The sequence below is a fragment of the Streptomyces sp. NBC_00887 genome (genome assembly GCF_045207585.1).
Window position 1 is genome coordinate 5998726 of the sequence record NZ_CP108788.1, and the last position, 229451, is coordinate 6228176.

General features: G+C 69.9%; 203 protein-coding genes, 3 tRNA genes and 10 pseudogenes (2 of these 216 only partly in view). 120 read left to right on the forward strand and 96 right to left on the reverse strand.

Annotation, left to right across the window (positions count from 1 at the left end; translation table 11 throughout):
- Window positions 1–808, reverse strand: the 5' portion of a protein-coding gene (locus tag OG844_RS27455) for a cation:proton antiporter (RefSeq protein WP_406393854.1). It extends 446 nt beyond the left edge of the window; 808 of the gene's 1254 nt are visible here — the first part of the coding sequence; its start codon is at window positions 806–808; its stop codon lies beyond the left edge, outside the window.
- 2 nt (window positions 809–810) lie between these two features.
- Complete coding sequence (locus OG844_RS27460; RefSeq protein WP_406393855.1) at window positions 811–1281, reverse strand: cation:proton antiporter regulatory subunit; 471 nt, start codon at window positions 1279–1281, stop codon at window positions 811–813.
- Window positions 1282–1421: 140 nt separating this feature from the next.
- On the opposite strand from OG844_RS27460, the gene OG844_RS27465 reads away from it, so the two are divergent.
- Complete coding sequence (locus OG844_RS27465) at window positions 1422–1850, forward strand: DUF6892 domain-containing protein (RefSeq protein ID WP_406393857.1); 429 nt, start codon at window positions 1422–1424, stop codon at window positions 1848–1850.
- A 73-nt stretch (window positions 1851–1923) separates the two neighbouring features.
- Here the strand turns inward: OG844_RS27465 and OG844_RS27470 are convergent, their stop codons facing one another.
- The 3 genes from OG844_RS27470 to OG844_RS27480 form a co-directional block, all read right to left on the reverse strand.
- On the reverse strand, window positions 1924–3363 hold the full coding sequence (locus OG844_RS27470) for a flotillin family protein (protein ID WP_406393858.1): 1440 nt from the start codon (window positions 3361–3363) through the stop codon (window positions 1924–1926).
- Window positions 3364–3438: 75 nt separating this feature from the next.
- Entirely contained in the window at window positions 3439–3960 is a 522-nt protein-coding gene (locus tag OG844_RS27475; RefSeq protein WP_406393860.1) for a hypothetical protein, read from the reverse strand.
- 105 nt (window positions 3961–4065) lie between these two features.
- Complete coding sequence (locus OG844_RS27480) at window positions 4066–4551, reverse strand: peroxiredoxin (protein ID WP_406393861.1); 486 nt, start codon at window positions 4549–4551, stop codon at window positions 4066–4068.
- Between the two features lie 161 nt (window positions 4552–4712).
- Between OG844_RS27480 and OG844_RS27485 the strand changes: the two genes are divergently transcribed.
- The gene (locus tag OG844_RS27485) at window positions 4713–5447 is read left to right on the forward strand and encodes an alpha/beta fold hydrolase (protein WP_406393863.1); all 735 of its coding nucleotides are present in this window, start codon (window positions 4713–4715) and stop codon (window positions 5445–5447) included.
- 85 nt (window positions 5448–5532) lie between these two features.
- Window positions 5533–5943, forward strand: coding sequence for a hypothetical protein (locus OG844_RS27490; protein ID WP_406393864.1), 411 nt, complete (start codon window positions 5533–5535; stop codon window positions 5941–5943).
- Between the two features lie 4 nt (window positions 5944–5947).
- Here the strand turns inward: OG844_RS27490 and OG844_RS27495 are convergent, their stop codons facing one another.
- Window positions 5948–6796: a GNAT family N-acetyltransferase gene (locus OG844_RS27495; protein ID WP_406393866.1), complete on the reverse strand. Its 849-nt coding sequence runs from the start codon at window positions 6794–6796 to the stop codon at window positions 5948–5950.
- Window positions 6797–6799: 3 nt separating this feature from the next.
- Window positions 6800–7414: a hypothetical protein gene (locus tag OG844_RS27500; protein ID WP_406393868.1), complete on the reverse strand. Its 615-nt coding sequence runs from the start codon at window positions 7412–7414 to the stop codon at window positions 6800–6802.
- 342 nt (window positions 7415–7756) lie between these two features.
- On the opposite strand from OG844_RS27500, the gene OG844_RS27505 reads away from it, so the two are divergent.
- The 4 genes from OG844_RS27505 (at window position 7757) to OG844_RS27520 (ending at window position 10846) form a co-directional block, all read left to right on the forward strand.
- Window positions 7757–8101, forward strand: coding sequence for a MerR family transcriptional regulator (locus OG844_RS27505; protein ID WP_406393870.1), 345 nt, complete (start codon window positions 7757–7759; stop codon window positions 8099–8101).
- A gap of 301 nt (window positions 8102–8402) precedes the next feature.
- The gene (locus tag OG844_RS27510) at window positions 8403–8606 is read left to right on the forward strand and encodes a cold-shock protein (RefSeq protein WP_031090619.1); all 204 of its coding nucleotides are present in this window, start codon (window positions 8403–8405) and stop codon (window positions 8604–8606) included.
- A 317-nt stretch (window positions 8607–8923) separates the two neighbouring features.
- Entirely contained in the window at window positions 8924–10486 is a 1563-nt protein-coding gene (locus OG844_RS27515) for a DEAD/DEAH box helicase (protein WP_406393873.1), read from the forward strand.
- A 51-nt stretch (window positions 10487–10537) separates the two neighbouring features.
- A complete protein-coding gene (locus OG844_RS27520; protein ID WP_329209320.1) occupies window positions 10538–10846 on the forward strand; it encodes an SCO5918 family protein in 309 nt (102 codons plus the stop codon).
- 62 nt (window positions 10847–10908) lie between these two features.
- Here OG844_RS27520 and OG844_RS27525 read toward each other — a convergent pair whose 3' ends face one another.
- Window positions 10909–11988: an acyltransferase family protein gene (locus OG844_RS27525; RefSeq protein WP_406393874.1), complete on the reverse strand. Its 1080-nt coding sequence runs from the start codon at window positions 11986–11988 to the stop codon at window positions 10909–10911.
- Between the two features lie 52 nt (window positions 11989–12040).
- Window positions 12041–12949: a zinc-binding alcohol dehydrogenase family protein gene (locus OG844_RS27530; RefSeq protein WP_406393876.1), complete on the reverse strand. Its 909-nt coding sequence runs from the start codon at window positions 12947–12949 to the stop codon at window positions 12041–12043.
- A 189-nt stretch (window positions 12950–13138) separates the two neighbouring features.
- On the opposite strand from OG844_RS27530, the gene OG844_RS27535 reads away from it, so the two are divergent.
- A complete protein-coding gene (locus tag OG844_RS27535; RefSeq protein ID WP_406393878.1) occupies window positions 13139–13729 on the forward strand; it encodes a ScbR family autoregulator-binding transcription factor in 591 nt (196 codons plus the stop codon).
- A 21-nt stretch (window positions 13730–13750) separates the two neighbouring features.
- Entirely contained in the window at window positions 13751–14515 is a 765-nt protein-coding gene (locus OG844_RS27540; protein WP_406393879.1) for a glucose 1-dehydrogenase, read from the forward strand.
- Between the two features lie 20 nt (window positions 14516–14535).
- Here OG844_RS27540 and OG844_RS27545 read toward each other — a convergent pair whose 3' ends face one another.
- Entirely contained in the window at window positions 14536–15444 is a 909-nt protein-coding gene (locus OG844_RS27545; RefSeq protein ID WP_406393880.1) for a ScbA/BarX family gamma-butyrolactone biosynthesis protein, read from the reverse strand.
- 104 nt (window positions 15445–15548) lie between these two features.
- On the opposite strand from OG844_RS27545, the gene OG844_RS27550 reads away from it, so the two are divergent.
- Both OG844_RS27550 and OG844_RS27555 read left to right on the forward strand, forming a co-directional pair.
- Complete coding sequence (locus OG844_RS27550; RefSeq protein ID WP_406393882.1) at window positions 15549–16193, forward strand: ScbR family autoregulator-binding transcription factor; 645 nt, start codon at window positions 15549–15551, stop codon at window positions 16191–16193.
- A 73-nt stretch (window positions 16194–16266) separates the two neighbouring features.
- Window positions 16267–17004, forward strand: a complete 738-nt coding sequence (locus OG844_RS27555) for a peptidoglycan recognition protein (RefSeq protein ID WP_406393883.1) — start codon at window positions 16267–16269, stop codon at window positions 17002–17004.
- Window positions 17005–17046: 42 nt separating this feature from the next.
- Here the strand turns inward: OG844_RS27555 and OG844_RS27560 are convergent, their stop codons facing one another.
- Window positions 17047–17412 (reverse strand): PH domain-containing protein, encoded by a 366-nt coding sequence (locus OG844_RS27560; protein WP_406393885.1) that lies wholly within the window; start codon window positions 17410–17412, stop codon window positions 17047–17049.
- Window positions 17413–17536: 124 nt separating this feature from the next.
- Between OG844_RS27560 and OG844_RS27565 the strand changes: the two genes are divergently transcribed.
- Window positions 17537–18337: a transglycosylase family protein gene (locus OG844_RS27565; protein WP_406393887.1), complete on the forward strand. Its 801-nt coding sequence runs from the start codon at window positions 17537–17539 to the stop codon at window positions 18335–18337.
- A 28-nt stretch (window positions 18338–18365) separates the two neighbouring features.
- Here the strand turns inward: OG844_RS27565 and OG844_RS27570 are convergent, their stop codons facing one another.
- From OG844_RS27570 to OG844_RS27595, 6 genes and pseudogenes are all read right to left on the reverse strand, one after another.
- Entirely contained in the window at window positions 18366–18608 is a 243-nt protein-coding gene (locus tag OG844_RS27570) for a hypothetical protein (RefSeq protein ID WP_406393889.1), read from the reverse strand.
- Window positions 18609–18662: 54 nt separating this feature from the next.
- Window positions 18663–19130, reverse strand: a complete 468-nt coding sequence (locus OG844_RS27575) for a cyclic nucleotide-binding domain-containing protein (protein ID WP_406393890.1) — start codon at window positions 19128–19130, stop codon at window positions 18663–18665.
- 23 nt (window positions 19131–19153) lie between these two features.
- Window positions 19154–19849 (reverse strand): class E sortase, encoded by a 696-nt coding sequence (locus tag OG844_RS27580; RefSeq protein ID WP_406393891.1) that lies wholly within the window; start codon window positions 19847–19849, stop codon window positions 19154–19156.
- A 294-nt stretch (window positions 19850–20143) separates the two neighbouring features.
- Window positions 20144–20885: pseudogene (locus OG844_RS27585) on the reverse strand (ATP-binding cassette domain-containing protein); the annotation flags it as partial.
- Between the two features lie 135 nt (window positions 20886–21020).
- Window positions 21021–21620 (reverse strand): annotated as a pseudogene (locus OG844_RS27590) (ATP-binding cassette domain-containing protein); the annotation flags it as partial.
- 348 nt (window positions 21621–21968) lie between these two features.
- Window positions 21969–23291 carry a PHB depolymerase family esterase gene (locus tag OG844_RS27595; RefSeq protein WP_406393893.1) on the reverse strand — a complete coding sequence of 441 codons (1323 nt, stop codon included), beginning with the start codon at window positions 23289–23291 and terminating at the stop codon, window positions 21969–21971.
- 41 nt (window positions 23292–23332) lie between these two features.
- On the opposite strand from OG844_RS27595, the gene OG844_RS27600 reads away from it, so the two are divergent.
- Complete coding sequence (locus tag OG844_RS27600) at window positions 23333–24535, forward strand: PucR family transcriptional regulator (protein ID WP_406393894.1); 1203 nt, start codon at window positions 23333–23335, stop codon at window positions 24533–24535.
- A 12-nt stretch (window positions 24536–24547) separates the two neighbouring features.
- Here the strand turns inward: OG844_RS27600 and OG844_RS27605 are convergent, their stop codons facing one another.
- Window positions 24548–25504, reverse strand: a complete 957-nt coding sequence (locus tag OG844_RS27605) for an alpha/beta hydrolase (RefSeq protein WP_406393896.1) — start codon at window positions 25502–25504, stop codon at window positions 24548–24550.
- 323 nt (window positions 25505–25827) lie between these two features.
- On the opposite strand from OG844_RS27605, the gene OG844_RS27610 reads away from it, so the two are divergent.
- On the forward strand, window positions 25828–26553 hold the full coding sequence (locus OG844_RS27610; RefSeq protein ID WP_406393897.1) for a polysaccharide deacetylase family protein: 726 nt from the start codon (window positions 25828–25830) through the stop codon (window positions 26551–26553).
- Between the two features lie 52 nt (window positions 26554–26605).
- The gene (locus OG844_RS27615) at window positions 26606–27952 is read left to right on the forward strand and encodes an SGNH/GDSL hydrolase family protein (protein ID WP_406393898.1); all 1347 of its coding nucleotides are present in this window, start codon (window positions 26606–26608) and stop codon (window positions 27950–27952) included.
- 43 nt (window positions 27953–27995) lie between these two features.
- On the opposite strand, the gene OG844_RS27620 is transcribed toward OG844_RS27615, so the two are convergent.
- The 3 genes from OG844_RS27620 to OG844_RS27630 form a co-directional block, all read right to left on the reverse strand.
- The gene (locus OG844_RS27620) at window positions 27996–29810 is read right to left on the reverse strand and encodes an alkyl/aryl-sulfatase (protein ID WP_406393899.1); all 1815 of its coding nucleotides are present in this window, start codon (window positions 29808–29810) and stop codon (window positions 27996–27998) included.
- A 127-nt stretch (window positions 29811–29937) separates the two neighbouring features.
- On the reverse strand, window positions 29938–30681 hold the full coding sequence (locus OG844_RS27625) for an aminoglycoside 3'-phosphotransferase (protein WP_406393901.1): 744 nt from the start codon (window positions 30679–30681) through the stop codon (window positions 29938–29940).
- Window positions 30682–30751: 70 nt separating this feature from the next.
- Window positions 30752–31108, reverse strand: a complete 357-nt coding sequence (locus OG844_RS27630) for a winged helix-turn-helix transcriptional regulator (RefSeq protein WP_406393902.1) — start codon at window positions 31106–31108, stop codon at window positions 30752–30754.
- 76 nt (window positions 31109–31184) lie between these two features.
- On the opposite strand from OG844_RS27630, the gene OG844_RS27635 reads away from it, so the two are divergent.
- The 3 genes from OG844_RS27635 to OG844_RS27645 all read left to right on the forward strand — a co-directional run bounded on the left by OG844_RS27635 (window position 31185) and on the right by OG844_RS27645 (window position 33926).
- Window positions 31185–32075, forward strand: coding sequence for an NAD(P)-dependent oxidoreductase (locus tag OG844_RS27635; RefSeq protein ID WP_406393904.1), 891 nt, complete (start codon window positions 31185–31187; stop codon window positions 32073–32075).
- 577 nt (window positions 32076–32652) lie between these two features.
- Window positions 32653–33576, forward strand: a complete 924-nt coding sequence (locus OG844_RS27640) for a glycoside hydrolase family 11 protein (RefSeq protein WP_406396278.1) — start codon at window positions 32653–32655, stop codon at window positions 33574–33576.
- 98 nt (window positions 33577–33674) lie between these two features.
- Window positions 33675–33926 carry a hypothetical protein gene (locus OG844_RS27645; RefSeq protein ID WP_406393906.1) on the forward strand — a complete coding sequence of 84 codons (252 nt, stop codon included), beginning with the start codon at window positions 33675–33677 and terminating at the stop codon, window positions 33924–33926.
- 246 nt (window positions 33927–34172) lie between these two features.
- On the opposite strand, the gene OG844_RS27650 is transcribed toward OG844_RS27645, so the two are convergent.
- The 5 genes and pseudogenes from OG844_RS27650 to OG844_RS27670 form a co-directional block, all read right to left on the reverse strand.
- Window positions 34173–35405: an LLM class flavin-dependent oxidoreductase gene (locus OG844_RS27650; protein ID WP_406393907.1), complete on the reverse strand. Its 1233-nt coding sequence runs from the start codon at window positions 35403–35405 to the stop codon at window positions 34173–34175.
- A complete protein-coding gene (locus OG844_RS27655; protein WP_406393909.1) occupies window positions 35402–36841 on the reverse strand; it encodes an NtaA/DmoA family FMN-dependent monooxygenase in 1440 nt (479 codons plus the stop codon). The genes OG844_RS27650 and OG844_RS27655 overlap by 4 nt, the downstream gene beginning before the upstream one ends.
- A gap of 263 nt (window positions 36842–37104) precedes the next feature.
- Window positions 37105–38361, reverse strand: coding sequence for an MFS transporter (locus OG844_RS27660; protein WP_406396280.1), 1257 nt, complete (start codon window positions 38359–38361; stop codon window positions 37105–37107).
- Between the two features lie 168 nt (window positions 38362–38529).
- A pseudogene (locus OG844_RS27665) lies at window positions 38530–38589 on the reverse strand (short-chain dehydrogenase); the annotation flags it as partial.
- Between the two features lie 281 nt (window positions 38590–38870).
- A pseudogene (locus OG844_RS27670) lies at window positions 38871–38969 on the reverse strand (short-chain dehydrogenase); the annotation flags it as partial.
- 184 nt (window positions 38970–39153) lie between these two features.
- Here OG844_RS27670 and OG844_RS27675 point away from each other — a divergent pair.
- Both OG844_RS27675 and OG844_RS27680 read left to right on the forward strand, forming a co-directional pair.
- Window positions 39154–42465, forward strand: coding sequence for a BTAD domain-containing putative transcriptional regulator (locus OG844_RS27675; protein WP_406393911.1), 3312 nt, complete (start codon window positions 39154–39156; stop codon window positions 42463–42465).
- A 389-nt stretch (window positions 42466–42854) separates the two neighbouring features.
- Complete coding sequence (locus OG844_RS27680) at window positions 42855–43991, forward strand: endo-1,4-beta-xylanase (protein ID WP_406393912.1); 1137 nt, start codon at window positions 42855–42857, stop codon at window positions 43989–43991.
- Window positions 43992–44048: 57 nt separating this feature from the next.
- Here the strand turns inward: OG844_RS27680 and OG844_RS27685 are convergent, their stop codons facing one another.
- Window positions 44049–45005, reverse strand: a complete 957-nt coding sequence (locus OG844_RS27685) for a GlxA family transcriptional regulator (RefSeq protein ID WP_406393914.1) — start codon at window positions 45003–45005, stop codon at window positions 44049–44051.
- Between the two features lie 82 nt (window positions 45006–45087).
- Here OG844_RS27685 and OG844_RS27690 point away from each other — a divergent pair, with 82 nt between their 5' ends.
- Entirely contained in the window at window positions 45088–45681 is a 594-nt protein-coding gene (locus OG844_RS27690) for an MBL fold metallo-hydrolase (protein ID WP_406393916.1), read from the forward strand.
- A 213-nt stretch (window positions 45682–45894) separates the two neighbouring features.
- Here OG844_RS27690 and OG844_RS27695 read toward each other — a convergent pair whose 3' ends face one another.
- Entirely contained in the window at window positions 45895–46452 is a 558-nt protein-coding gene (locus OG844_RS27695) for a DUF1062 domain-containing protein (protein ID WP_406393917.1), read from the reverse strand.
- Between the two features lie 252 nt (window positions 46453–46704).
- A pseudogene (locus OG844_RS27700) lies at window positions 46705–46815 on the reverse strand (DUF1838 family protein); the annotation flags it as partial.
- Window positions 46816–46934: 119 nt separating this feature from the next.
- Between OG844_RS27700 and OG844_RS27705 the strand changes: the two are divergent.
- Window positions 46935–47774: a hypothetical protein gene (locus OG844_RS27705; RefSeq protein ID WP_406393918.1), complete on the forward strand. Its 840-nt coding sequence runs from the start codon at window positions 46935–46937 to the stop codon at window positions 47772–47774.
- Between the two features lie 15 nt (window positions 47775–47789).
- On the opposite strand, the gene OG844_RS27710 is transcribed toward OG844_RS27705, so the two are convergent.
- The 3 genes from OG844_RS27710 to OG844_RS27720 form a co-directional block, all read right to left on the reverse strand.
- Window positions 47790–49013 (reverse strand): cation:proton antiporter, encoded by a 1224-nt coding sequence (locus OG844_RS27710; RefSeq protein ID WP_406393920.1) that lies wholly within the window; start codon window positions 49011–49013, stop codon window positions 47790–47792.
- A gap of 266 nt (window positions 49014–49279) precedes the next feature.
- Window positions 49280–49846: a YcxB family protein gene (locus OG844_RS27715; protein WP_406393922.1), complete on the reverse strand. Its 567-nt coding sequence runs from the start codon at window positions 49844–49846 to the stop codon at window positions 49280–49282.
- A gap of 99 nt (window positions 49847–49945) precedes the next feature.
- Window positions 49946–50863 (reverse strand): hypothetical protein, encoded by a 918-nt coding sequence (locus OG844_RS27720; RefSeq protein ID WP_406393923.1) that lies wholly within the window; start codon window positions 50861–50863, stop codon window positions 49946–49948.
- Window positions 50864–51062: 199 nt separating this feature from the next.
- On the opposite strand from OG844_RS27720, the gene OG844_RS27725 reads away from it, so the two are divergent.
- The 4 genes from OG844_RS27725 (at window position 51063) to OG844_RS27740 (ending at window position 54255) form a co-directional block, all read left to right on the forward strand.
- Window positions 51063–51662 carry an RNA polymerase sigma factor gene (locus OG844_RS27725; RefSeq protein ID WP_406393925.1) on the forward strand — a complete coding sequence of 200 codons (600 nt, stop codon included), beginning with the start codon at window positions 51063–51065 and terminating at the stop codon, window positions 51660–51662.
- Window positions 51659–52387 carry a hypothetical protein gene (locus OG844_RS27730; protein ID WP_406393926.1) on the forward strand — a complete coding sequence of 243 codons (729 nt, stop codon included), beginning with the start codon at window positions 51659–51661 and terminating at the stop codon, window positions 52385–52387. The genes OG844_RS27725 and OG844_RS27730 overlap by 4 nt, the downstream gene beginning before the upstream one ends.
- A gap of 268 nt (window positions 52388–52655) precedes the next feature.
- The gene (locus tag OG844_RS27735; RefSeq protein WP_406393928.1) at window positions 52656–53417 is read left to right on the forward strand and encodes a polysaccharide deacetylase family protein; all 762 of its coding nucleotides are present in this window, start codon (window positions 52656–52658) and stop codon (window positions 53415–53417) included.
- Window positions 53418–53712: 295 nt separating this feature from the next.
- Window positions 53713–54255, forward strand: coding sequence for a DUF4262 domain-containing protein (locus OG844_RS27740; RefSeq protein WP_406393929.1), 543 nt, complete (start codon window positions 53713–53715; stop codon window positions 54253–54255).
- A 30-nt stretch (window positions 54256–54285) separates the two neighbouring features.
- Here OG844_RS27740 and OG844_RS27745 read toward each other — a convergent pair whose 3' ends face one another.
- Window positions 54286–54417: a hypothetical protein gene (locus OG844_RS27745; protein ID WP_406393931.1), complete on the reverse strand. Its 132-nt coding sequence runs from the start codon at window positions 54415–54417 to the stop codon at window positions 54286–54288.
- Here OG844_RS27745 and OG844_RS27750 point away from each other — a divergent pair.
- From OG844_RS27750 to OG844_RS27765, 4 genes and pseudogenes are all read left to right on the forward strand, one after another.
- On the forward strand, window positions 54410–54556 hold the full coding sequence (locus tag OG844_RS27750) for a hypothetical protein (protein WP_406393933.1): 147 nt from the start codon (window positions 54410–54412) through the stop codon (window positions 54554–54556). The two genes, OG844_RS27745 and OG844_RS27750, sit on opposite strands and share 8 nt — an antisense overlap.
- Window positions 54557–54728: 172 nt before the next feature.
- Entirely contained in the window at window positions 54729–55130 is a 402-nt protein-coding gene (locus OG844_RS27755; protein ID WP_406393935.1) for a thiol-disulfide oxidoreductase DCC family protein, read from the forward strand.
- A gap of 363 nt (window positions 55131–55493) precedes the next feature.
- Window positions 55494–57026 (forward strand): annotated as a pseudogene (locus OG844_RS27760) (GAF domain-containing protein); the annotation flags it as partial.
- A gap of 399 nt (window positions 57027–57425) precedes the next feature.
- A pseudogene (locus OG844_RS27765) lies at window positions 57426–57776 on the forward strand (ATP-binding protein); the annotation flags it as partial.
- Here the strand turns inward: OG844_RS27765 and OG844_RS27770 are convergent.
- Genes OG844_RS27770 through OG844_RS27780 form a run of 3 tightly spaced genes read right to left on the reverse strand, consistent with a single transcriptional unit; the run spans window position 57761 to window position 59992 of the window.
- Window positions 57761–58225: a response regulator gene (locus OG844_RS27770; protein WP_406393937.1), complete on the reverse strand. Its 465-nt coding sequence runs from the start codon at window positions 58223–58225 to the stop codon at window positions 57761–57763. The pseudogene OG844_RS27765 and the gene OG844_RS27770 sit on opposite strands and share 16 nt — an antisense overlap.
- Entirely contained in the window at window positions 58222–58791 is a 570-nt protein-coding gene (locus OG844_RS27775; RefSeq protein WP_406393938.1) for a PP2C family protein-serine/threonine phosphatase, read from the reverse strand. Before OG844_RS27775 ends, OG844_RS27770 begins: the two co-directional genes overlap by 4 nt.
- 34 nt (window positions 58792–58825) lie before the next feature.
- On the reverse strand, window positions 58826–59992 hold the full coding sequence (locus OG844_RS27780; protein ID WP_406393939.1) for a GAF domain-containing protein: 1167 nt from the start codon (window positions 59990–59992) through the stop codon (window positions 58826–58828).
- 999 nt (window positions 59993–60991) lie between these two features.
- On the opposite strand from OG844_RS27780, the gene OG844_RS27785 reads away from it, so the two are divergent.
- Complete coding sequence (locus OG844_RS27785) at window positions 60992–61330, forward strand: MerR family transcriptional regulator (protein WP_406393940.1); 339 nt, start codon at window positions 60992–60994, stop codon at window positions 61328–61330.
- Between the two features lie 635 nt (window positions 61331–61965).
- On the opposite strand, the gene OG844_RS27790 is transcribed toward OG844_RS27785, so the two are convergent.
- From OG844_RS27790 to OG844_RS27800, 3 genes are all read right to left on the reverse strand, one after another.
- Window positions 61966–62367, reverse strand: coding sequence for a DNA-binding protein (locus tag OG844_RS27790; RefSeq protein ID WP_406393942.1), 402 nt, complete (start codon window positions 62365–62367; stop codon window positions 61966–61968).
- Complete coding sequence (locus tag OG844_RS27795) at window positions 62364–62612, reverse strand: hypothetical protein (RefSeq protein WP_406393943.1); 249 nt, start codon at window positions 62610–62612, stop codon at window positions 62364–62366. Before OG844_RS27795 ends, OG844_RS27790 begins: the two co-directional genes overlap by 4 nt.
- Before the next feature lie 441 nt (window positions 62613–63053).
- Entirely contained in the window at window positions 63054–63827 is a 774-nt protein-coding gene (locus tag OG844_RS27800) for a hypothetical protein (protein ID WP_406393944.1), read from the reverse strand.
- A gap of 466 nt (window positions 63828–64293) precedes the next feature.
- Between OG844_RS27800 and OG844_RS27805 the strand changes: the two are divergent.
- A pseudogene (locus tag OG844_RS27805) lies at window positions 64294–65227 on the forward strand (IS5 family transposase).
- A gap of 9 nt (window positions 65228–65236) precedes the next feature.
- Here the strand turns inward: OG844_RS27805 and OG844_RS27810 are convergent.
- Both OG844_RS27810 and pglX read right to left on the reverse strand, forming a co-directional pair.
- On the reverse strand, window positions 65237–65632 hold the full coding sequence (locus tag OG844_RS27810; RefSeq protein ID WP_406393945.1) for a hypothetical protein: 396 nt from the start codon (window positions 65630–65632) through the stop codon (window positions 65237–65239).
- A 545-nt stretch (window positions 65633–66177) separates the two neighbouring features.
- Entirely contained in the window at window positions 66178–69762 is a 3585-nt protein-coding gene (pglX, locus tag OG844_RS27815) for a BREX-2 system adenine-specific DNA-methyltransferase PglX (protein WP_406393946.1), read from the reverse strand.
- A gap of 486 nt (window positions 69763–70248) precedes the next feature.
- On the opposite strand from pglX, the gene OG844_RS27820 reads away from it, so the two are divergent.
- Window positions 70249–71772 carry an ATP-binding protein gene (locus tag OG844_RS27820; RefSeq protein WP_406393948.1) on the forward strand — a complete coding sequence of 508 codons (1524 nt, stop codon included), beginning with the start codon at window positions 70249–70251 and terminating at the stop codon, window positions 71770–71772.
- Between the two features lie 567 nt (window positions 71773–72339).
- Complete coding sequence (locus OG844_RS27825; RefSeq protein ID WP_406393949.1) at window positions 72340–73140, forward strand: hypothetical protein; 801 nt, start codon at window positions 72340–72342, stop codon at window positions 73138–73140.
- 825 nt (window positions 73141–73965) lie between these two features.
- Here OG844_RS27825 and OG844_RS27830 read toward each other — a convergent pair.
- The 4 genes from OG844_RS27830 to OG844_RS27845 form a co-directional block, all read right to left on the reverse strand.
- Window positions 73966–74256 carry a hypothetical protein gene (locus OG844_RS27830; protein WP_406393951.1) on the reverse strand — a complete coding sequence of 97 codons (291 nt, stop codon included), beginning with the start codon at window positions 74254–74256 and terminating at the stop codon, window positions 73966–73968.
- Window positions 74257–74285: 29 nt separating this feature from the next.
- Window positions 74286–74651 (reverse strand): hypothetical protein, encoded by a 366-nt coding sequence (locus tag OG844_RS27835; RefSeq protein WP_030595201.1) that lies wholly within the window; start codon window positions 74649–74651, stop codon window positions 74286–74288.
- 29 nt (window positions 74652–74680) lie between these two features.
- Entirely contained in the window at window positions 74681–74875 is a 195-nt protein-coding gene (locus tag OG844_RS27840; protein WP_406393953.1) for a type II toxin-antitoxin system Phd/YefM family antitoxin, read from the reverse strand.
- 158 nt (window positions 74876–75033) lie between these two features.
- Window positions 75034–75107, reverse strand: a tRNA-Gly gene (locus tag OG844_RS27845).
- A gap of 476 nt (window positions 75108–75583) precedes the next feature.
- On the opposite strand from OG844_RS27845, the gene dcd reads away from it, so the two are divergent.
- Together dcd and OG844_RS27855 are read left to right on the forward strand one after the other, a co-directional pair.
- On the forward strand, window positions 75584–76159 hold the full coding sequence (dcd, locus tag OG844_RS27850; RefSeq protein WP_329209486.1) for a dCTP deaminase: 576 nt from the start codon (window positions 75584–75586) through the stop codon (window positions 76157–76159).
- A gap of 6 nt (window positions 76160–76165) precedes the next feature.
- A complete protein-coding gene (locus OG844_RS27855; RefSeq protein WP_406393954.1) occupies window positions 76166–76666 on the forward strand; it encodes a phosphoribosyltransferase in 501 nt (166 codons plus the stop codon).
- A 66-nt stretch (window positions 76667–76732) separates the two neighbouring features.
- On the opposite strand, the gene OG844_RS27860 is transcribed toward OG844_RS27855, so the two are convergent.
- From OG844_RS27860 to OG844_RS27875, 4 genes are all read right to left on the reverse strand, one after another.
- Window positions 76733–77659 (reverse strand): Yip1 family protein, encoded by a 927-nt coding sequence (locus tag OG844_RS27860; RefSeq protein ID WP_406393956.1) that lies wholly within the window; start codon window positions 77657–77659, stop codon window positions 76733–76735.
- Window positions 77660–77775: 116 nt separating this feature from the next.
- On the reverse strand, window positions 77776–78927 hold the full coding sequence (locus tag OG844_RS27865; RefSeq protein WP_406393958.1) for an FG-GAP repeat domain-containing protein: 1152 nt from the start codon (window positions 78925–78927) through the stop codon (window positions 77776–77778).
- A gap of 128 nt (window positions 78928–79055) precedes the next feature.
- Window positions 79056–81323: a (Fe-S)-binding protein gene (locus OG844_RS27870; RefSeq protein WP_406393959.1), complete on the reverse strand. Its 2268-nt coding sequence runs from the start codon at window positions 81321–81323 to the stop codon at window positions 79056–79058.
- 74 nt (window positions 81324–81397) lie between these two features.
- Entirely contained in the window at window positions 81398–82069 is a 672-nt protein-coding gene (locus OG844_RS27875; protein WP_406393961.1) for a sugar transferase, read from the reverse strand.
- Window positions 82070–82357: 288 nt separating this feature from the next.
- Here OG844_RS27875 and dnaK point away from each other — a divergent pair, with 288 nt between their 5' ends.
- The 4 genes from dnaK to OG844_RS27895 all read left to right on the forward strand — a co-directional run bounded on the left by dnaK (window position 82358) and on the right by OG844_RS27895 (window position 86593).
- Entirely contained in the window at window positions 82358–84211 is a 1854-nt protein-coding gene (gene dnaK, locus OG844_RS27880) for a molecular chaperone DnaK (RefSeq protein ID WP_329209494.1), read from the forward strand.
- A complete protein-coding gene (grpE, locus tag OG844_RS27885) occupies window positions 84208–84861 on the forward strand; it encodes a nucleotide exchange factor GrpE (RefSeq protein WP_406393963.1) in 654 nt (217 codons plus the stop codon). The genes dnaK and grpE overlap by 4 nt, the downstream gene beginning before the upstream one ends.
- Window positions 84862–84954: 93 nt before the next feature.
- Window positions 84955–86145 (forward strand): molecular chaperone DnaJ, encoded by a 1191-nt coding sequence (dnaJ, locus tag OG844_RS27890; protein ID WP_329209498.1) that lies wholly within the window; start codon window positions 84955–84957, stop codon window positions 86143–86145.
- Window position 86146: 1 nt separating this feature from the next.
- Window positions 86147–86593, forward strand: coding sequence for a heat shock protein transcriptional repressor HspR (locus OG844_RS27895; RefSeq protein WP_014155378.1), 447 nt, complete (start codon window positions 86147–86149; stop codon window positions 86591–86593).
- A 30-nt stretch (window positions 86594–86623) separates the two neighbouring features.
- Here the strand turns inward: OG844_RS27895 and OG844_RS27900 are convergent, their stop codons facing one another.
- Window positions 86624–87667 carry a LuxR C-terminal-related transcriptional regulator gene (locus OG844_RS27900; RefSeq protein ID WP_406393965.1) on the reverse strand — a complete coding sequence of 348 codons (1044 nt, stop codon included), beginning with the start codon at window positions 87665–87667 and terminating at the stop codon, window positions 86624–86626.
- A gap of 61 nt (window positions 87668–87728) precedes the next feature.
- Window positions 87729–88736 (reverse strand): helix-turn-helix transcriptional regulator, encoded by a 1008-nt coding sequence (locus OG844_RS27905; protein WP_406393967.1) that lies wholly within the window; start codon window positions 88734–88736, stop codon window positions 87729–87731.
- Between the two features lie 152 nt (window positions 88737–88888).
- Here OG844_RS27905 and OG844_RS27910 point away from each other — a divergent pair, with 152 nt between their 5' ends.
- Window positions 88889–89149, forward strand: coding sequence for a 5'-nucleotidase (locus tag OG844_RS27910; protein WP_406393968.1), 261 nt, complete (start codon window positions 88889–88891; stop codon window positions 89147–89149).
- Window positions 89146–89466 (forward strand): (2Fe-2S)-binding protein, encoded by a 321-nt coding sequence (locus OG844_RS27915; RefSeq protein ID WP_406393970.1) that lies wholly within the window; start codon window positions 89146–89148, stop codon window positions 89464–89466. Before OG844_RS27910 ends, OG844_RS27915 begins: the two co-directional genes overlap by 4 nt.
- A gap of 102 nt (window positions 89467–89568) precedes the next feature.
- Here the strand turns inward: OG844_RS27915 and OG844_RS27920 are convergent, their stop codons facing one another.
- Window positions 89569–89970, reverse strand: coding sequence for a pyridoxamine 5'-phosphate oxidase family protein (locus OG844_RS27920; RefSeq protein ID WP_406393972.1), 402 nt, complete (start codon window positions 89968–89970; stop codon window positions 89569–89571).
- Window positions 89971–90107: 137 nt separating this feature from the next.
- On the opposite strand from OG844_RS27920, the gene clpB reads away from it, so the two are divergent.
- The 3 genes from clpB (at window position 90108) to OG844_RS27935 (ending at window position 94978) form a co-directional block, all read left to right on the forward strand.
- Window positions 90108–92708, forward strand: coding sequence for an ATP-dependent chaperone ClpB (clpB, locus tag OG844_RS27925; protein ID WP_406393974.1), 2601 nt, complete (start codon window positions 90108–90110; stop codon window positions 92706–92708).
- 385 nt (window positions 92709–93093) lie between these two features.
- Complete coding sequence (locus OG844_RS27930; protein WP_406393976.1) at window positions 93094–94359, forward strand: MFS transporter; 1266 nt, start codon at window positions 93094–93096, stop codon at window positions 94357–94359.
- Window positions 94360–94432: 73 nt separating this feature from the next.
- Entirely contained in the window at window positions 94433–94978 is a 546-nt protein-coding gene (locus OG844_RS27935) for a YbjN domain-containing protein (RefSeq protein ID WP_406393978.1), read from the forward strand.
- Between the two features lie 127 nt (window positions 94979–95105).
- Here OG844_RS27935 and OG844_RS27940 read toward each other — a convergent pair.
- The 5 genes and pseudogenes from OG844_RS27940 to OG844_RS27960 form a co-directional block, all read right to left on the reverse strand.
- A pseudogene (locus tag OG844_RS27940) lies at window positions 95106–95549 on the reverse strand (aminotransferase class I/II-fold pyridoxal phosphate-dependent enzyme); the annotation flags it as partial.
- Window positions 95550–95928: 379 nt separating this feature from the next.
- Window positions 95929–96885, reverse strand: coding sequence for a hypothetical protein (locus OG844_RS27945; protein WP_406393980.1), 957 nt, complete (start codon window positions 96883–96885; stop codon window positions 95929–95931).
- Window positions 96886–96940: 55 nt separating this feature from the next.
- On the reverse strand, window positions 96941–101386 hold the full coding sequence (locus tag OG844_RS27950) for a hypothetical protein (RefSeq protein WP_406393982.1): 4446 nt from the start codon (window positions 101384–101386) through the stop codon (window positions 96941–96943).
- A complete protein-coding gene (locus OG844_RS27955; protein WP_406393984.1) occupies window positions 101379–102782 on the reverse strand; it encodes a lipase family alpha/beta hydrolase in 1404 nt (467 codons plus the stop codon). Before OG844_RS27955 ends, OG844_RS27950 begins: the two co-directional genes overlap by 8 nt.
- A gap of 300 nt (window positions 102783–103082) precedes the next feature.
- Window positions 103083–103508 (reverse strand): annotated as a pseudogene (locus tag OG844_RS27960) (aminotransferase class I/II-fold pyridoxal phosphate-dependent enzyme); the annotation flags it as partial.
- Window positions 103509–103709: 201 nt separating this feature from the next.
- Here OG844_RS27960 and OG844_RS27965 point away from each other — a divergent pair.
- On the forward strand, window positions 103710–104195 hold the full coding sequence (locus OG844_RS27965; RefSeq protein ID WP_406393986.1) for a prevent-host-death family protein: 486 nt from the start codon (window positions 103710–103712) through the stop codon (window positions 104193–104195).
- A complete protein-coding gene (locus tag OG844_RS27970) occupies window positions 104192–104542 on the forward strand; it encodes a hypothetical protein (RefSeq protein ID WP_406393987.1) in 351 nt (116 codons plus the stop codon). The genes OG844_RS27965 and OG844_RS27970 overlap by 4 nt, the downstream gene beginning before the upstream one ends.
- A 135-nt stretch (window positions 104543–104677) precedes the next feature.
- Here OG844_RS27970 and OG844_RS27975 read toward each other — a convergent pair whose 3' ends face one another.
- Window positions 104678–105856 carry a pyridoxal phosphate-dependent aminotransferase gene (locus tag OG844_RS27975; RefSeq protein ID WP_406393988.1) on the reverse strand — a complete coding sequence of 393 codons (1179 nt, stop codon included), beginning with the start codon at window positions 105854–105856 and terminating at the stop codon, window positions 104678–104680.
- A 126-nt stretch (window positions 105857–105982) separates the two neighbouring features.
- Here OG844_RS27975 and OG844_RS27980 point away from each other — a divergent pair, with 126 nt between their 5' ends.
- The 16 genes from OG844_RS27980 to OG844_RS28055 all read left to right on the forward strand — a co-directional run bounded on the left by OG844_RS27980 (window position 105983) and on the right by OG844_RS28055 (window position 122393).
- Complete coding sequence (locus tag OG844_RS27980; protein ID WP_406393990.1) at window positions 105983–106294, forward strand: hypothetical protein; 312 nt, start codon at window positions 105983–105985, stop codon at window positions 106292–106294.
- 310 nt (window positions 106295–106604) lie between these two features.
- Window positions 106605–107126, forward strand: a complete 522-nt coding sequence (locus OG844_RS27985) for a DUF2617 family protein (RefSeq protein WP_406393992.1) — start codon at window positions 106605–106607, stop codon at window positions 107124–107126.
- 150 nt (window positions 107127–107276) lie between these two features.
- Window positions 107277–108875 carry a polyamine aminopropyltransferase gene (locus tag OG844_RS27990; RefSeq protein WP_406393994.1) on the forward strand — a complete coding sequence of 533 codons (1599 nt, stop codon included), beginning with the start codon at window positions 107277–107279 and terminating at the stop codon, window positions 108873–108875.
- Between the two features lie 84 nt (window positions 108876–108959).
- On the forward strand, window positions 108960–109898 hold the full coding sequence (locus tag OG844_RS27995; RefSeq protein WP_406393995.1) for a carbon monoxide dehydrogenase: 939 nt from the start codon (window positions 108960–108962) through the stop codon (window positions 109896–109898).
- Window positions 109899–110003: 105 nt separating this feature from the next.
- Window positions 110004–110798: an aldose 1-epimerase gene (locus tag OG844_RS28000; RefSeq protein WP_406393997.1), complete on the forward strand. Its 795-nt coding sequence runs from the start codon at window positions 110004–110006 to the stop codon at window positions 110796–110798.
- A gap of 44 nt (window positions 110799–110842) precedes the next feature.
- Entirely contained in the window at window positions 110843–111382 is a 540-nt protein-coding gene (gene pyrE, locus OG844_RS28005) for an orotate phosphoribosyltransferase (RefSeq protein WP_329209525.1), read from the forward strand.
- A 189-nt stretch (window positions 111383–111571) separates the two neighbouring features.
- The gene (gene fbaA, locus OG844_RS28010; protein ID WP_351181550.1) at window positions 111572–112603 is read left to right on the forward strand and encodes a class II fructose-bisphosphate aldolase; all 1032 of its coding nucleotides are present in this window, start codon (window positions 111572–111574) and stop codon (window positions 112601–112603) included.
- An 87-nt stretch (window positions 112604–112690) separates the two neighbouring features.
- Complete coding sequence (locus OG844_RS28015; protein WP_406393999.1) at window positions 112691–113851, forward strand: MalY/PatB family protein; 1161 nt, start codon at window positions 112691–112693, stop codon at window positions 113849–113851.
- A gap of 82 nt (window positions 113852–113933) precedes the next feature.
- On the forward strand, window positions 113934–115445 hold the full coding sequence (locus tag OG844_RS28020) for an MFS transporter (RefSeq protein WP_406394001.1): 1512 nt from the start codon (window positions 113934–113936) through the stop codon (window positions 115443–115445).
- Between the two features lie 46 nt (window positions 115446–115491).
- Complete coding sequence (locus OG844_RS28025; RefSeq protein ID WP_329209531.1) at window positions 115492–115905, forward strand: DUF3151 domain-containing protein; 414 nt, start codon at window positions 115492–115494, stop codon at window positions 115903–115905.
- A 162-nt stretch (window positions 115906–116067) separates the two neighbouring features.
- Window positions 116068–116916, forward strand: coding sequence for a tryptophan 2,3-dioxygenase family protein (locus OG844_RS28030; protein WP_406394003.1), 849 nt, complete (start codon window positions 116068–116070; stop codon window positions 116914–116916).
- A complete protein-coding gene (kynU, locus tag OG844_RS28035; protein ID WP_406394005.1) occupies window positions 116909–118105 on the forward strand; it encodes a kynureninase in 1197 nt (398 codons plus the stop codon). The genes OG844_RS28030 and kynU overlap by 8 nt, the downstream gene beginning before the upstream one ends.
- 140 nt (window positions 118106–118245) lie before the next feature.
- A complete protein-coding gene (locus OG844_RS28040) occupies window positions 118246–119121 on the forward strand; it encodes an alpha/beta hydrolase family protein (RefSeq protein ID WP_406394007.1) in 876 nt (291 codons plus the stop codon).
- A gap of 74 nt (window positions 119122–119195) precedes the next feature.
- Window positions 119196–120512, forward strand: coding sequence for a sensor histidine kinase (locus OG844_RS28045; RefSeq protein ID WP_406394008.1), 1317 nt, complete (start codon window positions 119196–119198; stop codon window positions 120510–120512).
- A complete protein-coding gene (locus tag OG844_RS28050) occupies window positions 120509–121177 on the forward strand; it encodes a response regulator transcription factor (RefSeq protein ID WP_329209540.1) in 669 nt (222 codons plus the stop codon). Before OG844_RS28045 ends, OG844_RS28050 begins: the two co-directional genes overlap by 4 nt.
- Before the next feature lie 10 nt (window positions 121178–121187).
- Window positions 121188–122393 carry a cytochrome P450 gene (locus tag OG844_RS28055; RefSeq protein WP_406394009.1) on the forward strand — a complete coding sequence of 402 codons (1206 nt, stop codon included), beginning with the start codon at window positions 121188–121190 and terminating at the stop codon, window positions 122391–122393.
- Between the two features lie 276 nt (window positions 122394–122669).
- Here OG844_RS28055 and OG844_RS28060 read toward each other — a convergent pair whose 3' ends face one another.
- Window positions 122670–123527, reverse strand: coding sequence for a diacylglycerol kinase (locus tag OG844_RS28060; protein WP_406394011.1), 858 nt, complete (start codon window positions 123525–123527; stop codon window positions 122670–122672).
- A gap of 186 nt (window positions 123528–123713) precedes the next feature.
- On the opposite strand from OG844_RS28060, the gene OG844_RS28065 reads away from it, so the two are divergent.
- On the forward strand, window positions 123714–124997 hold the full coding sequence (locus OG844_RS28065; RefSeq protein WP_351173872.1) for an adenylosuccinate synthase: 1284 nt from the start codon (window positions 123714–123716) through the stop codon (window positions 124995–124997).
- 88 nt (window positions 124998–125085) lie between these two features.
- On the opposite strand, the gene OG844_RS28070 is transcribed toward OG844_RS28065, so the two are convergent.
- A complete protein-coding gene (locus tag OG844_RS28070; protein ID WP_406394012.1) occupies window positions 125086–126612 on the reverse strand; it encodes a PstS family phosphate ABC transporter substrate-binding protein in 1527 nt (508 codons plus the stop codon).
- 267 nt (window positions 126613–126879) lie between these two features.
- Between OG844_RS28070 and OG844_RS28075 the strand changes: the two genes are divergently transcribed.
- A complete protein-coding gene (locus tag OG844_RS28075; RefSeq protein ID WP_351173878.1) occupies window positions 126880–127767 on the forward strand; it encodes a glycoside hydrolase family 19 protein in 888 nt (295 codons plus the stop codon).
- 99 nt (window positions 127768–127866) lie between these two features.
- The gene (locus tag OG844_RS28080; RefSeq protein ID WP_406394014.1) at window positions 127867–128379 is read left to right on the forward strand and encodes a hypothetical protein; all 513 of its coding nucleotides are present in this window, start codon (window positions 127867–127869) and stop codon (window positions 128377–128379) included.
- A 13-nt stretch (window positions 128380–128392) separates the two neighbouring features.
- Here OG844_RS28080 and dnaN read toward each other — a convergent pair whose 3' ends face one another.
- The gene (gene dnaN, locus OG844_RS28085; RefSeq protein WP_406394015.1) at window positions 128393–129502 is read right to left on the reverse strand and encodes a DNA polymerase III subunit beta; all 1110 of its coding nucleotides are present in this window, start codon (window positions 129500–129502) and stop codon (window positions 128393–128395) included.
- 351 nt (window positions 129503–129853) lie between these two features.
- Between dnaN and OG844_RS28090 the strand changes: the two genes are divergently transcribed.
- Window positions 129854–131368, forward strand: a complete 1515-nt coding sequence (locus OG844_RS28090) for a helix-turn-helix domain-containing protein (RefSeq protein ID WP_406396282.1) — start codon at window positions 129854–129856, stop codon at window positions 131366–131368.
- Here OG844_RS28090 and OG844_RS28095 read toward each other — a convergent pair whose 3' ends face one another.
- The 3 genes from OG844_RS28095 to OG844_RS28105 form a co-directional block, all read right to left on the reverse strand.
- Window positions 131369–133279 (reverse strand): protein kinase domain-containing protein, encoded by a 1911-nt coding sequence (locus OG844_RS28095; protein WP_406394018.1) that lies wholly within the window; start codon window positions 133277–133279, stop codon window positions 131369–131371.
- A gap of 88 nt (window positions 133280–133367) precedes the next feature.
- On the reverse strand, window positions 133368–133838 hold the full coding sequence (locus tag OG844_RS28100) for a MarR family winged helix-turn-helix transcriptional regulator (protein ID WP_406394020.1): 471 nt from the start codon (window positions 133836–133838) through the stop codon (window positions 133368–133370).
- Window positions 133835–134446, reverse strand: coding sequence for a DJ-1/PfpI family protein (locus OG844_RS28105; RefSeq protein ID WP_406394022.1), 612 nt, complete (start codon window positions 134444–134446; stop codon window positions 133835–133837). The genes OG844_RS28100 and OG844_RS28105 overlap by 4 nt, the downstream gene beginning before the upstream one ends.
- Window positions 134447–134705: 259 nt before the next feature.
- On the opposite strand from OG844_RS28105, the gene OG844_RS28110 reads away from it, so the two are divergent.
- The 3 genes from OG844_RS28110 (at window position 134706) to OG844_RS28120 (ending at window position 137664) form a co-directional block, all read left to right on the forward strand.
- Window positions 134706–136079: an aspartate aminotransferase family protein gene (locus tag OG844_RS28110; protein ID WP_406394024.1), complete on the forward strand. Its 1374-nt coding sequence runs from the start codon at window positions 134706–134708 to the stop codon at window positions 136077–136079.
- Window positions 136080–136221: 142 nt separating this feature from the next.
- On the forward strand, window positions 136222–136935 hold the full coding sequence (locus tag OG844_RS28115; protein WP_406394025.1) for a GntR family transcriptional regulator: 714 nt from the start codon (window positions 136222–136224) through the stop codon (window positions 136933–136935).
- A gap of 78 nt (window positions 136936–137013) precedes the next feature.
- Window positions 137014–137664 (forward strand): hypothetical protein, encoded by a 651-nt coding sequence (locus tag OG844_RS28120; RefSeq protein ID WP_383186113.1) that lies wholly within the window; start codon window positions 137014–137016, stop codon window positions 137662–137664.
- A 113-nt stretch (window positions 137665–137777) separates the two neighbouring features.
- Here OG844_RS28120 and OG844_RS28125 read toward each other — a convergent pair whose 3' ends face one another.
- Window positions 137778–138563 carry an SLATT domain-containing protein gene (locus OG844_RS28125; RefSeq protein WP_406394027.1) on the reverse strand — a complete coding sequence of 262 codons (786 nt, stop codon included), beginning with the start codon at window positions 138561–138563 and terminating at the stop codon, window positions 137778–137780.
- Between the two features lie 369 nt (window positions 138564–138932).
- Between OG844_RS28125 and OG844_RS28130 the strand changes: the two genes are divergently transcribed.
- From OG844_RS28130 to OG844_RS28160, 7 genes are all read left to right on the forward strand, one after another.
- Window positions 138933–139268 carry a YbaB/EbfC family nucleoid-associated protein gene (locus OG844_RS28130; protein ID WP_277329769.1) on the forward strand — a complete coding sequence of 112 codons (336 nt, stop codon included), beginning with the start codon at window positions 138933–138935 and terminating at the stop codon, window positions 139266–139268.
- A 73-nt stretch (window positions 139269–139341) separates the two neighbouring features.
- Window positions 139342–139941: a recombination mediator RecR gene (gene recR, locus OG844_RS28135; protein ID WP_031090791.1), complete on the forward strand. Its 600-nt coding sequence runs from the start codon at window positions 139342–139344 to the stop codon at window positions 139939–139941.
- Window positions 139942–140012: 71 nt separating this feature from the next.
- Window positions 140013–140672, forward strand: a complete 660-nt coding sequence (locus OG844_RS28140; RefSeq protein WP_406394029.1) for a DUF5063 domain-containing protein — start codon at window positions 140013–140015, stop codon at window positions 140670–140672.
- Window positions 140673–140871: 199 nt separating this feature from the next.
- Window positions 140872–142143: an aspartate kinase gene (locus tag OG844_RS28145; RefSeq protein WP_351173913.1), complete on the forward strand. Its 1272-nt coding sequence runs from the start codon at window positions 140872–140874 to the stop codon at window positions 142141–142143.
- Window positions 142140–143204, forward strand: a complete 1065-nt coding sequence (locus tag OG844_RS28150; RefSeq protein WP_406394031.1) for an aspartate-semialdehyde dehydrogenase — start codon at window positions 142140–142142, stop codon at window positions 143202–143204. Before OG844_RS28145 ends, OG844_RS28150 begins: the two co-directional genes overlap by 4 nt.
- A 359-nt stretch (window positions 143205–143563) precedes the next feature.
- The gene (locus OG844_RS28155; protein WP_329215230.1) at window positions 143564–144139 is read left to right on the forward strand and encodes a SigE family RNA polymerase sigma factor; all 576 of its coding nucleotides are present in this window, start codon (window positions 143564–143566) and stop codon (window positions 144137–144139) included.
- Window positions 144136–145488, forward strand: coding sequence for a hypothetical protein (locus tag OG844_RS28160; protein ID WP_406394032.1), 1353 nt, complete (start codon window positions 144136–144138; stop codon window positions 145486–145488). The genes OG844_RS28155 and OG844_RS28160 overlap by 4 nt, the downstream gene beginning before the upstream one ends.
- Before the next feature lie 87 nt (window positions 145489–145575).
- On the opposite strand, the gene OG844_RS28165 is transcribed toward OG844_RS28160, so the two are convergent.
- On the reverse strand, window positions 145576–146355 hold the full coding sequence (locus tag OG844_RS28165) for an SURF1 family protein (RefSeq protein WP_406394033.1): 780 nt from the start codon (window positions 146353–146355) through the stop codon (window positions 145576–145578).
- A gap of 166 nt (window positions 146356–146521) precedes the next feature.
- On the reverse strand, window positions 146522–148336 hold the full coding sequence (locus OG844_RS28170; RefSeq protein WP_406394035.1) for a S9 family peptidase: 1815 nt from the start codon (window positions 148334–148336) through the stop codon (window positions 146522–146524).
- Between the two features lie 90 nt (window positions 148337–148426).
- Between OG844_RS28170 and OG844_RS28175 the strand changes: the two genes are divergently transcribed.
- Entirely contained in the window at window positions 148427–149263 is an 837-nt protein-coding gene (locus OG844_RS28175; protein ID WP_406394036.1) for a class I SAM-dependent methyltransferase, read from the forward strand.
- Between the two features lie 51 nt (window positions 149264–149314).
- Window positions 149315–149773: a nuclear transport factor 2 family protein gene (locus OG844_RS28180; RefSeq protein WP_406394038.1), complete on the forward strand. Its 459-nt coding sequence runs from the start codon at window positions 149315–149317 to the stop codon at window positions 149771–149773.
- Between the two features lie 38 nt (window positions 149774–149811).
- Here OG844_RS28180 and OG844_RS28185 read toward each other — a convergent pair whose 3' ends face one another.
- Window positions 149812–150375 (reverse strand): winged helix-turn-helix transcriptional regulator, encoded by a 564-nt coding sequence (locus OG844_RS28185; RefSeq protein ID WP_406394039.1) that lies wholly within the window; start codon window positions 150373–150375, stop codon window positions 149812–149814.
- A 46-nt stretch (window positions 150376–150421) separates the two neighbouring features.
- Between OG844_RS28185 and OG844_RS28190 the strand changes: the two genes are divergently transcribed.
- Window positions 150422–151885 (forward strand): MFS transporter, encoded by a 1464-nt coding sequence (locus OG844_RS28190; protein WP_406394041.1) that lies wholly within the window; start codon window positions 150422–150424, stop codon window positions 151883–151885.
- A gap of 89 nt (window positions 151886–151974) precedes the next feature.
- On the opposite strand, the gene OG844_RS28195 is transcribed toward OG844_RS28190, so the two are convergent.
- The 3 genes from OG844_RS28195 to OG844_RS28205 form a co-directional block, all read right to left on the reverse strand.
- The gene (locus OG844_RS28195; RefSeq protein ID WP_406394043.1) at window positions 151975–152769 is read right to left on the reverse strand and encodes an SGNH/GDSL hydrolase family protein; all 795 of its coding nucleotides are present in this window, start codon (window positions 152767–152769) and stop codon (window positions 151975–151977) included.
- Window positions 152770–153156: 387 nt separating this feature from the next.
- Complete coding sequence (gene htpG / locus OG844_RS28200) at window positions 153157–155073, reverse strand: molecular chaperone HtpG (protein ID WP_406394045.1); 1917 nt, start codon at window positions 155071–155073, stop codon at window positions 153157–153159.
- A gap of 136 nt (window positions 155074–155209) precedes the next feature.
- Entirely contained in the window at window positions 155210–155548 is a 339-nt protein-coding gene (locus OG844_RS28205; protein WP_406394047.1) for a hypothetical protein, read from the reverse strand.
- Window positions 155549–155773: 225 nt separating this feature from the next.
- Here OG844_RS28205 and OG844_RS28210 point away from each other — a divergent pair, with 225 nt between their 5' ends.
- The gene (locus OG844_RS28210; protein ID WP_406394048.1) at window positions 155774–156982 is read left to right on the forward strand and encodes a damage-control phosphatase ARMT1 family protein; all 1209 of its coding nucleotides are present in this window, start codon (window positions 155774–155776) and stop codon (window positions 156980–156982) included.
- Here OG844_RS28210 and OG844_RS28215 read toward each other — a convergent pair.
- Window positions 156979–157644 (reverse strand): TetR/AcrR family transcriptional regulator, encoded by a 666-nt coding sequence (locus OG844_RS28215; protein WP_406394049.1) that lies wholly within the window; start codon window positions 157642–157644, stop codon window positions 156979–156981. The two genes, OG844_RS28210 and OG844_RS28215, sit on opposite strands and share 4 nt — an antisense overlap.
- 113 nt (window positions 157645–157757) lie before the next feature.
- On the opposite strand from OG844_RS28215, the gene OG844_RS28220 reads away from it, so the two are divergent.
- On the forward strand, window positions 157758–158318 hold the full coding sequence (locus tag OG844_RS28220) for an NAD(P)H-dependent oxidoreductase (RefSeq protein WP_406394050.1): 561 nt from the start codon (window positions 157758–157760) through the stop codon (window positions 158316–158318).
- A 149-nt stretch (window positions 158319–158467) separates the two neighbouring features.
- Here OG844_RS28220 and OG844_RS28225 read toward each other — a convergent pair whose 3' ends face one another.
- The 5 genes from OG844_RS28225 to OG844_RS28245 form a co-directional block, all read right to left on the reverse strand.
- Window positions 158468–159316, reverse strand: coding sequence for an NAD(P)H-binding protein (locus tag OG844_RS28225; protein WP_406394052.1), 849 nt, complete (start codon window positions 159314–159316; stop codon window positions 158468–158470).
- 141 nt (window positions 159317–159457) lie between these two features.
- Window positions 159458–159829, reverse strand: coding sequence for a VOC family protein (locus tag OG844_RS28230; protein WP_406394054.1), 372 nt, complete (start codon window positions 159827–159829; stop codon window positions 159458–159460).
- A gap of 70 nt (window positions 159830–159899) precedes the next feature.
- The gene (gene pyrF, locus OG844_RS28235; RefSeq protein WP_406394056.1) at window positions 159900–160595 is read right to left on the reverse strand and encodes an orotidine-5'-phosphate decarboxylase; all 696 of its coding nucleotides are present in this window, start codon (window positions 160593–160595) and stop codon (window positions 159900–159902) included.
- Between the two features lie 182 nt (window positions 160596–160777).
- Window positions 160778–162040 (reverse strand): LAETG motif-containing sortase-dependent surface protein, encoded by a 1263-nt coding sequence (locus OG844_RS28240; protein ID WP_406394058.1) that lies wholly within the window; start codon window positions 162038–162040, stop codon window positions 160778–160780.
- Window positions 162041–162409: 369 nt separating this feature from the next.
- Window positions 162410–162793 (reverse strand): VOC family protein, encoded by a 384-nt coding sequence (locus OG844_RS28245; RefSeq protein ID WP_406394059.1) that lies wholly within the window; start codon window positions 162791–162793, stop codon window positions 162410–162412.
- A 455-nt stretch (window positions 162794–163248) separates the two neighbouring features.
- Here OG844_RS28245 and OG844_RS28250 point away from each other — a divergent pair, with 455 nt between their 5' ends.
- Window positions 163249–163407 carry an HAD hydrolase-like protein gene (locus OG844_RS28250; RefSeq protein ID WP_406396284.1) on the forward strand — a complete coding sequence of 53 codons (159 nt, stop codon included), beginning with the start codon at window positions 163249–163251 and terminating at the stop codon, window positions 163405–163407.
- Between the two features lie 85 nt (window positions 163408–163492).
- On the opposite strand, the gene OG844_RS28255 is transcribed toward OG844_RS28250, so the two are convergent.
- Window positions 163493–165541 carry a PA14 domain-containing protein gene (locus tag OG844_RS28255; protein WP_406394060.1) on the reverse strand — a complete coding sequence of 683 codons (2049 nt, stop codon included), beginning with the start codon at window positions 165539–165541 and terminating at the stop codon, window positions 163493–163495.
- 400 nt (window positions 165542–165941) lie between these two features.
- Here OG844_RS28255 and OG844_RS28260 point away from each other — a divergent pair, with 400 nt between their 5' ends.
- The 3 genes from OG844_RS28260 to xerC all read left to right on the forward strand — a co-directional run bounded on the left by OG844_RS28260 (window position 165942) and on the right by xerC (window position 167391).
- Window positions 165942–166148 (forward strand): helix-turn-helix domain-containing protein, encoded by a 207-nt coding sequence (locus tag OG844_RS28260; protein WP_406394061.1) that lies wholly within the window; start codon window positions 165942–165944, stop codon window positions 166146–166148.
- Window positions 166149–166213: 65 nt separating this feature from the next.
- On the forward strand, window positions 166214–166600 hold the full coding sequence (locus OG844_RS28265) for a hypothetical protein (RefSeq protein WP_406394062.1): 387 nt from the start codon (window positions 166214–166216) through the stop codon (window positions 166598–166600).
- The gene (xerC, locus tag OG844_RS28270) at window positions 166585–167391 is read left to right on the forward strand and encodes a tyrosine recombinase XerC (protein WP_406394063.1); all 807 of its coding nucleotides are present in this window, start codon (window positions 166585–166587) and stop codon (window positions 167389–167391) included. Before OG844_RS28265 ends, xerC begins: the two co-directional genes overlap by 16 nt.
- Window positions 167392–167483: 92 nt before the next feature.
- Here xerC and OG844_RS28275 read toward each other — a convergent pair.
- Together OG844_RS28275 and OG844_RS28280 are read right to left on the reverse strand one after the other, a co-directional pair.
- Window positions 167484–167557 (reverse strand) — tRNA-Pro (locus OG844_RS28275).
- A gap of 110 nt (window positions 167558–167667) precedes the next feature.
- The gene (locus OG844_RS28280) at window positions 167668–168606 is read right to left on the reverse strand and encodes a metallophosphoesterase (RefSeq protein WP_406394064.1); all 939 of its coding nucleotides are present in this window, start codon (window positions 168604–168606) and stop codon (window positions 167668–167670) included.
- Window positions 168607–168685: 79 nt separating this feature from the next.
- Between OG844_RS28280 and OG844_RS28285 the strand changes: the two genes are divergently transcribed.
- The gene (locus OG844_RS28285) at window positions 168686–169150 is read left to right on the forward strand and encodes a GatB/YqeY domain-containing protein (protein ID WP_351165615.1); all 465 of its coding nucleotides are present in this window, start codon (window positions 168686–168688) and stop codon (window positions 169148–169150) included.
- Window positions 169151–169237: 87 nt separating this feature from the next.
- On the opposite strand, the gene OG844_RS28290 is transcribed toward OG844_RS28285, so the two are convergent.
- Window positions 169238–171472, reverse strand: coding sequence for a transglycosylase domain-containing protein (locus OG844_RS28290; protein ID WP_406394065.1), 2235 nt, complete (start codon window positions 171470–171472; stop codon window positions 169238–169240).
- Between the two features lie 989 nt (window positions 171473–172461).
- Here OG844_RS28290 and OG844_RS28295 point away from each other — a divergent pair.
- On the forward strand, window positions 172462–172812 hold the full coding sequence (locus tag OG844_RS28295) for a WhiB family transcriptional regulator (protein ID WP_329209618.1): 351 nt from the start codon (window positions 172462–172464) through the stop codon (window positions 172810–172812).
- Between the two features lie 44 nt (window positions 172813–172856).
- Here OG844_RS28295 and OG844_RS28300 read toward each other — a convergent pair whose 3' ends face one another.
- Window positions 172857–174275 (reverse strand): ArsA family ATPase, encoded by a 1419-nt coding sequence (locus OG844_RS28300; protein WP_406394066.1) that lies wholly within the window; start codon window positions 174273–174275, stop codon window positions 172857–172859.
- A complete protein-coding gene (locus OG844_RS28305) occupies window positions 174272–175303 on the reverse strand; it encodes an ArsA family ATPase (RefSeq protein WP_406394068.1) in 1032 nt (343 codons plus the stop codon). The genes OG844_RS28300 and OG844_RS28305 overlap by 4 nt, the downstream gene beginning before the upstream one ends.
- Before the next feature lie 71 nt (window positions 175304–175374).
- Between OG844_RS28305 and OG844_RS28310 the strand changes: the two genes are divergently transcribed.
- The 6 genes from OG844_RS28310 to OG844_RS28335 all read left to right on the forward strand — a co-directional run bounded on the left by OG844_RS28310 (window position 175375) and on the right by OG844_RS28335 (window position 179703).
- Complete coding sequence (locus OG844_RS28310) at window positions 175375–175533, forward strand: DUF4177 domain-containing protein (RefSeq protein ID WP_019992579.1); 159 nt, start codon at window positions 175375–175377, stop codon at window positions 175531–175533.
- Complete coding sequence (locus tag OG844_RS28315; protein WP_329209624.1) at window positions 175533–176003, forward strand: RidA family protein; 471 nt, start codon at window positions 175533–175535, stop codon at window positions 176001–176003. Before OG844_RS28310 ends, OG844_RS28315 begins: the two co-directional genes overlap by 1 nt.
- A 126-nt stretch (window positions 176004–176129) precedes the next feature.
- Entirely contained in the window at window positions 176130–177026 is an 897-nt protein-coding gene (locus tag OG844_RS28320; protein WP_406394069.1) for an NUDIX hydrolase, read from the forward strand.
- Window positions 177023–177853 carry an MBL fold metallo-hydrolase gene (locus OG844_RS28325; RefSeq protein ID WP_406394071.1) on the forward strand — a complete coding sequence of 277 codons (831 nt, stop codon included), beginning with the start codon at window positions 177023–177025 and terminating at the stop codon, window positions 177851–177853. The genes OG844_RS28320 and OG844_RS28325 overlap by 4 nt, the downstream gene beginning before the upstream one ends.
- A 34-nt stretch (window positions 177854–177887) precedes the next feature.
- On the forward strand, window positions 177888–178541 hold the full coding sequence (locus OG844_RS28330) for an NUDIX hydrolase (protein ID WP_406394072.1): 654 nt from the start codon (window positions 177888–177890) through the stop codon (window positions 178539–178541).
- On the forward strand, window positions 178477–179703 hold the full coding sequence (locus OG844_RS28335; RefSeq protein ID WP_406394073.1) for a hypothetical protein: 1227 nt from the start codon (window positions 178477–178479) through the stop codon (window positions 179701–179703). The genes OG844_RS28330 and OG844_RS28335 overlap by 65 nt, the downstream gene beginning before the upstream one ends.
- Here the strand turns inward: OG844_RS28335 and OG844_RS28340 are convergent.
- Both OG844_RS28340 and OG844_RS28345 read right to left on the reverse strand, forming a co-directional pair.
- Entirely contained in the window at window positions 179685–181322 is a 1638-nt protein-coding gene (locus OG844_RS28340) for a hypothetical protein (protein WP_406394074.1), read from the reverse strand. The genes OG844_RS28335 and OG844_RS28340 overlap by 19 nt on opposite strands.
- A gap of 289 nt (window positions 181323–181611) precedes the next feature.
- On the reverse strand, window positions 181612–182286 hold the full coding sequence (locus OG844_RS28345) for a Crp/Fnr family transcriptional regulator (protein ID WP_014046869.1): 675 nt from the start codon (window positions 182284–182286) through the stop codon (window positions 181612–181614).
- A gap of 253 nt (window positions 182287–182539) precedes the next feature.
- Between OG844_RS28345 and nth the strand changes: the two genes are divergently transcribed.
- The 3 genes from nth (at window position 182540) to OG844_RS28360 (ending at window position 185535) form a co-directional block, all read left to right on the forward strand.
- Window positions 182540–183388, forward strand: a complete 849-nt coding sequence (gene nth, locus OG844_RS28350) for an endonuclease III (protein ID WP_406394075.1) — start codon at window positions 182540–182542, stop codon at window positions 183386–183388.
- Window positions 183389–183470: 82 nt separating this feature from the next.
- Window positions 183471–184238: an NUDIX hydrolase gene (locus OG844_RS28355; protein WP_383805911.1), complete on the forward strand. Its 768-nt coding sequence runs from the start codon at window positions 183471–183473 to the stop codon at window positions 184236–184238.
- 91 nt (window positions 184239–184329) lie between these two features.
- On the forward strand, window positions 184330–185535 hold the full coding sequence (locus OG844_RS28360) for a MarP family serine protease (protein ID WP_406394076.1): 1206 nt from the start codon (window positions 184330–184332) through the stop codon (window positions 185533–185535).
- A 109-nt stretch (window positions 185536–185644) separates the two neighbouring features.
- On the opposite strand, the gene OG844_RS28365 is transcribed toward OG844_RS28360, so the two are convergent.
- From OG844_RS28365 to OG844_RS28390, 6 genes are all read right to left on the reverse strand, one after another.
- Complete coding sequence (locus OG844_RS28365) at window positions 185645–185848, reverse strand: hypothetical protein (protein WP_406394077.1); 204 nt, start codon at window positions 185846–185848, stop codon at window positions 185645–185647.
- Window positions 185849–185953: 105 nt separating this feature from the next.
- Window positions 185954–186940 carry an alpha/beta fold hydrolase gene (locus OG844_RS28370; RefSeq protein ID WP_406394078.1) on the reverse strand — a complete coding sequence of 329 codons (987 nt, stop codon included), beginning with the start codon at window positions 186938–186940 and terminating at the stop codon, window positions 185954–185956.
- Window positions 186937–187467, reverse strand: a complete 531-nt coding sequence (locus OG844_RS28375) for a phage holin family protein (protein ID WP_406394080.1) — start codon at window positions 187465–187467, stop codon at window positions 186937–186939. The genes OG844_RS28370 and OG844_RS28375 overlap by 4 nt, the downstream gene beginning before the upstream one ends.
- A 39-nt stretch (window positions 187468–187506) precedes the next feature.
- Complete coding sequence (gene nhaA / locus OG844_RS28380; RefSeq protein WP_406394082.1) at window positions 187507–188946, reverse strand: Na+/H+ antiporter NhaA; 1440 nt, start codon at window positions 188944–188946, stop codon at window positions 187507–187509.
- Window positions 188947–189187: 241 nt separating this feature from the next.
- The gene (gene acs / locus OG844_RS28385) at window positions 189188–191155 is read right to left on the reverse strand and encodes an acetate--CoA ligase (RefSeq protein ID WP_406394084.1); all 1968 of its coding nucleotides are present in this window, start codon (window positions 191153–191155) and stop codon (window positions 189188–189190) included.
- 183 nt (window positions 191156–191338) lie between these two features.
- Entirely contained in the window at window positions 191339–193930 is a 2592-nt protein-coding gene (locus OG844_RS28390) for a SulP family inorganic anion transporter (RefSeq protein WP_406394086.1), read from the reverse strand.
- 284 nt (window positions 193931–194214) lie between these two features.
- Between OG844_RS28390 and OG844_RS28395 the strand changes: the two genes are divergently transcribed.
- Window positions 194215–195540 carry a hypothetical protein gene (locus tag OG844_RS28395; protein ID WP_406396285.1) on the forward strand — a complete coding sequence of 442 codons (1326 nt, stop codon included), beginning with the start codon at window positions 194215–194217 and terminating at the stop codon, window positions 195538–195540.
- Between the two features lie 131 nt (window positions 195541–195671).
- Here the strand turns inward: OG844_RS28395 and OG844_RS28400 are convergent, their stop codons facing one another.
- A complete protein-coding gene (locus OG844_RS28400; RefSeq protein WP_406394088.1) occupies window positions 195672–196667 on the reverse strand; it encodes an ATP-binding protein in 996 nt (331 codons plus the stop codon).
- 102 nt (window positions 196668–196769) lie between these two features.
- Here OG844_RS28400 and OG844_RS28405 point away from each other — a divergent pair, with 102 nt between their 5' ends.
- On the forward strand, window positions 196770–197594 hold the full coding sequence (locus tag OG844_RS28405; RefSeq protein WP_406394090.1) for an oxidoreductase: 825 nt from the start codon (window positions 196770–196772) through the stop codon (window positions 197592–197594).
- A 422-nt stretch (window positions 197595–198016) separates the two neighbouring features.
- Here OG844_RS28405 and OG844_RS28410 read toward each other — a convergent pair whose 3' ends face one another.
- Window positions 198017–198856 (reverse strand): HAD family hydrolase, encoded by an 840-nt coding sequence (locus OG844_RS28410; protein WP_406394092.1) that lies wholly within the window; start codon window positions 198854–198856, stop codon window positions 198017–198019.
- Window positions 198857–199357: 501 nt separating this feature from the next.
- Here OG844_RS28410 and ssd point away from each other — a divergent pair.
- From ssd to OG844_RS28445, 7 genes are all read left to right on the forward strand, one after another.
- Window positions 199358–200497 (forward strand): septum site-determining protein Ssd, encoded by a 1140-nt coding sequence (gene ssd, locus OG844_RS28415; RefSeq protein ID WP_406394094.1) that lies wholly within the window; start codon window positions 199358–199360, stop codon window positions 200495–200497.
- Complete coding sequence (locus OG844_RS28420) at window positions 200494–201642, forward strand: TadA family conjugal transfer-associated ATPase (RefSeq protein ID WP_406394095.1); 1149 nt, start codon at window positions 200494–200496, stop codon at window positions 201640–201642. Before ssd ends, OG844_RS28420 begins: the two co-directional genes overlap by 4 nt.
- A 23-nt stretch (window positions 201643–201665) precedes the next feature.
- Entirely contained in the window at window positions 201666–202511 is an 846-nt protein-coding gene (locus tag OG844_RS28425) for a type II secretion system F family protein (protein WP_406396286.1), read from the forward strand.
- Window positions 202508–203314 (forward strand): type II secretion system F family protein, encoded by an 807-nt coding sequence (locus OG844_RS28430; protein ID WP_406394096.1) that lies wholly within the window; start codon window positions 202508–202510, stop codon window positions 203312–203314. Before OG844_RS28425 ends, OG844_RS28430 begins: the two co-directional genes overlap by 4 nt.
- A gap of 80 nt (window positions 203315–203394) precedes the next feature.
- Window positions 203395–203607: a DUF4244 domain-containing protein gene (locus OG844_RS28435; RefSeq protein WP_406396287.1), complete on the forward strand. Its 213-nt coding sequence runs from the start codon at window positions 203395–203397 to the stop codon at window positions 203605–203607.
- A 64-nt stretch (window positions 203608–203671) separates the two neighbouring features.
- Window positions 203672–204016, forward strand: coding sequence for a TadE family type IV pilus minor pilin (locus OG844_RS28440; RefSeq protein ID WP_406394098.1), 345 nt, complete (start codon window positions 203672–203674; stop codon window positions 204014–204016).
- Window positions 204017–204030: 14 nt separating this feature from the next.
- Window positions 204031–204840, forward strand: a complete 810-nt coding sequence (locus OG844_RS28445; RefSeq protein WP_406394100.1) for an Rv3654c family TadE-like protein — start codon at window positions 204031–204033, stop codon at window positions 204838–204840.
- Here OG844_RS28445 and OG844_RS28450 read toward each other — a convergent pair.
- Window positions 204837–207329: a DEAD/DEAH box helicase gene (locus OG844_RS28450; protein ID WP_406394101.1), complete on the reverse strand. Its 2493-nt coding sequence runs from the start codon at window positions 207327–207329 to the stop codon at window positions 204837–204839. The genes OG844_RS28445 and OG844_RS28450 overlap by 4 nt on opposite strands.
- Window positions 207330–207408: 79 nt before the next feature.
- On the opposite strand from OG844_RS28450, the gene OG844_RS28455 reads away from it, so the two are divergent.
- The 11 genes from OG844_RS28455 (at window position 207409) to OG844_RS28505 (ending at window position 224526) form a co-directional block, all read left to right on the forward strand.
- Window positions 207409–207762, forward strand: coding sequence for an STAS domain-containing protein (locus OG844_RS28455; protein ID WP_003967428.1), 354 nt, complete (start codon window positions 207409–207411; stop codon window positions 207760–207762).
- Between the two features lie 206 nt (window positions 207763–207968).
- Window positions 207969–208418: an ATP-binding protein gene (locus tag OG844_RS28460; protein WP_406394102.1), complete on the forward strand. Its 450-nt coding sequence runs from the start codon at window positions 207969–207971 to the stop codon at window positions 208416–208418.
- 268 nt (window positions 208419–208686) lie between these two features.
- A complete protein-coding gene (locus OG844_RS28465; protein ID WP_406394103.1) occupies window positions 208687–211119 on the forward strand; it encodes a sodium-translocating pyrophosphatase in 2433 nt (810 codons plus the stop codon).
- Window positions 211120–211400: 281 nt separating this feature from the next.
- The gene (locus tag OG844_RS28470) at window positions 211401–212051 is read left to right on the forward strand and encodes a small secreted protein (RefSeq protein WP_406394104.1); all 651 of its coding nucleotides are present in this window, start codon (window positions 211401–211403) and stop codon (window positions 212049–212051) included.
- A 179-nt stretch (window positions 212052–212230) separates the two neighbouring features.
- Window positions 212231–213745: a methyltransferase gene (locus OG844_RS28475; RefSeq protein WP_406394105.1), complete on the forward strand. Its 1515-nt coding sequence runs from the start codon at window positions 212231–212233 to the stop codon at window positions 213743–213745.
- A 971-nt stretch (window positions 213746–214716) separates the two neighbouring features.
- Window positions 214717–214914, forward strand: coding sequence for a hypothetical protein (locus tag OG844_RS28480; RefSeq protein WP_406394107.1), 198 nt, complete (start codon window positions 214717–214719; stop codon window positions 214912–214914).
- Between the two features lie 271 nt (window positions 214915–215185).
- Window positions 215186–218035: a type I DNA topoisomerase gene (gene topA, locus OG844_RS28485; protein ID WP_406394109.1), complete on the forward strand. Its 2850-nt coding sequence runs from the start codon at window positions 215186–215188 to the stop codon at window positions 218033–218035.
- Between the two features lie 206 nt (window positions 218036–218241).
- Window positions 218242–221331 carry a dTMP kinase gene (gene tmk / locus OG844_RS28490; RefSeq protein ID WP_406394111.1) on the forward strand — a complete coding sequence of 1030 codons (3090 nt, stop codon included), beginning with the start codon at window positions 218242–218244 and terminating at the stop codon, window positions 221329–221331.
- 199 nt (window positions 221332–221530) lie between these two features.
- The gene (locus OG844_RS28495) at window positions 221531–222736 is read left to right on the forward strand and encodes a DNA polymerase III subunit delta' (protein ID WP_406394112.1); all 1206 of its coding nucleotides are present in this window, start codon (window positions 221531–221533) and stop codon (window positions 222734–222736) included.
- Window positions 222737–222823: 87 nt separating this feature from the next.
- Complete coding sequence (locus tag OG844_RS28500) at window positions 222824–224353, forward strand: alpha/beta hydrolase (protein WP_406394114.1); 1530 nt, start codon at window positions 222824–222826, stop codon at window positions 224351–224353.
- A 99-nt stretch (window positions 224354–224452) separates the two neighbouring features.
- Window positions 224453–224526 (forward strand) — tRNA-Thr (locus OG844_RS28505).
- A gap of 173 nt (window positions 224527–224699) precedes the next feature.
- Here the strand turns inward: OG844_RS28505 and OG844_RS28510 are convergent.
- Window positions 224700–225920, reverse strand: coding sequence for a beta-1,3-glucanase family protein (locus OG844_RS28510; protein ID WP_406394115.1), 1221 nt, complete (start codon window positions 225918–225920; stop codon window positions 224700–224702).
- A 119-nt stretch (window positions 225921–226039) separates the two neighbouring features.
- Window positions 226040–227314 (reverse strand): family 16 glycosylhydrolase, encoded by a 1275-nt coding sequence (locus OG844_RS28515; protein WP_406394116.1) that lies wholly within the window; start codon window positions 227312–227314, stop codon window positions 226040–226042.
- Between the two features lie 275 nt (window positions 227315–227589).
- Here OG844_RS28515 and OG844_RS28520 point away from each other — a divergent pair, with 275 nt between their 5' ends.
- The 3 genes from OG844_RS28520 to OG844_RS28530 form a co-directional block, all read left to right on the forward strand.
- The gene (locus OG844_RS28520; RefSeq protein WP_406394118.1) at window positions 227590–228198 is read left to right on the forward strand and encodes a hypothetical protein; all 609 of its coding nucleotides are present in this window, start codon (window positions 227590–227592) and stop codon (window positions 228196–228198) included.
- A gap of 27 nt (window positions 228199–228225) precedes the next feature.
- Window positions 228226–229110 (forward strand): sulfurtransferase, encoded by an 885-nt coding sequence (locus OG844_RS28525; RefSeq protein ID WP_406394120.1) that lies wholly within the window; start codon window positions 228226–228228, stop codon window positions 229108–229110.
- Window positions 229111–229247: 137 nt separating this feature from the next.
- Window positions 229248–229451, forward strand: the 5' portion of a protein-coding gene (locus OG844_RS28530; protein WP_406394121.1) for a hypothetical protein. 150 nt of this gene lie beyond the right edge of the window; the window shows 204 of its 354 coding nt (coding positions 1–204); the start codon lies at window positions 229248–229250; the stop codon falls past the right edge of the window.

The window sequence follows — 229451 nt, forward strand, 5'->3', positions numbered from 1 at the left end:
ACAGGTCGCGCAGCGGCGTCAGCAGCTTGCGCGCACCCTCGGCGACCTCGCCCGACAGGGCGATACCCACGAGGAAGGCGCCGACGGCCGCGGACACCTGCAACTGCTGCGCCACACCGGCCACCAGGACCGTGAGCCCGAGGACGACGAGCAGCAGCATCTCCGGATTGTCGGAGGACACCGCACGGCTGATGAGCCGCCCGTGCCGCAGCGCCAGGTACAGCACGAACCCGACGGTCCCGAGTGCGATCAGCAGGGCGATGCTGCCACCTGCCAGACCGACCCCGGCCAGCATCGCCGTGAGCAGCGGCAGATAGACGGCCATGGCGAGGTCCTCGATGACGAGGACACCGAGGATGACGGGCGTCTCGCGGTTACCGAGGCGCCCCATGTCGGTCATCACCTTGGCGATCACCCCTGACGACGAGATCCAGGTGACCCCGGCCAGCGCGACGGCCCCCACGGGTCCCCACCCGAGCATCAGACCGGCGATCGCCCCGGGCGTCGCGTTGAGCACGAAGTCGACGGCCCCGGACGGGTACTGAGTCTTGAGGCTGGTGACGAGTTCGGACGCGCTGTACTCGAGCCCGAGCAGGAGCAGCAGCAGGATGACGCCTATCTCCGCCCCGATGGCGGTGAACTCCTCACTGGCGCCGAGCGGCAGCAGGCCGCCTTCCCCGAAGGCCAGCCCGGCCAGCAGATAGAGCGGAATCGGCGAGAGGCCCATCCGCCCGGCGAAGCGGCCGATGATGCCGAGCCCGAGAATGACGGAGCCGAGCTCTATGAGCAGTGCGGTCGTGTCGTGCACGGTCAGCCCTCCGCAATGATCTCGGAGAGCGTGTCGACGCCCTCACGGGTGCCTACGACGACGAGCGTGTCCCCGATGGCCAGCCGGAAGTCCGGGCCGGGCGACGGATGCGCACTGTGGGTGCGCAGGACGGCCACGATCGACGCGCCCGTCCGGGTCCGCGCCCTGGTCTCTCCGAGCACCCGCCCGCCGTACGGGGAGCGGGTCCCGAGCGGAATGTGCTCGGTGACGAGATCTATTCCCTCGGTCCGTACGGCGTCGATCGGCGCGGCATCGATCAGATGCGCGAGCCCGGTGGCCTCAGCGGTGGTCAGGGGCACGGAGAGCAGGCACGCATCAGGATCGTCCTTGTCGTAGAACCCGAGGAAGCGCCGCCCGTCGAGGTGTACGACCACGGAGATGTGCTGTCCGGACTCGGTGGTGTAGTCGTACTGGACGCCGACTCCTGGCAGCGATGTTCGGTGGGTTCCCATGGCTTCCTCCCGAGGAGCGCGGCGGTTCGGCGATGCGTCTTGGTGATCCTTTTAGCTTTCCATTACCTTATCCGGCGACGAAAACCGGCCATGTGGCAGCAGGTGGGGCGCTGTCGGAGCGGCGTGATAGATCTCCGGGCATGGCTGACTTCAAGGACTTCAACTTCAAGCTGCTGGTCATCGAGAAGCTCATGTACGTGGACAGAACACTCGTACCGGCGTACAGCATCGACGAGCGGATGCGCGCCAGAGGCATCGAGGACGTGCAGATCCACGTGTTCGACAACGACCTGGCGTTCACGGTGCTCGACGAGTCCCGCGCCTTCTTCGAGGAGCTGGAGATCAGCGACGAGCTGCTCGCGAGCGTGGACACGCTGCTCATCGACGGCGGGCACCAGGTGTACGGCGAGTGCTCCCCGGTCTGGGACGGCGAGGACGACCTGTTCGACGTCCGGTCGCTCGACGACCTGGCCCTGCTGCCGAACCTCGAGCGCATCACCTGCATAGCCGAGCTGCGGGTCCCCGGCGCACCGGAGATCCTCGCGGCCCGTGGGATCGCCGTGGACTGACGCCGTGCTCCCCGCCGATTGAAAGGGCCCGGCGGTGAAGGATCGCCGCCGGGCCCGAGGGAGCGGGGGTGCGTCAGTCCGTGACCTCGATCTTGTTGTTCGTGTGCTGGGGGGCGGCCGGCGCCGGCACGGACCCCGAGCCGCCGACCTTGCCCTTCAGGTTCTGCAGCAGCGCGCCCAGGTCGACGCCCGTGGTCGAGCTCAGCAGTTCCATGCCCTGGGCCACGTTGTCCGTGACCGTGCGGGACAGCTGGCTGGCGCCGTCCGTCGAGATGACCGTCAGCTTGTCGATTGCGCTGAGCGGCTCGGCCGCCTTGGCGACGACCTGCGGGAGCACCTCGACCAGCATCTGGAGCACGGCCGCGTCGCCGTACCGGGCGAAGGCGTCGGCCTTCTTCTGCATGGCCTCGGCCTCGGCGGAGCCCTTGGCGGCGATGGCGGCGGCCTCGGCCTCGCCCTCGATGCGTACGGCGTCGGCGAGGGCCGAGCGGTGGAGCTTCTCACCCTGACCGGTCAGGCGGGAGCGCTCCGCGTCGGCTTCGGCCTCCTTGACCTGGGCGATGCGGCGAGCCTCGGCCTCCTGCTCCGCCCGGTAGCGGGCGGCGTCGGCGGGCTTGCGGACCTTGGTGTCGAGCTCGCGGTCGGTCAGGGCCGCCTGGCGCTGGGCGACCTTCTCCTGCTCGGCGAGGACCTCCTGCTGGCGGGCCGCCTCGGCGAGGGGGCCGGCGGCGTCGGCCTTGGCGGTGGCGGCTGCCGTCTCGGCCTTGATCTCGGCCTGCTTGAGGTAGAACGTCCGCTCGGCGATGGCGATCTCCTCGGCCGCCTTCAGCCGGGCCTGCTCCGAGGCGCGCCGGGCGATGGCCTCGGCGATGTCGGCCTCCTGCTTGGCGCGGGCGGCCTCGGGGCGTCCGAGGTCCTCCAGGTAGGAACCCTCGGTGGTGATGTCCTGGATCTGGAAGGCGTCCAGGATCAGGCCCTGGCCGGAGAGGCTGGCCTCGGCCTCCTCGGCGACCTGGCCGGCGAAGGCGGCGCGGTCGCGGATGATGTCCTCGACCGACATCCGGCCGACGATCGCACGCAGGGCACCGGAGAGCACTTCCTGGGTGAAGCCGACGATGCCGTTCTGCTGCTGGAGGAAGCGCTGGGCGGCGGCGCGGATCGCGTCCTCGCTGCCGCCGACCTTGACGATCGCGACGCCTTCGAGGTTGGACTTCACGCCGCGCAGGGTGACGGCTCCGCGTACGGCGACGGGGATGTGCCGGCTGGAGAGGTCCAGGGTGAACTTCTGCTGGACGAACGGCACGACGAAGACACCGCCGCCGACGACGACCTTCTGGCCGCTGTTGTCGATGCTGGTACGGCCGGTCACCGGGTCGGTCGACTTCTTGCCGCGGCGGCCCGTGATGATGAAGGCCTGGCTGGGTCCCGCGACCTTGTAGCGGGTGATGACCGCGAGGCCGAGGAGCACGACGAGAACGACTATGCCGAAGACGGCGATCACTACTGGACTCATGAGAAGGATCCCCCCTGCCCCCCGACGGGGTGGCAGCTCGTTCAGCTGGTGGACAGACGTGTGGCGAGGCGGCGGTCAGCGCTCGACGGGGCGGACCGTGACCGAGGTGGTCGAGAGGGTGGCCTCCACCCAGATCTCGGCGCCTCGTTCGACCGGTACCTCGCTCTTCGCGGAGAACTTCACGGTCTGGCCCGCGAGTCGCAGCAGGACCTCGCCGTAGCCGTCGGCCGGGATCGGGGTCACGACGGATCCGGAGGTGCCCACGAGGTCCTCGCCGCGCGGTGTGGCCGTGGTCTGATCCCGCATCAGGGCCCTGCTCAGCCTCCAGGTCAGCCAGGCTGCGACGAGCCCCGCCGCGGCACCGGCGGCGAGGGCCACCGGGGTGCCCGCGCCGGTGGTGCCGAGGACGATCGCGCCACCGAAGCCGAGCATGGAGACGAAGCCGGCGATGACGGGCAGGGAGAGCAGGCCGTCGAAGAAGCCGTTCAGCAGCCCGCCCAGCGCGTCGCCGAGGAGCCCTTCGAGGATCCCGTCGAAGATCAGGGAGAGCGTGAGAAGAGCGATTCCCGCAATGCCGAGACCGAGAAATATGGTCACGTGATCACTCCCCCGGCTTTCGATTTCCCCCGAAATGTTTCCGTCGAACTGGCTGAATGATCCCATACACCACCGGCCAGGGATACTGCCGGAGTCCGGCAGTCTTTACGCGGTTTTGATGCCGGAAAGGTGCCCGGCGAGCGTGTCCAGCGACTGGAACGTGGCGCCGAGCAGGGCGACATGCTTCCAGCGCAGTACACCGTCGGGCCCGATCAGGAACACGGAACGCCGTACTCCGATGCCCGGCGCCGCGACCCCGTACGCCCGGGCGATGTCCCGTCCCGTGTCGGCCAGGAGCGGCATGCGCAACTGGTGGGTGCGGGCGAAGGACTCGTGACTGTCCACACCCTGTGGACTGATTCCCCAGACCTCGGCGTCGAGGCCCTCGAAGGTCTCGAGGCCGGAGGAGTAGGAGCAGAGCTGCTTGGTGCAGACGGCCGTGTTGTCGCCGGGGTAGAAGGCGAGGACGACAGCCCGGCCGCGTGCGGCGGAGAGCGTGTAGTCGCGCCGCTCGAAGGTGTCCTCGGCCAGTATTCCGCCGGGAAGCGTGAAGTCCTGGACGTTCTGGCCGATTTGGGGTCCTGATGCCATGACGGCAACTCCTTCGGTCCGGTGCGTGAGTGGGTCCGTGCCTCGTGCAGTGAACGGTACTTTCCACGTATCGACACGTTCGACCCATCCTCGCGCCGCCCGGCACCGAATATGGGAGGAGTGGGCGGGCACGGGCTCCGCACCCCGACCCGGAGGTACGCGTGGCCGAACGACCGCCGTCCGCAGCCGTGCTCGTCCTGCACGGCGGGTACGAGACGGGTCTGGCGCCGCCCCCGCTCGGCGTCATGAACCTGCCCGGCCTGCGGATGCTCCCGATCGCCCGCGCCGTCGCCCGGGCCGTCCGCCCCGCCGCCGGTGTACGCGTCCGCCGGGTGCGCTACACCCACCGCGGCTGGAACGGCGCCCGCCAGGACCCGATGCGCGACGTCGTGCGGGAGCTGGACGCCCTGCGGCGCGAGGCGGGCGACATCCCCGTGGTCCTCCTGGGCCACTCCATGGGTGCGCGTGCCGCTCTGCACGCCGCCGGCCACCCGCTGGTCCGCTCGGTGGTGGGCCTCGCCCCGTGGTGCCCGCCGGGGGATCCGGTCACGCAGCTCGCGGGGCGTGACGTCGTCCTGCTCCACAGCACCCGGGACCGCGTGACGAGCCCTCAGGCCACCCAGTCCCTCACGGCCCGGGCCCGCCGTGCGGGTGCCCGCACCTGCCTGGTCACCATCCGGGACAGCGACCACGCGATGCTCCGGCGCGCACCGTCCTGGCACCGCCTGACGGCCGATCTGGTCAGGGGGGTGCTGGGAATCGGGCCGCTTCCCGACGCGGTCACCGCCGCGCTGGAACTGCCGGTGGACGCATCGGCGGCCGACGGGACCATGGCGCTGGACAGTCTCCCCGCCGGACCCGGCCGGCGGCCGGTACGGGGAATGCCGCGCACCTGAGAACAGCCATCAGGCGAAGCGTGCGGGACGGCGCAGGCCCTGGTTCCGGCGCCCGTTGTCGGTGGCGGGTGCGAGGATCGGCGCCATGGAACCTCTGCTCCTCGCCGACATCGAAGCCGCCATCCGCAGCAGTTGGGACGCGGACACGACCACGCCCGAGCACCGGCCCCGGTGGGACCCGGACAACCCGGCGCGGGACCAGTGCGGGGTCACCGCCCTCGTGGTCAACGACCTGCTCGGCGGCGAGCTGATCAGGGGCGAGGTGTCGGTCGACGGAGAGCAGGTCGACTTCCACTGGTGGAACAGGCTGGGCCTGGGCATCGAGATCGACCTCACCCGGGAGCAGTTCGGACCGCACGAGGTCGTCACCGGGGGCACGGTGATCGACCGGCCGGCGGAGATCGTACGGCTCCGCGAGGAGTACGAGACGCTGCGCGGCCGGGTGCTGGAGCGGCTGCGCGGGCGGATACGGGTGGGTTCCGGCCGGTCGGTGTGATCGGTCAGCCGAGTTCGAGGCTGGTGATGCCGTACAGGCCCGCCCGGTCTGTTTCCGGTACCGGCCCGGCGTACATGCGGGCCGTGCCGAACGACGGGGCCAGGCCGAGCTGTTCCGCGAGGCGTACGGCCGCCGGGTTGATGTCGGGGACGTCGATCGCGACGGCGGTGTCCTGAGCGGTTGCCGTGAGCGCGCTCACGAGGGCGCCGGCCACCTCGGGGGAGTCGGCGTGGAGCGGCCCGATGCGCGAGGCGGCCCGGCAGGCGCGCAGCACGGCGAAGCCCACGAGTGAACCGTCGCGGATCGCGGCGAGCGCCGTGCGCCGGGGCGCAGTGATCCAGGAGGCCAGGAAACTGTCGCGCGCTTCGGGGAAGAAGCGCCGGTCGTACGTGCTGAGCAGGCCGAAGGGGAGCGTCCGGGCGTCGACGAGTGTGACACCGGCAGGCGGTGCGACGTCCGGGGGCACCACTCCTTCGTAACGCGCGTTGCTCCAGGCTGTGTGGAATCCGGACCTGCGGTAGTTGTCCTGCTGAGCGGGTACGCCGTCGAGCCCGACGCTGCGCCCGGAGAGCCGGGCCAGGCCGGCGCGCCAGACCTGGGTCCCGTACCCCCGGCCACGCAGCGACGGCCGGGTCAGGTAGAAGCCGAGAAAGCCGAAGCAGGCGCCGTAGCGCACGACGGAGACTGACGTGACGGGCTCGCCGTCGAGCCGGCCGATCAGGAAGCCGCACGGATCGGCGGCGAAGAAGGCCCGGTCGTCGGTGAGGCCGGGGTTCCAGCCCTCGTCATGGGCCCAGTCCCCCAGCATTCCGACGTCATCGGCGCTCGCGGTGGTGATCTCGAATGTCGGCACGGATCACATGTACCCGGTACGGGACCCGTTGGCTCGGACGAGGAGGAAGAACGCCGCGGTCGCCGCACCGACGAACGCCCCCGCGGCCGTCTGCGCCACCGAGTGGTAGCGCAGCGCCACCCGCGACCAGCACACGGCGACCGCCGGTACGCAGGCGGTCAGCCACCACGGGGAGTGCACCACGCAGAGCAGGGCCACCACGGCCGAGGCGACCGCCGAGTCCACCGAGATCTTCCAGACCGTGTTGACGGCCAGCAGTACGGTCGTCATGGCCCACAGGGAGATCATCGCGATCAGGATGCCCGTGGGGGCACCGCCGAGGACCATGATCAGCGAACCGGCGCCGAGGGAGCCGAGGATCACGAGGAAGATGGGCGCACGCTGGGTCCGGTCCACGACATGGCGGTCGCCCCAGGTGCCGCGGCTGCGCTCCCACTCCACGTACCCGGCGGGGACGAGTCCGGCACAGAGCGCGCCGAGGAGGCCCCAGGGCAGCCCGGTCCAGTCACCGGCGGACGCGAGTCCGATGGCGAGCATGCCGGCGAGCAGGACGTTGCGGGGCTGGAGGACGTCCGTGACCGTGCGGGCCGCCGTCGTGGTCCTGCTGGTGGTGCTCATGCCGTGTTCTCCGGGGCTCCGCGGGCTCCGCCGGCAACCGTGATGCCGGTGGCCGGGCGTGACTGTAGCCCTTCACGACGGGGGATGCGTGAAGGGCTACTCCTTCAGTATGACCGCTGGCAGGTCGGCGGACAACTGACCGGCCGGTCAGTCGCGTTGGGGCATTCGAGGGAATCCTCGCAGCGCCCCGGGAGCGGTCCGGGCGGCGCCACGGTGCGGGTGAGGCGCCACGAAGCGGGGAAATCTATTCCAGTGGTGATAGACATGATCTACCCGTACACCTAGGGTTTCTTATGCAGCCGGGCCATATCAGTGGGTCGGCGCGCAGCAGATGAGGTACAGATGCCCCCGGAGACCCCCTCGCACGGCACGGATCGTTTCGCCGACGACGACTACCCCGCGTACACGATGGGGCGGGCCGCGGAGATGATCGGTGCGACACCGGGTTTCCTCAGGGCCATCGGCGAGGCCCGCCTGATCACGCCCCTGCGCTCGGAGGGCGGCCACCGCCGCTACTCCCGCTACCAGCTGCGTATCGCCGCCCGCGCTCGCGAGCTGGTGGACGGCGGCACCCCGATCGACGCCGCCTGCCGCATCGTCATCCTGGAGGACCAGCTCGAGGAGGCCCTGCGCCTCAACGAGGAACTGCGGAGGCCCGTGGTGGGCGGGAACGCCGCCGATTCCTGACCGGCGGGCAGGTGTATATCTGTTTTCGCCAGCACAGAAATACGCGCAATGAGCGGTGAAGGTTTATACCGTGCGCAGTGGAGTGGTGCCGGAGTGATATGGCGTACAGCCCGCACCTGCCCAAATCGTGCTACTGTTGATCTCAGTTGCAGTTGTGGTTCCCAAAACTTCAAGTGCTCTCGCCGGTTCACTCGGGTGGGTGCACTTTTGTATTTCCGGTTTCTTCCGGACGGGGCAATCATTTGCGGCGACGTGGCTCGCACAGTGCGGGACACGGGCAACGCCCCGAAGGAGATATGACATGGCTACTGGCACCGTGAAGTGGTTCAACGCGGAAAAGGGTTTCGGCTTCATCGAGCAGGAGGGTGGCGGCGCTGACGTCTTCGCCCACTACTCGAACATCGCCGCCCAGGGCTTCCGCGAGCTGCAGGAAGGCCAGAAGGTGAACTTCGACGTCACGCAGGGCCAGAAGGGCCCGCAGGCGGAGAACATCACCCCCGCCTGATCACCTCAGGCGTATGGCGCAGCTGGGGCCCGCACCTTGGGGTGCGGGCCCCAGCTCGTTGTTGTTTCCCGGCACTGTGACCCCGGCGTCGTCGCCGCGGTAGGCCCAGTACGTGAATTTCTGGTGCACACGGGTCGTGCCGGAGCAGTCCCCTTTGCAGTCATGCCGAAGCGCCGCGTACAGCTGATTAACGGCGGACGGGCTTCGTTCTTCATCATTTCATCGGCTCGTTCTTGCGATTCTTGGCGCCGTACTTGGCTGCAGCCGCCCGGAAAAAGAATCCCTCGATACGTGCCATTCGAGGGAAGGGTTCTCCATTGAACCGCGATCGCACAGCTCGCACGAACGACCGATTTTCTCGCACCCGCTCCGGCGGGTCCCAGAGCGGCCGCACGGCCAACGGATTCCGCTCGGCGGCATCCAGCCGGCAGGGTGGCTCCGGCTCCCAGGGCCGCTCCGGCGGCGGACGCTCCGGAGGCTACGGCCGCCGGTCCTCCTCCGTCTCGGGTGAGTTCGCCCTTCCGGTGACCATCACCCCGGCGCTTCCCGCCGCCGAGACGTTCGGCGACCTGGACATGCCCGCGCCCCTGCTGGCGGCGCTCGGCTCCGAGGGCATGACGGTGCCGTTCCCCATCCAGGCGGCGACCCTGCCGAACTCGCTCGCCGGGCGTGACGTCCTCGGCCGCGGCCGCACCGGGTCGGGCAAGACGCTCGCCTTCGGCCTCGCCCTGCTGGCCCGTACCGCGGGCAACCGCGCCGACGCGCGCCGCCCGCTGGCCCTGGTCCTCGTTCCCACCCGGGAGCTGGCCCAGCAGGTCACCGACGCGCTGACCCCGTACGCACGCTCCCTCAAGCTCCGGCTGGCCACGGTCGTCGGCGGTATGTCGATCGGCCGCCAGGCCAGCGCCCTGCGTGGCGGTGCCGAAGTCGTCGTGGCGACCCCGGGCCGGCTGAAGGACCTCATCGAGCGCGGCGACTGCAAGCTCGACCGCGTCGCCATCACCGTCCTCGACGAGGCCGACCAGATGGCCGACATGGGCTTCATGCCCCAGGTCACCGAGCTGCTCGACCAGGTGAACCCCGAGGGCCAGCGGATGCTGTTCTCGGCCACCCTCGACCGCAACGTGGACCTCCTGGTCCGCCGCTACCTGCACGACCCGGTCGTCCACTCGGTCGACCCCGCGGCCGGTGCGGTGACGACGATGGAGCACCACGTGCTCTACGTACAGGGCTCCGACAAGTACGCCACGACCACCGAGATCGCGGCCCGCGAGGGCCGGGTGATCATGTTCCTGGACACCAAGCACGCGGTGGACAAGCTCACCGACCACCTGCTGAACAGCGGTGTACGGGCTGCCGCCCTGCACGGCGGCAAGTCGCAGCCGCAGCGCACCCGCACCCTGGACCGGTTCAAGACCGGCCACGTCACGGTGCTGGTCGCCACGAACGTCGCGGCACGCGGCATCCACGTCGACAACCTCGACCTCGTCGTCAACGTGGACCCGCCGAGCGACCACAAGGACTACCTGCACCGCGGTGGCCGTACCGCCCGTGCCGGGGAGTCCGGCAGTGTCGTCACGCTGGTGCTGCCCAACCAGCGCCGCGAGATGACCCGTCTGATGGCCGATGCGGGAATCACCCCGCAGGTCGCCCAGGTCCGCTCCGGCGAGGCCGAGCTCAGCCGCATCACCGGGGCGCAGGCGCCCTCGGGCGTCCCCGTGACCATCTCCGCGCCGCTGACGGAGCGGGGCAAGGGCAACGGCTCCTCCTCGCGCCGGCGCGGCAGCAGGCCCCCGCAGGGCCGCCGCTCCAACACCAGCACCGCGAACCCCGAGGCGCGTGCGGCTGCCGCGCTGCGTCGGTCCGACCGGGCCGCCTAGACCGGACCGTCAGTCCCTTCCCGGCTTTCTCTTCGACCCTGTTGAGGCACTATGCGCTGTGTCATCGCCCGCTTCCCCTTCGATCTGTTCAAGAACGAGGTGGAGGATTCGATGAAGGGCATCAAGCCCGAACCCGTCACCGGTGACGCGGTGGTCATCAGCCGCCGCGTCTACCCCGTCAAGCAGGTGGGGGAAGTGATCACCCGGCAGGACCGCCGCGACTTCAGCGCCGCCGAGGTGACCAGGGCGCTGGCGCGCCTGGGCTTCACCTGCCGTCCGGCCGAGGTGCCCGCCCCCGCGGTGCCCCTCACCGCGCTGGAGAACGCGTCCGCCATGCTCGGAACGCCCGGCAACGTCTGAACCGGCCCGTCCGGTGAGAACCGCACCCCCTGGGCCCGTCCGGGCCCAGGGGGTGCGGTGCGTCAGGAGGCCGCCGGATCCGGGTTCCGCTTCTTCGCCCAGTCGAGCCGGGGCTCCACCACGTACCGGAAGACCCGCCGTACGGGCGGGCTGCACAGCAGCGTGACGACGGCCGCAGCGGCGAGTGACACCGCGATCCGGCCCGGCGGGGTGGAGACGACGTCGGCTTCGAAGAGGTCGAGGTGGATGGCCCCCTTGATGACGAAGCCGTGCAGCAGGTAGCCGTACAGCGTGCCCGCGCCGAGCGCCGTCATCCACAGCCGGCGGCTCGGCACCCAGGCCAGGAAGCAGGCGCTGAGCACGACGGCGCAGCCGAACAGGAGCAGGGTCACCGGAGCACCCGTCCAGGCGGGCGAGCCGAGCTGCTCGGCGCCGTACCGCCGGAAGAACCACGAGGTCGTCGTGCGCGGGACAGCCCAGTACGCCGCGGCCAGGGCGATCAGGCAGACCGGCACGGAGGCGATCCGCACGGCGCGGCTGCGCACCAGGTCGAAGTGCGCGGGCCGGAGCCGCAGGCCGAGTACGTAGAACGGCAGGAACTGCAGGACGCGCTGGAGCTGCAGATCACCGCCGATGTTGCTGGTCACCGCCCCCATGGCCGCGACGGCCAGGGACAACGCCAGGGGCCACCGGACCGTCTGCCAGATCGGCGTGGTGAGACGCCACAGGAACAGCGCGGGCAGGAACCACAGCAGCCAGTACGGCGTGAGGGGGCTCAGCGGGAAGTCCGGGGTCCCCGTGAGGCGCTCGAACAGTGTGTACGCGATCTCGAAGACCGCGTAGGGCACGACCAGGCTGGTGACGAGCTTCCACACCCGCTCGGGACGCAGGTCGAAGCTGCGGGAGAAGTAGCCGGCGATCATGATGAAGACCGGCATGTGGAAGGTGTAGACGAAGGTGTAGAGCGTCTCGACCAGGCGGCCGCTCCCGGGCATCGGCTCCCACGCGTGCCCCATCGCCACGAGGACGATCGCCAGGTACTTCGCGTTGTCGAAGTACGGATCGCGGCCGGCCCGGGGCGCGGCCGGGGGCGTGGCCCCCGGGGAGGCCGGGCCCGGAGTCAGTGAGGTCAAGGACGGCATCCGGCCACCCTAATCACCCGCGCAACCGCCCCGGGCCACGTGCCGATGCCCGTCAGGGGACCAGGATCACCTTGCCGGTCGTCCTGCGTGCCAGCAGGTCCTCGTGGGCGCGGCCGGCCTCGGCGAGCGGGTAGCTGCCGCCGGCCACGGGCCTGAGCCGTCCCGCGGCGGCGAGGGCGAAGAGTTCCTTGACCGGCCCGGAGACGGCGCCGTGCACCGCCAGGGTGGGACGCAGCCAGAATCCGACCACGGAGGCGTTGAGCCGGCCGAGCCTGGCGGGGTCCACCGGGGTGAAGCCGGTGCGGGACGCGTTGCCGTAGGTCACCAGGCGGCCGAAGGACGCCAGCGAGGCCAGTGCCTGGTCGAAGAGTTCGCCACCGGCGGCGTCCAGGACGACGTCCGCCTTCTCCTGGAGGGGGTAGCTGATCACCGCGTCCGCGCCGAGGTCCAGCACGAGCCGCTCCTTGGCCGGGGAGGAGACCTGGGCGAGCACCCGGCCCGCGCCGAACTCCTTGGCCAGCTGGACGGCGAGGCTGCCCACACCGCCCGCGGCGGAGTGGACGACGACGGTCTCGCCGGTACGCAGCCGGGCCGAGGTGCGCAGCAGATGCCAGGCCGTGAGTCCCTGCACGAGCAGGGCGAGTGCCTCGGCGGCGCCCAGCCCCTCGGGCATGTCCAGCACGGCGGACTCCTTGGCGACCACTTGCTCCGCGTACCCGCGCGAAACCCGGGCCAGGACCCGCCTGCCGTCCGGAGTACGGCCGACGACCTCGCTGCCCGGTACGTACGGAAGGGCGTCGGCCGTCAGGTAGGAGCCGTCCACCTGGTGGGTGTCCGCGAAATTCACCCCGGCGGCCTCGACGGTGATCAGCACCTCGCCGGGGCCCGGTACGGGGGTGGCCAGCTGGGTGGGCCGGAGGACTTCGGGACCGCCGAAGCGGTCGAACTGGATGGCGAGCATGTCGCACGGTATCGCGGTGGACCGGCGGGGCGGGGCGTCAGGGAAGCGGCTTTCAGCCACCTTCGGAGGACGGGACAGAAAACGGAACATCCGGTTTGTTAGAGTGGTCACTCTGAGTGGCTTCCTGATTGCGCCGCATGGGCAGCCGCTCCGCAACCATCGGAACCCCGTACTCACCGGAGCGCCAGGATGGCCAAGCAGGACCGCGCGGTACGCACGCGGCAGGAGCTGATCCGGTCGGCGGCCGAGGCCTTCGACCGGAGTGGGTTCGCTCCGTCGTCACTCACGGAGATCAGTGTCGGAGCCGGAGTCAGCAGCGGTGCGCTGCACTTCCACTTCGGCAGCAAGCGCGCGCTGGGCGCCGCCGTCGAGTCCGAGGCGGCCCGGATCCTCCAGGACATCCTCGCTCCGCACCCCTGCGAACGGCCCGCTTCGTTGCGGAATCTGGTCGACACCTCGCACGTCCTGGCCCGCCGGCTCGCCGAGGACGTCGTGCTGCGCGCCGGCTTCGGCCTCGCCGGGGACGCCGCCTGGCAGGAGGACGTCGCGCTGTGGAGGGTGTGGCACACCTGGGTCCGCTCCATGCTGACCCGCGCCCGCGCCGAAGGCGTCCTGGCGGCGGACGTCCTCATCGACGACCTGGCGTCCGCCGTGACCGCGGTGGTGGTGGGAGCGCAGGCCCTGGGCCGCGCGGACGCGGACTGGTCGCCGCGGCAGGCCGTCGACCGGTTCTGGAATCTGCTGCTGCCGCGGATCGGCACGGCCATGGTCCGGCCCTGACATGCCTGCGAGACTGCGGCCATGAGCGATCTCCTGAACGGCAAAGTCGTCCTCATCACCGGGGCGAGCAGTGGTATCGGCGCAGCCGCGGCACGCGTCTTCTCCCAGGAAGGCGCGACGGTGGTGCTCGCCGCGCGCAGAGAGGACCGGCTGGCCGCGTTGGCATCCGAATTGCGGGACAAAGGCGGCCAGGCGGCCCATGTCGTCTGTGATGTCACGGTGGCCGAGGACGCTGCCAGAGCAGTCGACTTCACGGTGAACACCTTCGGGCGCCTCGATTCCGCATTCAACAATGCGGGGCTCGGCGGCGACCGGACTCCGCTGCATCTGATGGGCGATGACGTCTACGACGCCGTCATGGACACGAATGTGCGGGGCGTCTGGAACTGTCTGCGCTACGAAATAGCTGCCATGCTGACGAACGGCGGGGCCTGCTCCATCGTGAACAACAGCAGTGTGGGCGGCCTGGTGGCCATTCCCGCCGCCGCACCGTACATAGCGGCCAAGCACGCGGTCGTCGGGCTCACCCGGGCCGCGGCCGACGAATACGCCAAGCAGGGAATCCGGGTCAACGCCGTGGCCCCCGGTACGACGCGCAGCGAGATCACCGCCGACTGGTTCGGGCGCAACCCGGGTCTGGAGGAGATGGTCAACGGCGCCACACCGCAGGGCCGTACGGCCGAGCCGGAGGAGATCGCGAACGCGGTCGCCTGGCTGCTCAGCGACCGCTGCCCGTTCCTCACGGGCACGGTCCTGCCGGTGGACGGCGGCTTCATCAACCAGTGAGCCGACGGCCTTCGGGCCTGTCAGCCGCACGGCCCGCTCAGCCGGCCCCGGAACACGGTCTGCCCGTCCTGCGTCCCCGTGACCAGAACGGCGGACTGCCCGGGGCCGGGGGCGGGTACGACCTCCGCCTCGATCCAGCAGGGCCGGTCGAACTCGACGTACCGCACGAAGGCACTGGCGACGGCGGTGGGTTCGAAGGGGAGGGGGTGCAGCACGGCCTGCGCGGCCTGGTGGGCAGCTTCCGTGAGGACGAGCCCGGGTACGTGGTCGACCGGGTGGTCGTACAGGAGGAAGTTCTCGGTGTCGTTGCGCAGTTGCCATTGGTCCGGCCGCTCGCCCGGTGCCAGGACCACATCCGTGCCGCTCGTCCGGCCGACGGTCCCGGGGTCTATCGGCGCGGGCAGGGGCCATTCGCTCCAGCCTGCCGTGGGGTTCTCGCCGCGAAGTCGGCGATAGGCGGCAGGAGATATCCAGCCGAACTCCGAATCGGCCCGCGCCACCACGGTGTTGTCCTGGAAGAGTTGTACATCCATCCCCAGGGAACTTACGGCCCGTCTGTTCTTCCTCGGTTCCGAGACGGAGATCTTGACACCGAGGGCGGACGGCCGGCCGGAGGGTACCCGGAATCCCGGGACGACCGTGAAGTCGAAGTAGTGCAGCAGGGTTTGATGCGACAGCGGAACGCCGTACGCTGCATGCGCTATGGCCAGGCCGCTCTGCCGGATGGTCTGCGTGAGTACCCGGGGGTCATAGCGCAGTCCGTCATCGGGAGAGGGCCACCGGGCGGTGAGCGAGAACTCGCCGTCTGCGAGGCGTCGCCATCCGGTGACGAAAACCGTGGCATCGCGGCCCAGGTGGACGTGTTCCTTGGGTACCCCGACCCGTACGTCGACGTGTGGCGGATGCGGGAAAGCAGGTACTTCTGGCACGGTCCCCCCGGACTCTTGCGCAAAGCGGGCCCCCGGCGCTGATATGATACCGGTTCACCGGTATTTTTCGACGGAGCGCAACGTCAAGTCAAGGGGAGCGCGAGTTGGCAAGACAGCAACGGGCGATCCGGACGCGCAGAGTCTTCCTCGAGGCCGCTGCCGAGGTCTTCGACGAGCACGGTTACGACGCCGCGACGATCGCCGCCATCCTCGAACGGGCAGGTCTCACGAGGGGCGCGCTGTACTTCCACTTCACCTCGAAGGAAGAGCTGGCCCGCGGCGTCCTCGAAGAGGCGGTGACCGCGGAGGGCGTCACACCCCAGACGTTCAAGCTGCAGGAATGGGTGGACACGGCGCTTCTGCTCGCCTATCGGCTGCCCAGAGAACCCATGCTCAGCGCGTCGATCCGGCTGTCCGTCGACCCTCGGGCGCGTGGTCTGTTCGGCACCCGCTGGCCGGACTGGATCGCCCTGGGCAGTGAGATGCTCGTCGAGGCCAAGGAGCGGGGCGAGCTGCTTCCGCACGTCGATCCGGTCATGACGTCGCGGCTGTTCGTCGGGGCATGGACCGGGGTCCAGCTGGTGACCGAGTCGATGGCGGAGCCACCCGATCTGGTCGCCGAGATCTCCGCCCTCTTCGAGCTCATCCTTCCCAACAACGCCGTTCCCGGTGTGCTGGCCCGGCTGGACATCTCCCCGCACCGGGCGCAGCGTCTCCTCGAGGAGAGCAGGACGGCCGCCGCGTCCTGACCAGGCGTTCCGGCTTCACCCGACTGGGTGCCGCGCGACTGCGAAGTGGCTGGTCAGGGGGCAGGGTGGCCCTATGTGGCTTCGTCGAACAGCCCTGGGCGCCATGGTGGTGCCGCTGACCGTCCTGGTGTTCCGGGATGCGCCGGTGCGGCTTGTCGCGCCCGAGCCGACCACCGCCAAGCCCGAGACGCCGCCCGCCGCGGCCCCGCAGCCGACGATCGTCAGCCGGACAGCCTGGCACGCGGACGAGAGCCTGGTCAAGGAGCACGCCACGTACACGGGTGCGGTCAACGCGGTCTTCGTCCACCACACCAACCACACCAATTACTACGACTGCGCCGATGCCCCCAGGATGCTCCGGGCGATGGAGGAGGACCATGTCTCAGGCGAGGGCTGGGACGACATCGGCTACAACTTCGTCGTCGACCGCTGCGGGACCATTTACGAGGGCAGGGCCGGCGGAGTCGGACGGTCCGTACGCGGCGCGCACACCACGGGCTTCAACGCCCACAGCGTAGGGATCGCGGCCCTGGGGAACTTCGGGCCCGGGGTGCCGGTACCGCTGGCTCTCATCGAGGGGATCGCGAAGGTGGGCGCGTGGAAGCTGCGCAGGGGCATCGACCCGATGGGCACCGTACGGATGGTCTCGACGAACGACGAGAGCCTGTACGAGCGGGGTGAGGTGGTCCGCCTCCACGCCGTGTCCGGCCACCGGGACACCTACCAGACCAGCTGCCCCGGCGAGGAGCTGTACGCGCAACTGCCCGCGATTCGCGAGGAGATGGCCAGGCTGCGGGCACCGCGCGCGTGATGCCCGGTCCCCGCGTCCCGATCCGATCCGTACGAGGTACCCCTAGCGCGCCACGAACTGCGTCAGGATCGCCTGCACTTCGTAGATGTCGACGCCCTTGGTGAAGGTCTTCTGGATCGGCACGGAGGTGCCGGAGACCCAGATCTTGAGCTCGGCGTCGAGGTCGAACGTGCCGGCCGTCTCCACCGCGAAGTGCGTGATGCTGCGGTACGGGACGGAGTGGTACTCGACCTTCTTGCCCGTGATCCCCTGCTTGTCGACGAGGAGCAGCCTGCGGTCGGTGAACAGAATCGTGTCGCGGATCAGCAGGTACGCGGCGTGTATCTGCTCGCCCTGGCCGAGCAGCCGTGCGTAGTCCCGCTGTGCCGCGGCCGGGTCGACCGTGTGAGCGTTGCCGAACAGTGCCATGCGAAAGCCTCCACCCGAGTGAATGTGCGGGCGTTGAACGCGTCGAAGCCCATCAAAAAGTATATCGGCGGCTTATCTGTACGTGCCCTTGAAAGCTTTCGGAGCACAGCGGAGGAATACCGTCATGCCGGCATCACCCCTCGCCAAGCGGCCCGTCGAATCGGCGCTCGCCCTTCTGCTGATTCTGCTGAGCGTGCTGGGCCTGGCGGGCCGCAGCGCCGCCGAGACGCCGGCGGCCCGGGTCGCCCCGGCCCAGGCAGCCCCCGCCCAGGCGGTCACCGTCCGGGCAGCCACCGTGCAGACTTTCGCCGCTCCGGCCTTCGTCACGGGCACCGACTGGGACCGCATCGCCGAGTGCGAGAGCAACGGCCGATGGAACATCAACACCGGCAACGGCTACCACGGGGGCCTGCAGTTCGCACCCTCGACCTGGCGGGCGTACGGGGGCGGGCAGTACGCGCCGCGCGCCGACCTCGCCTCCCGGTCCGAACAGATCGCCGTCGGTGAACGCGTCGCCCGTTCGCAGGGGCTGTCCGCCTGGCCCACCTGCGGACGCCTCGGCGCCAACCGGTCGTCGACTCCGCAGTCCGGCAGCACCGCCCAGCGGAACGAGACGGCGCAGGCCACCCCGAACCGGCAGTCGAGCGGCAGTTCGAGCAACTCGCAGAGCCATTCCCCCAAGGCGTCCGAAGCCCATGAAGCCGGCGGAGCCACCGAAACCGTGGAGGCCGCTGAGGCCGTCGACTCCCACGATCTCGCCGGTGAGCGGAGCTACGTCGTCGAGCCGGGTGACTGCCTCTCCGTCATCGCCGAGCGTGCGGACGTACCCGGTGGCACCGACGCGCTGTACGCGATCAACAGCGACATGCTCGACGAGGGACCGGACCTCATCTACCCCGGTCAGCGTCTCCGGCTGACCATCTGAGCCAGGCATGCCCGGCTCGTGGTGCGGGTCATCGGCCGGAGACGGCAGTGTCCCCGTGGGTACGGGCGGCCCTACCCGAACTCGCTGCCCCGGTCTCCTCCGCCTCGGCCACGTACGCCGTGCACTCGGGATTCCGGCACGGACCCGGACCCCATACGGGGACGAAGATTCCGAGAGTCTTGTGTCGCTTCAGCTCCGTCTCGACGTGGTGCTTGCAGGCCGGACACGCGTGCTCCGCCTGTCGTTCGTGCTTGCGCTCGATTCTGGCCATGCTTTTACGGTAGCCCTACAGCGGACAAGTCGAAACTTTTCCGTAGTTTTTACTTCAATCTTCCGGAGTGCTTGTCCCCTTCTGAGGCCCGTACAGCTGAATCAGCCGCTCACGGGTTCCGTACAGCCGCTCCGCGACCGTCTCGGCGACGTACTTGTACACCGCACGGCCCAGTTCCGCGTCGCCCTCGCACAGGGCACGGACGGCTGCCGCGTCGAACTCCACCGCCCGTCCCGCATGAACGACATGCGCGCCCATGTGCCACACATGGGGAGGAAAGAGCCACGACCAGCCGAGGAGGTCGTCCCGGCCCAACGTCTCGACGACCGCCGCACGCCGCCCGGGCACCCGGAGGTCGATCTCGACCCGGCCGGACCGGATGATCCAGAAGCGGTCGGCCCGACGGCCCTCTTCGAAGACGCGTGCGTCCAGCACCAGGGGAACCTCGTGCGACGCCCCGGCGAGCAGGCGAGCCCGGCTCTCGGACGGGAGCGCGTCCAGCAGACTCCTGGTCTTCGGCATGAGGGCCTCGCTCCTGTGAGACGTCATGACGGCCGCGAGGCCACCAGTACGCCGATCCTGTCGATGCGGTGTTCGGGATTGTCCCTGTCGTCCCGCCAGAAGTTGCCCGCCGCGTTGTCCTCGGGCGTGGCGCAGGTGGAGAGCGTGATCATCGCCTTCGTCGGGTTCTCCCCCGGGGAACCGGGAACCTCGGCACGCTGCTCGGCGAGGGAGCGCTCGGACCGGAAGGAGGTCGTCCTGGACTCGGTGATCCGGTACTCGTACACCGTGCCACCCTCCGTGACGAAGACGGAGTCGCCCTTGCCCACGGACGGGAGCTCGCGCAGGGGGCCGCCCGCGGAGAGCCGGTGAGCCGTCACGAGATAGTTGCCGACCTCGCCCGGGCCCACGCCGCCGTCCTTGCCGTACGGGCTGGCCGCGACGCCGCGGTTCTGGATGCGGGTCCCCGGCCAGTCGTCCGTCGTCCCCTCGTACGGGACCACACGCAGAGCGGTGAGGCCGATCGACGGGATGGAGAGCGTCGCGGTCTCGGTCCGCGGATCGGTGCGGTCGGCCGGTGGCTGCGCCGGGGCTGTGGTCGGTGCCGGTGCGGCCGGCGCTGCGGCCAGGACGGGGGCCGGTGCTGTGGCCTGTCCGGCCGTCGCTGCCGAGCAGCCTGCGGCCAGGGCCACGAGTACCGCGCCCGCGAGCGCCCGGGGAACTCTTCGGAGACTGTGCATGGGGAGATCCGGATCGGTTGTCGGCAGGTGCCGGAGCGGACCGCGGTCCACGACCCGCTCCTCCCAGTACACCACCGCTTCCCGGTCGGGCGCTCCTGCCGGGTCCCGCTCAGCCGGGCTCCGGGGCCGCGAGCAGGTCGCGCACCTCCTCCGCGGTCGTCTCCCGGAGCTCTTCCCCGACGAGCAGCCAGCGGGTGATGCCGACCGATTCCAGGAAGGCCAGATCGTGGCCGGCGATCACGAGCGCTCCCTCGTAGGCGTCGAGCGCGCTCGACAGCTGCCGCACGCTTGCCATGTCCAGGTTGTTGGTCGGCTCGTCGAGCATCAGCAGCTGAGGGGCGGGCGAGGCGAGCATCGTCGCCGCGAGCGCGGCACGGAAGCGTTCGCCGCCCGAGAGTGTGCCCGCCGGCTGTTCGGCGCGCGCCCCCTTGAAGAGGAACCGTGCGAGCTGGGCGCGGATGTGGTTGTCGGTGATCCCCGGAGCCAGCCGGGCCACGTTCGCCGCGACGCTCAGCTCGTCGTCGAGCACATCGAGGCGCTGGGGGAGGAAGCGCAGCGGTACGAAGGTCCTGACCTCGCCCGACAGCGGTGCGAGCTCCCCGGTGAGGGTCCGAAGCAGCGTCGTCTTGCCCGCGCCGTTGCGTCCGACCAGGGCGATGCGTTCGGGCCCCTTCAGCTGGAGCTCGCCGTCGCGCAGCGCGCCGAACCGCGGGTGCAGCCCGCGCAGGCTCAGGACGGTGCGGCCCACGGGGACGGCGGTGTGGGGGAGGCTCACCCGGATCTCGGCGTCGTCTCGGATGGCGTCCGCGGCCTCGTCGAGCCGCTCGCGGGCCTCCTGCAGGCGGTCCTCGTGGAGGCCGCGCAGCTTGCCCGCCGACTCCTGCGCGGACCGCTTGTGTGCCCCGGCGACGATGCGCGGGGCCCGCCGCTCGGCGTCCATCTTCTTGTTGTGGCGCTGCCGGCGGGCCACCTTGATCCGGGTCTCCTCCAGCTCGCGCTTCTGACGGCGCACGTCCGACTCGGCGGACCGCAGCATGCGTCCCGCCGCTTCCTGCTGGGTGGCCACCGCCTCCTCGTAGTCGGACCAGCCGCCTCCGTACCAGCTCACGGATCCGGACCGCAGCTCGGCGATGCGGTCGACACGTTCCAGCAGGTCGCGGTCGTGGCTGACCACGACGAGCACGCCGGAGCGCCAGGACTCGACGGCTTCGTAGAGCCTGCGGCGCGCGAACAGGTCGAGGTTGTTGGTCGGTTCGTCGAGCAGCAGGACGTCGGGGCGCTCCAGCAGCAGGGCTGCCAGGCGCAGCAGTACGGTCTCGCCTCCGGACAGCTCCCCGACCGTGCGGTCGAGGTCGATGCCGCCGAGTCCGAGCGAGCCCAGGGTCGCCAGGGCCCGTTCCTCGACGTCCCAGTCGTCGCCGACGGCCTCGAAGTGCTCATCGGCGACGTCGCCGGACTCGATGGCGCGCAGCGCCGCGCGCCGCTCGGCGACGCCGAGGGCCGCGTCCACGCGTAGCCCCGTGTCGAGGGTGAGGTTCTGCGGAAGGTAGGCGAGGCTGCCCCCCACCGTCACCGAGCCCTGGGCGGGGCGCAGCCGTCCGGCCAGCAGACGCAGCAGGGTGGACTTGCCGGAGCCGTTGCCGCCGATGAGGCCGGTGCGGCCCCGGCCGATGCTGAGGGAGAGCCCGTCGAGGACCTCCGTGCCGTCGGGCCAGCGGAAGGACAGGGCCGAGCAGGTGAGGGAAGCCGTGGGCGTGAGGGGGTGGGACATGGTGATCCTCGCAGTCGCAAGCACAGGAACAGGGGCTTCGTATGCGAGCACCACGCGGCGACCGGGCCATGGGAAGAGGGGTGCGGTCCTCCGGAGTGCGGGGGACGGCTCATGCACCGAGGTCGCATCCACGCGGGGTCACGGGGCGGCAGGAAAGCCGACGGCAGCGTGACGGGGCTACGGCGAAGAGCCGTACCGCGCGATGATCGCGAACCTCAGATGCGCAACGTCCACCTCTATCGGAGACAACAGGACCCGACGACTGTAGCGCAACGGGGCAGGGGCCCGCCGGTGCGCGGGGATGCCCGGTCCCGGCAGCGGGGACGTCCTGCCGGGACCGGGACGTTGTCACGCCCTGGAGCAGACGAATCCGTTCAGCGCGAAGGAAGCGGGCTGCCCGGTGTTACCCGTGTGGCTCGCCTGGAGGCCGATCTGGACCGAGCCGCCGGGGGCGATGGTGCCGTTGTACGCGACGTTCCTGGCCGTCACCGCACCGCTGGTCGGGCTGTACGTCGCTCCCCAGCCGGAGGTGATGGTCTGGCCCGCGGGCAGGGTGAAGGCGAGCGACCAGCTGCCGATCGCCGCGGCGGAGGTGTTGGTGAGGGTGAGGGTCGCGGTCAGGCCGGTGTTCCAGGCGCTGGTCGTGTAGCCCACCCGGCAGGCACCCGGCTCCGGGTCGGGGCCGGGGTCGGGCGGGGTGGTCGTGGTGCCGTCCAGTCCGAAGAACGTCAGGGCCCGGGCCGCCATGCCGCCGGTCGGCAGGGAGTGGCCGACGCCCTGGATGCTGATGGCCTCCACGGGGGCCTGATTGCCGGTGGCGCCGTAACGGGTGCGGGTCCAGCCGGACTGCGGGGTGTCGGTGGCCGCGGGGGTGCGGCTCACGCCGTGGACATCGGTCCACTGGTCGATCTGCTCGTTGAAGTTCGGGTAGCGCAGCGTGCTGTCCTCGGTGCCGTGCCAGATCTGCATCCGGGGCCGGGCACCGCTGTATCCGGGATGCGCCGCACGCACCAGGTCGCCCCACGCCTGCGGCGTCCTGTCGACCGTGCCGTTGGCGCAGGCGCTGTTCCAGCCCGATCCGTCGGTGGTGGCGAAGCAGGAGTGCGGTACGCCCATGAAGGCGGCCCCCGCCTTGAAGACATCGGGGTAGTTGCCCAGCAGGACGTTGGTCATCATGGCGCCCGAGGATGCTCCGGTGACGTAGATCCGGCCTGAGTCGGCGCCGTACCGCTGCTGGACGTACGAGACCATGGACCTGATGCCCACGGGGTCGCTGCCCCCGTCACGTCTGAGGGCCTGCGGCGAGGAGACGTCGAAGCAGTTGCCGCTCCTGGTCGCCGAGGGGTACACGACGATGAACCCGTACCGGTCGGCGAGCGAGGCGAACTCCGTGCCCGAGTGGAACGCCGGGCCCGATCCTGTGCAGTAGTGCACCGCCACCAGGACGGCCGGCCGCTGCTGGACGGTGTCCGGCACGTACACGTGCATCCTCAGACCGCTCGGGTTGCTGCCGAAGGAGGTCACCTCCGTCAGCGAAGCGGCGGACGCCGGGGGTGCGACAGCGAGGAGGAGCGCCGACACGAGGGGTAGGACACCCGCGAGGAGGACTGTCAGCAGCGCTCTCACCGATCGCCTTCCGGCCTCCGGTGCGTGCAGGGATCTGTTGGTCATGTGACTGTCCTTTCTAGACTGCCGGTTGTGAAGGGACTGCTGTGAAGGGACTGTTGCTGCGGCTGTCGGCGCTCGACGCGGACGCCGCCACCGCCGTGCGCGTGATCGCCCACTTCGAGGCGCTGCTGGGCGGCGGCCCGGATCCGGTGTCCCTGACGCGGTCGACCGCGGGCCTGGCCGGCTGTGCGGCGGGCCTCGAGCTGCCCGACGGGCGGGCGTCACGGTTCGGACCGGACGGCCTCGCCCTGCCGGGCGTACCCGCGCGGGTCTCCGGCCGGGTGCGGTGGGAGCCGTCCGGCAGTGTCTGGCTGGAACGGCAGGGAGTGCCGGGGCCGTTCGACGAGCTGGTCCTGGAGTGGATGGCCATCACCGCACGGGTGCTCGCGGGCCGCCCCTGGCAGCCCCGGGTGCCGACCGCGGCCGATCCGGCCCTGGTGGAACTGGTGCTGTCCGGGCGCGAGGACGCCACGGACCGGATCCGCGCGCTGCGGCTGCTGGGCCTCGCCCCCGACGTGCCGCTGCGGGTGGTCGCGGTGACCGGCCGGCCGGGGGCGGACGCCGGGCTGGAGGCGGTTGCGCTGCTGGGGCGGGGTGCCGTGCGGGGCACGGTCCGGGTGGCGCGGGCCGGTGCGCTGGGGGCGGTGCTGGTGCAGAGTCCGGACGCCGCCGGACCCGGTTCCCGTACGGCGTCGACGACCGTGGAACTACGGTCGGCCCTGCACGAACGGGGCCGTGAGCGGGGGACGGCCAACCGTCCCGCGCACGCGGTACGGGTGGGGGTCGGCGGGTCCGCCGCCCCGCTGGACGCGCGGCTCTCGTGGGAACAGGCGCGTTCCGCCCTGCGGTTCGCCGTGGCGGGCACCCCCGAGGAGTCGGTGGCGGACCACGGTGAACTCGGCCCGGTCGCGCTGCTGGCGGACATCCCTGTGGAGCGGCTGCGTGCCCAAGAGGACGTACGGCGCCTGACGAAGCTGGCCTGCGGCGAGGCGACGGGACAGGGCGGCGACCTCCTGGCTGCGCTGGCCGCGTTCTGCCGTACCGGCTCGCTGCGGCAGGCCGCCGTGGAACTCCACCTGCACCACAGCTCGGTGGCCGCCCGGCTGGCACACGTCGAGAAGGAACTCGGCCTCCGGCTGCGTGACCCGCGGGACCGCTTCGGCGCCCAACTCGCCCTGTACGCATGGCGGCTGGCGCGGTCCGACAACGGCGCCGACGGCGAGGAGAGCGACGGCACGGGCGGATGAGCGCGCACCGGCCTACCGCCCCAGCGCCGTGCGGAGCACAGCGACCGCCTCGGCGGTCGCGTTCCGTATGACGGCGGCGTGCTCCACGGCCCATGCCCCGTGGAAGGTGCCGGGGAACAGCCGCAGCTCTGCGGGTACGCCGGCGGCCCGGAGCGCGCGGGCGTAGTCGGCGCCCTCGTCCCGCAGCGGGTCGAACTCCATCACCGACACATAGGCGGGCGGCAGCCCTGACAGGGCGGCGGCCCCGGCACGGGCCGGTGCCGCGTACGGGGAGACGCCCGCCGTGCCCCGTACCCCTTCTCCCAGGTAGGCCTCCCAGCTCAGGCGGGCGCTGCGCCGGTTCCATACGGGGGTGTCGGTGAACTGCCGTGCGCTCGACGTCTCCAGCCGGTCGTCGAGCGCGGGGCTGCACAGATGCTGGAAACAGACGGCGGGCCCTCCGCGGTCCCGGGCGAGCAGGGTGAGGGCGGCGGCGAGACCCGCTCCGGCGCTGTCGCCCCACAGGGCGATCCGGTCGGCCCGGACCTCCAGCTCCACGGCGTTCGCCGCGAGCCCGGCGAGTCCGGCGTAGCAGTCCTCCAGCGGTGCGGGGAAGGGGTGTTCGGGGGCGAGCCGGTAGTCGACGGAGACCACGAGTGCCGTCAGTTCCCGGCAGAGCAGCAGATTCCAGTCGTGGTCGACGTCCGGCGAGCCCAGGACGAAGCCTCCGCCGTGGATGCTGTAGACGGCGGGCAGCGGCCCCTGCGCGGACCGGGGCCGGTACAGCCGCAGTGCGACGTCCGGCGCACGGTCGGGGCCGGGGACGGTGACCTCCCGGACGTCCACCCCCGCCGTGTCCGCCCCCGTGAGGGACGCGGTCAGTTGTCGGGCCTGCGCGGCCCTGGCGGCGCTCACGTCCGTGATGTCGACCTCGGGCATCATCGTGAGTGCGGCGGCCAGTTCCGGATCGAAACGGTGGTGCGAGAGCATGCCCCTCCTCCGGTCCGGGCCGCGGGCGGCGGCGTCGTGAGTGAGACGGTGTCACGGTGCGTTCCCCCAGGTCATCCGACATGTGTCGGGTCAATGGCCGTACTCGTCCGACAGGTGTGCGTCTTCGCTGCCGTACTCGGCCCGCACGGTGCCCCGAATGCCCGCGATTACTGGCCGCGACCAGCGAAAACGCGTACACAGTAAGGGAATTGGGCCCTCTTGACGCCGACCGGGTGCCTTCTCTACCGTCTGCTCGCCCGATCGTCGGACCGCCCGAAACTTTCGTGTCCGGCGATGCGTGACACCTCCGAGAGGGACCAGCGTTGACCACTTTCCGTACCCGTGTCCGCATCCGCCTGCGCCGCCGTGTGACGCCCCTGCTGCTCTCCGGGGGACTGTGCCTGGCCGCGCTCACCGCGACGGGCCCGGCGTACGCCGGGCAGCAGGCGGGCACCGGGATCGTCGAGTCCACCCGGCACGGTGGCAAGGCCGTCGCCCTGACGTTCGACGACGGCCCGAACCCCACCGACACCCCGCGGCTGCTGAAAGTGCTGCGCAAGCACCACGTCAAGGCGGTGTTCTGCCTGTGGGGCGATCACGTCAAGGAGCACCCCGAACTGGTGCGCGCGATCGTCGCGGGCGGCCACACGCTGTGCAACCACACGATGCACCACGACGACATGGCGGCCTGGCCGACCGAGGACATCCGCGCGGACCTGGAGCGGACCAACGCCGAGATCCGCCGTGCCGCACCCGGTGCGCGCATTCCTTATTTCCGTGCGCCGTACGGGAGTTGGGGGCAGACCCCGCGGGTGGCGGCTGACCTGGGGATGCAGCCGCTGGGCTGGCGGCTGGCGATCGGGGACTGGGAGCCGCCGGGCACCGACGAGCTGGTCCGCCGCATCGAGGAGGGCGTCACCCCCGGGGCCGTGGTGCTGCTCCACGACGGTGGCGGCGACCGCAGCCGGACCGTCGAGGCCGTCGACCGGATCGTTCCCGCGCTGCGGGCCGCCCACTGGCGCTTCGACAAGCCCGCCCGCAGAGCCTGAAGCGGCTCCAAGCAGCTCCCCGCGCAGCCTCACACCTCTTCAGGAGATCCGCATGAGAGCACGATCCGAAGGTTCCGGGGTCCGACGCGCGGGCCGCCATCTGGTGGCCGTACTCACGGGAGCCATGCTCCTGGCCACGGCGCCGGCCACGTCCGCCGAACCCACCGCGGGCCCCTCCGTCCGGCAGGCGTCCCACCGGGCCGCCGACGCCGCATGGACCGGCACCTGGGCCACCACGCCCACGGAGACGCCTGCCTCGGACACCACCGCGTTCGAGGACGAGACCATCCGGCAGACCGTCCGCACCAGCATCGGCGGCGACCGGGTGCGGATCCGGCTGTCGAACGAGTTCGGCAGCGGGCCCCTGGTCATCGGTGAGGCACACGTCGCCCGCCGGGCCGCCGAGGGACCGGCCTCCCGCACCGACCCGCGCACCGACCGCCCGCTCACCTTCGGCGGCCGTACCTCCGTGACGATCCCCGCGGGCGCCCCCGCGCTCAGCGACCCTGTCTCCCTGCGGGTGCCCGCCGGCTCCGATCTGGTGGTGAGCATCCATCTGCCCGAGCGCACCCCGGGCTCGACGCTCCACGCGTTCGCCCTCCAGCACAACTACGTCGCCGCGGGAAACGTCACCGGGCGCAGCGACATCGAAGCGACCGCCACCATCGACCGCTGGTACTTCCTGACCGGAGTGAGCGTGAGCACCGGCCGTTCCGCACGCTCCTCGGCCGTCGTCGCGTTCGGCGACTCCATCACGGACGGCGCCGGGACCGGCGTGGACGCCAACCGCCGCTGGCCCGACTTCCTGGCCGGGCGACTGAACGCCGCATACGGTCCGCATGCCGTGGGCGTGCTCAACCAGGGCATCAGCGGCAACCGCCTCCTGCACGACCCCAACCCCCCGGCCGGATCCGCGGCGGAGAACTTCGCGGCGTACTTCGGCCGGAGCGCCCTGCGCCGCTTCGACCGCGACGTCGCCTCCCAGGCCGGAGCCGAACACCTCGTCGTGCTCCTCGGCGTGAACGACCTCGGCCATCCCGGAACGGTGGCACCCGAGTCCGAGAGGGTCACCGCGGCCGACATCGTCGACGCCCACCGCCAGATCATCGCCCGCGCGCACGACCGGGGTCTCAAGGCGTACGGCGGCACGATCCTGCCGTTCAAGAACGACACCCTCGGCTTCCACAGTCCGGAGAACGAGGCCGCCCGGCAGTCCGTGAACCACTGGATCCGTACGAGCGGTGCGTACGACGCTGTGATCGACTTCGACAGGGCCCTGCGCGACCCGTCGGACCCGGAACGCCTCCTGGCGCGCTACGACAGCGGCGACCACCTGCACCCCAACGACGCCGGAGCGGAGGCGATGGCCCGGGCCGTCCCTCTCCACCTGCTGCGCTGAGGCCTCTCGGGAGCCGGCGAGCGGCGGGCCCGACCCCGGTCCCTCAGGGGGTGACGACGGCGAAGTCGGGGTCGGGATCGTCCAGGACGGAGAGGATGGTCACGAGCACACCGGGGTCGCCGGTGTGCTCGATTCCGTCGAGCCCCTTGCCGCCGAGGAGCTGCATGAGCTGTGGCTTGGTGAGGGTGAGGGTGAGATCCGCGCCGTCGCCGGGCTGTGAGGTGCGGGAGTGGATCAGGACACCGTTGTGCAGGGTCATGCGGTACGCCTCACCGAGGTCGGTGAACTGCCAGTGCACCGTGAATGAGTGGTCCCACGCCTCGGGGCCGTTGACCCGGACGGCGAGGGAGTCGAAGAGCTGCTCCACGGACAGGGCGGTGGCCATGGTGCCGGCCGTGATGACGGTCGGTGTGATGCCGTGGCGCAGCTCGGCGGCCCCCGTGAGGTAGCAGTTGCGCCAGGTCGCGCACTCGGCGCCGTACGCGAGCTGCTCGTACACCTGCGCCAGGAGGTCCTTGGCGTCGGTGCTGTCCGGAGCCGCGAACACGGCGTGCTTGAGCAGCTGGGCGGCGAAGCGCAGATCCCCTTCGGCGACGTACGCGCGCGCTTTGGCGAGTACCGCTTCGAGACCGCCGATGCAGTCCACGTACCGCTGCGCGTTCTCGGTGGGCGGGTGCTCCCAGAGCGATGAGGGATGCCCGTCGTACCAGCCCATGTACCGCTGGAAGATCGCCTTGATGTTGTGGTTGACGGAACCGTAGTAGCCGCGGGCGTGCCAGGCGCGTGCCAGCACCGGCGGGAGTTCGAGCACCTCGGCGATCTCGGTGCCGGTGTACCCCTGGTTGGCGAGGCGCAGGGTCTGGTCGTGCAGGTATCCGTACAGATCGCGCTGCTCGGCGAGGAAGGCCCGGATGCGCTCCTTGCCCCAGGTGGGCCAGTGGTGGGAGGCGAAGAGCACGTCGGCATCGTGCGCGAACAGCTCGCGGGCCTCGTTGAGATAGCGGGACCAGATGCGGGCGTCCCGTACGAGTGCACCGCGCAGCGTCAGGATGTTGTGGAGGTTGTGGGTCGCGTTCTCCGCCATGCACAGGGCGCGCCGCTCGGGGATGAGGAAGTTCATCTCCGAGGGTGCCTCGGTGCCGGGCGTCATCTGGAAGCGGAGGAGGACCCCGTCGAGGGTCAGCTCCTGGCCGGTGTGCTTGATCTCGATCGTGGGCGCGAGGAGCCCGGGCAGGCCGGTGGACGCGGTGAAACCGAGGCCCATGCCGATCAGGCCCTCGGGGTCGCGGTCGAGGTTGGAGCCCGCGTAGTAGGCGCCGCGCCGCAGCATGGCCGTTCCGGCGTAGACGTTCTCCGCGACCGAGCTGTCCATGAAGCCTTCGGGAGCCACGACGGGGACGTCGTCGCCGACGCCGACGACGCCGTGGACGCCGCCGAAGTGGTCGAGGTGGGAGTGCGTGAACAGAACGGCGGTGACGGGCCGTTCACCGCGGTGCTCCCGGTAGAGGGCGAGCGCGGCGGCTGCCGTCTCCTGGGACACCAGCGGGTCCACGACGATCACGCCGCGGTCGCCCTCGATGAGCGTCATGTTCGACAGGTCGAATCCGCGGACCTGGAACACCCCGTCGGTCACCTCGTAGAGGCCGGCGCGGGCGCACAGCTGGGACTGCCGCCACAGGCTCGAATTCGCCGTACCGGGGCAGTCGCCGTCCAGGAAGGCGGTGCTCTCGAAGCTCCACACCACTGTGCCGTCGGCCGCGGTGATCGTCCCGGCCGCGGGGGGTGCGACCAGTCCTCGGTCGGCATCCTCGAAGTCGGTCCGGTCCTCGAAATCGGGGGTGACGTCGACACTGGTCACGCGGGCCTCCAGGGGTTGGCACTGTGTCCATCCTGGGGGCGCGGCAGTGGCCGTGCCGGGAGATGTGGGCCGTCCGGGTACTCAGCGGTTCGGCACTATCGATGCCGCAGCCGTCACGGAGAGCGGTTCACGTCGCGGACCAGAGACTGCGGTAGAACGCGGTCCGGTACGGGTCGGGGGTGATTCCGTAGGCGTCGAGGAGGGTGTCCTCCCAGCCGGGCCCGTAATTGTGCTCGGTGTTCCAGGTGGCAACGGCCAGGTCCGCCCAGCGGTCGGCGACACCGAGGGCCCCCATGTCGACGTGAGCGGACCAGGTTCCGTCCTCGTGGAGCAGCGTGTTCGGTGCGCACGGGTCGCCGTGGCACACGACGAGGCGGTCGACGGGCGGGGGCACGGACAGGTCCGCGGGCACCTGGACGCCTGCGCGGCGGGCGCGCGTCAGGCGGTCCTCGACGGACCAACCGAAGGGGCAGTCGGACACGGGCAGCCGCTCGTGCAGGGCCCGCAGCCCGGTACCCAGCGCGCGCACGGCCGTGCCGGGATCCGCCTTCCAGCGGGGCTCGACGGCGTTCTCGCCGGGAAGCCCGTGGGTGACGAGCCAGGCACCGTCCCGGTCGGCTCCGTACTCGCGCACGCGGGGCACGGGCGTGAACCGGCGGGCCCACCGCAGACGCTCCGCCTCGGCGGTCAGGTCCAGCCCGGAGCCTGCCGGAGCCCACTTGGCGAAGAGCCGGCCGTCCCCGTCGCCGATGCGGAAGGTCAGGCCGCCCAACTCGTTCTGCCACACGGGCAGCAGGGGCTGATCCCCGGCCAGGCCGACGATGCGCGCAGGTACCCGCACGGGGGAGGGCGGCGGTCCGGAAAAGGCCATGGCCCCATGGTCTCCTCCACGGCGCGGCCCGAGCGAGTGGTTTTCCGGGAGCGGCGTGAGCGTGGTTCCCTCACCGGTGCGGGGGCTGTGACCCGTCCGCGCTCCGGGCTCCGAGGAGGTGCTCCCTGCCCCAGGCGCCCAGGGGGCCGAGCGCCTCGTTCAGGGAGATGCCGAGCGGGGTGAGGCCGTAGGTGACGCGGCGTACCGCTCCCTCGAGCGACTCCTCCCGGAAGACGATGCCGTCGGCCTGCAACTCCCGCAGGTGCGAGGTGAGGACCTTGTCGGTGACGCCCGGTATGCCGCGCCCCAACTCACCGAACCGGCAGGGCCCTTGGTCCAGCACCCACAGGATGAGCACCTTCCACTTGCCGCCGACCACGTCGATCGCCGCGTCGATGCCGCACACGTACGTGTCCCGCCTGGTCATCCGCTCACCTTAAGGTAACCACCCACAAAAGAGTGCGTACTTGATCATGATTCGGGTGCATAGCAGCCTGATCGCCATGGACACCCACACCACTCCCAGGACCTCCGTCACCCTCCTCGGCCTCGGCGACATGGGCACCGCGCTCGCCCGTGCCTGGCTCACCGCGGGACACCCGCTGACCGTCTGGAACCGCACCCCGGAGAAAGCCGGGCCACTGGCGGGCGAGGGTGCGCGGGTGGCGGCGACCCCGGCCGAGGCGGTCGCGTCGGCAACAGGCCCCGTCATCCTCTGCCTGCTGGACGACGCCTCGGTCGAAGAGGCCCTGGACGGCGTCGACCTGACCGGCAAGGACGTGGTCGACCTGACCACGAGCACCCCCGCCGGGGCCCGGCGACGTGCCCGCCGGACCGAGGAGCGAGGGGCCCGTTTCCTGGACGGCGGGATCATGGCCGTACCCCCGATGATCGGGCGGCCGGAGACCGGCGGCTACATCCTCTACAGCGGCGACCGCGCGCTGTTCGAACGTCACCGCGGGGCACTGGAGGCTCCCGCCGGCGTGAAGTTCGTCGGTGAGGACCCCGGTCACGCGGCGCTGCACGACATCGCGCTGCTCAGCGCGATGACCGGCATGCTCGCGGGTGTCACCCACGCCTTCGCCCTGGTGGGCGCCGAGAAGGACCTCGACCGGGCCGGATTCGCGGCCCTGCTCGCGGACTGGCTGGGCGCCATGTCCGGCACGACCCACGAGATGGCCGCCCAGCTGGAGAGCGGCGACTACACGGAGGGCGTCACCTCCAACCTCGCCATGATGGCGGCGGGCAACGATGCGCTCCTGGCCACGGCGGAGGGCCAGTCGGTCGATCCCCGGCTCCTCACCCCGTACATGGAGCTGATGCGCCGACGGGTGGCCCAGGGGCACGGAGACGAAGGACTGGCGGGCATGGTCGGCCTGCTGAGAGGCGAGTGAGATTCACGCGCCCTTCGCGGCGTCGCGTCCGACGGGAGCACGTTCCTCCGCGCAACGCATTCCGAAAGAATTCGAAACTTTCGGAAATGAAGATCTTTGATTCCGCGTCTTCAATTACATCCTGCGCGGCCGCCGTGAAATCGATGGCCGTCATAGTGCCTATGACCAGGCAATACGATCACCATACGTACTCCTCGGCCGATCGACTGTTTCGTAACTCATGCCGAAACTATTGACAGTTGACGAGGTCAGATCAACACTGAGCGCCGTCGGCAGACCCCAATCGCTGTCGATCCGGGTCCACCACGACCCGTCACCGGGGCCGGGCCGCCGAACGCACCACGACCGGGCCCGTGTTCGGCCGGGCTGCGCGACACCGACGCGCATGCGCCGTCGTCGCCCGTTCACCGGCACCTCCGCTCCGTGAGTGGTGTCGCGCTGCCTGGCCCCAACGGCCTTACGAGGACGAGGAGGAAGTACGCACATGAACGACGCACCCGCACATGCGACGAGCCGCGCAAGCGGCCGCACCAGGTCATTCGGCCGCTTCAGGCTTTTCATCCGCAGTGCCTTCGCCATGGCGATGGCCTGCGTGGCCGCAATCGCGCTGCCCGGCACCGCCAGTGCCGACACGGTCATCAACTCGAATCAGACCGGAACGAACAACGGCTACTACTACTCGTTCTGGACGGACAGCGCCGGTACGGTCTCGATGAACCTGGGATCCGGCGGCACCTACGGCACCTCGTGGAGCAACACCGGGAACTTCGTGGCCGGTAAGGGCTGGAGCACCGGTGGGCGCCGGAGCGTGACCTACTCGGGCACCTTCAACCCGTCCGGCAACGCGTACCTGACGCTCTACGGCTGGTCGACGAACCCGCTCGTCGAGTACTACATCGTCGACAACTGGGGCACCTACCGGCCCACGGGAACGTTCAAGGGCACGGTCTCCAGCGACGGCGGAACGTACGACATCTACGAGACGACGCGGACCAACGCCCCCTCCATCGAAGGAACCAAGACGTTCAAGCAGTTCTGGAGCGTGAGACAGGCGAAGAGAACCGGTGGAACCATCACCACCGGTAACCACTTCGACGCCTGGGCCCAGAAGGGGATGAACCTGGGCACCTTCAACTACATGATCATGGCCACCGAGGGCTACCAGAGCAGCGGGAGCTCCAACATCACGCTGGGCAGCTCCTCCGGCGGCGGCGGTGGCGGAGGTGGTGGCGGAGGTGGCTGCACCGCCACCCTGTCCGCAGGCGACAAGTGGAGCGACCGGTACAACCTCAACGTCGCGGTCTCCGGCTCCAGCAACTGGACGGTGACGATGAACGTCCCGTCCCCCCAGAAGGTCCTCGCCACCTGGAACACGACCGCCAGCTACCCGAGCGCCCAGGTGCTGACTGCCAAACCCAACGGCAGCGGCAACAACTTCGGGGTCACCCTCCAGGCCAACGGATCCTGGACCTGGCCGTCGGTCTCCTGCAGCGCCGGCTGACCTTCCGCAGAGCACGCCCGTGACGCACCAGCGGGGCGGCGGCACCCGGCCGCCGCCCCGATCGGCGCAGGTGGCCGACGATCCGGCAGACTGACGGCATGCGTATGGCCTGGATTGTGACGACGGTGCTGTTCGTGCTCAGTTCCGCCTCCGCGGTCAACTTCGCACTCAAAGCTCGCTGGTGGGCGGCCGTCGGGGTATTTCTGCCGTCCGTCGGCCTGGCGGCCGTACTGCTCGGCGGAGTGGTACGGCAGAGCATGTCCCTCTTCTGGCTGGGATGCCTGCTCGTCGTGGCCGGCCTCGGAGCGGAGGTTCTGGACCAGCGGCGAACGCGAACCGCGGCGAAGTAGCGGCGGTCACCGCCGGGAGGCCGCGATCCGGTCGAGGACATCCGTGTAGAGCGACCGTCTGTCGGGGCGGGCGTGGTCGGCGGCACGCCGGAGAGCGGGGATCGCCGAGGTGCCCATGTCGACGAGCCCCTCGGCCGCCTGCGGTCAGCTTCGGCCACGACCTTGCCGGCCAGGACCGGACCCTCGACCTGCGCGCCGGCCCGCTGAACGGACGGCGGGCCGGTGCCGACCCGGCGCGCCCGGCCTTCATCGACGGGCTTCCGCCTCCGCGTAGCGGCTGGTGGGACGCGGCAGGCCCAGGTGACCGCGCAGGGTCGTGGCGTCGTAGGCCGTACGGAACACGCCGCGCCGCTGCAGTTCCGGGACCAGACCGCGGGTGATCGCGGTGAGGTCGTGCGGCAGCGTGCCGGGCCGCAGCCGGAAGCCGTCGAGGCCTGCGGTGCGCCGGTCGAGCAGCAGGTCGGCGAGCTCGCCGGGCGTCCCGGCGAAGATCTCGGCGTCGGAGGCGAGTGCGGCGCCGGCCAGTTCGTCCAGGCGGGCCTTGCGGCGTGCGGCCGCGCCCGGCTCCCCGTCAAGGAAGACCAGGAGCTCCGCGAACCTCCGCAGGGGCCGGTCCCGGATGTCCCTGCCGGTGCGCTGCACGGCCTCGTCGATCTGCGCGAGGATCGCCGTGGTGCCCGCACGGTCGTGCGGGGTGACGTGGACCAGGTCGGAGCCGAGTGCCGCGAACTCGTACGGGGTGGAGGCGTGCGCGAGGCTCACCACCAGGGGTTGCCCCTGCGGGGACCGCGGCGTGATCGAGGGGCCCTTCACGCTGAACCGCGTTCCCCGGAAGTCGATGTGGTGCACCTTGTCGCGGTCGATGAAGCGGCCGGTGGCCGCGTCCCGTATCTCCGCGTCGTCCTCCCAGCTGTCCCACAGCCGCCGTGCGGACTCCACCACCTCGGCGCCCTCCGCGAAGAGTTCACGCAGTCGCGCGGCGATCAGCTCGGGGTCGCGTACGTCGTCGTCGGTGAGCTGAGGTGTGGTGCGGCGGCCGAAGTGGGAGGCGTCGGCGGCGCGCGAGGATATCTGCGGGCGCCAGCCGGCACGGCCCCTGCTCGCGTGGTCGAGCGTGGCGATGCCGATGGCGAGGTGGAACGGTTCGGTGTGCGTGACGTTCGTCGTCGGGACCAGGCCGATGCGCTGGGTGAGGGGGGCCAGGTGGGCGGCGAGCAGCACCGCGTCCACGCTGCCCCTGACCTGGTCGGTGCGGTCGTCCGGCAGGTGGAAGGCCGCGGTCTGCAGTCCGAGGGCGTCCTCGAAGGTGACGAAGTCCAGCAGTCCGCTCTCGGCCTCGGCGACCAGGCCGGCCCAGTACGCGGCCGTGAGCAGCTCACCGGGCCGGGCGTCCGCCGCCCGCCAGGCGGCCGGGTGCCACCCCGCGCCGTCGAGGGCGACGGCGAGGTGGAGCGGGGTGCTGCCGGTCGTGCCGGTCACGAGGCCTCCTTCTCGTTGTCCACGGAAGCCTCGTTGTCCAGGGGCTTCCGGTCCACGGGTGTCCGGTCCACGGGTGTCCGGTCCACGCGCCGTTCGGGGCGGGCTGGGGTGCTCAGGCCCAGGTGGTCCCGGAGCGTCGTCCCCGCGTAGTCCTCGCGGAACACGCCCTTCTCCTGGAGCAGCGGCACCACCCGGTCCACCAGGTCGTCGAGCCCGCCGGGCGTCAGATGGGGGACGAGGACGAAGCCGTCGGCGCCTTCGGTCTGGACGAAGTGGTCGATGGCGTCGGCGACGGTCCGCGGGCTGCCGACGAACGTCTGGCGGCCACCGACCTCGATGACCAGTTCGCGGATGCTCAAGTTCCGTTCCTCGGCGAGCTTCCGCCACTGCCGGGCCGTCTCGGCACGGCCCTTGCGGAACACCGAGTGCCCCCTCAGGAAATGGGCGTCGTCCTCGGGCTCGATGCCGGGCAGGGGCCCGTCCGGGTCGTACCCCGACAGGTCGCGGCCCCAGACCGCCTCCAGGTGGGCGATCGCGGTCTGCGGGCTCACCAGGTCGCGGCTGACCTCGGCGGCGTACGCGACGGCCTCCTCGTCGGTGTCGGCGACGACGGCGTTGGCGGTGGGCATGATCTTCAGCTCGTCCGGGGTACGCCCGTACCGGGCCAGGCGCCGCTTCACATCCCGGTAGAAGTCACGGGCAGCATCGAGCTGGTTGTGCTTGCTGAAGATCACGTCGGCGTCGGACGCGGCGAACTCGCGGCCCGAGTCGGACTCGCCCGACTGGATGATCACGGGGTGTCCCTGCGGACCGGGCGGTGTCGTGAACCGGCCGGAGATGTCGAAGTGTTCCCCGTGATGGGCGAACCGGCCGGCCCCGGGCCGTACGAACTCTCCCGAAGCCGTGTCGGCGCGAAGGTCACCTTCCGCCCAGCTGTTCCACAACTCACGTGTGGTGGCGAGGAATTCGGCTGCCCGGGTGTAGCGGTCCGCCTCGTCGAGGAAGCCGCCGCGGCGGAAGTTCTCGCCGGTGAAGGCGTCGTGACTGGTGACCACGTTCCAGGCCGACCGCCCGCCGCTGAGGTGGTCGAGCGTCGCGAGCCGGCGCGCCACCTCGTACGGCTCGTTGAAGGTGGCGTTCACGGTTGCGGCGAGGCCGAGGTGCGTGGTGACGGCGGCCAGCGCGCTGAGCACGGTCAGGTTCTCCGGGCGCCCCGCGATGTCCAGGTCGTAGACCTGCCCCTTGTGCTCGCGCAGCCGCAGCCCCTCGGCGAGGAAGAAGAAGTCGAACTTGCCGCGTTCGACGGTCTGCGCGAGCCGGATGAAGGAGTCGACGGAGATCTGGCTCCCGGACCGGGGGTCCGACCAGACGGTCACGTTGTGGATGCCGGGCAGCTGCGCGGCGAGGTGCACCTGCTTCTTTCCGGTGACGGGCACGGTGCGGTCTCCTCCTGCGAAGGTCCGGCTGTGGGTGGGGCCCACCGAGCGTGCACGGGCCGGGGGCGGCGTGGACAGGTCGACGGGCCTTACTTCATGAGCTGTTCACGCCGTCGGGACGGCCGAGGGCGTCGCGGCCGACGTGGCGAAAGCAGGTGTGCCGCCCCGTCTCGCACGATGGTGATCCGCCCGGTCACGGTGCGCGGCGGCGGACCGGAGGAACAGCGACGGGATGAGGGAGGACTGGCCCCGCACGTGGCGGATCAGCTCGGCTCGGGGCCGGCGTCCTGGGACACCTGGCGCCTGGAGGGAAAGCCAGCGCCGCGTGCGTGGAGGACGACCGCGATCACCGGCAGGAGGAGCAGCAGGACGGTCCAGGGGAAGGATTCGCTGCCGGCCACGTCGAGCAGGATGCCGCCGATGATGCCGCCGCCCGCCATGGCGACGTTCCAGAGGGTGACGAGCATGGCCTGGGCCGCGTCGGCGGATTCGCCGCCCGCGTCGCCGACCGCGGTCTGCAGCAGGGTGGGCACCCCGCCCCAGCCCAGGCCCCACAGGACGGCCGCGACGTACACGAGGGCGGTCGCGTCGGAGACGAGGGCCAGGAGTGCGGCGGCGACGGCGACCAGCAGGGCGCCGGCGATCGTGAGGCTGCGCAGCCGGTGCTGGATCTGGGCGCCGACGATCCAGATGCTCGCCAGCGACGCGGCGCCGAAGACCAGGAGGACCAGGCCCGTGCTGTCGTCCAGGCCCAGGTCGTCGAGGAACGCGGCGATGTACGCGTACAGGATGGTGTGGGCCAGCACGAAGACGAGCGTGACGAACAGGACCGGGGTGACGCCGGGGATGCGCAGGGTCCGCAGCATCTTCGGCCGCTCGCCGCGTTCCTGCCCCGGGTGGTCCGGCACGGCCGCGGAGATCCACAGCAGGAGCACCACCGTGAGTGCCGTCATCGAGAGGAACGCCACGCGCCAGCCGAGTGCCTCGCCGAGGAAGGTTCCGGCGGGTACGCCGATGGAGAGCGCGACGGGAATGCCCGCCATGGCGACGGCGATCGCCCTGCCCTGCAGATGCACGGGCGCGAGACGCCGCGCGTAGCCGGCGAGCAGGGCCCAGGCCAGACCGGCCGCGACACCCGCGACGAACCGGGCCGCCATCGTCAGCTCGTAGACGGACGACACCGCTGTGACGGTGTTGGCCAGGGCGAATCCGGCCATGGCGGTGAGCAGGAGCCCCTTGCGCCGCCGGCCCGCGGTGGCCGCGGTCAGCGGGATCGCGGTCAGGGCGGTGCCGATCGCGTAGATCGTCACGGTCTGGCCGGCCGCGGACCCGCTCACCCGGAGGTCGTCGCTCATCGCGGTGAGCAGGCCTGCGGGGAGCGTCTCGGTGAGGCAGGTGATGAAGACGGCGGTGGCGAGGGCGAGCAGGGCCAGGAGCGGGAGCTTCCGCTGCTCCTGGCCGCCGCTCCTCGTTGCCGGTGCCGCGGCGGAATCGGCCGCGGTGTCGGGCACGGTGCTCATGAGGTGGACTCCGGATCTCGTGGGGGAATCTGGGAATCTGGGGACGTGGTGCTCCGGGTCACGGCGGGCCGAGGCCGCCGTCGACGGGGAGCCGGGCGCCGTCGTGAACGTCGCCTCCGTGGCCAGGAAGAGCGCGGCACGGGCCACCTCCTCGGCGGCGCCGGGACGGCCCATCGGCGGCAGGGGGGCGGTGCCGGCGCCCGGCGCCGCGATACAGCCCGGGGCCACCGCGTTGACGCGGACGCCGCGCGGGACGAGCTCGGCGGCGAGCGCCGTGACGGGGGACGGGGGACGGGGGACGGGGCCGGGGCGGTGAGCACGATCACGCCACCGTCACCGAGCTGCCGCAGCAGCGGCAGCACGGTGGGTACCGCGTCGGCGAAGAGCAGATCGATGGCACCGTCGGGGCCGAGACCGGCCTCGACGGCGTCCGGGGCCAGGACGCGGGCGGCGGAGCCGAGTTCGGAGCCCGCGTGGACGCGGTCCTGGGCGGTGCGGGCGGTCAGCAGGACCGTCGCACCGCCTTCCACGAGGCGCTTGGCGATGGCCAGGCCGATGCCGGTGTCCTCACCGACGACCAGGGCCTTCCTGCTCGCGGACTTGGTCACGGCTGCCGCTCCCTCCCGGGCTGTCGTCTCCTGCCGGTGCGTGGCACCGCCCGGTGGGTACGACTGTGCGCCGTGGCGCTTCGGGGAACCTTCGGAAGCGCTGACGGTCCGGCCGGCGAACCGCTCCGGCGAGGGATCCCGGCGGCTCCGGGACGCAGACCACCGGACATGTACGGTGGCGCGTATGCGGTTTGGGGTGCTCGGACCACTGGTGGTGTGGGACGACGAGGGACAGGAAGTCAAGGTCCCCGAGGTCAAGGTCCGGGCGCTGCTCGCGGATCTGCTCGCACGCGACGGGGGCCCCGTCTCCGCGGACCGTCTCATCCACGACCTCTGGGGAGACGAGCCGCCGGGCAAGCCCTCGGGTGCGCTGCAGGCCAAGGTGTCCCAGCTGCGCCGGGTCATCGGACGGGACCGGGTGGTGCGGCAGCCGCCGGGCTACCGCCTTCGGCTCGGCGACGGTCCCGAGGAGGTGGACGCCGCACGGTTCCGCGCCCTCGTGACCCGGGCCCGCCCGCTGCGGGACCCGCGCGCCCGTGCCGCACTGCTCACCGAGGCCCTGCAGCTGTGGCGGGGACCGGCGTACGCGGACTTCGCGGACGAGGAGTTCGTACGGGGGGCGACGCGGCGCCTCGCGGAGCAGCGGCTGACCGTGCTGGAGGAGCAGGCGGAGGCCCGCCTGGAGGCCGGCGACCATGTGCTCCTGGACGGGGAGCTCGCCGACCTCGTGTCGCAGTACCCGCTGAGGGAGCGGCTGCGCGCCGTACAGATGCGGGCGCTGTACGCGGCCGGCCGCCAGAGCGAGGCCCTCGCCTCGTACGACGACCTGAGGGCCCGGCTCGCCGGGGAGCTGGGGGTCGACCCCGGCCCCGAGCTCGGCGCACTGCGCCAGGCGGTGCTCCGGCAGGACCCGGTGCTGATCCCCGGGCCGACGGCAGCGGGTACCGCCGACGTCGTCCCCGCAAGGGCGGCGCACCTGCCCACGGCGGGCGCGCACGCGCACGCGAACCTTCCCGTCCCCCTCACCCCCCTGATCGGACGCCGCCGATCCCTCGCCCACCTGTCCCAGCTCCTCGGACAGGCCAGGCTGGTGACCCTCACCGGTCCCGGTGGCGTCGGCAAGACGCGCCTGGCGGTGGCGGCCGCCACCGCCGAACGGGACAGCGCACAGGCCGGTGAACTCCCCGACGGGATCTGGCTCGTCGAGTTCGCCGGCGTCCGCGCCGGCACGCCCGCCGACCTCGCCCAGGTCGTCGCCGCAACCCTCGGCATCCGGGACGACGCCCCCTCCGCCCTGCCGGGCACCGGCACCGGCACCCCCTCCCCGCCGCACCGCCTGGCCGCCGCCCTCCGGGACCGCCGCACCCTGCTCGTCCTGGACAACTGCGAGCACGTCGTCGACGCCGCAGCCGAACTCGCCGAACTCCTCCTGCGCACCGCCCCAGGCCTGCGCGTCCTGGCCACCGGCCAGGAGCCGCTCGGCCTGGCGGGCGAGGCGGTGTTCCTGGTCAAGCCCCTCCCGACCGCGGACGCCGTCCAGTTGTTCATGGAGCGCGCCGCCGCTTCCGCGCCCGGCTTCCCGCGCGAACCGGACGCGTCGGAGCGCGAGGCCGTCGCCGGGATCTGCCGCCGGCTCGACGGCATCCCGCTCGCCCTCGAACTCGCCGCCACCCGCGTACACGTCCTGGGCGTACGGGAACTGGCGGCCCGTCTGAGCGACCGTTTCCGGGTCCTGACCTCCGGGCAGCGCGGCGCCCCCGCGCGTCAGCAGACCCTGCGGGCGGTGATCGACTGGAGCTGGGAGCTGCTCAGCGCGCCCGAGCGCATCGTCCTGCGCCGCCTCGCCGTGCACAGCGACGGCTGCGACCTGGACGCCGCCGAAGCGGTGTGCGCGGGCGACGGCGTGGGCCGGGACGACGTGCTCGACCTCGTCACGCGGCTCGTCGACCGGTCCCTCGTCGTCGTGGTGGACGGGCCCACGGGGCCCCGCTACCGGCTCATGGAGTCGGTCGCCGCGTACGCGACGGAGCGGCTGCACGAGATGGAGGACCTCGGCGCCGTACGCGACCGCCATCTGCGCCACCACCTCGCGCTCGCCGAACGCGCCGAACCCCAGCTGCGCGGCGCGGGGCAGCGGTCCTGGCTGGCCCGCCTGGACGCCGAGGCCGGCAACCTGCGCGTGGCACTCCGCGAGGCGGTGCGCCGCGCCGGCGCGGGCGAGGCGGACGAGGCGGTGCGGCTCGCCACCGCACTGGCCTGGTGGTGGCTCCTGCGCGGCCGCCTCACCGAAGCACGCCGCAGCCTGCGGTCCGTCCTGGCCGCCGTCCCCGAGCCGACCGCGGCCACCACCGGGGTCCCTGAACTCGCGCTCCTCCACACCGCGTTCGCGCTCCTCACCGGCGATCATGAGGCCGCCACCCGCACAGGTGGCGCCGCTGCCACCGGGAGTGCCGACGCCATCGGGGACCCCGAGCGTCGCGCCCGTGCGCTGTGGCTGTGTGCGTACGGCCTGTTCAGCGCGGGCGACACAGCCGGTGGCGACGAGCTGAACACCCGCGCCCTCACTCTGTTCACCGACGCGGGCGACCGGTGGGGCACCGCGGCCGCGCTCGGCCTGCGGGCGACACTCGCGCTGGTCCGCGGCGACCTCGCCGGGCTCGGCCGCGACGGGCTGCGCAGTGCCACGATCCTCCGCGAACTGGGAGACCGCTGGGGCGAGTTGCAGACCGTGTCGCCCCTTTCCTCGCTCGCCGAGATCAAGGGCGAGTACGAGGACGCGGCGCGCCGCCAGCACGAAGGTCTACGGATGGCACGGGAGCTGGGACTGGAGGCGGAGGTCTCGGCGCGGCTCTCCGGTCTGGGCCGGCTGGCACTGCTCGCCCACGACTGGGAACGGGCCCGCGACCTGCACGAACAGGCTCGCCGCATCGCCGCCGAACAGGGCTACACGTACGGCGAGATCCACTCCGGGATGGGCCTGGCCCTCGGCGCGCGCCGCTCCGGCGAGCTCGATGCCGCCGAGGCGCACCTGCTGCACCTGCGTGACGGCTACGCCGATGTGTCGTCCGAGGCGGGCGACCACCTGGTCCTCGCGGAGCTCGGGTTCGTCGCCGAGCTCCGGGGCGACGCGCGCCGGGCCGCGGTCCACCACCTGCGCGGCCTGGACACCGCCCGTTCCCTCGCCGAGCCGCGCGCCCTCGCCCTCTCCCTGGAGGGGCTGGCGGGCGCGGCCGCCCTGCACGGCGAGGAGTCCGCCGACTGCTCGGCCGTACTCCTCGGCGCCGCTGCGGCGGCCCGCCGCCGCGCGGGAGCGCCGCTCCCACCCGCCGAACGCGCCGACGTCGACCGCATCACGTCCTCGGCACGAGCCGCCCTGGGCGCCTCCGCCTTCACGGAGTCGTTCGACCACGGCGCCCGGCTGGGCGTCGAGGAGGCGGTGCTCCACGTCCGGGATGTTCTCGACCGGATCGCGGGATCACCGGATACGTGTCCGTGACGGACGCCCCCGTCAGGCCTTCCTCCACCGCGTGGAAGTAGCACACGCCCTCCCGGTGCGACCGTGATCCGCCTCCGCCCGCGACCTTCATGCCTCCCCAGCGCATCGTTCCCGTCCCGACCCGGCGGCCGTGTCGGTCAACGGCCCTGCGGAAGGCTTGGGTTGACGGCCCGTACGGCCGGAATGCGGACGACCCTACGGCCTCTTCCGCGCAGGTGACCCCGCCGATGCGCGAGTAACTGCCGGCGGCCGTCCCGCGAACGCCCGGCGGCCGGAAGGTTCCCCGCAATGTATTGACGCCCTGGCCGATTGCTCCTAACGTCCGTGAGCGCTTGTTCGTAAATTTTATCGAAACTTTCGAAAAAGCCGACCGGAATGAGAGTCCTCCGATGAGATACCTCCGCTTCGCCACCGCCGCCCTCGCCACCGCAGCCCTGTCGCTGCCACTGGCGGCGAGCACGGCCACGGCCGACCCGTCCTCCGGCCACCGGGACGCGCACCACTCCCACGCCACGTCCGACACGCTGCGCAGGGCCGCTCCCGACGGGTTCTTCGTGGGCACCGCCGTGGCAGGCGGCGGCCACCACCTCGAGCAGGACTACCCGGACCCCTTCACCTCGGACAAGAAGTACCGGAAGGCCATGGGGCAGCAGTTCAGCTCGCTCTCCCCCGAGAACCAGATGAAGTGGGAGTACATCCACCCCGAGCAGAACCGCTACGACTTCGGGATGGCCGACGCCATCGTCGACTTCGCCGACCGCAACAACCAGGTCGTGCGCGGGCACACGCTGCTCTGGCACAGCCAGAACCCGGCATGGCTCGAGGAGGGCGACTTCTCCGACAAGGAGCTGCGCGCCATCCTGCGCAAGCACATCACCACCGTCGTCGGCCGCTACGCGGGCCGGATCCAGCAGTGGGACGTGGCGAACGAGATCTTCGACGGCGAGGGCAAGCTGCGCACCGAGGAGAACATCTGGATCCGCGAGCTCGGTCCGGGCATCATCGCCGACGCCTTCCGATGGGCGCACGAGGCCGACCCCGAGGCGAAGCTCTTCTTCAACGACTACGGCGTCGAGGACGTCAACGCCAAGAGCGACGCGTACTACGCACTCGTCAAGGACCTGCTCAAGCAGCGGGTACCCGTGGACGGTTTCTCCTCGCAGGCGCACCTGAGCACGCGCTACGGCTTCCCGGGCGGCCTCGAGGAGAGCCTGCGCCGGTTCGACGAGCTCGGCCTCGAGACGGCCATCACCGAGCTGGACGTGCGCATGGACCTGCCGGAGGGCGGCGAGCCCACCGAGGCACAGCTGCAGCAGCAGGCCGACTACTACCAGCAGGCCCTGTCGGCGTGCCTGGCCGTGAAGGACTGCAACTCCTTCACGATCTGGGGCTTCACCGACAAGTACTCCTGGGTCCCGGTGTTCTTCGCGGGAGAGGGCTCCGCGACGGTCATGACGGACGACCTCGCCCCCAAGCCCGCCTTCTTCGCCCTGCGGTCCACCTTGAAGGAGGCGCGGAAGCACTGAGCGCTCCCGACGCCGGCGACATGGGCGGTCCACCCGGCCCCGTGAAGGCCCTCCGGCCTACGGCGTGCGGGTGAAGGACCGGCGGTAGGAGCGGGGCGGCACTCCCCGGCGCCGCACGAACTGTGAGCGCAGGACGGCCGCGCTCCCGAAGCCGACCAGGCGGGCGATCTCCTCGACGGGGAGGTCCGTGGTCTCCAGGAGCTCCTCGGCCCGGCTGAGCCGCAGGCCGAGGAGCCAGGCGTGCGGGGTGGTGCCCGTCGAGGCGGCGAACCGGCGGGCGAAGGAGCGTCTGCTCATCAGGCACCTGCGGGCCAGTTCCGCCACCGGAAGCGACTCGTGGAGGTGCTCGCGGGCCCAGGCGAGCACCTCGGCGAGCCGGTCGTCGTGGCAGTCCTCCGGGGCGGGGGCGGTCAGGTACTGGGCCTGTCCGCCGTCGCGGTGGGAGGGCAGGACCAGGTCCCGGGCGATGGCGTTGGCCGTGGTGGCGCCGTACTCCCGCCGCAGGAGGTGCAGGCACAGGTCGAAACCGGCGGCGGCTCCCGCCCCCGTGACGATCCGGCCCTCGTCGATGTACAGGGCGTCGGGCTCGACGGTGACGTCCGGGTGGCGGTCGGCCAGCAGGCCGGTGAACCGCCAGTGGGTGGTGGCGCGAAGCCCGTCGAGCAGCCCGGCCGCCGCGAGTGCGAAAGCGCCGACGCAGTGTCCGGCGACGAGCGCGCCGCGCTCATGTGCGGAGGTCAGCGCATCGAGCACAGCGGGTCCCGGCGGTGTACGGAAGTCCGCCCAGGGAAGGGCGATCACCAGGTCGGCCGAGGCCAGCCGGTCCAGGCCGTGCTCGACGACGATCGGGAGCCCGACATCGGTGCGGATCCGTCCGGGCAGGTCGGTGCACAGGGCGAAGTCGAAGCGCGGCAGGTCCTGGCCCCGCGCGTCGAACACTTCGGAGGCGATACCGGCTCCGAGCATCCCGACACCGGGCGGGGCGTAGGCGGCGACGGTCACGAAGGGCGGCATGCGGGCAGTCTGGCACGATTCACGCGATCAGTGGCAGCACGGCCACTCGTGAAGAAGGGTGCTGCCACGAAGACTTGGGGCCATGACAGACGCACCGCTCGGCCGCAGCGCCACGTACGAGATCCTGACCACCGGCTACACCCTCTCCACCGGACCCGGGGTGGCCGCCACCGTCTCCTACATCAGTGACGGGGGACTCCGTGTGATCGTCGACCCGGGCATGGTGGCCGGCCGTGAACGGATCCTCGGGCCGCTCGCTGAGTCGGGGATCGGGCCCGACGACATCACCGACGTGGTGCTCAGCCACCACCACCCGGACAACACCATGAACGTCGGCCTCTTCGGCCGGGCCCGCGTCCACGACCACAAGGCGATCTACCTCGACGACCAGTGGACCGACCGCGACGCCGAGGGTTACGAACTGACCCCCTCGCTCAGGCTGATCCGCACCCCGGGTCACAGCCGCGAGGACATCACCCTGCTGGCAGGTACGGACTCGGGTGTCGTGGCCTTCGTCGGAGACCTGTGGTGGCGCCCCAACGGCCCGGTGGACGACCCGGTCGCCCCGGACCAGGACATGCTGCTGGCGTCCCGGCTCCGGGTGCTCGCCGCCGCCGACCTGATCGTGCCCGGCCACGGCCCCGCGTTCCCCGCCGACGACACCGCACCGCGCTGACCGCGAACGGGTTCGTCCGTGCCGGGAGGGATGCTTTTACCTCTGTTCAGAGGCGCGATGCCGTTCATGGAGCCGTCCCAGGACTTCCTCGAGGCGGGTTCGGCCGAGATCTTGGAATACACCAACACCGACCACGATCCGGGACCTGGCGGGTGAAGGACACCGGTAGGGCCCGTCCGGCGGGTCGCGTACGGCCGGACAGGCCCCCGGGGCTCAGCGCTTGAGCGTGAAGGTGAAGTCGCCCGAGAGCTTGCCGCTCAGGCGGACTGCCGACACGAGGTTCCCCTCGGTGAGCAGTCTCCCGGCCTCGGCTCGCGAAAGGCCGAAGCCTTCGGCGATCAGTCGCACCGGCCGCACGGGTATCCGCGCCGCAAAGCGGACCGAGACCTCGATCCCCTCACCCTCCGGCTGGTCCGGCTGATGCGGCGCGCCGCTGTCGAGGCGCCAGGCGTCGTCCCAGTCGAGGGCGATGCGATTGCGGCGCCGTACGACCGGGTCCTGGAGCAGTTCGGCCGCCAGGCCGGGGTCGTTGTCGTGCAGCAGGTTCAGGAACTCCGGGCGCACGGACCGTACGTGCGTCCGCTCCAGGACAGTGAGCTTGGTGGTGTCCCCGCATTCCGTGCACAGGGCGAGGAGCCAGGCGTCGAGGAGCTTGTGGTTCGCGTTGACGCGGAATCTGCCGTCCGCCCGGAAGCGCCCGGAGGCGCACCTGTGGCAACGGCGGAGGACTATCGGCAGGCAGGTGGGCGCAACCACCCAGGTTCTGGACACAGAAGTACACCGGTTCAGTGAGAGGACCGCAGCGAAAAGGAGCACGGCGCACAGGTGCGACGCGCGACGGATCAGCGCTCGGGGGGTCTCACTTGGTGTACAACGGCACGTCCTTGACGGGGCGACTGCGGGCGCAAGGACGGTATCGGCGCACGGGGACGCGGCTCCACCGATTTTCGGGGCGGGCGGCGATGCCCCGCGGAGGGCGCCCGCACCACTCGGGGCGCCTCGCGCGGTGGGGGAGCCCGGCGGCTACCGCGGCGGGTTGAGCTTGCGGAAGTACGTCCAGCTGGTCTCGTTCGGCTCGCTCCGCTTCTCCGGCGCCCGGGCGAACTCCGGATGCCGGTCGGCGATGTGGGCACGGGGCGCCCCGCACGGGTGGGTCGCGCGGGGTCGGGGGAGACGTCAGGCGTCGGGCGTCGAGATCCTGAGGGTTCGAGCCGCGCACGGGATGAGCGCACACCAAGGGCTAGGGTCGCCAGGTGAGCCGAATCGAGCGGAAGGCCGAGGGCGCGGGGCCGTTCACGACCCGGCTGACCTGGCGCCTCAGCGACGGGGGCACCGCTGTCTGGGAGTCGCGACCGGCACGCAAGCGCGGCCTGCTCACGGTGCGGGCCGCAGGCGAGTCGACGAAGCCCCGTTCCCGTAGGACGGACAGCGCATCGGCCGCCCGTCTGGGCAGGCTGAACGCCGTTGCGGCGGGTGCGTTCACGGCCGGTGGGTGCCTGTTCGCCTCCGGGGCCGCGGTGGGTCAGTTCGGCACGGGCGGCGTGACGAGTGCCTGGATCTACTTCGCCGGCGGCCTGTTCTTCAACGCGGGCGGCTACGTGTCACTTCTCCAGGCGGTCAACGCTCCCCGTCAGGACAGCGGAACCGGGGCGCTTGCCGCACGGCGCTGGAGATGGTGGAGCTACGAGCCCGGCCGGATCGACTGGCTGAGCACCTTCCTGCTGTTCGCGGGGACGCTCGTGTTCGGGATCAACCTGCTGAGCTCCCTGTTGCAGGGGCTTTCCGTGCAGCAGGCGAACAGGCTGGTCTGGGCCCCTGACATGGTCGGGTGCATCCTGTTCCTCCTCTCGGGGCACCTTGCCCTGGCCGAGATCTGCCACGGCCGACCGGGCGTCCGACCGCACGACCTCGGCTGGTGGATCGTCGCCGTCAACCAGCTCGGGTCCGTGCTCTTCCTGGCAGCGGCACTGGCGGACTTCACCCGCCCCGCGACGGGAGACGTCGTGAACGTCGACATCACCAACTGGGGCACCCTCACGGGAGCACTCTGCTTCGCCGTCGGAGGGGTGCTCCAGTTCTTCGAGCGCCCCTGATCCCCGACGAGTGCCTCACCACGCCTCCGTGTCGTCGGCCGTATCCGCCGCGGGCGCCGGCCGTGCCGTCCCGCCGGCCTTCGACCGCATCCGCATCGCGAGCAGCGGAAGCACGAGTACGGAGAACATCCCGGCGCCGACGAGCGACGCCGCCTCGTCCGAGCCGAGGAGGTCCTGATCGACGCCGATGGTCGTGATGGCGACGACCAGCGGCAGGCACGTCGAGGCGAACAGCGAAAGGGCCACCCGGTCCGTGCGGCCGAGATCCTTCGGGGCGAGCACGTACACCGGGCCGCCGCGCACCAGCAGGACCAGCAGCAGGAAGACGGGCACCAGCAGCAGCGCTTCCGGGTCGTGCAGCAGAGCGTTGAGGTCGAACTCGATGCCGGTGACCACGTAGAACAGGGGTACGAGGAAGCCGAAGCCCATCGCCTCCACCTTGCCGAGGACCTCCCCGCTGCTCCCGGGTGCCGCACGGTGCAGTACGAGGCGGGTGAGGACGCCGGCCGCGAAGGCGCCCAGCAGCACGTCCAGGCCGAAGACCTCGGCGAGGCCCAGCATGCAGGCGAGCAGCAGCATGACGAACCGGACCGCGAACTGGCCGCTGCTGTGCAGGGTCCGTTCGGTCAGCCGGGCGAACCAGGCCGGCTTGGGACGCAGCGCCCAGAACACCGCGCCGGCCGTGATCGCCCCGAACGCGGCCAGCAGGGCCGCCGACTCGGCCGGCCGGCGTCCGCTGAGCAGCAGCGCCACGGCGACGACCGGGCCGAACTCGCCGACGGCCCCGAACGCCGACATGACCGTTCCGAACCGGCCGCGCAGTTCCCCCCTGTCCCGCAGCATCGGCAGGACGGTGCCGAGCGCCGTGCTGGTGAGCGCGGTGCCGATGACGAACGCCTCGAAGATGTCACCGCCGCTGATGAGGACGGCCACTGCGATGCCGAGGGCGAGAGAGACCAGCCAGGACCACAGGGAACGGCGCAGGGTGTCACCGCGCACCGCCGCGAAGTCGATCTCGTACCCGGCGAGGAAGATCAGCATGGCCAGGCCGAGGTCGGCGAGTGTGTCGACGACGTCGCCGGGGTGGGCCCAGCCCAGGACATCGGGGCCCATGAGGATGCCGAGGGTGATCTCGAAGATCACCAGGGGGACGCGGATCCACCTGCCCGTGGCGTGCACGAGGACGGGTGCCAGGACGGCAGCTGCCATGATCAAGACGAGCGTGCCCGGGTGGGTCATGACGCGCCGCCGTGTCGCGGGCTCACGGCGTGAGGACGGCGAAGCCGGGGCGGGGAGTGGCTTCCGCGATCGACGGCCCCGCGGGCTTCGATTCTGAGGGGGACATCGTCTCTCCCTTGTCCACGGGGTGCCGGAAGCCGGTGGCGCACCGTCGCGCACGCCCAGTGCCACTCTCGCCCCCGTGGCAGGAGAGAACTACCGGGTGTGGGCCGTCAGGGGGAACGACCTGCTCACCGGCGCCGGCATCCGTGGGGCCGTCGGCCGTGTCACACGCGTGTGGTGTGCTCGTCCAGGACGGCCCGCAGCCGGTCGATGCCCCCGGCCTCCTGCACGGCCCGCTTGGGCAGGACGTCCAGGCACATGATGTTGGGGTCCCGGCTGAGCAGGACGAAGTGGCCGGCCGTCTCCCGGTAGCCCTGGAAGAGGGACCACTTCTGGACCAGGGTGCTGTGGTCGTTGCGGCAGGTGATCCCGTCCGGGGACACGGTGGCGCGGTACTCGCCCTGCCATCCGACGAGCCGCTGCACGTGGGCGGCCTGCAGCCGCGGGTACCCCCACACGACCAGCAGGACGAACAGGAACAGAACCGTCGAGACCACGTCGATGTTCCCGCGGCCCACAAGGGAGAGCAGCCACTGCCCTGCCCACAGTGCGAGGAACACCCACCGCAGGACAAGGCCGGTCCGCTTGATCCGCTCGCGGACCCGCAGGCCGACCAGTGTGTCGGCAGCCTGTGGCACGTACGCCAACTGGACTGCGGTCCGTCCGTCCCACACGCCGTCAGAGGCTGCCGCGCTGTTGTCGGTTCCTTCGGTGCCGCTGCCCTCGGCCATGATTCCTCCCCCGTACGAAGATCCGCGGATATTACCGTCCGGCCGTTTCCGGCCCTCGGCGGACAGGGCGGGCCCGGCAGGTCCGGGCCCGCCGCTGGGTCAGGACCTGACGAGAGTGACGTCGGTGCTCTGGAAGGCGGAGACGCTCACCGGGTAGTCACGGTCGTCCGCCCCGGCCAGTCCCCGGAGCACGGCGGCGCCGGGCTGGAAGGAGGCGGTGGGGTCGATGTTGCTGGGGAAGGACGTGGTCCACGGAACCGGGGCGCCGGGCTCGCAGACAACGATCAGGCCCTCGTGGGAGCCGGTCGCCGTCGCGCGCTTCTGCGTCTGGTAGGCGCTGACGTTGATGCTGATGCGGGCCGGCTTGTTGCAGGTGGCCGTGCCGCCGACGGTGATCTCACCGGTGCGGGTGGCCACGGTGCCCGTGGTGTCCAGCTGAACGCCGATGGCGAGTTCCGCGGGGGGCTCGGGCATCCGGGCGTGGAGTTCCCCGCGCACGGGCAGGGTGGATCCGCTGCAGTACCGCTCGAAGGTGGCGTCGACCTCACGGATGTAGCCGTGGGGACCGTAGACGATGTGCGAGACGGTGAAGGAGCCGGTGCCGCTCTCGCAGTACCTGTCGGTCACGCTGAACTGCAGCTTGGGGTCCTCCGGCTGGGCCTCGGGCCAACTGAGGGCGTTGGAATAGGTGGTGCCGGCGGTCAGCTTCTGGCCGTACGGGGCGGACATGGACAGGGCCCAGCGCTCGCCCTCGGGCGTGACGACCGTCGCGCCCACCGCGGACTCGGAGGTCGGCCCGGAGATGTCGAACATCTCCGTCGTCTCAGGGGTGTAGGCGTAGGACTGTCCGCCGGAAACGTACTCGCCCGGCTCGCCACTGAAGCTGAGCGATCCCGTCACCGCTTCATGGGCCTGCGCCGTGCCTGCGAGAGGGGCCACCGTCACCGCCAGTGCGAAAGCCGCGGTGAGTACGGTCGCCGTGCGGGCAACGCTGCGAACCAGCGCGTTGCTTCTCATCATGATGCTCCCTCGTAGGAACCCGCCACATGGGCGGTCTGTCGTACCCAGCGCATCCCGTCCGTGAAACGTCACAGGCAGGGCCGCCAACCCGAGTGCCACCCGCGGGCGGTGACGTTTCCTCAGTGACGCTTCTTCGTCTCCCAGCGCAGAGATTGAGGGGGCAGGTCCAACGGGGTGCCGGTACGGAGAGGAAAGTGTGGGGGCGTACGACGCGGAGCTCGGTGCTGCGGTTGAGCGAGCTCAGCAGGGGGACGAGGAAGGGTTCGCGATCGCGTACCGGCTGGTGCAGCCGGGCCTGATCGGCTATGTCCGGGGGCTGGTCGGCGACGACGCCGAGGACGTGGCGTCCGAGGCCTGGCTGGAGATCTCGCGCGACCTGGGCCGCTTCCGCGGCGACGGGGCGGGTTTCCGGGGGTGGACGGCGACGATCGCCCGTCACCGCGCTCTGGACCATCTGCGCAGGCAGAAACGGCGACCGCGCACCTCACTGCTGGAACAGGACATGCTGGAGATGCCGGGCCGACACGACACGGCCGCCGCTGCCCTCGAGAGTCTCTCCACGGAGCAGGCTCTCGGACTGATCGGCAGCTTGCCGCGCGATCAGGCGGAGGCCGTACTGCTGCGCGTGGTCGTCGGGCTCGACGGTCCGGCGACCGCGCGGGTGCTGGGCAAGCGCGCCGGGGCAGTTCGCACCGCGGTGTACCGAGGACTGAAGGGACTGGCGGAGCAACTCACCAGGGCCGGAGCAGGTGGTGTGACGCCTGGGGCACGGCGCACGCTGAAGGATGAGACATGAACCCCGAACGGGAAGATCCCCGGCCTCCTGAGCTGGAGGCGCTGCTCGACGCGGCCGGCCGCCCCGGCGCCATCGGCCCGGCCGCCGAGGAGATGGCGCTCCGTGCGTTCCGTACGGCGCGTGAGAACGGCGTGCACACGGCACCGCTGCGATGGCGGCGCCGACGGGACGACTGGCGGCCCGCCGACGAGCGCCGCCGGCCACGGTCGCTGAAGGTGCTGCTGGCGGGTGTTGTCACGGCTGTGGCGCTGGGCGGGGTCGCGGTGGCGGCGGGGGTCGTCCCGTCGCCGTTCGGCGGTGACACGGAGCCGGAGCCGGGGCACAGCGCGCCCACGCCACCCGGCGCGGGCGAGGAGCCGGCCGGCGACGGGAGCGGGGGGCGGGCACCACAGCGTCCGGCGATACCCTCCCCGTCGGCATCGCACCAGCCCTCGAGGGAACGCCCGGGCAGTGCGCGGGACATCGCCGCGCACTGCCGTGTCTACCTGGCGGCAGTGGAGGGGCGGGGCAAGGCGCCCGAGGACGCGGCGACGACCCGGCTCGAGGAGGCGGCGGGCAGCCGGAAGGCCGTACCGGGCTACTGCGCGCGGTTGTTGGAGGGCGAGCAGGACAGGAGCGGGGCGAAGGAAGCCGAGAAGAGTCCGGCGCATCCCGCAAAGCCGGGGACGAAGAACCTGCCGGTACCGGCAGGCCCCGGTGCGGCACGGGACTCCGGACCAGGGTGACGGGTCTCAAGCACCGCGGATGACGGTCGGTGACCCGCCCCCCCACCGGCGACCGGTCCGTCCGGTCCTGGAGCTCGACGTGGCTGCCGGCCCGCCGGGCACCCCCACCCGGCCGGGCCGTTGCGTCCCTCGTCTGTCGCGGAACTCCTGTGTTTGTCGCCGGCCCTCTGTGGATTCGTCCTCGCTCGGTAACAGAGCGGCTCGCCCGGGCGTTCGTATGTCTTCATGGGTGCACGGCAGGGCGGGGACGACAAAGGGGCGGGCGGACATGGCGAAGCACAAGGGGAGGGGATGGCACGGCCGGCTTCTCGCGGCGGGGCTCGGGGTGACGGCGGTGGCCGCTGCCACTTCGGTGTGGACCGCACAGGCCGACACCACCGGCGCGCGTCAGCCGGAAGAGAGTGTCTCGGTGCCGGACGTCCGGCCGGTCGCGGTGGACATCGCGCACGCGTCGGACCGCGGCGCCCGGGGCGTCAACATCACCATCGACGACGGACCGGACCCGGTCTGGACGCCGCAGGTGCTGCAACTGCTCAAGGACAGCGGTGTGAAGGCCACGTTCTGCATGGTGGGCACGCAGGCCCAGGCGCACCCGGACCTGGTCAAGGCGGTCGTGGCGGACGGGCACCGGCTGTGCAACCACACCGTCTCGCACGACACCACCATGGACAAGAAGTCCGAGGCCTACCAGTCCCAGCAGATCCTGGATGCCGAACGCATGATCACCAAGGCGTCCGGGGGCGTCCGCCCGCAGTACTACCGGGCCCCGGGCGGCGCGTTCACCCCGTACAGCCGACAGCTTGCCGCGTCCCGGGGCATGCGCCCGTTGGGCTGGAACGTCGACACCAAGGACTTCGAGCACCCCGGTGTGGACGCCATGGTCGCCACCGTCAAGAACGAGATCACCAACGGGCCGACCGTCCTCTTCCACGACGCGGGAGGGGAACGCTCGGAGACCGTTGCCGCTCTGCGCGAGATCCTGCCCTGGCTGAATCAGCAGGGCTACTCCTTCGGCTTCCCCGTGCGGTGAGTGGGGCCTTCGTCAGTCGGTCCGCGCTTCGCAGAGGAAGTCATCGTCCACCCCGAGCTGCGGAATTCCCGTGAGAGTAGCGGACAGGACCAGGTCATCCGATGGGCTGAGGGCTTTCCATCAGGTGCTTCCAACTCCGCGTGGACATACCCGCCTCGGCTCACGCAGGTCCACTCCGGGGCGGCGCCGGGCCGGGCTCGCCGGGCGACCTGCGCGGGCCGGCAGGGACGGATGCCGTGAAGTGCCGGTTGCCCCCGGCGGGAGGCCCCTGCCCGAGCGCGTTTACTCTCCTCGGATGGACGACGTCACCTGCTTCTGCCTCCTCTGCGCCCCGACGGAATGGGGCGGCCCCGTGTCGGAGGAGCGCGACAGCCGCACCGCCAAGAGCGTCGTGGACTTCGGGTGGCACGTCATGGGCGTGGCCGGCGATGACGCTCCCGGCGACTGGGGGTACTCCATCGGTCTGTGGCACACACTGCGCAGTCCCGAGGTGAGCGTGTTCGGTCTGCCTTCGCAGACCGCGATGAGCGTGGTGAACGCCGCCGGGGCAGCGATACGTGACGGCGCCCCACTCGAGCCCGACCAGCGCAGGGGCGACGTGCTGAACGGCTACGACGTGGCCGTCCGGCCCGTGCATTCGAGCTGGTACCAGGACTTCTTCGGCGCAGGCATCGACTTCTACCAGAGGCCGCCACTGCCCGTCACGCAGCTGTTCTGGCCGGACAGAGCCGGGCGGTTCCCTTGGGAAGAGGGAGCGGACGAGCGCTGCCGCACGGGGCAACCCCTGCTCTGGATTCCCAAGGACGAGACCACCGGCCCGTGGACCGACATCACGTGAGGTCGGTGGGGGCACGGACGCCGCACGCCGCTACATCCATTCTGCCCAGCCGAAGGTGAACCTGTACGCGGCGCGTACGGCGCCCCACCCGCCGCCACCGGCGACGAGGACCACGACCAGGGCGACGACGAACAGCGCCGCAAAGGATCCCGCGATGATCATCCCCGCTCCCGGTGAACAGGCCACCCCCACGACGACGCTTGCGACGATCGTGATCGCCAAGCCCGAGTGGGCCACGGGCAGTTCTGCGCGACACAGCTTCCGCGTCCTAGCCCGGGATGCCTGCAAGTCCGCGTTGTAGCGATCTCCTGCCGCATCAGGGTCGGCGTTCGGCCCTTCCGGCCATTGCTGTTCCACGCGAGCATTCTCCCCTCCCCCACGTTTCGCGGGACGCATGGCTCGACCGAGCCGACTCCTGTCAGGTGCGGGACGGCCTCCCGGCGCAGTTGAGTTCGCTCAGACAGGATGAGTCCATGCCGAATCGATCTGTCCTGGTCTACGACGGTGACTGCGCCTTCTGCACGACCTCGGTGAACTACCTCATACGGCGATTGCGACCGGACTGCACCGTCACGCCGTGGCAGTTCGCGGATCTGGAAGCTCTCGGCGTCACCCAGCAGCGAGCCGAACGCGAGCTGCTGTACGTCTCGCCGGTCGGCACCGTGTACGGCGGCGCTCAGGCCGTCGCCAAACTTGCGTTGCGTGCCGGTGGTGTCTGGGCCTGGCTGGGCGGCTTGCTGACCCTGCCCCCGGTGAGCTGGATCGCCCACGGTCTCTACCGGCTCGTCGCCACCAACCGTGACCGTCTGCCCGGTGGTACGCCGGCCTGCGCATTGCCGGCGGACCGCAGGCCCGGCACGCAGTCTGTCGGATGAGAGCGACCTCTTGTGGGGGATTCAGGGCCGGTCTGCTTCGACACCGCCCTCTCGCACCCTTGCGCGGTGCGGCCCGCGTCCCGCCGCCGTGCCGCGCTCACGTGCCACCTCGGGCTGCAGCGGCGGGCTCGTGAGTTCTCCGCGGACCGTGGCTCGACCGCGGCTGTCCGCCCCGAAGGGCACCGGAAGCCGTGCGGATTCCCAAGGGCTGGTCGTGGCGGCCGGCCCGGCGGCGGGCGGTGGCCGCCGGAAGCGACGACACGCGCCCGTAGCAGCCTCGCCGCCGCAGGGCGCCGTGGAAGGATCGCGGCGAGCCGGACGGCCGACCGGACCGGCTCGGGAACTCGGAACGTGGGAGAAGAGATGTCCCTTCCGGACCCGGGACGGGAGACCGACGCCGCGGCGGCCATCGGCTTCGACCTCGGCGAGTGCATCCAGGAGCCCATCCACCTGCTGGGCAGGATCCAGTCCCACGGCACCCTGCTGGCGGTGGATGCCGCTACCGGCACCGTGGACACCGCAGCCCTGAACACCGGTCGTCTGCTGGGGATCGCGGCCGAGGAGTTGGTCGGGGGTCCCATCACGCGGGTGCTGTCCCCCGAGCAGTGGGCCGAGGCGCTCGAGGTCGGCGCTCACCACACGGCGGCAAGTCTGGTTCTCCCTGTCTCCATCGATGTGGCGGGCGTCCCTCGGATGTTCGACGTGACCGCGCACCGGCAGGGGCCCCTCCTCGTCCTGGAGTGCGAGCCGCGCGTCGTCGCGGCGCCGCACTTCGCACACTTCTACCAGGGGGTCCGGCGAGCTCTGACGCGTCTGCGGTCCTCTACGACAGCGGTTGAGTGCTGCCAGGCGGCCGCCCATGAGATCCGTGCGCTGACCGGCTTCGACCGGGTGGTCGCCTACCGCTTCGACGGCGAGAACGGGCCAGGAGAGGTGGTTGCGGAGGAACTCACCGCCGGCCACGAGCCCTGGCTGGGGCTGTGGTTCCCCGCCAGCGACATCCCGCCCCAGGCGAGACGGCTGTACCGCGACAACTGGATCCGGACGATCGCCGACGTGGACGACGCCAGTGTGGGCCTGAACCCTCCGTTCCGAGCCGATTCGAGCCTGCCACTGGATCTGTCGGACGCCGTACTGCGCACGGTGTCCGGCTTCCACCTGGAGTACCTGCGGAACATCGGTGTGAAGTCGTCGATGTCGGTGAGCGTCCTCCGGGAGGGCGAGCTCTGGGGGCTGATCGCCTGTCATGGTTACGCCGCCGTCACCGTCCCTCCGGAACTGCGGGCAGCGTGTGAGTTCTTCGGCGTGGCCTTCTCCCTCCAGCTTGCCGTCATCGAGGAACGAGAGCAGGCCGAGGCGCTCACCGCATCCCGGGAGCGTCTTGGTCAGATCATTTCCCGGGTGACGTCTGACCTGGAGGACTCGCTGCTGGCAGGTGACGACGCCCTCCGAACACTGCTGGACGCCGATGGCGCAGTGCTCTGCCGAGGCGGCCGCAGCGTCATGAGCGGGATGAGTGTTCCGCCCGCTCTTCTGGAGACCCTCCAGGCCCGCGCGGCAGGACCGGCACCCGGCACGATCTGGAGTACGGACCGCCTCTCCGAAGAACCGGACCGTCCCGTCGACGTGCCGGAAGGCGGTCCTGCGGGGGTTCTGATGGTGACGCTCAGCCACGCGGGTGACTTCCTCGCCTGGTTCCGCAGGGCCCGTCCGACCGCCCGCCAATGGGCCGCCGACCCTTCGAGGCCCGTCCAGGTCGGACCGCGAGGTGAACGGCTCACCCCTCGCGGCTCAGGTGCCGTCTTCCGCGCGGTGGTACGCGGACAGAGCCTGCCCTGGACGCCGACCGACCGTGCCACCGCGCAGGAACTCTGGCGCACGCTGACAGGCCTCGTACTCCGGCACGAGGCGGAACTGGCAGCGTTGAACGAACAGCTGCGCATCACCAACTCCGACCTCGACTCATTCGCCCATGTGGCAGCTCACGACCTCAAGGAACCGCTACGAGGCATCTCCAACGCCGCGACCTTCGCCATCGAGGATGCCGCGGCGGAGCTCGATGCGACCACCTTGCGACGGATGCTCACCGTGCGGCGACTGGCCGGCCGGATGGACGACCTGCTCAACTCGCTGCTGCACTTCGCCCGGCTGGGCCGAGGCGGACTGCATCGCACGCGTGTTCCACTGGACCGGGTGCTGGACTCCGCACTCGACGTGGCGGGGGAACGCCTGGCCGAGGCCCACGTCCGGGTCATCAGAAATGATCTGCCCGAGGTGTACGCCGACGAGAACCGGCTCTACGAAGTCCTGGTCAACCTCCTGGTGAATGCGGCCAAGTACGCTGCGCACCGGGACGATCGCACGGTCGAGGTCCTGGTCGACACGCTCCGCCCACCGGCAGGAGGGCACCCGCAGCAGACTGTCGTGGTCCGGGACAACGGCATCGGCATCCCGTCCGACCGGCAGCGCGAGGTGTTCGAGCTGTTTCGCAGGCTGCACGGGGAGGGTGAGCACGGTGGCGGCACCGGCGTGGGGCTCGCGATCGTCAAGCGGATCGTCGAGCGGCACGGCGGCGAGCTGTGGCTCGACAGCGAACCGGGCCGCGGGACGGCCTTCTTCTTCACCCTGGGTCAGGAGGGAGGCTGAGCGGCAGGGCCCTCGTCCCCGCCCGTAGCCCTTCTCTGCCAGTAGTCGACCGCCCCCTTCAGCACCGTGCGGAAAAGTTCGAAGTTGACCGGCTTGTAGATGTAACTGTCGGCGCCGGCCGCGTAGGTCGTGTCCACCTCGTCCGGTCCGGTGGACGACGTGAAGGCCACCACCGCCACGTCGTTCAGTTCGGGCCAGGAGCGGATCGATCGCAGCACCGCTCCTCCACTGAGACCAGGCAGGTTCAGGTCCAAGAGGACGAGCCCCGGCCGGCGTGCGGCTTCCAGCAAACGCTCGACGAATCCGGTCCCCCGGTCGGTGAATTCCAGGGTCAGACCCGGGTGGGTGCGACCGAGCGCCCGCGCAATGGCCTCGGCGTCCTCCGCCGAGTCCTCGACCACCCAGACAAGCTCGTGATCGATCCTGTGCTCCCCGGCAGGCCCGCTCATCCGATCGCCTCCGCCCGTGCGGCGAGCACGGCGATGTCGTCGGCGCCCGTCGCGCGGAATTCCACGACAGCCTCTGCCAGGCGCTCGGCGAACCCCAGGGCCTCACCGGCGCCCGTCTGCGCCACCGCGTTCCGCAGACGTGACTCGAAGAACGTCCCGTCAGCCGCTCTCGCCTCGGTCACCCCGTCGGTGAACATCACCAGCGTGTCGCCCGGTGCCACGTGCGTCGACCCGGATCCGTACTCGATGTCCTCCAGCACACCCAGCAGATCCCCGTGGGCCGGGAGCTCCTCCACGGTGCCGTCCTCACGTCGTATCAGCGGTGCCGGATGGCCGGCACTCCAATAGCGCAGACAGAATCCCTCTTCGTCGGGCACCAGAACCGCCAGGAGCGCTGTCACGAAACGGGACGTGCCCTCCCTGGACAGAGCCTGGTTCAACCGTTCCAACGCGTGCTCGGGCGTACTGCCGTCCTCGAGAAGAGTGCGCAGGGTATGGCGGGCCAGCCCCGTGAGTGCCGCCGCCTCCGCCCCGCGACCGCAGACGTCACCGATGAGGAGGGTCACACCTCCCTGCGCACTCGGGACGGCGTCGTAGAAGTCACCGCCCACATCGAGCGAGACGTCGCCGACCTCGTACGCCGAACTCAGCGTGAGCCCCGGAATCTGCGGCAGTCTGCTCGGGAGCAGATGCCTCTGGAGAGACCACGTTGCGTCGCCGCTGTTCGTACAGGGCGCTGCTGTCGATGGCCAGCGCGGCCCGGTCGGCGAGATTCGCGAGGAACCGCGAGGCCCCCTCGGCGATGACCGCCTGGTGGTAGAGGAATGTCAGGGTGCCCAGGGCCCGGCCCCGAGCCTTGAGCGGATTCACACTGAGCGCATACACGGCACCGCCCGCCCCGGACGAGGCGGACCCGAAGGGCCCCCCTTCCAGCCCGTTACCTTTCAGTACGAGCCCCTGGCCGCCGGCGAGTACGCGCTGCAGCACATCCGTCAGCCAGGGGTCCTCGGCCGCAACCCTGCCGAGCCACTGCTGTTCGCCCGCATCCACATGTGCGTAGGACACGAGTGTCAGTCCCTCGGGAAGGCACAGATGCAGGGCGCACCCCTCGGCGACGGCGGGAACAGCCGTGCGGGCCACCCGCCGCACGGTCCTCTCCACATCAAGGCTCGAATCCATCTGCAACGACGCCTCCGCCAGGAAGGCGTCACTCACCTGACGCATCTCGCCGTCGCGTCGCGCCATGATGCGCCTGTCCGAGACCATGGCGACCTCGGCCACCTGCTTCAGCCGGGTCCGCAGCGTCGCATCGACTGCGTCCGAGTCCGCGGTGCCGACCATGAACGACGCCCAGCCGTCCTGCCCCAGCGGCACGGCACACTCGGCCACGCTCCGCGCGCCCGCTGCGGCCAGAACCCGGACGTGCGGCATGGCGGCGTCGAGCCTCGACACCCCGTGAACCGTGACGGTCGGATCGCCGTCCGGGGCCCCGGCAGCACCCGATTCGCCGAAGTCCTGTTCGAGTTCCACGAGCGATGGCGTCGTCTCCGCCGGAGTGACGCTACGCATGTAGTGCAGCAGCCCGCCGCTCCAGCGGGTGCCCACGACGGCCAGCACACCGGGCATGCGGAGCAGCATGCCGTAGAGGGAATCGGCCAGCCCTGTCACATCCTGCGCCGTGTCGGCAACACGCCAGAGCTCATGCAGACGGCCCGACCACCATCCGTCATCTGCCTGACGGGAAGCCCTGATCTCGTGCTGCTCCACCGCTGAATCCGCCGTTCCGTGTCACCACCACCGTCGGCCCCGGCCCGTCAGGGAAACGCTATGCCACCCCGCGGCTGAGCGCCTCCAGGCGCGGTCCCGGGCGGCGGCGCTCCGCACGAGACGCGCGAGGCTGACCGCGAGGCGCTGATCCACCAGCACCCCGACCCCGAGAGACAGCTGGAGGTCGCCGACAGAGGCGCTGGTCGGAGTACGTGTCCTCGGCTGGGATGGTGCGCCCGTACCCCTCGGTAGTCGAGGCTGACTATCTCTCTGCCTAGTGCATGGAAATCTATGGCGGCGGGAGTAGACATTGGGTGGTGGGGTGGTTATGGTTTCTCTCGTAGCCGAGATCGAGCAAGGCCCGGCAGAGATGAACTGCCAGGCAGTACAGGTAGTTGCAGTGCGCAGGACGGTGCGGTGGTGGAGTTTCGAAGCCAGGGTTGTTGCAGGACGGCGACGGGACTGACGACCGGACCGGGGGGCCCGCAGTGATCAGGGGCCGCCGTGAGTAGTACCGCAGTTGCAGTGCGCAGCACACAGCAGTGAATCAGTGAGCAGCACCTCGGTGAAGGCGTCGGCTGCGGACGCGCGTGCCGGGAGGTTCGGCAGTGGGGTTCCAAGCCGGAGCAGATGCAGGACGGGCGACGGGGCTGGCTGTCGAAGAGCGGCTGTGTTCGAGGCCGCGAGCAGTTCGCAGTACCAGCAGTACGCAGGTCTCGTTCGATAAGTAGTTCATCCAGAGGGAAAGAACGGAGGAGCCAGGCGCCATCAGGATCGCCCGGGCGGAGTGACTGGGCCCGGGTACCGCAGGACATCGATAGTGAGGTGGTCTCCGGTCAAGCAACCGCGATCCCCGCGTTCCCGACAGCATCTCGGTCGGGTCTGCGGAAACAGAGGGCCGGCGCAGTATCAGGGCCGGCAGATGGTGTAGCAGTTCCTTCGGGGCCCTGGTGCCAGTACGGCACCAGGGCCCCTCCACTGGTTCCACAGAGAGGTGCGATGACAGCAGGCGACTTGTTCGGTCGTCTCGATGACGACGACTACCCCGCCTACACCATGGGCCGGGCCGCTGAGATGCTCGGCACCACCCAGAGCTTCCTCCGCGCCATCGGAGAGGCCCGCCTGATCACCCCGCTCCGCTCCGCGGGCGGCCACCGCCGCTACTCCCGATACCAGCTGCGCATCGCCGCCCGAGCCCGGGAACTCGTCGACCAGGGCACCCCCATCGAGGCCGCCTGCCGCATCGTCATCCTCGAAGACCAGCTCGAAGAAGCCCAGCGCATCAACGCCGAACACCGCCGCGCCGCCGAAGCGGTGGACTCACCGTCCGTGGGGTGAACGGGCGCTCCGCGACCTCGCGCCGCCATCCTCGGCGCGCCGAGGAGCCCTGCGGACCAGCCCTGTACGGCGACCGACTCAGGTCAAGCCGAGGGCGCGGCACCCCTGAACGGTCCAGACAGCAAGGAAGCCCTGGGCCGCTTGCCGGTCCGTAGCTCTGGCCGGATCGGTCAGGCAGGGTCGCCACGGCCGCTGCGAGATGGCTTGCGTTCCGCGGTCCTCGCGAGATCAGTCGCGCCCGACTGGTCGGTGCCATCTCGCGGAACACGGTTTGCCGGCGGCCTGGTCACCCTCGTGCGCACCGCCGCGCGAAGGCCGACGAAAAGCCTTCTGGTGTGAATCTGGTGCGCGACCCCTGAGCTGGTCCGGACGACAAAGAAGCCCCCGGCCGCTGGTCTGGGGCTTTTCCATGGAGCGGGTGACGAGAATCGAACTCGCGCTCTGAGCTTGGGAATCAGCGGTTCTTGGGCCGCAGGAGAGGCCCTGCTGCGCTTTTGCGTCGGTCGGGGTGGATGGTCGCGGTCTGTGGAAGCCGTACCTGACCGCTGTTGTCCGCTCTGCTGGGTACGGATGGGGCACGAGGGCCGAAAGCGCAACGGTCCAGCCAAGGCGAGTGCTCCGGATGGGCCGACCGGTCAAAGGGGGATGATGCGGACCTGGTTTCCGCAGAGTTTGGTCATGTCGTCGCTGTCGGAGGTCAGGAGGGCAACCGGTTTCGGTTGGCGCAGTGCTACCTCGGCGACTGTGGCGTCGATGGCGTACCTGTGTCCATGCAGTCCAGCGGCTTTGAGGAGTTCCGCTGCCGCTTTCGCCGCATGTTCGGTGACCGGCTCCACCTTGACACGGGACAGGGCCCAGTTTAGGCGAGGCATGTTCGTGCGGGAGTGGGTGACTTCCACGATGGTGTTGGCCCCGATCAACAGGTCGGTTCCCATGTCGTGGAAGACCTGCAGCATGGCGAGGAGCTTGCGGTCCTGCGCGACCCACGCGGACAGTCCTTCCGAGTCCAGGACGACGGTCTCGATGCGCTCGCTCACGCGGCGTCCGCGCTCTTGGCGGAGCCATCGCCGCCGAAGATCTTCGAGCGGGCCTCGGCGAGCTCCTCGGAGCTGAAGGGACCGTGCTCCTCTTCATGGCGGCGGAGATCGTCGCCCAAGAGCTGGTGTCGGATCTGGCGGGCTACGGCTTCGGCCACGTAGCCGGAGACGTTGTCCGTGAGCTTGCGGAGCTCCGCCACCTGGTCGCTGGGGAGCGTGACGGTGATGCGAGTCGTTGAGGACATGAGCTAAGCATACTGGAGTATGCACGGTTGGCTCGGGTCTCCGCATCCGGCCTCGACAGTCAAGGTTGCTTGATGCCGGGGGCTTGTGGCGCAGCGGCGGCATGTGTGACGTCCCTCCTGTGCGCAGCAGGCTCGGCCGACCCGGGGCGTTCGCCAGAGCGTTGCGGAACTGGAGTACAGAAGCGAGCCGGAAAGTATCGGCAGGTTGGCTTGAATCTCGCGGCCTTCTTGCCGCAGAACAGAGACGGTTCGCGCCTACCTGGGGCATAATCTTCCCACTGGCAACAGCGCGGGCTCCCTGCATACACCGCCCCGAGGGGCATGAATTGAGGGAGTCCACAATGGAACCGATTTCTCTTCTGATCTTTACAATCATTCTCATGATTGTAAAGATCAAGAGTTAATCGCGGCCGGGGGTAGGGGCCCTTCGGGGCCCCTATTTTATTTTCCGAACACGTCGCTGAACCCTGACATTACAGCACCGGCTGCGGCGGCGACAGCAATAGGGATGCCGATTGCTGCGATCTTCTCGGCGGCAGATAGGTGGTGCCACCATCCTCCGGATGAAATATTGGAGCTTACTTGCAGGCGCGCCCGCAGCGCCCTCCGTTTCAAAAGGGGAATTATGGCTCCCGCAAGACCCAGCGTCATTAGGGTGGCGAATATTGCATTGACGAGCGGCGCATCTTCCTGAACCCTTTTCGCTTTATCAAGGCACTCGGAAACCGTATCTGGGCCGGACTCGGCTATTACGAAGAAAGTGCCAATTATCAGAAAAACGAAAATGAAACCAAATGAGATCTTGGCTTCATACTTAGGCGACTTTTTAACCGCCCCTCTCCGGGTGAGAAAATTTTCGATCCTCGCCGACTGGCCGTAGGCCCAGACGGCATCAGATCCAGATACGTCGTACTCGGTTCTGTCGGTGGCGATTTTTATCGAGACAGTCCTCTCCCTTCCTGGGCTCTCTGCTTTCAGTTCTAGGTTCGTCCAGTCGTCGCCAGATTCTGTCGATTGAGATTGAACCGTAGTGACGAGGCTGGAGATCGTTGTCTCCCAGAACCTTGTGCTCCCGGAGACCGTCGAAACTTCTATGGTTGGCGAATCGATTCCTTCACACGCCATGTTGAACATGCGCTCAAGGTCATCGCGGCCGAGCCTGCATTGGTAGAACACCTTGCGGAGGTCGGTCTGCTGGTTGGGGGTAGCTGCCATAGCAGGATGATGCCGTGCGGGAGGCTGGTTGCGCTCGGGTTTGAGCAAGGTGCCGCAGGTTAAGGAGCCAGCACCGTGGTTGAACCAGGTGCGCCTTGCCTAACGTTGGGTTGGCAGGTGGGGGAAGCTCGTGCTTGGCTTCCCTGCTCATCCGTCTGATCGCTTAACCCGTCATGCAGCCCGGGGCCTTCGTCTCCAGTTCATCGAGGCCGCCCCGAGGCTGAAGAAAGCGATTTGCCGCACGTGGCCCGGAACGCTCCGTCGCCGGATAGTCCGCCTCCGAACTCCGGCAACACGAACACTACTTATGTGTCGACCGTTCCTGCTTCCTGAGAACCGCCTAGATATGCCCGAGGTGGCCCTGGTGTCTTGCCGAAATCTGGCGGCCAAATCTGATGCGGGCAAGCAGGCGTTGCTCTTATCCACCTTTCTCCGCACTAACCTTCGACGTCACCTGGACCAGGGACTGTCCGATGGGTCGTGTGACGCTCCTGCTGGGCACTCGTTCCGTGGGACATGGGGGCGCGGAGATCTTTCGGATGAAGAGTGGGCTCGGCTGGAGCCGCACTTGCCGGCGAATCACGGGCGGGGTGGACGCTGGCAAGGCCACCGTCGGGTAATTAACGGGATTCTGTTCCGGCAGCGGACCGGCCTCCCCTGGCGGGACCTGCCTCCTTGCTTCGGTAGTTGGAAGACGGTCCACGACCGTCATCGCAGGTGGTCGGCGGACGGCACGTGGGAGAGAATCCTGCGGGCCGTCCAGGCGGACGCCGATGCCGAGGGCCGGATCGACTGGCGCATGGTCAGCGTCGATTCCACGACCTGCCGCGCTCATCAGCACGCGGCTGGCGCCTCCACCCGTGCCCCGAAGATCCCGGGTCGGTGCAGGAGCCCGGAGCGTCATCGTCCCGATGAGGCCCTGGGGCGCTCGCGAGGCGGGCTCACAAGCAAGATCCACCTTGGCGGGGAAGGCGGGTGTCGCCCGCTCGCGTTTGTCATCACGCCCGGCCAGTGGGGGGACGGACCGCAGATGATTCCCGTCTTGGAAGAGATCCGCGTGCCCCGGCAGGCTGGTTGACGACCGCGAACCCGGCCCGACCATGTCGGAGGCGATAAGGCGTACTCGTCACGCCGCAACCGGCGTCACCTGCGCAGACGTCAGATCAAGCACACGATCCCCGAGCCGAGAGACCAGCGGGCCAACCGTCGGCGCCGCGGCAGCCAAGGCGGCCGGCCGACCGGGTTCGACAAGGCGGTCTACCGCCGCCGCAACGAAGTCGAGCGGACTCAACCGGCTCAAGAACTTCCGAGCCGTCGCCACGCGCTTCGACAAGCGGGCGTACGTCTTCCACGGAACGGTTACCGTGGCGGCGATCCGCCTATGGCTGCGTCCGGAGTGAAGCGCCCGTTCAGAGGTCCTTGGCGCCCGGGTAATAGTGGCGCAGTTCGCTGAGTACGCGCTCGTCGACAGCCCTGACGTCCCAGGAAGAACTGTCGAATTCGGTCAGAACGAGCACCAGCTTGTCCTCGGCGAAACCACGTGCCTCGGCGTCGATCAACTGGAGGAAGGGGGTCGTCAGCGACAACAGGGTCAACGTGTTCATGCCTGCGTCGGCGGACCGTCTCTCCATCTCGACACAGCGGGGATCGACGATCTCGTCGAACTCGACGCGCCAGGTCAGGTCCAGGCCGAAGCTGCCGAGGCGAACCAGTAGCTCAGCCAGCGTCACGTAGTGCTTTCCGTGCCAGGCAGGAAACGTGATCCCCTTCATCCCCGCCTCTGTTTCAGCTGTATCGCGTGCCATGCGGCCCCCTTCGTTCAGCGAACAGTAGGCCACGTCCCTGATCAGCTCATATGACCCATCGGACAGGCCCTAGTGGGTGGAGAAGGGGTCGAAGGGGCTGCCACCCGATCCGGGGCCACCCTCAAGGACGCGATGGTCTACCAGCGATCCGTCCTTGAGCGACAACAGGAGCTAGCCGGCGGCCTGGACGACCTCGTGCGCGCCGCCCGTGCGAAGGCCAAGGACAAGCCTTCTGGTGCGGATCTGGTGCGCGACGCCTGTACAGCTTCGGTGAGCCCTCTGATTACCCTGTTTACCGCCTCTACTGGCACGTTGTGGCACGGGCCTCTGAGTGGAGGGCCAGGAGGCAACGGGCAACGGACGCGCAACTTTCCTTCTGCCTGCCTCGGTGACTTCGAGCCTGAGCCGCACGGGTTGACCGTTCCTCGCCGTAGACGCAGCCGGTGAAGCGATGTCGTCCTCCACGGCGCCGCGTTCACCGACAGCCAGTCCGACGCAGGGCGAGTGCCGACTGCCCCCCGTATGCCCGAAACGTGGCCTCGTCGTCACGATTCTCTTCGCGGTCGTCCCCTTCTTGGAGCGGGGGGCCTCCAGCCGGTGATCTCTGCTTGCGAGGTTCCGAGGCGTACCACGTGTCGACGGAAGGCTTCTTCGTACTCCTGGGAGGATCCCGATGGCTCGGTGGGGCCGAGGTCTGGTTCGGTCCGCTGTACTCGGCGCAAGACATCTTGTAGAGCTGTGAGAAGCGGAAACACTGATTCGAATCCACCGGCATCGGCATGTGCGCCGGATTCGACCAGATCGAGCAGCACTCGGGCGGTTTCATGGGCGTCCCATCCCGCCCACCCCAGGACTGTGGTCGAGGACAGAGTGGAGGAGGTCGGTAGGTAGGACGTGAAACGTTCATTGGGTACGTCGTACTTGCCGCGTTGTTGCCAGTAGGAGGGTTTGACGAAGTCCGCAGACGTGTAGCGAGGCGGTACGACGAGGGTGTCGTCGATCTGTTCCTGCCGGTCGGCTGTCCCGTCTTGTCCCTGTCCCGACGCCCATTGGCGCTCCCACGCAGTTTCCCAGCCGCTCCGCTTCACCAGGCCGGACTCCTTGTACCGCAGGGGAGGCGCCGCAGGCACGTGTGTGTCACTGAGCAGGCCCTGCAGTACGTCCAAAACCCGCGTACCGGGTGAGTAACGTGCTGCGAGCATGACGAACTCCGTATCGTCTGCTAGCAACTTGGCCAACTGATCCACGGTGCGGGCGACTGGGCGGCGTACTCCGTCCTTCGTCTCGAACCATAGGTCTGACCCCTCGCAACGATCGAGCATCCGACCCCGCAGTCCGGCTTGGAGGAGTTGGTGCCAACCGGGAGTCCACCAACGGCGTTTGTGCTCCGGTTGTTCCAATAGCCCCAGGGAAGCGTGCTGTTCGATGGCTTCGATGCGGGCTTGTACGAGGTCCCGATACGCGGGCGGCCAACGCTTGGGGACTTCCGTGATGGGAATCGCTCCGTGACGGTCGAACCACGTCGTGGACACCAGGCCCTCTTGGGCCTTACGGGCCAGAACGATCTCGAACGCTCGCTCGCCCACCATGAGCGGCGGTGGTCCATCCAGCGGAGAGGCCAATTCGCAGTCGTCGGGGAGCAATCCGTACGCCTTGTACACCTGCCAGTCGAGCTCCTCCTGTACGGCCACCATCCGAGAACGGGTCGAGGCCCAGCGGTATTCGGCGGAGTCGAGGAATTCTTGGTCGAGGGGTATGCGCGTATCGGCGATCGATGATGTCAGCTCTGTGAGGCTGGTCGCCATCGCATCGAGCGACGCGGCCCGTTCGAGGGGGAGGTGAGCGGGCAGAGGCAGGTCGCGCAGACGCGTCGAGGTGAACTCAAAGATCTTTTCCCACACCTCGCCGCCCCGGAGCTGGCCGATTCTCGACTCTCCCTTGCTTTGGCTCATTTGCTTGAGCCAAAAGCAAGCAGCCGAGCTGTTGAGCACACCGAGCAATCGGAGGTGGTCGACTTCCGAAGATGCGGGCGAAAGCTTCAGTACGGGCGCCGAGTTCAGCGGGACCAGAGGCTCTCTGAGCAGACTGAAATGAGGGTGGGTCGCTACCCAGGGGAAGGCGATCGACCAAGAATGTACGTTTCGGTTCGAGGCGACCTGGTGCCAGTCGTACCAGGGCGCGGTGGAGTCCTTGATGCCGGGGCGCTCGACCAGCACCGGCCAATAGGGTCGCAGACGTCGGTGATGACCGGGGAAATGCGACAGATCAACGGCCTTGGGCCGGTCGGAGTTCTCATCCCACGCGCGGGGGAAGAACGCCGCGTATTCGCTGCGTACGGACCAGTCGCGAATGCCGGACCCGGTCAGGACCTGCACACAGGCTCCCTGCTCGGCCCGGGATCGTTGGAACGACTGGCGCGGAGCGCAGAAGATGTCATCGGAGCCCGTAGCGGCTTGATAGCCGATCCGGGCAACGCGTTCACCGAGCCGTTCCCCCTGCTCCATTCGACGCAGCAAATCTCCACTGGTCGGGTCTGTCAGGCTCCAGGGAAAATGGGTCAGCTCGCTTCGCTGCTGGAAGAAGGACTGGGCCCAGCGATCTTCGGCGGCAACGGACCTGTCTGACATGGCGCGCAGAGATTTCCATACGAGGCCGTCGCGCGCCGACATCGGAACCGCGGGCTCTCCCTCCTTGCCGACCACCAAGTACACAGGCTGCTGCGGGTCCGGTTCGTGATTGCGCCCGGTGAGCACGACGGTCGGTGTGCCGTGCCCGGGAATATAGGCGCCAGAGGTGTCGATGATCCGGGAGACTTCGACTCTCGACAACACCTGCTCGATGAGGGGGCGGCCGAACTCTCGTTTCATGAAGGAGTTGGCCGTCAGTAGACCCACGTACCCGCTGTTCCTGCCTTCCGCCGCGAGTCCGAAGGCCCGCTCGATGAAGGGCGCGGTGAGGGCGTACTTGCCTCTGCAACTCACGTAGGCATCGTGGTACACAGTGGAGAGCGACTTGTCCTTGACCGTGAGGTACGAGGGATTCGACACCACAGCGTGATAGGAAGCGCGGCCGAGCAGGTCGTGCCGGCGCGAGTAGTCGGAGAACTCCCCCCTCGGGGGCATCGCGGAGGGTTCCTCCAGTGCGAGTTCCCCCACATGCGGAGCCCCCCGACCACGGAGCAGGGAGTCCCCCACCGCAACGACCACGGGTACGTCGGGGACCGCGCTCAGACGTCGTTCACCGGTGGCGTTCATGGCCGCTACTAGCAGGCGGAAGCGCGCGATGCTCACCGCACACGGGTTGATGTCCACGCCGTGGACGGACCGCAGTGCTCGGGCAGCCCGCTGCCAGGGGCTCATGCCGGGCTCGGCGTCGGTCCACAGTCGGAAGAGACGGCTGAAGAGGCCCAGCAGGAAGGTGCCTGATCCGCAGGCGGGGTCGACGGCCCGGAACCCTGGCAGACCGGACTCCGCGACCGCCGGTTCGACTGTGAGATCAAGGATCATGTCGGCCACGAAGTCCGGCGTCGCGACCAGTCCGTACGACTTCGTTGCCTGCTCGTCGAGGGCGTAGTAAAGGTCCCGCAGGAATCCTGTGTCGCGCGCCGCATCCGTGAAGTCGTGCTCAAGGGAGCCGTCAGGGGACCTGCGGAGCCAGAACGTCCGGAGCGTTCGAAGAACCCGACTGCTGGGCGTGATCTTCCACATGGGGTTGCTGTGTGGGCTGAGCACCTGCCCCATGACGGGCAGAGAGCGAACCCGGGCGAGCACGTCGAACACAGCCTCCCGGGAACGTTCATCCGAGAGGGGCGAACCGTCCTGCGGTTCCTCAACGGCCAGAAGACCGGAAGCGTCGAGCATTCCGTTGTCCTCGCAGAACCTGGTCATCGTCAGGGCTAGGAGCCAGGAGGCAGCTGCTCGGCCGATCTGCTCGTCCCTCCATGAGCCCCAGGTCGCGGACGTCGTCCGTTCTTCCCTGGCACGTGCGTAGTCGCTCTCAAGGACAGCGGCGGCGGCGCTCTCCTGCGCGCGTTCCCGCAGATCACTCCTCAGGCCCACCATCAGCCCTCGCAGGTCTCGGCAGAGGAGCTCGCTGGAGATCACTGTCAGCTTCCCGTTCAGTCGGCCCACGGCCGCTTCCCCTGGGGGCCGACCCGTTGCGGCGAGATTACCAGCGAGAGGTCGGCATAAATACTTGAGAGTGTTAGATAGACCTTCTAGGCTCATGGTGCGGTGGTCGACCGGTTGCCGCGCTGGACTGAGTGATGTGTGGCGAGCGGGCGGGTGTGCCCGGGGTGGGCGGTGCGCCGGCGGGCGCACCGCGTCCTCCTCCTGCCGGGTCGACTTTGAGGGAGAGGTACTTCCATGAGTGGTGAGAGTTCGGGCATGAGGCGGCATTGGCTTGCGTTAGTCGGCCTGTGTGCCGCCCTCGGTGCCGTCGTCGCGTTCGCGGTCTTCCGGGAGCTGAGGGTGGGGGCGGCGGATTCACTGGCGGCCGGGGGCGGGACCTTCGTCGGGGTCGGGACTCTGGGCCTGGCGGTGTGCATGTACCTCTCCGTGCGAGAAGACAAAACTTAGGAGTACAGTCCATAGGAGTTCATTCCTAAGGAGTGCCTCGTGTTCAGTCCCACGCGCCCGACCAAGCCGACCCATGTCTTCGACCGGAGCGTCGAGTGGGACGCTCTCGCCGCCTTCGTGAGCCGGCCGCTGCCGCACGCCATGCTCGGGATCGTCAGCGGCAGGCGGCGGATGGGCAAGACCTACTTGCTGCGCGCTCTGGTCGAGCAGCAGGGGGGCTTCTATTTCGGAGCAACGGCGGCGACGGAGACGGAATCCCTGCGCCAGTTTGCTGCGGCTCTTGCCGATCATGTGGGGTCGCCGGTTCCCTTCTCCTTTGCCACCTGGGACGACGCGATCTCCTACCTGTTCGGGCTGGCCTCGCCGCGAAGTTCTCAGGCGCCACTACTTGTGGTCATTGATGAATTTCCGTACTTGGCGAAGACCGCTCCGGAGCTGCCGTCGATAATCCAGCGGGAGGTCGACCGGTTCCAGGTTGAGCAGAGCCGGATGCGGCTTCTCCTGTGCGGGTCGGCGATGTCCGTCATGGGCGGACTGTTGGCGAGTACTGCACCCTTGCGGGGGCGGGCTCAACTGGAGCTTGTCGTAAGGCCCTTCGCGTACCGGGCGGCGGCTGAATTCTGGGGGGTCGCTGACGACCCCGCGCTCGCTGCCCGTCTCCATGCCGTGGTCGGAGGCACACCTGCGTACCGTCGGCAGTTCCTTGCGGACGACGTCCCCACCGGGCTGGAGGAGTTCGACGACTGGATCTGCCGTACGGTCCTCTCGCCCTTCAGTCCTCTCTTCCGGGAAGCCCGGTACCTGCTTGCCGAGGAAGCGGACATCCGGGACACGGCCTTGTACCACTCGGTCCTTGCCGCGGTGGCCCAGGGGAATTCCACCCGGGGAGGGATCGCGGGGTACATCGGCCGTAAGTCGGTGGACATCTCTCACCCCCTTCACGTCCTGGAGGACAGTCACCTCCTGGCGCGGGAAGCGGACGTCTTTCGGGCCGGGAAGTCCCAGTACAGAATCACCGAGCCGCTGATCAATTTCTACGAGGCGGTCATGCGGCCCGCCTGGGCACGGCTGGAAAGCGGACAGGCGCGAGAGGTGTGGGCGCAGTCCGCGGAACGCTTCGCGGCGCAGGTGGCCGGACCGCACTTCGAGACGGTGTGCCGTGAGTACATCCTCGGGCCGGGCCGGGCCCTGCTCCGCTCCTCCCTGGGGGAGGTTGGCGGTGGCGTGGTGACGGACCCCGTGGCGCGGCGGCAGACGCAGATCGACGTAGCCGTGGTGGAACCCGGGTCCGGGGGCAGCAAGCAGGCGGTCCACCTGCTCGGAGAGGCGAAATGGGGCACCGTCATGGGGCTGAGTCACCTGGAGAGGCTGGCTCGGGCACGGGAAGTACTCACCGCACGAGGCATGGACACCAGTCGATGTCAGCTGGCCTGCTTCAGCGCAGCCGGCTTCAGCGACTCGTTGCGACGTGAGATGTCACGCGGAGCACAGGGCGAGGACGGCGTGCTGCTCCTCGGTCTCGACGAGCTTTACGGAGCGGCGTTCCGTGCACGGCTCCATTGATCGAGCGTCAGGCACGGAGCGGGCATGCGATGCCTGATCCGGTCCAGACAACAACGAAGCCCCAGGTCCCTGACCTGGGGCTCTTTCATGGAGCGGGTGACGAGAATCGAACTCGCGCTCTGAGCTTGGGAATCACCCGGCACTTGGCGCCTGACAGGTAACCTGACCTGCGAGAACGGGCGCCGACGGCATCCCTCCGGGTGCCTCGACTCGGCCTTGGTGACCGTGGTTGACCGCCCCTACTGGCACGTTGTGGCACGGCCGTCGGCTCCACCTGAGTTCCGCCTGGCTTGACTCCCGTCGGATCTGGATGGGCCGGTCCGGGACTCCTGATGATGAGGCGTGCTCCGGGCGCTGAACCGCTCAGATGCCGTTCATTCAGCAAGGGGGCGACTCAGGTCGCGCCGTCGTCGGCGGTTCGGGCAGGGGCTCTCCGGCGCAAAGGGTGTCGCTCGTTCGAGGGCGAGGTGACGTTTCCGCTGTTCAGGGCAGTACGTGGCGTGGGACCTGATTCCGGTGCCCCCTATGCGTCGGGGCTCTCCCCTTTCCACCCGGAGGTGTCCGTCCGTGGTCCTTGTGATCGTCGTCGCCGTACTTGCCCTGCTCGCCGGCCTCGCCGCCAACCGCTACCTGCGTCCACGCCTCCTCAGCGAGGACGACGACACGGGCATGGCCGTGAAGGACCTGGTCGGTCCTCTGCTGACGCTGACCGTGCTGCTGCTGGCGTTCGTCCTCGTCACCGCCAACGGTTCGTACGGCAAGGCCGAGGTCGCCTCACGAGGCGAGGCCCGGGCCGTCGACCAGATGGTCGAGGCCGCAGAGTACGCGCCCGAGGCGCAGCGCGCCGAGATCCAGGCGGACGCGGTCTGCTACACCCGTGCCGTACGCGTCCAGGAGTGGCCTGCGATGTCCGACGGCAAGGGCGCGGCGGCTCCCAGCGTCTGGGCCACGGATTTCCGGCGGGTCTTTCGTGAGGTGGAGGGCAAGCCGGTCTTCAGCATGCTGGTGGCTGCGGACAACAATCGCTCGGCGGAACGCGAGGAGCGTCTCACCCAGGCCACCGCGAGCATCCCCAGCGCGATCCTCTGGTTCCTGCTCGCGACCCTGGTGATCACCGTGATGGCGTTGGGCGTCTGCCTGCCCCGCCGCAACAACCGCGGGCAGCTCATCACCCTCACGGTCATCACCGCGCTCCTCACTACCACTTTGTGCATCATCCGTGACGTCGACCGGCCCTTCGGTGGCATTATCGACGTCCGGCCCACCGCGATCGCCGAGGCCGAGCGCCAGGCCAGCCGCGATTTCCTCGCTCGCCACACGGCCGCCGACCTGCCCTGCGACGACCAGGGCAACCGCCGGACCGCCTGACGCGCGGACCGGCGCCGACCAGCGCGTATACGGCGAGCTTTGCCTTCCACGTGCGGGGCATGCGGTGACCGCGGGGTCGTACGCCTCAACGGGATCCAGCGGTTCGGTACTGTGACCGCGCCGAACCGCCTCGCGAGCTGGCGACGCATGACGGGCGGATCCTGCACACGAGGACGTGGGGTCACACCTTGCGCAACCAACTCGACTTCCCCGAAGGGGATTCCGGTCCACCGTGCTTGACGGCCGGCCCCCGGACCGGGGAGCGCCAGAGGTGCTGAAGGAAGCGCTTCCCGCGGCCCCGGTGTACTTGCTGGTCCACCGGGTGGGCCTCCGCAGAGGAGATGGTGGCCGAGCTGACCAAAGAGGACGCGGTGGCCGGCTCCACCAGTACTGGACCGCAGGAACCTAGGCGAAGGCGGGCAACGGACAACTCGTCACGCTTGTCCAGGGCAGAGGCACAGTTGGCGCACCGGCCTTCGGGTTGGAAACCCTGGCCTCGCGGTCGAGACAACAAAGAAGCCCCGGGCCGTTGGCCTGGGGCTTTCGGTTCGAGCTGTGGAGCGGGTGACGAGAATCGAACTCGCGCTCTGAGCTTGGGAATCTGCGGTTCTTGGGCTGCCAGAGGGGGTCTGAACTGTGGTTTTGTAGCGGCCAGGTGGATGAGCCCGTGCCTCTGAGAGCCGCATCTGACCGCTGTTGTCCGCTCTGCTGGGCATGGATGGGGCACGTCGACGCGGGTCATCAGTCTGAGGTTCTGTGCTGGAGCGGGTGACGGAAAACGGAACGGGAGCCACCTGTGCTGCAGACGCTCCGGTGGCGCAGACGTCAGGCCCAGAAGGCTTCGGTGACGACGATCTGTGGGTCGGCGTGCCGGCGCATGAAGGTGTAGAGGAGCCAGCCGCGTCCGCCGGCCAGGTCCACGATGTGGGGGCCGCCGGGGCTTGTAGAGGCCAGAGGTCGAACGGTCATCCAGTGCGGGAGCGAGGAATCTGCGTCGATCCCCCGGAAGTACGGGTCTTCGGCGGTGATCAGTTCCGCACGGGCACTCATGACCAGGTCACTGCCTTCGGCGGGCATGTTCTGGAAGTCGTGCTGCGCCTGCTTCGTCCAGTCCATTTGCCAAGGCGGCCGGAGTGGTTCGTCGATCACTCCCCGGGCTTCCTTTCAGCGGCTTCGTGCCGGAGGCGGCTGTACTCCTCCAGAAGCCGGATGGACTCCTCGGGGTCCTCGGACTTGGCGGCGCGGGCTTCGAGGTCGCGAAGGTGCGAGTCGAGGACGGGATTCCGGGCGATGGCGTACTGCGTCCACCACAGGCGCATGAAGGCGGGCACGGGCGTGATGTTGAAGGCGTCGCCGATGACGCGCTTCCAGTGCGCCTCAAAGTCCGGGAGGAGGTGCGGAGTGTGTTCCTGAATCGCCAACCGAAGTGCTTGAGGCGTGTGTTCGGGCATGGGTGGCAACCGCAGGGGTTCCCCCTCGTACCCATCGAAGTGGAGTGCGTGGGCGGGCATGGTTGGTGCTCCTTGGTGTGGAGGGTGGGTCAGGCCGCCTCGCGTCGGTCCTCGTTCGACTCGTGCCCGCGGGCCATCTGCTCGAACCATTCGGTCGGCACCAGGTAGGCGACCGTCTTTCCCTTGCGGGTAATGGCGGCGGCCTCGCCGGCGATCCGGGTCCGGTCCAGGATCTCGCCCATCCCCTTGCGCAGGTCGATGGTTGTGTACGTCTTCGTCTCCATACGCTGAAGCATATAGCAACTATCATAGTTGACATACATGCCCGTGGGGTGCGACGGCTGGAGGAAGCGCGGGCACGTCGGGTGCAGAGCGGGCTCGGGGTGCCTGATCGGGCTTGTGGCAACAAAGAAGCCCCGGCCTCTGGCCTGGGGCTTTTTCATGGAGCGGGTGACGAGAATCGAACTCGCGCTCTGAGCTTGGGAAGCTCATGTTCTACCATTAAACTACACCCGCGAAGCGCGCCGATGATCGGCAGTGCATCGCCGCACACTCTACCTCATGGCAGGCCCCCGGCGTGTTCGCCGCGAGGTCTGTCCGGCGTTTCGCCGCCGGGATGCGGGTGCGGGGAGCGGGAGTTGGGGGCGTAGCGTGGGTGGGCGGAGTGCCGCCTGGAGTGGCGTCCTGTTCATCCCCTAATGTGGCGGTCTCGTCCAAGGCTTGTTGGGGAAGGGACTTGATGGAGTCGATGGAGCGCACCGTCGTCCGCTGTGCCGAAGGGCACGTTTTTGCTACCTCGTCGTTCCCGATGCAGCAGCTCGGGTCCGACCGGATCGGTCCCGGGCGGCTCATCCGCTGCCCGCGCTGCGCCCGGTTGAGGCAGGCCGTTCCTGTGGTGCTCGGGGAGCGGTAGCGGCGGCGGGGAGCGGTGGGGCAGGCGCGCGGGGCGGTCCGGTTGGGGCGGGCCCGCGCGTTCTGCGTATCCTCGGTGCGTGCTTCTCTCAGATAAGGACCTCCGGGCCGAGATCGATGCAGGGCGGGTTCGCATTGATCCGTTCGACGCTTCGATGGTGCAGCCCTCGAGCATCGATGTGCGGCTGGACCGCTACTTCCGGGTGTTCGAGAACCACCGCTATCCGCATATCGATCCAGCGGTCGAGCAGGTGGACCTGACGCGTACGGTCGAGCCGGAGGGTGACGAGGCGTTCATCCTTCACCCGGGCGAATTCGTACTGGCGTCGACGTACGAGGTCATCTCGCTCCCCGACGATCTCGCGTCGCGGCTGGAGGGGAAGAGCTCCCTGGGGCGCCTCGGGCTGGTGACGCATTCGACGGCCGGCTTCATCGACCCCGGGTTTTCGGGGCACGTGACCCTGGAGCTCTCGAATCTGGCGACGCTGCCGATAAAGCTCTGGCCGGGGATGAAGATCGGGCAGCTGTGCATGTTCCGGCTGACTTCGCCGTCCGAGTTCCCCTACGGTTCCGAGCGGTACGGGTCGCGCTACCAGGGGCAGCGGGGACCGACGGCATCGCGTTCGTACATGAACTTCCATCGGACCCAGGTGTGATGCGGCGTGGCTGACGGGGCGCGGGAGAATCTGACGTACGAGGCTTTCGGGCTCGCCGTGCGTGAGCTGGCGCAGGCGGTTGCCGACGACGGGTACGAGCCGGATGTCGTGCTGAGCATCGCGCGCGGCGGGGTCTTTGTCGCGGGTGGCCTGGCGTACGCGCTGGACTGCAAGAACATCCACCTGGTGAACGTGGAGTTCTACACCGGGGTCGGGACGACCCTGGACATGCCCGTCATGCTGGCGCCCGTGCCGAACGCCATCGATTTCACGCGGAAGAAAGTCCTCATCGCCGACGACGTGGCGGACACGGGCAAGACGCTGAAGCTGGTGCGCGACTTCTGTATCGACCATGTGGCCGAGGTGCGCAGCGCGGTCATCTACGAGAAGCCGCAGTCGCTCGTGAAATGCGAGTACGTGTGGAAGAAGACCGATCAGTGGATCAACTTCCCGTGGAGTGTCGAGAAGCCCGTCGTGCGCCGCACCGGGCAGGTTCTCGACTCGTAGACCCGCGGGCGGACGTGGGAAGGGCCCCGGTGCTGAGCACCGGGGCCCTTCCGCGTGTCGTCCGGGTCAGATCGTGCCGAGCTTGATGATCGACAGCAGGGCGATCAGCTGGATCGCGGAGGCGCCCAGGGCCTTCGGCCACGGCAGGTCGTGCGACTTGCTCACCATGGAGGTGAACAGCGCTCCGGCCGCCAGCCAGGTCAGCCAGCCGACGATCTGCACCAGGGAGTTCTCGCCGCCCAGGAACAGGGCGAAGACGAGGCGGGGGGCGTCCGTGATCGACATGATCAGCATGGACAGGCCCACGGTCGGCTGCCAGGAGCCCGTGCCGCCGAGCTGGCGGGCCAGGGTGTGGGTGACCGCGCCGAGGACCAGACCGCCGATGACGAAGCCGATGCCCGTGATCACGACGTACGGGACGGCCGTGGAGACCTCCGCGTGGATCGCCTCGTCGCGGGCCTGGTCGAAGCCGAAGAGCGCGAGCAGGCCGTACACGAACGTGACGACGAGCGCGGGGCCCCAGACCGGGTAGTCGCGCATCTGCCAGAACGTCGGGCCCGGACGCATCACGACACCGCTCAGCAGCTGCTTCCAGTGCAGGCGCGGGCCTGCGGGCTGGGCGGGGGCCTGGCCGGCTGCGTACGTGTTCCCGTCGCCGTACGGGTCCTCGTTGATGCTGAAGGCCTGCGTGTGGCCAGGGGCGTTGGCGTACGGGTCCTGCTGGGGTGGCTGGTGGTACGGGTCGCCGAAGTACTCGGGTTCGCCGTGTCCGCCACCCTGCACGTGTCCGCCCCCCTGCCCGTGTCCGCCCCCCTGCCCGTGTCCGTTGCCGCCGTGCCCGCCGCCGTACGGTGCGCCGTTGCCGCCTGCCGGAGGCCACGACTGCCGGCCGTACGGCTGCGGTGGTGCCTGCGTGCCGTACGGCTGTTGCTGCTGCGGGTGTTGTTGCGGTGTGCGGTTGTCCCGGCCGCGTCCGATCCTGAATCCAGCCACGTATCGAACGTACCTGGTCCGTACGGGCGCGGTGCGGTGGCCAGGGGAACACGGGTGCCATTGCGGCCTACCTGTGACATCCCCTAGGGGAACCCCGGGGGGTCTGCCGCAGGGGCTCAGCGCAGGAACAGGGCCGTGGAGAAGCTGATCCCGGGGTGGTCGGGAGTGGTGGCCGGGTACAGGGCGATCAGGTCCGCCTCCTCGCCCCGGTGCGTACGGACCACGGTGTCCCGCTTCCTGTCACCGTCGAAGTCCGCGTAGCGGAGCAGTGCCGTCTCCGTGGGCGTGGACGAACCGGAGCCGCGGACGGGCGCCGTCGGGATGCCGTTCGGCGGGGCCTCGAAGCGGTACGTGCCGCCGGGGCGGGTCGGGCCGTTCGGGGTGCCGAGCAGCAGGGTGCCCCTGGCCGCCTCGCCGGGCCCGTGGGGCTTGGGGGAGTGGACGAGGTCGTCGTAGCCGTCGCCGTTCGTGTCGGCCTTGGGTGCGGGGGCGAAGAGGTACGGTCCGCCGCCGGGGAGGGACTCGGCACGGCGCGGCGCACCGGCGCGGGTGAAGGGGCCGCGGAGGTCGCTGACCCTGCCCTCGCCCGCCGTCACGACGAGGTCGGTGTGCTCGTCCCCGTCGAAGTCGCCGCAGACGGGGTGGTCGGGCCACTCGTTGCCGTACCTGGCCGTGTCCGGGATGCGGAGGGTGACGGCCCTGCCGGTCAGGCCTCCGGGCGAGCCGAAGAGGACCTGCAGCGGCACGGGAGGGCGGCCGATGCCGTCGTACGGGGGATCCGTGGCCACGATCAGGTCGGTGAAGCCGTCCTCGTCGAGGTCGCACGCCGTCTGGGCGTCGAACGCCGCGGGGAGGGTGTCACCGAACTTCGCCGCGTGGGTGCGGGCGCTCAGCAGCTGGCGGGTGCCGGGTTCGAGGGCGCGGCCGGCGGAGCCGTACACGATGCCGATGCCGGCGTCGTCGCCGTGGCTGTCCTCGGGTGCCTTCACCAGGTCGTCGATGACGAGGTCCCGGTGGCCGTCCCCGTTGAAGTCGTCGGCTGTACGGCTGCCGCCGCCGCGTGGGACGGGCAGTCGCGGGGTGTCCGCCCGGCCGGCGAGGGCCTCGGGCGGGGCGTCGCCGTTCTTGCCCGTCGGGGCGGCGGACGCCGAGGAGGGGGCATGCGCCTCGGAGGGGCCCGAGCAGGCCGACAGCAGGAGCATGCCGACGCAGGCCGCCGCGAGCGGTGCTGCCGTCGCGGCCTTCGCCGTTGCGATCCGTATCCGCACGGGGGCACCTCATCCGTCTCGTACGTCTCTGTGGGTTCTGTGCGACCCACATGATGCATGAAACGGCGGAAGCGGTCGGTCCTGCCCCCGAGGCAGGTCCGGCCGCTTCCGCCGCGCGACAGCGTGTGTTACTTCACCGGCTCGGGTTCCGGCTGGTCCGCCGTCTCCGTGTCGTCCGCCGGGTCGGCGGGGGTCTTCACCGACTCCAGGAGGAGCTGCGAGACGTCGACCACCTGGATCGACTCCTTCGCCTTGCCGTCGTTCTTCTTGCCGTTGACCGAGTCGGTCAGCATGACGAGGCAGAACGGGCAGGCCGTGGAGACGATGTCCGGGTTGAGGGAGAGGGCTTCGTCGACGCGCTCGTTGTTGATGCGCTTGCCGATCCGCTCCTCCATCCACATCCGGGCACCACCGGCGCCGCAGCAGAAGCCGCGCTCCTTGTGGCGGTGCATCTCCTCGTTCCGCAGACCCGGGACCTTCGCGATGATCTCGCGCGGGGGCGTGTAGATCTTGTTGTGACGGCCCAGGTAGCAGGGGTCGTGGTACGTGATCAGACCCTCGACCGGCGTCACCGGGATCAGCTTGCCCTCGTCCACCAGGTGCTGGAGCAGCTGCGTGTGGTGGATGACCTCGTACTCGCCGCCGAGCTGCGGGTACTCGTTCGCGATGGTGTTGAAGCAGTGCGGGCAGGTCGCGACGATCTTCTTCGCCGACTTCGCCTTCTTGGTCGAGTCGTCCTCGTCGTCCTCGCCGAACGCCATGTTCAGCATCGCGACGTTCTCCTGGCCGAGCTGCTGGAACAGCGGCTCGTTGCCGAGGCGGCGGGCCGAGTCACCGGTGCACTTCTCGTCGCCGCCCATGATCGCGAACTTGACGCCCGCGATGTGGAGGAGCTCCGCGAAGGCCTTCGTCGTCTTCTTGGCCCGGTCCTCGAGGGCGCCCGCGCAGCCGACCCAGTACAGGTAGTCGATCTCGCTGAGGTCCTCGACGTCCTTGCCGACGATCGGGACCTCGAAGTCGACCTCCTTGGTCCACTCGACACGCTGCTTCTTGGCGAGCCCCCAGGGGTTGCCCTTCTTCTCCAGGTTCTTGAGCATCGTGCCCGCCTCGGACGGGAAGGCGGACTCGATCATCACCTGGTAGCGGCGCATGTCGACGATGTGGTCGATGTGCTCGATGTCGACCGGGCACTGCTCCACGCACGCACCGCAGGTGGTGCAGGACCAGAGCACGTCCGGGTCGATGACGCCGTTCTCCTCGGCGGTGCCGATGAGGGGGCGCTCGGCCTCCGCGAGGGCGGCCGCGGGAACGTCCTTGAGCTGCTCCTCGGTGGCCTTCTCGTTGCCCTCCATGTCCTTGCCGCCGCCGGCCAGCAGGTACGGGGCCTTGGCGTGCGCGTGGTCGCGCAGGGACATGATCAGGAGCTTCGGGGAGAGCGGCTTGCCCGTGTTCCAGGCGGGGCACTGCGACTGGCAGCGACCGCACTCGGTGCACGTGGAGAAGTCGAGGATGCCCTTCCAGGAGAACTGCTCGACCTGGGAGACACCGAAGACGTCGTCCTCGCCCGGGTCCTCGAAGTCGATCTCCTTGCCGCCCGAGGTCATCGGCAGGAGCGCGCCGAGCGCGACCGCGCCGTCGGCGTTCCGCTTGAACCAGATGTTCGGGAAGCCGAGGAAGCGGTGCCAGGCGACACCCATGTTGGTGTTGAGCGAGACCGTGATCATCCAGGTGAAGGACGTGACGATCTTGAGTGCCGCGACGGCGTAGGTGATGTACTGGAGCGTGCCGATGCTCAGCCCGTCGAAGGCGGCGACCAGCGGGTACGAGGCGAAGAAGCCGGGCTCCCAGCTGGTCACGTGGTGCTGGGCACCCTCCAGGCCGCGCAGCGTCATGATGCAGAGGCCGACGATGAGGATGACGGCCTCGACGAAGTACGCCTGGCCGGTCTTCGAGCCCGCGAAGCGGGACTTGCGGCCCGCGTTGCCCGGCCTGCTGAGCTGGCGGATCACGATCAGGGTCACGATGCCGAGGACCGTCATCAGACCGAGGAACTCGGTGAAGATCTCGTACGGCAGCCAGTCGCCGATGAACGGGATCAGCCAGTCGGCCTGGAAGAGCTGGCCGAAGGCGTTGACGATCGTGAGCAGCAGCGAGAAGAAGCCCACCGCCACGAACCAGTGCGCGAAGCCGACGATGCCCCAGCGGTTCATACGGGTGTGGCCGAGGAATTCCTTGACCAGCGTGATGGTGCGCTGCGTGGGATCACCCGTGCGGGTGCCCGCGGGCACGGGCTGACCGAGTCGCACATAGCGGTAGATCTGCGCGATGGCGCGGCCGAAGAGTGCGACGGCCACCACCGTGATGACCAGCGACACGATGATCGCGGCGAGTTGCATTTTGGGGGCTCCTCGGGCCTGCGAGGGTAGGATACTAAGCGGTAACTTAATGATTCTGTGCTGACACTATCCACTTATTCCGCCGTGCTGTAGCTGGGCAGGCGGTGATTTGTGTCGCTCAGGTGAGCCTTCCTCCGCCGGGCGGGCCCGTGGAGTGCGGTGCGCAGCTGGATGCGTGCGGTCTGAGCCAGGATCACCAGGTCGAGTCCTGTCCCATGATGCTCGGCGTAGTACGCGTCCAGGAGGGCGGGTTCGTCCCAGGGCATTCCGGAGCGGGCGCGCACCTGTGCCAGGCCGGTCAGACCCGGCCGCAGCTCCTGCCGCCAGTCGCGGCCCCCCGGTCCTCCGGCCGCCGGGTCGCCGGGTGCGAGGGGTGCCGGACCGACCAGGGAGAGTTCCCCGCGTACGACGTGCGGCAGTCGGGACAGCAGGTCGAGGCGGAGCCGGCGGGTGCGCAGGGAGCGCAGTTCGAAGGGCCGGCCGCCGAGGCCGGTCCGGATGTCGCGTCTCAGTACGCCTCCGGGCCGGCGGCCCGGCCGGAGCGCGAGGGCGAGGCCGCCCAGGGCGAGGGCGGGGGAGGCCAGTGCCAGCAGGACCGAGCCGAGCACCAGGTCCAGGCTCCGCTTGGCGGTCATGGCCGCCAGCTGTGCCGCCGTGAACCGGGCAGCGCGGGCCGCCGCCCGTGCCGCCGCGGCTGTGGCGGGGTGCGTCGTCCTTCGTACCGCAGTCTGCTTCGCGTTCTGCATCGCACCTGCCCGGAATCCGTGACGTGCCCTTATGACCGTCTCGCTGCATTTTGTGACAGAACGATCCCATGATGCGATGGTGGGGCGGAGGTGCTTGGCGTAGCAAGAGTGCCGGGTGTCGCGCGTGGCGTCGGCGCCGCGTTCATGTGTGCATCAGATAAAAACCACAGGTGGTAGTGGGTCTGAGCACCTTAGTTGAGTCCAGGTGACTCAGGTCCTTTGACTCGGAGGCGGGTGTCATGCATCCTTGAGTCAGATCCACTCAAGTAGTCAGTTGGAGGAATCGAAATGGCACGTGCGGTCGGCATCGACCTGGGTACGACTAATTCCGTCGTCAGCGTTCTCGAAGGCGGCGAGCCCACCGTCATCACCAACGCCGAAGGCGCCAGGACCACGCCGTCCGTCGTCGCTTTCGCGAAGAACGGCGAGGTGCTCGTCGGCGAGGTGGCCAAGCGCCAGGCAGTCACGAACGTCGACAGGACGATCCGTTCGGTCAAGCGCCACATGGGCACTGACTGGAAGATCGAGATCGACGGCAAGGGCTTCAACCCGCAGCAGATGAGCGCCTTCATCCTGCAGAAGCTCAAGCGTGACGCCGAGGCATACCTGGGCGAGAAGGTGGCCGACGCTGTCATCACCGTCCCGGCGTACTTCAACGACTCCGAGCGCCAGGCGACGAAGGAGGCCGGCGAGATCGCGGGCCTGAACGTCCTGCGCATCGTCAACGAGCCGACGGCCGCCGCGCTGGCGTACGGGCTCGACAAGGACGACCAGACGATCCTCGTCTTCGACCTCGGTGGCGGCACCTTCGACGTGTCCCTCCTGGAGATCGGCGACGGCGTCGTCGAGGTGAAGGCCACCAACGGTGACAACCACCTCGGTGGTGACGACTGGGACCAGCGTGTCGTCGACTACCTGGTGAAGCAGTTCGCCAACGGGCACGGCGTGGACCTGTCCAAGGACAAGATGGCTCTCCAGCGTCTCCGCGAAGCTGCGGAGAAGGCGAAGATCGAGCTCTCGTCCTCGACCGAGACCACGATCAACCTGCCCTACATCACCGCTTCGGCCGAGGGCCCGCTGCACCTGGACGAGAAGCTCACGCGCTCGCAGTTCCAGCAGCTCACCGCTGACCTCCTGGACCGCTGCAAGAACCCGTTCCAGAACGTCATCAAGGACGCGGGCATCCAGCTCTCCGAGATCGACCACGTCGTTCTCGTCGGTGGCTCGACCCGTATGCCGGCCGTCGCCGAGCTCGTCAAGGAGCTCACGGGCGGTCAGGACGCCAACAAGGGTGTGAACCCGGACGAGGTCGTCGCCATCGGCGCCTCGCTCCAGGCCGGTGTCCTCAAGGGCGAGGTCAAGGACGTCCTGCTCCTCGACGTGACCCCGCTGTCCCTCGGTATCGAGACCAAGGGAGGGATCATGACCAAGCTCATCGAGCGCAACACCACGATCCCGACCAAGCGTTCCGAGATCTTCACGACGGCCGAGGACAACCAGCCGTCCGTGCAGATCCAGGTCTACCAGGGTGAGCGCGAGATCGCGGCGTACAACAAGAAGCTCGGCATGTTCGAGCTGACCGGCCTGCCGCCGGCCCCGCGTGGCGTCCCGCAGATCGAGGTCGCGTTCGACATCGACGCGAACGGCATCATGCACGTCGCCGCGAAGGACCTCGGCACCGGCAAGGAGCAGAAGATGACCGTCACCGGTGGCTCCTCGCTGCCGAAGGACGAGGTCAACCGGATGCGCGAAGAGGCCGAGCAGTACGCGGACGAGGACCACCGTCGTCGCGAGGCCGCCGAGTCGCGCAACCAGGGCGAGCAGCTCGTCTACCAGACGGAGAAGTTCCTCAAGGACAACGAGGACAAGGTCCCCGGTGACGTGAAGACGGAGGTGGAGACCGCGCTCACCGAGCTGAAGGAGAAGCTCAAGGGCGAGGACACCGCCGAGATCCGTACCGCCACCGAGAAGGTCGCGGCCGTCTCCCAGAAGCTGGGCCAGGCGATGTACGCCAACGCCCAGGCCGAGGGTGCGACGCCCGGCGCCGACACCCCGGGTGACGACAGCGCCAAGGCCGACGACGATGTCGTCGACGCCGAGATCGTGGACGACGAGAAGGACAACAAGGGCGGTGCGGCGTGACCGAGGAGACTCCGGGCTTCGACGAGAAGCCCGACGTCCCCTCCGGCGCCAACTCCGACGACGTCGAGCCGAAGGCCGCCGCCACCCCCTCCACCGAGGAGGCGGCGGCCCCGGCCGGGGACGTACAGCAGACAGCGGCCCTGACGGCGCAGCTGGACCAGGTCCGTACGGCGCTCAGTGAGCGCACGGCCGACCTCCAGCGGCTCCAGGCCGAGTACCAGAACTACCGCCGGCGGGTCGAGCGCGACCGGGTGCAGGTCAAGGAGGTCGCAGTCGCGGGCCTTCTGTCCGAGCTCCTGCCCGTGCTGGACGACGTCGGCCGCGCACGGGAGCACGGCGAGCTGGTCGGCGGCTTCAAGTCGGTGGCCGAATCGCTGGAGACGGTCGTCGCGAAGCTGGGCCTGCACCAGTTCGGCAAGGAGGGCGAGCCCTTCGACCCGACGATCCACGAGGCCTTGATGCACTCGTACGCGCCGGACGTCACCGAGACGACCTGCGTGGCGATCCTGCAGCCGGGGTACCGCATCGGGGAGCGCACCATCCGCCCCGCGCGGGTGGCCGTGGCCGAGCCGCAGCCGGGCGCCACGCCCGCGGCGGCGAAGGAAGAGAAGGCAGACGACGAGGAGAGCGGTGGAACCGAAGAGGTCTGACGTCCAGTCCGACCACTGCGGTGAACACCGACGGGGCGTGCGGCCGGCCACAAGGCCGGCCGCACGGCCCATCGTCCGGAAGGAGGGACGTCGATGAGCACGAAGGACTTCGTCGAGAAGGACTACTACAAGGTCCTCGGCGTCCCCAAGGACGCCACCGACGCCGAGGTCAAGAAGGCGTACCGGAAGCTCGCCCGCGAGTTCCACCCGGACGCCAACAAGGGCGACGCCAAGGCGGAGGAGCGCTTCAAGGAGATCTCCGAGGCGAACGACGTCCTCGGTGACCCCAAGAAGCGCAAGGAGTACGACGAGGCGCGCGCCCTCTTCGGCAACGGAGGCTTCCGGGCGGGTCCCGGCGGTGCGGGCGGCAACTTCAACTTCGACCTGGGGGACCTCTTCGGGGGTGCCCCGGGTGCGGGCCAGGGCGGCGGTGCCGGCGGGTTCGGCGGTGGTGGCGGCGGCCTGGGCGACGTCTTCGGCGGACTGTTCAACCGGGGCGGCGCGGGCACCCGTGTCCAGCCGCGCCGCGGCCAGGACATCGAGTCCGAGGTGACGCTCAGCTTCACCGAGGCCGTCGACGGGGCCACGGTCCCGCTGCGGATGTCCAGCCAGGCGCCCTGCAAGGCGTGTTCGGGCACGGGCGACAGGAACGGCACCCCGAGGGTCTGTCCGACCTGCGTCGGCACCGGTCAGGTGTCACGCGGCAGCGGCGGCGGATTCTCGCTCACCGATCCCTGTGTGGACTGCAAGGGCCGGGGCCTCATCGCCCAGGACCCCTGCGAGGTCTGCAAGGGCAGCGGCCGGGCGAAGTCGGCCCGCACCATGCAGGTGCGGATCCCGGCGGGCGTGCTGGACGGCCAGCGGATCCGGCTGCGCGGCAAGGGCAGCCCGGGCGAGCGCGGCGGCCCGGCAGGCGACCTCTACGTCGTCGTCCATGTCGACGCCCACCCGGTCTTCGGCCGCAAGGGCGACAACCTCACCGTCACCGTGCCCGTCACCTTCGCGGAGGCGGCACTCGGCGGCGAGGTGAAGGTCCCCACGCTCGGCGGACCTCCGGTCACCCTGAAACTCCCGGCCGGTACCCCCAACGGGCGTACGATGCGGGCCCGCGGCAAGGGAGCCGTGCGCAAGGACGGCACCCGTGGCGACCTCCTGGTCACCGTCGAGGTGTCCGTGCCCAAGGATCTCGGCGCGGAGGCTCAGGAAGCGCTGGAGGCCTACCGGAAGGCGACCGCGGGGGAGGACCCGCGGGCGGAGCTGTTCCAGGCTGCGAAGGGAGCTTGAGATGGACGGCCGTCGGCGCAATCCGTACCAGCTGACCGATGAATCACCGGTGTACGTGATCTCGATCGCGGCCCAGCTCTCGGGATTGCATCCGCAGACGCTGCGCCAGTACGACCGCCTCGGCCTGGTCTCGCCGGACCGTACGGCCGGACGCGGCAGGCGCTACTCGGCCCGCGACATCGAACTGCTGCGCACGGTGCAGCAGCTGTCGCAGGACGAGGGCATCAACCTGGCGGGCATCAAGCGCATCATCGAGCTGGAGAACCAGGTCGCCGCGCTCCAGCAGCGCGTCGCCGAGCTCTCCGCGGCGGTGGACGGTGCGGCGGTGGCCATGCAGCAGCGCGAGGCCCAGGTGCACGCCTCGTACCGGCGCGACCTGGTGCCGTACCAGGACGTGCAGCAGACCAGCGCGCTGGTCGTCTGGCGGCCCAAGAGGCCGAAGGACTGAGACCGGCTGCGGAGGCCCGCCCCCGGGGCGTCATGACCCGTTCATGACCCCGGGGGCGGGCCTCTGTGCTGTCCCGGTGCCGGCCTCGGCGATGCCGGACCGGACGATGAGCGCCCCCAGGTGGGTCCGGCTGCGGGCATTGAGCGTCTGCATGAGCTTGGAGATGTGGGAGCGGCAGGTGCGGACGCTGATGCCCAGCTTGCGTGCGACCACGTCGTCGACGTGGCCCTCGGTCAGCAGCCGGGCGATGCTCTGCTGGACGGCGGTGACGGGGGCGCCCGGGACGGTTGCCGGGAGCTGCTGGGTGAGGGGGGTGGCCTGCGCCCAGAGGACCTCGTAGACCTGGGTGAGATAGGTGACGAGGGCGGGATGGCGGATTTCCAGTGCCGTCTCACGCGTGGGAGTGGCGGGGATGTAGGCCACGGCGCGGTCGAAGATGATGAGCCGTTCGACGCTCTGCTCGACGGTCCGCACCTGGAGGCGGTCGGACGGTATTTCCGCCACGTAGTCCTTGAGCCCGGGGCTGTACCGTGCGGGGTGCTGGTAGAGGTGCCTCAGACGGGCTCCCGAGGCGATCGCGGAGCGGGCGTTCTCCAGCCCCTGCCGCATGTTGTGTGTGAGCCTGTTGGCCCCCGGCTGCGCCGTCAGGACCTCCTCCTTGGCATGGGTGGAGGCCTCCCGGAGCACGGAGACGATCAGCGACCGTCCTTCGAGCACGGTGATCGCGTGGTTGGGGTCCTCATCGGCGACGGCCATCAGCGGCGCAAGCGCCCCTGACAGCGCGGAGGTCAGACGTATCCGCTCGTCTATCTCCCTGGTGATGGGCTGCAGCAGGTGGGCCAGAGCGGCGGACGGCGGGACGGGACGAAGCCACGCGTCGTCGTCCGGGTCGGGCTGGACGAGGGCCATCTCCAGCAGGCACGGAGCGGAGTCCAGGTCGGCGCGGGGGAGACGTCCCGCGCGCAGCGCTTCCTCGTACAGGCGTATCGCCGGGTCGCACAGTTCTCGATTCCCATGCGCATGGGTCGGGTTTGCCTTTTCCGCGTCGATTTGGGGGCCCTCATTTTTTTGCACTGCAACAAGATGACGGTGGCGGAAGCCTGGATCCGGGGGAATCGTGGTGCGCCAGGAGCGGTCACTCCTGATCCAGGATCCCTGACTGTGCGATCAGATAGCCGAGTTGGGCGCGACTGTTGCTGCCGAGCGCGGCGTTCAGTTTGGCCACATGTGCGCGGCAGGTGCGGACATTCATGCCGAGACGGCGCGCGATCGAGTCGTCGACGTGTCCCTCGACGAGGAGTTGGGCTATCGCATGCTGAACTCCGCTGATGCCGAGGGTTGTCGGGTTGTACTTGACTTCCTCCAGCAGGGGAGCGGCTCGGGTCCAGAGTTGTTCGAAGACCTTGGCGAGGTACTCGACCAGTCCCGTATGCCGCAGTTCCAGAGCGACTTGGCGGTCGTCCGTGGCCGGGATGAAGGCGACCGTGCGGTCGAAGATGATCAGGCGCTCGATGAGTTCCTCGAGCGTGCGGATTTCCACGTTGTCGTCCGCAATACGTTCGGCGTACGCCAGTGTGCTGGGGCTGTGCCGCACGGTGTGCTGGTAGAGCGTGCGGATGCGTACGCCGCGGTCCACGACGGACAGGCCCCGTTCCAGGGCCTCGATGAGGCGGTCCTCGCTCCGGCCGCCTCCCGGCTGGACGGTCAGGACCTCCGTTCGGCACTCGGCCGTGGCGAGGTCCAGCGCCGCGTTGATCCGGTTGGCGCCTTCAAGGACCGTGATCGCGTGGGTGGTCGGCGGGTCCTGGGCGCTGATGTCCATGTAGGGCTCGAAGGACTCGGTGAGCAGGACGGAGCGCCGGCGGCGTTCCAGGATCTCGCGTTCGAGCGGGTGCAGGTGTTTGGCCAGTGCGGCGGACGGGGGTACCGGCCGGAGCCAGTCCGCGTCGTCGGGATCGGGGTGCACTAGGGCGAAGTCGATCAGACACGGGGCGGCTGCCGCCTCGGCGCGGGCGATGCGCCCGGAGCGCAATGCGCTGGCGTAAAGGCGCCCACCTTCTTCGCACAGTTCGGTGATCCCGTGAGGATGTGTCGGCTTTGTGTAGCTTGTGGTCATATCTCCACCCCCCAGGTTCCTGAACATGCAGGAACATGATGCATCGACTCAGTGGTGTTCGAGTGCCTGGGTGAGACATCGTCTTAAGTGCGGGGGAGAAGAATCCACAAGTGAGGACGAAGCCGACTATGTATAAGCGAATGCTTCGCTCGGCGCTTGCCGCCTCGTTCGTTGCAGCCTTGGGCATTGGACTGGCGGGCGGGGGCGACATCGCATGGGGCGGGGAGGCCGTCGCGGCATCGGGCGACATCGCCTGGGGTGCCGAGGCCGCGCCCGCATCGGGTGACATCGCCTGGGGCGCTCCGGCAGCGTCGGCGCCAGGTGACATCGCCTGGGGTGCCGAGGCCGCGCCCGCATCGGGTGACATCGCCTGGGGCGCTCCGGCGGCGTCGGTACCAGGTGACATCGCCTGGTCCGCTCCGGCCCTTACCGGCGCATGACCACCCCACCGGACGACCGCACCTTCCGGCGGGAGATGGCCACGGCCTATCGGTCAGGGTGGCACTTCATCGATCTGCTCACGGCGCTCACCGGCCATGGCGATTCGTTGATGGTCACCCTGTTCGGAGAGCCGATCGTCGTGGTGATGGAAACGGACGACGACGTCCGCGCCTATCGCTGTCTGCGCCGGCCCCGCGGAGCGCCGCAACCGGTTCGCTGTGCCGTGAGGTACGGCATGATTTTCGTCAATCTCGATCAGCGGGACCACGAGCTGTTCGAACAAGAAGCCATCTCCGCCACCCCCCGCAGTGCCTGAACGATTCCCCCGTCGTTCCATGTCGTTCAGGCGCTTCCCCCACACAACGGCGCCATCGTGACCTGAACACGATGGCGCCGTTGTGCTGCCCGGATGGATTTCTCAGCCTCTGCCGAGCGCCCGGTCCACGGCGATCTCGATGACGACCCGTTCCGGGTTGTGCGCCGGAGTGCGCTCGTACCGCTGCGCGTAACGGCGTACCGCGTCCGCCACCTGCCCGGACTCCGTGCGGACCGTCGCGAGGCCCTCCAGGGTCGCCCAGCGGCGTCCCTGCATCTGGCAGACCGCGACCCGTGCGCCCTGGGGGCCCGCCGCCAGGACGTGGGCGACCTTCCGGCTGTTCCCGCTGGTGATGACACGTGCCAGCCGAGTCTCCGGGTCGTACGTCACGCCGACCGGCACCACATGCGGGGTGCCGTCAGGGCGGAGCGTCGTCAAGGTGCACACATGGCGCTCCCGCCAGAAGGCGAGGTACTCGGGGCCGAGGTTGCGAACGTCAGGCATGGGGTCAGCCTAGAGAGAACGGCCCCCACACCCGCACCCGGTCAGGCTTGAGTGGAATAGACTCAACTTTGTACCCGTTATTCGAGTCATACTTCAGTGAAGCCGAGAAGCACCAGCACAAGGAGGAGACAACGCCCGTGGACGCCGAGCTGACCAACAGGAGCCGGGACGCCCTCAACGCGGCCACCAGCAGGGCCGTCAAGGACGGGCACCCCGACCTCACCCCGGGGCATCTGCTGCTTGCACTGCTCGCGGGCGAGGACAACGCGAACATCACCGACCTGCTGGCCGCGGCCGACGCCGACCAGGTGGTCGTGCGTGCCGAGACGGAGCGGCTTCTCGGCGCGCTGCCCAGCGTCACCGGATCCACCGTCGCCCCGCCGCAGCCCAACCGTGAGCTGCTCGCCGTCATCTCCGACGCCGCACAGAGGGCGAAGGAACTGGGCGACGACTACCTCTCCACAGAGCACCTGCTGATCGGTATCGCGGCCAAGGGCGGCCGCGCCGGTGAGATCCTCACTCAGCAGGGAGCCAGTGCGAAGAAGCTGCTGGACGCATTCGAGAAGAGCAGGGGAGGGCGCCGGGTGACCACACCCGACCCGGAGGGCCAGTACAAGGCCCTGGAGAAGTTCGGCACCGACTTCACGGCCGCCGCGCGCGAGGGCAGGCTCGACCCCGTCATCGGACGTGACCAGGAGATCCGCCGTGTCGTCCAGGTGCTGTCCCGCCGCACGAAGAACAACCCCGTGCTCATCGGGGAGCCCGGTGTCGGCAAGACCGCCGTCGTCGAAGGGCTCGCCCAGCGGATCATCAAGGGGGACGTCCCCGAGTCGCTGAAGAACAAGCGGCTCGTCTCCCTCGACCTCGGCGCGATGGTCGCGGGTGCGAAGTACCGGGGCGAGTTCGAGGAACGCCTCAAGACCGTCCTCTCCGAGATCAAGGAGAGCGACGGCCAGATCATCACCTTCATCGACGAGCTGCACACCGTCGTCGGCGCGGGTGCCGGCGGCGACTCCTCGATGGACGCGGGCAACATGCTCAAGCCGATGCTCGCCCGGGGTGAGCTCCGCATGGTCGGCGCCACCACGCTGGACGAGTACCGCGAGCGCATCGAGAAGGACCCCGCCCTGGAGCGCCGCTTCCAGCAGGTCCTGGTCGCCGAGCCGTCCGTCGAGGACACGATCGCGATCCTGCGCGGCCTCAAGGGCAGGTACGAGGCGCACCACAAGGTCCAGATCGCGGACTCCTCGCTGGTCGCCGCCGCGACCCTCTCCGACCGCTACATCACTTCCCGCTTCCTCCCCGACAAGGCCATCGACCTCGTCGACGAGGCCGCCTCCCGACTCCGTATGGAGATCGACTCCTCCCCCCTGGAGATCGACGAGCTCCAGCGGGCCGTCGACCGCCTGCACATGGAGGAGCTCGCCCTCAAGAACGAGACCGACGCGGGCTCCAAGCAGCGCCTGGAGAAGCTCCGCCGCGATCTCGCCGACAAGGAGGAGGAGCTGCGGGGCCTGACCGCCCGCTGGGAGAAGGAGAAGCAGGGGCTCAACCGCGTCGGTGAGCTGAAGGAGCGCCTGGACGAACTGCGCGGCCAGGCCGAACGCGCCCAGCGCGACGGCGACTTCGACACCGCGTCCAAGCTGCTGTACGGGGAGATCCCCGGCCTGGAGCGCGAACTGGCCGAAGCGGCCGAGGCCGAGCAGGAAGCCGCCCAGGACACCATGGTCAAGGAGGAGGTCGGACCGGACGACATCGCGGACGTCGTCGGGGCGTGGACGGGCATCCCGGCCGGACGCCTCCTGGAGGGCGAGACCCAGAAGCTCCTGCGCATGGAGGACGAGCTGGGCCGCAGGCTCATCGGCCAGACCGAGGCCGTGCGCTCCGTGGCGGACGCGGTACGCCGCACCCGCGCCGGGATCGCCGACCCCGACCGGCCCACCGGCTCGTTCCTCTTCCTCGGCCCGACCGGCGTCGGCAAGACCGAGTTGGCCAAGGCGCTCGCGGACTTCCTGTTCGACGACGAACGGGCCATGATCCGCATCGACATGAGCGAGTACGGCGAGAAGCACAGTGTCGCCCGGCTCGTCGGCGCCCCGCCCGGCTATGTCGGCTACGAGGAGGGCGGCCAGCTCACGGAGGCCGTCCGCCGCCGCCCGTACAGCGTCGTCCTGCTCGACGAGGTGGAGAAGGCGCACCCCGAGGTCTTCGACATCCTGCTGCAGGTGCTCGACGACGGCCGGCTCACCGACGGGCAGGGCAGGACGGTGGACTTCCGCAACACCATCCTGATCCTCACGTCGAACCTCGGCAGTCAGTTCCTGGTCGACCCCCTGACCAAGCCGGACGTGAAGAAGCAGCAGGTCATGGATGTCGTACGGGCGTCCTTCAAGCCGGAGTTCCTCAACCGGCTCGATGACCTGGTGGTCTTCTCCGCCCTGTCCGGTGACGAGCTCGCCCACATCGCGGGTCTCCAGGTGGGCCGCCTCGCGGGCCGGCTGGCCGACCGCCGGATCACCCTCGACGTGACCCCGGACGCCCTGGCCTGGCTGGCCGAGGAGGGCAACGACCCGGCGTACGGCGCCCGGCCGCTGCGCCGGCTGATCCAGACGGCGATCGGCGACCGGCTCGCGAAGGAGATCCTCGCGGGCGAGGTCAAGGACGGGGACACCGTGCGGGTGGACCGGGCCGGGGACGGGCTGCTCGTGGGGGCCGTTCCCCCGGAGAATCCCAGGTAGACCACTCCTCGTGCCCCCGGCCCGCGGACCCTGCGTCCGGGCCGGGGGCACGTGCGTGTGCGGCGTCGTTTGCATTGATACGTGCATCCGACACCCTTGATAGATGAAGTGCCCTGGTCGTGCGCCCGAGAAGTAAGTCGGGGCGTACCGGCGGTTGCCCACTAAATCGAGCCGAAAATTTCCGTTCCGTGGCCGGATGAACGGGCGCGGCGTGCTGCCCCGGCTGTTCTCCGGGCGAGAGCGGTGCATATCCGTATCCCGATCGCACTACGGTCAACGGCCAGGCAACAGGCCGGTTTCCGCTCAATAACAGGACACTTTGGACCACCTTTCATGATCTGCCGGAGGGGTATATGCGGAATTCGGCAGCCGGTATGGTACGCGCATGACGGAGCGCATACCTGATGAGATAAGCCCGGAGTCGAAGGATTGCAAAAGTGACAATCTCATTCGCCTCAGCGAATTTCGCACTCTTTGGGCGGCTTATGCTCAGTCGGTCCTCGGTGACCAGCTGGCGCGGGTGGCGTTGTCGCTGCTGGTCTTCGAACGAACCGAGTCGGCCGGCTGGACCGCGGCGACGTACGCCCTGACCACCCTGCCTGCCCTGCTGTCCGGGGTTCTGCTGTCGGGCCTCGCCGACCGCTTCCCCCGGCGGACCGTCATGGTCGGCTGCGACCTGGTGCGCGCCGCCCTGGTCGGGCTGATGGCCCTGCCGGGAACGCCGCTGCCCCTGCTGGCCGGACTGCTGGTGCTGGCGCAGCTGGCCGAGGCGCCCTTCGGTGCCGCCCAGGGCGCTCTGCTGCCGACCGTGCTCGGCGAGCGGAGGTACGAGCGTGGCCAGCGGGTCATGCTGATCACCCACCAGGCCGGGCAGCTGGTCGGCTTCGCAGGTGGCGGTGTGCTCGTCGTATGGCTGGGCAGCCACCTCTCCCTGGGGCTGAACGCGGCCTCGTTCCTGCTCTCCGCGTCCCTTATCAGGTTCGGTGTGAAGGCACGGCCGATCGCGAGCGACGACGTGCGTCAGAAGAGACTTCACATGCAGGTCAGGAGTGGGGCGGCGCTGATCTGGGCGGACCCCAGGCTGCGGGCGCTGGTCGCCCTGGGATGGCTGGCGGGCTTCATCGTGCTGCCGGAGGGACTGGCCGCCCCGTTCGCGGACGAGGCCGGCGGGGGCGGCGCCTCCGTCGGGCTCCTGCTCGCCGCGCATCCGGCGGGAATGGTGCTGGGCGCGGCCCTGCTCGGGCGGGCGAGCGTCGGGGACGAGTGGCGCCGCCGGCTCCTCGGGCCACTGGCGGTCGGCGCGAATCTGCCGCTGCTCCTGTACTGGACGGGCCCCGGTGTCGCCGTTGCCGTGTTGCTGCTGATGGCCTCGGGAGTGTGCTCGGCCTACCAGATCACCGCCGGAGCCACCTTCGTCCTGCTCACCCCGGCCTGCCAGCGCGGCCAGGTACTGGGGCTCGCCAGGTCGGGGCTGACCGCCATGCAGGGGATCGGCGTCGCGGCGGGCGGTCTGGCGGCGGAGCTGTCCGGATCGTCCTCGGACACGATCGGCGGGGCGGGACTTCTCGGGACTCTGTGCGCGATCCTGGTCGCCGTCGCCTGGTCGCGGGCACGGAGGACCGGCGCAGGGACGATTCCCCTGAGGGCGTAGGACTACTGGCCGCCGATCGCGGCTAGGGTCGATGGCAGGAAAACCCACGAGCGATCCACAGGAGTACCCAGCGATGTCTATCGACCCGTCCTCGATTCCCAACTTCGGGGGCCAGCCCGAGCCGCAGGCGGCAGGACCCGAGGGGCCCGTCGTCCCTGACCAGGACCTCGTCAAGCAGCTTCTCGAGCAGATGGAGCTGAAGTACGTCGTCGATGACGAGGGCGACCTCGCAGCGCCGTGGGAAGAGTTCCGCACGTACTTCATGTTCCGCGGCGAGGAGGAGCAGCAGGTCTTCTCGGTCCGTACGTTCTACGACCGCCCCCACCCCGTCGACCAGCGTGCCGTCCTTCTCGACGCGATCGACGACTGGAACCGCCGCACCCTGTGGCCCAAGGTCTACACGCACGCCCACGAGGGCGAGGAGGGCGCTGCAGCCTCCGTGCGACTGATCGGTGAGGCGCAGATGCTCATCGGCACCGGCGTCAGCCTGGAGCACTTCGTCTCCTCGACGGTCAGCTGGGTGCGGGCCTCCATCGAGTTCGACAAGTGGCTCGTGGAGCGCCTGGGCCTGGAGCCCGCCGAGGAGAAGACCGCGGGCGAGGACTCTCCGGAGGCCTGATCCGGCGCCGGTGCGACAGCCCGGCCGGGGGCGGCGGTCATCGCGACCGCGCCCCCGGGCCGGGCTTCCTCATGTCCGGGCTCTCCGCGTCCGGGGGATCAGCCCGTGCCACTCCGCGTCCGGGGGATCAGCCCGTGCCGAGGCTCTTCAGCCGGGTGACCGCTTCCGCGAGTACCTCCGTGCGCTTGCAGAACGCGAAGCGCACGAAGGGCGCGCCCTGCTCGCGGTGGTCGTAGAACACCGCGTTGGGGATGGCGACGACGCCGCACCGCTCCGGCAGCGCCCGGCAGAACGCGAAGCCGTCCTGCCCATCGCCGAGCGGCCGGATGTCGGTGGTGACGAAGTACGTTCCGGCGGGCCGGTAGACCTCGAAGCCGGCTTCGGTGAGGCCGCTGCTCAGCAGGTCGCGCTTGGCGCGCAGGTCCGCGCGCAGTCCGTCGAAGTAGCTGTCGGGCAGGCGCAGTGCCTCGGCGACCGCGTACTGGAAGGGCCCGGCCGGCACGTACGTCAGGAACTGCTTGGCGGACCGGACCGCGGTGACCAGGGCGGGGCTCGCGGTGATCCAGGCCACCCCTTGTTCCTACACTCATTCGCGTGTCAGGCAACGAGCCCACCAGGGGCGACTCCAGCACGGCCGGGGAGCTGGCCGCTGTTCGTGTCCCGCGATGCGTGATCGCAAAGATATCCGCGCTCCCCTCGCGCTCTCCTGGTCGGCGGTCCGTGGCGCTCCGGCCCGAAGAACGCCCTGGGCCGTGGCGGCGGGAGAACCTGTCCGGACCGATCTCGCGGCCCTTCCGCTCACACAGCCGTACCGCACGGCACCTACAGGCTTGCATCTGGGCCGAACGACGGCCCCACCAGTTGCCACACCGCGGGCTGGCCGGTTCAATCGGATCCGTGGGCCGGAACCCCGATTGGCTGCGGAACCCGGGTCAGTGCGGGAGTACCTTTCACACGGCCGGTGGGACGAACTGCCTCGTGGCGGTGGCGGCCAGCCGGGAGAACAGGGTGCCGGAGAATCCGAACAGAAGAGCGAAGGTGAGGGCCAGCGGCTGATCGGGGGCGTCCCAGGAGTTGTCGAGGAATACCTGTCCGAGAAGGTTGAGGTCGGGGTCGGCAAGCAGGCGGACCAGCAGGAGACCTCCCACTGCGGCGAGCGCGCCGCCGACGGGGGCCAGTACCAGCACCCCCCACGACCTGGGGCGTTCGGGCTGCGGTCGCAGGACCCCGATGACTGGCGACAGGAATCCGCCCAAGGCGCCCAGCAGCATAGTGAGCTGGTGGTCGAGCGTCATCCCCAGGGCGAGGAGCATGCCGACACCCGTCGTGGCCAGCCAGAGAGCGATGCGTTGCTGCTCGAATTCAGCGTCGGTCGCGGCGTCTTCGCGCGCGTGGAGACGCTCATAGGAGCCGATGAGCAGAGCACGTGCCTCCGGCCCGGAGCCGGGAGCCACGGCCAGCGTGGCGGCGAGTTCCCCATCGTCCTGACGCTTGGAGGCCGCGAGTTCCAGATGCAGGGACCGCATAAGAATGCCTGTCTCGTCGTCGTTCTCCAGCCGGAGCAACCGACGTTCGGCGGTGTGCAGGACCCGCCAGGCGGAGGCGAGTTTGGACAGTGGGATGGCGACGACACCGGCGCGCGGCAGCAGCCTCCAGACCACCGTGCCGTGCTTCTCCAGATCGTCCAGGCGTCGCGCCACCGCCGTGCACGTCGTCTTCGTCGTCGGGTCGCCGTCGCCCGCGGCGAGGATCTCGATGCGGGCCCGGCAGTCGCGTATCCGGCCGAGCAGGTCTCGGTACCGCGGGGCCGCGATCAGGCCCCGGCTGGTGACGAAGACGACTCCCAGATAGATGGCGCAGGCTGCCGCCAACGCCTGGTTGCCGCTCTCCGCCGCTGCGTCCAGCACTCGTGCCCTTCTTTCCCTCTGCTGTCGTTTTCCTCTGCTGTCGGCCGACCCCCTGTCAGTGGGCCGACCGGATCTCCCGGAGCGCGGGCAGGTTGATGATCACCAGACCCTCTGTGCAGGCGATCGCCACTCGGCCGTCCCACACGGAGAGTCCCCGCACCGCCACGCCGATGGGTACCACCAGGGAAGGCGCCGAGCCCAGCGGGTCCCAGACGCGTAGGTTCCCGTCTCGGCTACCGCTGATCAACCGGGGGCCTTCGGGGCCGTCGCCCGCCCAGGCGATCGCCGTGACGGGCAGGGAATGCCCCCTCAGGAGATGTTCTTCGGCACCGGTGGCGGCATCCATGACCCGGATGGCCCCGTCCCTGCCGCCGACGGCGATCAGGCTTCGGCCCTTCGCCTCGAACGCGCGGAGCGACTCGACTCCGGAGGGGAGGTGGAAGGGACCGGCCCGCGGGGTCCTGCCGTGCGCGTCCCACACGCGCAGCGTCCTTCCGCGGTCGGCCGTGACGAGCATGATTCTCTTGCCGACCGGTTCCCGGAACCACGCCATGGCCGTGATGGGCTTGTCGTGGTCGGGGCTGAACTCGGGACCGAAGGTGGTGCGGGCCACGGCGTCCCACAACCGGACCTTGCGTCCGTATGCGCCGGCCAGCAGGGCCCGCCTCTTGCCCGGGCCGGGGAAGGAGACCAGCGCGGTCAGTCCGGGCTTGGCTTCGATGCGGCCGCGTCCGCCGGGCGAGGCGGGGTCCGGATTCCAGACGTAGATGTTCCCGTCGGCGCACGCGGTGGCGAGCGACTGTGCCGGGCCACCCGTCTGGACTGCCGTCACCGATCGGACCGTGCGAGGGTGATCCAGGGTTCTCGACGGCCCGGACCGGGCCGGGTCCCACAGCCGGGCGGTCTTGTCGCTGCTGGCCGTCGCGAAGCTGATCCGGTTTCTCCCCGACCGGTACCAGGTCACTGCGTGGACGGAACCGCTGTGCCGCTGCGTGCTGTCGTACCAGACCGCGCGGTGGACAGGATCCCAGGTCTTCACTCTGCCGTCCTGCCCCGCCGTGGCGAGCATCGTCCGATGCCCGGGGCCCGTGAACACGCGCAGGGAACGAATCCCGTTGCGGTGTCCCGTGGCCCATGGTTCCCCGACCTGTCCTGCCCTGTGGGGGTCCCACAGGCGCAGGGTGTTGTCGTCGCCGACCGAGGCCAGCATGGTCCGGTCGTCCGGCCCGGCCAACACCGCGAGGTCATTGACCCGCCCGGTGTGCCCGGTGAGATCCGGCCGCGTCCGGACGCCTGTGGCGGGATCCCAGATCCGTACGGTCCCGTCCTCGCCGCACGAGGCGAGCAACGGCCGGCCACCGGGGCCCGCGAAGTCCCTGATCGTCGAGATACGACGGTGGCCCGTCGGCCACTCGCGCAAGGGCTCGTCCGCCGACTCTGTAAAGGGATCCCAGATCCGGATGTGGTCCCGGTGCGCGGTGACCAGCAGGGTTCGCGGGCTTCGTCCCGGTGCGGCCGGCTCGGTGTACGTCGTCATCGCTCGTACCCAGCGCCGTTCCGGCGACCCCTGGTAGCGGGAGCGACCCGCCCGCTCCCCGGGCACCGTGCTGAGCATCCGAAAGGGCTCGCGGGTCTCGGGGTCCCAGGGGTCCCAGAGGCGTACGACGCCGTCATCGCCGCCGGAGGCCAGTAGCACCCGTTCGCCGTCGGCCAGGGCGGTCATCGAGCGAACTCCGCCCGGGTGTTCGAGCGGAGGCAGTACCTTGGCCTGCATTCCCCGGACACGCCACAGGCGGATCTCGTCTCCGCGTCCGCCGACGGCCAGCAGAGTCTGCCCGCCCGGTCCGGTGAGCGGCAGGACGGCCCGTACCTCCTTGCCTCGCGGGCCGGGCAACATGTGGACGCGTTCCCCGGTGGGTCTCCAGACGCGTACGGCGCCTTCCGCGTCCCCGGCGGCCAGCAGATCGACGCCGTGGCGGTGGGGGTACACGGCCAGCGCGTTGAGCCCCGTACGGGCGCGACCTTCCATCGTGGTGTGCGGATCCTGCCGCCGCAGCCATGCCCGGTGCACGGTCCACGCCTGCGGTTCGAGGACCGCGGGGCGAGGCTCCGGGAACTCGACGGTCCCGGCCTGTCGGGCCATGGAGATCTCACGAATGCCTCGTCGGTCGCGGGGTTGCGCGTGCACCAGTTGGTGCCGCGCGCCGATGATGCCGGTGATCTCCTCGGGCGCGTGATCGCTGCCCAGGAGGCTGCGTACCGCGTCGGTGCCGAGCGCCCGCGCGTCCAGTTGGTCCAGTACGTCGGTACGTGCCGCCAGCAGGCGCCAGCCCTCCATGCCTGCCGCGACGGCATGGCCGGACAGGTACCGGGACAGGTAGGGGTGCAGCGGTTCGACGGAAAAGGCCGGAACCCCGTCCAGCAGGGCGCGGACGATTCGGGTGTGCCCCGCATGGACCGACGTACCGCCCCTCTCGCTGAGGAAGTGCTCCCGGAAGGTGTGGTGGGCCAGCCGGTACACGGTCACGCCGTGGTCGTCGTCGAGGCTGACATACGGGGCGGCCGCCCGGGTGAAGTTCTTCAACTCCGCTCGGTCCGGCGCCGGTCCACCGGTGAGCGCCGCGACCACGGTGGCCCAGGTGGCGCCCGTGGGCGGCAGGCCCGCGCCCTGGGCGTAGGCCAGTGCGCGCAGCATGTCCTCATGGGCGGGTTCCGTGTCCCGCAGGCGCTCGACAGCCGCCGCGAACAGCCGCCGGGGATCCGCCTCGCTCAGCAGTCGCTTCAGTTGTTCCGTCTGCTGTTCCGTCTCCTCCGTGACGTTTCCGTCGGAGCGCTTGTGGCGGTGGGCGAGGATCTCGTGGACGGCGAGGCGAGCGACGAGGAAGCTCCAGTCGCTCCGCTGGATCGTTCTGCTGATCCAGCTGCCGAGACCCGGCGGGTCTTCACCGGGGGTGGCCGCCAGCCGGTCCCTGACATACCCCTCGACGTTGTCGCGCTCGGCGGTGAGTGTGACCCTGCGGGGGCCGACGTCCGGAAACACGCCGTCTGAGGACGGGGGGTCGACGCCGAGGGCCTCCAGGATGTGGGGGGCGGGCCCGGGGGGTTCGGTGCCGGAACTGTACGAGGGGCCGTCCACGCCGCCTTCCTCCGCGGCGGTGGACGACCGCGTCGGGGCATGGTCTTCCTCCGCGGTGGACGGCCGGGTCCCGACGAGCAGTCGTACGTCGGGCAGGGCGGCGAGTTCACGCAGCACACCGTCGGCCAGGGACAGCGGGTCCTGCGCCTCGTCCAGGCCGTCCAGCAGCAGGGTGAGCTCACGCCGGCTGCTTCGCACCCGGCCCATGAGCCACTGCGCGGGCTGTCGCAGGTCACGCGGGGACGGGGCACCGCCCAGCCGGCAGGCGTCGGCGATCGCCGTCACGGCGGCGGCTGTGCTCAGGTTGCGCAGCGTGAGCGCCGCGGTGAAGACGTGGTCCTCGGGGCGTTCGTCCGCTGGGGCGCTGACGACCAGATCGGCGGTGTCCAGCGCCTCGCGCAGTGCGGGCTGGGACTGTACCAACAGGTGGCCGAGGAAGGCCGATTTGCCCGCGCCGGGCTGTCCGGTGACGACGAGCATGCCCTGCCTGCTCTCCCGCAGCCAGTCCACGACCTCGCGTCGTTCGTTGTGGTGGCCTCTGAAGTGCCATGTCACGTCGCCGTATTGGGCGTCGCGAGCGTGCCGCGCCCGCTCGGTGAATGCCTTGACCCGGTCCGGAGCGAGCCCGCGCAGTGCCGCGTCGAGTTCGTCCATCATGTCGAGGGGCCCGCGCACGGGCAGCCAGGGGCCACGGCGGACGAGCAGCGCCTGCTTGGTCAGCGGCGACGCTTCCGTGTAGTAACTGCCCGGCAGGAGCTCCTTCAGCGCCGCCGCCAGGTCCCGTATGTGGATCTCCTTGCCGCGGAGGTCGAATTCCACCGCCTGCCGCAGGGCGGTACCGAATCTCCCGAGGCGGGTTGGGCCGCTGCCCGACACGCCGAACAGCAGCACGCCGTGTGTGTTCCGGGTCGTCGGGACTGTTCGGGCCGGCAGCTCTCTACCGGTCTGGTTGACGAACTCCCTGGAGTGGCAGGTGTCGATGACCGCGAAGGTCCAGAAATCCCTGGAAGGTTCATGCCCACGGGCGCGCAGGGCTCCGGCCACGTTGAAGGGGTGTAGGAAGGCGGCCTCGTCTCTGGTCAGCAGCCGGGGGCCGTCGGCCTGCTCGCCGTGGCCGATCCAGTACAGGACGGTGTCGCGGCCGTCACGGCTCCCGGACCAGTCCTCCAGACGCTTGGCCACCGCCGCGTAGCCACGATCCCGCATGCCCACGCCCCAGTCGTCGCCCTCCACTCCGAACCTGCCGAACAGCTCCTGGACCCGAGCGAGTTCGTCTTTCGCATCCGGGAGGTTCTCGTAGCCCTCCCGCGTGTACTCTCCGATCGCGAAGGAGAGCATGCCGGGCGGCTGCGGTCGCTCAGTCATCGAGTCGCGGGTCGATCGCGAGGACGAGCTGACTGATCGGTGCCGCGCCACCGGGTGGCTGGAACGTCACGCGGTGCAGGCCGGGACGGTCCAGCGTGATGGGCGCGTGCCGTTCACCGTCACGTGACTCGAGCGAGAACCGCTGTTTCCACAGGGTGCGTGCTCCGACCGCCTCGACGTCGCAGAAGGCCGAGCGGGCCGGGACGTCCCTTCCGACGACGACCGCGGGCCATTCCTCATTGGGGACGACAGCGCCGTCCGGAGTGTCGAGCCCGAACGGTGTCTCGTCGCCGCCGAGATAGGGCTGGGTGGTGCTGAGATCTCCCTCCCGCACGACCTCCGCCACCCAGCTGACGATGTCGTCCGCGCTGCCCAGATTGGAATGCGACTGGAACGGGTAGCCCGCTGGACGCACATTCGGTACCTTCGCGGCGCAGAGCGGGACCGTGCCGTCGCCCCACTCGTTCTCGGCAGGGCCCTTTCCCCGCGGTGTCGTGAAGAGCTGTTCGACGACACCGCCCTCGACACGCAGGCTCTGCACGGTGGGCTGGGCGGAGCCGACCAGCAGCTGATGGTCGTCGGAGAGGCGGGGACTGTCCGACAGCGGGCGTTGCCGCTCCTCCCACGCCTTGGCCTGCGCCGGACAACCACCGAGTCGGACGACGTCTTTGGCTGTGATACGGCGCGCGGTATCTCCCTCGACCAGGCAGCGGTAGGTGGGCAGCAGGTCGTAGATCCCGGGGAGGGTGACCGCGAGGGCGCGTAGACCGTCGTCGGCGTAGCGTCTGAACACCGCCGAGGCCGGGCGTTTCGCGGGCAGCAACGGGACGCCCAGACGGGACGTCAGTCTTCCGGAGTTCAGCAGGGCCGCGGCCTTCGGGGTGCCGTAGAAGGGCGTTCCCAGGGTGACACAGGCGCGGACGAGGGCTTTCACGTCCGGGTCCAGCAGCATGTGGCGTACCAGCAGTCCGCCCATGGAGTGCGCCACCAGGACGAGCTTCGCTGGCTCCTGCTCCGTCGCGTGCCGGCGCATGGCCCTGTCGTGAGCCTCGGTCGCACGCCACCTCTTCAGATGCGCCTGGGCGTCCTTGGCGAGCAGACCCGCGTTGTAGGCCACAGGAAGCCGCCAGTCATACGGGAATTCCCGCACGGCGCGCTTGTCCGCGACGGCGCTGAGGATCGCGTGTTTGAGGTTGTCGTAGCGTTCGATACCGCGGAAAAGGGGGAACCAGGTCGCGAAATCGAGGAGTTTGGTGGCCTTGACGCGACCGTAGTGGCCCTCCTGTTCCTCCTTCGTCAGCCGGAGTCGGCGCAGGGCCGACCCGCTGTACCAGGACTTGGCGACAGTCGTGTCCCCCCAGATCCGTGTGCCGGGCGCATCGCTTTCCTCGAGCACACTGCCCATAATCCCGGGAATGATGATGACGGCGTCGTGAGTGTGGTACCCAAGTCGCGGATTACCTCTGATGCCCGACATGACACTCATGACGACAGACGATAATCGGCACTGCAACATCTTGAGCCCGATTGATCGAATCGTAGGCAGATGGCATCCGCCCCTCGCGGCATGCGGGTCGTGCCGGCCCTGGAGCGAGGAGGCCAACTGGCTTCAGCGCAGACAAGGCCCATCGCTATCGGTGACGACCGACAGTCACCGATAGCGACCGCCATCATGCGCGACGGAGGAGTGCGTGGCTCAGGCCGCCAGGCGTCGCAGCCGACGGACTGCCTCGTGGAGGACGTCGACCTTCTCGCAGAAGGTGAAGTGGACCTGGCTTCGACCCGCGGCGGGGTCGTCGTAGAAGACCGAGTTGGGGATGGCGACGACGCCACAGCGTTCGGGGAGCGCGCGGCAGAAGGCGTAGGCGTCCTTCTCGCCGAAGGGGGTGATGTCAGTGGTGATGAAATAAGTGCCCTGGGGCTGGTAGACCTCGAACCCGGCGGACCGCAGGCCATCGCCCAGCAGGTCCCGCTTGGCGAGCATGTCCGCCCGGAAGGCATCGAAGTACGTGTCGGGCAGGGCGAGCGCCTCCGCTACCGCGTACTGGAACGGCCCGGACGCCACGTACGTCAGGAATTGTTTGGCCGAGCGGACGGCCGTGACCAGGTCCGATTTCGATGTGATCCAGGCCACTCCGTGTTCATGCACCTATTTGTTTCCTGGCCCCGCGTCGGGCCAGGTCGGCCCGGGTGAACTCGTTGTCGGCGCAGCAGCAGCAGCAGCAGCTTCGACGGGGGCGGGTCCTGTCGCAGGAGTGGGACTTTCAGCTGCTACCCGCCTCGCGCGATAGAAATCAGAGCGCAATCAGAGTACAGTCTGAGTATGAGCATCGCACCCTTGGCATTCGAATCGGAGTCTGTCTCGTTCACCGATCTGTCACGGAACCCGAAGGCTGTCGCGGCCAGGGCCGCAGCCCTGGGACGCCTGCGTGTCACGCACCGAGACGCGCCCGACATGGTGCTGACCACGGCTATATACGCAGAGCGTGCCGAGGAGAACCTGACCACGGCGTCCCGGCTGTTCCTTGCTTTGTTGAAGCAGGACGACGGTGCCAAGTCGCTTTTGCTCGCACTGCCCGAGGTGTTCCCGTGGGTGCGTCACCTGGACGCTGAGGAAGTCCGGGAATTCACTGTCGAGCTTCTGGAAGCGCTGTCCGACGCCGCTGAACTGGGCGCCAGGGAGGCTGTGCACCGAGCGATCGTCTCGTGGCGGGCCACCGCCCGCATCAACGCCGACCCTGACCAGCTCAGGGAAGCGCTCCGTCCGCTTGGTGACGTCGACCTCGGTCCGGTCGAGGTGCACGGGTGAGCCCGAAGAAAGGCGATCGCGTCAGCGTCCCTCCGCTGAGCGGCTGGAACGTCATCCACGGGACGACGGAGGCCGCGACCGGTTGGGAGGAGCTGTGCCGGGTGGCGTTGCCGAACGCGCATCGCTGCCTGGAAGCCCTTCGCGCAGACCCGCTGTCGCGGGCCAACTGGAACCGCCAGCACCAGCTCCGAGGCAGACACGCCACCAGGGAATGGAAGGGCTCTGAGCTGGAGCAGTGGGAGTACGAAATCACCAGCGGCGGCAGGGTCCGCTACCTGGTCAGCCCGGCCACCTCGACTGTGATCCTTGTGTACGCCTCCCCGCGACACCCGAAGGACACCGAATAGCCTGCGGCGCTTCGCTCGTGCAGAAGGCAGAGCGAACCGGGGCGTGGGCTGCGATGGGGACTTGCGGTGCTGGTGGCGGGCCGACTGGAGTCTGCGGACGGCCGTGCCAAGGACGACCGACCCCGTGGGCGGCGGTCAGTGCGCGAACGCCTTGCGGAGCCGTTCCGCCGCGTCCGCCAGTACCTCGACGCGTTTGCAGAACGCGAACCGGACGTATGGTGCGCCGGCCTCTCTGTGGTCGTAGAAGACGGCGTTGGGGATGGCGACGACACCCGCCCGCTCAGGCAGGGCGCGGCAGAAGGCGAGGCCGTCGCTCTCGCCGAGGGGCCGGATGTCGGCTGTGGCGAAGTAGGTGCCGGTCGGCCGGAAGACCGTGAAGCCGGCGTCGGTGAGGCCGGCGCTGAGCAGGTCCCGCTTCGCGCGCAGGTCGTCGCGGAAGGCCGTGAAGTAGGCGTCGGGCAGGCGCAGGGCCTCGGCGACCGCGTACTGGAAGGGCCCGGCCGACACGTACGTCAGGAACTGCTTGGCGGACCGGACCGCCGTGACCAGGTCCGGTGTCGATGTGATCCAGCCGACCTTCCAGCCGGTGAACGAGAACGTCTTTCCCGCACTGCTGATGGTGACCGTGCGCTCGCGCATGCCGGGGAAGGAGGCGAGCGGGATGTGCTCACCCTCGAAGACCAGGTGCTCGTAGACCTCGTCCGTGACGACGAGGAGGTCGCGCTCGCACGCGAGCTCGGCGACGGCGGCCAGCTCCTCGCGCGTCAGGACGGTGCCGGTGGGGTTGTGCGGGGTGTTGAGCAGGATCAGCCGGGTGCGGGGGGTCACGGCGGCGCGGAGTTCGTCGAGGTCGAGCCGGTAGGCGCCCTCGTGGGGGTGGAGCGTGACGGGGACGCGGGTACCGCCCGCCATGGCGATGCAGGCGGCGTACGAGTCGTAGTACGGCTCCAGCGCGACGACCTCGTCGCCGGGCTCCAGGAGGGCCAGCAGGGCAGCGGCGATGGCCTCGGTGGCGCCCGCCGTGACGAGCACCTCGGTGTCGGGGTCGTACGCCAGTCCGTATCGCCGCTGCTGGTGCTCCGTGATCGCGGAGCGCAGTTCGGGGACGCCGGGACCCGGTGGGTACTGGTTGCCGTGGCCGGCGCGCAGCGCCCGGACCGCGGCCTCACGGATCTCCTCGGGGCCGTCGGTGTCGGGGAAGCCCTGGCCGAGATTGATCGATCCGGTCCGTAGGGCCAGCGCGGACATCTCCGCGAAGATCGTCGTGCCGAAGTCGGCGAGGCGGCGGTTGAGCAGCGGTCGTCCCTGTGTCATGGCGCCATCTTGTGCCGAAGCTCTGGAGTTGCTCAAGTCTGCTTTGGCCGCGGCGTCCCAGGGGCATCCCCCTCACACGCAGGAAGCGGGGGGACCTCGCTTCGGGGGATGGAAGGGCGTGAGGTCATGGGAATGTTCGTCGCGGTACTGGTCGTGCTCGGGGTGCTGGCGAGCGTCGTCGGGCTCCTGGCGAGGGTGGGGACCCGGCAGAAGTCGTACGCCGGGCGCGTCCGGCGCGGCCGGGGCGGCCGGGGCGGAAGCGGTGGTGACGCCGGGGGCGGCGGCGGTACGAGCTGGTACGCGGGCGGCGAAACCGGCAACGTGTCCTGCGGCAGCGGCGGTAGCAGCGGTGGCGGAGGCGGCGGCCATTCGGGCGGCCACTCGTGCGGCGGAGGTTCGTCGTGCGGTGGCGGGGGTGGCTGCGGCGGAGGCAGCTGACACGGGGCAGCTGGTCCGCGGACGGGTGCGGTGCCCGCGAGGTGCCCGGTGGGTGAACTCCCGCCGGGCACCTTTTCGTTGGGCTTTTCTGGAACAGATGAACCGTGCTGCCCCCGAGGGGATGGAAACCACGTCAAGTTGGGTAAAAACGCTGTGAGTGTGGCGTACTTCATGATTCCCTCGCTGTAGGGAACATTCAGCCATCGGACCCTGATCGGGCCGGTTCAGGCGTTCCCCCTCCCCTAGGTGCGCCGACGGACCGGGGGCACCTCCTGTCCGTGCGTCCATGTGTGTTTTGCGGAGCCGACCCATGCTCACGACCCTCCAGACCGCCTATTCCGATACCCGTGCCGCTGATCTGGCCTGGGCGCTGGGACGCGAGCCACTGCCGGCCCTTGCCGTCCTGGACCTCCAACTGCCCTGTGCCAAGCTGCAGATGAGGCTGCTCGGCGCCTCCCACCAGGTACTCCTGGAGGAGGAGCGCGGTACCTGTTCCGAGACCGTTGCCTGTATTCCGGGCAGCAGCACGCCCCTGCCGCTCGGCGTCGCCAAGCGGACGGGTGAGTGGGAGTACGAGTTCGCGGCGCGCGTGGAGACTCTCTCGGAGGGCTCGTTCGCGGGGCGCGCACAGGAGTTGCTCGCGCTGGTGACCGACCATCCGCTCGGCCTTGCGGGGACGTTTCCCGGCAGCCCGTACGCCTTCACGGCCATGCTCGCGCAGTACTCGGAGGGCCAGGTGAGGTGGCGCACCTGGCACGCGTACCCGCAGGAGGGGCAGTTGGTGGTGACCCGGACCCGGGTGGGTGTGCGGATGCCCGCGCCGGCGCCGTGAGCGGGCGTGGTGCCGGTCCGCGCAGGTGCGGGGCCGGGACCGGCGCCGGTCCGCGCGGGTGCGGGGCGCATTCGACGTGCTTCCGGAGTGCCTCACTTGCACCCTTGTGGGTGACAAGCGGCGACGTCGCCGTAACGTAGCGTTCGCCCCATGATCGACCAGCAGGTGTCGCTGCGAGGGGGCGCGGCGCGGCTTCCCGTCCGGCCGAGGACCGGCCGTTTCCTCGTGCTGGCCGTGGTCTTCATCTGTGCCGCCTGTGGACTGGTGTACGAGCTCGAACTGGTCGCACTGGCCTCCTACTTGATCGGTGACTCGGTCACCCAGGCCTCCGTCGTGCTGTCCGTGATGGTGTTCGCGATGGGCATCGGCTCGCTTCTCGCGAAACGTTTACGCAGCCGCGCCGCCGTCGGGTTCGGGCTGATCGAGGCCGCCCTCGCGCTGGTCGGCGGATCGTCGGCCCTGGTGCTGTACGCGTCGTTCGCCTGGCTCGGGGAGTCGCGCTACGCGCTCGTGGGGTTCTCGATGGCGATCGGGATCCTGATCGGAGCGGAGATCCCGCTGCTGATGACGCTGATCCAGCGGGTCGACCGGCAGGACGCGGGCGGGGCCGTCGCCGACCTCTTCGCCGCCGACTACGTGGGCGCGCTGGTCGGCGGGCTCGCGTTTCCGTTCCTGCTGCTGCCGATGATGGGACAGCTCACCGGGGCGCTGTTCACCGGCTCCGTCAACGCGGCGGCGGGCGGTGCGCTGGTGCTGTGGGTGTTCCGGCGGGACCTCGGCACCCGCGAGCGCTGGCTGCTGATCGCCGCCAACGCCGTGGTGATCACCGTGCTGGCCACGACCGCGGTCCTGGTCGACGACTTCGAGAGGGCGGCGCGGAGCGCGGTGTACGGGGACGAGGTGCGGGTCGCCGTGCGGACCGAGGTGCAGGAGGTCGTCCTCACCGGAGCGGGCCGGGGCTCGCTCGACCTCTATCTGGACGGCCGGCTGAGGGTCAGCTCGCGCGACGAGTACCGCTACCACGAGGCACTGGTGCACCCGGTGATGAGGGGCAGGCACGGGCGGGTGCTGATCCTCGGCGGGGGCGACGGGCTGGCCGCCCGCGAGGTGCTGCGCTATCCCGACGTCGAGTCCGTCGTGGTGGTCGAGCTCGACCCGGCCGTCACCCGGTTGGCCCGTACGGACCCTGCGCTTTCCGGGCTGAACGGGCACGCGTACCGGGATCCGAGGCTGACAGCGGCCGACGGGGACGCGTTCAACTGGCTGCGGGCCACGGACGACCGCTACGACGTGGTGATCTCGGATCTGCCCGACCCGGGCATCACGGCCGGTACGAAGTTCTACTCGGCGGAGTTCTACGGCCTGGTCGAGGAGGCCCTGGAGCCGGGCGGCCGGCTGGTGGTGCACGCGGGGCCGCTGGGCAGCAGGCCGGAGACGTTCTGGACGGTGGAGGCGTCGATGAGGGCGGGCGGCCTGGCGACCCGCCCGTACCGCATCGAGGGCAGGCGCACCGGGTTCGCCGCGGGTCCGGACCGGCCCACGGGCGGGTCGCAGGCGCCGCACGACTGGGGGTTCGTGCTCGCTGCTCCGCGTGCGGTGGGCCCTCTGGGCCTCGACGGGCGGGTGCCGGGGCTGCGCTCCTTGGGGGAACGGGAGCTGCCGGCGGCCGAGCGCTCGGCGGAGCGGGTGCGGTTGAGGGGCGCGAGCGCGTCGACGCTGGTGCATCCGCGTTACTGGGAGGAACCGTGAGTGGGGCGAGGTGCTGTGGACCTCACGGTGTACGGGGTGTGGAAGCGCTGACGGGACGGCCCCGGCTGGGTAGGCTCGGTCGGTATGGAGCATGAGGTGTTCGTTCCGGTTCCGGTCGCGTCCCTTCGTCGGACGCTGGGTGACCCCGCCCGTGTGGCGCGCTGTGTCCCCGGCCTCCAGCAGGACGCCGATGTGTCGGCGGGGCCCCTGACCGGCCGACTGAAGATCCGGATCGACGGCCACACGATCACGTACCGGGGAGCGCTGACGATCACAGGCCGGGGTGACGACGCATTCCTCGTGTCCGGGGAGGGCGTGGAGGCCCGGGGCGGGGGCTCGGCAAAGCTGTCCCTGACCGTCGGACTCACCCGGACCGACGGCGGCACGACGGTCGCCTTCGGCGGGTCGGCGAGCGGCGAGGGCCGCATCGTGGAGCTGGAGGAGGCGGCGGCGCTCGCCGCGGCGCAGCGGCTGCTGGACCGCTTCACGCAGCAGTTGGTGACGGAGTCCCTGGCTGCCCGGGATACGCAGGAGACCGCTCCCGGAACTGCGCCCGCTCCCGGAACTGCGCCCGGTCCCGGCCAGGCGTCCGGGGACCCGGACGACGCATCGCAGCCCGAGCCGTCGCAGCCCGAGTCTTCTGCCACCGAGGCTTCTGCCTTTGATGCGTCCGACTCCGAGCTGTCGGACTCCGAGCCGTCCGAGCCTTCGGCCTCCGGCGAGGTGCGCGACAAGGGCTCGGTGTTCGATTCCCCCGTGCCGCCGCCCTCGCTCGATCCTGCGGCAGAGTTGGAGTTCACCGTGCCGGACGGACCGCCTGCCGAGGCCGCACACGCCCGGCGCACCATGATCGGTCGGAGTACGGAGGAGGTCGACCACGCTCCGCCGCGCGGCCGGTACGCCCCCGTGCCCTCGCAGGACGACATGACCGCCGGCGTCACGCTGCGCTGGATCGCTCCCGCGGCCGCTCTCGTGATCGCCTCCGCCGTGGTCGTGGGCCGGGCCCTGCGGCGTCGGCGGTAACCGCTGTCCCGGTGCTCGGACCGCGCGATGCGCCGCATCCGACGCCGTGCGCCGATCCACCGGGGACGGCGGGACAGGCCCTGGCCGCGCCAGTAGTGTTCTGGGGTGAGCAGAGCTGCGAAGGACGTCCGGCTGACCGCCGGCGACGCCGAGTTGACCGTTGACCCCGTCCATGGCTGCCGGATCCGCAGCCTGCGGATCGGTGGCACCGAACTGCTGCGCCAGGGCGAGCGGTACGGCTGCTTCCCGATGGTGCCGTGGTGCGGCCGCACCGAGAACGGCCTTTTCCGCAACGGCAGCGAGCTGCACCGGTTGCCGCTGAACCCCCCGCCGCACGCGATGCACGGCACCGGCCGCGACACCGACTGGCAGCCCGCCCGGCAGGACGAGGCGGAGGCGGCCTTCTTCTACGACCTGGCCGACCCGTGGCCGTACGAGGGACGGGTGACGCAGTCCTTCGAACTGACCGAGGACGCGCTGACGCTCCGCATGGGTGTCGAGACCTACGGGAATTCCTTCCCGGCACAGGCGGGCTGGCACCCCTGGTTCCTCCGCAACACCGGCGGTCAGGACGTGCGGATCGACTTCGACGCCGCCTGGCAGGAGGAGCGTGGCGACAACCACCTGCCGACCGGCCGCCGGATCGACCCCCTCCCCGGCCCCTGGGACGACTGCTTCGGGATGCCCGAGGGCGTCGATGTGAAGCTCACCTGGCCCGAACAGCTGGAGCTGACGGTGAAGAGCCGGGACGAGTGGGTGGTGATCTACGACGAGCAGCCCGAGGCCGTGTGTGTGGAGCCGCAGTCGGGCCCGCCGAACGGGCTGAACACCATGCCCCGGCTGGTCACCCCGATCGACCCGCTCGAGATCGTGACGACCTGGAGCTGGGTGCGGCTCTGAGACGTGGCCGCGGCGCGGCCACGTCAGCGCTTACCCTCGTGAGCATGACTGACGTACGCGCTGAGCTGCTCCAGCAGATCAAGGACAAGGCCGTGGTGCACGGCAAAGTGACCCTCTCCTCGGGTCTGGAAGCCGACTGGTACATCGACCTGCGCCGGATCACGCTGGACGGCAAGGCCGCGCCGCTGGTCGGCCAGGTGATGCTCGATGCCACCGCCGAGCTGGACTACGACTGCGTCGGCGGTCTGACGCTGGGCGCCGACCCGGTGGCCACCTCGATGCTGCACGCCTCCGCGGCGCGCGGGAAGAGCCTCGACGCGTTCGTCGTCCGCAAGGCGCAGAAGGCGCACGGGATGCAGCGCCGGATCGAGGGCACGGACGTCAAGGGCCGCCGCTGCCTCGTGGTCGAGGACACCTCGACCACCGGTGGTTCCCCGCTGACCGCGGTCGAGGCGGTGCGCGAAGCCGGCGGTGAGGTCGTCGCCGTCGCCGTGATCGTGGAGCGGGGTGCCGCTCCGGCGATCGCCGAGGCCGGTCTGCCTTACGTCAACGCCTACGGGGTCGCGGACCTCGACCTGGCCTGACCTGCACGTTTCCTGAAGGGCGGCCGGTTTCACGTGAAACCGGCCGCCCTTCGCGTACGCCCGTAAAGATGCTCCGGCCACGGGCCGGGTGGAGCCGGGGCGAGAGTCTGGAAAGATGGGGGCGACGATGACGTCGCCCCCAGGTCAGGGACCAGCACTGCACACCCGCACATCCCAAGGAGCGGACAGATGCCCATCGCAACCCCCGAGGTCTACGCCGAGATGCTCGACCGGGCGAAGGCAGGCAAGTTCGCCTACCCGGCCATCAATGTGACGTCGACCCAGACCCTGCACGCTGCGCTGCGCGGCTTCGCGGAGGCGGAGAGCGACGGCATCGTCCAGATCTCCACCGGTGGGGCTGAATTCCTGGGCGGCCAGCACAACAAGGACATGGTGACGGGCGCCGTAGCCCTGGCCGAGTTCGCGCACATCGTCGCCGCCAAGTACGACATCACGGTCGCCCTGCACACCGACCACTGCCCCAAGGACAAGCTGGACACGTACGTCCGTCCGCTGATCGAGGTCTCCGCGGAGCGCGTCGCCAAGGGCCTGAACCCGCTCTTCCAGTCCCACATGTGGGACGGTTCGGCCGAGACCCTCGCCGACAACCTGGCCATCGGCCAGGAGCTGCTCGCCAAGGCCGCCGCCGCCAAGATCATCCTTGAGGTCGAGATCACCCCGACCGGTGGCGAGGAGGACGGCGTCACGCACGAGATCAACGACGAGCTGTACACGACCGTCGACGACGCCCTGCGTACCGCCGAGGCCCTCGGTCTGGGCGAGAAGGGCCGCTACCTGCTGGCAGCGTCCTTCGGCAACGTCCACGGCGTCTACAAGCCGGGCAACGTCGTCCTGCGTCCCGAGCTCCTCAAGGACCTCCAGGAGGGCGTCGGCGCCAAGTACGGCAAGGCCGCGGGCAGCCAGCCGTTCGACTTCGTCTTCCACGGCGGCTCCGGCTCCACGGCCGAGGAGATCGCCACCGCGCTGGAGAACGGCGTCGTGAAGATGAACCTCGACACCGACACGCAGTACGCCTTCACCCGCCCGATCGTGGACCACATGTTCCGCAACTACGACGGCGTGCTGAAGGTCGACGGCGAGGTCGGCAACAAGAAGGTCTACGACCCGCGCAGCTGGGGCAAGTCCGCCGAGGCGGGCATGGCCGTGCGTGTCACGCAGGCCTGTGCCGACCTGCGTTCCACGGGCACCAAGCTGAAGTAAGTACGTCACGGACGCACCGGGCCCGGCCCCCCTTTCCTGGGGGTGCCGGGCCCGTTCCGTGTCCGGCCGAACCATGAGGAATCCGCTGTGAGTACGCCTGCGCGCTACGACTTCGACACCGTCATCGACCGCCGGGGCACCTGGTGCGTCCAGTGGGACGGGGTCGCCGACCGGTTCGGGGTGGACGGGCTGCTGCCGTTCACGATCTCCGACATGGACTTCGAGACCGCGCCCGAGGTGCTGGTCGCGCTGCGCGCCCGGCTCGACCACGGGGTGCTCGGCTACACGACCTGGCAGCAGGACGACTTCCGGTCGGCGATCGCGCACTGGTACGCGACCCGGTACGGCACGGAGCTCGACACCGGCCGGCTCGTCTACGGGCCGTCCGTGCTCAGCCAGCTCTCCCAGCTGCTCCAGATGTGGACGGGCGAGGGGGACGGCGTGGTCGTCCACACCCCCACCTACGACGGCTTCCGTAAGGCGATCACCGGGCTCGGACGGGAGCTGCGGGGGGTGCCGGTGGGGGACACCGAGGCGCTCGAGCATGAGCTGGGGCGGGCCGACGCGAAGGTGCTCGTGCTGTGCTCCCCGCACAACCCGACGGGGCGGGTGTGGACGGAGGCCGAGCTGCGGGAGACGGCGGCACTCGCCCGGCGCCACGGGGTCGCGGTGATCAGCGACGAGATCCACGCGGATTTCGTGCACGACGGACACCTGCACGTGCCGTGGACACGGGTGGCCGGTGACGGGCGCTGGGCGGTGATCAGCTCGGCGTCGAAGTCGTTCAACTTCCCGGCGCTGACGGGTTCGTACGGGATCATCGGCGATCCGGCGGACCGGACGGAGTACCTGCGGCGCATGGAGACGGCGGAGGGGCTCGCCTCACCGGCCGTGCTGTCGCTGACGGCGCACATCGCCGCGTACCGGGAGGGCGGGGCGTGGCTGGACGCGGTACGGGAGTACGTCGCCGGGAATCTCGCGCTGATCGCGGAGCGGCTGAACGGGGCGTTCCCCGAGCTCGGGTGGGAGCCGCCCCGGGCGGGCTATCTGGCCTGGATCGATCTGCGCCCACTGGGTGTGGACGACGAGGCGCTGCAGCGGGTGCTGATCGAGCGGGAGAAGGTCGCGATCATGCCGGGCGCGGTGTACGGGGCGCCGGGGTTCCTCCGGCTGAACGCGGGGTGCCCGCGGAGCAAGGTGGAGACCGGGGTGGCGGCGCTGGTGCGGGCTGTGCGGGCGGTTCGGTAGAGGATGAGCCGCTGGGTGGGCTCCTCGACCGCCCGAGGGGCTTGGAGGTGCTCCCGAGCGTCCGGCGGGCGATGCTGCTCGTATGACAGACGCGGCCGACGGCGCAATCCGGGTTGCCTCGCCCGCGGGGCGGTGGATCGTCCTGACGACCGTCCTCGGGTCGAGCATGGCCCTGCTCGACTCCACGGTCATCAACGTCGCTCTTCCCCGGATCGGCGAGGACCTCGACACCGACCTCGCCGCCCTCCAGTGGACCGTCAACGCCTACATGCTCACGCTGGCCGGGCTGATCCTGCTCGGCGGTGCGCTCGGGGACAGGTTCGGCAGGCGGCGGGTCTTCGTGATCGGCGTCGTCTGGTTCGCCGTGGCCTCGCTGCTCTGCGGTCTGGCGCCGAACGCGGCCGTCCTGATCGCGTCGCGAGCCCTCCAGGGCGTCGGAGGCGCCCTGCTCACCCCCGGTTCGCTGGCGCTCATCCAGGCGAGTTTCCATCCCGACGACCGGGCCCGCGCCGTGGGGCTGTGGTCGGGGCTCGGCGGGGTCGGTGCCGCGGTCGGGCCGTTCGTCGGGGGCTGGCTCGTGGACGGGCCCGGCTGGCGCTGGGTGTTCCTGCTCAACCTCCCGCTCGCCGCCGTCTGCCTGCCCGTCGCCCTGCGCCACGTACCGGAGTCCCGGGACCCCGCGGCCCACGGCCGTTTCGACGTGCTCGGAGCCGCGCTCGCGGCCCTGGCGCTCGCTCTGGTCACCTATGCGCTGATCGAGGTTCCGGTGCAGGGCGCGTCCGCAGCGGTCGTCGGTGCGGCGATCGGCGGGGTGCTGCTCGGGGTGGCGTTCGTCCAGGTGGAACGCCACCGGGCCGACCCCATGGTGCCGCCGTCGATCTTCGCGTCCCGGCAGTTCACCGCCGTCAACATCGTGACGTTCTGTGTGTACGCGGCTCTCGGCGGCTTCTTCTTCCTCTCCGCGATCCAGCTCCAGGTCGTCGCCGGCTACTCGGCGCTCGGCGCGGGCACGGCGCTCCTGCCGACCACCGTGCTCATGCTGCTCTTCTCCGCGTCCGCCGGTGACCTCGGCCGGCGCATCGGGCCACGGATCCCGCTCACGGTCGGCCCCCTGCTGGCGGCGGCCGGGATGCTGCTGTTTCTGCGGGTCGGCCCGGGCGCCTCGCTCTCCTCGTACGTCCAGGACGTCCTGCCGGCCGTCCTGGTGCTGGGCATCGGCATGGTCGTCCTGGTGGCGCCGCTCACCGCGACCGTCCTGGCAGCCGTCGACACGGGTCGGGCCGGGCTGGCCAGCGGGATCAACAACGCGGCGGCGCGGGCGGCCGGACTGCTCGCCGTCGCCGCGCTGCCGCTGCTCGCCGGGATGGGCCCGGAGGCGTACCGCGACGCCGGGGAGTTCGCCGCGACCTTCCGCCGGGCGATGCCGATGTGCGCCGGGCTCCTGGTGGCGGGGTCGGTGATCGCCTGGTCGACGGTGCGGACGACCCCGGAGGCGGCACGCGGGTGCCGGCCCGAATGCACGACGCACTGCGGGGTCACGGCCCCGCCCCTGGAACCGGAACGGCAGACGGCGCGACGGGAGGGCGGAACGTAGTCGCCCGGGTGTCCACGACGCGGGCGGAGCCAGGCACACTTGAACCATGTCCATCCACGAGAACCTGCTCGGGGGCCCCGCCCCGACCCACCTGCCCGACGACCCGGAGCCGCGCGAGCTCCTCGCCGGCGGCGCCGCACCCGCCGATGTCGCGGCGAAGTACCCCACGTCCTCGCTGGCCTGGGCCCAGCTCGCCGACGAGGCGTACGAGGGCGGCCGGGTCATCGAGTCGTACGCGTACGCCCGTACCGGCTACCACCGTGGTCTCGACGCGCTGCGCCGGGCGGGCTGGAAGGGCCACGGCCCCGTCCCGTTCGAGCACGAGCCGAACCGCGGCTTCCTGCGCGCCCTGCACGCCCTCGCGCGTGCCGCGCAGTCGATCGGCGAGCAGGAGGAGTACGAGCGCTGCTCGTCGTTCCTCCGCGACTCCTCGCAGACCGCAGCCGACACCCTGGGCTGAGCCCCGTCCGCACCCGCAGGGCCCCGCAGGCGGCACCCTCGCCTGCGGGGCCCGACGCGTCCCGCGCCGCTCCGGTTTAGGATGCGAACAGGGGACCGGAGCTCCACCACCTCAGAGGAAGGGGCGGACCGCTACCCGGAAGCTCGTGTCGAGGAGACAGAAATGTCGACGATCAACCCCGACCCCGAAGCCACCGGTGCGGACACCCCGCACCTGGACTTCGCGGGAACGACTCCGTACGAGGACTATGTCCAGGCGGATGTCCTGACCCACCTCCAGCACCTTCGCTCGGACGATCCCGGCGAGATGGTCTTCCTGGTCACCACCCAGGTCATGGAGCTGTGGTTCACGGTCATCGTCCATGAGTGGGAGACCGCGACCCGTGCCCTGCGCGAGGACCGCATACCCGTCGCACGCGACGCGCTGAAGCGCTCGCTCCGGGAGCTCGAGGCGCTGAACGCCTCCTGGAAGCCGCTGGCAGGCCTCACCCCCGCCCAGTTCAACTCCTACCGGGGCTCCCTCGGCGAGGGCTCCGGTTTCCAGTCGGCGATGTACCGGCGGATGGAGTTCCTGCTGGGTGACAAGTCCGCGTCCATGCTCGTGCCGCACCGGGGCGCTCCCCGTGTCCACGCCGAGCTGGAGAAGGCGCTCCACGAGCCGGGCCTGTACGACGAGACGCTCGCCCTGCTCGCCCGGCGCGGTCACGCGGTGCCGCAGTCGGTGCTCGACCGTGACCTGTCGCGGAAGTACGAGCCGTCCCCCGTGGTCGAGGCGATCTGGGCGGAGATCTACGCCGGTCCCGACCAGAACGACGAGCTCGTGCGGCTCGGCGAGGTGCTGACCGACGTCGGCGAGCTGGTGTGGCGCTGGCGCAACGACCACCTGGTCGCCACCCGGCGTGCGATGGGTTCGAAGACCGGCACCGGAGGGTCGGCCGGGGTCGCCTGGCTGGAGAAGCGGGCCACGAAGAACGTCTTCCCCGAGCTGTGGACGGCGCGCAGCCATGTCTGACCTCTACGAGCGCGCACAGGCGCTCGACGCCGCCGACGAGCTCGCCGGCCGCCGCGAGCTGTTCAGCCTCGACGACACCGTCTACCTCGACGGGAACTCGCTGGGCGCACTGCCCCGCCACGTCCCCGCCCGCCTGCAGGACGTCATCACCCGGGAGTGGGGCTCCCTGCGCATCCGCTCCTGGGACGAGAGCGGCTGGTGGACCGCTCCCGAGCGGATCGGCGACCGGATCGCCCCGCTGGTCGGGGCCGCCGCCGGGCAGATCGTGGTGGGCGACTCCACCAGCGTGAACGTCTTCAAGGCTGTGGTCGCCGCGAGCCGTCTGGCCGCCGACGGCCGCGACGAGATCCTGGTCGACGCGACGACGTTCCCGACGGACGGGTACATCGCCGAGTCCGCGGCCCGGATGACGGGCCACCGCATCGTCCCGGTCTCCCCGGCCGACGTGCCGGCAGCACTCGGTCCCCGTACGGCGGTCGTCCTGCTCAACCACGTCGACTACCGCACGGGCAGGCTCCACGACCTGCCGGGCCTCACCGCCGCCGTCCACGCGGCGGGCGCCCTCGCGGTCTGGGACCTGTGCCACAGCGCGGGCGCCCTGCCGGTCGGCCTCGACGCGCACGGGGTGGACCTGGCCATCGGCTGCACGTACAAGTACCTGAACGGCGGCCCCGGTTCGCCCGCCTACCTGTACGTCGCCGAACGCCACCAGGCGGCCTTCGACTCGCCCCTGCCCGGCTGGACCTCGCACGCCGACCCCTTCGGGATGACCCCCGAGTACACCCCGGCGGACGGTTCCGTGCGGGGCCGGGTCGGTACCCCGGACGTCCTCTCGATGCTGGCGTTCGAAGCGGCGCTGGACGTGTGGGAGGGCGTCACGGTCGAGGCCGTGCGGGCCAAGTCCCTCGCCCTGACGGACTTCTTCCTGGAGTGCGTCGCCGCGTACGTCCCCGAGGGCCGGGTCGTCCCGGTCACCCCGGTCGCCCACGCCGAGCGCGGGAGTCAGGTCTCGCTGCGCTGCGAGAACGCGGACGACACCGAACCGGTGATGCGCGCGCTCATCGAACGCGGCGTGGTCGGCGATCTGCGCCGCCCGGACGTGCTGCGGTTCGGCTTCACCCCGCTGTACGTCGGCTTCGCGGACGCCGAGCGCGCCGCGCGGATCCTGGCGGAGGTCCTGGCCGCCTAGGGCCTCGCGTTCCGTACGGGTCCGGTCCTCGAGGACCGGACCCGTACGGGCCTGCTGCCGGTCCGCCGGCGGCCCGCCGTACTGATACCGTCCCCGCAGGTCAGTCCAGTTGGGCATATGCGTAGGACGGTTGGAGCAGCATGTCGGATTCTGCCGCGCGTGATCGTGACGCCGCCGAGACCGAGTCGGCGTTCGCGCATCCGGTGGTCGCCCCCGATCGGTCCGCGGCCTATGGCAGCCATCCCGACCAGGTGATCGACTTCTTCGCTCCGCGCGACGGCCGGACCGGGGCTCCGCTCGTGGTCGTCCTGCACGGAGGGGCCTGGCGCGCCCCGTACGACCGGCATCATGTGTCGCCGTTCGCGGACTTCCTGGCCCGGCGCGGGTTCGCCGTCGCCAGCGTCGAGTACCGGCGCGGCAGCGAGATCCCGCAGCAGGCGGGGGCGGGTCCGGTCGCGGGGCGCTGGCCCGAGACGTTCGACGACGTGGCCGCAGCGATGGACGCCCTGCCGGTGCTCGCCGCCCGGGAGCTGCCGCAGGCCGACATACGGCGGACCGTGGTCACCGGGCACTCGGCGGGCGGACAGCTGGCCCTGTGGGCCGCCGCCCGGCACGTGCTTCCGCTCGGTTCGCCGTGGCGGCTGCCCGCGCCGCCGCCCCTGCGCGGAGTGGTCGCGCTGGCGCCGATCGGTGACTTCACGAGCGCCGTCGAGCTGGACGTCTGCTCCGGTGCTGTGCGCCAACTCCTCGGTAAAGAAGTGGACTTCGAGGAGCGCGGGTTGCACGTCGATCCGGCCGAGCTGCTCCCGACCGGGATCGCGACCGCCGTCGTCCAGGGCGTCGACGACCTCACCGTGCCGCAGGCGGTCACGGAGGCGTTCGTGGACGCGGCGGCGAAGGCGGGGGAGATGGTCGGGCTGACGCTGCTGGACGCGGTCGGGCACTTTCCGCTGATCGACCCGTCGGCCGACGCGTGCGCGGTGGTGGCGGAGGAGATCGCCCAGCTGGCCTGGTAGTACTTGCGACGGACGGCCCAGGATCCGCATCACTGCTGACGACCCCGGCCGCGGTGGCGCCTACCTTGGTGAGCGTGACCGAGACGAAGACCAGAAGCCCCGAGCTCCGGCTGGCCGCAGGGGCGATAGACGGCCTGCGGCAGGACCTCTTCCACGACGTTTTCGACTACCGTCCGCTGGACCCGCTGGGCACCGGCGGCCCGGTGATCAAGAGGCTGCCCAGGGCGATCCGGAAGCGGGCGGTCTGGACGCCGCACGCGGTGGTCGGCGTGGTCGCGCTGATCTCGCTGCTGGCCGGAGTGTTCGAGGCGAACACCTACTCGGTGTTCGGGATGGCGACGCTCATCGCCGGTGTGGTGCCCTCCGCAGCCCTGATGATGACGCTGGTCCGCCCCGTTCTCGCGTTCTGGGTGTCGCTCGCGACCACCCCGCTGGTGGCCGTCGTCGGCCACGGGGACTGGCCGTGGGGGCCGAACGCCTTCGCCTGCCACCTGGGTGTGCTGATCGTCGTCGCGGCGAGGACCCGGCCGCGTACGGCCGCGTGGATGTGGCTGATCACCCTGGTCGCCGGGTCCTTTCTGGAGAACTTCGGAAGCGGTTACTCGCCCACCACCGGGCCCATGGCCGTCGCCTCCGCCTTCGCCCTGCTCCTCGTCACCGTGGTGCAGGTACGCCGTGACGCCGAGCGAGAGGTGACCGTGCAGCGCACCGTCACCGCCGTCGAGCGCGACCGGCGCACGCTCCTGGAGGAGCGCACCACCATCGCCCGTGAGCTGCACGACGTCGTCGCCCACCACATGTCCGTCGTCGCGATCCAGGCCGAGGCCGCCCCCTACCGTGTGGAGAACCCGCCGCCCGAGCTGGAGCAGGCCTTCGTCACGATCCGGGAGAACGCGGTCGCCGCGCTCACCGAGCTGCGCCGCGTCCTCGGTGTCGTACGGGCCGACGACTACGAGGCGCCGGACGCCCCTCAGCCCACCCTGGCCGAGACCGACCGGCTGCTGGCCAATGTGCGGGAAGCGGGCCTGGAGACGGAGAAGACGGTCACCGGCGCGGTGCGCGAGCTTCCGCCGGGCGTCGAACTGTCGGCGTACCGGATCATCCAGGAGGCCCTGAGCAACACCCTCCGCCACGCTCCCGGCGCCACGGCCAAGGTGGAGATCGGGTACGTGCTCGGCGGGCTCGGGCTGCGGGTCGTCAACGGGCCTGCGACGGGGCTGGTCAAGCCGTCGCCCGGGGCCGGGCACGGGATCACGGGGATGCGGGAGCGGGTCGCGATGCTGAACGGCGAGATGACGGCCGAGGCCACGGGGGACGGCGGCTACGAGGTCGCCGTGTTCCTGCCGGTGGCGGCCGGGCGGACAGCTGCCGGGGAGGGTGGGGACGCGTGAACGACTCCACCATCCGGGTGCTGATCGTCGACGACCAGATGATGGTCCGCGAGGGCTTCTCCGTGCTGCTCAACGCGATGCCCGGCATCGAGGTCGTCGGCGAGGCCGTCGACGGCCGGCAGGCCGTGTCGCAGGTCGCGGCCCTGCGCCCCGACGTGGTGCTGATGGACATCCGGATGCCGGAGCTCAACGGCATCGAGGCCACCCGCGAGATCGTCGCCGCCGACGCGGACGCCAAGGTGCTCGTCCTGACCACGTTCGACCTGGACGAGTACGTGTACCAGGCGCTGCGCGCAGGGGCCTCGGGATTCCTGCTCAAGGACGCCTCCGCCCGCCAGCTCGCCGACGGGGTACGGGTGGTGGCGTCGGGCGAGGCACTGCTCGCGCCGACCGTGACCAGGCGGCTCATCAAGGAGTTCTCGAAGCTGGCCGAAGCACCCCGGCCGCCCGCCATGGCCAGGATCGGCGACCTCACCGAGCGCGAGACGGAGGTGCTCGTGCTGATCGCCCAGGGGCTGTCGAATCTGGAGATCGCCTCGCACCTGGTGGTCGCCGAGTCCACGATCAAGACGCATGTGAGCCGCATCCTGGTGAAGCTGGGGCTCAGGGACAGGACCCAGGCGGCCGTGTTCGCGTACGAGGCGAGGCTGGTCACACCCGGATAGCGTCGGGCTCATGCATGTGTCCTTCGACCCCTGGTCGCCGGCGTTCGTCGCCGATCCGTACCCCGCCTACGCCGCGCTGCGCGCCACCGGCCGGGCGCACTACTTCGAGCCGACCCGGCAGTGGCTGATCCCGCACTACTCCGATGTGTCGGGACTGCTGCGCGACCGGCGCCTCGGCCGGACGTATCTGCACCGCTTCACCCACGACGAGTTCGGCCTCGACGCCCCGCCCGCCGCCCACGAGCCCTTCCACACGCTCAACGGGCAGGGGATCCTCGATCTGGAGGCCCCCGACCACACCCGGATCAGACGGCTGGTCGCCAAGGCCTTCACGCCCCGCACGGTCGAGATGCTCGCCCCCGTGGTGGAGCGGATGGCCGCCGGGCTCGTCGAGGAGTTCACCGCGGCGGGCGGCGGCGATCTGCTCACCGCGGTCGCCGAGCCGCTGCCCGTGGCGGTCATCGCCGAGATGCTCGGCATCCCGGAGTCCGACCGGGGGCTGCTGCGCCCCTGGTCGGCGGCGATCTGCGGGATGTTCGAGCTGAACCCGCCGGAGGACAGGGCACGGGCCGCCGTTCAGGCGTCGGTCGAGTTCTCCGCGTATCTGCGCGGGCTGATCGACGAGCGGCGCGGGGACCCCGGTACGGACCTGATCACCGCGCTCATCGCCGCCCACGACGAGGAGGAGCGGCTGACCGAGCAGGAGATCATCTCCACCTGCGTGCTGCTGCTCAACGCGGGCCACGAGGCGACGGTCAACGCCACCGCGAACGGCTGGTGGACGCTCTTCCAGCACCCGGAGAAGCTGGCCTCCCTGCGCGGCGACCACAGTCTGCTGCCGACCGCGGTGGAGGAACTCCTGAGGTACGACACCCCGGTGCCCATGTTCGCGCGCTGGGTCCTGGACGACATCGAGATCGACGGCACCGTCATCCCGCGCGGCTCGCAGGTCGCGCTGCTGTTCGGCTCGGCGAACAGGGATCCGGAACGCTTCGCCGAGGCCGGGACGCTGGACCTGTCCCGGGAGGACAACCCGCACATCGCGTTCGGGGCGGGCATCCACTACTGCCTGGGTGCACCGCTGGCCCGCCTGGAACTGGCGGCTTCGTTCGGTGAGTTGCTGCGCAGGGCGCCCGGTATGCGGCTGTCGGAGGAACCGGAGTGGAAGCCGGGGTACGTGATCCGGGGGCTGCGGGAGCTTTTGGTGGAGATCTGAGGAGGGGGCCCGGAGAGCCGGGCCCTCGTCCCGCTACGTGGACTCTCAGGGAAGGGGCGCGCTCCCTGGGCGAGGACACACCTGGGGGCGGAGCTGGTCGGTGTGATGGACCGGTGGCGAGGGAGCCGCGGGGCGTCGGGCGGGAACTGACCCCGGGGAACGGCCCCGGGCGGTCGGCGCACACCCACGCGCGGGTCAGCGCGCCGTCGGACCGGCGGGGCCACCGGACCGGCGGGGCCACCGGACCGGTGTCCGGCAGCCCCTGCGCCTGTCACGTCACCTGCCCGGATCCGTCGCCGGCGGAAGTATCAGCCCCCACGCCCCCGCCCGCACCGTCCACGTCCGGGTCCGGACCGGGCCCGCGACCTGTACGTCCGCGCGGTAGCGGAAGTCCGGGCCGGAGACCGTGACCGCCTTGGCCTCCACCGTGACCGTCTCCCCGGACGTCGTGTGGATCACCACGTCCGCGAGGCCCCCGTCGCCCTGCGTGGTCACCGACACGCCCTCGACCGGCCGGTCCAGATCGTTCAGCAGGACCCCGTCCGCCTCCACGCGCAGCCGGTGAGCGCGCGGTGGGGACGAGGGCGGGGCCGGGCGGACCAGGGCCGCCATCAGGCTCCGGCAGGTGTCCCAGACCGCCGTGACACCCGTGTGGGGCGCCTCGGGGCCCGGCGCCGGGCTCAGCGCGGGGATGCGCAGATCGCCCAGCACGACGCCGTCGCTGTCGTCGACCAGGAGGTCCAGCCGACGGGCTGCCCCCTCGAGCGCCGCGCGGGCAGCGGCCACGGCGCCCCGGGGCACGCCCAGCGCATGGGCGAGTTCCAGCGTGTGCGGCGCGCCGATGGGGATCAGGGAGAGCGCACTTTCGGCCAGCTCCCGTTCCCGGTGGAGCTGGGCCACGGCGCGCAGCAGCGCGTGGTCGTCACCGACGACCACGGGCCGCCGTCCGCCCCGCCGGGACAGGGCCCGGGCGAACTCCTCCGGACTGTCCGGGAGGCACATCTTGGCGTGCGAACCCGCGCTCAGCACGTCCTTCGCGATACGCACGGACTCGCCGTCGAACCGGCGGGCAAGGGGGTCGATGAGTACCAGTAGCTGGTGGTCGCCGTCGCCGGGGGGCTCTGCAGCCGACACCTCGGTCCTTCCTCGGGTAGCATCTTGGTGCAAGAGCCCCTTGCGCTATTGCGCCAGGGGCTTCGTCTATTCCGGGGCACCCGGTTCGACGGCTCAGGCTTTGCCGCACATCGTCGTGCGGCAGGTACGACCTTTACGTACGCCCCCTGACCTTGGACATGCCCCGCCCGGAAGGGGTGTACGCCTGTGCCCGCACTTGTGCTGCTCGGTGCTCAGTGGGGTGACGAGGGCAAGGGGAAGGCCACCGACCTCCTCGGTGGATCCGTGGACTATGTGGTGCGCTACCAAGGTGGCAACAATGCCGGCCACACGGTCGTCGTCGGCGACCAGAAGTACGCACTGCATCTCCTCCCCTCCGGAATCCTGTCGCCGAGCTGTACGCCGGTGATCGGTAACGGTGTCGTGATCGACCCGGCGGTCCTGCTCTCCGAGCTGAGCGGTCTGAACGAGCGAGGCGTCGACACGTCCAAGCTTCTGATCAGCGGCAATGCTCATTTGATCACCTCGTATCACACCACGGTCGACAAGGTGACGGAACGCTTCCTCGGCTCCCGCAAGATCGGTACCACCGGTCGCGGAATCGGACCCACGTACGCGGACAAGATCAACCGCGTCGGCATCCGGGTCCAGGACCTCTACGACGAGTCGATCCTCGTCCAGAAGGTCGAAGCCGCTCTCGACTTCAAGAACCAGATCCTCGCCAAGCTCTACAACCGGCGCGCGATCGAATCCGGCAAGATCGTGGAGGAGCTGCTCACCTACGCGGAGCAGATCAAGCCGTACGTCGCCGACACGACGCTCATCCTGAACAACGCCATCGACGAGGGCAAGGTCGTCCTGTTCGAGGGCGGCCAGGGCACTCTGCTGGACGTCGACCACGGCACGTATCCCTTCGTCACCTCGTCGAACCCGACGGCGGGCGGTGCCTGCACCGGTTCCGGCGTGGGCCCGACGAAGATCAGCCGGGTCATCGGCATCCTCAAGGCGTACACCACGCGCGTCGGTGCCGGACCCTTCCCGACCGAACTTCTCGACGAGGACGGCGAGGCACTGCGTCGTATCGGCGGCGAACGCGGTGTCACCACCGGCCGTGACCGCCGCTGCGGCTGGTTCGACGCCCCGATCGCGCGGTACGCGACCCGGGTCAACGGCCTCACGGACTTCTTCCTCACCAAGCTGGACGTGCTGACCGGCTGGGAGCAGATCCCGGTGTGCGTGGCGTACGAGATCGACGGCAAGCGCGTCGAGGAGCTCCCGTACAACCAGAGCGACTTCCACCACGCGAAGCCGATCTACGAGATGCTGCCGGGCTGGTCCGAGGACATCACGAAGGCCAAGACCTTCGACGACCTGCCGAAGAACGCGCGGGACTACGTGAAGGCGCTGGAGGAGATGTCCGGCGCTCCGATCTCCGCGATCGGTGTCGGCCCCGGCCGCACCGAGACGATCGAGATCAACTCCTTCCTGTAGGAGTCGTCCAGGAGTCGCCGTGACGGCGGCCGTCCCTGCCTCGGCAGGAGCGGCCGCCGTCACGCGTTCCCGCCCGGGTGCGGAGGGTTCAGCCCGCGGCGCACACCTGCATCCCCTTGGGCATGGCGCACGGCAGGTGGCCGTGGTTGAGCATGATCCCCTGGCCGCCGCCGCGGCTCAGATAGTCGAGGAAGCCGGCGGCGGGCGAGCCGGCGGGCGGGCGGCCGTAGGTGTAGGCGTACTCGATCTCGCGGAACGGGTACGTGGAGGCGTCGATGTCGTCGATGGACGGGGTGGTGCCGTCGATGGCCAGCTGGTGCAGCCCCTTCAGGTCCTCGCCCTTGCGCAGTTCGCTGTAGCCGATCGCGCCCTCGACCGAGGCGACCTGGTCCAGGACCTCCTGGGTGCCGTTGAGCTCGCAGCGGACGTAGGGGACCGACGGGTCGTCCTTGGTGGTGCAGTCGCGGGAGGAGAAGGTGGGTTCGCTGCCCCCCAGCACCCGGCGCCCGAACACCTCGCGCGTGCCGGAGTCGGCGTCCCGGCTGATCAGCTTGATCGTCAGGTCGGGCCCGCCCGCCTCGTTCCAGTTGGTGATCTCGCCGCGGTAGATCCTCCGGACGGTGTCGAGGCTCAGGTTCCGGACCCGGACGTGATCGTTGACGACGAGGTGGAAGAGCGAGACGCCGACGGGGGTCTCGCTGAGCTCCGTGTACGCGGCGGGCTTCACGCCGTCGGAGAAGGCGACGACCGTGTCACCGGGCCGGGACTTCGCCTCGCCGGCGAGCCTGCGCAGGCCCTCGGCGCTGCCGCGCGCCTTCACCTCGATGCGGACGCCCTCGCACTTCGACTCGAGCTGCTCCTCCACCGCCTCCAGGACCGGACCGAACGCCGTGGAGCCGGTGACCGTCAGACGGCCCGGGGCGCACTCGATCGGCGGCGGCGGGGCGTTCCGTACGAGGATGATCGAGGCGAGCGTGACGACGCAGACCGTCAGGGCCACCGTGATGATCCGTGCGGAGCGGCTGAAGACGGGGGGCTTCTCGTCCGGCCGGAGTGCCTGGTTCGGGGTCACCTCGCCGTCCCGGATGCCGCCGGTGACCCTGATCGGGCTGCCCACGTGCGAGCCGGTGAGCAGGACCAGGAGCTTGAAGTGCTCGTTGCGGTTGAGCGGGACGCGCGGCAGCCGGATGAGGGACCCGGTGTGCCGCAGCCCGGCAGCCGGTGTGAAGTGGTCCATGAGGTGGTCGGCACCCGGGGAGTGCGTCACGGCGACGCCGCGGACGGTACGGCCGGTGAACTCCGCCGTGAGGCCGTGGAGCTGTTCGCCGCGCCCGGTGTAGTCGTCGTCGGCGATCGACTGCGAGCCGTCGTTCTCGACGCGGAGCAGTACGAGGGTGGCGTCGGCCATGTCCGGGGTCTCGCTGAAGAGCCCGAGCCGTACGTTGGCCCGGCCCTGGCTGACACCGCTGCCTATCGGGGTGTCCATCTGGACGCGGTAGCCGATGCGTTTGCGGCGCGGTACGCGGCGTTCGTACCAGAGCACGCCCGCGGAGGTCGCCACGCCCATCGCGGCGGTGAGGACGGCGATGACGTTCTCGGGGTCGAACCACGCCATGGTTGCCTGCGCTCCCTCGTGGGTGCGGTGTGCCGGTTCGCGTCACCGTACGGTCCCGGCCAGGGCGGTGGGCGGGTGGCCGGATTCCTTCCGATGAAGTTCGCCTCGTGTTCAACCTGCGTGAATTCCGGGGCGGTTGGCCGGGCTGTTCGTGCTGGGGCCAATCCTGGTCTAGACCTTGACAGGTCCAGACCATCGGCGGTTGAGTGTCGGTCACCCCCATGGCGGCGCACGCTCATCGCCGCGCCGCGCCGAAGGAGTGATCACGTGATCAAACGTGTCATGAGCCTGCTGACCGCGTTGTGCGCGGTCGTCGCGGCCCTCGTCTTTCTCCCCGCCGCCACTGCCTCGGCTGCTACGTGCGCCCCGGCCTGGAACTCCTCGTCCGTCTACTGGGGCGGCGGAACGGCCTCGTACAACGGGCGCAACTGGCTGGCGAAGTGGTGGACCCAGAACGAGAGGCCCGGCACCGTCGACGTCTGGGCCGACCAGGGCAGCTGCGGCGGCGGTACGGACCCGGGCGGTCCGAACCCCTCCGGATTCGTCGTCAGCGAGGCCCAGTTCAACCAGATGTTCCCGGGCCGGAACTCCTTCTACACCTACAGCGGCCTGACGGCGGCGCTGAGCGCCTACCCGGGCTTCGCCAACACCGGCAGCGACACCGTGAAGAAGCAGGAGGCGGCGGCGTTCCTCGCCAACGTCAGCCACGAGACCGGCGGACTGGTCCACATCGTGGAGCAGAACACGGCGAACTACCCCCACTACTGCGACACCAGCCAGTCCTACGGCTGCCCCGCGGGTCAGGCCGCCTACTACGGCCGCGGCCCGATCCAGCTCAGCTGGAACTTCAACTACAAGGCAGCCGGTGACGCGCTCGGCATCGACCTGCTCGGCAACCCGTGGCAGGTGGAGCAGAACGCCTCCATCGCCTGGAAGACCGGTCTCTGGTACTGGAACACCCAGAGCGGCCCCGGCACGATGACGCCCCACAACGCCATCGTCAACGGCCGCGGATTCGGCGAGACGATCCGCTCGATCAACGGCAGCATCGAGTGCAACGGCGGCAACCCCGCCCAGGTCCAGAGCCGCATCAACAAGTACCAGGCGTTCGTCCAGATCCTCGGCACGACCCCCGGCGGCAACCTGAGCTGCTGACGTCCGTTGCCCCCACCCGGACGGGGGGCGTGCCCGGCCACGGCCGGGTACGCCCCCCGATTCGGTTTCCGGGGCGCGCGGTTGGCAGGATCACGCACCATGACAACGGACAGCAGCACACCGCCCGCGAGCACCGGGGCCCGGCTCGCCCTGATCGACAGCGTCCTCGCCCTGCCCTTCCCCGCGGGGGAGGAGAGCGAGGACAGCGGCGTACGCAGCAGCGGCCCCGGGCACCACCTTCTGATCCTGCGGGCGAGCCAGGACTTCTGGGACGACCGTTCCCCTGAGCTCGTCGAACCGGCCGAGCAGGAGATCGAAGCCGAATTCAGTGCTGTCGCCACCGCGTTGACGGAGCGGTGGGGCGAGCCGGAGACCGTTGACCTGTGGCCGTACCTGGACCTGGGCGGTCCGGCCCCGGAGCCGATGGGACAGCTCTGCAACCTGGCGGGCAGCATGCAGGTCTGGCGCCTTGTGCCGGGGGAGCCGGAGGGCGGGCAGGACGGTGAGCGCCTTCGCGGGCGGTGGCTGGGCCTGACCGTGGGGCAGGCCGACCCCGAGTTCCCCGTCTGGCTGCTCGCCGCCGTGGGCGAGACCGCGACACTGCCCGCGTAAGGGGCGGGCGGAGTCAGAGCAGCGCCGGCTTCACGGACATCAGCAGGTGCTGGTGATGCAGGGTGCCCTCGCAGCCCGTGACCAACGCGCGCTGGCCGGGCCCCATCAGGTTCAACCGGACCGTCGGCTCCTCCAAGGAGGACAGGGCGTCCAGGAGGTACGCGGGATTGAAGGCGACCGTCATCTCCTCGGCGCCCTCCAGCGTGGCAGGCAGCCGCTGAGAAGCCACGTCGTCCTCGTAACCCGCCTGCAGCAGCACCGAACCGTGCGGTGCCGAGAAGGTCATCTGCAGCGGGCTGCCGCCGTCCGCCACGACGGAGACGCGCTTCACCGCCTCCACCAGCCGGACGCGGTCCGTCACCGCCGTCGCGGGGTCCGCCAGCGCGAACAGCTTGTCGTGGCGCGGCAGCCGGCCGTCCAGCAGGCGCACCGTCGTACGCATCCCGGCGTGCTCGAAGCCGATCGAACCCGTGTCCACGGCAACGCTGACCAGGCCCGACCGGCCCATCGACCGGGCGATCTCGGTCAGTCGGCGGGCCGACACCACGACATCGGCGGCGACATCGGGCGCCGTCGCCTTCCAGGGCAGGGTGCGCACCGCGAAGCGGTACCGGTCAGTGGCCGCCAGGGTCATCGTGGAGCCGTCGAGCCCGAGCCGGATCCCGGTGAGCGTCGGCAGGGTGTCGTCCCGCCCCGCGGCCACCGTCACCTGGGCGACGGCCGCGGCGAACGCGGCGGCGTCCACCGCGCCGCGGACCTCGGGCAGCGGCGGCAGCGCGGGATAGTCGTCGAGCGGCAGCAGCGAGAGCCCGAACCGCGCGCCGTCCCCGGTCACCGTGAACCGTGAGCCCTCCACCGCGCACTCCACGGGTCCGTCGGGGAGCACCTTGCAGATGTCGAGCAGCCGCCGGCCCATGACCAGCACCTTCCCGGTCCGAACGGTCCGAGCCTCCACCTCGATGCGTGCGGAGGCCTCGAAGTCCAGCCCGCAGACGCTCAGCCGGCCGTCGGACACTTCGAGAAGCAGGCCGCCCAGAACGGGCACGGGTGACCGCGTCGGCAGCACCCGGGCCGCCCAGGTCACGGCATCGGCCAGTGCGCCGCGCTCGATGCTGAACTCCATGGCAGGGGCCTCTCGTCCGGTGTACGACACGGTCGAGAAACACGGTAGGCGCCGCCACTGACAATCACCGGTGGACGACGACAGCGACCACCCCCGTGGGCCGCTGCCGCCACGCCTGCCGGCGTCCCCCGGATCCGGGACGCCATGACGTCCCCCGACGTCCCCCGGACGTCCCGGAACACCTCTCGGACTCTATGCGGGCGGGGCAGTTGGACGAGAGCTTCAATTCGCACGGTGAGGGTCTCGCGGGGGTATCAGACCGCACAGCCGAACCGGTACTCTGCACTCCGGTTTTCGGGTACGAGCGGGGGATGTGTGCGCGGGTGGGAACGGGCCGACGACGTCCTGCGGATGTACAGGCTCGCCCGGACAGGCGGATCGGCGGAACTGCTGCGCTGGCTGGCGCACCGCGCCGAGGGCTGGGCCGGACTGCTCGACGGTGACGGCACGGTGCTCCAGGCCGCGGCCGGGACCCCCGGGCAACCCGGCCAGGAGGCCGCCGCCCTCGCCGCCGAGGCCGCCCAGGAGCTGAAGTCCCGCGATGCGCGCGCCTATTCGCTCGACGCGGACCGGTACACCGTGCTGGTGCTCCCCCTCGACGGACAGCCGGAGTACCGCGCCCCGGTTCTCGCCGTCGCCGCCCCCCGGCCGCTGCCCGCCGGGCTGTCCGTGCTGCTCGCCGACGCGCTGATGCCCCTGACACTGGCCTGGGCGGCACAGACCCTCGAACGCAGGCGGCGCCGGGTCGACCTCGCGGAGTCCCGGGGCCGCGAGGCGGTCCTGCACCTGCTCATGACCGGGCAGCTGTCCATCGCCCACCAGGTGGCAGGGGCGCTGCGGCCGAAGCTCCCCGATCCCGTGCGGGTCTGTGTCGTCGAGTGTTCGGAGGGACAGCGCGACGAGGTGGCGCGCGTCTGCGCCGACGGCTCCGGCGGCAGGACGTGGATCGTCCGGTGCCCCGTGTACGCACGTCATCTGATCCTCGTCATGCCGGCGGTCCCGGAAACGGACGCGGCACCGGAGGGCGGGACGCCGAGGGACGGTGCCGCACTGGACCGGACGGTCGCGGAGCTGGTGGGTGACTGCGTCGTGGGCGTCAGCGAGGAAGTGCAGCTGTCCGACACGGCGACGGGGTACCGGCAGGCCTTCCACGCCCTGGCCGTGGCCCGCGGACTCCCCGGCCGGCACGCCCGGTTCGGCTCCTCCCCGGAACCCGCCCTGGTCGTGGGCAGCGCGGGAGCACAGTGGGCCGACGCGCTGCTCGCGCCGCTGCTCGCCTATCTGCCGCGCCGCTCGCAGGACCCCGGGAGCCAGGAACTGGCGGCGACCCTCGCTTCCTGGCTGGCGTTCTCCTCGCACGCCACCCAGCACCTGAAGATCCACCGCAACACCCTCGCCGCCCGGCTCAAGCTGATCGGCGAGCTGCTCGGCCTGGACCTGAACCGGGTCGCGGACCAGGCGGCCCTCGCTCTGGCGCTCAGCATCAGGGCGACCCCCGCGATCGTCCGGCCCGGCCGCCCGGGTGCGCGTCCTGACGGGGCGGCCGGGAACCTCGAAGAGATCCTGCGCGGCCCCGGCATCCAGGACTGGGCGTCCCAGCAGCTGCGCCTCCTCGACCCGGCCGGCCCCACGGCCGAGGAGACCCTGCGCACCTGGCTGCGGTGCGAGGCCCAACTGGGCCACACCGCAGCGGAGTTGGGCATCTCCGTACCTGGGGCACGCAAGCGCCTGACCCGGCTCGAATCCGTGATCGGCCGCTCGCTGCTCCAGACCCCGAGCGCGCGCTACGACCTGTGGCTGGCGTTCAGGGCCGCGGACCTGACGGCGGGTGAGCCGGACCGGACAGGTCCCGGGTCCGGCCCGTGATCAGCCCGTCCTCGTGTACGTGAGGCTCTCGCCGGTGTCCGTGATCTCGCGGCGCAGGGTGCCGTCGGGCAGCAGGGTCAGGACAGTGGGCTTGCCCGGGGTGCACGACGCCATCGGTTCGCCGACCGTGACCGTGGACGGACCGATGCTGACCGGGGAGCCTGAGGAGGGCTCGCTCCGGAGGGGCGCCTGGAAGACGCAGTGGTACGAGCCTCCGGTGTCGAGCGGACCCTCGGCGGTGAGGGACAGCACGGTGTCGCCCACCTCGCCCTGCTGGATGACGAGTTGGCGGGTGGACTGTCCCGAAGCGCTGTCGATGGTGCCCGACCAGGTGCCCAGGTAGCCGGTGGGGACGGCGCCCTCGCCGCTCTTCTCGTCCGCCGAGGGGCTGGGGGACGGCGCCGAGGGCGACGGGGAGGCGGACCGGGACGAGGTGGGCTCGGGGTCCGGGGAGCTTGAGGTGTGCCCGCCGTCGTCCTTCATGAACGCGAACACCGACCAGCCCACTCCGACCGCGACGAGCAGGGCGACCGCGACCAGCAGCACGGTCGAACCCGCGGAGCGGCGGCGCTCCGGTTCGGGGGCGGGAGGGGGCGCGAGGAAGTGGGGCGGGCCGTACGGGGGAGTCGCGCCGTACGTGGGGGTGGGTCCGTACCCCTGGGCGGCCTGCTGCGGATGGCCGTACCCCGGGGCGGCCTGCTGCGGGTAGCCGTAGGCCGGGGGCAGGGGCGTCTGCGGCTGCGGTGGTCCGGGCGGGCCGACCATGGTGGGCTGCGTGTGCACGGGGTGGTTGGGCGGCGCCTGGAATGCCTGACCGGGTGGCAGTCGGGGTGCCTGCACCTGGGCGGGCGGCAGTTGCGGTGTCCGACCGGGTGCCGGCCGAGGCGGCTGTACCTGGCCGGGCGGCAGCTGGGGTGTGGGCGGGGTGGCCGGGGGTACCGGAGGCACCGGGCCTGAGTGGGACGGTGCGGGGCCCTCTTCCGGGTCCTCGGAATCGAGCAGCTCCACCGCGTGCCTGCCGAGTTGGGCGATCAGGGCGCCGGGCAGCCACGGTTCCCCGGTCTCGGGACCGCCCAGGCGCTCCAGGACGCTGTCGGTGGAGGGCCGCGCCGCCGGGTCCTTGGCCAGGCAGTCCTGGATGAGTTCGACCAGGTCCGCGGGGACTCCGGTGAGGTCCGGGGCATCCTGCGCGATCCGGAACATCAAGGCGTGGACCCCGCTGTCCGCTCCGCCGAACGGAAGCCTGCCGGTGGACGCGTAAGCGAGCACGGAGCCGAGGCAGAACACGTCGCACGCCGCGGTCACGCGCTCGCCCCGCACCTGTTCGGGCGCCATGAAGCCCGGGGAGCCGATCAGCGCGCCCGTGCGGGTCAGGCCGCCGTCGGCGACGGTGTCCAGCGCACGGGCGATGCCGAAGTCGATGACCCGCGGACCGTCGATCGTCATCAGGACGTTGGAGGGCTTCAGGTCGCGGTGGATCAGCCCGGCTCGGTGGATGTCCTGGAGAGCGCTCGCGAGCCCGGCGCCCAGGATGCGGACGGTACGCGCGGGGAGCGGACCGTACGCCCCCGACGCGGCCACCGGGGCGCCCGGCACGCCGGAGACGGTGCGCTGGAGCGACGGGCCGGCGACATAACCGGTGGCGACCCACGGCACCGGCGCGTCGATGTCGGCGTCGAGCACCGGCGCGGTCCAGGCGCCGCCGACGCGGCGGCCGGCCAGCACCTCCTGCCGGAAGCGGTCGCGGAACTGCTGCACCTCGGCGAGGTCGGGCCGGACCAGCTTGATGGCGACGGTACGGCCCCGCTCGGAGCGCGCCAGGTACACCTGCCCCATGCCGCCGGCGCCGAGGCGTCCCAGCAGCCGGTAGGCGCCGATGCGTTGCGGATCGCCGGAGCCCAGCTTCTCCATGGTGCGCTTCCTCCCCCGGTCGGTCATGGCAGACCGTGCTTGAGGATAGCTGCGCCCCCCATCCCCTTGCCCAGTTCCCGTTCCGGCCTCAGCCCTCCGGCAGGGGTGTCGCCGACCCGGAGTCCACCGCAGCCAGCGCCTCCGACAGCCGCTCCAGCACCCGTACGGTCTGCGCGAACTCCTCCTCGCCCAACTCCGCGGCCAGCCGTCCGGCGAACTCCGCGTGAGCGGGGCCGATCCGGCTCACCGCCGCGCGCCCCTCCTCGGTGGGCCGGACGAGCTTGGCCCGCCGGTGGGCCGGATTCGGCACGTACTCCGCGAGGCCCCTGGCCACCAGCAGATCCGCGATCCGCTGCACGCTCTGCCGGGTGATCCCCATCGACCGGGCGATCCCCGACACGGGGAGCGGCTCGCCGAGGACCGCACCGAGGACCTGCCACCATGCCGCTGTGAGTCCGGACGGCTTCGCCAGCTCCTCCGCCACGGACAGGAACTGCCCGTTGAGCCTGAACACCCCGATGGCCGTCCGGCTGAACCGGTCCTGGTTCTCGCTGCTCATCCCTGGAGCACCTCGTACGCGCTCGCGTCGGAGTCGTGGAACAGCCGGTACCAGGCGTCCAGCTTCTTCGGCTCGTACACCCCGAGCAGTCCGAAGATCTCGCGGGCGAAGGCCACGGGCTCGGTCGGCCCTGCCGTGACGAGCGCGCCGTGCGAGGCACCGCCGGCATCCGTCACCGCGTCGGCGTCGATGTAGTGCGGGCCGCCCGCGTACCCGGTCGCCGCCAGGTAGAAGGAGACGGCACCCGTGTGGGCCCGGTCGTCGAGCAGACCCTCGCGGGCCAGCCCCGCCGTCGCCCCGCAGATCGCCGCAACGGGAACCCCCGCGTCCAGGAAGGCGCGGGCCGTGCGCGCGAAGGGGGCGAGGCTGTCGCCGGTGTCCCAGAGGGCGGCGCCGCCGAGGATGAGCAGGGTGCTGTCCTCGGGGCGCAGGTCGTCGAGCGCGAGGTCGGGCAGGACGCGCATGCCGCCCATGGTGGTGACCGGGTCGGTGGTGGCTCCGACGGTGCGCACGGTGTGGCCGTTCTGGGTGAGGTGGGCCGTGGCGAAGCCCGGCTCCCAGTCGGCGAGCGTGTCGTAGACGGCGAGGTGGACGGTCGTGCTGGTCATGGTGACCTCCGAAAGGGGATGTGGACCCTCGTGGAACTCTTATGACAGAAGACTGTCATGACGACAGCATGTTGTCAATTGTTGGGAGTGGGGTCTCGGTTCCGGTCTCGAGGGCCGGTTTCGGAGTCCTGGTTCGGAGTCCCGGTTCGGAGTCCGCCCCGAGGTTCGGGTGAGGACCCGACATCCTGCCGAGCCGGGCGCTCCACGCCATACACAGTGGCCATGGAGCACCGCCCCTGCGCCGACCTACCCTCGCCGTATGACCCCTCATGCCTCTCGCGCCCCGTACGTCGACTCCGCCGCCGGTGCGGCCGTGAAGGCCGCCGACCGCGCGCACGTCTTCCATTCCTGGTCCGCCCAGGGCCTGATCGACCCGCTCGCCGTCGCCGGCGCCGAGGGGGCGTACTTCTGGGACTACGACGGAAACCGCTACCTGGACTTCACCAGCGGCCTCGTCTTCACCAACATCGGCTACCAGCACCCCGTCGTCGTCGCCGCGATCCAGGAGCAGGCGGCCAAGCTCACCACCTTCGCCCCCGCGTTCGCCGTCGAGTCGCGCTCCGAGGCTGCACGCCTCATCGCCGAGCGCACCCCCGGCGACCTGGACAAGATCTTCTTCACCAACGGCGGCGCCGAGGCCGTCGAGAACGCCGTCCGCATGGCCCGGCTGCACACCGGCCGTACGAAGGTGCTCTCCGCCTACCGCTCGTACCACGGCGCCACCTCCACCGCGATCAACCTGACCGGCGATCCGCGCCGCTGGGCGTCCGACAACGGCTCGGCGGGTGTCGTCCGCTTCTGGGCGCCGTTCCTCTACCGCTCGCCCTTCTACGCGCAGACCGAGGCGGAGGAGTGCGCCCGCGCGCTGCAGCACCTGGAGGACACCCTCGCCTTCGAGGGTCCGGCGACCGTCGCCGCGGTCATCCTGGAGACCATCCCCGGCACGGCGGGCATCATGACGCCGCCGCCCGGCTACCTCGCGGGCGTCCGTGAGATCTGCGACCGGTACGGGATCGTCTTCGTCCTCGACGAGGTGATGGCCGGCTTCGGGCGCACCGGCAGGTGGTTCGCAGCCGACCACTACGACGTCGTGCCGGACCTGATGACGTTCGCGAAGGGCGTCAACTCCGGATACGTACCGCTCGGTGGCGTCGCGATCAGCGCCGAGATCGCCGCCACCTTCGAGACGCGGCCCTACCCCGGCGGACTCACCTACTCCGGTCACCCCCTGGCCTGTGCGGCGGCCGTCGCGACGATCAAGGTCATGGAGGACGAGAAGGTCATCGAGAACGCCGCACACCTCGGTGAGCACGTCCTCGGCCCCGGTCTGCGCGAGCTCGCCGAACGCCACCCGTCGGTCGGCGACGTCCGCGGTCTCGGCGCCTTCTGGGCGCTGGAACTGGTCCGCAACAAGGAGACACGCGAACCGCTGGTTCCGTACAACGCGACCGGCGAGGCCAACGCCCCCATGGCCGCTTTCGGCGCGGCCTGCAAGAAGAACGGCCTGTGGCCCTTCATCAACATGAACCGCACCCACGCGGTCCCTGCCTGCAACGTCACCGAGGCCGAGGCGAAGGAAGGCCTCGCCGCCCTGGACGCGGCCCTCGCGGTCGCCGACGAGCACACCGTCTGACCAGGTGCGCGCGCAGTCGGGAACGCCCCCACCGGCCGAGCACACATGTAGGAGACACCGAACGGGACGCCGCCCCCGTGCCCGGATCCGGGCACGGGACCTGGCTTAAGGTGACCGGAGTCGAGAACCGGGAGGGGGCGCCATGTGTGCGAGCGGAGGTGTCACCCGCAGTACGCTGCGGCAGCAGATCACCGACGCGCTGCGTGACGAGGTGCTTGCGGGGCGTCTCCAGCCGGGGCTGGAGTTCACCGTCAAGCAGATCGCCGAGCAGTACGGAGTGTCAGCGACGCCCGTCCGCGAGGCGCTCTTCGACCTCTCCGCGCAGGGGCTGCTCGAATCCGATCAGCACCGGGGCTTCCGGGTGCGCCAGTTCACCGTCGCCGACTACCGCTCGATGGTGGAGGCGCGCGCCCTCGTCATAGACGGCGTGTTCCGGAAGATCTTCGACGGTACGGGCTCGGCGCCGGAGGTCCTGGGCGCCCACCGTGACGCCCTGGTCTCCGTACGCCGCCGGGCCGAGGAGGCCGCACGGGCGGCGCGCTACGGCGACCTCGACATCCTCATCGGATACGACCTGCGGTTCTGGCGGGAGCTGGGCACGGTCGTCGGGAACACGTACATCACCGACTTCCTGCACCGGCTGCGCGTGCAGGCGTGGGTCTTCGCCGTCCCGTACCTGCGGGGCGACACCGATGTGCGGGACTGGTTGTGGAACGGCCACCAGGCCCTGGTGGAGGCGATCATCGCCGCGGACGGCGACGAGGTGCGCGCGATCCTCGACGGCTACTACGCGCACGGGCTGAAGTGGGCGGACCGGTTGGCCGCGGACAATCCCCCGCACCCGGGCCGGGGCTGACCCGGGCACTGTGCGCGGGGTTCCGGCCGCATTACGCTGTTCCGACCATCGCAAGAACCCGTTGGAGAGCGAGACTTCGTGGCCTGTGACCTGTGGCTGGTTCCCCTCGTCGATGTGCTGTGCCACAGCCCCGACAATCCGTTCGCCGAAGAGATCGCCATCTACGACAAGGCGCTGAGCGAGGCGGGGCTTCCCCCCGTTCCCGTCTACGCCTACATGCCCGGCCTCACGGGGGACGTCGCCCCGGTCGCCGGCTTCGACTACGACGCACTCCACTTCCTGCGGCGCGCGTATCTGCTCCAGCTGAGCGGGCTCGCCGTCACCCCCGTCGATGAACTGGGCGGGGACTACGAGCAGTTGCTGGAGATGTTCGAGCAGAGCGCACAGCAGTCGCACCTGGTCTGGCACTACGACCACGCCGGGGCGTACGTCCCGGTCGACTTCCCCGCTCCGCTCTCCGACGACCAGCTGCTGGAGGGCGGTGGCCCGCTGGGTTCCTCGCACGGGCTGCTGAGGGAACTGGAGTTCGTCGGCCCGTCCATCGGCATCGACCCGGCGAATCCGCCGGCCGCACCGCTCCCGCCCGCCGGTCCGACCTCGTTGGAGGAGCCGGCCGGCCCGATTCCGTACGACGAGAGTCCGTTCGCGCGCGAGCGGCACGTCTGGCTGGGGCTGCACGCGGCGGCGACCCGCAGCCTCGCGCAGGGCTCGATGATCATCTTCAGCTGACCGGCTGACCGGCTGACCGGCTGACCGTGAGCCGCTCCGCCGGCCCCCGGAGCCGCTCCGGAAGTCCGGTGGAGCGGCTCCCCATGGTCGTCCGGCCGCCGCGCGGGCAGGGTTCAGCGGGGCGGCTCGGGCGGTCGCTGGCGCGGCATGTTCGGCCGGGTCACCGAGGGCATGGTGAGGCGCCCATGCGGTGCCCCCTGCTCAGGGCGCGGGCCCGCCCCGCCCGAGACCAGCGACTGCATCCCCATGGGCGCGGGACCCGCCCGGAACTCCACCATCCAGTCCGCCGTCTCCATGCGCACCAGCTCGGTGACGTCCTCCGAGAACCGTCGCAGGACGCCCAGGCACCGCTCCGCGGCCTCACTGGCCGTTCCCTCGGTGGGCCCGAGCATCTCCCGTACGCACTCCGAGGCCCAGTCGAACTGGAGCACCTGCAGGCGCCGCTGCACGGCCTGTGCCGTCGCGAGGTTCCTTATCCATCCCGAGGTCAGTCCGAAGTACCGGTCGCACGCCATGCACGCGGCGCCCAGCAGCAGCGACAGATAGCCCCAGCCGGCCGACCCGGTCAGCTCCCCGGTCAGATCGAGCAGCGGGAGGGCGGCGCCCGCGACCACCCCGGCCGTCGTGCCGAACCGCAGGAGCCTGGCGGCGCGGCGCTTGCGGATCCGGTCACGCAGGTACCAGTCGGCGGTGTCCAGGGCGCCCGCCTCGACCCAGCGGTAGAGCTCGTCGAGCCGTTCCGCGGGTTCGCCCCAGTCGCCGAGGGGGAAGGCGCGGCCGGTCAGGTCCCGGGAACCCGCACCGTAGCGCGAACCGGACGGCTCAGTTCCGGTATCTGCACCGGATCCGCCGGACTCCTTGCGGTGCGGCCCCTCGGGCTGCATCTCCGGCTGACTCACCGGGGCACTCCTCTGCACTCTGCGTTCGGCGCGTATCGGCGCATGACTACGCGGATCGGCACGGTTCCGGACACGGTCGGGGCGGACTCCGGCATATGACGGGGGCCCCGCTCGTGTAACTCTGCGTTACCTGTGATGTGCGTGTGCGTACGGATACGCATGCCCTTCCTACCGCCGAATGGTGGGGCATGGGGTCGAAATCGCGGGATTCCCGCGTGCACACGGCCTCTGGTCAGGTATAGGAGTGCGGCAGGCCATTTCCGGAACTCACTCGAAAGAGTTGGTCCCCGACGGGTGGGGCGCTGCGTCCGGGGAGCACGTAGGCTCGGCGTACCGAAACAATTCGTCGTCGAAATGCCAGGAGTGACAGTGATTCCCGGTGGTGGCCAGCCCAATATGCAGCAGCTGCTCCAGCAGGCCCAGAAGATGCAGCAGGATCTCGCGGAGGCCCAGGAGGAGCTGGCGAGGACCGAGGTCGAGGGGCAGGCGGGCGGCGGTCTGGTGAAGGCCACCGTGACCGGGTCCGGCGAGCTCCGCGCCCTGGTGATCGACCCCAAGGCGGTGGACCCGGAGGACACGGAGACACTCGCGGACCTGGTGGTGGCCGCGGTGCAGGCGGCGAACGAGAACGCCCAGCAGCTCCAGCAGCAGAAGCTGGGCCCGCTGGCGCAGGGCCTGGGCGGCATGCCCGGTCTCCCCTTCTGACCTCCACGCGGGACCTGGGGCTACCCGGGTGTACGGGCTACGGTACGAGCACGAATAGGGAAAGGCTTTTCCGTTGTACGAAGGCGTGGTTCAGGAGCTCATCGACGAACTGGGCAGGCTGCCCGGCGTCGGCCCCAAGAGCGCGCAGCGGATCGCCTTCCACATCCTGCAGGCGGAGCCCACCGACGTACGCCGTCTCGCCCATGCCCTCCTCGAGGTCAAGGACAAGGTCCGCTTCTGCGAGATCTGCGGCAACGTCGCCCAGCAGGAGCAGTGCGGGATCTGCCGGGACGCGCGCCGCGACCGCACGGTCATCTGCGTGGTCGAGGAGCCCAAGGACGTCGTCGCGATCGAGCGGACCCGTGAGTTCCGGGGCCGGTATCACGTCCTCGGGGGCGCGATCAGCCCGATCGAGGGTGTCGGCCCCGACGATCTGCGCATCCGGGAGTTGCTGGCCCGGCTCGCGGACGGCTCCATCACGGAGCTGATCCTGGCGACGGACCCCAACCTGGAGGGCGAGGCCACCGCGACGTACCTGGCGCGGATGGTCAAGCCGATGGGCCTGCGGGTGACGCGGCTGGCCAGCGGCCTGCCGGTGGGCGGCGACCTGGAGTACGCGGACGAGGTCACCCTCGGCCGCGCGTTCGAGGGGAGGCGGCTGCTCGATGTCTGACGGCGGTTTTACGTACGGCGACGCTATGTTCTACCCACCGTTCGCGACCGTGCCCACGGGAGGTCTCCTCGATGTCTGACGCCACGCTGAACTCCGTCACGCAGGACCCGGACGACTTCGCCGTCCAGATCGCGGACCAGATCAAGACGTTCATCGTCGCGGTCACCGAGGTGTCCAAGGCCGAGGAGCCGGAGGCGGCCGTCCCCGTCCTGCTCCTCCAGGTCTCCCAGCTCCTGCTGGCGGGCGGCAGGCTCGGCGCGTACGAGGACATCCTCCCGGACGAGCGCTACGAGCCGGATCTCGGCCCCGAACCGGACGCCGACGGCCTGCGCGAGCGCTTCGCGGCCCTCCTGGAGCCGATCGACATCTACTCCGAGGTCTTCGACCCGTACGAGCCCCGTAAGTCGCCCGTCCCGCACCGCATCTCCGACGACCTGGCCGACCTGGTCACGGACCTCGGCCACGGCCTGGCCCACTACGAGGCGGACCGTACTGCCGAGGCCATGTGGTGGTGGCAGTTCTCGTACTTCTCCAACTGGGGCTCCACCGCGTCGGCGACCTTGCGCGCCCTCCAGTCCCTGATCGCCCACATCCGGCTGAACCAGCCCCTCCAGGAGCTCGACGGCCTGGACACGGACCAGGACCCGGGCGAGGACGACCTGGCCGAGGAGGCGGGCCGTGTGATGGCGGAGGAGATCGCGGGACCACTGGGGCTGCGGCCGGTCAAGTGACGCCGGGCCACTCCTGTGGCCTGGGACACAAACAGGCGTGCCGGGCAGGGCACGTGGGCAGCAGACGGATACGAGCAGTCCGGAGCGACACGCCGGACCATCTGGTGGGCGGGACATCTCACCATCTGGTAAGAGCGGGTCGATTCCGGACTGCTCGTTAAACTGAGCCGACCGCAACATTATTGAGCGAGGAGCGCACGTGGGCCTTGTCGTGCAGAAGTACGGAGGCTCCTCCGTAGCCGATGCCGAGGGCATCAAGCGCGTCGCCAAGCGAGTCGTCGATGCCAAGAAGAACGGCAACCAGGTGGTTGTCGTGGTGTCCGCGATGGGCGACACGACGGACGAGTTGATCGATCTCGCCGAGCAGGTATCCCCGATGCCTGCCGGGCGTGAGTTCGACATGCTGCTGACCGCCGGAGAGCGGATCTCCATGGCCCTGCTGGCCATGGCGATCAAGAACCTGGGCCACGAGGCCCAGTCGTTCACGGGCAGCCAGGCCGGCGTCATCACCGACTCGGTCCACAACAAAGCGCGCATCATCGATGTCACGCCGGGCCGCATCAGGACCTCGATCGACGAGGGCAACATCGCCATCGTCGCCGGGTTCCAGGGCGTGAGCCAGGAGGGCAAGAACATCACCACCCTCGGCCGCGGCGGGTCCGACACCACCGCTGTCGCGCTGGCCGCAGCGCTGGACGCCGAGGTCTGTGAGATCTACACCGATGTGGACGGTGTCTTCACCGCCGACCCCCGTGTCGTGAAGAAGGCCCAGAAGATCGACTGGATCTCCTTCGAGGACATGCTGGAGCTGGCCGCGTCCGGCTCCAAGGTGCTGCTGCACCGCTGCGTCGAGTACGCACGCCGTTACAACATCCCGATCCATGTGCGCTCGTCCTTCTCCGGACTGCGCGGCACCTGGGTCAGCAACGAGCCGCAAGGGGACCAGCAGGTGGAGCACGCCATCATCTCCGGAGTCGCCCACGACGTCTCCGAGGCCAAGGTCACGGTCGTCGGCGTGCCGGACAAGCCCGGCGAGGCCGCGGCGATCTTCCGTGCGATCGCGGACGCCGAGATCAACATGGACATGGTCGTCCAGAACGTCTCCGCCGCGTCGACCGGTCTGACCGACATCACCTTCACGCTGCCCAAGGCGGAGGGCCGCAAGGCCATCGACGCCCTGGAGCGCAGCCGGGCGGGCATCGGCTTCGAGTCGCTGCGCTACGACGACCAGATCGCCAAGATCTCCCTGGTCGGCGCCGGTATGAAGACCAACCCGGGCGTCACCGCGCTGTTCTTCGAGGCGCTGTCCGACGTCGGCGTGAACATCGAGCTGATCTCGACGTCCGAGATCCGCATCTCGGTGGTCACCCGGGTCGACGACGTCAACGAGGCCGTGCGCGCCGTGCACACCGCCTTCGGTCTCGACAGCGACTCCGACGAGGCTGTCGTGTACGGGGGCACCGGCCGATGACGCAGCGCCGCCCTTCGCTCGCGGTCGTAGGCGCGACCGGGGCGATCGGTGGCGTCATGCTCCAGATCCTCTCCGAGCACGCGGATGTCTGGGGCGAGGTGAAGCTGATCGCCTCTCCGCGTTCGGCCGGCCGCAAGCTGGTCGTACGCGGCGAGGAGACGGAGGTCCTCGCGCTCCGCGAGGACGTGTTCGACGGGGTGGACGTGGCCCTGTTCCTCGTGCCGGACGAGGTGTCCGCGCAGTGGGGCCCGATCGCCGCGTCGAAGGGTGCCGTGGTCATCGACGACTCGGCGGCGTTCCGTCTGGACGACGACGTGCCCGTGGTCGTCCCCGAGATCAACCCGCATGCCGCGCGGCTGAGGCCGCGCGGCATCGTCGCGTCCCCGAACTGCACGACGCTGTCGCTGATCGTCGCGGTCGGCGCGCTGCATGCCGAGTTCGGGCTGCGGGAGCTGATCGTCTCGTCCTACCAGGCGGTGAGCGGCGCGGGCCGCGACGGCGTCGCCGCGCTCCGGGAGCAGCTGTCGCTGGTGGCCGGCACGGAGCTGGGCACCCGTCCCGGCGACGTACGCCGGGCGCTGGGCGACGGGGAGAAGAGCCCCTTCGCGGCCCCTGTCGCGCTGAACGTGGTGCCGTGGGCGGGCACCGACGCCGGGGGCGGCTGGTCGTCCGAGGAGCTCGCGATCCGCCGGGAGTGCCGCAAGGTCCTGGGCCTGCCGGAACTGAAGGTCACGGCGACCTGCGTGTACGTCCCCGTCATCGCGACGCACTCCATGTCCGTCCACGCGCGCTTCGAGAGCGAGGTGGCGGTGGACCGGGCGCACGAGATCCTGGCGACCGCGCCCGGAGTGGTGCTCTTCGACAGTCCTGCGGCCGGCGACTTTCCCACGCCGTCCGATGTAGTGGGCACCGACCCGACCTGGGTGGGGCGGGTGCGGCAGTCGATGGACGATCCACGGGCCGTCGAGATGTTCCTCTGCGGAGACAACCTCCGAAAAGGTGCGGCTCTCAACGTGGCGCAGATCGCCGAAGCCGTGGCCAAGGAATTCCCTCGGGTCTGAGCGAACCCGTTTTGTAGGATCTGTGTACGCCCTGTGACCAACTTGCTGGTCTGAACCTCTTGAGCTGGGGCATTGCCATATCCGACGATGATCTCCTGGCCCCCTGCAACCGCTAGCCGGATGCGGCGCGTCTATGCCGTCACTTCTTGCGTGGCTGGATGCGTTTTCGGGGCATTTGGGGAAGAGCAGGTACGAATGAGGGCATGTCGCACAGCATCGAACGCGGTGCCGTTGGCGTACAACCCTGACGGGGGGAAGCGTGTCCAACTGGCGTGGCAGAGGTTCTCGACATCACAGTGGTGGGCCCGTTGCGCGGCGCTTCGATGCGCCCGCTCCGGCGGCCCCGCGCAGCCGGCGGTATGCCGGTGATTGCGCCCATGCCCGCTGCGCGACCCACCGCGCTGCCTTCGCAGCGCGAGGGCGCTGACGAGACCGTGGCGGCAGGAACCACGGTCGACCATCTCACCGAGACCTATCGCGCTCACTACCGTTCGCTGCTGGGCCTCGCGGCCCTCCTGCTGGACGACACCGCGTCCTGCGAGGACGTGGTGCAGGAGGCGTTCATCCGCGTGCACTCGGCGCGCAACCGGGTGCGCGATCCGGAGAAGACGCTCGCGTACCTCCGGCAGACGGTGGTCAACCTCTCCCGGTCCGCGCTGCGCCGCCGCATCCTCGGGCTGAAGCTGCTGTCGAAGCCGATGCCGGACATGGCGAGCGCCGAGGAGGGGGCTTACGACCAGCTGGAGCGCGATGCGCTGATCAAGGCGATGAAGGGGCTGCAGCGCCGCCAGCGCGAGGTGCTGGTGCTGCGCTACTTCTCGGACATGACGGAGGCCCAGGTCGCGGAGACGCTGGGTATATCGCTCGGTTCGGTGAAGGCGTACGGCTCCCGGGGAATTGCGGCACTGCGCGTCGTGATGGAGGCGCAGGCATGAGCGGACCCGAGCACAGGCACGACGATGACCGGACTGGAAACGGAATTGTGAACCACGGGCCGGAGAAGACCCCGAACACCGAGCCGGAGCACAGCGGCCAGGGGGCGCAGGGAAAGAACGTGGTCGCGGGCGAGGGCGTGGCAGCCTCCGGCGGGACCGACACGAAGGACGGGACCGACACGAAGGACGGGGCTGACGCCTCGGACGCAGCCGATACCACCGGCGGGTCCGGTAGGGCGGCCGCCTCGGACGGGGCCGGCGCCTCGGGCGGGGCCGAAAGGGCCGACGCGGCCGATGCCGGTGCGTCCGGCGGGGGTGGCACGCTGACCGAGCTCTTCGGGAGCAGCCGCGGCGGTTCGGACTTGGACGAGGTCGCGCTGCGCCGCATGCTCCACGGCGCGGTCCGGAGCCTCGAACCCCCGGACGGCGCGCTCGCCCATCTGCACCGTGCGGTGCCCGCCAGGCGCGCCAAGCGGCGTCAGGCCGTGGTGGGCGCGGCGGCTGCGGCGCTGCTGATCGGTACGGCGGTGCCCGCATTCGTCCATGTGGCGAATTCGGACGGCTCGAACAGCGCCAATACGGCGATCGCCGGTCACGGCCAGCAGACCCAGGGCGGCAACGGCGACGATTCCGGTGCCGGGTCCGACGGCGATCCGAACGCCGACCCCGCCGATCAGCAGATCGAGGGCAGCGACGGCGAAGCCGGCAATTCCACGGCGCCGTCGCAGGACGAGGGCTCGGACACCGAGGGAAGCGGGACGGGCATCGACGACCTGCCGCGTTCCGACGTGGCGGCCCTGCCGGCCTGCGAACCCAGCCAGCTCCACGTCGTCTCCGCCCAGTCGGGCGAAGCGGACGCGGACGGCAAGGTGTACGGCACCTTCAGGATTGCCAACGCGTCCGACGAGGGCTGTTCCGTGACCAGCAACGGCACGGTCGGCTTCCAGGCGGCGGGTGCCGCCGACCCGCAGAAGATCGAGGTCGTGCAGCACGCCGCGGGTGACCCTGCGGCCGGGCTGCCCGATCCGTCGCTGGAGCCGGGCACGGTGCTGCTGAAGCCGACGATGGCGTACGAGGTGCAGTTCGCCTGGGTGCCGACGGAGGCCTGCCCGACCACCGGCGGCTCGCCCAGCCCGACGCCCACCGAGGGCGACGGAGGCGGTGGTGCCGCCGGAGCGGGGACGACGGCGGACATGGCACCGCAGTTCGGCAGTGCGGACGAGGGCCCGGCGGACGGCAGTGTCGCGGTGACGCACACCCCGGAGGTGGGAGCGCCGACGGCGGAGACCACGATCTCAAACGCCTGCGCGGGCAAGATCTACCGCACGGGCGTACTGAACGCCTCGTAGCCCGCACGACAGAACGACGGCACGTACGTCGAGAGGCCCGCCGGACAGGAACCGGCGGGCTCTCGCGTACCTCCTGCACCCGTACTCTCAGTCGGCGTCGGCCGCGAGTCCCAGCTCCACGTCGCGCGCGGCCTCCGCCTCGCGGCGCACCAGCCTGAACCACATGAACAGGACGAAGCCGCCGAAGACGAACCACTCGCCCGTGTAGCCGAGGTTCTGGAAGGCCTTCAGGTCGAGCCCGCTGCCCTGCGCGGCCACGGCGGGCACGGGCTTCATCGAACCGCCCGATCCACCCGCCTCGGGCTCGGGCAGGGTCACCCAGGCGTCGTACACGTCGTACGGGACGAGGTTCACCAGGGACGCGGCGCTGATCATGCCGAGCTGGCCCTCGGGGAGCCCGCCGCTGGTGCTCACGCCGTCGCTGCCGGTGTTCTCGGAGGCCTGCAGATCGCCGGTCACGGTGACCTCGCCGGCCGGAGCCGCGGGCACGTCCGCGCGACCCGCGGTGCCGGGCAGCCAGCCCCGTACGACCGGGAGGGCCTTGCCGCTGTCGGTACGCAGCAGATTCAGCACGTAGAAGCCGTCACGGTCGTCGAGCTTGCGCCCGGGGACCAGGAACTGGTCGGCGTACGTCCCGGTCGTGACGGCGGGCCGGCCGGAGGTCTCCTGGTCCACGGGGAGCAGCTCGGCGAGCGGCTTCGCGGTCCGGGTGCCCGGATCGGGCTGCTTCTCGGCCTCCTCGTGCGACTGCACGCGGTCCTCGAAGCGGCCGAGCTGCCAGGTGCCCATGAACACGCAGAAAGGGATGGCCAGCACGACGAAGAGGTTGATCCCCCACCATCGCGGGGTCAGCAGGAACCGGTACACCCCTCCACGGTACGGTTCCCCGCTCCGGGAACCCGGAGCGGGGTGCCCCATTTATTCGCGTCCTACCCCTGCGGGGCTGCTGCCCCTCTCAGTTGCCCGCCCTGGCTGCCCGTCTCAGCTGCGCGTCCGAGTTGACTGTCCGAGTTGACTGTCTCCCCGGTCCGCTTCAGCTGTCCGTTCCGGCGGCCTGCCCCAGATGCCTCAGCGCGAAATCGAGCTCCAGCCGGACCTGCTTGATCCGCTCCTCCACGACGAGCGAGCCGTGCCCCGCGTCGTACCGGTACACCTCGTGGACGGCGCCGCGCGCGGCGAGGCGGTCCACGTAGTTCTCCACCTGACGGATGGGGCAGCGCGGGTCGTTGACCCCCGCCGAGATGTAGACCGGGGCACGCACGGCATCCACGTACGTCAGTGGGGACGAGGCCTCGAACCGCTCCGGCACCTCCTCCGGTGTCCCGCCCAGCAGCGTGCGGTCCATCGCCTTCAGGGCCTCCATCTCGTCGTGGTACGCGGTGACGTAGTCGGCGACCGGGACCGCCGCCAGCCCCAGCGCCCAGGAGTCCGGCTGCGTGCCGAGCCCGAGCAGCGTCAGATAACCGCCCCACGAGCCGCCGGCGAGGACCAGCCGCGCAGGGTCCGCGAGCCCCGACTTCACCGCCCAGTCCCGGACCGCCGCGATGTCCTCCAGCTCGATCAGCCCGACCCGGTGCTTGAGCGCGTCCGTCCAGGCGCGCCCGTAACCGGTCGACCCGCGGTAGTTGACCCGCACGACGGCGAAACCGTGGTCCACCCAGGCGGCCGGACCGGACGCGAACGCGTCGCTGTCGTGCCAGGTGGGCCCGCCGTGTATCTCGAAGATGGTGGGGAACGGTCCGTCACCGGTGGCGGGCGTCTGCACCAGGGCGTGGATGCGGCCTCCGGGCCCGTCCACCCAGGCGTCCCGCACGGGCACGGAGGCCGGAGCCTTCGCGCCGGGCGGATCGAGGACGACCGCGCCCGTCGTGGCCCGTACGACGGGCGGCTGCGCGGCCGACGACCACAGATACTCCACCGTGCCGTCGGGGCGGGCCGTGGCGCCCGACACCGTACCGGCGGGGGTCTCGACGCGCACCGGGCCCTTCGCGCCCGGCTCGTACCTCCACAGCTCGCTGCGCGCCTCGAAGCCGTGCTCGATCAGCAGCGCGGACCCGTCCGGATACCACTCGGCACCCACGTCGCCGGGCAGATCGACCGGCAGATCCGTCTCCGTCCCGGCCACCGGATCCCAGATCATCGGCTCCCAGCGGCCACGGCGCTGATGCCCGACGAGCAGCCGGGGGTCGCCTGCCACGGGGGCGAAGCCCAGCACCGACAGGCCGAGCTCCTTCGTGCCGCCCTCGGTGTCGTCCAGCTCGGCGACCGTCGAACCGTCCGGCCGCACGACCCGCAGTGCGGAGTGCATCGCGTCCCCGTGCTCGGTGTGCTCGATGGCGATCAGGCTGCCGTCGTGCGACAGGTCTCCGACTCCGGCGGACTCCCGGTGCCGGTAGATGACGGCAGGCTCGGACCCCGGACGCACGAGGTGAACGGTCGTGCCGTCCTCGTCCGTAGACCGGCCGACCACCGCTGTCCCGTCCCGTCCGATCGCGAGACCGGCAGGGTAGGAGGGCTCCAGACCGGGCGCGGCCGGCTCGTCCGCACCGCCGCCGAAGGGCTGCCGCATCCACACGCCGAACTCGTCGCCGTCGGTGTCGGCGAACCACCAGACGGCCTCGCCGTCCGGCGTCAGCACGCCGTCGGTCGTCCCGTTGGGCCGGTCCGTGACCTGGCGCTGCTCCCCGGTCGCCCGGTCCCATGCGTACAGCTCGTACGTGCCGGTCGCGTTGGAGACGAAGAGCGAGCGGTCGGGAGCGTCCTCCGCCCAGTCGGGCAGGGACACGCGGGCGGCGCGGAATCGCTGCTCCCACTCAGGTACGGACGCGTCGTTCTGTGTGTCGCTCATGGCCCCATCCAACCCGATTCGGCTGCGGAGCCCGGCAGCCTGTGGATAACTGTTCGCACGCACCCCCAGCCTGTGGGTAACTTTTCCGGCATGTATGCACCGACGCCTGACGACTGGCACGAAGCGAACCGTGCGCGCTGGGACGAACGCGTGGCCATTCACGCCGCCGGCGACTTCTACGACCTCGATGCCTTCCGTGCGGGCAAGGACGCCCTGCGCGACTTCGAGCTTGCCGAGGTCGGAGATGTCACCGGCCGGACGCTGCTGCATCTGCAGTGCCACATCGGTCTCGACACCCTGTCCTGGGCCCGCCACGGTGCCGCGCACGTCGTCGGCCTCGACTTCTCCGAACCCGCCGTCGAGACGGCCCGCGGGCTGGCCCGTTCGCTGGGGCTGGCGCCGGAGCGAGCGGCGTTCGTGGCCGCCGACGTGTACGACGCGGCGCAGGCCGTGCCCGACTCCTCGTACGACATCGTCTACACCGGGCTCGGCGCGCTGAACTGGCTGCCGGACGTGGACCGTTGGGCGGAGATCGCCGCCTCGCTGGTCGCGCCGGGCGGATTTCTCTACCTCGCGGAGTTCCATCCGCTGACCGACAGCCTCGACGACGAGACCGGCTCGGCGATCACGTACGACTACTTCAGCCGTGATCCCTGGGTGGACGAGACGCCGGGCACCTACGCCGACTTCGACGCCGAGACCGTCCACAACCGCAGCGTCGAATGGCAGCACCCGGTCGGCGAGGTGGTTACGGCGCTGGCGGCGGCCGGGCTGCGGATCGACTTCCTGCACGAGCACGATGCCTCACTCTTCGCGCGCTTCCCGGTGTTGAAGCGGCACGCGGACGGCTACTACCGATTCGCGGCGGACCGTCCGCGCATCCCGATGATGTACTCGGTCAAGGCATCGCGCCCGGTCAGCGGCTGACCGGGCCGGACCTCCGGCCGATTGTCAGTGGCGGGGGCCACACTCGTACCCATGACTGACACGGCTGGCACGACTGACAGGACGGGCGCGGCGGACGGGGTCGGAAGCGGCTCCGGCGGGGCTGTCGGAACGGCCGAGGTGCGGCGCGCGGTGGAGGCGTACTGGGCCGCGGCCGACGCCCGTAACTGGGACGCCTTCGCCGCGACGCTCGCCGACGACGTGGTCTACGACCTGCCGCAGAGCCGTGAGCGGATCCGCGGCAAGGAGCGGTACGTCGCGTTCAACCGGGACTATCCGGGGGACTGGCACGTACGGATCGAGCGGATCGTGGCCGACGGGGAGGGGCTGCAGGCCGCCGCCCGGACGCTGGTCACGGATGGTCCCGACCGGATGCACGCCATCCACTTCTTCACGTTCGACGCCCAGGGGCTGATCACCGCGGTCACGGACTTCTGGCCCGAATCCTACGAGCCCCCGGCAGGCCGGGAGCACCTCGTCGAGCGGTACTGAACCACCCCCGCCCCTCCTGCCGGCCGAACCGCGGCTGCTTACGACGCCGCGACCGGCCCGGCCCGGTCCCAGCCGGGGGCGCGGACGTCCACGGTGAGGGTGTTCATGGCGACTTCCTCGCCACAGATGCGGCAGACCCATGCGGCATCGAGGTCGTGCGCGGACTCCTCGGCGTTCGCCGTGTGGGGATCGTGGACCACGACCACCGGCGGCTCCTCGTTGACCCAGCGGTCGCCCCAGTCCAGCAGGGCCCGGATCACCGGAGCGAGATCCCGGCCGGATGGCGTCAGGTGGTACTCGTAGCGCGGCGGGCGCTCGTTGTAGGGCCGCCGCTCGATCACCCCCGCCTCCTCCAGCGTGCGCAGCCGGGCGGCGAGCCGGTCGCGGGGCGCACCGGTGTTGCGGGCGATCGCCTCGAACCGGTGGTTGCCGAAGAAGATCTCGCGCACCGCGAGCAGCGCCCATTTCTCACCCACCACCTGGAGTGTGGCGGCGGCGGAACAGGGCCGCCCGGGCGGCGCGGCGGCAGGGCGGGGCGCAGCCGGGCGGGCTGCAGCCGGGTCGGCCGGGTGGTTGGCGGCAGGACTTTCCGAGGCACTCATCCCTACTAGGTTGCCATCTCAAACTCACTGGCGCTAGCTTGCCGTCATGACAGTTGGAGAATCAAACCCATCTGCTTCCCCGCAACCCCCGGCGCACCAGGACCCCGCATCCCCCGCATCCCCCGCACCCACTGCCTCCCGTGCTTCTCGCGGCTCCGTCTGGATCGTCTCGGCCGGAGTCTTCGTCGTGAACCTCGATCTGTTCATCGTCAACGTGGCGGTCCCCGCGCTGGGCGACTCCTTCGAAGGCAGTTCGCTCTCCTCGCTCTCGTGGGTACTCAACGCGTACGCGATCGTTTTCGCCGCCCTGCTCGTCGTCGCGGGCAGGCTGGCCGACCGGTACGGCCACCGCCGTGGCTTTCTGCTGGGCCTGGCGGTCTTCACGGTCGCTTCCGCGCTCTGTGCCCTCGCGCCCGACGTCGGCTGGCTGGTAGCTGCCCGGGTTCTCCAGGCCGCCGGTGCCGCGGCCCTGATGCCGACGTCGCTCGCCCTGCTTCTCGTGGGCACCCCGCCGGAGCGCCGCCCGCAGGCCATTCGCGGCTGGGCGGCGATCGGCGGGATAGCCGCCGGCCTCGGCCCGGTCGTCGGCGGGCTGCTCGTCGAGGCCGACTGGCGCTGGGTGTTCCTGGTCAACGTGCCGGTCGGTGTGGTCGGTCTGGTCGCCGGAGCCAGGCTGCTGCCCGACACCCGCCCGGACCGTGAGGGCCGTCTCCCGGACCTCGCGGGCGCCGTGCTCCTCACCCTCGCGATCGGCGCCCTGGCGCTCGGACTGGTCAAGGCGAATGCCTGGGGCTGGAGTTCGCCCGGCGTCGTCGTCGCACTCCTCGCGACGGTCGTCCTCACCGCGGCATTTCTGCTGCGCTCCGCCCGGCACGCGGCTCCCGTGATCGAACTTCCCCTGCTGCGTACCCCCGCCTTCGCCGCCGCCACGCTCACGGCCCTGCTCTTCACGGTCGCCTTCGCGGCGATGCTGCTCACCTCGGTGCTCTGGTGTCAGCAGGTGTGGGGGTACTCGGCGATCCGCACGGGCCTGGCGATCGCCCCCGGGCCCCTGGTCGTTCCGCTGCTCGCCGTCACGTCAGGACCCGTCGTGCGCCGCCTGGGCACCGGCCGGACGGCCGCTTTCGGCTGCCTGTTGTTCGGGGCGGGACTGGCCTGGTGGGCCACGGCGCTCTCCACCGACCCCCGGTACGCAACCGGTTTCCTCCCCGGCGTGCTGATCACCGGCATCGGGGTCGGCTTCGCGCTCCCCACCCTGGTCGGCGCCGCAGCCGCAGCCCTGCCGCCCACCCGCTTCGCCACCGGCTCGGCCGTCACCACCATGGCCCGCCAGACCGGTGCCGTCCTGGGTGTGGCCCTGATGGTCACCCTGCTCGGCACCCCCGCCGCCTCCGAAGCGGCCCTGGCCGGGTTCCGCCAGGGCTGGTGGGTGGCGGTCGCCACCGCCGTACTCGCAGCCGCCGTGGCGCTGACGCTGCCCCGCCCCGCGCGGGAAGCGCGCCGCGCCTGAGCTCCTCCTCACCCGACAGCAGGCGGCGGCACCACCGGAACGGACGAACCCGGTGGTGCCGCCGCCTGCGTGAGGTGTCTCTACGCGCGTTACGCGACAGAGCGGAAGGCGGGCAGATACCCGTTCGACTGCCCGATCGCCTTGGGGTGGTAGGAGTTGGAGATCGGAATCGACACGCTGTGGATCCAGGCGTCACCCGAGCAGAGCTCGTGGCCCGTGAACTCGTCCACCACACTGGAGAAGGTGAACCCGGCGTCCGCCGCCCGTTTGGCGAGCACTCCGTTCAGGACGTTGGACGCGTTGTTGATCGCCCCGCGCTCGGTCTCGGTGAGCCCGGCGATGCAGCTGCCCGAGAGCTTGTAGAAGCGCGGGTAGCCGAGCACGACCACCTGCGCCTGCGGTGCCCTTGAACGGATGTTTCCGTAGAGCGAGTTGAGGCTCGCAGGCAGCGAGTTCTCCATCTGCGAGACCGCCGTGTTCACGCGGCTCACACACGTTGCCTCGCTCTGCAGCACACAGGTCTGCATCACATCCGCGAACCCGACGTCGTTGCCGCCGGCCGTGACACTGACCAGCGTGGTCGATGAACTCAGCGCGCTCAGCTGACCGCTGGAGACAGAGCCCGTCGTCGCACCCGAGCAGGCGACGAACTTGAACGACGACGGAGCGTTCGCGGCCGCCCAGAGGGACGGGTAGGCCTTGGTGCTGCGCATGCAGCCACCGCTTTCCGAGGTGTAGTTCCCGGCACCGACACCTGAGGAGTAGGAGTCACCGAGAGCTACGTAGTTGTCGCCGGCGGCGGACGCGGGCTGTGCCATGCCGAGTGCGGCCACGGCGGCGATGGCGAGGGTGGATGCGGAGGCCCAGAAGGTGCGTACTGACATGACTGCCAGCCCTTCGAAGTGTGGGGGATGGGTGGGGAGTTCGTGGGGCGAGCACGTTTGTAGCAGCTCCCGGTACCCGCCGGTAATGGCGCTGCAGGAAGTCGTCTGATATGCCCGAATGATCGTTCGGGAGTCGATGCTCCGCGCGTAGATAAACCTTCAACGGGCCCTCAGATAGGTGAAGTTGTGGATCATCTGCGCCACTCCCGTGACTCCTCTGCGTCACCACGAGACGTGCGGTCCGCGCCCGCCCGGAGCCCGTGTGCCGTGCGAACCCGCCTTCACAACTGCTGTCACGCCCCGACCGCGACTGCCCTCACACCCCGAACACGACCGCGGCCGCCAGGAGCACCTGGCGGCCGCGGTTCGTGTGGTGTGCGGGTCTGTCTACAGCGTGCGTTCCAGTCGGTCCGCCATCAGCCTGCTGAAGCGCGAGGGATCGCTCAGTTCGCCACCGTCCGACAGGAGGGCGAGCCCGTGGACGAGCTCGGCCGCCTCGGCCAGCTCCGTACCGGCCTCCGCGCCGTCGCCCTGTTCGGCGTGCGCCTTCTTCAGCCCGCTGATCAGCGGGTGGGAGGGATTGAGCTCGAGGATCCGCTTGATGTGCGGAACCTCCTGGCCCATGGCGCGGTACATGTTCTCCAGGGCCGGGGTGGCATCGTGCGTGTCCGAGACGATGCAGGCCGGTGAGACGGTGAGCCGCGAGGAGAGCCGGACCTCCTTCACGTTCTCGCCCAGCTGCTCGGTCATCCAGGTCAGCAGACCGGCGTAGTCCTGCTGCTGCTTCTCGCGCTCGGCCTCGACCTGCTTCTTCTCCTCGTCGGTGTCGAGGTCGACCTCGCCCTTCGCGATCGACTGCAACTGCTTGCCGTCGAACGCGGGCACGGACTGGACCCAGACCTCGTCGACCGGATCCGTCAGGAGGAGGACCTCGAAGCCCTTGGCGCGGAAGGCCTCCATGTGGGGCGAGCTCTCCATGGCCGCGCGTGATTCGCCCGTCATGTAGAAGATCTGCTCCTGACCCTCCTTCATGCGCTCCACGTACGAGCGCAGCGTGGTCAGTCCCTCCTCGTCCTGGGTCGAGGCGAACGAGGAGATCTCCAGGATCGTGTCCTGGTTCTCGAAGTCCTGGAGCAGGCCCTCCTTGAGAACCCGGCCGAATTCCTTCCAGAGCGTCCCGTACTTCTCCGGGGCGGCGGACATCATGTCCTTCACCGTCGAGAGCACCTTCTTGACCAGCCGGCGGCGCATCAGCTCGATCTGGCGGTCCTGCTGAAGGATTTCACGCGACACGTTGAGCGACAGGTCCTGCGCGTCGACGACGCCCTTCACGAAGCGGAGGTACGTCGGCATGAGCGCTTCGCAGTCGTCCATGATGAACACGCGCTTGACGTAGAGCTGAACCCCGCGCTTGTGCCCCTGCATGAACAGGTCCTGCGGTGCGTGGGACGGCAGGAAGAGCAGTGCCTGATATTCGAAAGTGCCCTCCGCCTGCATGCGGATGGTCTCGAGCGGGTCGGTCCAGTCGTGACTGATGTGCTTGTACAGCTCGCTGTACTCTTCATCGGTCACGGAGTTCTTCGACCGTGCCCACAGCGCCTTCATCGAGTTGACCGTCTCGATCTCGGGCGCTGCTCCGTCCTCGCCCGCCGTCGCGGCGGCCATGCGGATGGGCCAGGTGATGAAGTCCGAGTACCGCTTGACGATCTCCCTGAGCTTCCAGGGCGACGTGTAGTCGAAGAGCTGGTCCTCGGTGTCCTCGGGCTTGAGCCGCAGAGTGACCGCGGTGCCCTGCGGGGCGTCGTCGACGGACTCGACGGTGTACGTGCCCTCACCGCTGGACGTCCAGCGCGTGCCCTGGCTCTCACCCGCGCGCCGGGTGAGGAGCGTGACCTCGTCGGCCACCATGAAACTCGAATAGAAACCGACACCGAACTGCCCGATGAGTTCCTCGGACGTTGCGGAGTCCTTGGCCTCCTTCAACTCCTGCAGGAATTTCGCCGTCCCGGAGTTCGCGATCGTTCCGATCAGCTGCACGACCTCGTCGTGCGACATTCCGATTCCGTTGTCGCGCACGGTCAGTGTGCGCTGCTCCTTATCTGCCTCGACGGCGATATGGAGGTCGGAGGAGTCCGCCTTGAGTGTGTCGTCACGGAGAGTTCCAAGGCGCAGTTTGTCGAGTGCGTCCGAGGAATTGGAGATGAGCTCCCGCAGAAAGACGTCCTTGTTCGAGTAGATCGAATGGATCATCATCTGCAGGAGCTGACGCGCTTCTACCTGGAACTCGAATGTCTCGGCCGGCATGGGTGCGGGTTCCCTTTCTGGGGTAAGTCATCTGAGCCGAGACATATCGTAGCCAGCCCCCGCGGTGCCCATGTGCCGCATCCCGGATGCGTTCGGTGGGTCAGGGCCCGGGGGTTGAGGCGCCCGGCCCGTTCCGTCAAGCAGCGTACGCACAGGGGGCGATGGGGCTCACGGGCCGGTGGCGCAGTTGCCGCACGGGCTCTTGTCGCGTGCTGCCGCTCGGGCGCGGCCGGTCGTCCCGACCTTGTGGTCGATGCCGGCCGTCCTCCGTCCGGCCTTGATGCCGGGGCAGTCCTCCTCGAGGTGCCACCGTGTCGCCCGAAGCCGCGACGTGGACGTGCTCGTCGAAGGGCCCGCCGTGGGCCTCGTCGAACCAGTTGATGAACTCGTAGACCGTGCCGATCAGGGCGAAGTACGTGATGGGGTTGCGAGCCCCCTCGACGGGGGACGGTTTCCCGACGAAGGCGTCGTACACAGGGTCCGTCGTACACAGGGTCTTCCCCCGCCTTGAGGCCAGTGCCCTCGATGGCCCGGCGGGCGGGCCCGGCCGGGGTGATCGCCTCGATCCGGATGGCCTGGCGGACGATGCCGTGGGTGCTGAACAGTGCGTAGTGCTCCTGGTCGGCGCGGGCGCCGAGGACCCAGCAGCCGCGCCCTGCCTCGTACAGGTCCGGCCCCGTGACCCGGCAGACTGGGGCGCATGGGCGATGCGCGAGTGGTTTCAGAGACGGCAGGAGACACCGGCGCACCGGTGATCCTCGGCAACGAGCCCGGTTCGTTCGCCCGGAGGGTGCTGGCCGACCGCCATCCGGCGCTGATCCAGCAGGTGCGCGAGGCGTTTCCGTACGGTCCCCGGCAGCACCGAGCGCTCGACGCGCTGCTGGACGAGATCACGCACGGCGTCGTGGAGCCGCTCGACGCCGCGGCACCGGACCACGGAATCTGGCAGGACTGGGGGCGTGAGCACTTCGGGCAGCCGTGGTTCGACGCCCCGTTCCTCTGGGCCGAGAGCTACTTCTACCGCAGACTCCTCGCGGCCATCGAGTACTTCGACGAAGGGCCGTGGCAGGGCATCGACCCCTTCGCTCCCTTCAAGCTGGCGGAACTGAACGGCAGCACGGTCGACGACGAACTCCGCTCCCTGGACCGGCTCGCCGACGCCCCGGCCGACGAGCGGGCGACGGCTCTGCTGCACGCCTCGCTCTGGGGCAACCGCGCCGATCTCGGCTTCCGGGTGGCGGCGGACGAACCGCTGGGAGACGCGGACCCCGGGCTGGTGGCCGATGACAGCGCCCTGCTGTGGGCGCTCCTCCCCGTGGGCGCTCCGGCGACTGTCTCCGTAGTGGCGGACAATGCCGGCCGGGAGCTGATCCCGGACCTGATCCTGATCGACCACCTGCTGACGCAAGGTCGTGCGGAGCGTGCCGTGCTGCACGTGAAGCCCGGCCCGTACTACGTCTCCGACGCGACGACCACCGACGTCGTCGATTCCCTGCGCCGCATCGTCCGGGCACCCGGTGCTGCGGGCGGGATCGGCCGACGTCTCTGGGAGGCGATGGGGGAGGGGCGCCTGGAGGTGCGCGCCCATGCGTTCTTCTGCGCGCCACTGCCGTACGAGGAGACGCCCGAGGACCTGCGGAAGGAATGGGGGGCCGGAGCGCTCACGATCCTGAAGGGCGACCTCAACTACCGGCGCCTCGTGGGTGACCGGCTGTGGGACCCGAGGACGCCCTTCGCGGAGCGTACGGCGTACTTCCCCGGGCCCGTGGCCGCACTGCGCACGTTGAAGTCCGACGTCGTCGTCGGGCTGGAGCCGCGGACGCTGAGTGCGCTCGACGCATCGGGCGGGGCCTGGCGCACCAGCGGTACGCACGCCCTGATCCAGGCACGCGGCGAGGGAGGCTCCTAGGGCTGCTGCGGTGTCTCCACGAGGCGGTCGACCAGGTCGTGCCAGGCCTGCTCCAACTGGTCGAGCGTGATGCCGCGTTCGCGGGTCAGGTAGTGGACGAGGGCGGTGTCGACCGATCCCAGCAGGGTGTGTGCGAGGAGCTCCGGGTTGCCGACCACGTCCGACTGGCGAAGCAGCATGGTGATGTGGCTCAGACGCAGACGGTTGGCCGGGACGGCGTAGGCGCGCAGCGGATCGGTGCGGGAGGCCAGGATCAGCTCATGGTGACCTCGTTCGTGGCGCATGACGGCGGGGCCGAAGGCATGCAGCCGCTCCGCTGCGGGGGCGCCCGGGCCCATGGGCGGCGGTCCTGAGAGGAAGGCGGCCTGGAGCAGCCCCTCGCGATGGTCGAGGAGCGCGAGGAGGAGTCCGGTGCGGTCGCCGAAGCGCCGGAAGACGGTGCCCTTGCCCACGCCCGCGGCATTGGCCACCGATTCCATGGTGAGGTTCGCCGCGCCGCACCCGGTCAGCAGGCGGGAGGCGGCGTCCAGCAGACGCGTGCGGTTGCGCGCCGCGTCCGCCCGCAGCTGCTCCGGCGGCTCACCGGCCGGCGCGAGCGGGAGATGTGTCCGCTCCTCGTCGGGTTGGGACGGCCTGGAGGGCGGAGGGACGGGACCGGTCATGTCTTCAGCGTAACGCCGGGAAGAAGAAGTGGACCGCGGCCCGTTTAGGTGGTACAACTTTAAACGGACCGTGGTCCGTTTGCCTCGCAGTCTCCGTCTCCCAGGAGTTCCCCATGTCTGTACGCATCCTCGCCCTCGTCGGCAGCCTCCGCGCCGGCTCCCACAACCGCCAGCTCGCCGAGGCCGCCGTCAAGCACGCGCCCACGGGCACCGACATCGAGCTGTTCGAGGGCCTCGCCGAGGTGCCCTTCTACAACGAGGACATCGACGTCGAGGGCAGCGTCCCCGCCGCCGCCGCCCGACTGCGTGAGGCAGCCGGCCGGGCCGACGCCTTCCTGCTGTTCTCGCCGGAGTACAACGGCACCATGCCGGCCGTCCTGAAGAACGCGATCGACTGGCTGTCGCGCCCGTACGGTGCGGGCGCCCTGACCGGTAAGCCGGCCGCCGTGGTCGGTACCGCCTTCGGCCAGTTCGGCGGCGTCTGGGCCCAGGACGAGGCCCGCAAGGCAGTCGGCATCGCGGGCGGCGCCGTCCTCGAGGACGCCAAGCTGTCCATCCCCGGCTCCGTGACCCGCTTCGCCGAGATCCACCCGGCCGACGACGCCGAGGTCGTCACCTCGCTGACCGAGGTCATCCGCCAGGTGACCGAGCAGACTGCCGCCGCGGCTGCCTGACGCAGCTCACCCCGACGGCGGCACGCCGAGGATGCCGCGCCGCCGCCCGGCCGTGCACACGTCACTGCGCCGCCCGCGTCCGCGCCGGGCGGCGCAGCTCTGCGGTGTCCGTCGGCCGGCTGTCGTACGGTGCTTCATCCGGCGCAGGGCTAAGACGCGAGGGGCTGCGCCGTGAAGGCGTCCACGTGCTCCGCAGCCCACTGGGTGAACGTGCGGGCCGGGTGTCCTGTGACCTTCTCGACCGTGTCGACGACCGTACGGCCCACCTCCGGAGTGTTCCCGTACGCCTCGAGCAGGAAGCCGATGACCTCCTCCGGGTGGCCCGCTGCCCGCCATTGCGCCACTGCCTCCTCCTCGGTCAGCTCGACCAGGGCGATCTCCCCGCCCCGGGCGGCGGCGATCGTTGCCACCTTGTCGCCGACGGTCAGCAGCTCGGGGCCGGTGAGCACGTACTCCTGGCCTCCGTGTCCCTCCTCCGTGAGGGCGACCGCGGCGACGGAGCCGATGTCGCCCTCGTGGACCATGGCGCTGAGCCGGGACACGAACGGCTCGCGAACCTCGCCCGAGGCCGCGATCCCGCCCGCCCACTCCAGGGCGTTGGCCATGAACTCGACCGGCATGAGCACCGTCCAGTCCACATCGTCGTCGGCACGCACGGTGTCCTCCAGCGGCGACGACCCGCCACCGTGCAGCACGGTGACCCGGCGCACTCCGGCCGTGCGCGCCAGCTCCATGATCCGCGGGCCTGTCTCCAGCGGAGTGAAGTAGGCGCCGAAGGTGATCAGGTGGAGGCCGGTGACGCCGTCCAGCGCCGGGATCAGACTGTCGGGGTCGGTCAGGTCGCCCTGGACGACCTCGACGCCGGCCGGGAAGGCGGCTTTCGACGCATCCCGGGTGAGGGCGCGGACCGCGTGGCCGCGGGAGACCAGTTCGGCGACGACCTGGCGGCCGACAGTTCCGGTTGCGCCGGTGACGAGAATCTTCTGCGTCTGTGTCATGGCACGACCCTAGGAAGGAATTAGGTCAGATGCTGTCCGCAAGGCCCGTCTGTCGCGTACGAGGCGGTGATTTCTGCACAGGAGGAGTGCGACTGACGCGCAACCCGGCGGCAGGCTTCCCTGGTTAAGGCCCACCAGGGTCTAGCCGATGAGGGTCTCCTTCGGCCGGACAACGCAGAACTCGTTCCCCTCCGGATCCGCCAGTACGGTCCACGACTCGCTGCCGCTCTGCCCGACGTCCACCCTGCGGGCGCCGAGTGCCAGGACGCGCTCGATCTCCGCCTCCCGGTCCTTCGCACCGCTGGTCAGATCCAGGTGCAGACGGTTCTTGACGACCTTGCGGTCCGCCACCGGCATGAAGCAGATGCCCACCGGGGCGGACTCGTCCGCCCCGATCACGACCTCCCGCTCCCGCTCGGACAGGATGCGCCAGCCCAGCACCTCGGCCCAGAACCGGGCCAGGGCGGGCAGGTCGTGGGCGTCGATGACGAGGTGATGCAGCGAGAGGGGCATGTCGGCCAGTGTGCCTTGTGATGGACCGGGTACGTCTTCCCGAACGGCGCCTGGAATGCAGGTGCTTGGGTCACAGCCCCGCGGCCGAGCGGACCCGCTGGAGCGCTGTCGCGGGGTCTGCCGCTCGTGTGACCGACCGCCCTACGACGATGTACGAGGCACCTGCGGCGATGGCGGTACGCGGTGTACCGGGGCGGGCATGCCCGCCCCGGGACTCACCGGGCAGCGTGACTCCCGGGGTGACGATGAGGGAGTCGGGGCCCAGCATGCCGCGCAACGGCGCGATCTCCTGCGGCGATGCGATCACGCCATGGCATCCGGCCTTCTCCGCCAGCCCCGCCAGGCGCAGCACCTGCTCCTCGGCAGAGTTGCCGATTCCGATGTCGGCGAGGTCGGTGCCGGTCATGCTGGTGACGACGGTCAGGGCCAGGACACGCAGGCGTGGAAAGTCTCGGGCCGCGGCCACCGCAGCGGCCATGATGCCGGTGCCGCCCATGCTGTGGACCGTCACCATCGACGCGCCCAGCGCACCTGCGGCACGGACCGCCCCGGCAACGGAGTTCGGTATCTCGAAGAGCTTCAGGTCCAGGAACACCTCATGGCCCTGTGCGGCAAGGCGCCTGACGAGGTCGGGGCCCGCCGCCGTGAGCAACTCCAGCCCGACCTTGTAGAAACGGCATTCGTCACCGAGCCGGTCGACGACCGCTTCAGCAGCTCGGCGACTGTCGAAATCCAGGGCAACGATGATCGGACCGGTTCGTTCCACGGAGCCATTCTCGTGCAGGGCACGCGGGCCGCGAACAGGGCCTGTGCTGCGTGCTACGGGCCCTTCGTACCGCACTCCGAATCGCCCGTGTCACAACGACGGGCCCGACACCGTTCGGTGTCGGGCCCGTGGTGCGGTCAACGTGCGGGCCGGGGTGCCTGGTCGGCACCCCCGCTCATGCGTCAGGCGTGGGAGCCGGCCCTGCGGCGGCGTGCGACGAACACGGCGCCCGCGCCGATCGCCAGGGCCGCGCCGCTCGCGAGGGCGAGCTGCGACGTCGCGGAGGACGAGCCCGTCGCGGCGAGGCTGCCGTTCACGGGACTGGCCGACGCGCCGCTCTGCGGCGTGAGGTCCGGGGTCGTCGTGGGCTTGGCGTCGTCGACCTTGCCGGGCTTGGTGCCGGCGGCGGCGATCAGGAACTCGTAGCCCTCGAGGTCCGGGGTCCCGCCGCAGGTGCCGTTGTCGTTGAAGTAGTCACCGGCGACGAAGGTGACGCCGTTGCCCGCGGGGGCCGAGGCGTCGATCGTGAGGCGCATCTTCACGTCGGCGTGCGCGCCGGCCTTCAGCGGGCTGATGGCGTCCATGTAGTGCTCGTTGTCGACGGTCTCCCACTTCGAGGAGGAGGCGGACGACCACTGCAGGTGCACCAGGTCGTCGATGTCGTTGAAGCCGCTCTTGTCGGTCGCGTGGACGTAGGCGAAGGGAAGCACCTCGTCCATCGTCTTCTTGGTGCCGTTGGTCACCCGGAGCTTGAAGTTGACCTTCGTGCCGGCGACGACTGTGGACGGCAGACCGGTGACGACCGTGGTGAGCTTGGCCTCGGGGACGCAGTCCTCGCCCTCCTCGCCTTCCTCTTCCTTCGCCTTGGCCAGCGCCTCGTCGGCGGCCTTCTTGTCGGCGAGCGCCTTCTTGGTCGCCTTCTGCGCCGTGTCGAGCGCCCGGACCGCGGCGACCCGCGCGTCGTCGCGCGCGTCCCAGGCCTCCACGACCTCGGCGTCGGCGGCGGCCTTGGCCACACCGGCTGCCGCTGCTGCGGCCTCCGCCTCGGTGAGAGCCGTCGCCGCGGCGGTCTTCTCCTCCTCGGTGGCCGTCTCCGGAAGGGCGTCGACGGCCGCCTTGGCGTCGACGACCGCCTGGTCGGCGGCGGTCTTCGCGGTGGCGGCCTCCGCAGCCGCCTGCTCGGCGGCCTTGGCGGCCACGGTCAGGGGAAACGTGTCGGAGATGGTCGCTTCCAGAGCTTCCGTGGCCGCGCTCTCGGCCGCCACGGCGGCGTCGTACACCGCCTGCGCTGCTGCTGCGGCCTTCTCCAACTCCGCGATGGAGGGCTTCTCCTGCGTCTGCGAAGCCGGCTTGTCGTCGGCGAATGCGGGGCTGACCGACAGCAGGAGGGCAGGTGTGGTCACTGCGGCGGCAACGGCTGTGGCAAGAATCCGGCGAATCTTCACAAGAGCCCTTCGGGGTCCGAAAAAAGAAAGAAGGGGTCGCAGCGGAATGGGACACGCAGATGCGACTTGAGGTGATCGTATGGCCGCGACAACGATCACTCATCACGATTTCTTCACCCGTTCCGGCTGGTACCGCAGCACCGGGACAGACAGAAAAGGCGAAAGGGTGCAGTTGCTTTCACCGCGTACGCTTTCGCTGTGAGGAACGCCACATGGCCCTGGAAGCGTCGTCCCACGACCTCCCCGGCGCCGCCCCCGCAGTGGGGGTGGTCCGAGAGCGACGCTACGAAGCGACCGTCCTCGTCGCTGCGGTCGACGGATGGCTGTGACCAACTGCTGCGGAGCATCCGGCCGTTGCGTGTCGGAGCGTCAAGAGGACATCGCTGCGCGGTCGGCCTCGCTGCGGAGAACACAGAACTCGTTGCCCTCGGGGTCCGCGAGGACGGCCCAGCCGGCACCGTCGGGTTCCCGGCGATCGTCGACGAGGGTGGCCCCGAGCTTCAACAGCCGCTCGACCTCTTCCTCGCGCGTGGTCTCCGGACGCAGGCACAGGTGGAACCTGTTCTTGATCGTCTTCGGCTCCGGCACCTGGTTGAAGTGCAGCAGCGGACCCTCGGGCAGCATCACCTCGGTCTCCGGAGAGCCTGGCTTGTCATCCTGATGCAGCGGACAACCGAGCGCCTCACTCCAGAACCGCGCCAGCTCATAGGCGTCCGCACAGTCGATCGCCACGTTCTGCACTACCGAAACCATGCGCGAGATCCTGCCTGACGCACCGCTCGGTCCGCTACCGAGTAGCGGCAAGACGGCACCAGCCCACTTTCGTCGTGCCCTCGGTCCGCCGCGGACGCACCGGCGGGCAGCGCGGCTATTACGCCCAAGTGCGGTGGCGTTGCCGTGCGGTGAGGAACTCAGCCGCCGAGCAGTTCGGCAGGAGCGATCGCCACGACAGCGGAGCAGATCCACGGCTTTCTGGGGTTCCGCCCACGGGTCTGACGGTCCAGTTCCCACACGAGAACCACGAGGCAATACAGGTACAGAGGGCCCGGCACGAGGGAGGCGACGTTGTGCACAGGGCCTCCCGTGTCCTGAAGCGGGCGAGCAGGTTATCCCTTGGGTGCGGTCACGCGGATGGGGGCCTCGCCAAGCTCGCTGCGGCCGGTCTGGCCCCGCTCTTCGACGGCATCTGCGTCTCGGGTGAGCTAGGGGTGCGGAAGCCGGAGCGCCGTCTCTTCGAGGCTGCGGCGGCGGAGTGCGGTGCGTCGCTCAGCGCTGGCGGGTGGATGGGCGGCGACAACCCCGAGACGGACATGGGTGGGGCGAGGGCAGCGGGGCCGGCGGACACTCTGGGTGGCCAATGGTCGTGAATGGGCCGATGGCCTCCGAGAGCCCGACGTCAAGGTGCCGGGCATCGCGGAGGCCACCGAGGTACTGCAAGGCAAAACGGTCTAGCTAGACGCGGTCCTGGAAGAGGCAGGTCCACACGAACGTGCCCGCGACGCTGCCGTCGGCGCGCACCGCTTCCAGCGTGTAGAAGTACGTGTTCGCCTTCGTCGCCGTGCTGTCTGCCCACGACCGGGTGTCCGCCGGCAGCAGCCCGGCATGCTGGGGCTCGTACTTCTCGGTCGCCGGATTCCACCGGCTCACGCGGTAGCCGGTGACCGTGTCGCAGAGCGCAGTATTGGTGCACTGCCAGTTGACGGCCAGGGCGGGCGGGGAATGGACCTGCGAGTTGTGGCTCACGCTGCCGAGGTCCCAGTCCCGGGTGACCGTCACGGACGGTCGGACGTCGAGCTCGGTGGCGTCGATGACGGTGACCTTCGGGTCGCTCGGGTGCAGCGTGTTGCCCCAGCGGTCCCGGGCGGTCACCGCGTACACGCCCGTCTCGCCGTCCGGTAGGTCGCCGCAGAGGGTCGCGAGCGGGTCGCTCTGGCCGTCCCAGCAGGTGTACGGGCCGAGCCACTTGACCGTGCCGTCGGCCTGCCGCTCGCCGGTCCACACCCAGTAGTTCTCCAGGTCGTCCTCGGTCGAGGCGGCCCAGCTCACCACCATGCCGTCGCCGCGCGGCGTCACCTTCACGCCGGTGACCGGCCCGGGCGCCACGTTGTCGCCGGTGCGGACGACGAGCGGCGCGGAGTGCGCCGACTCGTTGCCGTCCGGGTCCACCGCCGTGACGGCGTACGTCACGTACGTGCCGTCCGGCGCGGTCAGGTCGCGGCAGATGCCGCCGGTGCTGGTCTCGTCGCTGTTCTCATCGGAGCAGGTCACCTTGGTGGCCGTGGCCGGGTCGAAGGTCTTGCCCAGCGAGCGGTACACGCGGTAGTGCCCGCCGTTGTCGAAGTCCTCGATCCAGCGGACACCGCCCTGCTTCCAGTACACGTCGGTGTAGCCACGGACGTCGGCGCCGAGGCCGGTAGGGGCATCCGGCGGCGTACGGTCGACGCCGTCGCCGGTGACCGTGGCGTACGCCCCCGGGTTGCCGGCCGCGTCGATACCGCGGACGCGGTAGTACCGGTTCGCGTTCGGGGGCGCGTCGGTGCGGTACGACGTCGTGGTCGTCGTGCCGAGCAGCGCGAACGGGCCGGTGGCCTCGGACGAGGCGTACACCTCGTACTTCGCTGCGTCGGCGACGGCCTGCCAGTTCAGGGCGGCCCACCATGCGTCGCTGACGACCGTGAGACCGGTCGGGGCCACCGGGCCCGTGCGGTCCACGGTCGTCGCCGTCACGTCCGGGCTGCCGGTGGACTCGCGGCCCGCCTTGTCGACGGCACGGACCTCGTACAGGAAGGTCTGGCCGGTCGCGGGCGGCGCGTCGACGAAGGACGGGGAGGTGAGCAGCGACGTGCCGCTGACCTTCGCCCAGCTCGTGGCGCTCAGCCGGCGGTACACGCGGTACCCGGCGAGGTCCATCTCCTTGTTCGCCGCCCAGCGCAGGGTCGTCTTGGCGGTGTCCCGGTTGTACGCGGCGGTAAGGCCGGCCGGGGCGAGCGGCTTGACCCTGTCGACGGCGGACTCGGTGCGCGGGGCGTACGTGAAGGCGGCGTTGGCGACGCCGGTCCAGGCGACGTAGTCCACGCGGATCGTGTGCTTACCGGCCGACAGGCTCAGGTCGACAGTTTTGCGGGCGGTGGTGGAGACGTTCTTCCACAGGTCGACCTTCCGTTCGCCGTCGACGTAGACACGCATGCCGTCCTGCGTGGCGGCGGAGAGCCGGAAGGGGCCGCCGGAGCCGAAGTCCCGGGTGAGGGACCAGCGGGCGGAGAAGTTGTCCTTGGGCAGCGTGACGCCGGCCGGGTCGCCGTACCCGTAGTTCTCGCTGATGGCGGTGTCGCAGGCGGTGAGCTTCGGCGTGCCGCTGAAGGTGGAGTTGCCGAAGTACTGCGCCTTCCAGACGGGAGAGGCGCAGGTGACCGCCGCGGAGGCGGGGGAGGCGGTGATCAGGCCGCCGGTGGTGGCGAGCGCGGCCGTCGCGGCCAGCGCGGACAGCCGGGTACGAGTCATCACAGAGAGTGGGGCCCCTTCTGGACCAAGGGAAAGCACGTGAAACGGGTGACGCCTGTGTGACTCATGAGGCGAGGGCAGGGTTGCCCCGCCCGCTCACCTTTTTGACGGACGTTCGCCACGCGTCGGCCGTACCGGTGGACGTCAGCCGTAGCGGCGCGGCGCGCATGTTCCCGTACGGCAACCGCTCGGCCATCGGATGGATCGACTTGCGCCGGCCACATCGCTCCGCCATGCCCCCGACCAGGCAAGATCAGCAGACCTCACGAAGCACTACTAGGTGCGCTCGCCGTGCAACCGACCCCTCCGCTACAAAAATCATGCCGCTGACCTGCGATGTAGCGGTGTAGCGGATGTAGCGGACCTCTGGGACCAAGGGACGTCGAACCCCGGGAGAGCCGTGACCTCAACAACTGTTCAGACGACCCCCACCTGCCGGCTGCTCCGGGTGGATGCTGCTGCGCTCGTGCTCGGCTTCGCGCGCGCCACAGCCTTCGAGGAGATCCGACGGGGGCGACTCCGCACCGTCAAGGTCGGTCGTCGCCTCATCCCGACCGAGTACATCGAGGAGTACATCGAGCTCCTCAAGACCGAATCCGCAGCCTAGAGCTCAGCACTTTCCGGAGGCCGCGCCACGTTGGCGCGGCCTCACCCTTGAAAGGAACAACCGGAGTGACGACGAATCCGAAGCCTGCGCGTAGGGCCGGGCACGGTGAAGACACGATCTATTGGGATGGTGCGAAGAACCGGTTCGTGGGCGCAGTCTCGCTCGGCTATCCACCGGACGGTGGGCGTCTGCGGCCCAAGGTGTACGGCAAGACCAAGACTGAGGTACGAGGGAAGATCCGTGACCTGAAGAAGGAAGTCGAGGCTGGCGCACGTACACCCGCGAACTACACGGTCGCCAACGCCGTCAACGACTGGCTTGAGCGCGGGCTGAAAGGGCGCGACGAGCAGACAGTGGGCAAGAACCGCACGCTCGCGACCAAGCACCTGATCCCATTCGTTGGCCGCGCAAAGCTGAAGATCTCAGCGTCGATGATGTGGACGACTGGCTGACGGGCCGGGCCGACGAGCTGTCCACCAGAACTCTCAGGGACGTCCTCGCCGTCCTGCGCCGATCGATCGAGCATGCGCAGCGACGAGACAAGGCGGTGCGCAACGTAGCCGCACTCGTCACCGTGCCTGAGGGGCGACCGGGCCGACCGAGTAAGGCGCTGAACCTGGACCAGGCCAAGGCGGTGCTGGTTGCCGCACGTGGCTCGCGGCTGTACGCCTACCTTGTGCTCTCGCTTCTGAGCGGGGTCCGCACGGAGGAAGCGCGCCCTCTCACCTGGGACCACGTCTACCTTGCCACCGAAAGCGAGGTCCCCCCGCACGTCCCGGTGTGGCGATCCGTTCGACGCCACGGGGAGACCAAGACCAGGAAAAGCCGGCGGACGAATGCCCTCCCGCGGCAGGTGGTGGAGGTTCTCGAAGAGCACCTGCATTGGCAGAAGCCGGAGCGGGCATCCCACGGGGTCGAGTGGACCCTGGCGGGCCGCGTCTTCACGACGCGAAGCGGCGAGCCCCTCGACGCCGCCAATGTGCGCCGTGACTTCCGGGCCATCGTGAAGAAGGCGGGTCTTGCGCCGGAGTGGACACCCAGGGAGCTTCGGCACAGCTTCGTGTCGTTGCTCTCCGATCACGGCATTCCGCTGGAACGGATCGCCATGTTGGTAGGGCACAGCAGTCAGGCGACGACGGAGGCCGTCTACCGCAAACAGCTCCGCCCAGTGATCACGCAGGGGGCCGAGGCGATGGATGAGATTTTCGACTTCGAAGCCCGGCGCCCGCGTGGTGAGGCTTGATTGACAGCCCTTGGCCCCCGGTTTGGCCCCCCAGATACGACAGAGGGCCGGTACTGAAATCAGTACCGGCCCTCTGACCTGCTACTTAGCTGTCGGGGTGGCGGGATTTGAACCCACGACCTCTTCGTCCCGAACGAAGCGCGCTGCCAAGCTGCGCTACACCCCGATGCCCACCGGTTGCCCGGCGACATCGATTACTTTAGCCCACCGGTGCCCGGAGGCGAAATCCGGTTTTGTCTCGGTCGGCGCGAGGCCGCCGTGAGTGCCCGGTCACCCTCAGTCGCGGGGCGTCAGTGTCAGCAGGGTCGCCTCCGGCGGGCAGGCGAAGCGGACCGGGGTGTAGCGGTTCGTGCCGCAGCCGGCCGATACGTGGAGGTAGGCGCGCTTGTCGCCGACCGTGTGGCTGGAGAGGCCCTTCACCCGGTCCGTGTCCAGGTCGCAGTTGGTGACGAGGGCGCCGTAGAAGGGGATGCAGAGCTGGCCCCCATGGGTGTGGCCCGCCAGGATCAGGGGGTAGCCGTCTGCGGTGAAGGCGTCCAGGGAGCGCAGGTACGGGGCATGGACCACCCCGATCGACAGGTCGGCGCCCGTTGCGGGGCCGCCGGAGACCTCGGCGTAGCGGTCCCGCTTGATGTGCGGGTCGTCCAGGCCGGTGAACCCGAGCTCGAGGCCGTCCAGCTTGAGGTGTCCGCGGGTGTTGGACAGGTCGAGCCAGCCCGCCGCGTCGAAGGCGTCCCTCATCGGTTCCCACGGGTTGTGGACAACGCCCACCGCCGGGGCGTTTCCGTTGAGGCCGTGCTTGCCCTGCATCTTCTCCAGGAGATAGAGGGCCGGGTTGCGGAGCTTGGGGCCGTAGTAGTCGTTCGAGCCGAAGACGTACACCCCGGGGAACTCCATCAGCGGACCGAGTGCGTCGAGCAGCTCGGGCACCGCCTCGGGATCGGAGAGGTTGTCGCCGGTGTTCACCACGAAGTCCGGGCGCAGGCCGGCCAGCGACTGCAGCCAGGCGCGCTTCTTGCGCTGACCGCTCACCATGTGGATGTCGGAGACCTGGAGCACGCGCAACGGCCGTGCTCCTTGCGGGAGTACGGGGATCGCGATCCGTCGCAGGCGGAACGAGCGGGCCTCGAATCCGGCGGCGTACACGAGGCCGGCGGCACCGACCGCTGCGCCGACTGCCGTGACTTTCAGGGGTACTCCGTAGCGTGCGCGCATGCGCCCATCGTCGCAGACACGGTGCGGCGAGAGGAAAACCGGCGGGCGGCAGGTGCCCCGTACCTGTCACAATCGCCGCATGACCACGCTCAAGTCCAAGCTCAAGGAAGACCTCACCACGGCCATGAAGGCGCGTGACGAGCTCACCTCGTCCACCCTCCGGCTCACCCTCACCGCGATCACCAAGGAAGAGGTCAGCGGCAAGACGTCGCGCGAGCTCTCCGACGACGAGGTGCAGAAGGTGATCGCCAAGGAGGCGAAGAAGCGCCGCGAGGCGGCCGAGGCCTTCGCGCAGGGCGGCCGGACGGAGTCGGCCGAGCGGGAGAAGGCGGAGGGTGAGCTGCTCGACGCGTACCTCCCCAAGCAGCTCACGGACGAGGAGCTGACGGGCATCGTCGCCGCCGCGGTCGAGGAGGCGAAGGCTGCCGGCGCCGAGGGGCCGCGCGCGATGGGTGCCGTCATGAAGATCGTGAACCCGAAGGTGACGGGGCTCGCCGAGGGCGGCCGGGTCGCCGCCACGGTGAAGAAGCTCCTCGCGGGCTGAGAGCCGGCGAGGCGTACGGAGTGACGAAGGAGGGCGCCCCCCGGTCCGGGGGGCGCCCTCCTCCATGTCTGTGCCCGCCCCGAAGGGTCAGGGACCGTTGCCGCCGCCGCGCGTGCCACCGTCGTTTCCGCCGATGATGTCCGGCGGGAAGGTGATGCCGCCGATCGGGTCGTCGGTTCCCGGCTTGTCGTCGTCGTCCTCGCGGTCCCGGCCCTTGTCCCTGTCCTTGTCCTTGTCCTCCTTCGGCTTGGCACGCGGCACCGAGATCGGGTTGAAGGACGGGGTCTCCGACGCGCTCAGCGCACCGGTCATCGCGATCTTCCAGATGGGACCGGGAAGACAGCCGCCGCAGACCTTGTCGTAGTACTGACCACCGATGGTGATGTTGTACATCTTGGTGGTCTTCTCGCCGATGTCGTCGCCGACCCACACCGCCGTCGAGAGGTTCGGGGTGTAGCCGACGAACCAGGCGTCCAGGCGGTCGTTGGTCGTACCCGTCTTGCCGGCGTTGTCGCGGTCGGTGAGACCGGCCAGCGTGCCGGTGCCGTCCTCGACCACGCCCTTGAGCATCTGGCTGATGGTGTCCGCCGTCGGCTCACTCATCGCCCGGGAGCACTCGGACTTCGGTACGTCGATCTTCTTGCCGTCGGGGTCGATGATCGCCTCGATGGCGATCGGCGAGCAGTACTTGCCCCGGTTGGCGAACGTGGCGTACACGGAGGCCATCGACAGCGGGGTGCTCACCTCGCCGCCGAGGGTGATCGAGGCGTGCTCCTCGATCTCCTTGCCGTCGCCCCGCTCGTAGCCGACCTTCTTGGCCATCTCGACCGTCTCGCACAGACCGGCCTTCTGCTCCAGCAGGGCGAAGTAGGTGTTGATGGACTTGCCGAGCGCACCCGTCATGTCCCAGGAGCCCTTCTCGGACTCCATCTCGTTCTGCAGGTCCCAGTTGCCGCCGCCGGCGGGGGCACCCGAGCAGGTGCGGTACGAGTCCTGCGGCAGCGAGAGCTTCCAGTCGGTGGAGAAGCTCTGAGCGGGGCTGATGCCCTTCTCCAGAGCCGCTGCGGCGGTGATCGGCTTGAAGGTCGAACCGACCTGGAAGCCGTAGGTGCTGCCGCCCATCTTGTTGCTGACGCCGAGGTTGAGCATCGTCTGGTGCTTCTTCTGGTCCAGGCCGTACGGGCGCGACTGGGCCATCGAGAGGATCTTGCCGCTGCCGGGCTGGACCTGCACCACCGAGGCGGCGACCTTGTCGTCCTTGTTCACCTTCGAGGTCGCTGCCTCGTTGGCGGCCCGCTGCGCCTTCGGGTCGAGTGTGGTCTTGACCGTCAGACCACCGAGGTTCCAGAGCTTGGCCCGCTCCTCGCCGGTCTTCCCGAAGGCGGGGTCGTTGAGGACGATCTGGCGCACGTAGTTGCAGAAGAAGCCGGAACCGGCGACGGCCGTGATGCAGCCGTTCTTCGGCTTGCTGACGTTCAGCTTGATCGGGTTGGCGATGGCCTTGTCGGCTTCGTCCGGCGAGATGTCCCCGACGGCCGCCATGCGCTGCAGGACGATGTTGCGACGCTTGGTCGCTTCCTCGGTGTCGTTGACCGGGTCGTACCGGGTCGGCGACTGGACGAGACCGGCGAGCAGCGCGGCCTCCTCCACCTTCAGGTCCTTCGCGTGCTTGGAGAAGTACCGCTGGGAGGCGGCCTCGACGCCGTAGGCCTGCTGCCCGAAGAAGGTGATGTTGAGATAGTTCTCCAGGATCTTCTTCTTGCCGAGCTCTTCCTCGACCTGGATCGCGTACTTCAGCTCACGGACCTTGCGGCCCAGGGTCTGCTGGGTTGCCTGCGCGACCTTGTCCGGGTCGTCGCCCGCCTCCTCGACGAAGACGTTCTTCACGTACTGCTGGGTGAGGGTCGAGGCGCCCTGCGCGGCACCGCCGGCCTGCACGTTGCGGTTCATCGCACGCAGGATGCCCTTGAGGTCGACGGCCCCGTGCTCGTAGAAGCGCGAGTCCTCGATCGCGATGATCGCGTCCTGCATGTACGGGGAGATGTCCTTGAGCGGGACGACGGTCCGGTCGCGGGAGTAGTCGGTCGCGATGAGACCGCCCTCGCTGTCCAGGATCGTGGTCCGCTGGCTCAGCGGCGGAGTCTTGAGGTTGGAGGGGATCTCGTCGAATCCCTCGACCGTCCCCTTGGCTGCGAGGCCCAGCGCTCCGGCGGCCGGCAGAGCGATGCCTGCCAGCACAGCTCCGGACAGCGCGGCGACACCGAGGAACTTGGCGGCCTGCTGGGTCGTGGTGAGACCCCCGCCTGAGCGCTTCTTTGGCATGAGGGCAGCCTAATCCGAAGTTGGCGGCGTTCCGCGGGGGCGGGGGGTCCTCGGAGCGTTCGAGTACCAGACCGTGACATCCGTGCGTGGCCGCAAGCCGAGGCCCCGACGTGGATGGGTGCGCGGCAGTGGCGCCCGGGGTGGTAGTCGGCACGTGGGTTCCGGACGGACGTCCGACGCCGGCCCGGTCCCGGCGTCGCGTGAGGTGACGGTGGCTGCCTGACCAGTGGAGACGCCTTGCCCGTCGCGAGGGGAGCAACCGATCATTCGCCCATGAGACCCGAAGTGCGTGCGTTCGTCGCCGACGGCCCTGCCCGACCGGGACGCGAGCGAGGAAGAGATCGACAGACGCGACCGGCCGCTTCGTTCGATTGCCGGGCCGGTCACGGGAGAGGAAGCGAAGGCCCTCGTCCCCTGTTTTCGGACCGGACGACTGCTACGGCGTCGCCTGGACGCTCCTGCACCTCATCGAGACGGGGCCCGCCCCGGTTCTGGCCACTGCACCAGGACCGGACGCCAACGAGTGGCACCAGCGGCTCTACGACCGCGCCGTGTTCGGAGGGCTCATCCCGCGGACCTGACAGCACAGCAACGTGCGCTGTCTACGTTCTCATTCGCCGGACACGCATACAGGCCTTGGCCTAAGCTGCTCTCAACTGTCACAGCAGTCCGGTTTTGCAGCAACCCCCCTGCACGGCCCAGCGCAACTCAGCCACATGCCGAGGCGTTCCCGAATTCGCCTCGTGTGTCACCGAATGTCCGTTGCGATTTGGGTTTACTGTCCCAGTTCTTCCGGGATGGTCCCGTATGTCCTCACCTCACTCCCCTGGGTGATCTGCCGCGTACGCATAGTCCGTTCGGGCCATTCAAGATTGGGCCCGAAGGGGGTGTTGTGCTGTCGCCTGCTTCCGTAACGTCCTCAACTGGCAGCGGTGAATATGCCGCTACCGCCGTGGGGGAGCCTCGATTCGGGAGAGGACGGCGCCGGCATGGGCTGGGTAACCGACTGGAGTGCGCAGGCAGCCTGCCGCACTACCGATCCGGATGAACTGTTCGTACAAGGGGCAGCGCAGAACAGGGCCAAGGCGGTGTGCACCGGTTGCCCGGTGCGGACCGAGTGCCTGGCTGATGCGCTGGACAATCGCGTCGAATTCGGCGTATGGGGCGGAATGACGGAGCGGGAGCGCCGCGCACTGCTGCGCCGACGGCCCACAGTCACGTCCTGGCGTCGTCTGCTGGAGACCGCACGCAGTGAGTACGAGCGGTCCACGGGCTTGCTGCCCGCGGCGGTCGGCCTGGAGGACGACGAACTGCACGAGACGTACGCAGCCGTCGGGTAGACCCGTGCGCGGGGCGGCCCCGTGAGGGGAGCCCGGCGGCGGTCCTACGCAGCTCCGGCCGGAGCGGGAACGGAACCGGCCGCGAGCCGTTCCCCGATGGTCCGAAGGCCTGAGAGGTCGTGCACATCACCAGGCAGTGCGGCCACCTCGGCCATCGGGACCTCGGGGTGCAGCGCGGTGAAGTGGTCGCGTGTGTGCTGTTCGCGCGCGACGACCTGCATCCGCTCAGCATGCAGTCGCAACAGACCTGCGGTCAGCTGCTCGACGGAAACGGTGTCGGCGATGGAGGCGTCGTCCTCCTCCGTGTGCTCGGGCTCCTTGGACTGGGCATGCGGCTTCGCGCCATGCTGCTTCTGGTCGTGCGGCTCCTGCGGCTTTTGGTCGTGCGGCTCCTGATCGTGCGACGTGGGCTCGTTCCGCTCGGGGGAGAGCGGTGACTCGGAGGCTTCGGGAGAGGTGACAGCCGCCGGGCCCGCCAGGTCACAAAGGCCAGCCTTCCCGGCCGTCTGATCCACAATGCCGACGCCATCAAGATTTTCCGCGGCGGCCAGAGCCCGCTCCGCGGAGAGCCGCGCGGCCTCGCTGCCGTGCACCCGGTTGAGCACCAGACCGGCCAGCGGCATCTCCTCCGCGGCCAGCCGTTCCACGAAGTACGCGGCCTCGCGCAGCGCGTCCCGCTCGGGCGTCGCCACGACGAGGAACGCCGTGCCGGGGGCCTGGAGCAGCTTGTACGTGGCATCGGCTCGGGTACGGAATCCGCCGAACATGGAGTCCATCGCCGCGACGAAGGTCTGGACGTCCCGGAGGAACTGTCCGCCGAGCAGCTTGCCGAGCGTCCCCGTCATCATCGACATGCCGACATTGAGAAACTTCATCCCGGCCCGCCCGCCGATCTTCGCGGGGGCGATCAGCAGCCGGATGAACTTTCCGTCCAGGAACGAGCCGAGACGTTTCGGCGCGTCCAGGAAGTCCAGTGCGGACCGGGACGGCGGGGTGTCGACGACGATCAGGTCCCACTCGTCGCGCGCCCTCAGCTGCCCGAGCTTCTCCATCGCCATGTACTCCTGCGTGCCCGCGAAACCGGCCGACAGGGACTGGTAGAAGGGGTTCTCCAGGATCGCGCGGGCCCGCTCGGCGTCCGTGTGCGCCTCGACGGTCTCGTCGAAGGTGCGCTTCATGTCGAGCATCATGGCGTGCAGTTCGCCGTCCCCGCCGATGCCCTCGACCCGGCGCGGGATGTTGTCGAGCTGGTCGATGCCCATGGACTGGGCGAGCCGACGGGCCGGGTCGATGGTGAGGACGACGACCTTGCGTCCGCGCTCGGCCGCCCGTACACCGAGCGCCGCGGCGGTCGTCGTCTTGCCGACGCCGCCCGAGCCGCAGCACACGACGATCCGGATGCCCGGGTCGTCAAGGAGCGCGTCGGTGTCCAGCCCCGGTGCGATGTCCGTGCCAAGCGTCATGAACCCACCCCTTGTCCGGGGCGCCGCGCGCCCCTTGCGGGCCCCTGCCCCGCAGCGTCCACCGACTCGTCGCCCACACCCTGTTTACGGAATTCCGCCGCCAGTTCGTACAGCGCGGAGGGGCTCACCCCTTCGCCCATCAGTGGCAGTTCGGCGGTGGGGAGCCCCAGCCCGGCAAGCACCGCGCGTTGTTCGCGCTCCAGGCCCACCCGCTGGGCGTGCTCGGCGGCCTGTGCGACCAGTGGCCGTACGAGCCCGGCGGAACCGGTCACGCCCGCCCTGGTCAGCGTCTTCGCGATCTCCTTGCGGCGGCCCCCCGACGCAGTGCGCAGCGCGTCCTCGTCCAGCAGGTGGGGGCGCACCATGTTCACCACGACCCGCCCCACGGGCAGTTCGGCGGCCCGGAGCTCCGCGATGCCGTCCGCGGTCTCCTGGACCGGCATCTCCTCCAGGAGCGTCACCAGGTGGACGGCGGTCTCGGGAGACTTCAGGACCCGCATCACGGCCTGCGCCTGATTGTGTATCGGACCGATCCGCGCCAGCCCCGCCACCTCGTCGTTCACGTTGAGGAAGCGGGTGATGCGGCCCGTGGGCGGCGCGTCCATGATCACGTAGTCGTAGATGTACCTGCCCTGCTTGTCCTTGCGGCGCACGGCCTCACAGGCCTTACCGGTCAGCAGGACGTCCCGGACGCCGGGCGCGATGGTGGTGGCGAAGTCGATCGCACCGAGCTTCTTCAGCGCCCGGCCGGCACCGCCCAGCTTGTAGAACATCTGGAGGTAGTCGAGCAGGGCCCGCTCGGCGTCGATCGCCAGCGCATGGACCTCCCCGCCGCCGGGCGCCACGGCGATCTTGCGTTCCTCGTACGGGAGGGCCTCGGACTCGAAGAGCTGGGCGATGCCCTGTCTGCCCTCGACCTCGACGAGGAGGGTGCGCCTGCCCTCGGTCGCGAGGGCGAGCGCGAGTGCGGCGGCGACCGTGGTCTTACCGGTCCCGCCCTTGCCGCTGACGACCTGGAACCTGCTCACGTCTTCGAGCCTAACCAGTCGGCAGGCAGGCTACGCACGAGGCCGCCTGTGCCAGGCATTACAGTCGGCTCATGACCAAGTGGGAATACGCGACCGTGCCCCTTCTCGTGCACGCGACCAAGCAGATTCTGGACACCTGGGGCGAGGACGGCTGGGAGCTGGTCCAGGTCGTTCCCGGCCCGAACAACCCCGAGCAGCTCGTGGCCTACCTGAAGCGGGAGAAGCCGTAGTGGCGGGCGCCGTCGAGGCGAAACTCGCCGAGCTCGGCCTGACGCTCCCGGGCGTCGTCCCGCCGCTGGCCTCGTACCAGCCGGCCGTGCAGTCCGGGGTGTACGTGTACACCTCCGGCCAGCTGCCGATGGTGGACGGCAAACTCGCGGTGACCGGCAAGGTCGGCGCCGAGGTGACGCCGGACGAGGCCAAGGAGCTTGCGAAGACCTGTGCGCTCAACGCCCTCGCGGCCGTGAAGTCCGTCGCCGGGGACCTGGACCGGATCGCCCGGGTCGTGAAGGTCGTCGGCTTCGTCGCCTCGGCCAGCGACTTCACCGGGCAGCCGGGCGTGGTCAACGGCGCGAGTGAGCTGTTGGGCGCGGTCCTGGGCGACAAGGGAGTGCATGCGCGGAGCGCCGTGGGCGTCGCCGTACTGCCCCTGGACGCACCGGTGGAGATCGAGGTCCAGGTCGAGCTCGTCGAGGCCTGAGCCGCACCCTCACCGTCCCTGGCATCCCGCCCGGTCCCTGTGACCGGGCGGGATGCTGCGTGTAAGGGGCAGTTACGGAGCCGGGGAGCCCTCGAACATCGGCGCGGTTCCGGATAGCCTCCGGCCATGCCCAATGGTCAGTGGTACCCACCGGAATGGCCCGCACGGATCAGGGCCCTCGCCAGCGGCGACCTGACGGCCGTGGACCCCAGGCGTGCGGCCACCGTGATGCTGCTGCGGGACGGCCCGCCCGGGACGGCCACCGCCGGTCCGGCCGTCCACATGCTGCGCCGGCGTACGTCCATGGCCTTTGCCGGGGGTGCGTACGCCTATCCGGGTGGCGGGGTCGACCCGCGCGACGACGACCACCTCGTGGCATGGGCGGGACCGTCCCTGGAGCACTGGGCCGAACGGCTGGGCGTGGAGACGGTCACCGAGGCGCAGGCCGTCGTCTGTGCGGCGGTGCGCGAGACGTACGAGGAGGCGGGCGTCCTGCTGGCAGGGCCCACCGCCGACACCGTCGTGAGCGACACCACGGGTGCCGACTGGGAGGCCGACCGCGAGGCACTGGTGGCCCGTGAGCTGTCGTTCGCCGCCTTCCTCGACCGGCGGGGGCTGGTCCTGCGCTCCGACCTGTTGGGCGCGTGGGCGCGCTGGATCACCCCGGAGTTCGAACCGCGCCGGTACGACACCTGGTTCTTCGTGGCCGCGCTCCCGGAGGGCCAGCGCACCCGGAACGCGTCCACCGAGGCCGACCGGACGGTGTGGATCCGTCCGGGCGAGGCCGCCGACGGCTACGACAAGGGCGAACTGCTGATGATGCCGCCGACCGTGGCCACGCTGCGGGCGCTGAGACCGTACGGGACGGCCGCAGAGGCGCTGAAGGCAGCGGATTCCCAGGACCTGACTCCTGTGCTCGCACAGGCCCGTATGGAGGGTGACGCGTTGGTGCTGAGCTGGCCGGGGCACGAGGAGTTCACCAAACTCATCCCGACCGGCGACGCCGGAGGCGATTCCGCATGAGCGACGCGGCAGCGCTGCCCGGACAGCCCCGCGGCGGCGTCCTCTCCGGGCCCGCCACCGCCCGTACGATCAACGTCCTCGCGCCGAACGCATCGGCGATGACTCTGGACGGAACCAACACCTGGGTCGTCGCGGAGCCGGATTCCGACCTCGCGGTCGTCATCGACCCGGGTCCCCTCGACGAGGAACATCTACGGGCCGTCATCGACACCGCGGAGAAGTCCGGGCGGCGCGTCGGCCTCACGCTGCTCACGCACGGCCATCCCGACCACGCCGAGGGTGCGGCACGCTTCGCCGAGCTCACCCGTACCAAGGTGCGGGCCCTGGACGCGGCGCTGCGCCTGGGCGACGAAGGGCTGACGGCGGGCGACGTGATCACCACCGGTGGGCTCGAACTCCGGGTCGTGCCCACCCCGGGGCACACCGCGGACTCGCTCTCCTTCCACCTGCCCGCCGACCGTGCGGTGCTGACGGGCGACACGATTCTCGGGCGTGGCACGACAGTCGTCGCGCACCCGGACGGCCGGCTCGGCGACTACCTCGACACGCTGCGGAGACTGCGCTCGCTGACGGTCGACGACGGCGTGCACACGGTGCTCCCGGGACACGGCCCTGTGCTGGAGGACGCCCAGGGGGCGGTCGAGTTCTACCTCGCTCACAGGGCACACCGGCTGGCCCAGGTGGAGACGGCCGTGGAAGCGGGTCACCGGACACCGGCGGAGGTGGTGGCGGCGGTGTACGCGGACGTGGACCGTTCCCTGTGGCCAGCCGCGGAGCTGTCGGTGCTTGCCCAGCTGGAGTACCTGGGGGAACACGGGCTTATCTGAGGGGCGCTCGTTCAGGTCGCGTTAGGTTGTGTGTGTGAACCAGGACAACCCGGAGCCCCTCAGCGAGATCCGCATCGCCGAAGAGCGGGTTGTCTACGAGAACAGTTACGGGCGGCTCTACGACGACAAGGTGGTCTTCGAGCCGCGAGGCGTACGGGGCACGTACGTGCGCTGGCAGTGGCGGGCCCCGTACTCGGTCGCGGTGCTTCCCATCATCGGCGGGCGTCACGCGCTCCTGGTGGAGGTCTACCGGCACTCCGCGCGCGCAGTGTCGGCCGAGGCGGTCATGGGGTTCGGGGACGCAGAGCTGGACCCTGAGGCCGTGGCCGGCAAGGAGCTTGCCCAGGAACTCGGCCTCGTTGTGCCCGGGGAGCTGTGGCCGACTGGGGTGGTGCATCCGGACCCGGCGTTCGCGGCACACCCCCACCACTGCTTCATCGCGTGGCTGGACGACACTGAGGGTGGGGTGAGCCCGGCCCCCGAGCCGTCCGAGGTCATCGTCGGGACGCGTTCGGTCGATCTGCTCACCGCCCGGCCGGACTTTCAGGACCATGTACGGGACGCGGTGACCCTTGTGTTGCTGCACCAAGCCAGGGACTACATCCTCGGGAGGGCCGAAGCGCGTGATCGACTCGGTGGGGCAGCTTTATGCGACGGAGGCCGACCCGGACGGCCGGCTGGCCCCTGACACAGGCGAACCGGAGAGTTCCTTATGGCAGTTGAGGGGTTACCTGATACGCCACGCGCTGTTCCGTGGACCGTTGCTCGTCGGCGACTCGCAGATCAACAACAACCCTCACCTCAGAGAGCTGCTCTGGCCCGACAGGGAACGGAATTTTCCCGTCCTCCGCGATCTGTCTGTGCTGCTCGAGGACGGGCATCTGACGCCGGTCGTGCGCCAGGGGCGTGCGTCCCTCACGGAGATCCACGCCCTCCAGCGGGAGCGGGGGGTCGAAGGTCTCCCTCCGGCCGGATACGTGGAGTACCTCGACGCCAACCGGCATGATTTCGGGCGTGGATACGATGTGGGGCTGCTCGCTCAGCAGTTCCGTACCCAACTGCTACTCCAGTTCTCGCCGGCCAACGTCCACTGCGCGCTCGCGCCACGCGAGCGCGCGCTCGTGACCAAGTGGATCAGTGACCAAGAGGTGGTGTACTTCGACGGGCTGCGGGCGTGGGCGACCCTGAGTCGCGACGAGGGAGCGCTTAGCCAGGCTGACTGGGACGCGATCGATGACACGGCGGCGGTCTGCTACCGCTACAACGTGCCGCTGGCGCTAGGTCTCGCGACCGACTATCCGCAGGCGCGAGACCTGCGTTGGGGAATGATCGACCTGCCGCTGGGCGGGGGACTCCCGAGGCAGAGGGAGGGAGATCACGATCGGGCATCCGAGAACTTCGAGCTTCCCTTCCTGGCACTGAGCCTGGACCGGTGCGCGAGGATCCCGGCTCGGCTTGTGACGCTCCTGAAGGGTGAGCCCGCGCACTACCGTCTCCGCAAGGCCGTTTCTGCGTACGAGGCCGGGCAGCCGATCGACAGTGCCGGGCTGGCCGGAGAGTTCGAGGGCTTCATCCGTCTCGTAGGGGAGCTGCTGCGCGAGGAGGGGCACGTCGAGGCGGCGGATACCCGGAACACACGTATGGTCCTGCGCGTCGAGCGGGGCGCGGCGCTAGGCCGGTTCACGCTGCTGCCCACGCTCGACGGCCGCCGGTCCGCCGATGGCCAGGGCTACGGGAGTACGGCCTACGGGACGACGTCGGCGGCGATGGCGTCGAGTGAGTCCCTGGGGGTCTTCCAGGGCTTGACGGCCGCCCGCCACGCCCCGCCGGCTCAGTCCGGGAGTTCCTGAGGCCGGAACAGGGGCCCGTACAGCGCCCCCTGGCTCTCTTCGTCGAGCAGTTGCGCCAGGGGTACGCAGAGGGCGTCCGGCTGCCCGGCGGGGGCGGTGCGCACAAGCGCAGCCAGGGACGCGAGGGTCTCCGGGTGCTCTGCCCCGAGCGTGCGCCGGAAGATGGAGACCGCGCTCAGCAGGTGCTCGACTGCCTCCCGGTGCCGTTCGTGTTCGGGCAGGAGGGCTCCGAGCACGCTGCGGGCGGCTGCCTCGTAAGGGTGGTGGTTGCCGAGGGCCGCACGCCCGTTGACGCAGTCGTGCACCACGATCTCGCACAGCGAGACCGCCTGGGTACGGGCCTGGAGCCGTACATGATCCGAATCGAGCAGAGCCTGGTCGCACAGGGAGAGTGAGGCGCCGAGCAGGCCCAGAGCGAGGGTGACCGGGTGGTGCTGCCGCTTCGCCCGGCTCCTCTCCCACAGCCCCAACGCCACTTCGCGCTGCGCCCGCGCCTCCTTGCGATCGCCCGCGTGCACTGCAAGGTAGGTGAGCTGCTCGGCGGTGGTCGCGCGCAGCAGTGCGGTGTACCGATGCCCGTCGCCAAAGACCGTCTCGAAGTCTCTCCGCAGCGCCACGTACTCACCCGGGCCCGGCGGCTGCGCACCCGACAGCACCGCTCTGACCCGCACCAATTCGAGCTCCGTCCGGAGCCGCGCGGGGTGCTGGGGCCCGAAGACGCCGCGTACCACGGGCAGTAATCGGCCAAGTGCGTCGTACGCAGTGTGGGAATGCCCCCGCTCCGCCATCGAGCGGGCCCAGCCGAGCCTGGCGAGCAACTGGTCCGGCCTGCTCTCGTCGCCGGGGGAGCCGAGCAGCACCGTCTCGTAGCCGCACACGGCGTTCCGGTGGTTCCCGAGTTCCGCCTCCCGGTCGGCAAGCCGTCGCATCGTGAGCAGGGTGAAGGGCGCTTCGGGGCCGAGCTCCTCGCGTGCCGCACGCAGTAGATCCGAGGTGAGCTGCCGCGCCTTGCGCAGCAGACCAGCCTCCGCAGCCCAGTACGCGGCCGCCTGGCGCGCGGCCCAGAGTCCGGGGCCTTCGGGGCAGCGCCGCGTGAGTTCGTCCGCCAGCTCCACTGCGCCCTCGGGGTCGTCGTTCCTGCCCGCCGTGCGCATCCGCTCGACGAGCTGGTGGGCGGCCGACCCGACATTGCCCCAGAACACGGTCGGTAGGACGCCGGGGAAGCCGTACGGCAGCCCGAGAGCGTCGCCCTCCCAGGTGGCGTCCTGGCTCTCCAGCCGCAGCTCGCTCCCGGGGCCCACCGCGGCCCAGCGCCGATGCCACCACCCGCGATCGTTCCAGCTGGCGGGAAGCACGGCACCCGCCGTTTCGATCGCGCGGACGCAGACGACGACGAACGTTTCGAGCTGCCGCTCGCTCCCGGAGCCTGCGAGGAACCGGCTGAAGGTCGGCTTGGAGTAGGGCAGCAATTCAGGGTGGGCGAGGGCTGCTTTCACGGATCCGGCGGCGAGTTGCTCGAAGCTGAGCCGGCTCAGCTTTCTGAGTGTGCGGAGGTCTCGCAGGAGCGCGCTGTACGAGTCGTAAGCCGGAGGTGGCGTGGGCGGGCTGAGACGTCTCACTTCGTTCCCTCCTGGTTCAAATGATCAAGAAATGAGGGGAGTTGCGGATTTAGTCGTACCAAGGAGGTGATGGCTCATGAGGGCAAATTGGGCAGAAGAGATCGGACGGGTACTGAGTGAGGGGCTGCGCAGCTGGCGCGCTACGGCGCGGCTGAGTGTGGTGGCGACGGTGGTTGTGGTGGATTCGTCGCTGATGGAGTGGTTGTTGGGCCTCTGAGAACGCACGGAAGGGCCCTCGATCCGGGTTCACCGGATCGAGGGCCCTTCCGTATGCCTTTATGTCACCGGATCAACGCGAACGCTTCGCCAGCCGCTCCACGTCCAGCAGGATCACGGCACGTGCCTCGAGGCGCAGCCAGCCGCGGCCCGCGAAGTCCGCGAGTGCCTTGTTGACCGTCTCGCGGGAGGCGCCGACCAGCTGGGCCAGCTCTTCCTGGGTCAGGTCGTGTACGACGTGAATGCCCTCCTCCGACTGGACGCCGAAACGGCGCGACAGGTCGAGGAGCGCGCGGGCGACACGGCCCGGCACATCGGAGAAGACCAGGTCGGACATCTGGTCGTTGGTCTTGCGCAGCCTGCGGGCGACGGCGCGCAGCAGCGCGGTGGCCACCTCGGGGCGCGCGTTCAGCCAGGGCTGGAGGTCGCCGTGGCCGAGGCCGAGCAGCTTGACCTCGGTGAGCGCGGTCGCCGTGGCGGTGCGCGGGCCCGGGTCGAAGAGCGACAGCTCTCCGATCAGCTCGCCGGGGCCGAGGACGGCCAGCATGTTCTCGCGTCCGTCGGGGGAGGTGCGGTGGAGCTTCACCTTGCCCTCGGTGACCACATACAGGCGGTCGCCCGGGTCGCCCTCGTGGAACAGCGCGTCACCGCGCGCGAGGGTCACCTCACTCATCGAGGCGCGGAGCTCCGCGGCCTGCTCATCATCGAGCGCCGCGAAAAGCGGGGCGCGCCGCAGAACGTCGTCCACGAGTTCTCTCCTTGTCGGCCTGTTCAGGGAACCGTGGTCCCCATGATGCCGGACGGTAAAACAGTGCGATCAATCACAAACTAGTTTGACGCACGGGCGTGCCGGACCCTACGGCAGGGGGCCGATTGGGCGTGGATGGCCGGTGACCGGGGCGGATGTCGGTGCCTGGCTCTAGGCTGGCCGAGTGTCCGGAAAGCCGGTGAGAGCGCAGGCCAAGGGGGCTGATGGGGTGTCGGAGGACAAGAATTCCGCTGTGGGCGAACAGCCCGTGCGGGGTCGGAAAAATGCCGTAAAACGCCCGACCGGGGCGTCGTCGGCAGCGAAGAGGACGGCGAAACCGGAATCGCACCTCGCGATGGTCCGCCGTGCCCGCAGGATCAACCGCGAACTGGCCGAGCTCTATCCGTACGCCCATCCCGAGCTGGATTTCCGCAACCCCTTCGAGCTCCTGGTGGCCACGGTGCTCTCCGCCCAGACCACCGACCTGAGGGTCAACCAGACGACTCCCGCACTCTTCGCCGCCTGTCCGACGCCCGAGGACATGGCTGCCGCCGCACCCGAGGAGCTCGAGGAGATCATTCGGCCGACCGGCTTCTTCCGCGCCAAGGCGCGGTCCCTGATCGGCCTTTCGGCGGCCCTCAGGGACGACTTCGGCGGCGAGGTCCCCGGCCGCCTCGCCGATCTCGTGAAGCTGCCCGGCGTCGGCCGCAAGACGGCCAACGTCGTCCTCGGCAACGCCTTCGGGGTACCGGGCATCACGGTCGACACCCACTTCGGCCGACTGGTCCGCCGCTGGAAGTGGACGGAGCAGGAGGACCCGGAGAAGGTCGAGGCGGAGATCGCGGCGATCTTCCCGAAGGGCGAGTGGACGATGCTCTCGCACCGCGTGGTCTTCCACGGCCGCCGCATCTGCCACTCCCGCAAGCCCGCCTGCGGCGCCTGTCCGATCGCCCCGCTCTGTCCCTCGTACGGTGAGGGCGAGACCGACCCGGAGAAGGCCAGGAAGCTCCTCAAGTACGAGATGGGCGGATATCCCGGCCAGCGCCTCAGCCCGCCCCCGGACTACCCGGGCATGCCCGCGCCACCCCTGGGAGCCGGGTGACGGTCACCGTCCCCGCAGGCGTGCCCCGGCCGCACGCGGAACGAAATGGCCGACGACAGGCGTTGCAACGACGGGGGTGCCCATGACGCACGCACAGAGCACACGGGCCGCACGGAACGCGGCCACGACACAGGCGGCCACGACGCGGACGGACGCGTCGCAGACAGGTGCGCCCCACGACAGCGCGGTCACCGTCACCACTGAAGGGCTGCCCGGCTGGCTGGACCCCGTCGCGAGCGCGGCGCGGAGCGTCCAGGCCCAGCAGCTCAGCCGGTTTCTGCCGCCCGAGAGCGGAGCCGGCCGCCAGTCGGCCGTCCTGATCCTCTTCGGGGAGGGAGAGCGCGGCCCCGAGCTGCTCCTGATGGAGCGCTCCGGATCCTTGCGCTCCCATCCAGGCCAGCCGTCCTTCCCCGGGGGCTCCCTCGACCCGGAGGACGGCGACCAGGCGACCACAGGCCCTCTCAGGGCGGCGCTGCGGGAGGCCGAGGAGGAGACGGGCCTCGATCCGAGCGGTGTCCAGATCTTCGGTGTCCTGCCCCGTCTCTACATTCCGGTGAGCAGCTTCGTGGTCACGCCCGTCCTCGGCTGGTGGCGGACGCCGAGCCCCGTCGGCGTGGTCGACCCGGCAGAGACCGCCCGCGTCTTCACCGTCCCCGTGGCGGATCTCACGGATCCGGCCAACCGGGCCACGGCCGTGCATCCGAGCGGCCACCGAGGTCCGGCATTTCTGGTCGAATCAGCCCTGGTCTGGGGATTCACAGCCGGTGTGATCGACCGGATTCTGCACTACGCGGGGTGGGAACGCCCCTGGGACAGGGCCAAGCAGGTGCCGCTCGACTGGCGCGCATGACAGGCTGACTCCCGTGCTGCGCTGTTCCGGGCCTGGCCCGGACCCCGTCGAACCGGACGGGCCAGGTGACGAATCTGCGAGGCTATAGACGGTGAATGTGCTGGACATCCTGCTGCTGCTCGGCGCCGTGTGGTTCGCGGTCATCGGATACCGCCAGGGTTTCGTCGTCGGCATTCTGTCCGTGATCGGCTTTCTGGGCGGCGGTCTCGTCGCCGTCTACCTGCTGCCGGTCATCTGGGACCAGGTGACCGACGGGTCGGAAGTCTCCTCCACAGCTGCCATCGTCGCGGTCGTGATCGTGATCGTGTGCGCCTCTGTCGGACAGGCGTTCACCACCCACCTCGGCAACAAGCTCCGCCGGTACATCACGTGGTCGCCCGCGCGCGCCCTGGACGCCACGGGCGGCTCGCTGGTCAACGTGGTGGCCATGCTGCTGGTCGCCTGGCTGATCGGCTCCGCACTCGCAGGCACGTCACTGCCGACCCTGGGCAAGGAGGTCCGCAGTTCCTCGGTCCTGCTCGGAGTCTCCCGGGTGATGCCCGACGAGGCCTCCAACTGGTTCACGGACTTCTCCTCGGTCCTGGCCCAGAACGGCTTCCCGCAGGTCTTCAGTCCCTTCGCCAATGAGCCGATCACCGAGGTCAAGGCCCCGGACCCGGCGCTTGCGGGCAGCCCCGTCGCCGCCCGCGCCAAGAAGTCCATCGTCAAGGTCGTCGGCACGGCGCCGGGCTGCGCCAAGGTCCTGGAGGGCACCGGCTTCGTCTTCTCGAACCGCCGCGTGATGACCAACGCCCATGTGGTCGGGGGCGTGGACGAGCCGACCGTGCAGATCGGCGGCGAAGGCCGGCTGTACGACGCGAAGGTCGTTCTCTACGACTGGCAGCGCGACATCGCCGTACTGGACGTCCCGGACCTCGACGCGGAGCCGCTGCGCTTCACCGACACCCGGAGCGACGCGGAGAGCGGCGACGACGCCATCGTCGCCGGCTTCCCGGAGAACGGCGCCTACGACGTACGCTCCGCCCGTATCCGGGGCCGCATCGACGCCGACGGCCCGGACATCTACCACCGGGGCACCGTGCGGCGCGATGTGTACTCCCTGTTCGCGACCGTGCGTCAGGGCAACTCCGGCGGCCCGCTGCTCACTCCTGACGGCAAGGTCTACGGAGTGGTGTTCGCCAAATCGCTCGACGACCCGGACACGGGCTACGCGCTGACGGCCGACGAGATCCGCGACGACATCGAGCTCGGCAAGGCTGCCAATCAGCAGGTCGACAGTCAGAGCTGCGCGCTCTGACCAGGAAGTGACGCGACACCCGGCGCGTCCGCGAGGCAGGCGCGCCGGGTACGTCGTCAGGCACAGCCCGCCCGGCGTCTACGCCGCGGTGCGTCGGACGAGTGCTGTGTCATCCACGGGGATGCCGCAGCCGCGCCGAGACCCAACGGGCCCGGCGATGCAGAATGCGCGGAATGCCCAGCCGGAGATCATGGAAATCACTCACATCGTGCACCCGGCTCGGAGAGCCGCCCCCCTCATGAGCGCTCGGACCAGCAGGAGCGGTCGAGCGGCGGTTGCGTGCTGCGTCACTGAAGTCGCGCGTCCAGCCCATACCCCGACGTCTGCCCGTGACCCAAGGTCGGTAATCGCGTGGGAGTCAGCCAATTGGCTTATGCGGCAGGCAATTGGCTGTTCGTCGTACACGTGTGCCCGTCGGCTACCGGTCGGGCTCGGGATCCTTGAGCCAGTTGATGAGTTCGGTCGAGAACGCGACCGGATCCTCCTCGTGGGGGAAGTGCCCCAGACCGTCGAAAAGTCGCCAACGGTACGGCGCTTCGACGTACTCGCCGGATCCCGCGGAGCTACGTGTACGGATCGCCGGATCGAGTGAACCGTGCAGGTGCAGCGTCGGTACGCGCACAGGGCGCTTCATCCGCCGGTTGAACTGGACGCCGTCCGGACGGGCCAGTGAACGCACCATCCAGCGGTAGGGCTCGATCGCGCAGTGAGCCGTCGAAGGGATGCACATGGCGCGGCGGTAGACGTCCACCGTCTTGTCGTCGGGAAAGTCCGGGGTCCGCGGACCGGACCAGTCACGGATCAGCCGTGCGACCAACGCCGCTTCGTCCGCGACGAGCTGACGCTCCGGCACCCACGGCCGCTGGAAACCCCAGATGTGCGAGCCGGCCTTGGACTGCGCGAAGTCGGAGAGCATCGAGGACCGCCACCGGCGCGGATGCGGCATCGACGACACCACGAGACGTCGTACGAGCTTGGGACGCATCACCGCGGCCGTCCAGGCGAGATAGCCGCCCATGTCATGTCCGACCAGCGCCGCGTCCGGCTCGCCGAGCGAGCGGATCACACCGGTCACGTCGAGTGCCAGGTTGGCCGGGTCGTAGCCCCGGGGCGTACGGTCGCTGCCGCCCACCCCGCGCAGGTCCATCGCGACCGCCCGGTAACCGGCGTCGGCGAGCGCTGTCAGTTGATGGCGCCACGTCCACCAGAACTGCGGGAAGCCGTGCAGCAGCAGCACGAGCGGCCCGTCGCCGAGCTCGGCGATATGGAAGCGTGCACCGTTGGCCGCCACATCGCGGTGGGTCCAGGGACCGTCGAGACGTACGGGACCGCCGGAACCGGCAGCCGGTCCCAACGGCCCCACTGGGCCGTATGGGCCGGATGCGCTGAAATCGGGGTCGGTCATGTCGACGAGCGTGCCACAGCGGTCGCCCCGTCCTGGACCGGGCGGCTCTCGATGGCCTTGTCCGCGAGCGTGCTGCCCGGCGCCCGGCCGATCGCACCGACGGGTTCGACGGGACGGGGATGCGGCTTGACGCCCTGCAGGACCGCCGCGGTCTGCTTGGCCGAAGCGATGGACTTCTCCGGCGGCTTGACCTTCTTGAACTTGGCGAGGCCGAAGAGGGCGAGAAGGATCCCCAGCAGAATGAACGCGCCGCCCACGATCAGGAACGACCAGGCGAGCCCCAGCCCCAGATTGTGGATCCCGTAGGCCGCCGCGAAGCTGAGCACGGGGATCGCGAACAGGATCAGCACGCCCGTGACGATGAACGCCACGCTGCCGATCACGCCCCGCTTGACGTCCTGACGTACCTCGGCCTTGGCCAGGGCGATCTCGTCGTGCACCAGCGCGGACATCTCGGCCGTCGCGGAAGCGAACAGCTGTCCGAGACTACGGTCGGTGCTGCCCGCGTAGTTGCCGGGGTCGCTCATCCCTGACTTCCTCTCCTCTTCAGTACATCCGATGTCAGATCATGCCGGACTGTCCGGCTTGCTGCTCGCTGCCCCCGCCTGTTCGGCAAGGCGACGGTGCTCGGCGGCCTTCCTCTCGTGGATCGCAGCCATCCGCAGGTGGTACTCGGGGTCCTCCTGCTCGTAGATGTCGGGCACTCCCGATTCGTCCTCGTCGAGCTCCTCAGCCTCGTACAGGGCCCTGTATCTGCGTACCCGGACTTTCAGCAGTACACCGGAGAGTACGGCGGCAATGAGGGAACCGAGGAGGACCGCGGCCTTGACCTCGTTGATCATGTCCTCGTCGCCTGCGAAGGCGAGCTCCCCGATGAGCAGCGAGACGGTGAAGCCGATCCCGGCGAGCGCGGCGACGGCGAGCACATCCGCCCAGGCCAGGTCCTTGTTCAGCTCCGCCTTGGTGAAGCGGGCGACGAGCCAGGTGCCGCCGAAGATGCCGATCGTCTTGCCGACGACCAGACCGAGGACCACGCCGAGCGTTTCGGGCCGGGTGAACACACCTGCCAGGGCATCGCCCTTGAGGGTGACACCGGCCGAGAACAGTGCGAACACCGGCACGGCGAACCCGGCGGAAAGGGGGCGCACCAGGTGCTCGATGTGTTCGCCGGGGGACTGCGACTCGCCTTCGCGCTTGGTGCAACGGAGCATGAGGCCCATGGCGACACCGGCGATCGTGGCGTGGATGCCGCTGTTGTACATCAGCCCCCAGATCACCAGGGCGAGCGGCAGGTAGACATACCAGCCCCGGACTTCCACGCGCTGGAGGATGTAGAAGACGGCCAGACCGGCGAAGGCCCCCGCGAGGGCGAGGAAGTCGATGTTCTCGGTGAAGAAGATCGCGATGATCAGGATCGCGAACAGGTCGTCGACCACGGCGAGCGTGAGCAGGAACGCGCGCAGAGCCGCCGGCAGTGTGGTGCCGATGACCGCGAGCACCGCCAGTGCGAACGCGATGTCGGTGGCGGTGGGCACCGCCCAGCCGGCGGTGGAGCCTCTCCCGAACACGGCGGCCAGGGTGTAGACGATGGCGGGAACGGCCATGCCGCACAGCGCGGCGGCCACGGGCAGGGCCGCTGCCCGTGGGTCGCGCAGTTCGCCCGCGACCAGTTCGCGCTTGAGTTCCACGCCGGCGACGAAGAAGAAGATGGCGAGGAGTCCGTCGGCCGCCCAGTGGGACACGGAGAGATCGAGCCCCAGCGATTCGGGGCCGAAGTGGAAGTCGCTGACGGCCTCGTAGCTGGAACCGAGGGTGTTCGCCCAGATCAGCGCGCTGACGGCGGCTACCAGCAGGATGACGCCGCCGACCGTCTCGGCTCGCAAGGCCTCGGCGACGTAGTTCCTCTCGGGTAGGGAGAGGCGGCCGAGCAGCGTACGGCGGGGGGACGGGGGTACAGGCGCGGCCACGAGGGGAGACCTCCGGGTCGGGTACGGCAGCGATGGCATGGCAGATGCACGTGCCGACCAGACTTCCCGGCGCCCCTGTGAAGATTTGATATGAGGTTGTCGACCTGCTCCATTGACGAAGGGGTCGCGGTCGTCACTGTACCCGGGGCGCCGATGGACGTATCCAGTGCTCGTCGTCCATCGACGTCCATCGAAGCGCATCTTCGCCCCTGGACGCGCGAAGGGGCACCCGGCGCGTTGCCGGATGCCCCTCGGAGCCGTACGAAAGAACCGGACCGGCTCAGTCCTCCGTGGACGCCGTCGGCAGTTGTGTCTGGATGAGGTCCATGACCGAGGAGTCGGTGAGCGTGGTGACATCGCCGAGCTCACGGTTCTCGGCGACGTCTCGCAGGAGCCGGCGCATGATCTTGCCGGAGCGGGTCTTCGGCAGCTCGGCGACCGGCAGGACCCGCTTGGGCTTGGCGATCGGGCCGAGCGTGGTGCCGACGTGGTTGCGCAGTTCGGCGACGAGCTTCTCGGAAGCGGTGGCCGTGCCGCGCAGGATCACGAACGCGACGATGGCCTGCCCGGTCGTCTCGTCGTTGGCGCCGACCACGGCCGCTTCGGCGACCGAGGGGTGCGACACGAGAGCCGACTCGACCTCGGTGGTCGAGATGTTGTGCCCGGACACGAGCATCACGTCATCGACCCGGCCGAGCAGCCAGATGTCACCGTCGTCATCCTTCTTGGCACCGTCGCCCGCGAAGTACTTGCCCTCGAAGCGTGACCAGTAGGTGTCGATGAAGCGCTGGTCGTCGCCCCAGATGGTGCGGAGCATCGACGGCCACGGCTCGGTGAGGACGAGGTAGCCGCCCCCGCCGTCCGGTACCTCGCGGGCCTCGTCGTCGACGACGGTGGCCGAGATGCCGGGCAGCGCGCGCTGGGCGGAGCCGGGCTTGGTCGCCGTGACCCCGGGAAGCGGCGAGATCATCATCGCGCCGGTCTCGGTCTGCCACCAGGTGTCCACGATCGGACAGGCGTCGGCACCGATGTGCTTGCGGTACCACATCCACGCCTCGGGGTTGATCGGTTCACCGACCGAACCGAGGACACGCAGCGACGACAGGTCGAACTTGGCGGGGATGTCGTCCCCCCACTTCATGAACGTACGGATCGCGGTCGGCGCGGTGTAGAGGATCGTGACGCCGTACTTCTGGACGATCTCCCAGAAGCGCCCCTGGTGCGGGGTGTCGGGCGTGCCCTCGTACATGACCTGGGTCGCACCGTTGGCCAGCGGGCCGTAGACGATGTACGAGTGTCCGGTGACCCAGCCGATGTCGGCGGTGCACCAGTACACATCCGTCTCGGGCTTGAGGTCGAAGACCGCGTGGTGCGTGTACGCCGCCTGCGTGAGGTATCCGCCCGAGGTGTGCAGGATCCCCTTCGGCTTACCCGTCGTACCCGAGGTGTAGAGGATGAAGAGCGGGTGCTCCGCCTCGAAGGCGTCGGGGGTGTGCTCGACGGACTGCCGGCCGGTGATCTCGTGCCACCAGACGTCCCGGCCCTCGGTCCAGGCGGTGTCCTGCCCGGTGCGGCGGACCACGAGGACGTGCTCGACGCTGTCGAAACGGGAGACGGCGTCGTCCACGGCGGGCTTGAGCGCGGTCGGCTTCCCACGGCGGTAGCCACCGTCGGCGGTGATGACGACCTTGGCGTCCGCATCCTGGATGCGGGCCGCGATGGCGTCGGCGGAGAAACCGCCGAAGACGACCGAGTGGGCTGCGCCGATGCGGGCGCAGGCCAGCATCGCGACGGCTGCCTCGGGGATCATCGGCAGATAGACGGCGACCCGGTCGCCCTTGCCGACACCGAGTTCGGTGAGGGCGTTGGCGGCGCGGGAGACCTCGTCCTTCAGCTCCGCGTAGGTGATCGCACGCGTGTCTCCGGGCTCGCCCTCGAAGTGGATGGCGACCCGGTCGCCGTTGCCTGCTTCGACGTGGCGGTCCACGCAGTTGTACGCGACGTTGAGCTTGCCGTCCGCGAACCACTTCGCGAAGGGCGGGTTGCTCCAGTCGAGCGTTTCGGTCGGCTCGGTGGCCCAGGTCAGGCGGCGGGCCTGCTCGGCCCAGAAGCCCAGCCGGTCCGCATCGGCCTGCTCGTACGCCTCCACTGTCACGTTGGCGTTCGCGGCCAGATCGGCAGGCGGTTCGAACCGCCGCTCCTCCTTGAGCAGATTGGCCAGGCTTTCGTTGCTCACGACATCTCCCATTCCCAGGGTGTCCGTTGTGTCCGGGGGACAGCTCATCAGGCCGCAGGCCAGGTGACAAGTGTCTGCCGGGAATTGGTTTAGACCTGTGTTTCGTGTATGGGGGCACACGCCCCGCTTCCACAGGTGGTTTGCGCACTGTGGAAGCGGGGCCACAACGTCTCACGGACCTGGGACACGTGTGGTTCAGGCGTCGACCGCTGTGCCGGGTACTGCGTGGGCAGCTCGAACAGGAGGACCGCAGGGTTGAGGGGTGGGCTCAGGGGCGAGTTCAGCGGTGAGCTCAGGGCCGGACCCCCGGCTGGGGTCCCAGCTGGGCTCCGTGCCGGGATCCGGGCCGGGTGCGACGCGGGCGAAGACCTCGTCCGGGCCGGTGCCGGAACTTTCCCCCTCGGTCAGCAAGTACGCCTGCGCCTCGCCGACGTGGAAATACATGCCGTGGAGCTGCAAGGTGCCCGCGGCGAGGCGCCGCGCGACCGATTCATGGGCCCGCAGATGGTCCAACTGCTGGACCACATTGGTCAGGCAGAGCTGCTCCACCTCATCGGCGGGCAGTCGACCGGAGATACGTGCCCAGGTGTGGTGGCGGGACTTCATGCGATCGAGGCTCGGCAGGCCGTGCCGCAGCCAACGCCACAGGGGGGTCTTGGGAGCATCCGGCGCGCCCCCGAGGAGAGCCTGCATGGCGCCGCATCCGGAGTGACCGCAGATGGTGATCGACTCGACCTTCAGCACATCCACCGCGTACTCGATCGCGGCAGCCACGGAGTCGTCGCTGCTCTCGCCCTCCGTGTCCGGCAGCGGAACAAGATTGCCGACGTTCCTCACGGTGAAGAGGTCCCCCGGACCGCTTGATGTGATCATGCTTGTCACCAGGCGGGAATCGGCGCAGGTAATGAACAGCTGGGAGGGCCGCTGGCCTTCGGCGGCCAGCCGGGCCAGCTCTTCGCGAACCAATGGGGCCGTGGTGCGCTGAAAGGAGCTGAGGCCCCTGAGCAGCCAATGGGCACCGCGCCGGTCGGTCGTGGGTGCATTCGAGGCGGGGGCAGCCGAGTCGGGGGTCGCCCCGGAGGCGGTCGCCGCGGAGGCCGCGCTCTCGATGGCGTGCTCGGACCGGTCGTGGCAGTGGTGGTTGCGCCACGGGGTCCATGGGCGGCAGCAGGAATGGGCCGCCGACGCAGGCTCCCCGATCCGGCCCCCGGACCGCCCTGTGAAGACGATCCGGCCGCCCAGCGCGATCTGACTGGTACGCCACTCCTGGATCGTCTCGTACGCCGCATGGTCCATGAAGAAGCCGTCCAACTCGACGATCGCGTCAGCCCCATGAGGGAGCCGCCCGAGCGTCCTGCTGAGCCTGGGAACGGCCAGGAAGGTCAGCTGCCCCCGGACAGTCACCACATACCTGCCCTCCTGCTCCGACACGGTGATCCTGGTGCGGGCCAGCCGGTGCAGGGCGATGACCACGGCCACGGCGATTCCGATCGCCACGCCCTTGAGGACGCCGGCCAGGATCACCCCGGTGATCGTGGCTCCGTACACCGGGAATTCGCGGTGCTTATGAACATTGCGGATGTGAGCGAAGCTGACCATCTGGATGCCGACCACCATCACCAGGGCGCCGAGGGCGGCCAGTGGGATCCGTTCGAGAGCTGCGACCAGCAGGATGGCGGCGAGCAGCACCCAGAAGCCGTGCAGCACTGTGGCGGATCGCCCCGTCGCCCCCGCCCGTACATTCGCCGAGCTGCGCACCGCGCCCCCGGACACGGGGAGCCCGCCGAACATTCCCGCCAGCGCGTTGGCGATGCCCTGGGCGCGCAGCTCGCGGTCGAGATCGGAGCGTTTTACGGGTGTGGCCGGTGTCGTGCCGTGCTTGGGCGGGGCGGCTGCACGGTCGGCCGCCAGTTTGTCCACGGCGACTGCGGAGAGCAGGGATTCCAGGCTGGCAACCAGCATGACCGTGAGGACTGCGGTGGCCAGGGCGGCGGCAGACCCCTGCGGCAGTTCGGGCAGTGCGTGCGAGCTCCAGGACGGCAGGTCGACCCGGGCGATTCCGGGAGTGGCCACGGCGGCTACGGCCGTCGCGATCGCCACGGCGGCGAGTGCTGCCGGAATCCTGCCCACCATGAGCCCGACGCGTCCAGGTAGTCGTGGCCACAGGACAAGCAGAGCGATGGTCAGTCCGCCGATGAAGGGTGCGGCCGGGCTGACATGTGTCAACTGCGCAGGCAACGCAAGGGCGTTGTCGAGGACGGAACTCTGCGGTGTGCTGCCGAGCACGATGTGCAGCTGGGCGAGCGCGATGGCCACACCGATGCCGGCGAGAGTGCCGTGGACGATGGCGGGGCTGACAGCCAGCGCACTGCGGGCGGCTCTCAGGGAGCCCAGCAGGATTTGCAGGAGCCCCGCGCCGATGGTGATCGCGCAGGTGGTTCGCCAGCCGTAGATCTGGATCAGCTCGGCTGTGACCACGGTCAGTCCGGCGGACGGGCCGCTGATCTGGAGGGGAGCGCCGCCGAGCAGTCCGGCGACGATGCCGCCGATGGCCGCGGAGACCAGTCCGGCCTCGAGCGGAGCGTCCATGGCGACGGCGAGGCCGAGCGACATGGGGACGGCGATCAGAAAGACAGTGATCGATGCGGACAGATTGGCGCCCGAGATGCGGAAACGACGGCCTCGGGGCGGTGGTGGGGGGCTGTGAGTTCGCTTGATCCCCGAGGCTCGGGGCGGGCGCGAACTGGGGGATGGGTGGTCGTTGCGGGTGGGGACGCAGGCAGACATGTTCCCGTCTCCTCCGGGGCAGCGCGGTCGCGGAAAGTGATGACGCGGCCGTGGGTCACGGCGTGCAGCGGCGGGATTTCTCAACTCTCAGTAAACGGATCGTAATGGAGAGTAAAGAACTGTGTCCATGCTTTCGATCACATAGCCCATTGAGTCACTCATTCAAGTGAATAAGCAGCTTTTCATCCGGCTTGTCGTACTGATTCCCGCAGGGCTGCGTGCGACGTTGACGGCGCCGTGTGGCACTTCAACGCACGACTTCTGCAAGGAAGAGGGTGGACGGAATGATGGCCGCCACGAAGAGGATCGCCCTGGGCGCCGTAGCCACTGCATTGATCGCCGGCCTGGCGGGCTGCTCGGGTGCCGGAGCCGGTGGTGCCGGTTCCGGCACCGGGAGGAAGTCAGGCGCCGACGCGGAGGAGCACTCCCCGGCGGCAGCGCCCAAGGGTGCGGTCAAGGTCATCGGTGACGGCTCGACGGCCTACACCGGAGCTCAGCCGAAACTCCCCGTGGCGAAGCGCCTGAAGGCAGGCCAGAAGCCACCGCAGTTCGTCGTGTTCTCCTGGGACGGCGCGGGGGAGGACAGCCAGAAGCTCTTCTCGCACTTCCGCAGTGTCGCGAAGAAGTACAACGCGAAGATGACGTACTTCCTCAGCGGCGTGTATCTGCTGCCGGAGGAGAAGAAGGCCCTCTACGACCCGCCGCAGCACTCGGCCGGCCGATCCGACATCGGCTTCAACGACACGGAGGGCATCCGCGCCACGCTGGACGAACTGCGTGCCGCCTGGCTCGACGGCAACGAGATCGGCACCCACTTCAACGGGCACTTCTGCGGCCCGGACGGTGGTGTGGGCACCTGGTCGGTCGAGGAGTGGAAGAGCGAGATCAGCCAGGCGAAGTCCTTCGTCAAGAACTGGAAGACCAACGCCCCGCTGCTCAAGACCGAAGCCCCGTTGCCCTTCGACTACGACAAGGAACTTGTCGGCGCGCGCACGCCCTGCCTCGAAGGGCAGAAGAACATGGTCGCAGCGGCCCGGACGATGGGATTCCGCTATGACTCGAGCGGCGTAGGCAACCAGGTCTGGCCCGCGAAGAAGGACGGCCTCTGGGATCTCCCGCTCCAGCTCGTGCCGGTGCCCGGCCGCGCATTCGAGACCCTCTCGATGGACTACAACTTCATGTTCAACCAGTCCGGCACGACGCAGGGGGACCCGAACCAGCACGCGTACTGGGGAAACCAGATGCGGGACGGTCTGCTTCAGGCCTTCGATCGCTCGTACAACGGCAACCGGGCACCTCTGATCATCGGCAATCACTTCGAGTCCTGGAACGGTGGCACCTATATGCGTGCCATCGAGGAGACGATCAAGACCGTCTGCACCCAGCAGGACGTGCGGTGTGTCTCCTTCCGTCAGCTTGCAGACTGGCTGGATGCGCAGGACCCGGCGACGCTGTCCAGGCTGGGAACGCTGAAGGTCGGGCAGGAGCCGAAGCAGGGATGGATGTCCTTCCTCGGAGGGGCCGCTCCGAGGGAGGACGCCGGCAGCCCCGTACCGGCCGGGCCTGCCGGCCGGTCGGCAGGCAAGGGCGCCGACGGAAGCGCGGGGTAGGGACTCTCGTCCGGAGCATGATCGGCCGGTCGACCGACCCGTCGGCGGACCGCGGGCCGCCGACCGGGTCCCGGGTTCGTCGGCCGGCCAGCGGGATGCCTCCGCCGGTTGGCAGGACGGCTGGGCGGCGTTCAGGCCGGCTGGGCGGCGCCCACGTCCGTGAAGCGTTCCTTCAGTACAAAGGCGGGGTCGACCTGGGCAGCCAGGTCGGCACCCGTCTTCTCGTTGCCCCAGCTCTCCGCGTTCTTCAGGTGGAAGTGCACCATCTGGCGGGTGTAGCGCTCCCAGTCGCGCTGTTCGTACGAGTCCTCCGCGGCGTTCTGCAGGGCCTGCAGGGCCATCCGGTTGTCGGCCTCCAGCAGATCGAACGGAGCCGGCCTGCCTTTCTCCATGGTCCGCACCCAGTTGGACTGCCCGATGCCGACCAGCAGGTCGTCGCCGACCTCCGCACGCAGGAACTCGAGATCGTCCTCACCCTGCACCTTGTTGCCGACGACCTTCAGGGCGACGCCGAAGTCCCGTGCGTACTCCTTGTACTGGCGATACACGGAGACTCCCTTCCGGGTCGGCTCGGCCACCAGGAATGTCATGTCGAAGCGCGTGAACATCCCGGACGCGAACGAGTCCGACCCTGCCGTCATATCGACCACTACGTATTCGTCCGGACCGTCGACCAGATGGTTGAGGCACAGCTCGACCGCTCCGACCTTGGAGTGGTAGCAAGCCACCCCGAGGTCGGACTCGGTGAACGGGCCGGTGGCCATCAGCCGGATGTCCCCGTCGTCGAGCCTCACCGTCCGTGCGCAGGCTGCGTAGACGGGGTTGTCCTCGCGGACCCGCAGCAGCCGTGAGCCTTCGCCCGGTGGCGTCGTTTTGATCATCGTCTCGGCAGACGCGATGCGCGGGTTGCTGCCGCGCAGGTAGTCCTTGATGAGAGGCAGCTGCGCTCCCATGGCGGGCAGGGCGGCAGCTTCCGTCTCGTCCAGGCCGAGCGCGGCCCCGAGATGCTGGTTGATGTCGGCGTCCACCGCGACGACGTGAGCTTCATTGGCAGCGAGGTGGCGGATGAAGAGCGAGGACAGCGTGGTCTTGCCGCTGCCGCCCTTCCCCACGAAAGCGATCTTCATGTTCACCTAGGGTAGCGGTCTTGTTGCTCAATGCAGTCAAAGTTCGTGAAGAAGGCCACTCCGGGGAAGGATCCGTGCGAGGGGCGCGTAGCCTCGCTACTTATGAGTACGACTGCCTCAGACCCGCTCGCCGCCCTGGGCGCCCTGCCGGGCGTCGCCGATGCGGTGGACGCCGTACGCAAGTCCGTTGACAGGGTGTACGGCCACCGTGTCATGCGGCGTCGCAGTAATGAGGTCACCGCGGAGGCGGCCCTGCGGGGTGCGCGTGGCTCGGCGGCGCTCTCGGGTGCCGACTGGAATCTCGAGGAGGTGCGCCGGCGTACGGACTTCAGCGGCGAGGACGAGGCGCGCACGATCGGGGCCGCTTTGAGGCTGACCGCGGAGGCGGGGCAGTTGCTCTCCATCTGGCGGCAGTCGCCTCTGCGGGTCCTGGCGCGGCTGCACCTGGTCGCGGCCGGCGGGGCGACTCGTGACGATGCCGTCGGGCGCCCTCGGCTGTCGGGTGAGCCGGTGGACGAGCCGCTCATCGAAGCGCCTGTTCCGGACGCAGAGGAAGTCGCCGGGCGTCTGGAGGGACTGTCCCAGCTGATCATCGCCGGGAGTGAGGCGCCTGCGCTGGTGACGGCGTCGATCGTGCACGGTGAACTGCTGGCGCTGCGCCCCTTCGGCTCGCACAACGGCTTGGTGGCCCGCACCGCTGAACGGATCGTGCTGATCGGGAGCGGGCTCGACCCGAAGTCGATCTGCCCCGCCGAAGTGGGTCATGCGGAGCAGGGGCGGGCGGCGTACGTCGCGGGCTTCGAGGGCTATCTCTCCGGGAAGCCGGATGGCATGGCTGCCTGGATCGCGCACTGTGGGCGCTCGGTGGAGCTTGGCACCAGAGAGTCGACGGCCGTGTGTGAAGCGCTGCAGCGAGGCGCTGCGTAAGGCGCCGGTGGCCGGCGGACGCGCCTTGGTGCGGTGCCGGAAAAGGGTTGCGGCGGTACCGATTCCGGTACCGCCGCTGGCATGTCCGCCCAGTTACCAAGCGTCCTCGATATATGCCCATCAGGTCGGGTACTTTGCCCGTCACCTGGTGCGGCTGGCCCGTAATCGACGGGTCGACGTCGCGTGGGTACCCGGCTTTCATGCGCGGTCCGTGGGGCCAAACTCTGCGTTCGAAGGTCATCCTCTCGGATGTCCTTGGTCTCGCGGGCCGTTGAGTCCTTTGTACTCCAGGACCGGGAGTAGCGGAAGTCCTGGCTGCACTTCTTTACTTTTAGGTTCAAATAAGGGTGAGTCGGACACTGTCCGGTTGTGGCTGCGAAGCCGTCGTGCGGCTCCTTCCGGCGTCCGGCCGGGTGCTGTCGTCAGGTGGTGACTGAGGCGGCGCGGCGGCGGATGGTGTACCAGACCAGTCCCGCTGTGAGGGCGGCGGCTCCGACTGCTGCGGCGGCCATGAGGGCCGGGCGCGGCGGCATCGAGAACGCGGGCAGTCGTTGCTTGAGGCGGACCGGTCGGTCGAAGACGAGAATCGGCCATTCCCGGAGGATGGCCTCGCGCCTCAGTGCTCGGTCCGGGTTGACCGCGTGGGGGTGGCCGACGGACTCCAGCATCGGTACGTCGGTGGCGGAGTCGCTGTAGGCGTAGCAGCGCGAAAGGTCGTATCCCTCCGATGCGGCGAGCTCCTTGACGGCCTCGGCCTTCGTCGGTCCGTAGGCGTAGTACTCGACCTCGCCGGTGAAGCAGCCGTCGTCGCCGACCACCATCCGGGTCGCTACGACACGATCGGCGCCGAGCAACTCGCCGATCGGTTCGACGACTTCGGCGCCCGAGGTCGACACGATGACCACGTCCCGCCCGGCTGTGTGGTGTTCCTCGATGAGGGTTGCCGCCTCGTCGTAGATGATCGGGTCGATCAGATCGTGAAGAGTCTCGGCGACGATCTCCTTGACCTGCTGGACGTTCCATCCCTTGCAGAGCGCTGAGAGATATTCGCGCATCCGCTCCATCTGGTCGTGATCGGCGCCACCGGCAAGGAAGACGAACTGTGTGTACGCGGTGCGCAGTACGGCACGGCGGTTGATCAGCCCGCCTTGGTAGAAGGACTTGCTGAAGGTCAGCGTCGATGACTTCGCAATGACCGTCTTGTCCAGGTCAAAGAAGGCTGCTGTGCGCGGCGAGAAGCAGTTTTCCACAAAGGTGAGCATAGGGGCCCACCATTCGGCGTAAACTCCGGCGGGTGGGTTTGCCTGAGAAGCCTCTCGGGTACACCATGGAAGTCACGGATCGTTCGCGACCGTGCTAACCCGGTCCGGCTCCTCCCCCCCCGAGTCGGCCGTGGGGACGACCCCCGCTCTCCCCCCCGGCGGGGGTCGTCGCATGTCCGGACGCAATTTTGCCGCCCGGAATCAAGCCTTCCCCCCTCTTCGCGCCTGTGTGGGCCCGGGCTCTGTCGCGGGCTCACGCAAGCATGTGTCGTCACGCTGTGTAGTGGAAGGGCTGCGCTGTGAAAGTCGCCGGTATGAGCTACCGAGATATTCACAATGCTGAAGTTGTCCACAGTTTTCGAGCAAGATCCACATCTTTTTCCGAGGCGCTGCATGTTGATTCCACCCGCGAAGTCCGCGGGTTCCGGAATCGCGCTTCTCGGATCGGTCCGAGATCGCCGCGAACCGTACTGAAGGGGCAGTGAGAAGGGGGCGGAGATCGTGGCTGGATCCCTCGCACAAGAAGGTCTGCCGATCGATGACGAGCGGCGGGGCGGACCGTTGATCGTGACCGAGGACGTGGAGTTGCTGGACGATCTGCTGAGGCTGTGCGCGGCTGCCGGGGCGGTGCCGGAAGTTCATCAGGGTCCCCTCGGACGGAGGGGTGGCTGGGAACAGGCTCCGATGGTCCTGGTGGGCGATGACGCGGTCCTTCGGTGTCGCGGGGCGGCCCGTAGGAGGGGGGTGATGCTCGTCGGGCGGGACCAGGACGACCCGGGCGTGTGGCGCCGGGCAGTGGAGATCGGGGCCGAATATGTGCTGCGGCTTCCTGATTCCGAGGGCTGGCTCGTCGACCAGATCGCCAATGCGGCGGAAGGTGTGGGCCGTCCCGCGCTCACTGTCGGAGTGATGGGCGGAAGGGGCGGCTCCGGCGCGTCCACGCTGGCCTGCGCGCTCGCGGTGACGGCAGCCAGGTCGGGCAGGCGAACGATGCTGATCGACGGCGACCCCTTGGGCGGCGGCATCGACGTACTGCTCGGGGGCGAAGGAAACGACGGAATGCGATGGCCGGATTTCGCCCGTTCCAAAGGCAGGGTCGGCAGCGGCGCACTTGAAGAGTCCTTGCCCGCGTTGCACGGTCTGCGCGTGCTCAGTTGGGGGCGGGACGACGAGGTCGTCATCCCGCCGCAGGCCATGCAAGCGGTGCTCGCGGCCGCACGCCGGCTCGGCGGGGTGGTCGTCGTGGACCTGCCGCGCAGGGTCGACGAAAGCGTTGCCGAGGCGCTTGCGCAGTTGGACCTCGGGCTGCTGGTGGTGCCTGGAGAACTCAGGGCGGTTGCGGCAGCCAAACGCGTCGCGTCGACGGCCGGAATGGTGCTGGAGGACCTTCGGGTCGTCGCGCGGGGACCTTATGCGGCAGGGCTCGACGAGCAATGGGTGGCTCACGCGCTGGGCCTTCCCCTCGTCGGAGATCTGCCCCGGGAAACCGGGCTGTCGGCGTCACAGGACGGTGGCAGGCCGCCGGGGTCCGATCCCCGCGGTCCGCTGGCCGGGTTCTGTACGGCGTTCTGGGATCTGGCGGACGCCCCGGGCAGCGGGGGCGGCCTTGTCGCAGGGCGTTCCGGGGGAGGCGTGTCATGACGGAGGCCCTGCTCGACGCGGTTCGCCAACGCCTTGCCCGCAGCGGCGAGGCGCCGACCCCGGCCGGCGTGGCGGCCGCCCTCAGGGCACAGGGCCGCCTGCTCGGCGATGCGGAAGTGCTGGGGGCAGCAGAGGAGTTGCGCGGCGAGCTGGTCGGTACGGGGGTGCTGGAGACTTTATTGGCAGACCCGGCGGTGACCGACGTACTGGTGTCCGCGCCGGACCGGGTGTGGGTGGACCGGGGACGCGGACTCGAGCTGACCGGGGTCACCTTTCCGGATGCGGCAGCCGTCCGGAGACTGGCGCAGAGGCTCGCCGCTGTGGCAGGGCGTCGACTGGATGACGCTCGGCCGTGGGTGGACGCGAGGCTGCCCGACGGCACCCGGATGCATGCGGTGCTGCCGCCGGTGTCGGTGGGCTCGACATGCCTTTCGCTGCGGGTGGTTCGGCCCCGGGCCTTCGCTCTGGCGGAGCTTGTCGGGGCGGGCACGGTCCCGCCCCGAGGCGACCGGTTCCTGAGGGCGCTGGTCGAGGCGAGGGTCTCGTACCTGATCAGCGGAGGAACCGGTGCGGGCAAGACGACCTTGTTGTCGAGCCTGCTGGGCGCGGTCGGGGAGCAGGAACGCATCGTGCTCGCCGAGGATTCGGCGGAACTGCGCCCGGATCACCCGCACGTCGTGCGCCTGGAGTCGCGCCCCGCCAATCAGGAAGGGGCGGGGCAGGTGACGCTGCGGGACCTGGTCCGCCAGGCGTTGCGCATGCGCCCCGACCGGCTGGTGGTGGGAGAGGTGCGAGGCGCCGAGGTGACGGAACTGCTGGCCGCGTTGAACACAGGACACGAAGGTGGATGCGGCACGGTGCACGCCAACGCTGCGGAGCACGTCCCGGCCCGCTTGGAAGCACTGGGGACTGCCGCCGGGCTCGACCGGGCGGCGCTGCACAGTCAGTTGGCTGCCGCACTGTCCGTGGTGCTCCATCTCGTACGGGACCGAGCGGGGCAGCGGAAGCTCGCCGAAGTGCACGTGCTGGAGCGGGATCCGGCAGGGCTCGTGGTCACGGTACCCGCGCTGCGCTGGGGCGCTGATGGATTCGTCCGGGACCGCGGCTGGGAGCAGCTCGGGTCGCTGGTCGGGGGTGCGCTGTGAGAAATGCCGCTCCGGACTCCCTGATGCAGGCGTTGGCATTGGTCATGGCAGTCTGCGCGGGCCTGGCAGGCGGGTTGACGGTGTTACGGGATCCGGGCGTGCGGCGGGCGCGGTTGTTGTTCGGGACAGGAGGCCCTCATCGGCAGGAGTTCCGGGCCGTTTGGGCCGTGGCCCGGACGCACTTCAACACGCGACGTGAGTGGCTGAGTGCCCCTGTAGCGGTGTTTCTCGCGGTACTTGGCGAGTCGGCGCTGCCCCTGCTCGCGGGGGTCGTGGCGGTGCCTCTGGTGCGGCGATGGCTGCGCCTGCGGGCGTTGCGGGGTGAGCGGGAGCGGGCAGCCGAAGCGGTGGCGGCACTCTGCGGGGCTGTGGTGGGTGAGCTGCGGGCAGGGCGGGAGCCGGGGCAGGCTTTACTCGCTGCCGGGCGGAACGCGGGTGCTTTGGGCACGGCCGAGGCCGCGGTGCTGGCGGCTGCACGGTTCGGTGGCGATGTGCCGGACGCATTGCGTCAGGCGTCGGCCGGACCGGGCCTGGACGGGCTCGCGGGGGTGGCGGCCTGCTGGCGGGTGGCGGTCGACGGCGGGGCAGGTCTCGCCGCCGGTCTGGACCGCGTGGAAGGGGCCCTGAGGGCCGAGCGTCGTCGGCGGGAGGAGCTACGGGCGCAGCTGGCGGGCGCGTGGTCGACGGTTGTGGTGCTGGCCTTGCTGCCGGTGGTGGGCCTGGGGTTGGGGGCGGCGCTCGGTGCGGACCCGCTGAGGGTGCTGCTCCACAGTCCGGGAGGACTGGCCTGCCTGGTGGCAGGCGGCCTGCTGGAGGCGGCGGGGCTGTTCTGGGCGGGGCGGATCGTCCGGGCCGGGGAGGCGCCGTGAGCGGTCTCCCCGAGGAGGCTCACCGGCTCGGTGTGCCCGGAGCGGTTCTGGGCGCGGCTGTGTATGTGGCCCTGGCCCTTGCCGGAAGGCGGCGGGAGCGGGCGACACGCGGACGGGGTGTGTTGTTGTTGGCCGTCTGCTCCGGAAGTCCGCGGCGTGTGTGGCGGTTCCGGCGAGTGAGGGGCAGGAGCCGTGCCCAGCGGTGGGCAATGCTCCTGGGCGTCTGGGCGACCGGCTGGTTCCTCGTCGGCGGGCCGGCAGGCTGGGGGACCGGTCTGGCCGCGGCGTTCGGGGTGTGGCGCTGGCAGCGATCCGCGCAAGGCCGGGAGACCGGTGCCCGGGAAGCGGCGGAGGTCGCAGTAGTGACCAGGCAATTGCCTCTGGCTGCAGATCTGTTGGCGGCCTGCATCTCGGCGGGTGCCGGTCCGCGGGAGGCCGCGGAGGCTGTGGGGGAATCCATAGGCGGTCCGGTCGGCGACCGGCTGGCCCGTGCGGCGGCTGAGATCCGGCTCGGGGGCGAACCAGCCGATGCGTGGGGGCGGTTCGGAGCGATACAGGGCGCCGGTCCGCTGGCCCGCTGTCTGGAACGGGCCGGGGCGACGGGGGCTCCGGCAGCGGAGTCGGTCTCCCGGCTGGCCGACGAGATGCGTGCCGAGCGGGCGAGTGCCGCCGTGGCACGTGCGCAGCGTGCGGGCGTGTTGATCACTGCACCCGTCGGGCTCTGCTTCCTGCCCGCCTTTCTGGCGGTCGGGGTGGCGCCGGTGGTGATCGGGCTTGCGACGGGCCTGTTGCACGGCAACTGACAGAAATCGCGGGTGCCCGTTCGGGCACCCGCTCTGAACCAATTCGAAGATCAACGGGGGCCGAGATGGCAAAGAACGTCATGGGACGAGCAGTGAGCGCGGTGCGCCGTGTGTGGATGGACAGGTTTGTCCGATCCCGCCGACAGGACCGAGGGATGACTACGTCCGAGTACGCGGTGGGAACCATCGCGGCCTGTGCGTTCGCGGCGGTGCTCTACAAGGTGGTCACCAGCGGGCCTGTTCTGTCGGCGATGCAGTCGCTGGTCAAGGACGCGCTCGATGCGAAGTTCTGAGACGGCACGGGGGGCAAGTCGACCCAGGGACCGGGACCGGGGCCGGAATCGGGATCGGGGCGCTGTGACGGCGGAGGCTGCGATGGCCATCCCCGTGCTGGTGGCGTTCGCCCTGGCTCTGGTGTGGGCACTGGTTGCGGCGGCGGACCAGATCCGATGTGTGGACGCCGCACGGGCCGGGGCGCGTGCGGCGGCGCGTTCGGAGCCGGAGGCGGCAGTGCTCTCTGCGGCGCGGGAGGCGGCGCCGGGCAGGGCGCGGGTCGCTGTGCAGCGGACCGGGGAGCTGTGGCGAGTCCGGGTGGAGGCCCCGACGCCAGGACCGGGGCCGCTTGCCCTGACGTTGAGCGCAGTGGCGGTTGCGTCGGCCGAGGACCTGGTGGGGGCCGAGCCGGTGGGAGCGGAGTGGTGAATAGGGGCAGAGTCGTGAAGGGGGTCGGGAAGAGCCATGAGCCGGGGAAGAGGGCCAGGCCGGGAGACCAAGGGCTGGCGACGGTGTGGGTTGCCATGACGACGGCGACGCTGTGCGCGGCGTTCGCGGTGGTGCTTGCGCTGGGGCAGGCCGTGGCTGCCCGCCACAAGGCGGCCGGTGCGGCGGACCTGGCGGCCCTCGCTGCGGCAGATCGCGCGCTGAGTGGCGCATCGGACGCATGCGGGGCGGCGAGGCGTGTAGCGGGCGCACAGGGGGCGGAGGTGGTGCGGTGCGCGATCCTGGGCGAGATTGCCGATGTGACGGCCCGCGCGCGCTTCGGCCCGTATACGCCGCAGGTCAGGTCCCGAGCGGGGCCACCGGTGACCGGGCCGTCCAGCTCGCCGTCGCTGTCCGCCTCGCCGCCGGCGCCACCACCGCTGTCCGCCACGCCACTGCCGTACGACCAGCCCTTCGCCGCCGCCCGCCACGCCGACGTCGGCCGGGGAAATGAAGCCGACTGGGTCTGGGACACCTGCCCGCTCTGCGGCGCCGGCCGGGGCTTGCTGTACCGACCGGGGCCTGCCGCACCGGCTCGGCCTCGTCCCACCGGCCTAGGACCCCGCCCCGGGCCCTCACCGGCCCGGGGTACCAGTCTCCCGGCAACCCGGCACCGCCCCGGCCCTCATCAGCCAGGGACAGCTGTCCTGCAGCCCGGCACCGGCGCAGGACATCGGCCGGGCCGGCCCTGCAGACCTGCTTGCTACTGCCCCGCGACGCCGGCTCTGCCCCGCGACGCCGGTCCGGACAGCCGCGCGGGTGTCTAGCCTTCGGCGGGGTTCGTCTCGTGACGGTCCTCTCCGGGGTCCGGGGGCGCGGTTCTGAGGAGTTCGGTGAGCAGGCGAACGGCGCCCCGTTTGTGCAGCGGTTCGTTGCCGTTGCCGCACTTGGGGGACTGGATACAGGAGGGGCAGCCCGCCTCGCACTCGCAGGAAGCGATGGCCTGTCGGGTCGCCGTCAGCCACGTGCGAGCGGTGTGGAAGGCCCGTTCGGCGAATCCGGCGCCGCCCGGGTGGCCGTCGTACACGAAGACGGTCGGGAGCAGCGTGTCCGGGTGAAGCGGCACGGAGACACCGCCGATGTCCCAGCGGTCGCAGGTGGCGAAGAGCGGCAGCATCCCGATCGAAGCGTGTTCGGCGGCGTGCAGGGCGCCACCGAGGATCTCGGGATTGATCCTGGCCGCGTCGAGTTGATCCTCGGTGACCGTCCACCACACGGCACGGGTGCGCAGGGTGCGCGGTGGCAGGTCGAGCTTCGTCTCGCCGAGGACCTCTCCCGTGATCACCCTGCGACGCAGGAAGGAGACGACCTGGTTGGTGACCTCGACCGAGCCGAAGCAGAGTCGTCCGTCGCCCCACGGGATCTCGGTGTCGGTCTCCAGCACGGCGATGGCGGTGGTGTCGCGGGCGGTGGTCGAGTACGGCGGGACGGCTTCCTCGACGAGGGCCACCGAGTCCTCCAGATCCAGTTTCCGGACCAGGTAGGTGCGGCCTTGGTGGAGGTGGACGGCGCCCTCGTGGACCGCGGTGTGTGCGGCCGATTCGTCGACAGTGCCCAACAGCCGGCCGGTCCCTTCCTCGACGATCTGGACAGGGCGACCTCCGCCGCCGCGGATGTCCGTGAGGTCGGCGGCCCGTTCGCGCCGGGTCCAGTGCCAGCCCGCCGCCCGTCTGCGCAGCAGCTTCGCCGCCTCCAGCTGCGGCAGCAGGTCGGGAACCGCGGGGCCGAAGAGGGCGATGTCGGCTTCGGTGAGCGGGAGCTCCGAGGCCGCGGCACACAGGTGCGGGGCGAGGACGTACGGATTGTCCGGGTCGAGGACCGTCGATTCCACCGGCTGCTGGAACAGGGCCTCGGGGTGATGGACGAGAAAAGTGTCCAGCGGGTCGTCCCTGGCGACGAGGATGGCCAGAGCGCCCTGGCCGGCGCGTCCGGCGCGCCCGGCCTGTTGCCAAAGGGACGCCCTGGTGCCCGGATATCCGGCGATGACGACGGCATCCAGGCCCGAGACGTCGATGCCGAGCTCCAGGGCCGTTGTGGCGGCCAGTCCGAGCAGCTCCCCGGAGTGCAGGGCGCGCTCCAGGGCGCGGCGCTCCTCGGGCAGGTAGCCGCCGCGGTAGGCGGCGATTCGCTTCGGCAGGGAGCGGTCCACCTCGGCCAGGCGTTCCTTGGCGATGACGGAGATGAGCTCGGCGCCGCGCCGGGAGCGTACGAACGCAACCGAGCGGACTCCCTGGAGGGTCAGATCGGTCAGGATCTCGGCGGTCTCGGCCGTGGCGGTACGGCGCACGGGAGCCCCCTTCTCGCCGTGCAGCTCCGTCAGCGGCGGCTCCCACAGGGCGAAGACCGTCTCGCCACGGGGCGAGGCGTCGTCGGCGACCTCCTTGACGGGCAGGCCCGTGAGGCGGCCCGCAGCGACCGAGGGCTGGGCCGCGGTGGCGGAGGCGAGGAGGAAGACCGGATCGGAGCCGTAGCGGGCACACAGACGGCGCAGACGGCGTAGTACCTGGGCGACGTGGGACCCGAACACGCCCCGGTAGGTGTGGCATTCGTCGATGACGACGAAACGCAGGGCGCGCAGGAAGGAGGCCCAGCGGGGGTGGGAGGGAAGTATTCCGCGGTGCAGCATGTCGGGGTTCGTCAGGACGTAGTTGGCGTACTGGCGCACCCATTCGCGTTCTTCGACCGGCGTGTCTCCGTCGTAGACGGCCGGGCGGACCGCGGTGCCGAGCGGTGCGGCCAGCGCCTTCACCGAGCGCCGCTGGTCGGCGGCGAGGGCCTTGGTGGGCGCGAGGTACAGGGCGGTGCTGCCTCGGCCGTTCGGGGCATGTGAGCCGTCGAGGAGGGTGCTCAGGACCGGGGCGAGGTAGGCGAGGGACTTGCCGGACGCGGTTCCGGTGGCGATCACGACGGATTCGCCGTCGAGGGCGTACTCGGCGGCGGCGGCCTGGTGCGCCCACGGATGGTCGATTCCGGCCCGGGCAATTGCCGCGACCACTTCTGGCCGGATGCGATCCGGCCAGATGGCATGGGTTCCCGTGCGCGGGGGCAAGTGCTCCGTATGAGTGATGCGCGCAGCCCGGCCCGCCCCTGCGGCGAGCCGGTCGAGGACCATGTCGGGAGAGGGGCGGGAACCCCTGCTCTCCGGCGGTCGACTGGGACGGTGATTCTTGGCCATCGGCATCGAGTGTGTCACTGGCGTGACGGACAATGGTCCCAAGGCGTCGTGCATGGCTGCTGGTAAGTGATTGAATGCCATCGCGGCTGGCGATCCGTCCCCTGGCCTCCGTCGGGGAGACCGAGGGGCGACCGCTCGATAGCAAGGTGCTGGAGGATCCGTGGACCTGTCCCTGTCGACTCGCAATGTGTCCGGCCCTGGTGGCGACCGTACGGTCGTCGAGGTCGGTGGCGAGATTGATGTGTATACCGCGCCCAAGCTGCGCGAGCAGTTGGTCGAGTTGGTGAATGACGGCAGCTACCACCTGGTTGTCGACATGGAAGGTGTCGATTTCCTCGACTCCACCGGCCTCGGCGTGCTCGTGGGCGGCTTGAAGCGTGTCCGGGCCCATGAGGGCTCGCTGCGACTGGTGTGCAACCAGGAGCGCATTCTCAAGATCTTCCGGATCACCGGTCTGACCAAGGTGTTTCCCATTCACACCACGGTCGACGAGGCTGTCGCGGCCACCGACTGACGTCGGTGCAGGCCGGCCGTTCTTCGGCCGGTCGGCAGGTTGTGACAGGCCGGCAGGCGGCAGCAGACAGGCCGCCAGGAGCAGGCGGTCGACCCCTTTGGTCGACTGTCGGCTTCGTCGGTTTCCGGTGGAGAGTTGAGAGCAGGGGTACCGGGCGCCACGCCCGGGCCCCTGAGAAGCACGCCCGTACGTTTGAGGGGGATGGCATGCCAACCGTTGAACTCCGCTTCAGCGCTCAGCCCGAACACGTCAGGACGGCCCGCCTCGTGGCAGCCGCCGTGGCACGCAGGGCCGGCGTGGACGAGGCGGTGCTCGACGAGGTCAGACTCGCCGTCGGCGAGGCGTGCAGTCGCGCTGTCGGGTTGCACCGCAGCCATGACATCTCCGCTCCGGTCACCGTCGTGCTGACCGAGGAGGAGAAGGCGTTCTCCATCGAGGTCGGCGACGGAGTCCCCGGCCCCGGCAGTGACACCTCACCGGCGGGAGCGAACGGCGGCGGAGCCGGGGGACTCGACGAGCCGGATGCCGATGTCGAGGACGAAATGGGTCTCGCCGTCATCAGCGGGCTGGTCGACGACGTGGAAGTCCGTTCGGGCACGGACGGCGGAGTGATCCGTATGACGTGGCCGACCGCGTCGGCGGTCGTGCTTCCCTGAGGGGGAGCCGCGTCCTCTGCGAGACGTGTGATCACGAATTTCGGGCCCTGCTGAGCAGGGCCTTTTTCATGTGCGCTTGATCGATGATCTATGAATTTCGGACGGGTGCCATGCGACTGTCCCATTACTGCATTCGGGTGAAATCCCGGAAGAGATCATTTGTCATTGGGTGGGCGCTAGTCGATTTCATTGACCACCCACTGTTTTGATCCGGTTCTGCTCCCTACAATCCGTCCACGTCTTGAGCGCTGAGCGTCAAGGAGGACGTATGGCGGAGTTCTTCAACACCCCACTCGCAGAACTGACGCACGTTTCCGTACCTTCCGGCCGGCCCACCTCACTCGCAGCCGCAGTACTCACCGATGACAACCGGCTGATCGTCGTCGTCATCGCGGTCGTCGCCCTCGCCGCGCTGGTCGTGGCCCAGCTGCTGGTTCGCCAGGTCCTGGCGGCCGGTGAGGGCACCGACCGGATGAAGGAGATCGCGGCGGCCGTCCAGGAGGGCGCGAACGCCTATCTGGCCCGGCAACTGCGTACCGTCGGCATCTTTGCCGTCGTCGTGTTCTTCCTGCTTCTGTTGCTGCCGGCCGACAACTGGTCACAGCGTGCAGGCCGCTCGTTGTTCTTCCTGGTGGGGGCGCTTTTCTCGGCGGCCACCGGATACATCGGCATGCGGCTCGCCGTGCGCAGCAATGTGCGTGTCGCCGCTGCCGCGCGTGAGGCGACTCCGGCGGAGGGTGAACCGGAAAAGGATCTCACCGTTGTCTCGCACAAAGCGATGAAGATCGCTTTCCGTACGGGCGGTGTGGTCGGCATGATCACGGTGGGCCTCGGTCTGCTCGGCGCCTCCTGCGTCGTCCTCGTCTACGCCGCCGACGCGCCCAAGGTGCTGGAGGGATTCGGCCTCGGGGCGGCGCTGATCGCCATGTTCATGAGGGTCGGCGGTGGCATCTTCACCAAGGCCGCCGACGTGGGTGCCGACCTCGTGGGCAAGGTGGAGCAGGGCATTCCCGAGGACGATCCGCGCAACGCCGCCACCATCGCGGACAACGTGGGCGACAACGTCGGTGACTGCGCGGGGATGGCCGCCGACCTCTTCGAGTCGTACGCGGTGACGCTCGTCGCCGCACTCATCCTCGGCAAGGCGGCCTTCGGCGATGCCGGGCTGGCCTTTCCGCTGATCGTTCCGGCGATCGGCGTGGTGACTGCGATGATCGGGATCTTCGCTGTCGCCCCGCGGCGAGCCGACCGCAGCGGGATGACGGCCATCAACCGCGGATTCTTCATCTCTGCGGTGATCTCACTGGTCCTGGTCGCGGTGGCGGTCTTCGTGTACCTGCCGTCGTCGTACGCGGACCTGGACGGGGTCACCGACAGCGCGATCACCTCGCACGGCGGCGACCCGCGGGTCTTCGCTCTGGTCGCGGTCGCCATCGGCATCGTTCTCGCCGCACTGATCCAGCAGCTCACGGGGTACTTCACCGAGACCAACCGCCGCCCTGTCCGGGACATCGGGAAGTCGTCCCTGACCGGCCCGGCGACCGTGATTCTCGCCGGCATCTCCATCGGCCTGGAGTCTGCCGTCTACACCGCGCTCCTGATCGGTCTCGGTGTCTACGGGGCGTTCCTTCTCGGTGGGACATCGATCATGCTGGCGCTCTTCGCCGTGGCCCTCGCAGGGACCGGCCTCCTCACCACCGTGGGTGTCATCGTGGCGATGGACACCTTCGGCCCGGTCTCCGACAACGCTCAGGGCATCGCCGAGATGTCGGGCGACGTCACCGGCGCCGGGGCCCAGGTCCTCACCGACCTGGACGCCGTCGGCAACACCACCAAGGCCATCACCAAGGGCATCGCGATCGCCACCGCGGTGCTGGCGGCTTCGGCGCTCTTCGGCTCGTACCGCGACGCGATCGCGACGGCGGTCGACGACGTCGGGGCCCGGGCGGGGGAGTTGGGGCTGAGCCTGGACATCTCCCAGCCCAACAACCTGGTCGGTCTGATCCTTGGCGCCGCTGTCGTGTTCCTGTTCTCGGGGTTGGCCATCAACGCGGTCTCCCGTTCCGCTGGGGCCGTGGTCTACGAGGTGCGGCGCCAGTTCCGCGAGCATCCCGGGATCATGGACTACACGGAGAAGCCGGAGTACGGGCGCGTCGTCGACATCTGCACCAAGGACGCGCTGCGCGAGCTGGCCACCCCCGGGCTTCTCGCGGTCCTGGCACCGATCGCGGTCGGGTTCACCCTGGGTGTCGGCGCGCTCGGCTCGTATCTCGCGGGAGCGATCGCCACCGGAACCCTGATGGCGGTCTTCCTCGCCAACTCCGGCGGGGCGTGGGACAACGCCAAGAAGCTTGTCGAGGACGGCAACCACGGCGGAAAGGGCAGTGAGGCCCATGCCGCGACGGTGATCGGTGACACGGTCGGTGACCCGTTCAAGGACACGGCGGGCCCGGCGATCAACCCGCTCCTCAAGGTGATGAACCTGGTGGCGCTCCTCATCGCCCCTGCGGTGGTGCAGTTCAGCTACGGCGATGACGCGAGTGCGGGAGTACGAGCGGTGGTGGCGGTGTTCGCCATCGTTGTCATCATCGGTGCGGTCTATGTCTCCAAGCGGCGCGGGATCGCCATGGGGGACGACGACGGATCTGACGGCGACGGCGGCCGTCCCGCCAAGTCCACTGATCCTGCCGCTGTTTCGTGAGCGGCGCGGAGCAGGGCGAGTGACCGCGTAGGTAGCACCTGGTCAGTGCATGGGCGGACGGCCCATTCTGATGTGCCGTCCGCCCTTCTCCGTGTCCGGATACTCCACTCGAGCGAGGGAGTGTCCGCACGAGTGGCCGAGCGTTCAGGTGAGTTGTATCTCCCTCATTCCCCTTGGTGCAAATGGCTGCAAAAGCACGTACATCGGATGCCCGGCGCCAGAATGTCGCCCACTTGGCGTGTAAGTTCCGGGGCCGAGAGCCTTGGAAGGGACCCAATCCGGTGAACAAGAAGCTTGCAGCCGCACTGTCCGGCGGTGCGGTACTCGTACTGACGCTGTCGGGCTGTAGCGATGACGGCGACGACAAGGTGAACGACTGGGCGAAGAAGGTCTGCGACCAGGTCCAGCCGCAGCTGCAGAAGATCGCGAACGCCAATGCCGCGATCCAGCAGCAGACGGCGGACAACAGCAAGCCCGCCGACGTCCAGAAGACCGACTCGGCCGCCTTCCAGCAGATCTCGCAGGCGTACAAGGCGCTGGGCACAGCTGTGGAGTCCGCGGGCCCGCCGCCCGTGGACGACGGCGAGACCACGCAGCAGGAGGCTGTGAAGGAGCTCAACGCCTCCTCCGTGGCCTACGCGAGCCTGAAGACGAAGGTCGACGCGCTCGACACGGAGGACCAGGCGAAATTCGCCGACGGCCTCAAGGGCATCGCCGACGAGCTGAACAAGATCAGCACCAATGGCGACCAGGCTCTGAAGAAGCTCCAGTCCGGCGAGGTCGGTTCCGCGATGGCGGAGCAGAAGGGCTGTCAGAAGCCGACGGCCTCCGCCCCGCCCGCGGCCGCTCCGTCCGCATCGGCAGCGAAGCCTGCCTCGCCCTCGGCATCGAAGTCGGCCTCGCCCTCCGCCTCGGCGAGCAAGAAGTCGTAGCGGAGCGGGAAGCAGAGCAAGAGCAGAGAAGAAGGCCGTGGCCGAGCGAGGATTCGGCTACGGGCGAGGGGCGTGCCGCGGACGGGAACCCGCCGCCGGACGCCGTTCGCAGCGGTCCGGTCACCCCTCGTGGGTGCCGGGCCGCTGCCGTTGTGGGCGGGAGCGGACACAATGGGCGGGTGAGTACGACCAGCCTTCCCGCATCCGCCCGCACCCCCCGGCTCCGCGAGGCCCTGATTTCCGCGGCCTTCACCGCCGACGGCCTCCTGGAGCGGCTCGGCGCGCCCGCCTACGCCGCGCTCGCCCGCAGCGAGACCGTCCCGGCGCTCCGGGCCACCCGCGGGGATTCGCCGCTCGACACGCTCGTGCGGCTGTTCCTTCTGCAGAGCCCCGTCCCGGCCGCCCGGGCAGCCGCAGCGCTCCCGCTGGAGGAGTGCGTGGAGGACGGCTGGGTGGTCCGTGAGGGAGACCTCGTCACAGCGACCGTCGACGTCCGGCCGTACGGCGGACCCGAGGGCGAGGACTGGTTCATCGTCTCCGACCTCGGATGTGCTGTCGGCGGTGCGGGCGGGATCGGCTCGCACGAGGAGGGAGTCGTCCTCGGAGTCGGCGGGGCGTCCACCACGCTCGCCGGGATCACCGTGCGCAGGCCCGTCGCCTCCGCCCTCGATCTCGGTGCGGGGTCCGGCATCCAGGCGCTCCACGCCGCCCAGCACGCCACCCGGGTCACGGCCACGGACCTCAATCCCCGCGCCCTGGAATTCACTCGGCTCACCCTCGCCCTGTCAGGTGCCGCTCCGGCCGATCTGCGTGTGGGCTCCCTGTACGAGCCGGTCGGCACGCGGACGTACGACCTGATCGTCTCGAACCCGCCCTTTGTCATCTCGCCCGGCGCCCGGCTGACGTACCGCGACGGCGGCATGGGCGGCGACGACCTGTGCAGGACGCTGGTGCAGCAGGCCGGCGACCGTCTGAACGAGGGGGGTTACGCGCAGTTCCTCGCCAACTGGCAGCACGTGGAGGGCGAGGAGTGGCAGGACCGGCTGCGCACCTGGGTGCCGCAGGGCTGCGACGCCTGGATCGTGCAGCGTGAGGTGCAGGACATCACGCAGTACGCCGAGCTCTGGCTGCGCGACAGCGGCGACCACCGCACGGAACCCACCGCCTACGCCGAGCGGTACGAGGCCTGGCTGGACGAGTTCGATGCCCGCAGCACCAAGGCCGTCGGGTTCGGATGGATCACGCTCAGGAAGTCCGCTGCCGCAGCTGCGGGCGATCCGTCGGTCGTGATCGAGGAGTGGCCGCATTCCGTGGAGCAGCCCCTCGGACCGGCCGTCGAGGCCCATTTCGTCCGGCAGGACTATCTGCGTGAGCATGACGACGCCGCACTGCTGGCGGCGCATTTCACCCTCTCCGCCGAGGTGGTGCAGGAGCAGGTCGGCCTGCCGGGCGCCGAGGACCCCGAGCATGTGGTGCTGCGTCAGAACCGCGGGATGCGGCGGGCCACCAAGGTCGATGCGGTCGGGGCCGGGTTCGCGGGCGTGTGCGACGGCTCGCTTCCGGCGGGCAGGATCCTGGACGCCATCGCCCAGCTCATGGCCGAGGACCCGGTGCTGCTGCGCGACCGCACCCCGCAGGCGATCCGGCTGTTGGTGGAGGAGGGCTTCCTGGAGCCGGTGAGGGGCGGCGCGTGAGCGCGGTGGCGGACGCCCCGTGATCCGGATCGAGCTGGACGAGGCGGGCACACCGTCGCGGATCTGCCCACCGGCGGCGCCACCGTGCTGCTGAGCGTCGCTTCCGGCACCGCGATCGGGTGCGCTCATGTCCCCCGTCGCGAGCGTGCCGTCGGCGAGCCCGACCCGGTACATGACCGGGGCCGACGGGTTGCGCGACCGACAGCGGTGAGTGCGGGAGCACGACCAGGGAACGACGCTCGGGATGGTGGGACTGCTGCTCGCGGCGCCCATGTTCTGCCGCGCAACGCCGACGCGCTCGCCAACCCCCTTCATCGGGCGGCAGCTCACCGACGCGGACGACCGGTTACTTCTGCTCGGCAACGCCGTGATCGCTCCTCCACAGCATGCGCCTCCCGCGGCGGGTGGCCATCGCCGATGAGAGCCGGCACGGCACCCCGGGACGCTCCTTCTCAGTCCCCGACCCCGCGCTCCGCTCTGATGCGACCCCGCCCTTCCGTATGACTCAACGGCCTTCTGATCAGCGTCTTCACACGCACCGCCGTCTCGCTCCTGCTCGGTCCACGGATTCCGCTCGGGGTGGTGCCGGACCCGGCCACCGTCCTGCTCGTCGCGTCCGTGGGCTTCTCCGCGTTCGGACCGGCCCCGGGGTCGCACGGGCTCCGATTGCCGGATGTCTTCCTTGCGTCGAATGTGGCCGGATCCGTACTGCTCCTGCTGACTGCGGGCGTCGGGCCGGACCGCGGGCTCCTCGGGGCGGGTTGTGCGCTGCTTGCGGCGGCTCCGCACGCCGCATTCGACCGCGGGAGCCGGCGCCGCGCGACTCTCGACGTGAGGCGAATCGCCTCGGAGCGTGCTGTTCACCCGGGGTTCGCATCGGCGACGCCCCGGCGTGGCACCGTCCCCTCAGCGCATAGCTGCTACCTGGTAGCCGTGCGACAGCCGATGCGACGAGTTTGAGGGGTACGGGAGTGGAGAACGTCACAGCGGTCTTCGCCGGATCGGCATTCGCGCTGTTCGGCGCCGCCCTCCTGATCTGGACCGGGGCGCGCACCATCCACCGTGCGCCGGTGGCGCACGGTGTGAGCCCCGTCGCCTCCACCGCTCTCGCCACGCTCTTCGGCGTACTCTTCCTCGTCCTCGGCGTGTGGTGCTTCACCCGCATCTGATCCAGGCTGCCGGCGGGTCGACTCACCGGCCCTGCCACCACCTCGCAGGCACCCCGAAACCCGCAGGGCGACGGTGCTGCGAAGCGCGGACCGGGCAGTCCGGGCGGCAGGAATGGCGGAAGTCGGGTTACCGTTCGAGTGGCCGTTGCGGGCTTTTGCCGTTTGACACGGGGGCGGGTTGTACCGTCACACTCCGCAGCGACAGCACCGCGGGCAGCGTCGTTGCGCTGCCCGGATGCCCCACGAGTGCCGACCGGAGAGAAGAGCGAAGTTGTCCCCGACCAGCGAGACCGCAGGCCGCCGACTCGTCATTGTCGAGTCGCCTGCCAAGGCGAAGACGATCAAGGGCTATCTCGGCCCCGGATACGTCGTCGAGGCGAGCGTCGGGCACATCCGCGACCTGCCGAACGGCGCCGCCGAGGTGCCGGACGAGTACACCGGTGAGGTCCGCCGCCTCGGCGTGGACGTCGAAAACGACTTCCAGCCGATCTACGTCGTCAATGCTGACAAGAAAGCCCAGGTCAGGAAGCTCAAGCAGCTCCTTGCCGAATCCGACGAACTCTTCCTCGCCACCGATGAGGACCGCGAGGGCGAAGCCATCGCGTGGCACCTGCAGGAAGTGCTCAAGCCCAAGGTCCCGGTCCACCGGATGGTCTTCCACGAGATCACCAAGGACGCGATCCGGGCAGCCGTCGCCAACCCGCGCGAGCTCAACCAGCGGATGGTCGACGCCCAGGAGACCCGCCGTATCCTCGACCGCCTCTACGGCTACGAGGTCTCGCCGGTCCTGTGGAAGAAGGTCATGCCGCGGCTCTCCGCGGGCCGTGTCCAGTCCGTTGCCACCCGCCTCGTCGTCGAGCGGGAGCGCGAGCGCATCGCCTTCCGTTCCGCCGAGTACTGGGACCTCACCGGCACCTTCGCCACCGGCCGCACCGGTGACGCGTCCGACCCGTCGACGCTGACCGCGCGCCTCAGCGCGGTCGACGGGCGCCGTATCGCCCAGGGCCGTGACTTCGGCCCCGACGGACAGCTCAAGCAGGGCTCCGCCCAGACGTTGCACCTGGACGAGACGAACGCCCGGGCCCTGGCCGCCGCGCTCGCCGACTCCACGTTCGCCGTACGGTCCGTCGAGTCGAAGCCGTACCGTCGCTCGCCGTACGCGCCCTTCCGCACCACGACCCTCCAGCAGGAGGCGAGCAGGAAGCTGGGCTTCGGGGCCAAGGCCACGATGCAGGTGGCGCAGAAGCTGTACGAGAACGGCTTCATCACCTATATGCGTACGGACTCCACGACCCTCTCGGACACCGCGATCTCCGCGGCCCGGGCGCAGGTCACGCAGCTGTACGGGGCGAACTACCTCCCGGACAAGCCCCGCGTCTACGCCGGTAAGGTCAAGAACGCCCAGGAGGCGCACGAGGCGATCCGCCCGTCCGGGGACCGTTTCCGCACCCCGGCCGAGACCGGCCTCACCGGCGACCAGTTCCGGCTGTACGAGCTGATCTGGAAGCGGACCGTCGCATCCCAGATGAAGGACGCCGTCGGTAACTCCGTCACCGTCAAGATCGGCGGCCGGGCGAGCGACGGCCGGGACGCCGAGTTCTCCGCGTCCGGCAAGACGATCACCTTCCACGGCTTCATGAAGGCGTACGTCGAAGGCGCTGACGACCCGAACGCCGAGCTCGACGACCGAGAGCGGCGCCTGCCGCAGGTCGCCGAGGGCGACGCGCTGACCGCCGACGAGGTCACGGTCGACGGCCACGCCACCAAGCCGCCGGCCCGCTACACCGAGGCATCGCTGGTCAAGGAGCTCGAAGAGCGCGAGATCGGCCGCCCGTCGACGTACGCCTCGATCATCGGGACCATCCTGGACCGCGGCTACGTGTTCAAGAAGGGCACGGCCCTTGTGCCGTCGTTCCTCTCGTTCGCCGTGGTCAACCTGCTGGAGAAGCACTTCGGCCGGCTCGTCGACTACGACTTCACCGCACGCATGGAGGACGACCTCGACCGCATCGCGCGGGGCGAGGCCCAGTCCGTGCCGTGGCTGCGGCGCTTCTACTTCGGCGCCGGTGCCGAGGGTGCGGCCGGTGCGGGGGCGGCCTCCGACGCGGGCAACGGCGACGGCGACCACCTCGGCGGCCTGAAGGAGCTCGTCACCGACCTCGGTGCGATCGACGCCAGGGAGATCTCCTCGTTCCCCGTCGGCAACGACATCAAGCTCCGGGTCGGCAGGTACGGCCCGTACATCGAGCGGGGCGAGAAGGACTCCGAGGGGCACCAGCGCGCAGACGTGCAGGAGGATCTGGCACCCGACGAGCTGTCCGTGGAGTACGCGGAGGAGTTGCTGGCCAAGCCGAGCGGCGACTTCGAGCTCGGTGCGGATCCGGTGACCGGCAACCAGATCATCGCCAAGGACGGGCGCTACGGCCCGTACGTCACCGAGGTGCTGCCCGAGGGCACCCCGAAGACCGGCAAGAACGCGGTGAAGCCGCGGACCGCCTCCCTCTTCAAGTCCATGTCGCTGGACACGGTGACGCTGGCCGACGCGCTCAAGCTGATGTCGCTGCCCCGGGTCGTCGGCGAGGACGCCGAAGGCGTGGAGATCACCGCGCAGAACGGCCGCTACGGTCCGTACCTCAAGAAGGGGACGGACTCGCGCTCGCTCACGTCCGAGGACCAGCTCTTCGACATCACGCTCGACGAGGCCCTCGCGATCTACGCCCAGCCGAAGCAGCGCGGGCGGGCCGCCGCCAAGCCGCCGCTGAAGGAACTGGGCACGGACCCGGTGAGCGGTGCTCCGGTCGTCGTCAAGGACGGGCGCTTCGGCGCGTACGTCACCGACGGCGAGACGAACGCGACGCTGCGGACCGACGACAGCGTCGAGGACATCACGCCGGAGCGCGGCTACGAGCTCCTCGCGGAGAAGCGCGCCAAGGGACCCGCCAAGAAGAAGACGGCGAAGAAGGCCCCGGCCAAGAAGGCGCCCGCGAAGAAGGCGACGGCGGCGAAGGCGACGGCCGCGAAGAAGACGACCGCTACGAAGAAGACGACGGCGAAGAAGGCCACGGCGAAGAAGGCCCCGGCCAAGAAGACCGCCCCCGCGTCGTCGTCCTCGGAGGACTGATTCGCGCTGCCTGAACCCCAGGGGCTGGATCTCCAGCCCCTGGGGTTCAGGCAGATCGTGCTGTGGAGGGTCCGGGCGGTGGGCGAGCCCACCGTGAGTCAGGCCCACCGCCGGCGGGGTCCACCGCGAGCGCCCGGCCCGCGGTCGGCGGCCGTATGTTCGGACGCGGCCCCCGAGCACCGCACCGCTCCCGATAGGCTGGGCGGATGACGCGAGCCGAGCAGCTACCGGTCGTGAGCCCCACCTCCGACACACTTGCCGCAGACTCACGCGAGCGCGCCGTACGAGCCCTTTTGGGTGTTCCCCCGCTCAGGCGGTTGTGGAGTGCCCAGCTCGTCGGCAGTATCGGCGATTCACTCGCCGTTCTTGTGCTTGTGCTGTTGTCGCTGCAGGCGGCGGTCCTTGAGGGCTCATTCGGCGCCGGATACCGCGGGGCGGCCTTTGCCGTCGCCGCCGTGTTCGGTGCCCGGATTATTTCCACCGTGCTCTTCGGAGCCGTACTCCTGGGGCCGCTGACGGCGCTCACGGCGCCCGGCGGTCCGGTGGACCGCCGCTGGCTGATGATCGGGGCGGACGGGCTGCGGCTCGCGCTGCTGGTCGTCGCGCCGCTGTGGATCGACTGGATGCCGGACAAGGCGCTCATGATGATCCTGATCACCGTCTTCGTGACCGGTGTGGGAGAGCGTCTGTGGACGGTGGCGAAGGAGAGCGCGGCCCCCGCACTGCTTCCCGCGCCGCCCCCCGAGGGCGCCACGGTGCGACCCCTGCCCGACCACCTCGACGCACTGCGCAGCCTCTCCCTGCGGACGGACTTCCTCGCGATCCCCGCGGCCGCGGCCGTCCTCGTGGTCGCGACGCTGGTCGGCAATCTGCTCGGGTCAGGGCTCGACTGGTTCTCCTTCCACCAGGCCGCCCTCGGCTCGTACGTCGCTGCGGGCCTCTTCTCGGCCTCGATCTCGACCCTGTACTTCCTCGAACTGCCGGGCATTCCGACGCCCCGCCCGCGCTCCCCGCTGGAGGGCCTGCGCAGGCCGACCACCGGAACGGGGCCGGACAAGGGCCGCACGGGCACGGCGCCGCTCGTCGTCGCCGCATGCGCCGCGGTCGCCGGGGCCATCTCCGCCGCGGCGGCCGTCTCCGTACTGCACGCGGCAGACCTGGGCGGCGGCCCCGCCACCTTCGCGCTGCTGATCCTCGTCCTGACCGGCGGCACCGCCCTCGGAATCCGTACCGCGCAGAAGGTGCTGCCCGCCCTGTCGCGGCGCAGGCTGCTGGCCCTGTCCACGGCCGTCACCGGCATCGCGCTCCTCGCGCTCGGCCTCGTGCCGGACACGGCGACCGGGCTGCTGATCGCCCTGCTCGCCGGCTACTCGGCGGGTGTCGCCGCGCACGTCGGGCACGTCGTCGTCGAGCAGGAGACCGAGGAGTTCCGGCAGGCCAGGAGCACCGAGCACCTCCAGGCCGTCGTCCGGGTGCTGGTCGCGCTCGGCGCGGTGGGCGGCCCGCTGCTCGCCGCAGCCATCGGCCGGCACCGGCTGGGCTCCGGCGACTTCGTCTTCGCCCACGGCGGAGCCGCGTTCGCGCTGATGCTCATCGGCGCCCTGCTGCTGCCCGTGGCCGTGATCGTCCTCGCCAAGACGGACGACCGCGCCGGGGTGCCGCTCCGCCGTGATCTGCGGGAGGCGCTGCGTGGCGGCGACCTCGCGGTCGCGCCCGCCGCGAGCGGCTTCTTCCTCGCTCTGGAGGGCGGCGACGGGGCCGGGAAGTCGACTCAGGTCGAAGCGCTCGCCGAGTGGATCCGGGCCAAGGGCCACGAGGTCGTCGTGACGCGCGAGCCGGGGGCCACCCCGGTCGGCAAGCGGCTGCGTTCGATCCTGCTCGACGTGTCGTCGGCCGGACTGTCGAACCGGGCAGAAGCCCTGCTGTACGCCGCAGACCGCGCCGAGCACGTCGACTCGGTCGTCCGCCCGGCGCTCGAGCGCGGCGCGATCGTCATCTCGGACCGCTACATCGACTCGTCCGTCGCCTACCAGGGCGCGGGCCGCGACCTCTCCCCGACCGAGATCGCCCGGATCTCGCGGTGGGCGACGAGTGGTCTCGTACCGCATCTGACGGTGCTCCTGGACGTCGCCCCGGAGACCGCGCGGGAACGTTTCACGGAGGCGCCGGACCGGCTGGAGTCCGAGCCGGCCGAGTTCCACAACCGGGTACGGTCCGGCTTCCTCACCCTTGCCGCGGCCGACCCGTCCCGGTACCTGGTGGTGGACGCCGGCCAGGAGCCGGAGACGATCACCACCGTCGTACGCCACCGGCTCGACCAGCTCCTCCCGCTCTCCGAGGCCGAGGTCAGGGCTCAGGAGGAAGCGCGCAGGGCGGCCGAGGAGGAGGCCAGGCGCAGGGCCGAGGAAGAGGCCGCCCGTCAGGCGGAGGAGGAGCGGCTGGAGCGCGAGCGGCAGGCGCAGCTCGCCAAGCTCCGCGCCGAGGAGGAGGAGCGCAGGCGCCGCGAGGAGGAGGACGCGCGGGAGCGCGAGGCCGAGCGGCAGGCCGAGGAAGCCCGTCGGCGCGCCGAGGATGCCCGTCGCCGTGCCGAGGAGGAGCGGTCCCGTCTTGAAGCCGAGGAGCGGGTGCGCGAGGCCGAGCAGGCGCGGCTCAGCAGGCAGGCCCAGGAGGAGGCCAGGCTGCGCCAGGAGGCGGAGGAACTGCGCCTAGAGAAGCAGCGCAAGGCGGAGGAGGCGCTGGTACGGGCCGAGGAGGCCCGCCGCCGTGCCGAGGCCGAGGCTGCCGCCCGTGCGGAGGCCGAGGCTGCCCGGGCCGAGGCGGACGAGGCCGCGAGGAAGCGGTCCGCGCCGTCCGCACCGGACAACGAGCTCACGGTTCCGACACCGGTCGTGAATCCGAACGAGATCACGCAGCCGGTCCCGCTCGCCCAGCCGTCGGACCGCCCGGCAGACCGTCCGGCCCGTCCGGCCCGTGACGCGGACGAGACCGCTGTCCTGCCGCCCGTGCGGGACGAGGACCCGGCGGACCGGGTGCCGCCGGGTGTCTTCCGTGACGAGCGCCGTGCCTCGTCCGGCGAGAACGAGAACGAGCGCACCCGCGAACTGCCCCAGGTCAGCGACGACCCGCAGGCCGGGCGTGGTGCCCAGGGCCGTACGGGCGCCAAGAAGCGTCCTCGTTCCGACTGGGCGGAGGAGACGCCGCTCGACGATCTGCCGTCGCTCGCCGACGAACTGCTCGGCGGCCAGGACGACGACCCGGGCACCTCCGGGCGGGACGGCCGCCGGCCGCGCCGCTGACGGGAGGGCGGGGCCGAAGCCCGGAACCGCGAGACCGTGAAGCCCGGGAGCCGGGGAGCCGTCCGGCGCCCGGGCGCCGAGTCGTCCGGGCCCCGGAGCCGTCAATGCACGGAAGCCGGAAAGTCAGGATTGTCGGACCCTTCCCGCACAATGGGAATCCGGCTTTCCCAGCACCACACCACCGGAAGGGCGGTGACCCATGACCGTATGGGACGACCTGGTCGGACAGGACCGAGTGCAGGAGCAGCTCGGTGCCGCCGCCCGGGACGCCGATGCGCTGGTCACCGCCAATTCCGCGGGGGAGCCGGTGCCCCCGGGGTCGAGGATGACCCACGCCTGGCTGTTCACCGGGCCGCCGGGCTCGGGACGGTCCACCGCCGCCCGTGCCTTCGCCGCCGCGCTCCAGTGCACCAGCCCGGACCGGGCGCTGGGCGGGGCACCGGGCTGCGGGTTCTGCGACGGCTGCCACACCTCGCTGATCGGTACGCACGCGGACGTGGACGTGATCCGCACGGACCTGCTCTCGATCGGCGTGAAGGAGACCCGTGAGCTGGTCCGTCGCGCCCAGCTCTCCCCGGCCGTCGGCCGCTGGCAGGTCATCGTCATGGAGGACGCGGACCGCCTCACCGAAGGCGCGGGCAACGTCCTGCTGAAAGCGGTGGAGGAGCCCGCACCCCGCACGGTATGGCTGCTCTGCGCGCCCTCGCTCGAGGACGTGCTGCCCACGATCCGTTCCCGCTGCCGCCACCTCACACTTCGTACGCCCCCGGTCGAGGCCGTCGCCGATGTGCTGATCCGGCGCGACGGCATCGACCCCGAGCGGGCCGCCGCGGCAGCCCGTGCCACGCAGGGCCACATCGGCCGGGCGCGACGCCTCGCGACGGACGAGCGGGCCCGTGCCCGCCGCGCCGCCGTTCTCAAGCTCCCGCTCCGCGTCCATGACGTCGGCGGCTGCCTCAAAGCGGCCCAGGAGCTGATCGACACGGCCACCGACGACGCCAAGCAGGTGGCCGAGGAGGTCGACGTCAAGGAGACCGAGGACATGAAGGCCGCGCTCGGCGGCGTCGCCGGGGGCCGGATGCCCCGTGGCACGGCGGGGGTGATGAAGGAGCTGGAGGACAAGCAGAAGCGCCGCAAGACGCGTACACAGCGGGACAGCCTCGATCTCGCGCTCACCGACCTCACCGGCTTCTACCGCGATGTCCTGGCGCTCCAGCTCGGTTCGCAGATCGCCCTCTCCAACACCGATGTGCGGGACGCCCTCGAGCGGATCGCCGAGTCCTCGGGCCCCGAGCGCACCCTGCGCCGGATAGAGGCCGTGCTCGCCTGTCGCCAGGCCCTGGACCGTAACGTGGCGCCGCTGCTCGCGGTGGAGGCGATGACGATGGCGCTGCGGGCCGGCTGATACCCGCGGACAGCCTGGAGGGTGCGTGAATTCACCCGTATGAGTAGGGAATCGGTTGAGTCATCACCCGGCGGCTACGCTCCGGGGATGGACACCAGGCGCCTGCTCCGCATCTTCGCCACTGCGCTCGGCACTGCCGGCCTCCTCGTCTCCGGCTGCAGCAGCGGAAGTTCGGCGCCCAGTGCGTCGGCCACCGGTTCGGCTGTCCCGGAGGACCTCCAGCCGCACTACGGGCAGAAGCTGCGCTGGCGGGACTGCGGGGTGGAGGGCTTCCAGTGCACCACGATGAAGGCGCCGCTGGACTACGAGAAGCCCGATGGCGGAGACATCAAGCTGGCCGTCTCCCGGAAGAAGGCCACCGGACCCGGCAAGCGGATCGGATCGCTCCTGGTGAATCCGGGCGGCCCCGGCGGCTCGGCCGTCGACTACCTCCAGGGGTACGCGGCCATCGGCTACCCGGCCCCGGTCCGCGCCCGGTACGACATGGTCGCGATCGACCCGCGCGGGGTGGCCCGCAGTGAGCCGGTCACGTGCCTGACGGGCAAGGAGATGGACGCGTACACGCAGGTGGACCAGACTCCCGACGACGCCGCCGAGATTGCAAAGGTGGACAAAACCTTCGACGCGTTCGCGGACGGCTGCGAGAAGAACTCCGGCGAGGTCCTCCCGCATGTCTCCACCGTCGAGACGGCGCGCGACATGGACATCCTGCGCTCCCTGCTCGGCGACGAGAAGCTGAACTACGTGGGCGCCTCGTACGGCACGTTCCTGGGCGCGACCTACGCGGAGCTGTACCCCGACCGGGTGGGCCGCCTCGTCCTGGACGGGGCGATGGATCCCGCGCTCCCCGCGGCCGACATCAACCGCGACCAGACCGCCGGCTTCGAGGCGGCGTTCCAGTCCTTCGCCGCCGACTGCGTGAAGCAGCCGGACTGCCCCCTCGGCACCACGTCCGCAGCGGACGCGGCGACCGCCCTGAAGAAGCTCTTCGCCGACCTGGACGCGAATCCCGTGCCGACCGGTGAGACCCGGCAGCTGGGCGAGTCCCTGGCGACCACCGGTGTGATCGCCGCGATGTACGACGAGGCTGCCTGGCCGCAACTCCGCGAGGCCCTCGCCGGGGCCCAGCACGGTGACGGCTCCGGGCTCCTCGCCCTGGCCGACAGCTATTACGAGCGCGATCCGAGTGGCACGTACGCGAATCTGATGTTCGCCAACGCCGCAGTGAACTGCCTCGACCTGCCCCCCGCCTTCTCCGGTCCCGGCGCCGTCGAGGAAGCCCTCCCCGCCTTCGAGAAGGCCTCCCCGGTCTTCGGCAGGGGCTTCGCCTGGGCCGCCCTGAACTGCGGTTCCTGGCCGGTCGACGCCACCGGTGCCCCGCACCGCATCGAGGCGAAGGGGGCCGCCCCGATCGTTGTGGTCGGCACCACACGCGACCCCGCCACCCCCTACAAGTGGGCCGAGGGCCTCGCGGACCAGCTCTCCTCCGCGACCCTGCTGACCTACGACGGCGACGGGCACACGGCGTACGGCCGGGGAAGCGACTGCATCGACACGGCGATCAACACGTACCTGCTCGAAGGCACCCCGCCCAAGGACGGCAAGAAGTGCTCCTGACCTGCGGACGAGGCCGCGGGGGCGGGCGGTGCGGAGCACCCTTCGAAACTGTGTAGACTTGGCGTCGCTGCTGACCGCACCATGGTGCGACAGAGCGGTGCCGCCTTAGCTCAGTTGGCCAGAGCAACGCACTCGTAATGCGTAGGTCTCGGGTTCGAATCCCGAAGGCGGCTCTGTAGAAGCCTCAGGACTCACTCGCCGTGACCTGGGGCTTTTGCTTTTGCTGGATGCGGCGACGTCTCCGGGCGCGGACGTCCGAAAGCCCCAGGTCCCGCTGTGGCCTGGGGCTTTCCGTGCGCCGGGCAGGCGCGGACACCGGTCGCCGTCCCGGAACGGCGCCAGCCGGCTAGAACGGTGTCAGCGTCAGCCGTGCCCCCGTAGGTGCGGTGTCCTGGATGTACGAGGCGAAGTCGGCCACGTCGTCGAAGGCGAAGCCGTACGCCTTGCCGTCCTGCGTTGCCGCGTGGATGGCCGCCGAGTAGTGGTTGGTCAGCGGCGAGGACCGGTAGAAGGCGGCCGGGTCCGTGGTGGGCTGGGACGGGTTGCTGATCAGGGTGGAGCGGTTGAAGCCCGCGCCGAGAACGGCGGCGACGGGGCCGGTGGTGCCGTCGTTGGGGGCGGCCAGGTTGCCGTCGCAGAAGAGCACGTCGCGGGTGGTCGGCCGGCTGAAGGAGACCGATGCCGGGCCGCCGAAGACGAACTTGTCGCCGCGGACCCGGCCGGTGAAGACTCCCGCGTTGGTGGTCACGGTGAGGTCCTTGCCCGTGTAGGTGCTCCACACCTCGTCGATGTACGGGGCGAAGTAGTCCTTGGCGAAGATCCCCGCGTCCAGACCGTGTCCGGGGGCGATGATGCGCCGGTCGGCCACCACCAGGGGCGCGAACTCGGGGATCGCGCTGACAGCGGCGAAGGCCCGTTCGCGTCCGCCGTCGCGCAGGGTGCCGGTCGTCTGGTCCTTGGCGCCGGTCAGACCGATGCTCATGGGGACGCTGAACATGTCGACCATGGTGGTGTTGCAGAACATCCCGGAGGAGTTGTACGTGAACTCCGCGCAGTCGTGCAGCACGGAGTAGTTGGGGTCGGAGGTCACCCAGCCCGCGGGGTACTGGAGGGCGGCGTTGCCGTTGCCGTCCGCCACCGCCTTGAACTTCAGCCGGTCGCCCAGGGCGACGTAGATGCGGCCGGACATGTACGGCAGCGACAGCTTCGTCTCGCCGCTGCCGGACAGGGCGATGGCGTAGTCGGTGAAGCCGTCCGCGCCGTTGTCCGAGAGGGATATCGGAGCCAGGGTGCCCTCGGGCGTGACCCGGACCTGCTTGCCGTCCTGGTTGCCCACGATGTAGACGAACACCGAGGAGTTGGCGAACGAACCGGAGTTGTTGACGATCGTCAGCGGGAGCGCGCCGCCGGCCGCGGCCTTCTCACCGCTGCCGGCCGAGTCGTCGGAGTCGACCGTGGCGAGGGCGTGCGGGGCGATCACGGCGATGGCGGGGACGGCCACAGCGGCTCCGGCAAGAGCGGTGAGCAGCTTGCGGCGGGAGACGTTGCGCTGGTGGCGGGGGGTCATGTGAGGGTTCTCGCCTTCGTGCGGGTGCGTGTGGGGAGCTGTGTGGGGGCCCGGCCCCCGAGGGGTGTGCGGGGGCCGGGCCTCCTAGGGGGGATGCGGGGCAGCCGGGACTCCGAGGGTCAGCCGACGGTCCACTTCTGGTTGGCTGCCCCGGTGCACGTCCAGATCTGGAGCCGGGTGCCGTCGGCCGAGGAACCGCCCTTGGCGTCGAGGCACTTGTTCGCCCCGGTGTTCGTCAGGTCGCCGGCCTGGGTGTGGACCCACTTCTGGGCCCCGGTGCCGTTGCACGTGTAGAGCTGGACGACCGCACCGTCCGCGGTGGAACCACCCTGTACATCAAGGCACTTGCCCAGCGCGCGCACCGTTCCGTCCGTGCCCAGGGTCCACTTCTGGGCGTCGACGCCGTTGCAGCCGTGCAGCTGGATCGGGGTGCCGTCGGCGTTCGAGGCGCCCGCGACGTCGACGCACATGCCGCCGATGCCCTTGATCGGGCCGGTCCTGCCCGTGCCGCCGCCGGAACCGTCGGAGGCGGAGACCCGTACGTAGTCGACGGTCATGGTCTGCGGGAAGGCGGTGGAACCGTCCGGGCTGCCGGGCCAGTTACCGCCGACGGCCAGGTTCAGAATGATGAAGAAGGGGTGGTCGAACACCCACTTCTTGCCGTTCACATCGGCGGGCGTGCGGGTCTGGTAGGTCTGACCGTCCACCGACCAGACGACGGCGTTCGGGCTCCAGTCGACCGCGAAGGTGTGGAAGTCGTCGGCGAACGCCTTGCCGCCGGGCAGGCTGTACGAGGCGCCGACGCCGGCACCGCCGGAGTAGCCGGGGCCGTGGATGGTGCCGTGGACGGTGTTGGGCTCGTAGCCGACGTTCTCCATGATGTCGATCTCGCCGCTGTTCGGCCATCCCGCACTGCCGAGGTCGTCGCCGAGCATCCAGAAGGCCGGCCAGATGCCCTGACCGCGCGGGATCTTGATCCGGGCCTCGTAGCGGCCGTACGCCTGCGTGAAGGTCCTCGCCGTGTTCAGGCGGGCTGAGGTGTACTGGCAGGCCCCGTACCAGCACTGGAGGCCGGATCCGCTGCTCTTGCGAGCGGTGATGACCAGGTTCCCGTTGCCGTCCAGGGACGCGTTCTGGGTGCTGTTGGTGTAGTACTGCAGTTCGTTGTTGCCGTTGCCCGAACCTCCGGTCTCCAGGGTCCACTTCGAGGCGTCCGGCGCGCTGCCCGCGGCGCCGTTGAACTCGTCGGCCCACGTCTGCGCGGCGGCGGAGGCGGCGTTGGCCCGCGTGGCGGCGGGCCCGGTCGTGGTGATGAGGAGTGCGGCCGATAGTGCGGCGGAGAGCAGGAGGACCAGTCCGCCTAGTGACCATCTGCGTGAGCGGTGAGCGGCCATGGGCTACGTACCTTTTCTGTGGGGAAGAGCAGGACGCGGAGCCGGCGGGGGACATGCGGAAGCGCGTGCGGGAGCACTCTGAGAGCGCTCTCGTCCTGCGGTGTTCGCCGCCGACGGAGCCTGATGGTACGCAGATGCCTCGGCTCGGCCAACTGTGGTTTCAACGATGAAATCGCCCTGACCTGCTATTACTTGAGAGGGCGTCATGAAGCCGGGATCGCTTAAGGCGCTTTTAATTCGGTCTTAAGTCCGAAGGGCCGGTTAGCCTCCTCTGGATGGGCTTCACCAACTTCGCACGCAAGGTCCGCGACTCCTCCCTGCCGTACGGGCACCGGGTGGTCTCGCTCCGCTCCTGCGTGCAGCTGTACCGGCCGATCGGGTTCGAGGCGACGGTGAGCTATCTCGCGCACAAGGCCGGCCCCTTCCGCACGGACGAGGATTCCCTGCTGCGCGCTCTGGGCGTGATCGAGGCCAGCAGGGCCGCGTGGCAGCTGGAGTTGAAGGCGTACGCGGAGGAGAGGGCAGAGGCGAAACGGCGCGGGCTCCGCACCCCGGGCCCCCGCGAGGGCAATCCGAACAGTCCGGAGTACTGGTACGGCGCGCGGCGCGAAGCGGCGCTGCACGCCGTGGGCCACTGGCGCGTACGGCTGAGGGACGCGGGGCTCACCGACGAGCTGGGCCGCGCCGTGGATCTCTGTGCCGCCGACTGCCTGGAGGCGCACGGGGCCGCGGGAGAGCGGGAGCGGGCCCGCCTGGCAGCCTGCGCCGACGCACTGGAGCGGGGTATGGGGCCGCCCGCCCACCGGGATGACGCGGCCACGTATTTTCGTCACCGGGATCTGTTGCGCGTGGTGAGGCTGATACGCATGGCGGACGAGAACTGACGACGGACGACCAGGGGGAGAACGGGCATGACCGAAGACGCGGGGACGGCCGAGGACGCCGGAAGCCTGCTGGGGCCACTCGTCGGCGCCGACTGGCTCGCGGCACGGATCGCGGGTGCGGGCCTCGTGGTCCTCGACGCCTCGGTGGGTGCGCACCGCGAGGCCGGGTGGCGGATCCCCGGGGCGCGGCGCTTCGATATCGACGGGGCGATGTCCGACGGCGCCGGGTCGTTGCCGCACACGATGCCCGGTGCCCGCCGCTTCACCGAGGAGATGCGCGCTCTGGGGGTCGACGGCACGGACACCGTAGTCGTCTACGACGCTGCCGGGATCTACTCCAGTGCCCGCGCCTGGTGGATGCTGCGGGCCATGGGCTTCGACCGGGTCGCCGTGCTCGACGGTGGCCTGCCCGCATGGACTGCGGCCGGGCTGCCTGTGGAGAAGGCGGAGGAGGGTGGGGCGGAGGGGCGTGCACCCGCAGGCGCCGAGCCTGCCGGTGACTTCACCGCCCGCCCGCGCGACGGAATGCTGGTCGGCAGTGGTGCGGTGGTGGCCGCCCTGGCGGACCCGCGTTCCGCCGTCCTCGACGCGCGTTCCCGGGAGCGGTTCGCCGGTACGGGGGCCGAGCCGCGGCCGGGGCTCCGGCCGGGCCATATGCCGGGGGCGCTGAACCTGCCGTTCGGGGAGATCCAGCGCGACGGCCGGATGCTTCCGGCCGACGAACTGCGTGCCTGCTTCGGCGCGTTGGCGGGGGAGCGGGAGCGCCTGGTCGTCAGTTGCGGATCGGGCGTCACCGCCTGTGTCCTGGCGCTGGGCGCCGAACTCGCCGGATACCGCGCGGTGTCCGTGTACGACGGTTCGTGGAGCGAGTGGGGCCGGCCGTCGGAACTGCCGGTCGTGACGGGCGAGTAGAGCGGTTCTGCCGGGGCGCCGAGGGTGCGGAATGAGTGCCGTGGACCGCGCGGCTGAGTACCTGCGCGCATGCTGCGGCCGGGCTGCCTCCCGGAGGGTGGAAGCACGTACTCCGCAGCGCTGAAAGGCAGCCGCGCATGTTCCCCGCACTCCCCGCCCGCGCCCCCGTCCCGCCCGCGGCGCGCCCCCGCCCCGCATCCACCCGGCAGGTCGTCCTGGTCGCTCTGATCTGGTGCGTACCCCTCGCCGCCCTGGGCGTCCTGGGCTTCCTGGTCCTTCTGGCGGCGCTCTGGGGCGCTGCCTCCGGTGAGTCCCCCACGTCGTTCCTGCTGGGTGCGGCC

Bases quoted from the DNA above. Each gene is read 5' to 3' on its own strand.
- OG844_RS27460 (WP_406393855.1), bottom strand. From the start codon at position 1,281: ATGGGAACCCACCGAACATCGCTGCCAGGAGTCGGCGTCCAGTACGAC.
- OG844_RS27465 (WP_406393857.1), top strand. From the start codon at position 1,422: ATGGCTGACTTCAAGGACTTCAACTTCAAGCTGCTGGTCATCGAGAAG.
- OG844_RS27470 (WP_406393858.1), bottom strand. From the start codon at position 3,363: ATGAGTCCAGTAGTGATCGCCGTCTTCGGCATAGTCGTTCTCGTCGTG.
- OG844_RS27480 (WP_406393861.1), bottom strand. From the start codon at position 4,551: ATGGCATCAGGACCCCAAATCGGCCAGAACGTCCAGGACTTCACGCTT.
- OG844_RS27490 (WP_406393864.1), top strand. From the start codon at position 5,533: ATGGAACCTCTGCTCCTCGCCGACATCGAAGCCGCCATCCGCAGCAGT.
- OG844_RS27500 (WP_406393868.1), bottom strand. From the start codon at position 7,414: ATGAGCACCACCAGCAGGACCACGACGGCGGCCCGCACGGTCACGGAC.
- OG844_RS27505 (WP_406393870.1), top strand. From the start codon at position 7,757: ATGCCCCCGGAGACCCCCTCGCACGGCACGGATCGTTTCGCCGACGAC.
- OG844_RS27510 (WP_031090619.1), top strand. From the start codon at position 8,403: ATGGCTACTGGCACCGTGAAGTGGTTCAACGCGGAAAAGGGTTTCGGC.
- OG844_RS27520 (WP_329209320.1), top strand. From the start codon at position 10,538: ATGCGCTGTGTCATCGCCCGCTTCCCCTTCGATCTGTTCAAGAACGAG.
- OG844_RS27525 (WP_406393874.1), bottom strand. From the start codon at position 11,988: ATGCCGTCCTTGACCTCACTGACTCCGGGCCCGGCCTCCCCGGGGGCC.
- OG844_RS27530 (WP_406393876.1), bottom strand. From the start codon at position 12,949: ATGCTCGCCATCCAGTTCGACCGCTTCGGCGGTCCCGAAGTCCTCCGG.
- OG844_RS27535 (WP_406393878.1), top strand. From the start codon at position 13,139: ATGGCCAAGCAGGACCGCGCGGTACGCACGCGGCAGGAGCTGATCCGG.
- OG844_RS27540 (WP_406393879.1), top strand. From the start codon at position 13,751: ATGAGCGATCTCCTGAACGGCAAAGTCGTCCTCATCACCGGGGCGAGC.
- OG844_RS27555 (WP_406393883.1), top strand. From the start codon at position 16,267: ATGTGGCTTCGTCGAACAGCCCTGGGCGCCATGGTGGTGCCGCTGACC.
- OG844_RS27560 (WP_406393885.1), bottom strand. From the start codon at position 17,412: ATGGCACTGTTCGGCAACGCTCACACGGTCGACCCGGCCGCGGCACAG.
- OG844_RS27565 (WP_406393887.1), top strand. From the start codon at position 17,537: ATGCCGGCATCACCCCTCGCCAAGCGGCCCGTCGAATCGGCGCTCGCC.
- OG844_RS27570 (WP_406393889.1), bottom strand. From the start codon at position 18,608: ATGGCCAGAATCGAGCGCAAGCACGAACGACAGGCGGAGCACGCGTGT.
- OG844_RS27575 (WP_406393890.1), bottom strand. From the start codon at position 19,130: ATGCCGAAGACCAGGAGTCTGCTGGACGCGCTCCCGTCCGAGAGCCGG.
- OG844_RS27580 (WP_406393891.1), bottom strand. From the start codon at position 19,849: ATGCACAGTCTCCGAAGAGTTCCCCGGGCGCTCGCGGGCGCGGTACTC.
- OG844_RS27595 (WP_406393893.1), bottom strand. From the start codon at position 23,291: ATGACCAACAGATCCCTGCACGCACCGGAGGCCGGAAGGCGATCGGTG.
- OG844_RS27605 (WP_406393896.1), bottom strand. From the start codon at position 25,504: ATGCTCTCGCACCACCGTTTCGATCCGGAACTGGCCGCCGCACTCACG.
- OG844_RS27615 (WP_406393898.1), top strand. From the start codon at position 26,606: ATGAGAGCACGATCCGAAGGTTCCGGGGTCCGACGCGCGGGCCGCCAT.
- OG844_RS27625 (WP_406393901.1), bottom strand. From the start codon at position 30,681: ATGGCCTTTTCCGGACCGCCGCCCTCCCCCGTGCGGGTACCTGCGCGC.
- OG844_RS27630 (WP_406393902.1), bottom strand. From the start codon at position 31,108: ATGACCAGGCGGGACACGTACGTGTGCGGCATCGACGCGGCGATCGAC.
- OG844_RS27635 (WP_406393904.1), top strand. From the start codon at position 31,185: ATGGACACCCACACCACTCCCAGGACCTCCGTCACCCTCCTCGGCCTC.
- OG844_RS27640 (WP_406396278.1), top strand. From the start codon at position 32,653: ATGGCGATGGCCTGCGTGGCCGCAATCGCGCTGCCCGGCACCGCCAGT.
- OG844_RS27645 (WP_406393906.1), top strand. From the start codon at position 33,675: ATGCGTATGGCCTGGATTGTGACGACGGTGCTGTTCGTGCTCAGTTCC.
- OG844_RS27660 (WP_406396280.1), bottom strand. From the start codon at position 38,361: ATGAGCACCGTGCCCGACACCGCGGCCGATTCCGCCGCGGCACCGGCA.
- OG844_RS27675 (WP_406393911.1), top strand. From the start codon at position 39,154: ATGCGGTTTGGGGTGCTCGGACCACTGGTGGTGTGGGACGACGAGGGA.
- OG844_RS27680 (WP_406393912.1), top strand. From the start codon at position 42,855: ATGAGATACCTCCGCTTCGCCACCGCCGCCCTCGCCACCGCAGCCCTG.
- OG844_RS27685 (WP_406393914.1), bottom strand. From the start codon at position 45,005: ATGCCGCCCTTCGTGACCGTCGCCGCCTACGCCCCGCCCGGTGTCGGG.
- OG844_RS27690 (WP_406393916.1), top strand. From the start codon at position 45,088: ATGACAGACGCACCGCTCGGCCGCAGCGCCACGTACGAGATCCTGACC.
- OG844_RS27710 (WP_406393920.1), bottom strand. From the start codon at position 49,013: ATGACCCACCCGGGCACGCTCGTCTTGATCATGGCAGCTGCCGTCCTG.
- OG844_RS27715 (WP_406393922.1), bottom strand. From the start codon at position 49,846: ATGGCCGAGGGCAGCGGCACCGAAGGAACCGACAACAGCGCGGCAGCC.
- OG844_RS27720 (WP_406393923.1), bottom strand. From the start codon at position 50,863: ATGAGAAGCAACGCGCTGGTTCGCAGCGTTGCCCGCACGGCGACCGTA.
- OG844_RS27730 (WP_406393926.1), top strand. From the start codon at position 51,659: ATGAACCCCGAACGGGAAGATCCCCGGCCTCCTGAGCTGGAGGCGCTG.
- OG844_RS27735 (WP_406393928.1), top strand. From the start codon at position 52,656: ATGGCGAAGCACAAGGGGAGGGGATGGCACGGCCGGCTTCTCGCGGCG.
- OG844_RS27740 (WP_406393929.1), top strand. From the start codon at position 53,713: ATGGACGACGTCACCTGCTTCTGCCTCCTCTGCGCCCCGACGGAATGG.
- OG844_RS27750 (WP_406393933.1), top strand. From the start codon at position 54,410: ATGATCATCCCCGCTCCCGGTGAACAGGCCACCCCCACGACGACGCTT.
- OG844_RS27745 (WP_406393931.1), bottom strand. From the start codon at position 54,417: ATGATCATCGCGGGATCCTTTGCGGCGCTGTTCGTCGTCGCCCTGGTC.
- OG844_RS27755 (WP_406393935.1), top strand. From the start codon at position 54,729: ATGCCGAATCGATCTGTCCTGGTCTACGACGGTGACTGCGCCTTCTGC.
- OG844_RS27770 (WP_406393937.1), bottom strand. From the start codon at position 58,225: ATGAGCGGGCCTGCCGGGGAGCACAGGATCGATCACGAGCTTGTCTGG.
- OG844_RS27785 (WP_406393940.1), top strand. From the start codon at position 60,992: ATGACAGCAGGCGACTTGTTCGGTCGTCTCGATGACGACGACTACCCC.
- OG844_RS27795 (WP_406393943.1), bottom strand. From the start codon at position 62,612: ATGTCCTCAACGACTCGCATCACCGTCACGCTCCCCAGCGACCAGGTG.
- OG844_RS27800 (WP_406393944.1), bottom strand. From the start codon at position 63,827: ATGGCAGCTACCCCCAACCAGCAGACCGACCTCCGCAAGGTGTTCTAC.
- OG844_RS27810 (WP_406393945.1), bottom strand. From the start codon at position 65,632: ATGGCACGCGATACAGCTGAAACAGAGGCGGGGATGAAGGGGATCACG.
- OG844_RS27830 (WP_406393951.1), bottom strand. From the start codon at position 74,256: ATGGACTGGACGAAGCAGGCGCAGCACGACTTCCAGAACATGCCCGCC.
- OG844_RS27835 (WP_030595201.1), bottom strand. From the start codon at position 74,651: ATGCCCGCCCACGCACTCCACTTCGATGGGTACGAGGGGGAACCCCTG.
- OG844_RS27840 (WP_406393953.1), bottom strand. From the start codon at position 74,875: ATGGAGACGAAGACGTACACAACCATCGACCTGCGCAAGGGGATGGGC.
- OG844_RS27870 (WP_406393959.1), bottom strand. From the start codon at position 81,323: ATGCAACTCGCCGCGATCATCGTGTCGCTGGTCATCACGGTGGTGGCC.
- OG844_RS27875 (WP_406393961.1), bottom strand. From the start codon at position 82,069: ATGCAGAACGCGAAGCAGACTGCGGTACGAAGGACGACGCACCCCGCC.
- dnaK (WP_329209494.1), top strand. From the start codon at position 82,358: ATGGCACGTGCGGTCGGCATCGACCTGGGTACGACTAATTCCGTCGTC.
- dnaJ (WP_329209498.1), top strand. From the start codon at position 84,955: ATGAGCACGAAGGACTTCGTCGAGAAGGACTACTACAAGGTCCTCGGC.
- OG844_RS27895 (WP_014155378.1), top strand. From the start codon at position 86,147: ATGGACGGCCGTCGGCGCAATCCGTACCAGCTGACCGATGAATCACCG.
- OG844_RS27905 (WP_406393967.1), bottom strand. From the start codon at position 88,736: ATGTTCAGGAACCTGGGGGGTGGAGATATGACCACAAGCTACACAAAG.
- OG844_RS27915 (WP_406393970.1), top strand. From the start codon at position 89,146: ATGACCACCCCACCGGACGACCGCACCTTCCGGCGGGAGATGGCCACG.
- OG844_RS27920 (WP_406393972.1), bottom strand. From the start codon at position 89,970: ATGCCTGACGTTCGCAACCTCGGCCCCGAGTACCTCGCCTTCTGGCGG.
- OG844_RS27930 (WP_406393976.1), top strand. From the start codon at position 93,094: ATGACGGAGCGCATACCTGATGAGATAAGCCCGGAGTCGAAGGATTGC.
- OG844_RS27935 (WP_406393978.1), top strand. From the start codon at position 94,433: ATGTCTATCGACCCGTCCTCGATTCCCAACTTCGGGGGCCAGCCCGAG.
- OG844_RS27950 (WP_406393982.1), bottom strand. From the start codon at position 101,386: ATGACTGAGCGACCGCAGCCGCCCGGCATGCTCTCCTTCGCGATCGGA.
- OG844_RS27965 (WP_406393986.1), top strand. From the start codon at position 103,710: ATGAGCATCGCACCCTTGGCATTCGAATCGGAGTCTGTCTCGTTCACC.
- OG844_RS27975 (WP_406393988.1), bottom strand. From the start codon at position 105,856: ATGACACAGGGACGACCGCTGCTCAACCGCCGCCTCGCCGACTTCGGC.
- OG844_RS27980 (WP_406393990.1), top strand. From the start codon at position 105,983: ATGGGAATGTTCGTCGCGGTACTGGTCGTGCTCGGGGTGCTGGCGAGC.
- OG844_RS27985 (WP_406393992.1), top strand. From the start codon at position 106,605: ATGCTCACGACCCTCCAGACCGCCTATTCCGATACCCGTGCCGCTGAT.
- OG844_RS27990 (WP_406393994.1), top strand. From the start codon at position 107,277: ATGATCGACCAGCAGGTGTCGCTGCGAGGGGGCGCGGCGCGGCTTCCC.
- OG844_RS27995 (WP_406393995.1), top strand. From the start codon at position 108,960: ATGGAGCATGAGGTGTTCGTTCCGGTTCCGGTCGCGTCCCTTCGTCGG.
- pyrE (WP_329209525.1), top strand. From the start codon at position 110,843: ATGACTGACGTACGCGCTGAGCTGCTCCAGCAGATCAAGGACAAGGCC.
- fbaA (WP_351181550.1), top strand. From the start codon at position 111,572: ATGCCCATCGCAACCCCCGAGGTCTACGCCGAGATGCTCGACCGGGCG.
- OG844_RS28020 (WP_406394001.1), top strand. From the start codon at position 113,934: ATGACAGACGCGGCCGACGGCGCAATCCGGGTTGCCTCGCCCGCGGGG.
- OG844_RS28025 (WP_329209531.1), top strand. From the start codon at position 115,492: ATGTCCATCCACGAGAACCTGCTCGGGGGCCCCGCCCCGACCCACCTG.
- OG844_RS28030 (WP_406394003.1), top strand. From the start codon at position 116,068: ATGTCGACGATCAACCCCGACCCCGAAGCCACCGGTGCGGACACCCCG.
- kynU (WP_406394005.1), top strand. From the start codon at position 116,909: ATGTCTGACCTCTACGAGCGCGCACAGGCGCTCGACGCCGCCGACGAG.
- OG844_RS28040 (WP_406394007.1), top strand. From the start codon at position 118,246: ATGTCGGATTCTGCCGCGCGTGATCGTGACGCCGCCGAGACCGAGTCG.
- OG844_RS28055 (WP_406394009.1), top strand. From the start codon at position 121,188: ATGCATGTGTCCTTCGACCCCTGGTCGCCGGCGTTCGTCGCCGATCCG.
- OG844_RS28070 (WP_406394012.1), bottom strand. From the start codon at position 126,612: ATGGCGTGGTTCGACCCCGAGAACGTCATCGCCGTCCTCACCGCCGCG.
- OG844_RS28080 (WP_406394014.1), top strand. From the start codon at position 127,867: ATGACAACGGACAGCAGCACACCGCCCGCGAGCACCGGGGCCCGGCTC.
- dnaN (WP_406394015.1), bottom strand. From the start codon at position 129,502: ATGGAGTTCAGCATCGAGCGCGGCGCACTGGCCGATGCCGTGACCTGG.
- OG844_RS28090 (WP_406396282.1), top strand. From the start codon at position 129,854: ATGTACAGGCTCGCCCGGACAGGCGGATCGGCGGAACTGCTGCGCTGG.
- OG844_RS28095 (WP_406394018.1), bottom strand. From the start codon at position 133,279: ATGGAGAAGCTGGGCTCCGGCGATCCGCAACGCATCGGCGCCTACCGG.
- OG844_RS28100 (WP_406394020.1), bottom strand. From the start codon at position 133,838: ATGAGCAGCGAGAACCAGGACCGGTTCAGCCGGACGGCCATCGGGGTG.
- OG844_RS28105 (WP_406394022.1), bottom strand. From the start codon at position 134,446: ATGACCAGCACGACCGTCCACCTCGCCGTCTACGACACGCTCGCCGAC.
- OG844_RS28110 (WP_406394024.1), top strand. From the start codon at position 134,706: ATGACCCCTCATGCCTCTCGCGCCCCGTACGTCGACTCCGCCGCCGGT.
- OG844_RS28115 (WP_406394025.1), top strand. From the start codon at position 136,222: ATGTGTGCGAGCGGAGGTGTCACCCGCAGTACGCTGCGGCAGCAGATC.
- OG844_RS28140 (WP_406394029.1), top strand. From the start codon at position 140,013: ATGTCTGACGCCACGCTGAACTCCGTCACGCAGGACCCGGACGACTTC.
- OG844_RS28150 (WP_406394031.1), top strand. From the start codon at position 142,140: ATGACGCAGCGCCGCCCTTCGCTCGCGGTCGTAGGCGCGACCGGGGCG.
- OG844_RS28155 (WP_329215230.1), top strand. From the start codon at position 143,564: ATGCCGGTGATTGCGCCCATGCCCGCTGCGCGACCCACCGCGCTGCCT.
- OG844_RS28160 (WP_406394032.1), top strand. From the start codon at position 144,136: ATGAGCGGACCCGAGCACAGGCACGACGATGACCGGACTGGAAACGGA.
- OG844_RS28170 (WP_406394035.1), bottom strand. From the start codon at position 148,336: ATGAGCGACACACAGAACGACGCGTCCGTACCTGAGTGGGAGCAGCGA.
- OG844_RS28175 (WP_406394036.1), top strand. From the start codon at position 148,427: ATGTATGCACCGACGCCTGACGACTGGCACGAAGCGAACCGTGCGCGC.
- OG844_RS28180 (WP_406394038.1), top strand. From the start codon at position 149,315: ATGACTGACACGGCTGGCACGACTGACAGGACGGGCGCGGCGGACGGG.
- OG844_RS28185 (WP_406394039.1), bottom strand. From the start codon at position 150,375: ATGAGTGCCTCGGAAAGTCCTGCCGCCAACCACCCGGCCGACCCGGCT.
- OG844_RS28190 (WP_406394041.1), top strand. From the start codon at position 150,422: ATGACAGTTGGAGAATCAAACCCATCTGCTTCCCCGCAACCCCCGGCG.
- OG844_RS28195 (WP_406394043.1), bottom strand. From the start codon at position 152,769: ATGTCAGTACGCACCTTCTGGGCCTCCGCATCCACCCTCGCCATCGCC.
- htpG (WP_406394045.1), bottom strand. From the start codon at position 155,073: ATGCCGGCCGAGACATTCGAGTTCCAGGTAGAAGCGCGTCAGCTCCTG.
- OG844_RS28210 (WP_406394048.1), top strand. From the start codon at position 155,774: ATGGGCGATGCGCGAGTGGTTTCAGAGACGGCAGGAGACACCGGCGCA.
- OG844_RS28215 (WP_406394049.1), bottom strand. From the start codon at position 157,644: ATGACCGGTCCCGTCCCTCCGCCCTCCAGGCCGTCCCAACCCGACGAG.
- OG844_RS28220 (WP_406394050.1), top strand. From the start codon at position 157,758: ATGTCTGTACGCATCCTCGCCCTCGTCGGCAGCCTCCGCGCCGGCTCC.
- OG844_RS28225 (WP_406394052.1), bottom strand. From the start codon at position 159,316: ATGACACAGACGCAGAAGATTCTCGTCACCGGCGCAACCGGAACTGTC.
- OG844_RS28230 (WP_406394054.1), bottom strand. From the start codon at position 159,829: ATGCCCCTCTCGCTGCATCACCTCGTCATCGACGCCCACGACCTGCCC.
- OG844_RS28245 (WP_406394059.1), bottom strand. From the start codon at position 162,793: ATGGTTTCGGTAGTGCAGAACGTGGCGATCGACTGTGCGGACGCCTAT.
- OG844_RS28255 (WP_406394060.1), bottom strand. From the start codon at position 165,541: ATGACTCGTACCCGGCTGTCCGCGCTGGCCGCGACGGCCGCGCTCGCC.
- OG844_RS28280 (WP_406394064.1), bottom strand. From the start codon at position 168,606: ATGCGCGCACGCTACGGAGTACCCCTGAAAGTCACGGCAGTCGGCGCA.
- OG844_RS28285 (WP_351165615.1), top strand. From the start codon at position 168,686: ATGACCACGCTCAAGTCCAAGCTCAAGGAAGACCTCACCACGGCCATG.
- OG844_RS28290 (WP_406394065.1), bottom strand. From the start codon at position 171,472: ATGCCAAAGAAGCGCTCAGGCGGGGGTCTCACCACGACCCAGCAGGCC.
- OG844_RS28295 (WP_329209618.1), top strand. From the start codon at position 172,462: ATGGGCTGGGTAACCGACTGGAGTGCGCAGGCAGCCTGCCGCACTACC.
- OG844_RS28300 (WP_406394066.1), bottom strand. From the start codon at position 174,275: ATGACGCTTGGCACGGACATCGCACCGGGGCTGGACACCGACGCGCTC.
- OG844_RS28310 (WP_019992579.1), top strand. From the start codon at position 175,375: ATGACCAAGTGGGAATACGCGACCGTGCCCCTTCTCGTGCACGCGACC.
- OG844_RS28320 (WP_406394069.1), top strand. From the start codon at position 176,130: ATGCCCAATGGTCAGTGGTACCCACCGGAATGGCCCGCACGGATCAGG.
- OG844_RS28325 (WP_406394071.1), top strand. From the start codon at position 177,023: ATGAGCGACGCGGCAGCGCTGCCCGGACAGCCCCGCGGCGGCGTCCTC.
- OG844_RS28355 (WP_383805911.1), top strand. From the start codon at position 183,471: ATGACGCACGCACAGAGCACACGGGCCGCACGGAACGCGGCCACGACA.
- OG844_RS28365 (WP_406394077.1), bottom strand. From the start codon at position 185,848: ATGGGCTGGACGCGCGACTTCAGTGACGCAGCACGCAACCGCCGCTCG.
- OG844_RS28370 (WP_406394078.1), bottom strand. From the start codon at position 186,940: ATGACCGACCCCGATTTCAGCGCATCCGGCCCATACGGCCCAGTGGGG.
- OG844_RS28375 (WP_406394080.1), bottom strand. From the start codon at position 187,467: ATGAGCGACCCCGGCAACTACGCGGGCAGCACCGACCGTAGTCTCGGA.
- nhaA (WP_406394082.1), bottom strand. From the start codon at position 188,946: ATGCCATCGCTGCCGTACCCGACCCGGAGGTCTCCCCTCGTGGCCGCG.
- acs (WP_406394084.1), bottom strand. From the start codon at position 191,155: ATGGGAGATGTCGTGAGCAACGAAAGCCTGGCCAATCTGCTCAAGGAG.
- OG844_RS28390 (WP_406394086.1), bottom strand. From the start codon at position 193,930: ATGTCTGCCTGCGTCCCCACCCGCAACGACCACCCATCCCCCAGTTCG.
- OG844_RS28395 (WP_406396285.1), top strand. From the start codon at position 194,215: ATGATGGCCGCCACGAAGAGGATCGCCCTGGGCGCCGTAGCCACTGCA.
- OG844_RS28400 (WP_406394088.1), bottom strand. From the start codon at position 196,667: ATGAAGATCGCTTTCGTGGGGAAGGGCGGCAGCGGCAAGACCACGCTG.
- OG844_RS28405 (WP_406394090.1), top strand. From the start codon at position 196,770: ATGAGTACGACTGCCTCAGACCCGCTCGCCGCCCTGGGCGCCCTGCCG.
- OG844_RS28410 (WP_406394092.1), bottom strand. From the start codon at position 198,856: ATGCTCACCTTTGTGGAAAACTGCTTCTCGCCGCGCACAGCAGCCTTC.
- OG844_RS28420 (WP_406394095.1), top strand. From the start codon at position 200,494: ATGACGGAGGCCCTGCTCGACGCGGTTCGCCAACGCCTTGCCCGCAGC.
- OG844_RS28425 (WP_406396286.1), top strand. From the start codon at position 201,666: ATGCAGGCGTTGGCATTGGTCATGGCAGTCTGCGCGGGCCTGGCAGGC.
- OG844_RS28435 (WP_406396287.1), top strand. From the start codon at position 203,395: ATGGGACGAGCAGTGAGCGCGGTGCGCCGTGTGTGGATGGACAGGTTT.
- OG844_RS28450 (WP_406394101.1), bottom strand. From the start codon at position 207,329: ATGGCATTCAATCACTTACCAGCAGCCATGCACGACGCCTTGGGACCA.
- OG844_RS28460 (WP_406394102.1), top strand. From the start codon at position 207,969: ATGCCAACCGTTGAACTCCGCTTCAGCGCTCAGCCCGAACACGTCAGG.
- OG844_RS28465 (WP_406394103.1), top strand. From the start codon at position 208,687: ATGGCGGAGTTCTTCAACACCCCACTCGCAGAACTGACGCACGTTTCC.
- tmk (WP_406394111.1), top strand. From the start codon at position 218,242: ATGACGCGAGCCGAGCAGCTACCGGTCGTGAGCCCCACCTCCGACACA.
- OG844_RS28495 (WP_406394112.1), top strand. From the start codon at position 221,531: ATGACCGTATGGGACGACCTGGTCGGACAGGACCGAGTGCAGGAGCAG.
- OG844_RS28500 (WP_406394114.1), top strand. From the start codon at position 222,824: ATGGACACCAGGCGCCTGCTCCGCATCTTCGCCACTGCGCTCGGCACT.
- OG844_RS28510 (WP_406394115.1), bottom strand. From the start codon at position 225,920: ATGACCCCCCGCCACCAGCGCAACGTCTCCCGCCGCAAGCTGCTCACC.
- OG844_RS28515 (WP_406394116.1), bottom strand. From the start codon at position 227,314: ATGGCCGCTCACCGCTCACGCAGATGGTCACTAGGCGGACTGGTCCTC.
- OG844_RS28520 (WP_406394118.1), top strand. From the start codon at position 227,590: ATGGGCTTCACCAACTTCGCACGCAAGGTCCGCGACTCCTCCCTGCCG.
- OG844_RS28525 (WP_406394120.1), top strand. From the start codon at position 228,226: ATGACCGAAGACGCGGGGACGGCCGAGGACGCCGGAAGCCTGCTGGGG.